At 65.1% G+C, this 180,459-nt stretch carries 170 protein-coding genes, 7 tRNA genes and 3 pseudogenes; 120 read left to right on the top strand and 60 right to left on the bottom strand.

All coding sequences use genetic code 11. From position 1 onward, the window contains the following. Nucleotides 1-477 (bottom strand): NAD(P)/FAD-dependent oxidoreductase (locus tag FOZ70_RS09175; protein WP_219705605.1); only part of this gene is annotated, 477 nt, incomplete at its 3' end. Nucleotides 478-655: 178 nt separating this feature from the next. Between FOZ70_RS09175 and FOZ70_RS09170 the strand changes: the two genes are divergently transcribed. Together FOZ70_RS09170 and FOZ70_RS09165 are read left to right on the top strand one after the other, a co-directional pair. Then, nucleotides 656-1,438 (top strand): SDR family oxidoreductase, encoded by a 783-nt coding sequence (locus FOZ70_RS09170; protein WP_011351770.1) that lies wholly within the window; start codon nt 656-658, stop codon nt 1,436-1,438. A gap of 32 nt (nt 1,439-1,470) precedes the next feature. After that, the gene (locus FOZ70_RS09165; RefSeq protein ID WP_042977028.1) at nt 1,471-1,911 is read left to right on the top strand and encodes a thioesterase family protein; all 441 of its coding nucleotides are present in this window, start codon (nt 1,471-1,473) and stop codon (nt 1,909-1,911) included. 105 nt (nt 1,912-2,016) lie between these two features. Here the strand turns inward: FOZ70_RS09165 and FOZ70_RS09160 are convergent, their stop codons facing one another. Beyond that, nucleotides 2,017-2,562: a LuxR C-terminal-related transcriptional regulator gene (locus tag FOZ70_RS09160; protein WP_021162430.1), complete on the bottom strand. Its 546-nt coding sequence runs from the start codon at nt 2,560-2,562 to the stop codon at nt 2,017-2,019. A gap of 221 nt (nt 2,563-2,783) precedes the next feature. On the opposite strand from FOZ70_RS09160, the gene FOZ70_RS09155 reads away from it, so the two are divergent. Continuing rightward, entirely contained in the window at nt 2,784-3,488 is a 705-nt protein-coding gene (locus tag FOZ70_RS09155; RefSeq protein ID WP_021162428.1) for a CoA transferase subunit A, read from the top strand. 1 nt (nt 3,489) lies between these two features. After that, complete coding sequence (locus tag FOZ70_RS09150) at nt 3,490-4,131, top strand: CoA transferase subunit B (protein ID WP_021162427.1); 642 nt, start codon at nt 3,490-3,492, stop codon at nt 4,129-4,131. Nucleotides 4,132-4,209: 78 nt separating this feature from the next. Here FOZ70_RS09150 and FOZ70_RS09145 read toward each other — a convergent pair whose 3' ends face one another. Further along, nucleotides 4,210-5,142 (bottom strand): LysR substrate-binding domain-containing protein, encoded by a 933-nt coding sequence (locus FOZ70_RS09145; protein WP_059496160.1) that lies wholly within the window; start codon nt 5,140-5,142, stop codon nt 4,210-4,212. Nucleotides 5,143-5,234: 92 nt separating this feature from the next. Between FOZ70_RS09145 and FOZ70_RS09140 the strand changes: the two genes are divergently transcribed. The 13 genes from FOZ70_RS09140 (at nt 5,235) to FOZ70_RS09080 (ending at nt 18,330) form a co-directional block, all read left to right on the top strand. Next, nucleotides 5,235-6,119: an EamA family transporter gene (locus tag FOZ70_RS09140; protein WP_059619493.1), complete on the top strand. Its 885-nt coding sequence runs from the start codon at nt 5,235-5,237 to the stop codon at nt 6,117-6,119. A gap of 286 nt (nt 6,120-6,405) precedes the next feature. Next, nucleotides 6,406-7,302 (top strand): alpha/beta hydrolase, encoded by an 897-nt coding sequence (locus FOZ70_RS09135; protein ID WP_219705603.1) that lies wholly within the window; start codon nt 6,406-6,408, stop codon nt 7,300-7,302. Nucleotides 7,303-7,382: 80 nt separating this feature from the next. After that, entirely contained in the window at nt 7,383-7,736 is a 354-nt protein-coding gene (locus tag FOZ70_RS09130; RefSeq protein ID WP_021162422.1) for a RidA family protein, read from the top strand. 44 nt (nt 7,737-7,780) lie between these two features. Then, entirely contained in the window at nt 7,781-10,015 is a 2,235-nt protein-coding gene (locus tag FOZ70_RS09125) for a bifunctional (p)ppGpp synthetase/guanosine-3',5'-bis(diphosphate) 3'-pyrophosphohydrolase (protein ID WP_193094025.1), read from the top strand. Between the two features lie 87 nt (nt 10,016-10,102). Beyond that, a tRNA-Val gene (locus FOZ70_RS09120) sits at nt 10,103-10,179 on the top strand. Nucleotides 10,180-10,450: 271 nt separating this feature from the next. Then, complete coding sequence (thrS, locus tag FOZ70_RS09115) at nt 10,451-12,358, top strand: threonine--tRNA ligase (RefSeq protein ID WP_027787704.1); 1,908 nt, start codon at nt 10,451-10,453, stop codon at nt 12,356-12,358. 49 nt (nt 12,359-12,407) lie between these two features. Beyond that, complete coding sequence (gene infC, locus FOZ70_RS09110; protein WP_071734130.1) at nt 12,408-12,932, top strand: translation initiation factor IF-3; 525 nt, start codon at nt 12,408-12,410, stop codon at nt 12,930-12,932. 189 nt (nt 12,933-13,121) lie between these two features. Then, nucleotides 13,122-13,319 carry a 50S ribosomal protein L35 gene (rpmI, locus tag FOZ70_RS09105; RefSeq protein ID WP_004191477.1) on the top strand — a complete coding sequence of 66 codons (198 nt, stop codon included), beginning with the start codon at nt 13,122-13,124 and terminating at the stop codon, nt 13,317-13,319. A 30-nt stretch (nt 13,320-13,349) separates the two neighbouring features. Continuing rightward, nucleotides 13,350-13,709, top strand: coding sequence for a 50S ribosomal protein L20 (gene rplT, locus FOZ70_RS09100; RefSeq protein WP_004192938.1), 360 nt, complete (start codon nt 13,350-13,352; stop codon nt 13,707-13,709). A 148-nt stretch (nt 13,710-13,857) separates the two neighbouring features. Then, on the top strand, nt 13,858-14,871 hold the full coding sequence (gene pheS, locus FOZ70_RS09095) for a phenylalanine--tRNA ligase subunit alpha (protein ID WP_021162419.1): 1,014 nt from the start codon (nt 13,858-13,860) through the stop codon (nt 14,869-14,871). A 96-nt stretch (nt 14,872-14,967) separates the two neighbouring features. Continuing rightward, nucleotides 14,968-17,397, top strand: coding sequence for a phenylalanine--tRNA ligase subunit beta (gene pheT, locus FOZ70_RS09090; protein WP_219705601.1), 2,430 nt, complete (start codon nt 14,968-14,970; stop codon nt 17,395-17,397). A gap of 70 nt (nt 17,398-17,467) precedes the next feature. Next, complete coding sequence (locus tag FOZ70_RS09085; protein ID WP_006486093.1) at nt 17,468-17,854, top strand: integration host factor subunit alpha; 387 nt, start codon at nt 17,468-17,470, stop codon at nt 17,852-17,854. Between the two features lie 62 nt (nt 17,855-17,916). Continuing rightward, a complete protein-coding gene (locus FOZ70_RS09080; protein WP_059552093.1) occupies nt 17,917-18,330 on the top strand; it encodes a MerR family transcriptional regulator in 414 nt (137 codons plus the stop codon). An 81-nt stretch (nt 18,331-18,411) separates the two neighbouring features. On the opposite strand, the gene FOZ70_RS09075 is transcribed toward FOZ70_RS09080, so the two are convergent. Further along, nucleotides 18,412-20,622, bottom strand: a complete 2,211-nt coding sequence (locus FOZ70_RS09075; RefSeq protein WP_219705600.1) for a hypothetical protein — start codon at nt 20,620-20,622, stop codon at nt 18,412-18,414. A gap of 344 nt (nt 20,623-20,966) precedes the next feature. Further along, nucleotides 20,967-21,845 (bottom strand): tyrosine-protein phosphatase, encoded by an 879-nt coding sequence (locus FOZ70_RS09070; protein ID WP_219705599.1) that lies wholly within the window; start codon nt 21,843-21,845, stop codon nt 20,967-20,969. 335 nt (nt 21,846-22,180) lie between these two features. On the opposite strand from FOZ70_RS09070, the gene FOZ70_RS09065 reads away from it, so the two are divergent. The 4 genes from FOZ70_RS09065 (at nt 22,181) to FOZ70_RS09050 (ending at nt 25,293) form a co-directional block, all read left to right on the top strand. Next, nucleotides 22,181-22,894, top strand: a complete 714-nt coding sequence (locus tag FOZ70_RS09065; protein ID WP_021162412.1) for a methyltransferase domain-containing protein — start codon at nt 22,181-22,183, stop codon at nt 22,892-22,894. 160 nt (nt 22,895-23,054) lie between these two features. Beyond that, nucleotides 23,055-23,131: transfer RNA gene (locus FOZ70_RS09060), tRNA-Pro, on the top strand. A 140-nt stretch (nt 23,132-23,271) separates the two neighbouring features. Further along, the gene (bamC, locus tag FOZ70_RS09055) at nt 23,272-24,480 is read left to right on the top strand and encodes an outer membrane protein assembly factor BamC (protein WP_021162411.1); all 1,209 of its coding nucleotides are present in this window, start codon (nt 23,272-23,274) and stop codon (nt 24,478-24,480) included. Between the two features lie 522 nt (nt 24,481-25,002). Continuing rightward, nucleotides 25,003-25,293: a putative quinol monooxygenase gene (locus FOZ70_RS09050; RefSeq protein WP_021162410.1), complete on the top strand. Its 291-nt coding sequence runs from the start codon at nt 25,003-25,005 to the stop codon at nt 25,291-25,293. A 40-nt stretch (nt 25,294-25,333) separates the two neighbouring features. On the opposite strand, the gene FOZ70_RS09045 is transcribed toward FOZ70_RS09050, so the two are convergent. The 3 genes from FOZ70_RS09045 to FOZ70_RS09035 all read right to left on the bottom strand — a co-directional run bounded on the left by FOZ70_RS09045 (nt 25,334) and on the right by FOZ70_RS09035 (nt 26,946). After that, complete coding sequence (locus FOZ70_RS09045; RefSeq protein WP_021162409.1) at nt 25,334-25,591, bottom strand: hypothetical protein; 258 nt, start codon at nt 25,589-25,591, stop codon at nt 25,334-25,336. A 135-nt stretch (nt 25,592-25,726) separates the two neighbouring features. Next, on the bottom strand, nt 25,727-26,005 hold the full coding sequence (locus FOZ70_RS09040) for a hypothetical protein (RefSeq protein WP_219705597.1): 279 nt from the start codon (nt 26,003-26,005) through the stop codon (nt 25,727-25,729). Nucleotides 26,006-26,229: 224 nt separating this feature from the next. Then, nucleotides 26,230-26,946 carry a YdcF family protein gene (locus FOZ70_RS09035; RefSeq protein ID WP_059484302.1) on the bottom strand — a complete coding sequence of 239 codons (717 nt, stop codon included), beginning with the start codon at nt 26,944-26,946 and terminating at the stop codon, nt 26,230-26,232. A gap of 157 nt (nt 26,947-27,103) precedes the next feature. Here FOZ70_RS09035 and FOZ70_RS09030 point away from each other — a divergent pair, with 157 nt between their 5' ends. Next, nucleotides 27,104-27,421, top strand: a complete 318-nt coding sequence (locus FOZ70_RS09030) for a hypothetical protein (protein ID WP_011351791.1) — start codon at nt 27,104-27,106, stop codon at nt 27,419-27,421. A gap of 190 nt (nt 27,422-27,611) precedes the next feature. Here the strand turns inward: FOZ70_RS09030 and FOZ70_RS38010 are convergent, their stop codons facing one another. Further along, on the bottom strand, nt 27,612-27,863 hold the full coding sequence (locus tag FOZ70_RS38010; protein WP_060050496.1) for a hypothetical protein: 252 nt from the start codon (nt 27,861-27,863) through the stop codon (nt 27,612-27,614). A 206-nt stretch (nt 27,864-28,069) separates the two neighbouring features. After that, nucleotides 28,070-28,456 (bottom strand): annotated as a pseudogene (locus FOZ70_RS09020) (transposase); the annotation flags it as partial. A 430-nt stretch (nt 28,457-28,886) separates the two neighbouring features. Between FOZ70_RS09020 and FOZ70_RS09015 the strand changes: the two are divergent. The 9 genes from FOZ70_RS09015 to truB all read left to right on the top strand — a co-directional run bounded on the left by FOZ70_RS09015 (nt 28,887) and on the right by truB (nt 41,058). After that, nucleotides 28,887-29,789 carry a LysR family transcriptional regulator gene (locus FOZ70_RS09015; RefSeq protein WP_021162406.1) on the top strand — a complete coding sequence of 301 codons (903 nt, stop codon included), beginning with the start codon at nt 28,887-28,889 and terminating at the stop codon, nt 29,787-29,789. Between the two features lie 74 nt (nt 29,790-29,863). Beyond that, nucleotides 29,864-31,066, top strand: a complete 1,203-nt coding sequence (locus FOZ70_RS09010) for a pyridoxal phosphate-dependent aminotransferase (protein WP_059855352.1) — start codon at nt 29,864-29,866, stop codon at nt 31,064-31,066. A gap of 272 nt (nt 31,067-31,338) precedes the next feature. Continuing rightward, nucleotides 31,339-32,370: an SMC-Scp complex subunit ScpB gene (scpB, locus tag FOZ70_RS09005; RefSeq protein WP_048020761.1), complete on the top strand. Its 1,032-nt coding sequence runs from the start codon at nt 31,339-31,341 to the stop codon at nt 32,368-32,370. A 60-nt stretch (nt 32,371-32,430) separates the two neighbouring features. Beyond that, on the top strand, nt 32,431-34,188 hold the full coding sequence (rluB, locus tag FOZ70_RS09000; protein ID WP_021162404.1) for a 23S rRNA pseudouridine(2605) synthase RluB: 1,758 nt from the start codon (nt 32,431-32,433) through the stop codon (nt 34,186-34,188). A 458-nt stretch (nt 34,189-34,646) separates the two neighbouring features. Then, a complete protein-coding gene (gene rimP, locus FOZ70_RS08995) occupies nt 34,647-35,105 on the top strand; it encodes a ribosome maturation factor RimP (protein ID WP_014897219.1) in 459 nt (152 codons plus the stop codon). Beyond that, entirely contained in the window at nt 35,105-36,580 is a 1,476-nt protein-coding gene (nusA, locus tag FOZ70_RS08990) for a transcription termination factor NusA (RefSeq protein WP_006476166.1), read from the top strand. Before rimP ends, nusA begins: the two co-directional genes overlap by 1 nt. A 91-nt stretch (nt 36,581-36,671) precedes the next feature. After that, nucleotides 36,672-39,599, top strand: a complete 2,928-nt coding sequence (gene infB, locus FOZ70_RS08985; protein ID WP_021162403.1) for a translation initiation factor IF-2 — start codon at nt 36,672-36,674, stop codon at nt 39,597-39,599. A gap of 114 nt (nt 39,600-39,713) precedes the next feature. After that, nucleotides 39,714-40,112, top strand: coding sequence for a 30S ribosome-binding factor RbfA (rbfA, locus tag FOZ70_RS08980; protein ID WP_021162402.1), 399 nt, complete (start codon nt 39,714-39,716; stop codon nt 40,110-40,112). A gap of 13 nt (nt 40,113-40,125) precedes the next feature. Then, a complete protein-coding gene (truB, locus tag FOZ70_RS08975; protein WP_021162401.1) occupies nt 40,126-41,058 on the top strand; it encodes a tRNA pseudouridine(55) synthase TruB in 933 nt (310 codons plus the stop codon). A gap of 85 nt (nt 41,059-41,143) precedes the next feature. Here the strand turns inward: truB and FOZ70_RS08970 are convergent, their stop codons facing one another. From FOZ70_RS08970 to FOZ70_RS08955, 4 genes are all read right to left on the bottom strand, one after another. Continuing rightward, nucleotides 41,144-42,703, bottom strand: coding sequence for a DHA2 family efflux MFS transporter permease subunit (locus FOZ70_RS08970; RefSeq protein WP_021162400.1), 1,560 nt, complete (start codon nt 42,701-42,703; stop codon nt 41,144-41,146). 28 nt (nt 42,704-42,731) lie between these two features. Then, entirely contained in the window at nt 42,732-43,946 is a 1,215-nt protein-coding gene (locus FOZ70_RS08965) for an HlyD family efflux transporter periplasmic adaptor subunit (RefSeq protein ID WP_021162399.1), read from the bottom strand. A gap of 52 nt (nt 43,947-43,998) precedes the next feature. Next, nucleotides 43,999-45,495 carry an efflux transporter outer membrane subunit gene (locus FOZ70_RS08960; protein WP_048020751.1) on the bottom strand — a complete coding sequence of 499 codons (1,497 nt, stop codon included), beginning with the start codon at nt 45,493-45,495 and terminating at the stop codon, nt 43,999-44,001. 87 nt (nt 45,496-45,582) lie between these two features. Further along, on the bottom strand, nt 45,583-46,074 hold the full coding sequence (locus FOZ70_RS08955) for a MarR family transcriptional regulator (RefSeq protein ID WP_048020750.1): 492 nt from the start codon (nt 46,072-46,074) through the stop codon (nt 45,583-45,585). Between the two features lie 326 nt (nt 46,075-46,400). Here FOZ70_RS08955 and typA point away from each other — a divergent pair, with 326 nt between their 5' ends. From typA to FOZ70_RS08925, 6 genes are all read left to right on the top strand, one after another. Continuing rightward, on the top strand, nt 46,401-48,227 hold the full coding sequence (gene typA, locus FOZ70_RS08950; protein ID WP_021162397.1) for a translational GTPase TypA: 1,827 nt from the start codon (nt 46,401-46,403) through the stop codon (nt 48,225-48,227). A gap of 317 nt (nt 48,228-48,544) precedes the next feature. Beyond that, the gene (locus FOZ70_RS08945; RefSeq protein WP_021162396.1) at nt 48,545-51,409 is read left to right on the top strand and encodes a 2-oxoglutarate dehydrogenase E1 component; all 2,865 of its coding nucleotides are present in this window, start codon (nt 48,545-48,547) and stop codon (nt 51,407-51,409) included. 135 nt (nt 51,410-51,544) lie between these two features. After that, on the top strand, nt 51,545-52,819 hold the full coding sequence (odhB, locus tag FOZ70_RS08940; protein WP_042977010.1) for a 2-oxoglutarate dehydrogenase complex dihydrolipoyllysine-residue succinyltransferase: 1,275 nt from the start codon (nt 51,545-51,547) through the stop codon (nt 52,817-52,819). An 81-nt stretch (nt 52,820-52,900) separates the two neighbouring features. Further along, a complete protein-coding gene (gene lpdA / locus FOZ70_RS08935) occupies nt 52,901-54,331 on the top strand; it encodes a dihydrolipoyl dehydrogenase (RefSeq protein WP_124589694.1) in 1,431 nt (476 codons plus the stop codon). A gap of 98 nt (nt 54,332-54,429) precedes the next feature. After that, nucleotides 54,430-55,527 (top strand): cell division protein ZapE, encoded by a 1,098-nt coding sequence (gene zapE / locus FOZ70_RS08930; protein WP_027787679.1) that lies wholly within the window; start codon nt 54,430-54,432, stop codon nt 55,525-55,527. A 144-nt stretch (nt 55,528-55,671) separates the two neighbouring features. After that, nucleotides 55,672-56,082, top strand: a complete 411-nt coding sequence (locus FOZ70_RS08925; RefSeq protein WP_021162392.1) for a transposase — start codon at nt 55,672-55,674, stop codon at nt 56,080-56,082. Nucleotides 56,083-56,202: 120 nt separating this feature from the next. On the opposite strand, the gene FOZ70_RS08920 is transcribed toward FOZ70_RS08925, so the two are convergent. The 4 genes from FOZ70_RS08920 to FOZ70_RS08905 all read right to left on the bottom strand — a co-directional run bounded on the left by FOZ70_RS08920 (nt 56,203) and on the right by FOZ70_RS08905 (nt 61,874). After that, nucleotides 56,203-56,664 (bottom strand): DUF2147 domain-containing protein, encoded by a 462-nt coding sequence (locus FOZ70_RS08920; protein WP_021162390.1) that lies wholly within the window; start codon nt 56,662-56,664, stop codon nt 56,203-56,205. Between the two features lie 166 nt (nt 56,665-56,830). Continuing rightward, nucleotides 56,831-58,519 carry a POTRA domain-containing protein gene (locus tag FOZ70_RS08915; protein ID WP_219705592.1) on the bottom strand — a complete coding sequence of 563 codons (1,689 nt, stop codon included), beginning with the start codon at nt 58,517-58,519 and terminating at the stop codon, nt 56,831-56,833. Between the two features lie 144 nt (nt 58,520-58,663). Next, nucleotides 58,664-60,085 carry a collagen-like triple helix repeat-containing protein gene (locus tag FOZ70_RS08910; RefSeq protein ID WP_219705590.1) on the bottom strand — a complete coding sequence of 474 codons (1,422 nt, stop codon included), beginning with the start codon at nt 60,083-60,085 and terminating at the stop codon, nt 58,664-58,666. A 40-nt stretch (nt 60,086-60,125) separates the two neighbouring features. Continuing rightward, the gene (locus FOZ70_RS08905; protein WP_059855361.1) at nt 60,126-61,874 is read right to left on the bottom strand and encodes a collagen-like triple helix repeat-containing protein; all 1,749 of its coding nucleotides are present in this window, start codon (nt 61,872-61,874) and stop codon (nt 60,126-60,128) included. A gap of 678 nt (nt 61,875-62,552) precedes the next feature. Between FOZ70_RS08905 and FOZ70_RS08900 the strand changes: the two genes are divergently transcribed. From FOZ70_RS08900 to FOZ70_RS08835, 14 genes are all read left to right on the top strand, one after another. Further along, nucleotides 62,553-62,762 (top strand): Flp family type IVb pilin, encoded by a 210-nt coding sequence (locus FOZ70_RS08900; protein ID WP_060172070.1) that lies wholly within the window; start codon nt 62,553-62,555, stop codon nt 62,760-62,762. A 102-nt stretch (nt 62,763-62,864) separates the two neighbouring features. Continuing rightward, a complete protein-coding gene (locus FOZ70_RS08895) occupies nt 62,865-63,362 on the top strand; it encodes a prepilin peptidase (protein ID WP_060154893.1) in 498 nt (165 codons plus the stop codon). Further along, complete coding sequence (locus FOZ70_RS08890; RefSeq protein WP_060062451.1) at nt 63,362-63,865, top strand: TadE/TadG family type IV pilus assembly protein; 504 nt, start codon at nt 63,362-63,364, stop codon at nt 63,863-63,865. Before FOZ70_RS08895 ends, FOZ70_RS08890 begins: the two co-directional genes overlap by 1 nt. Nucleotides 63,866-63,929: 64 nt before the next feature. After that, nucleotides 63,930-64,865: a Flp pilus assembly protein CpaB gene (gene cpaB / locus FOZ70_RS08885; protein WP_219705613.1), complete on the top strand. Its 936-nt coding sequence runs from the start codon at nt 63,930-63,932 to the stop codon at nt 64,863-64,865. Between the two features lie 64 nt (nt 64,866-64,929). Next, nucleotides 64,930-66,261 (top strand): type II and III secretion system protein family protein, encoded by a 1,332-nt coding sequence (locus FOZ70_RS08880; protein WP_060062447.1) that lies wholly within the window; start codon nt 64,930-64,932, stop codon nt 66,259-66,261. A 60-nt stretch (nt 66,262-66,321) separates the two neighbouring features. Further along, nucleotides 66,322-67,596, top strand: a complete 1,275-nt coding sequence (locus FOZ70_RS08875) for a fimbrial protein (protein ID WP_219705587.1) — start codon at nt 66,322-66,324, stop codon at nt 67,594-67,596. Nucleotides 67,597-67,599: 3 nt separating this feature from the next. Next, nucleotides 67,600-68,952, top strand: coding sequence for a CpaF family protein (locus tag FOZ70_RS08870; RefSeq protein WP_060154897.1), 1,353 nt, complete (start codon nt 67,600-67,602; stop codon nt 68,950-68,952). Continuing rightward, the gene (locus FOZ70_RS08865) at nt 68,945-69,937 is read left to right on the top strand and encodes a type II secretion system F family protein (protein WP_219705584.1); all 993 of its coding nucleotides are present in this window, start codon (nt 68,945-68,947) and stop codon (nt 69,935-69,937) included. Before FOZ70_RS08870 ends, FOZ70_RS08865 begins: the two co-directional genes overlap by 8 nt. A gap of 4 nt (nt 69,938-69,941) precedes the next feature. Further along, nucleotides 69,942-70,934: a type II secretion system F family protein gene (locus FOZ70_RS08860; RefSeq protein WP_219705581.1), complete on the top strand. Its 993-nt coding sequence runs from the start codon at nt 69,942-69,944 to the stop codon at nt 70,932-70,934. A gap of 18 nt (nt 70,935-70,952) precedes the next feature. Next, nucleotides 70,953-71,792 (top strand): tetratricopeptide repeat protein, encoded by an 840-nt coding sequence (locus tag FOZ70_RS08855; RefSeq protein WP_219705579.1) that lies wholly within the window; start codon nt 70,953-70,955, stop codon nt 71,790-71,792. 20 nt (nt 71,793-71,812) lie between these two features. After that, entirely contained in the window at nt 71,813-72,139 is a 327-nt protein-coding gene (locus tag FOZ70_RS08850) for a DUF3613 domain-containing protein (protein ID WP_060154904.1), read from the top strand. Nucleotides 72,140-72,144: 5 nt separating this feature from the next. Continuing rightward, a complete protein-coding gene (locus FOZ70_RS08845; protein ID WP_346656395.1) occupies nt 72,145-74,181 on the top strand; it encodes a pilus assembly protein TadG-related protein in 2,037 nt (678 codons plus the stop codon). An 11-nt stretch (nt 74,182-74,192) separates the two neighbouring features. Beyond that, nucleotides 74,193-75,584 (top strand): sigma-54 dependent transcriptional regulator, encoded by a 1,392-nt coding sequence (locus FOZ70_RS08840; protein WP_048020714.1) that lies wholly within the window; start codon nt 74,193-74,195, stop codon nt 75,582-75,584. A gap of 54 nt (nt 75,585-75,638) precedes the next feature. Beyond that, a complete protein-coding gene (locus FOZ70_RS08835; RefSeq protein ID WP_048020712.1) occupies nt 75,639-76,346 on the top strand; it encodes a DUF2968 domain-containing protein in 708 nt (235 codons plus the stop codon). A gap of 77 nt (nt 76,347-76,423) precedes the next feature. Here the strand turns inward: FOZ70_RS08835 and hfq are convergent, their stop codons facing one another. Next, nucleotides 76,424-77,005, bottom strand: a complete 582-nt coding sequence (hfq, locus tag FOZ70_RS08830) for an RNA chaperone Hfq (protein WP_060128941.1) — start codon at nt 77,003-77,005, stop codon at nt 76,424-76,426. 295 nt (nt 77,006-77,300) lie between these two features. On the opposite strand from hfq, the gene FOZ70_RS08825 reads away from it, so the two are divergent. Next, nucleotides 77,301-77,585 carry a PXPV repeat protein gene (locus FOZ70_RS08825; RefSeq protein WP_048020708.1) on the top strand — a complete coding sequence of 95 codons (285 nt, stop codon included), beginning with the start codon at nt 77,301-77,303 and terminating at the stop codon, nt 77,583-77,585. Nucleotides 77,586-77,612: 27 nt separating this feature from the next. Here FOZ70_RS08825 and FOZ70_RS08820 read toward each other — a convergent pair whose 3' ends face one another. The 4 genes from FOZ70_RS08820 to FOZ70_RS08805 all read right to left on the bottom strand — a co-directional run bounded on the left by FOZ70_RS08820 (nt 77,613) and on the right by FOZ70_RS08805 (nt 82,728). Then, on the bottom strand, nt 77,613-78,530 hold the full coding sequence (locus FOZ70_RS08820) for a DUF1571 domain-containing protein (RefSeq protein ID WP_021161542.1): 918 nt from the start codon (nt 78,528-78,530) through the stop codon (nt 77,613-77,615). Nucleotides 78,531-78,559: 29 nt separating this feature from the next. Beyond that, nucleotides 78,560-80,314 carry a long-chain-fatty-acid--CoA ligase gene (locus FOZ70_RS08815; protein ID WP_021161543.1) on the bottom strand — a complete coding sequence of 585 codons (1,755 nt, stop codon included), beginning with the start codon at nt 80,312-80,314 and terminating at the stop codon, nt 78,560-78,562. Nucleotides 80,315-80,470: 156 nt separating this feature from the next. Next, nucleotides 80,471-81,292: a TetR/AcrR family transcriptional regulator gene (locus FOZ70_RS08810; protein ID WP_021161544.1), complete on the bottom strand. Its 822-nt coding sequence runs from the start codon at nt 81,290-81,292 to the stop codon at nt 80,471-80,473. 215 nt (nt 81,293-81,507) lie between these two features. Then, nucleotides 81,508-82,728 carry an MFS transporter gene (locus FOZ70_RS08805; protein WP_042976429.1) on the bottom strand — a complete coding sequence of 407 codons (1,221 nt, stop codon included), beginning with the start codon at nt 82,726-82,728 and terminating at the stop codon, nt 81,508-81,510. A 280-nt stretch (nt 82,729-83,008) separates the two neighbouring features. Between FOZ70_RS08805 and FOZ70_RS08800 the strand changes: the two genes are divergently transcribed. The 3 genes from FOZ70_RS08800 to FOZ70_RS08790 all read left to right on the top strand — a co-directional run bounded on the left by FOZ70_RS08800 (nt 83,009) and on the right by FOZ70_RS08790 (nt 86,046). Further along, the gene (locus FOZ70_RS08800; protein ID WP_021161545.1) at nt 83,009-83,551 is read left to right on the top strand and encodes a GNAT family N-acetyltransferase; all 543 of its coding nucleotides are present in this window, start codon (nt 83,009-83,011) and stop codon (nt 83,549-83,551) included. A gap of 130 nt (nt 83,552-83,681) precedes the next feature. Next, on the top strand, nt 83,682-84,308 hold the full coding sequence (locus tag FOZ70_RS08795; protein WP_048020704.1) for a ParB-like protein: 627 nt from the start codon (nt 83,682-83,684) through the stop codon (nt 84,306-84,308). Nucleotides 84,309-84,315: 7 nt separating this feature from the next. Beyond that, nucleotides 84,316-86,046, top strand: coding sequence for a SulP family inorganic anion transporter (locus FOZ70_RS08790; RefSeq protein ID WP_021161547.1), 1,731 nt, complete (start codon nt 84,316-84,318; stop codon nt 86,044-86,046). Nucleotides 86,047-86,068: 22 nt separating this feature from the next. Here FOZ70_RS08790 and FOZ70_RS08785 read toward each other — a convergent pair whose 3' ends face one another. The 9 genes from FOZ70_RS08785 to FOZ70_RS08745 form a co-directional block, all read right to left on the bottom strand. Further along, nucleotides 86,069-87,004, bottom strand: coding sequence for a carbohydrate kinase (locus tag FOZ70_RS08785; protein ID WP_219705572.1), 936 nt, complete (start codon nt 87,002-87,004; stop codon nt 86,069-86,071). A 132-nt stretch (nt 87,005-87,136) separates the two neighbouring features. Continuing rightward, complete coding sequence (locus FOZ70_RS08780; protein ID WP_059484278.1) at nt 87,137-88,081, bottom strand: ABC transporter substrate-binding protein; 945 nt, start codon at nt 88,079-88,081, stop codon at nt 87,137-87,139. A 78-nt stretch (nt 88,082-88,159) separates the two neighbouring features. After that, nucleotides 88,160-89,197 carry a hypothetical protein gene (locus FOZ70_RS08775; RefSeq protein ID WP_021161550.1) on the bottom strand — a complete coding sequence of 346 codons (1,038 nt, stop codon included), beginning with the start codon at nt 89,195-89,197 and terminating at the stop codon, nt 88,160-88,162. Between the two features lie 40 nt (nt 89,198-89,237). Next, nucleotides 89,238-90,791, bottom strand: coding sequence for a sugar ABC transporter ATP-binding protein (locus FOZ70_RS08770; RefSeq protein ID WP_219705571.1), 1,554 nt, complete (start codon nt 90,789-90,791; stop codon nt 89,238-89,240). Further along, nucleotides 90,778-92,025 (bottom strand): ROK family protein, encoded by a 1,248-nt coding sequence (locus tag FOZ70_RS08765; RefSeq protein ID WP_048020803.1) that lies wholly within the window; start codon nt 92,023-92,025, stop codon nt 90,778-90,780. Before FOZ70_RS08765 ends, FOZ70_RS08770 begins: the two co-directional genes overlap by 14 nt. 526 nt (nt 92,026-92,551) lie before the next feature. Further along, nucleotides 92,552-92,638 (bottom strand) — tRNA-Leu (locus tag FOZ70_RS08760). A 411-nt stretch (nt 92,639-93,049) separates the two neighbouring features. Continuing rightward, nucleotides 93,050-93,136, bottom strand: a tRNA-Leu gene (locus FOZ70_RS08755). A gap of 109 nt (nt 93,137-93,245) precedes the next feature. Beyond that, complete coding sequence (locus FOZ70_RS08750; RefSeq protein WP_219705568.1) at nt 93,246-94,235, bottom strand: aliphatic sulfonate ABC transporter substrate-binding protein; 990 nt, start codon at nt 94,233-94,235, stop codon at nt 93,246-93,248. Between the two features lie 337 nt (nt 94,236-94,572). After that, nucleotides 94,573-94,659: transfer RNA gene (locus tag FOZ70_RS08745), tRNA-Leu, on the bottom strand. Nucleotides 94,660-94,909: 250 nt separating this feature from the next. On the opposite strand from FOZ70_RS08745, the gene rnr reads away from it, so the two are divergent. The 6 genes from rnr (at nt 94,910) to FOZ70_RS08715 (ending at nt 102,133) form a co-directional block, all read left to right on the top strand. Beyond that, nucleotides 94,910-97,399, top strand: coding sequence for a ribonuclease R (rnr, locus tag FOZ70_RS08740; RefSeq protein ID WP_059484518.1), 2,490 nt, complete (start codon nt 94,910-94,912; stop codon nt 97,397-97,399). Nucleotides 97,400-97,548: 149 nt separating this feature from the next. After that, nucleotides 97,549-98,292 carry a 23S rRNA (guanosine(2251)-2'-O)-methyltransferase RlmB gene (rlmB, locus tag FOZ70_RS08735; protein ID WP_021161555.1) on the top strand — a complete coding sequence of 248 codons (744 nt, stop codon included), beginning with the start codon at nt 97,549-97,551 and terminating at the stop codon, nt 98,290-98,292. A gap of 97 nt (nt 98,293-98,389) precedes the next feature. Then, nucleotides 98,390-99,262, top strand: coding sequence for an N-acetylmuramoyl-L-alanine amidase (locus FOZ70_RS08730; protein ID WP_219705565.1), 873 nt, complete (start codon nt 98,390-98,392; stop codon nt 99,260-99,262). Between the two features lie 91 nt (nt 99,263-99,353). Next, the gene (gene rpiA / locus FOZ70_RS08725; RefSeq protein ID WP_027787641.1) at nt 99,354-100,049 is read left to right on the top strand and encodes a ribose-5-phosphate isomerase RpiA; all 696 of its coding nucleotides are present in this window, start codon (nt 99,354-99,356) and stop codon (nt 100,047-100,049) included. Nucleotides 100,050-100,328: 279 nt separating this feature from the next. Beyond that, nucleotides 100,329-101,045 carry an FCD domain-containing protein gene (locus FOZ70_RS08720; RefSeq protein ID WP_021161556.1) on the top strand — a complete coding sequence of 239 codons (717 nt, stop codon included), beginning with the start codon at nt 100,329-100,331 and terminating at the stop codon, nt 101,043-101,045. A 101-nt stretch (nt 101,046-101,146) separates the two neighbouring features. Next, nucleotides 101,147-102,133: a Gfo/Idh/MocA family oxidoreductase gene (locus FOZ70_RS08715; protein ID WP_059484520.1), complete on the top strand. Its 987-nt coding sequence runs from the start codon at nt 101,147-101,149 to the stop codon at nt 102,131-102,133. A 52-nt stretch (nt 102,134-102,185) separates the two neighbouring features. Here FOZ70_RS08715 and FOZ70_RS08710 read toward each other — a convergent pair whose 3' ends face one another. The 7 genes from FOZ70_RS08710 to FOZ70_RS08680 form a co-directional block, all read right to left on the bottom strand. After that, nucleotides 102,186-102,878, bottom strand: coding sequence for an amino acid ABC transporter permease (locus tag FOZ70_RS08710; protein WP_039358850.1), 693 nt, complete (start codon nt 102,876-102,878; stop codon nt 102,186-102,188). A gap of 122 nt (nt 102,879-103,000) precedes the next feature. After that, the gene (locus tag FOZ70_RS08705; protein ID WP_021161558.1) at nt 103,001-103,795 is read right to left on the bottom strand and encodes a cystine ABC transporter substrate-binding protein; all 795 of its coding nucleotides are present in this window, start codon (nt 103,793-103,795) and stop codon (nt 103,001-103,003) included. Nucleotides 103,796-103,896: 101 nt separating this feature from the next. Beyond that, a complete protein-coding gene (locus FOZ70_RS08700) occupies nt 103,897-104,934 on the bottom strand; it encodes a quinone-dependent dihydroorotate dehydrogenase (RefSeq protein ID WP_021161559.1) in 1,038 nt (345 codons plus the stop codon). A gap of 98 nt (nt 104,935-105,032) precedes the next feature. Further along, nucleotides 105,033-105,863, bottom strand: a complete 831-nt coding sequence (locus tag FOZ70_RS08695; RefSeq protein ID WP_048020690.1) for an arginyltransferase — start codon at nt 105,861-105,863, stop codon at nt 105,033-105,035. A gap of 33 nt (nt 105,864-105,896) precedes the next feature. After that, nucleotides 105,897-106,661 (bottom strand): leucyl/phenylalanyl-tRNA--protein transferase, encoded by a 765-nt coding sequence (gene aat / locus FOZ70_RS08690; RefSeq protein WP_021161561.1) that lies wholly within the window; start codon nt 106,659-106,661, stop codon nt 105,897-105,899. 11 nt (nt 106,662-106,672) lie between these two features. Beyond that, complete coding sequence (locus FOZ70_RS08685; RefSeq protein ID WP_021161562.1) at nt 106,673-107,218, bottom strand: NUDIX hydrolase; 546 nt, start codon at nt 107,216-107,218, stop codon at nt 106,673-106,675. A gap of 183 nt (nt 107,219-107,401) precedes the next feature. Beyond that, nucleotides 107,402-107,478, bottom strand: a tRNA-Met gene (locus tag FOZ70_RS08680). Nucleotides 107,479-107,675: 197 nt separating this feature from the next. Between FOZ70_RS08680 and FOZ70_RS08675 the strand changes: the two genes are divergently transcribed. The 3 genes from FOZ70_RS08675 to FOZ70_RS08665 are packed head-to-tail and all read left to right on the top strand — an operon-like array spanning nt 107,676 to nt 109,707. Then, complete coding sequence (locus tag FOZ70_RS08675; RefSeq protein WP_111997536.1) at nt 107,676-108,173, top strand: heme-degrading domain-containing protein; 498 nt, start codon at nt 107,676-107,678, stop codon at nt 108,171-108,173. Nucleotides 108,174-108,176: 3 nt separating this feature from the next. After that, entirely contained in the window at nt 108,177-108,515 is a 339-nt protein-coding gene (locus FOZ70_RS08670; RefSeq protein WP_021161565.1) for a multidrug efflux SMR transporter, read from the top strand. A 31-nt stretch (nt 108,516-108,546) separates the two neighbouring features. After that, the gene (locus FOZ70_RS08665) at nt 108,547-109,707 is read left to right on the top strand and encodes an enoyl-CoA hydratase/isomerase family protein (RefSeq protein ID WP_059858331.1); all 1,161 of its coding nucleotides are present in this window, start codon (nt 108,547-108,549) and stop codon (nt 109,705-109,707) included. Between the two features lie 109 nt (nt 109,708-109,816). Here FOZ70_RS08665 and FOZ70_RS08660 read toward each other — a convergent pair whose 3' ends face one another. Next, the gene (locus tag FOZ70_RS08660; RefSeq protein WP_006484223.1) at nt 109,817-110,245 is read right to left on the bottom strand and encodes a hypothetical protein; all 429 of its coding nucleotides are present in this window, start codon (nt 110,243-110,245) and stop codon (nt 109,817-109,819) included. Between the two features lie 340 nt (nt 110,246-110,585). Here FOZ70_RS08660 and ssuD point away from each other — a divergent pair, with 340 nt between their 5' ends. The 9 genes from ssuD (at nt 110,586) to FOZ70_RS08615 (ending at nt 116,327) form a co-directional block, all read left to right on the top strand. Continuing rightward, entirely contained in the window at nt 110,586-111,743 is a 1,158-nt protein-coding gene (gene ssuD / locus FOZ70_RS08655) for an FMNH2-dependent alkanesulfonate monooxygenase (RefSeq protein WP_027787631.1), read from the top strand. Between the two features lie 17 nt (nt 111,744-111,760). Then, complete coding sequence (ssuC, locus tag FOZ70_RS08650) at nt 111,761-112,573, top strand: aliphatic sulfonate ABC transporter permease SsuC (RefSeq protein ID WP_021161567.1); 813 nt, start codon at nt 111,761-111,763, stop codon at nt 112,571-112,573. Next, nucleotides 112,570-113,529 (top strand): ATP-binding cassette domain-containing protein, encoded by a 960-nt coding sequence (locus tag FOZ70_RS08645; protein ID WP_048020682.1) that lies wholly within the window; start codon nt 112,570-112,572, stop codon nt 113,527-113,529. Before ssuC ends, FOZ70_RS08645 begins: the two co-directional genes overlap by 4 nt. A gap of 57 nt (nt 113,530-113,586) precedes the next feature. After that, a complete protein-coding gene (locus FOZ70_RS08640) occupies nt 113,587-113,802 on the top strand; it encodes a TOBE domain-containing protein (protein ID WP_006476104.1) in 216 nt (71 codons plus the stop codon). Nucleotides 113,803-113,941: 139 nt separating this feature from the next. Then, the gene (locus FOZ70_RS08635) at nt 113,942-114,139 is read left to right on the top strand and encodes a hypothetical protein (protein WP_027787628.1); all 198 of its coding nucleotides are present in this window, start codon (nt 113,942-113,944) and stop codon (nt 114,137-114,139) included. A gap of 55 nt (nt 114,140-114,194) precedes the next feature. Next, complete coding sequence (locus FOZ70_RS08630) at nt 114,195-114,440, top strand: hypothetical protein (RefSeq protein ID WP_011351864.1); 246 nt, start codon at nt 114,195-114,197, stop codon at nt 114,438-114,440. A 130-nt stretch (nt 114,441-114,570) separates the two neighbouring features. Continuing rightward, nucleotides 114,571-115,557 (top strand): tRNA dihydrouridine(20/20a) synthase DusA, encoded by a 987-nt coding sequence (gene dusA, locus FOZ70_RS08625; RefSeq protein ID WP_244113278.1) that lies wholly within the window; start codon nt 114,571-114,573, stop codon nt 115,555-115,557. A gap of 59 nt (nt 115,558-115,616) precedes the next feature. Further along, a tRNA-His gene (locus FOZ70_RS08620) sits at nt 115,617-115,692 on the top strand. 131 nt (nt 115,693-115,823) lie between these two features. Then, nucleotides 115,824-116,327 (top strand): hypothetical protein, encoded by a 504-nt coding sequence (locus FOZ70_RS08615; protein WP_146774197.1) that lies wholly within the window; start codon nt 115,824-115,826, stop codon nt 116,325-116,327. On the opposite strand, the gene FOZ70_RS38005 is transcribed toward FOZ70_RS08615, so the two are convergent. Further along, nucleotides 116,324-117,445 carry a hypothetical protein gene (locus FOZ70_RS38005; protein WP_111997538.1) on the bottom strand — a complete coding sequence of 374 codons (1,122 nt, stop codon included), beginning with the start codon at nt 117,443-117,445 and terminating at the stop codon, nt 116,324-116,326. The genes FOZ70_RS08615 and FOZ70_RS38005 overlap by 4 nt on opposite strands. 2 nt (nt 117,446-117,447) lie before the next feature. After that, nucleotides 117,448-117,603: a hypothetical protein gene (locus FOZ70_RS08605; RefSeq protein ID WP_175904043.1), complete on the bottom strand. Its 156-nt coding sequence runs from the start codon at nt 117,601-117,603 to the stop codon at nt 117,448-117,450. Between the two features lie 270 nt (nt 117,604-117,873). Here FOZ70_RS08605 and FOZ70_RS38000 point away from each other — a divergent pair, with 270 nt between their 5' ends. Continuing rightward, nucleotides 117,874-119,403, top strand: coding sequence for a hypothetical protein (locus FOZ70_RS38000; protein WP_258025580.1), 1,530 nt, complete (start codon nt 117,874-117,876; stop codon nt 119,401-119,403). A 410-nt stretch (nt 119,404-119,813) separates the two neighbouring features. Here the strand turns inward: FOZ70_RS38000 and FOZ70_RS08595 are convergent, their stop codons facing one another. Further along, entirely contained in the window at nt 119,814-120,617 is an 804-nt protein-coding gene (locus FOZ70_RS08595) for an SGNH/GDSL hydrolase family protein (protein WP_175904045.1), read from the bottom strand. 99 nt (nt 120,618-120,716) lie between these two features. Here FOZ70_RS08595 and FOZ70_RS08590 point away from each other — a divergent pair, with 99 nt between their 5' ends. Then, a complete protein-coding gene (locus tag FOZ70_RS08590; protein WP_111999192.1) occupies nt 120,717-120,899 on the top strand; it encodes a hypothetical protein in 183 nt (60 codons plus the stop codon). After that, nucleotides 120,892-121,391 (top strand): annotated as a pseudogene (locus FOZ70_RS08585) (lysozyme). The gene FOZ70_RS08590 and the pseudogene FOZ70_RS08585 overlap by 8 nt, the downstream one beginning before the upstream one ends. Nucleotides 121,392-121,419: 28 nt before the next feature. On the opposite strand, the gene FOZ70_RS08580 reads toward FOZ70_RS08585, so the two are convergent. Then, nucleotides 121,420-121,953, bottom strand: coding sequence for an Arc family DNA-binding protein (locus tag FOZ70_RS08580; RefSeq protein ID WP_208450921.1), 534 nt, complete (start codon nt 121,951-121,953; stop codon nt 121,420-121,422). Between the two features lie 244 nt (nt 121,954-122,197). Between FOZ70_RS08580 and FOZ70_RS08570 the strand changes: the two genes are divergently transcribed. The 3 genes from FOZ70_RS08570 (at nt 122,198) to FOZ70_RS08560 (ending at nt 124,041) form a co-directional block, all read left to right on the top strand. Then, nucleotides 122,198-122,464 (top strand): hypothetical protein, encoded by a 267-nt coding sequence (locus FOZ70_RS08570; protein ID WP_146774288.1) that lies wholly within the window; start codon nt 122,198-122,200, stop codon nt 122,462-122,464. Then, nucleotides 122,464-123,378, top strand: a complete 915-nt coding sequence (locus FOZ70_RS08565; RefSeq protein ID WP_219705562.1) for a phage antirepressor KilAC domain-containing protein — start codon at nt 122,464-122,466, stop codon at nt 123,376-123,378. Before FOZ70_RS08570 ends, FOZ70_RS08565 begins: the two co-directional genes overlap by 1 nt. A gap of 276 nt (nt 123,379-123,654) precedes the next feature. Beyond that, complete coding sequence (locus tag FOZ70_RS08560; RefSeq protein WP_146774289.1) at nt 123,655-124,041, top strand: hypothetical protein; 387 nt, start codon at nt 123,655-123,657, stop codon at nt 124,039-124,041. Nucleotides 124,042-124,291: 250 nt separating this feature from the next. Here FOZ70_RS08560 and FOZ70_RS08555 read toward each other — a convergent pair whose 3' ends face one another. Further along, complete coding sequence (locus FOZ70_RS08555; protein WP_258025579.1) at nt 124,292-125,044, bottom strand: VUT family protein; 753 nt, start codon at nt 125,042-125,044, stop codon at nt 124,292-124,294. Between the two features lie 451 nt (nt 125,045-125,495). Here FOZ70_RS08555 and FOZ70_RS08550 point away from each other — a divergent pair, with 451 nt between their 5' ends. After that, the gene (locus tag FOZ70_RS08550) at nt 125,496-126,011 is read left to right on the top strand and encodes a GNAT family N-acetyltransferase (RefSeq protein WP_059588164.1); all 516 of its coding nucleotides are present in this window, start codon (nt 125,496-125,498) and stop codon (nt 126,009-126,011) included. Nucleotides 126,012-126,080: 69 nt separating this feature from the next. Here FOZ70_RS08550 and FOZ70_RS08545 read toward each other — a convergent pair whose 3' ends face one another. Continuing rightward, nucleotides 126,081-126,551 carry a hypothetical protein gene (locus FOZ70_RS08545; protein ID WP_059484527.1) on the bottom strand — a complete coding sequence of 157 codons (471 nt, stop codon included), beginning with the start codon at nt 126,549-126,551 and terminating at the stop codon, nt 126,081-126,083. 325 nt (nt 126,552-126,876) lie between these two features. On the opposite strand from FOZ70_RS08545, the gene FOZ70_RS08540 reads away from it, so the two are divergent. Next, a complete protein-coding gene (locus FOZ70_RS08540) occupies nt 126,877-127,299 on the top strand; it encodes a hypothetical protein (RefSeq protein WP_219705560.1) in 423 nt (140 codons plus the stop codon). A gap of 211 nt (nt 127,300-127,510) precedes the next feature. Beyond that, nucleotides 127,511-128,137 carry a hypothetical protein gene (locus FOZ70_RS08535; protein WP_059588168.1) on the top strand — a complete coding sequence of 209 codons (627 nt, stop codon included), beginning with the start codon at nt 127,511-127,513 and terminating at the stop codon, nt 128,135-128,137. 420 nt (nt 128,138-128,557) lie between these two features. On the opposite strand, the gene FOZ70_RS08530 is transcribed toward FOZ70_RS08535, so the two are convergent. Further along, a complete protein-coding gene (locus tag FOZ70_RS08530) occupies nt 128,558-129,310 on the bottom strand; it encodes a DUF695 domain-containing protein (RefSeq protein ID WP_059588170.1) in 753 nt (250 codons plus the stop codon). Between the two features lie 26 nt (nt 129,311-129,336). Between FOZ70_RS08530 and FOZ70_RS08525 the strand changes: the two genes are divergently transcribed. From FOZ70_RS08525 to FOZ70_RS08505, 5 genes are all read left to right on the top strand, one after another. Beyond that, complete coding sequence (locus FOZ70_RS08525) at nt 129,337-129,780, top strand: VOC family protein (protein WP_155637675.1); 444 nt, start codon at nt 129,337-129,339, stop codon at nt 129,778-129,780. Nucleotides 129,781-129,827: 47 nt separating this feature from the next. Further along, on the top strand, nt 129,828-130,136 hold the full coding sequence (locus tag FOZ70_RS08520; protein ID WP_048020799.1) for a phosphatidylserine/phosphatidylglycerophosphate/cardiolipin synthase: 309 nt from the start codon (nt 129,828-129,830) through the stop codon (nt 130,134-130,136). 204 nt (nt 130,137-130,340) lie between these two features. Beyond that, nucleotides 130,341-130,583, top strand: a complete 243-nt coding sequence (locus FOZ70_RS38515; RefSeq protein ID WP_081052453.1) for a hypothetical protein — start codon at nt 130,341-130,343, stop codon at nt 130,581-130,583. A gap of 178 nt (nt 130,584-130,761) precedes the next feature. Then, on the top strand, nt 130,762-131,304 hold the full coding sequence (locus FOZ70_RS08510) for an aspartyl-tRNA synthetase (protein WP_219705611.1): 543 nt from the start codon (nt 130,762-130,764) through the stop codon (nt 131,302-131,304). 162 nt (nt 131,305-131,466) lie between these two features. Then, nucleotides 131,467-131,940: a VOC family protein gene (locus FOZ70_RS08505; RefSeq protein ID WP_021156992.1), complete on the top strand. Its 474-nt coding sequence runs from the start codon at nt 131,467-131,469 to the stop codon at nt 131,938-131,940. 51 nt (nt 131,941-131,991) lie between these two features. On the opposite strand, the gene FOZ70_RS08500 is transcribed toward FOZ70_RS08505, so the two are convergent. Together FOZ70_RS08500 and FOZ70_RS08495 are read right to left on the bottom strand one after the other, a co-directional pair. After that, a complete protein-coding gene (locus tag FOZ70_RS08500; protein WP_059710182.1) occupies nt 131,992-132,963 on the bottom strand; it encodes a sensor domain-containing diguanylate cyclase in 972 nt (323 codons plus the stop codon). 33 nt (nt 132,964-132,996) lie between these two features. Further along, nucleotides 132,997-133,221 carry a hypothetical protein gene (locus FOZ70_RS08495; RefSeq protein ID WP_219705558.1) on the bottom strand — a complete coding sequence of 75 codons (225 nt, stop codon included), beginning with the start codon at nt 133,219-133,221 and terminating at the stop codon, nt 132,997-132,999. A gap of 6 nt (nt 133,222-133,227) precedes the next feature. Here FOZ70_RS08495 and FOZ70_RS08490 point away from each other — a divergent pair, with 6 nt between their 5' ends. Continuing rightward, complete coding sequence (locus tag FOZ70_RS08490; protein ID WP_219705555.1) at nt 133,228-133,455, top strand: hypothetical protein; 228 nt, start codon at nt 133,228-133,230, stop codon at nt 133,453-133,455. Between the two features lie 101 nt (nt 133,456-133,556). On the opposite strand, the gene FOZ70_RS08485 is transcribed toward FOZ70_RS08490, so the two are convergent. After that, entirely contained in the window at nt 133,557-134,180 is a 624-nt protein-coding gene (locus FOZ70_RS08485; protein ID WP_027787490.1) for a phospholipase D family protein, read from the bottom strand. Between the two features lie 343 nt (nt 134,181-134,523). Continuing rightward, nucleotides 134,524-135,012 (bottom strand): helix-turn-helix domain-containing protein, encoded by a 489-nt coding sequence (locus tag FOZ70_RS08480; RefSeq protein ID WP_059484535.1) that lies wholly within the window; start codon nt 135,010-135,012, stop codon nt 134,524-134,526. A 169-nt stretch (nt 135,013-135,181) separates the two neighbouring features. Between FOZ70_RS08480 and FOZ70_RS08475 the strand changes: the two genes are divergently transcribed. Both FOZ70_RS08475 and FOZ70_RS08470 read left to right on the top strand, forming a co-directional pair. Continuing rightward, nucleotides 135,182-135,619 (top strand): PaaI family thioesterase, encoded by a 438-nt coding sequence (locus FOZ70_RS08475; protein WP_021156998.1) that lies wholly within the window; start codon nt 135,182-135,184, stop codon nt 135,617-135,619. 148 nt (nt 135,620-135,767) lie between these two features. Continuing rightward, nucleotides 135,768-136,820 carry an NADP(H)-dependent aldo-keto reductase gene (locus FOZ70_RS08470; protein WP_021157000.1) on the top strand — a complete coding sequence of 351 codons (1,053 nt, stop codon included), beginning with the start codon at nt 135,768-135,770 and terminating at the stop codon, nt 136,818-136,820. An 83-nt stretch (nt 136,821-136,903) separates the two neighbouring features. Here FOZ70_RS08470 and FOZ70_RS08465 read toward each other — a convergent pair whose 3' ends face one another. Together FOZ70_RS08465 and FOZ70_RS08460 are read right to left on the bottom strand one after the other, a co-directional pair. Then, nucleotides 136,904-138,190, bottom strand: coding sequence for an MFS transporter (locus FOZ70_RS08465; RefSeq protein WP_021157001.1), 1,287 nt, complete (start codon nt 138,188-138,190; stop codon nt 136,904-136,906). 35 nt (nt 138,191-138,225) lie between these two features. Further along, nucleotides 138,226-139,647, bottom strand: coding sequence for a M20 family metallopeptidase (locus FOZ70_RS08460; RefSeq protein WP_059588182.1), 1,422 nt, complete (start codon nt 139,645-139,647; stop codon nt 138,226-138,228). A 166-nt stretch (nt 139,648-139,813) separates the two neighbouring features. Between FOZ70_RS08460 and FOZ70_RS08455 the strand changes: the two genes are divergently transcribed. From FOZ70_RS08455 to FOZ70_RS08440, 4 genes are all read left to right on the top strand, one after another. Then, complete coding sequence (locus tag FOZ70_RS08455) at nt 139,814-140,767, top strand: LysR family transcriptional regulator (RefSeq protein WP_059623481.1); 954 nt, start codon at nt 139,814-139,816, stop codon at nt 140,765-140,767. A gap of 64 nt (nt 140,768-140,831) precedes the next feature. Beyond that, a complete protein-coding gene (gene mnmH, locus FOZ70_RS08450; protein WP_219705552.1) occupies nt 140,832-141,959 on the top strand; it encodes a tRNA 2-selenouridine(34) synthase MnmH in 1,128 nt (375 codons plus the stop codon). Beyond that, complete coding sequence (locus FOZ70_RS08445) at nt 141,956-143,014, top strand: permease (protein ID WP_175926204.1); 1,059 nt, start codon at nt 141,956-141,958, stop codon at nt 143,012-143,014. The genes mnmH and FOZ70_RS08445 overlap by 4 nt, the downstream gene beginning before the upstream one ends. 101 nt (nt 143,015-143,115) lie before the next feature. Further along, nucleotides 143,116-143,538 carry a hypothetical protein gene (locus FOZ70_RS08440; RefSeq protein ID WP_021157006.1) on the top strand — a complete coding sequence of 141 codons (423 nt, stop codon included), beginning with the start codon at nt 143,116-143,118 and terminating at the stop codon, nt 143,536-143,538. A gap of 37 nt (nt 143,539-143,575) precedes the next feature. Here FOZ70_RS08440 and FOZ70_RS08435 read toward each other — a convergent pair whose 3' ends face one another. Both FOZ70_RS08435 and nodI read right to left on the bottom strand, forming a co-directional pair. Next, the gene (locus tag FOZ70_RS08435) at nt 143,576-144,409 is read right to left on the bottom strand and encodes an ABC transporter permease (protein WP_059484540.1); all 834 of its coding nucleotides are present in this window, start codon (nt 144,407-144,409) and stop codon (nt 143,576-143,578) included. Nucleotides 144,410-144,415: 6 nt separating this feature from the next. Further along, on the bottom strand, nt 144,416-145,330 hold the full coding sequence (gene nodI / locus FOZ70_RS08430; protein WP_021157008.1) for a nodulation factor ABC transporter ATP-binding protein NodI: 915 nt from the start codon (nt 145,328-145,330) through the stop codon (nt 144,416-144,418). A gap of 337 nt (nt 145,331-145,667) precedes the next feature. Between nodI and FOZ70_RS08425 the strand changes: the two genes are divergently transcribed. Then, nucleotides 145,668-146,165, top strand: coding sequence for a universal stress protein (locus FOZ70_RS08425; RefSeq protein ID WP_021157010.1), 498 nt, complete (start codon nt 145,668-145,670; stop codon nt 146,163-146,165). 110 nt (nt 146,166-146,275) lie between these two features. On the opposite strand, the gene FOZ70_RS08420 is transcribed toward FOZ70_RS08425, so the two are convergent. From FOZ70_RS08420 to lexA, 3 genes are read right to left on the bottom strand one after another with little or no spacing between them, the layout of a single operon-like run. Further along, complete coding sequence (locus FOZ70_RS08420) at nt 146,276-146,989, bottom strand: DUF2939 domain-containing protein (RefSeq protein WP_219705609.1); 714 nt, start codon at nt 146,987-146,989, stop codon at nt 146,276-146,278. 29 nt (nt 146,990-147,018) lie between these two features. After that, nucleotides 147,019-147,354 carry a hypothetical protein gene (locus FOZ70_RS08415; protein WP_006476078.1) on the bottom strand — a complete coding sequence of 112 codons (336 nt, stop codon included), beginning with the start codon at nt 147,352-147,354 and terminating at the stop codon, nt 147,019-147,021. A gap of 26 nt (nt 147,355-147,380) precedes the next feature. Then, nucleotides 147,381-148,028 carry a transcriptional repressor LexA gene (lexA, locus tag FOZ70_RS08410; RefSeq protein ID WP_006754655.1) on the bottom strand — a complete coding sequence of 216 codons (648 nt, stop codon included), beginning with the start codon at nt 148,026-148,028 and terminating at the stop codon, nt 147,381-147,383. Between lexA and FOZ70_RS38510 the strand changes: the two are divergent. From FOZ70_RS38510 to FOZ70_RS08330, 17 genes and pseudogenes are all read left to right on the top strand, one after another. Next, nucleotides 147,999-148,109: pseudogene (locus FOZ70_RS38510) on the top strand (sodium:proton symporter); the annotation flags it as partial. The gene lexA and the pseudogene FOZ70_RS38510 sit on opposite strands and share 30 nt — an antisense overlap. Nucleotides 148,110-148,292: 183 nt before the next feature. After that, on the top strand, nt 148,293-149,330 hold the full coding sequence (locus tag FOZ70_RS08405; RefSeq protein ID WP_021157012.1) for a sulfate ABC transporter substrate-binding protein: 1,038 nt from the start codon (nt 148,293-148,295) through the stop codon (nt 149,328-149,330). 122 nt (nt 149,331-149,452) lie between these two features. Next, a complete protein-coding gene (gene cysT / locus FOZ70_RS08400; protein ID WP_021157013.1) occupies nt 149,453-150,346 on the top strand; it encodes a sulfate ABC transporter permease subunit CysT in 894 nt (297 codons plus the stop codon). After that, on the top strand, nt 150,343-151,290 hold the full coding sequence (cysW, locus tag FOZ70_RS08395) for a sulfate ABC transporter permease subunit CysW (RefSeq protein ID WP_021157014.1): 948 nt from the start codon (nt 150,343-150,345) through the stop codon (nt 151,288-151,290). The genes cysT and cysW overlap by 4 nt, the downstream gene beginning before the upstream one ends. A 13-nt stretch (nt 151,291-151,303) precedes the next feature. Continuing rightward, a complete protein-coding gene (locus FOZ70_RS08390) occupies nt 151,304-152,362 on the top strand; it encodes a sulfate ABC transporter ATP-binding protein (protein ID WP_021157015.1) in 1,059 nt (352 codons plus the stop codon). Between the two features lie 75 nt (nt 152,363-152,437). Continuing rightward, on the top strand, nt 152,438-153,364 hold the full coding sequence (locus FOZ70_RS08385; RefSeq protein WP_006484201.1) for a CysB family HTH-type transcriptional regulator: 927 nt from the start codon (nt 152,438-152,440) through the stop codon (nt 153,362-153,364). A 496-nt stretch (nt 153,365-153,860) separates the two neighbouring features. Beyond that, a complete protein-coding gene (locus tag FOZ70_RS08380; RefSeq protein WP_059653310.1) occupies nt 153,861-154,247 on the top strand; it encodes a DUF805 domain-containing protein in 387 nt (128 codons plus the stop codon). A gap of 276 nt (nt 154,248-154,523) precedes the next feature. Continuing rightward, the gene (locus tag FOZ70_RS08375) at nt 154,524-155,474 is read left to right on the top strand and encodes a sugar ABC transporter substrate-binding protein (RefSeq protein WP_021157018.1); all 951 of its coding nucleotides are present in this window, start codon (nt 154,524-154,526) and stop codon (nt 155,472-155,474) included. Between the two features lie 145 nt (nt 155,475-155,619). Continuing rightward, nucleotides 155,620-157,233: a sugar ABC transporter ATP-binding protein gene (locus FOZ70_RS08370; protein WP_219705550.1), complete on the top strand. Its 1,614-nt coding sequence runs from the start codon at nt 155,620-155,622 to the stop codon at nt 157,231-157,233. Next, on the top strand, nt 157,230-158,249 hold the full coding sequence (locus FOZ70_RS08365) for an ABC transporter permease (RefSeq protein ID WP_027787475.1): 1,020 nt from the start codon (nt 157,230-157,232) through the stop codon (nt 158,247-158,249). Before FOZ70_RS08370 ends, FOZ70_RS08365 begins: the two co-directional genes overlap by 4 nt. 35 nt (nt 158,250-158,284) lie before the next feature. Continuing rightward, on the top strand, nt 158,285-159,316 hold the full coding sequence (locus FOZ70_RS08360) for a LacI family DNA-binding transcriptional regulator (RefSeq protein WP_027787474.1): 1,032 nt from the start codon (nt 158,285-158,287) through the stop codon (nt 159,314-159,316). Then, a complete protein-coding gene (gene rbsK, locus FOZ70_RS08355; RefSeq protein ID WP_021157020.1) occupies nt 159,313-160,242 on the top strand; it encodes a ribokinase in 930 nt (309 codons plus the stop codon). The genes FOZ70_RS08360 and rbsK overlap by 4 nt, the downstream gene beginning before the upstream one ends. A gap of 288 nt (nt 160,243-160,530) precedes the next feature. Then, nucleotides 160,531-162,306, top strand: coding sequence for a methyl-accepting chemotaxis protein (locus tag FOZ70_RS08350; protein WP_059710310.1), 1,776 nt, complete (start codon nt 160,531-160,533; stop codon nt 162,304-162,306). Between the two features lie 562 nt (nt 162,307-162,868). Beyond that, entirely contained in the window at nt 162,869-164,791 is a 1,923-nt protein-coding gene (locus FOZ70_RS08345; RefSeq protein ID WP_021163181.1) for a PrkA family serine protein kinase, read from the top strand. Nucleotides 164,792-164,916: 125 nt separating this feature from the next. After that, nucleotides 164,917-166,185 carry a YeaH/YhbH family protein gene (locus tag FOZ70_RS08340; protein ID WP_048020646.1) on the top strand — a complete coding sequence of 423 codons (1,269 nt, stop codon included), beginning with the start codon at nt 164,917-164,919 and terminating at the stop codon, nt 166,183-166,185. Continuing rightward, nucleotides 166,182-167,861, top strand: coding sequence for a SpoVR family protein (locus FOZ70_RS08335; RefSeq protein WP_048020644.1), 1,680 nt, complete (start codon nt 166,182-166,184; stop codon nt 167,859-167,861). The genes FOZ70_RS08340 and FOZ70_RS08335 overlap by 4 nt, the downstream gene beginning before the upstream one ends. Nucleotides 167,862-168,092: 231 nt before the next feature. Continuing rightward, entirely contained in the window at nt 168,093-169,397 is a 1,305-nt protein-coding gene (locus tag FOZ70_RS08330; protein ID WP_021163178.1) for an MFS family transporter, read from the top strand. 76 nt (nt 169,398-169,473) lie between these two features. Here FOZ70_RS08330 and FOZ70_RS08325 read toward each other — a convergent pair whose 3' ends face one another. Beyond that, nucleotides 169,474-170,403 (bottom strand): LysR family transcriptional regulator, encoded by a 930-nt coding sequence (locus FOZ70_RS08325; protein WP_059710188.1) that lies wholly within the window; start codon nt 170,401-170,403, stop codon nt 169,474-169,476. 101 nt (nt 170,404-170,504) lie between these two features. On the opposite strand from FOZ70_RS08325, the gene FOZ70_RS08320 reads away from it, so the two are divergent. From FOZ70_RS08320 to FOZ70_RS08285, 8 genes are all read left to right on the top strand, one after another. Next, nucleotides 170,505-171,542 (top strand): agmatine deiminase family protein, encoded by a 1,038-nt coding sequence (locus tag FOZ70_RS08320; protein WP_042977680.1) that lies wholly within the window; start codon nt 170,505-170,507, stop codon nt 171,540-171,542. A gap of 46 nt (nt 171,543-171,588) precedes the next feature. Then, the gene (gene aguB / locus FOZ70_RS08315) at nt 171,589-172,503 is read left to right on the top strand and encodes an N-carbamoylputrescine amidase (RefSeq protein WP_219705547.1); all 915 of its coding nucleotides are present in this window, start codon (nt 171,589-171,591) and stop codon (nt 172,501-172,503) included. Between the two features lie 10 nt (nt 172,504-172,513). Further along, nucleotides 172,514-173,626, top strand: coding sequence for a polyamine ABC transporter substrate-binding protein (locus tag FOZ70_RS08310; protein ID WP_059484549.1), 1,113 nt, complete (start codon nt 172,514-172,516; stop codon nt 173,624-173,626). Between the two features lie 50 nt (nt 173,627-173,676). After that, nucleotides 173,677-174,789 (top strand): agmatine deiminase family protein, encoded by a 1,113-nt coding sequence (locus tag FOZ70_RS08305; protein ID WP_059588200.1) that lies wholly within the window; start codon nt 173,677-173,679, stop codon nt 174,787-174,789. A 152-nt stretch (nt 174,790-174,941) separates the two neighbouring features. After that, entirely contained in the window at nt 174,942-176,453 is a 1,512-nt protein-coding gene (locus FOZ70_RS08300; RefSeq protein ID WP_219705544.1) for an agmatine deiminase family protein, read from the top strand. Between the two features lie 327 nt (nt 176,454-176,780). Further along, complete coding sequence (locus tag FOZ70_RS08295) at nt 176,781-177,596, top strand: ABC transporter substrate-binding protein (protein WP_042977678.1); 816 nt, start codon at nt 176,781-176,783, stop codon at nt 177,594-177,596. A 94-nt stretch (nt 177,597-177,690) separates the two neighbouring features. Beyond that, a complete protein-coding gene (locus FOZ70_RS08290) occupies nt 177,691-178,413 on the top strand; it encodes an amino acid ABC transporter permease (protein WP_219705541.1) in 723 nt (240 codons plus the stop codon). Between the two features lie 2 nt (nt 178,414-178,415). Next, nucleotides 178,416-179,141: an amino acid ABC transporter permease gene (locus tag FOZ70_RS08285; RefSeq protein WP_219705539.1), complete on the top strand. Its 726-nt coding sequence runs from the start codon at nt 178,416-178,418 to the stop codon at nt 179,139-179,141. Nucleotides 179,142-179,288: 147 nt separating this feature from the next. Here FOZ70_RS08285 and FOZ70_RS08280 read toward each other — a convergent pair whose 3' ends face one another. Continuing rightward, complete coding sequence (locus tag FOZ70_RS08280) at nt 179,289-180,437, bottom strand: M23 family metallopeptidase (RefSeq protein WP_346656396.1); 1,149 nt, start codon at nt 180,435-180,437, stop codon at nt 179,289-179,291. Nucleotides 180,438-180,459 lie beyond the last annotated feature (22 nt).

Below are 180,459 nucleotides of genomic sequence, written 5' to 3'. Positions count from 1 at the left end.
GCCGTCGTCGTTGTAGAGAATCTCCGCAGCCGGGAAGCCCGGGAAGATCTCGACGCCCAGCGCCTCGGCCTGCTGGCCCAGCCAGCGCGTGACGTTGCCCAGCGAAATCACGTAGTTGCCGTGGTTCTGGAAGTTGGCGGGCAGCGCCCAGTTCGGCGTGGTGACGGCGCTTTTCTCGGACAGGAACAGGAAGCGGTCTTCCGTCACCTCGACGTCGAGCGGCGCGCCGCGTTCCTTCCAGTCGGGGAACAGTTCGGTGATCGCGCGCGGGTCCATCACCGCACCCGACAGGATGTGCGCGCCGATCTCGGAACCCTTCTCGAGCACGCACACGCCGATCTCGGTGCCTTTCTCGGCGGCCAGCTGCTTGAGCCGGATCGCCGCCGACAGCCCGGCGGGGCCGCCGCCGACGATCACGACGTCGTATTCCATCGATTCGCGCGGGCCGTATTGCTCGATGAGGCTTGCGGGGGTCATTGGCGTTCCTCTAACCGTTAGAATGCTTTTATTCGGGAGCGTATTGTCTGCGAAACGAAACGCTTGCCGCAACAGCATGCGGCTAGATTAGCACGATCGTTCTATTTTTGTGCTAGGGTAATGCCGCTCGGGCCGTGCTGCCCGTAGCGGCGAAACGACATCGAAAGGGGATGTGCAAATGGGTCGTTCGATCAATCTGGAAGGCAAGGTTGCGCTGGTCACGGGGGCGTCGAGCGGCCTGGGGCAGCGTTTTGCGCAGGTGCTGTCGCAGGCCGGTGCAAAGGTCGTGCTCGCGAGTCGTCGCGTCGAGCGCCTGAAGGAGTTGCGTGCCGAGATCGAGGCGGCGGGCGGCGCTGCGCACGTCGTGTCGCTCGACGTCACCGACGTCCAGAGCATCAAGGCGGCGGTCGCGCATGCGGAAACGGAGGCCGGCACGATCGACATCCTGGTGAACAATTCGGGCGTCTCGACGATGCAGAAGCTCGTCGATGTGACGCCGGCCGATTTCGAGTTCGTGTTCGATACCAACACGCGCGGCGCGTTTTTCGTCGCGCAGGAAGTCGCGAAGCGGATGATCATGCGCGCGAACGGCAGCGGCAACGGCAAGCCGCCGTGCCGGATCATCAATATCGCGTCGGTGGCCGGCCTGCGCGTGTTCCCGCAGATCGGGCTGTACGCGATGAGCAAGGCCGCGGTCGTGCAGATGACGCGCGCGATGGCGCTCGAGTGGGGGCGCCACGGGATCAACGTCAACGCGATCTGTCCGGGTTATATCGATACCGAAATCAATCATTACCTGTGGGAAACCGAGCAGGGCCAGAAGCTGCAGTCGATGCTGCCGCGCCGGCGCGTCGGCAAGCCGCAGGATCTCGACGGGCTGTTGTTGCTGCTCGCGGCCGACGAGTCGCAGTTCATCAATGGCTCGATTATCTCCGCCGACGACGGCTTCGGCCTCGCCTGAGCGGATGACATTCAGCAACACAGAAGACTGCAATGAGCGCAACAAACGATTACTCCCCCGTATTTGAGATGTCGATGCCGATCCGCTGGGGCGACATGGACGCGTTCGGCCATGTGAACAACACGGTCTATTTCCGCTACATGGAGCAGGCGCGGATCTCGTGGTTCGAGGAGCTCGGCATCGCCGGCGGCAATGGCGAGGGGCAGGGGCCCGTCATCGTCACGGCGTCGATGGAATTCCTCAAGCAACTGCACTATCCGGGCGACGTGATCGCGAAGATGTCGGCCGCGAAACCCGGCCGGAGCAGCTTCGATACCGGTTTCGAGCTTACGCGCGCGGATGATCCGCAGCACGTCTATGCGCGCGGCAAGGCGCGCTGCGTGTGGGTCGACTACGCGCTCGGCAAGTCGGTACCGCTGCCCCAGTTGCTGCGCGACACGATCGAGCGCGCGCTCGCGACGAAGGTCGGCTGAGCGTTGGTACGGCGAGGCCGGCGCCCGGGCGCCGGCGGCACGCCGTGCCTGCTGTTTCACGAATCGGCCGCCATGCGCGGCCGATTGTCATCCGGGAGCCGCCATTCACTGCCCGAGCAGGCGCTGCAGCAGCTCCGGCGTATTGTTGGTGCCGTATTTGCGCATCAGCCGCGCGCGGTAGATGTCGACCGTGCGCGAGCTGATGTCGAGCACGCGCCCGATCTGCTTGCTGGTCTTGCCGGTCGCGAGCTGGGCGGCGATCTCGCGCTCGCGCGGGGTCAGTTCGACGGCGACCCGGCGCGTCGCGCTCAAATCCTCGAAGGTCCAGACGCCTGCCGCGAGCGGTGCGGTGCGGTCGAGCGCGCGGCCGGTGACGTGGCACCAGAACAGCTCGCCGTCCGCGCGTTTCATGATTCTGTCATCCGAGTAGATGCCGTTCGCGGCCATTACGCGCGCGATACGTTCGCCGATTCGCTGGAATTCGTCCGTCGACGGGTAGAGCACCTCGTACGATTTCCCGATCAGGTCGGCCCGCACGCAGCGGAAGATCGACGCCAGCGCGTCGTTGCAATCCTCGATCACGCGGTCGCGCGACAGGACGAGGCCGAGCGGCGCGAGGTGGAAGGCGGTCTGGTAATCGAGAGCGGGCATGGCGCAGGCAAGCGGAGGCAAACGCTTATGTATTTTTGCGTATTGTGCCGCATCCGCGCCGCATCGTACCCTTTCAGGCATCTCGTGGCGGTTTGCCGCGGTATAAAAACAGCGCGCCTCGACGCAGGCATCGCCGTGCATGCATAGAATGATGCGGCGGGCTTGCGGGCCACGTGGCGCGTGAACCGGTTTCGCTGGTTTCCATAGAGGAGGGACAACTGATGAACAAAGTCTATCCAAGCGCGGCTGCCGCGCTGGAAGGGATCGTCCGTGACGGACAGACCTTCGCGGTGGGCGGCTTCGGCCTGTGCGGGATTCCGGAGGCGCTGATCGCCGCGTTGCGCGATTCGGCCGTCAAGGGCATCACCTGCATCAGCAACAACGCGGGCGTCGACGGTTTCGGCCTCGGCCTGTTGCTGGAAACGCGCCAGATCAAGAAGATGATCTCGTCGTACGTCGGCGAGAACAAGGAGTTCGAGCGCCAGTACCTGGCCGGCGAACTCGAACTCGAATTCACGCCGCAAGGCACGCTCGCCGAAAAGCTGCGCGCGGGCGGCGCGGGCATCCCGGCGTTCTTCACGAACACGGGCTACGGCACCGTGATCGCGGAAGGCAAGGAAACGCGCCAGTTCGGCGATCGTCATTACGTGCTCGAACCGTCGCTGACGGCCGATGTCGCGCTCGTGAAGGCCTGGAAGGCCGACAAGTCGGGCAACCTGATCTATCGCCGCACCGCGCGCAACTTCAACCCGATGTGCGCGATGGCCGGCAAGATCACCGTCGCGGAGGTCGAGGAAATCGTCGAGAACGGCGAGCTCGATCCGGATCACATCCACACGCCGGGGATTTTCGTGCAGCGCATCGTGCTGAACGCGACGCCCGAAAAACGCATCGAACAACGCGTCGTACGCGCGAAAGGAGACTGACATGGCCTGGAATCGTGACCAGATGGCCGCGCGCGCGGCGAAGGAACTGCAGGACGGCTTCTACGTGAACCTCGGCATCGGCCTGCCGACGCTCGTCGCGAACCACGTGCCGGAAGGTGTCGAGGTGTGGCTGCAGTCGGAGAACGGCCTGCTCGGCATCGGCCCGTCGCCGACCGAAGACGAAGTCGACGCCGATCTCATCAACGCCGGCAAGCAGACCGTCACGACGCTGCCGGGCTCGTCGATCTTCTCGTCGGCCGATTCGTTCGCGATGATCCGCGGCGGCCACATCAACCTCGCGATCCTCGGCGCGATGCAGGTCAGCAAGCAGGGCGACCTCGCGAACTGGATGATCCCCGGCAAGATGATCAAGGGGATGGGCGGCGCGATGGATCTCGTCGCCGGCGTGAAGCGTGTCGTCGTGCTGATGGAGCATGTCGCGAAGGGCGATCAGCACAAGATCCTCGAGGAATGCAACCTGCCGTTGACGGGTGTCGGTGTGGTCGACCTGATCATCACCGATCTCGGCGTGATCGAAGTGACGCCGTCCGGCCTGAAGGTCCTCGAGCTCGCCGATGGCGTGAGCGCCGACGAGATCCAGGCAAAGACGGGTGCGCCGCTCGACGTCAGCGCGGTCGCCTGAGTTTTTTTCATGTCGATTCGCCCCGCATGCCGTCAGGCACGCGGGGCGTTTTGTTTGTGGCATGCGCGCCCGGCCGCGTCAGACGGCGGTCTGCAACGATTCCACGCGTTGTTCGCCGGTGGGCGTGCCGTCGTCGGGCGAACCCAGCTGCAGCGCATGAAACAGGAAGCGTTGCAGCGTGACTGCCGCCGACGTGTGATCGCCGAGGTCCGCGCGGCTGAACAGCCCGAAATCCGCGGCGGGTGGCGCGGGCAACCCGGCTGCCTGCGGGTCGAGTGCGCGCATCGTGTCGCGACGCACGTTCCAGTCGAGCAGTACCGCGACGCCGAGGCCTGCCTCGACCGCCGACTGGATCGCGGACAGGCTCGTGCTGGTGCAGATGACGCGCCACGCACGGCCGGCGTCGCGCAACATCGCGAACAGCTTTTCCTGCCACGGGCAGGTGCCGCCGAACGCAACGATCGGTACCGGTTCGTTGCGAGGGAGGCGGTCGGCGGTGGCTGCGGCGGCCCAGTGCAGCGGATGCTGCCATGTCGCGAGCGGCTCGGCCCGGATCAGCGCGGGGTCGCCGATCACGAAATCCAGTGCGTGGCTCGCGAGTCGCTGCGACAGGACGGGGCTCGTATCGACGACGATCTCGAGCGCGACGTTCGGAAATGACGCCGCGAACTGTCGCAACGCGTGCGGCAGACGGCCGACGGCGATGTCCTCGAGGACACCGAGCCGTACGGTGCCCGAGATGTCGCCTGCGGCGAGCGCGGCACGGGCGGCGAGCCCGACGCCGAGCAACTGGTGTGCATACGGCAGCAGCACGTTGCCCGCGGCCGTCGGCGTGACGCCGCGCGGCGAGCGTTCGAGCAGGCGCTGGCCGACTTCATCCTCGAGCCGTCGCAGCGCCATGCTGACGGCGGCCTGCGTGCGATGCAGCGCCGTTGCCGCCGTGCTGACGCTGCCGGTTTCGACCACGGTGACGAACGTGCGCAGCAGGGTGCTGTCGAGATCGCGGGTCATCAATATTCCTGATGCGGACATAAGAATTATCAGCTTATATCAAGCCTGCGGCCGCGGTTAGCATCGGCGTGTCACTGAACCGGAGCGGTTGCATGAGCGAGGAATCGAGTACGGTACGACCGGGTGTCGCGCAGCGCGCGGCGTCACCTTTCACGAATGCGGTGGCGCCGCTGCTGGCCGTCGCGTCGATGTGCAGCGTGCAGCTCGGCGCGGCGCTGTCGAGGCCGGCGACGATCGAGTACGGCACCGTCAGCACGACCTGGCTGCGGCTCTGTTTCGCCGCGCTCGCGCTGGCCGTGGTCGTCCGGCCGCCGCTCCACACCTATTCCCGGCAGCGCTGGATCGCCGCCATCGCGCTCGGCACGGCGATGGCCGCGATGACGCTGTGCTTCTTCGAAGCCGTGCGTCGCGTGCCGCTCGGCCTGGCGGTGGCGATCAACTTTCTCGGGCCGCTGGCGGTCGCCACGATCGGCGTGCGCAAGCCGGCGATGCTGGCATGGCCGGCACTTGCGCTGGCTGGCGTGCTGCTGCTGGCGCGGCAGGACGGCATGTGGGTGACGGCGCCGGCCGCGCTGGTCTTTCCGGTCGGCTCTGCGCTTGGCTGGGCCGCCTATATCGTGTTGATGAAGCGTGTCGGCACGCTGTTCGACGGGCTGCAGGGGCTGTCCGCGTCGCTGTTCGTGGCCGCGCTCGTCACGACACCGTTCGGGCTGGCGCAAAGCGGCGGCCACTTGCCGGCCGGCCAACTGATCGATGCCGCGTATCTGGCGGTGCTCGTCCCGCTGTTTCCTTACGTGCTCGAACTGATTGCGTTGCGAAGGATGAGCGCATCGGCATTCGGCATCCTGATGAGCGCCGAGCCCGCGATCGCCGCGGGGATCGGTTATGTCGTGCTGGCGCAGCCGATGAGCACGCTGCAGGTCGCCGGCACGCTGTGCGTGGTCGGTGCGAGCATCGGCGCGGTCATGCAGAAATAACCGCGCTTTCCCGGCCATGACGGGCCGGTGCACGATGGTGCGTTCGCGGCGCCGTCGCCGCGGCCGCAACGGAGGCTGGATCGGCAGCCTGCTGAACACGGAACACCGCGCCCGATTCCGCACGGCCGCGTGACATTTCATTGGCGCTCGCACGAGCCGCAAGCCCGCAAGGGTGGTCAGGCGACTCGTGATCCGGAACGGGTTTACAATCGATCGCATCCCCCGGCTGCCCTGGCGGGCCGGGCCCACATGCCATCGCGCCGCACCGTTCGGCAGGACGCCTCCGATGCCCACTTCCCCCGTGAACTCCCCGATTCCCCGTCAGCGGCGCGTGCAGTGTGCGAGCGCGGCCGGCCTTCACCACGTCGCCTATACCGAGTGGGGCGATCCCGCGAACCCGCGCGTGCTGGTTTGCGTGCACGGCCTGACCCGTTCCGGGCGCGATTTCGACCGGCTCGCCACGGCGCTGTCCGATACGTATCGCGTCGTCTGCCCCGACATCGTCGGGCGCGGCCAATCGGACTGGCTGGCCGATCCGCGGCTCTACGCGATTCCGCAATACGTGGCCGACATGGTGACGCTGATCGCGCGACTCGACGTCGAATCGGTCGACTGGTTCGGCACGTCGATGGGCGGCCTGATCGGCCTGGCGTTCGCAGGGCTGCCCGGTTCGCCGCTGCGCCGGATGATCGTCAACGACGTCGGCCCGCGCATCGAACCCGATTCGCTGACGCGCATCGGCGAATATCTCGGCGTGCAGCCGCGCTTTGCGACCGAGCAGGAGGGTGTCGACTATCTGACGTCGCTGTCGCTGCCGTTCGGTGCGCTGACCGCCGACGAGTGGCGCGAGATCAACGGGCCGCTACTGCGCGAACTGCCCGAAGGTGGCTGGACGGTCCGCTACGATCCGCGCATCGCCGAGCCGTTCAAGGCAACCACGCCCGAGTTGGCCGCACTCGGCGAGGCCGCGCTGTGGCGCGCCATCGAGACGACGGATGCATCGCTGCTCGTCGTGCGCGGCGAGACGTCCGACCTGCTGTCGCGCGAGACGGTGGCCGACATGGTGCGTCGTGGCCGGCACGTCACGCACGCCGAGATTCCAGGGGTGGGCCATGCGCCGGCGTTCGTAGACGCAGGCCAGATTGCGCTCGCGCGGCGGTTTTTCATCGAAGGCGGCGCATAAACGCGTCATAATATGCGGTTCGACGGCACGCGGGCCGTGCCGCCACCCGAATCTCCATCCACTCACGACCGGAACATTCCATGGCAGTCATTCGTCACCACGTCGGGGCCCGACTCTCCGAAACCGCGATCCACAACGGTACCGTGTATCTGGCCGGCCAGATCGCCGAAGACACCACGCAGGACATCAAGGGCCAGACGCGCGAAGTGCTCGGCCACATCGACCGCCTGCTCGCCGAAGCGAACAGCGACAAGGCGCATCTGCTGTCTGTGCAGATCTACATTTCCGATCTGGCGAATTTCGACGGCATGAATGCGGAGTGGGATGCATGGGTCGCGCAGGGCAACACGCCGCCGCGCGCCACCGTCGAGGCGAAGCTCGCGGATCCGGCGCTGCTCGTCGAGATCGTGGTGGTCGCCGCACAGCGGAGCTGAACCGGACGCAACCCGACGATGATCGTATTCCGCCAGGCCAAGCAATGACCGAGTCCGTTTCCGCTTCTCCCGTCGCGGCACCGTCGTTCGACGACGTGCTCGCGTTCGTGCGCGAACGGGCCGGCGACGCGCGCCTGTCGTCGGGCGAACTGCTCGCCGATCACTCGGCGGGCACGGCGGCGATCATGCGCACGCTGAACGTCGATCCGCCCGCGATGCAGGCGGCCGCGCTGTTCGTGCTGACGCCGCACCTGAGCGACCCCGAGCGCGAACTCACCGAGCGTTTCGGCGACGAAGTGGCGCGGCTCGTGTCCGACGTGCGCAAGCTGTTGCGGCTCGGTACCGTCAGCCTGCGTGCCGCGCAGAACGCGGTGCCCGATGCGGGGCGTGACACGGCGGAAGAGCGGCGTACGCAGATCGAGGCGCTGCGCAAGATGCTGCTCGCGTTCGCGCAAGACATCCGCGTGGTGTTGATCCGGCTCGCGTCGCGCCTGCAGTCGCTGCGCTACTACGCGGCCGCGAAGATCGACCCGCCGCCCGACGTCGCGCGCGAGACGCTCGAGATCTATGCGCCGCTCGCGAACCGTCTCGGTATCTGGCAACTGAAGTGGGAGCTCGAGGATCTCGCGTTCCGCTTCGAGGATCCCGTCACCTACAAGCGGATCGCGAAGCTGCTCGACGAGAAACGCATCGAGCGCGAAGCGTACGTCACGCAGGCGATCGACCGGTTGCAGCAGGAGCTGGCGGACGCGAACATCCAGGCCGATGTGAGCGGCCGGCCAAAGCATATCTACAGCATCTGGCGCAAGATGCGCGGCAAGGAGCTCGATTTCTCCGAGCTGTACGACGTGCGCGCGTTTCGCGTGATCGTGCCGGACATCAAGGATTGCTACGCGGTGCTCGGCATCGTGCATCACCTGTGGCAGCCGGTGCCGAAGGAATTCGACGACTACATCTCGCGGCCGAAGCCGAACGGCTACAAGTCGCTGCATACGGTCGTGATCGGCGATGACGGCCGCGCGTTCGAAGTGCAGATCCGCACGCAGGAGATGCACCGTTTCGCCGAGTACGGCGTCGCCGCGCACTGGCGTTACAAGGAGGCGGGCGCGCGCGGCTACGGCGGCCAGTTCTCGGCGAACGACAAATACGACGAGAAGATCGCATGGCTGCGCCAGCTGCTCGCGTGGAAGGATGACGTCGAGGACGGCGCGGAAAAGTCGGGCGACAAGGCGTGGGCGCAATTGCGCGAGACGTCGCTCGACGACGACCACATCTACGTGCTGACGCCGCAGGCGCGTGTGATCGCGTTGCCGCAGGGCGCGACGCCGGTCGATTTCGCGTACCACCTGCACAGCGAGCTTGGTCATCGCTGCCGTGGCGCACGCGTCGACGGCGCGATGGTGCCGCTCAATACGCCGCTCGCAAACGGCCAGACGGTCGAGATCGTCGCGGTGAAGGAGGGTGGGCCGTCGCGTGACTGGCTGAACCTGCAGCTCGGCTACATGAAGAGCCCGCGCGCGCGTCAGAAGGTGCGTGCGTGGTTCAACTCGATCGAGCAGGAAGAAAACATCTCGCATGGCCGTGCGCTCGTCGAAAAGACGCTGCAGCGCGAGGGCAAGACATCGGTCAACCTGGACAATCTCGCCGCGAAGCTCGGCTTCAAGTCGCCCGAGGAGCTGTTCTCGGTCGTCGGCAAGGAAGAGTTCAGCCTGCGCAATGTCGAGCACGCGCTGTCCGATGCGCCGCCGCCGGAGCCGGCGCCCGAAGCGCCCGCCGATTTCGAGAAGCGCAGCAGCGGCGCGAGCGTGGCGCACGGCGCGTCGACCGGCGTGCTGGTGGTGGGCGTCGACGCGCTGCTGACCCAGCTCGCGCGCTGCTGCCGTCCGGCACCGCCCGATCCGATCAGCGGTTTTGTCACGCGCGGCAAAGGGATGTCGATCCACCGCACCGATTGCCCGACGTTCCGCCGGATGGTCGAGCGCGCGCCGGAGCGCGTGCTGCAGACGACCTGGTCGGCCGACGTGCTCGGCGGGCGCGGTGCGTCCGTCTATCCGGTCGACCTGATGATCGAGGCGAGCGACCGGCAAGGGTTGCTGCGCGATATCTCCGAAGTGTTCGCGCGCGAGAAGATGAACGTGGTGGGTGTGAAGACGCAGAGCCGCCGCAACGCGGCATTCATGCAGTTCACGGTCGAGGTGTCGAACTCGGCGCAGGTGCAGCGCGCGTGCACGCTGCTCGGCGAGGTGCAAGGCGTCGTGCGGGCGGGGCGGAAGGCGTGATATGGGGTTGGAGCCCCGTTATTTTGCTGCGACCGCATAAAAACACTTGCCAAGTCGGTAACGGCTCCATATAATCTTAGCTTCTCTAGGCTCGTAGCTCAGCTGGTTAGAGCACCACCTTGACATGGTGGGGGTCGTTGGTTCGAGTCCAATCGAGCCTACCAACGAATTGAGAATGCCCGGTCTCCGGGTGTTCGATGCAGTAAATAACTCAACGCGAACAAGGCGAATACGGTTATGACACCGCGAACGTTGACCGAAACCTTTTCGGAGCGACGCTAGTCGAGGAACCCTTTCGCCCTTTCAGTCTGAGTGAAGTATCGAATGCGGCCCCTCGAAAGCGGGGCCGCATTTTTTTTGTCGCGAAATTTTCCCGCGCGATTTTCATGTCGCGTACCTGGTCTGCCGCCCACTGTCGGCATCACGGAGATTGCTATGGTTTCGATACGCTTGCCTGACGGCTCAGTTCGACAATACGAGCATCCGGTGACAGTTGCCGAGGTTGCAGCCTCGATCGGTCCCGGCCTTGCGAAGGCTGCGCTTGGTGGCAAGCTCGATGGCGAGCTCGTCGATACGTCGGCCGTGATCGACCGCGACGCGTCGCTCGCGATCGTGACCGACAAGGATGCCGATGGCCTCGACATCATCCGCCACTCGACGGCGCACTTGCTCGCATACGCGGTGAAGGAACTGTATCCGGACGCGCAGGTGACGATCGGCCCGGTGATCGACAACGGCTTCTATTACGACTTCTCGTACAACCGTCCGTTTACGCCTGAAGATCTGGAGAAGATCGAAAAGCGCATGCAGGAGCTCGCGAAGAAGGACGAGCCCGTGACGCGCCGTGTCGTGTCGCGCGACGAAGCGGCGGGCTACTTCCGCAGCATCGGCGAGAAGTACAAGGCCGAGATCATCGAATCGATTCCGCAAAGCGACGAAATCAAGCTGTATTCGCACGGCGGCTTTACCGATCTGTGCCGCGGCCCGCACGTGCCGTCGACGGGCAAGCTGAAGGTCTTCAAGCTGATGAAGGTCGCGGGCGCGTACTGGCGCGGCGATTCGAAGAACGAGCAGCTGCAGCGTATCTACGGCACGGCCTGGACGAAGAAGGAAGACCAGGACCAGTACCTGCACATGCTCGAGGAAGCGGAAAAGCGCGACCACCGCAAGCTCGGCAAGCAGCTCGACCTGTTCCACATGCAGGAAGAGTCGCCGGGCATGGTGTTCTGGCATCCGAAGGGCTGGGCGCTGTGGCAGCAGGTCGAGCAGTACATGCGCCGCCGCGTGAACGAAGCCGGCTACCTCGAGATCAAGACGCCGATGATCATGGACCGCTCGCTGTGGGAGGCGTCGGGCCACTGGCAGAACTACCGCGAGAACATGTTCACGACGGAGTCGGAGAAGCGCGACTACGCGATCAAGCCGATGAACTGCCCGGGTCACGTCCAGGTGTTCAAGCACGGCTTGCGCTCGTATCGCGACCTGCCGCTGCGTTACGCGGAATTCGGTTCGTGCCACCGCAACGAGGCATCGGGCGCGCTGCACGGCCTGATGCGCGTACGCGGCTTCGTGCAGGACGATGCGCACATCTTCTGTACGGAAGACCAGTTCATCTCGGAGTCGATCGCGTTCAATACGCTGGCGATGAGCGTGTACAAGGACTTCGGTTTCGATCACATCGACATCAAGCTGTCGCTGCGCCCGGATCAGCGTGCGGGCACGGACGAGACGTGGGATCGCGCCGAGCAGGGCCTGCGCGACGCACTGACCGCCTGCGGTCTGACGTGGGAAGAGCTGCCGGGTGAAGGCGCGTTCTACGGTCCGAAGATCGAGTACCACATCAAGGATGCGCTCGGTCGTTCGTGGCAGTGCGGTACGCTGCAGCTCGACATGGTGCTGCCGGAACGCCTCGGCGCCGAGTATGTTGCCGACGACAGCAGCCGTCGCCGGCCGGTGATGTTGCACCGTGCGATCGTCGGTTCGATGGAGCGTTTCCTCGGCATTTTGATCGAGCACCATGCTGGTGCAATGCCTGCCTGGCTCGCGCCGTTCCAGGCAGTTGTGCTCAATATCGCCGAAAGTCAGGCCGAATATGCGCAATCTCTGGCCCAATCGTTGCAAAAACAAGGGGTTAGAGTGACGGCCGATTTGCGCAATGAGAAGATTAGCTATAAAATACGCGAGCACACGCTGGAAAAGGTGCCTTATCTCCTCGTCGTGGGTGATAAGGAGCGTGATGCGCAAACGGTAGCCGTGCGTGCCCGTGGCGGCGTCGATCTTGGCGTGATGCCGGTCGAAGCCTTCGTTGAGCGTCTGCAGGAAGACCTGCGCTCGTTCAAGTAACCGCCCTGGCAGCGCGGCTCGTTTTTTTAATTTTTAGAGGAAACGTAACATCGCTACTGATAAGTCGTCGCATCGCATCAACGGTGAAATCACTGCGCCGGAAGTGCGTCTGGTCGGGATCGAGAACGAACCGCTCGGTATCGTAAAACTCGCTGATGCTTTCCGTAAATCGGAAGAACTGGATGTTGACCTGGTGGAAATCGCGCCGCAAGCGGTTCCCCCGGTTTGCCGTCTGATGGATTACGGCAAGTTCAAGTACCAGGAATCGAAGAAGCAGCACGAAGCGAAGCTGAAGCAGAAGGTCATCCAGGTCAAGGAAGTCAAGTTCCGCCCGGGTACCGATGACGGGGATTACAACGTCAAGCTTCGCAATCTCGTGCGCTTCCTCGAAGAAGGCGACAAGACGAAGATCACGTTGCGTTTCCGCGGTCGCGAAATGGCTCACCAGGAAATCGGTATGCGGATGCTTGAGCGTCTGCGCACGGATCTCGAGGAAGTCGGCCAGGTCGAGCAGATGCCGAAGATGGAAGGGCGCCAGATGATCATGGTGCTCTCGCCGAAGAAAAAGAAGTAACGGGCCCGCGCGCTTCGCGCGCAGGTTCGCAGTGGGTCGGCGCGTTGCCCGGTCAGGGCAACGCGCCAGCAATGACGGCGGCTGCGCAAGCGGTTCGCCGTACACAAGTGGACTGGGTTTCGAAGGGCGGGTCAAGGGCGCAAGCCAACCGCACACCCATCGCCATCTAATAAACTGGAGTTGTTCGTCATGCCTAAGATGAAGACCAAGAAGAGCGCTGCAAAGCGCTTCGTGGTGCGTCCGGGCGGTACCGTCAAGCGCGGTCAAGCCTTCAAGCGTCACATCCTGACCAAGAAAACCACGAAGAACAAGCGCCACCTGCGCGGCGCAACGGCAGTTCATGATTCCGATCTGAACTCCGTCCGCGCGATGCTGCCGTTCGCGTAACCCCTCAATCGATACTCTAAGGAGAGAAACATGCCTCGAGTCAAACGTGGGGTAACCGCACGGGCCCGCCACAAGAAGATCATCAACCTGGCCAAGGGTTATCGCGGCCGCCGCAATAACGTCTACCGCATCGCCAAGCAGGCGGTGATGCGCGCTGGTCAGTACGCATATCGCGATCGTCGCAACAAGAAGCGTGTGTTCCGCGCACTGTGGATTACGCGTATCAACGCGGCGGTTCGTCAGCACGACATGACCTACAGCGTGTTCATCAACGGCCTGAAGAAGGCGTCGATCGAACTCGACCGTAAGGTGCTGGCTGACATGGCGGTGTTCGACAAGGCTGCTTTTGCTGCGATCGTCAAGCAGGTGAAAGCCGCCGTTGCAGCCTAATTGCGAAATTAGCACTGCGTGGTTAGTTGCAGCGATGCTCCGGTAGTTTCGGCCGCTGCAGCGAAAACGGGGCTCTTCCGAGCCCCTTTTTTGTTTGGTGTGCGATTTCGCTCGCCAAGACCGAATGACGTTGGAAATGATGGGATCTATGGATCTGGACCAGATTGTCGCCGACGCGCAGCAGTCCTTCGAACAGGCTGCCGACATCACCACGCTCGAAAACGAGAAAGCACGATTTCTCGGCAAATCGGGTGCGCTGACCGAGTTGCTGAAGGGCCTCGGCAAGCTCGATCCCGAAGCACGCAAGACCGAAGGCGCACGCATCAACGTCGCGAAGCAGCAGGTTGAAGCCGCGCTGACCGCACGCCGTCAGGCACTGGCCGACGCGCTGCTGAACCAGCGCCTCGCAGCCGAGTCGATCGACGTGACGTTGCCGGGCCGCGGCGCCGGTGCAGGCAGCCTGCACCCCGTGATGCGCACGTGGGAGCGTGTCGAACAGATTTTCGGCTCGATCGGCTTCGATGTGGCAGACGGCCCCGAAATCGAGACCGACTGGTACAACTTCACATCGCTGAACAGTCCGGAGAACCATCCGGCGCGTTCGATGCAGGACACCTTCTACGTCGAAGGCAAGGATGCCGACGGCCGCCAGCTGCTGCTGCGCACGCACACGAGCCCGATGCAGGTGCGTTACGCGCGCATGAACCGTCCGCCGATCAAGGTGATCGCGCCGGGCCGCACGTATCGCGTCGACAGCGATGCGACCCACTCGCCGATGTTCAATCAGGTCGAGGGGCTGTGGATCGACGAAAACATCAGCTTCGCCGATCTCAAGGGCGTCTATACCGACTTCCTGAAAAAATTCTTCGAGCGCGACGACATCCTCGTGCGCTTCCGTCCGTCGTATTTCCCGTTCACGGAACCGTCGGCCGAGATCGACATGATGTTCGAGCAAGGCAAGAACGCCGGCAAGTGGCTCGAGATTTCCGGTTCGGGGCAGGTGCATCCGACCGTGATTCGCAACATGGGCCTCGATCCCGAGCGCTACATCGGCTTTGCGTTCGGCAGCGGCCTCGAGCGCCTGACGATGCTGCGCTACGGCGTCCAGGATCTCCGGCTGTTCTTCGAGAACGACCTGCGTTTCCTGCGCCAGTTCGCGTAACGCCGCGCGCCGCGCCGACCTGTGCCCGTGCACGCCCCGACGGACGATCCGGCGGGGCCCGGGCGTCGATCTAACCTGTTTCGAACGTAGACATCCATGCAATTCCCTGAATCCTGGTTGAGAACCTTTGTCGACCCGCAGCTGACGACCGACGAACTGTCGCACGCGCTGACGATGGCGGGGCTCGAAGTCGAATCGCTGAGCAAGGCTGCGCCGCCGACGTCGAAGATCGTCGTCGGCCGCGTGCTCGAAGTCGTCAAGCATCCGGATGCGGACAAGCTCAATGTCTGCCAGGTCGATGCCGGCACCGGCGCGACGCTGAATATCGTCTGCGGCGCACCGAACGTCGCACCCGGCATCAAGGTGCCGGTCGCGCTGGTCGGCGCGGAACTGCCGCCGGCGGAAGAGGGTGGCAAGCCGTTCGCGATCAAGCTGTCGAAGCTGCGCGGCGTGGAGAGCCAGGGGATGCTGTGCTCGGCACGTGAACTGAAGCTGTCCGAGGATCACAGCGGCCTGCTGGTGCTGCCGGAAGATACGCCGGTCGGCCAGGACATCCGCGAGACGCTCAATCTCGACGACACGATCTTCGAAATCAAGCTGACGCCGAACAAGGCCGACTGCCTGTCCGTGTTCGGCATCGCGCGCGAGACGGCCGCGATCACCGGTGCGCCGCTGACGCCGGTCGATATCCGCCCGGTGCGCGTCGAACTCGACGAAACGCTGCCGGTGCGCATCGCCGCTCCCGATCTGTGCGGTCGCTTCTCGGGGCGTGTGATCCGCGGCGTGAACGCGCGTGCGAAGACCCCGCAGTGGATGGTCGAGCGCCTCGAGCGCTCCGGCCAGCGCAGCGTGTCGGCGCTCGTCGACATCTCGAACTACGTGATGTTCGAGCTCGGCCGCCCGTCGCACGTGTTCGATCTCGACAAGATCCACGGTGGCATCGAGGTGCGCTGGGGCAAGCGCGGCGAATCGCTGAAGCTGCTCAACGGCAACACGGTCGAACTCGACGAAACGGTCGGCGTCATTTCGGATGACCGCCAGGTCGAGAGCCTGGCCGGCATCATGGGCGGCGACAGCACGGCCGTCACGCTCGATACGACCAACATCTACCTGGAAGCCGCGTTCTGGTGGCCGGACAGCATCCGCGGCCGCGCGCGCAAGTACAACTTCTCGACCGATGCGGCCCATCGCTTCGAGCGCGGCGTCGATTACGCGACGACCGTCGAGCACGTCGAGCGCATTACGCAACTGATTCTCGAGATCTGCGGCGGCAAGGCCGGCCCGGTCGACGATCAGTCCGTGAACCTGCCGCAGCGCGCGCCGGTGAAGATGCGCGTGTCGCGCGCGAACCGCATCATCGGTGTGCAGATCGGCGCCGACGAGATCGCCAGCATCTTCACGCGCCTCGGCCTGCCGTTCGAGCGTGAAGACGACGCGTTCCTCGTCACGCCGCCGTCGCATCGCTTCGACATCGAGATCGAGGAAGACCTGATCGAGGAGGTCGCGCGGATCTACGGCTTCGAGAAGATCCCGGCGCGTCCGCCGGTCGCGACGAGCGAAATGCGCGCGACCAACGAGACGCGGCGTTCGATCCACGATGTCCGTCACGCGCTTGCCGCGCGCGACTACGCGGAAACCGTCAACTTCAGCTTCGTCGATGCGGAGTGGGAGCAGGATTTCGCGGGCAACGACCAGCCGATCCGCCTGCTGAACCCGATCGCGAGCCAGCTCTCGGTGATGCGCACGACGCTGTTCGGCAGCCTGATTTCCGTGCTGCGCCACAACCTGAACCGCCGCGCAGATCGCGTGCGCGTGTTCGAGGCTGGCCGCGTGTTCCTCGCCGATGCGTCGGCGAAGGCCGGTGAGCTGACGGTCGAGGGCTACGTGCAGCCGAAGCGCGTCGGTGCGCTTGCTTATGGCCCGGTGCTCGACGAGCAGTGGGGCGTGACGACCCGCCCGGTCGATTTCTTCGACGTGAAGGGCGATCTCGAGGCGCTGCTTGCGCCGGCAACTGCACGCTTCGTGAAGGCGGAGCATCCGGCCCTCCATCCGGGGCGCAGCGCGCGCATCGAAGTCGACGGCCGTGCGGTTGGCTGGATCGGCGAGTTGCACCCGCGCCTGATGCAGAAGTACGAGTTGCCGCACGCTCCGGTGATGTTCGAAATCGACGCGGACGCGCTGATTGCGCGTGCGTTGCCCACGCCGACCGAGGTGTCGAAATTCCCGCCGGTTCGTCGCGATATCGCCGTTGTCGTCGATCAGGCGGTCGAGGTTCAGGCACTTTTCGACGAAATGAAGAAGGCGCTTGCCGAAGAGGCCTGCCGATTCGTTCAGAAGGTTGTACTCTTCGACGAATTTCGTGCAAAATCAAATACTTCCGGTGGCCTTGCCGCGCACGAGAAGAGCCTTGCCTTCCGCGTGACGCTGCAGGACGCGGCTGGCACGCTACAGGACGAGGTCGTCGATCAGGCGATCCAGGCGCTGGTCGAGCGGATGGCTCGCGCCGGTGCGCGCCTGCGCGGCTAAGGAGGAGGTCCGCCCGCTCGCGGGCGGCCTTTTCCGATCGTAATTTGATTTAACGCGCTGTATGGCAGATATGAACGACATGACCTCGAGTGAATTCGAAGCCCTCCTGACGGCGCAACGCAGCGCCATGAACCGCGATGCTTCGGCGCCGGCGTCCACCGAGACGCCCACGCTGACGAAAGCGGAACTGGCGGAGTTGCTGTTCGACAGCGTCGGGCTGAACAAGCGTGAAGCGAAGGACATGGTCGAGGCGTTTTTCGAGGTGATTCGCGACGCGCTCGAAAACGGCGAAAGCGTCAAGCTGTCGGGGTTCGGTAATTTCCAGCTGCGCGACAAGCCGCAGCGGCCAGGCCGCAATCCGAAGACGGGCGAGGCGATTCCGATCGCGGCCCGCCGGGTGGTAACCTTCCACGCGAGCCAGAAGCTGAAGGCGCTGGTCGAAAACGGCGCGGAGTAAGCCCCCGCGCGCTGACGTCCCCGCGCGGCCGCCGCGCACCCTTTACCGACGGTTAACCGACGATGACCACTACGGTTGAGAAAGTCGTCTTGCCTCCGATTCCCGCGAAGCGCTACTTCACGATCGGTGAAGTCAGCGAGCTGTGCGGGGTCAAGCCGCATGTGCTGCGTTATTGGGAACAGGAATTTACTCAACTGCGGCCGGTGAAGCGGCGTGGCAATCGTCGGTATTACCAGCACCATGAAGTGCTGCTGATCCGGCGGATTCGCGAGTTGTTGTACGAGCAGGGATTCACGATCAACGGCGCGCGCAACCGGCTCGATTCGCCGGGCGGCGAGCGGGCCGCGCCGGTACCCGTCGAGCCGGAGGCCCAGGCCGCCGATGCGCGCACACCGGGCAAGCCGGGCGCAACCGTCGACGTAATTGCATTGCGGCAGGCGCTGCTCGACGTGATCGACGGACTGAAGCACGACTGAGCGCGAAGTCCGAAGGATGAAATGAAAAGCCCGGTTGGCGACGTGCCACCGGGCTTTTTGCATGCACGTCTTATATGCACATCAACGCGATGCGAGCGGATTCTTTTGGCCCATGTCGACGACCAGCGTGCCGTCCGGCAGCATCCGCACGGAACCTTGCGCGACCTGGCTGCGGTAGCCGTACAGGTCGAAACGCATTGGGCCGGCCTCGGCCGAATTCCTGATCAGCGCGCGCACGTTCAGTTCGAGCACGTTGAACATCTTCATGTCGCCGCCTTCCATCCACATGTAGCTCGGCGCATCGATCTGCGGCCGTTGCGGGGCAGGCGAGCCCGCCTGACGCCTGAACGTGAGGCGCAGCCCGTCGCGCTCGACGGTTGCCTGGCCGAGCTTGCCGTTCAGCACGGGGGGCGGGAACACGGTGTACTGGTCGAGCACGAGCGTGTCGCCGCGCAGTTCCGCGCCGCGACGCTGCAACGGCGTCAGCGAAGCGAGTTCGATGCCGAGCGAACGCAGCAGCTTCGCCTGCGGAATCCCGAGCACCGACACCTGGGATGGCTTGAACGCGAGATGCCGGTCGTCGAGCACGGACAGCGTGCCCTTCATGTCGGTCGGCAGCCAGACGCCGGGCACATGGTTCCACAGCTTGATGCCGCCCTGGACACGCAGGTTCGTGCCGTCCGCGCTCAGTTGCAGGTCGTTGAGCGAGCGCGGCGAGTAGTCGAGCAGATAGTTGTTGAAGAGCGCGGACATCGCCTTCCACGATTCGACCACCGTGCCGCCGAGAATCCGGATGTCGTACTGGTTCGGGTCGTCGAGATCGACGGGTTCGCCGGGCCGCTTCGATACGAGTTCCACGTCGAGATCCTCGACGTGAAAGCCGATATCCCCGGACAGGTTGAAATCGACGTTGCGCAGATGGATCGTCGGATTGCGATTCGACACGTGCCGCTCGTTGAATGGCGTGGTCGACGTGCGCCGCATGGCGACCCTCTGCATGCCGGGGTGAGTGGCGTTCGCCGCGAGTGCGTAGGCTTCCCAGTGCTGGCGTATGTCACGCAGCGCAGTCTGCTGCGCGGCGAGGAAGCTGTCGTTCAGGCGCGCGGCCGCGTTGCCGAGCAGCGCGCCGCTGGCCGGGCCCGTGTACGAAGGCATCCGGATCGCCATCGCACCGCTTTCGTCGAAATTGAAGTAGCCGGCCGACACCTGGTCGCGATAGTGGTACAGGTCGAACACGAAAGTCTGGTCGCGCTTCGCCGGATCGACCGGGCCGATCAGGATGTCCGCGTTCATCGGCATCGAGCGCATGAACTTCACATCGCCGCCTCGAATGTACATGGCCTGCTGGGGCGCATTCGCAGGCATCGCGAAGCCGGCGTGCGTGCCGTCGTCGAGCTTCAGGTCGAGGCCGGCCGGTGTCACGCGCACCGCGGTGATCGTGAGTTTCAGGCGCGGCGGCGGCATCAGCTTGTCGACCGACATCACGAGATCGTCGCCGGCGAGTTGCGCGATCGGCGTCTGGATTTTCAGCAAGTCGGCCATCTTCACGTTGGCCGCGCGCATCACCGGCTGCGCGTTGATGCCCGATACGCGCACCCCCGTCGGATGGAACACGAGCTGGCTGCCGTCGCGGATCGCGAGCGTGCCGGTCAGCGAGAACGGCACCCAGCCGTCGCGCTGCATCTCGCCTTGGAGGTGAATCACGCCGTCGCCGGCCGACACGGCGAGCTTGCGCAGCGGCGCGTTGCGGTAGCCGAAGATGTAGGTGTTGAAGAGCGCGGTCAGCTTCGCGTTGTCGAGCGTGACCGTGCCTTCATGCACGTCGATCTCGAAACTCGTCGGATCGTCGAACACGATCGGCGCGCCGGCCTGCGTCGGCACGAGCGTGGCGGACAACTGATGGATGAAGAAGCCGAGGTTGTTGACGATACGGAAATCGACGTCGCGCAGGAACGTCATCGCGCCGTTCTGGCCCGAGTCGCGCAGCGTGAACTGGCGCGGTTGCGTCAGGCTGATCGATGCGAGCGACGGGACGGTACGTGCGAGCTGCTGCTCGCGGGCGAGGCGCTCGGCCTTGGTGCGTTCGATCTTCGTCGACGCGACCGACGTGTTGCCGTCACGCTGCGCCGACGATTCCGCGCAACCGGCACAAAGCAGCGCGAGCGCCAGCATGCCGCAGCCGAACACGCGGGATGGTCCGGGCGAGACGGGCCGGGCCGCGTGTTGCGGGCTGGAAATCCAGTCGAAAATTGCCAAAGGCGAGCGATGGCCGCGCCGGACCGCATTCCGCATCGTCTGTCTCCATGTCTTGTCGTGATCGACGGCGGTGCGCGGCACTACACGGCGCGAGCGTCGATGCCGTGCAGTGTGGCATAGCACGCTAGAGCGGCGTTACCAAACAACGGGCGCCCGGGCAGAGTGGGCCAGCATGCTGCGGGACAACGGATTCGGGGTGGTCGGGCGCGCGGATCAAACGGTCGTTTGGTTCGCGCGGTCCGCCCCAGGCGGCTTTCGTTGCGACCGGGAAAACCGCCCAGGCCTTGGCTGGTGAGGGTTCCGCCGGATACGAGGTACCGCGGCCGCTCCGATCGAAGCGCAGATGCGATCCGGCCCCGTCGAAGCGGCCCGCGGGTGGATCAGACCAGCATGTGCTGCCGGATGGCGTTCAACGTCGTCTGGTCGAGTTGCAGGCCGTTCGCGATATACGACGTCATCGAGCCGTACGACGCGGTGACCTGATCGAATGCCGCCTGCAGATAGTCAGCGTGCGCGCCCTGCAGCGCGGTCATCATGTCTGCCGCATTTTGCCCGCCGGCTTTTTGTGCCTGGGCAATCGACGCAGAGATTTCCGACGCGCTGTAGGCGTTGGTCAACAGGTAGTCGGCGAGTATCGTCTGCCCGGAGATGCCGAGGATCGTGTGCAGAATGGCGGTGGCCCAGCCGGTGCGGTCCTTGCCGGCCGTGCAGTGGAACACCAGGTTTTCGCCGGAGGCAGCGAAGTCGGTGAAGAGTGCACGATAGCTGGCATGCGCGGAGTCCGACGTGACGAACGCACGATACATGCTCAACATGAACGCTGTCGCGGTGGCGCCGGTCGTCGGGATCGGGGTGATGCTGGCGGCTCCGAGCACGTTGAGGTTTTGCCATGTGGCACCGGCCAGCGGCGCATCCGGTTGCGTCTTGATCTCGGCGGGCGTTCGCAGGTCGCAGACCTGCCTGATGTCGAGCGTGCCGACGGTGGTGATGTCGGCGGCGGACAACGCGAGCGCGGATGACCGGTAGATCACGCCTTTCTTCATCTGTGCGCCGCTCGTCGTTACATAACCGGTTCCGTCCGGGCCGGCCGTGTCGCGAAAATTCGAAGCGGAACCCAGCCGCGGCGTCGCGACCGGCGCGACCGAAATCGAGTCGCCTCCGCATGCCGACAGAAATGACGCGCTCCCGAGCGCCGCACCTATCGTGCCGGCACCCAGCCGGAGAAAATGTCGACGTGAAATTTCGTTTTTCTGATGCATTCAAAGTCCTTTGTCGGAGAAGGTTGCAAGCGGTCGCGACCGCGGTGGTGACCGACGCCGCCTCTTGTCTCGCGTGCGACGCGGCAAAGCCGGGCAGGCCGGATCGATCGGCATGCAGTCGAGCGGACGGCCCGCGCGCATCGGTCTCGCGCCGGGTAAGCGCACGGTAGCGACTTGCGGCGAATCGGCCATCGTCCTTTTCGATTAGGGCGGAATGCGGGGTACCGATAGCGGATGTGCGTCGTCGACGGGTAGGATCGGTGGCAGCGGCGAGGTAAGATCGGCAACAGTGGCTGTATCGACCAAAGTACAAGTAGCCATCACGGGGAAGCGTCATGGATCTCAAGGAAGTCGACGTACTGGGCGCGGGCGTGGGCGATCACTGGTACTACGCGTCGAAGGCGCGTGCGATCCGCCGGTTCCTGGGTGCATCGGGCGCGAACCGGATACTCGATGTCGGTGCAGGCTCCGGCTTCTTCTCGAAGCACTTGCTCGAGCGTACGCAGGCGTCGGAGGCGTGGTGTGTCGATACGAGCTATGCCGACGATACCGACGCGGAGGCGGCCGGCAAGCCCATCCACTTTCGGCGCTCCGTCGAACGATTCGATGCCGATCTCGTGTTGCTGATGGACGTGCTCGAGCATGTCGACGACGACGTCGGGTTACTCGCACGTTATGTGGCGGGCGCGCCTTCCGGAAGCCGGTTCCTGATCACGGTTCCCGCGTTCCAGTTCCTCTGGAGCGGCCATGACGATTTTCTCGAGCACAAGCGCCGATACACGCTCGGCAGTCTCGAGGACGTGGTGCGCCGCGCGGGGCTCGACGTCGAGCACGGCGCCTATTATTTCGGTCTCACGTTTCCGCTTGCGGCAGCGCTGCGGCTGGGTGAGCGGGCGCGTCGGCATCCGCGCGAGCCGGCGTCGCAATTGCGCCGTCACCATCCGTTCGTCAACGGCTTGCTCAAGACGATCTGCCGGATCGAGTTGCCGATGTTTCGCTTCAACCGCGTCGCCGGCCTGACGGTCATCTGTCTCGCGCGCAAGCGCTGAATGCGATGCGCGGGGCCGTGCAGCCGGTGCGAAGGTCGCCATGTCATGCACGTCGTTGGCTGCATCGGAGGCGTCACGCCAAAAAATTTCACAAGAACGTTCACAAAATGCATGTGACCCGTTCTAAATCGGAAAACTGTCTGTTATAATTTTTTTCTTTCGGGGCGTAGCGCAGCCTGGTAGCGTACCTGCATGGGGTGCAGGTGGTCGGAGGTTCAAATCCTCTCGCCCCGACCAGACAAGAACCCGCGTCAGCTTGGGCTGACGCGGGTTTTTTCTTGCCGGTCGCTTTTTTGCACATCGCGGCGCGGCCCCGGTAAAATGCAAGGTTGATCCACGGAAAGCGCCGTGATTTAGCGGAAGAGGATTCCCCGAACATGACTGATCTTCGTCTTACCATGCGGTTCGCTGCAGTGCTCGCCACCGGCGCGCTCGTCGCCGGTTGCGGTACGTCGTCGCCCACGAAAGTGGACTACAAGAGCGATTCGAAATCGAAGGAAGCGTCGCTCGCAGTGCCGCCCAACATGCTCGACGAGACGGCCGATCAGCGTTCGCTGCCGCCCCAGGGCGGCGCGACTTCCCTGTCCGCGCTTCAGCAGGTCCAGCAGGCGGCACCTGCGCTGGACACCGTTGCTCCGGCCGTGGCCGGCATGCATATCCAGCGCGACGGCACCGAGAGCTGGCTCGTGATCGACGGCAAGCAGCCGGCCGACGTCTGGACGCAGGTCCGCCGCTTCTGGCAGGAGCAGGGTTTCCTGCTCGTCGTCGACCAGCGCGACAAGGGCGTGATGGAAACCGACTGGAACGAAACCCATCCGCAGATCAACGACGGCCTGATCCGCAGCGTGATCTCGAAGGCGATGGGCAACTCGTACGTGACGGCCGAGCGCAACAAGTACCGTACGCGTCTCGATTCGGCGCCGAATGGCGGCACCTACGTGTTCATCAGCCAGAAGGGGATGCGTGAGGCGATCACGGGCGCGAACAACGATTCGAGCAAGTGGGAACCGAAGCCGAACGATCCGGCGCTCGAGACCGAATACCTGAAGCGGTTGATGGCCGTGCTCGCACAGAACGAGCAACGCGCGAAGAACGGCGAGCCGCCGATCGCGAACATCAAGGACAACACGATCCCGAAGGACAAGAAGGCGGACACCGATGCGTCGTCGAAGGCGGCTGCCGCGATTGCCGCGCAAAACGTCTCCCGCACGTCGGCGCAAGGCAACGATACGGCCGACGCGGCCGTGCCGTCGGAAGTCACGCTTGGCGAGCCGTACGACCGGTCGTGGTTGCACGTCGGTCTCGCGCTCGATCGTGCGAACTTCACGGTCGACGATCGCGATCGCACGAAGGGCCTGTATTTCGTGCGTTATGTCGATCCGAAGGATCTGACTTCGGCCGAGCAGGGCTTCTGGAGCCAGCTGTTCCACGGCAAGAAGGAAAAGCAGGCGAAGCAGTACCGTGTCAACGTGAAGGCGCTCACGGCCGACCAGACACGCGTGGCGGTCGTTGACGATTCGGGTGCGATCGACACATCGTCGCCGGCTCGCCAGATCATGGGGTTGCTCGTGAATCAGCTCCGCTGATTTCCGCGGTTTCTCCGCACCAATGAAAAGCCCGCCACATGGCGGGCTTTTTCATGGCCGCTCGCCGCGCACACATGAGAAGAGTGGTCGGTCCCTTCTCGTGACGTTACGTAACATCCGCGTGTTACGGCGGCAGAACACATGCAGCATCGTCGTCCGGATAAATTTTGTCCTTATAAATCAATGAGGTGGTTCGCGTGTGATGGCTGGCACGCAACCTGCTTTATATGTTGGAATCGTTGAAACAGGGAGGATGGCGTCAGATACCGGGGGTGCGCCGCGAGCGCCCGATCAACGGTATCGACGTCTTCGAATGCCGATGCGACAAGTGTCGGCACAACTGATGATGATCCGCGCCAGCGTGCGGATCCCGATGGCCCCGTCGCCTATCCTCGTAGGGCGACGGTTTCGCCCGCGCTTCTCTGAAGCGCGGGCTATTTTTTTGGCCGTCGTCTGGGGCCGAGCCGGCGCAGCCGGTACACGATTCGCGTATTCTCGGACTTTTCCAGATGAGAGGGTGGAATGGCGGAAATTGCAGTCGTGGCGCTGATCGTGGCGAAGCCGGGCGCCGAGGAAAAGTTGCGCGTCCAGCTCGAAGGGATCGTCGAGCCGACCCGCAACGAAGCAGGCGCGCTGCAGTACGACCTGCATCGGGATCTGAAGGAGCCCGCGCGGTTCGTATTCATCGAGCGTTGGGAAAGTGAGGAGGCGCTTGCTGCCCATGCGCGTTCCGCGCACATTCTGGCTTATCGCGAAGCGGCCGCGGACTGGATCGAGCGTTCCGAAATCCGCGTGCTGTCGAAGCTCGTTTGAGCCGGGTGGAGCGACCGGACGTGTCCGGTCGCGGGGTGCGTCAGTGCGACGTGTTGGGGACGTCGAGGATCAGGATGATCGTCCAGTCGGCGTCGCCGTCGTGATGATACTGGCGCTCGGCGACGATGAACGGTTGCTGTTTGCCTTGCGGGCCGAGGAAGAGCACGTCGCCCTCCATCGGCAGGCACTCGATCGGCGGCAGCGCGAGGAACGCGTCGGCCGAGCCGCGGGGCATCAGTTGCTTGATCTGGCGAGTGGCGGCTTCGGTCCACTCGATGTCGAGTTGAATGTTGCTCATGCTGTCCTCCGCACCGGGGTGCGCACGGGTGGAAAAATTCGGTGCGCGACTTTAGCACAGCGCACGCGCGCCGCAATCAAAAAAGCCGAACCCGGTTGCCCGGATTCGGCTTTTTCTTGTGCGGTACCGCCGAACTTACTGGCTGGCAGCGTCTGCGGCCTTGGCAGCCTTCTTGCCGGCCTTCTTCGCGGCAGCCTTGTGGTGAGCAGCCTTCTTGCCGTGGTGATGCTCTTCCTGCATCGCCGGCTGTGCGGCATCGGCCGCTTGCTGCTGCTGCAGCGCCTGCGCGCGCTGCTCGATCTCGGAGATCTTGGCCGGATCGGTAATCGTCTTGATTTCCGTGCTCTCTTGCGCATACGCTGCGCCAGTCAGCGCCGACATCGCTACCAGGATAGCCAGGGACGTCTTCTTCATTGCTTTACCTCCGCTAAGTGGTGATGAACCCGAGTGTTGCCGTTTTGTCTGGCGACTGCAATCGAGTGCGTGTCGAGTGTAACAAAAGTGACGGATCAATGTGCATCGGATCGCGGCGGGACGCAAGGCCCCGTTGAAGTCGCGCAACACTTCGCACACATCGTCACGCGCCTGCCATCGTCGTCGGCGCAATCATTCCCGCTCGGATTTCCCGCAGCCGTCAGTCAGAACCACCCGAGCCATCGATAGACGTGGAACTGCGCGATACCGACCAGTTCATGCAGCGCCTGTTCGGCGTTGGCCAGGTTGCGCCAGCGCGGCAGCCAGCCCGTTTGCGCGCGCCGGCGGTTCGCATAAACGGGCTGCGGGTCGATCCCGAAGTGGCGGAAATCGAGCAATGCGCGACGCATCTGATATGACGAAGTGACGAGAATGCGCGCGTCGTCATGCTGTGAGCGTAGTATAGGAGCGGTGAATTTCGCGTTTTCGTAGGTTGTGCGGCTATCTGGTTCCAGAACGAGGTTCGCGGGAGCGACGCCTTCGGCGACGAGCTGGCGCCCGTAGACGGCCGCTTCGGTTTCTCCGTGATGCTGCGGGTCGCCGCCCGACATCACCACGGTGCAGTGTGCGGCCTGCTGCCGGCACGCGTGGTAGAGCGCCGCGACCTTGTGGATGCGGGCGGCTCCGTCAGGCGGGGGCTGCAGCCCGGCATCGGTGCGCCGTGTTCCGGCGCCGATGAGAATCAGTGTGGTCCGCCCATGCATGTCCGGGTGCTCGACAGGTACGACTCCCGCTTCGGTCCACGCGATCAGAGGGGCGGTGAGCCAGCCTGTCGCGAGCAGCCAGAGCAGCGCAACGGCGGCCATCGAGATGATTTGCCGCCGCTTGCGGCAGAGCATGAAACAGATGAAGAGAAGTACAAATGAATCGAACAGAATCAATTTGATTGGGGTATGGTGTCTTTTTATGGACGGCTGACGATCCGGCCCTGACGCGACGCCGAACGTCGGCCTCCAGAATCGGTGGCGGTATCGGCGGGCGGAGACCCCGCCCGGCGCGCCGCTTCGCATTGTCGCTGCACTTTAAGAAAGAATCGAGATGGCCACGTATTCCAACGAAGCGGTGCTCGACGCATTGAGACGAGTGCAGTACCGCCAGGTACCGTGGGCACGCCGCCCGGGCGTGTTCGAGTATCTCCGTTCGCTTGGGCTGATGGACACGGTCAGGCAGAAAACCGTCGCCCCTGCGCCGGGCTTTCACGCACCGGTCGACATTGCCGTGCTGACCGAAAGCGGCCGAGCCGAGTTCTCGCGCCTCGAGCGCGACGAGAAATTACTTTCCTGGACCGATCGCCGCATGGCCGACTACGCATTGAGCGAAGCGAGTGCCGTGGCGATTCTCGAAAGCCGCCTGTAGCGGCCGATCATTTCTCCGCACCTATCGCCCGCGCGGCAGGCGATAAAAAAAGCCCGTATCGCGAGGATACGGGCGGACCGGATACTTTTGCTGTTGCCACGCTGTGCTCATGGCAACGTTGTGACTCGCCGCATGCGGCGCAGTTCCCGGCAGCGGGCATTTTCTTTGGTGAATCCTGACATCGGCAGGACTACGGATGACGCGGTACGTCCGACGGCTGCGAGCCGATGCGCGCTCGCGCATTGCTGGCGATGTCGCCGCGCAGGTCGCCACGCGGCACGGTCTGCCGGCCGGGCGGATTGGCGGAGGGTGGCTGCCGGAGCGTGTTCCGGTGATCCTGCTGGCGATGGGGCGGTTTCGCGCGATCGTCGGCGCGGGCTGGAGCGGACAACGCCAGGGAAATGACAATGCCGCATGCAACGAGCAGTGACATTGGTTTCATGGCGGGGCTCCCTTCAAGCCACGCGGCTTGTTGATATGTCGCTAAGGTAAGCGTGGGAGTGCAGGCTTGCTGTAAATATTGGTAAATAGATGTATCGCGCCACGACAACGGTAATCGACGGCACCGTAGGCGTCGCGAACAGATCGCGTCGCGGAAAGAAACCGGGCGGCCGAAGCCGCCCGATCGAGCATTCGTTACGCCATCTTGACGGGCGCGCGCCAGGATTCCGGATTGGTCCAGAAGGCGCCGCGCAGCCGGTCGCGGCTCGGCGGGGCGGGCGGCTTCGCAGCACTCGCGCCGATGCGCCCGCGCAGGGAGATCTGCCGGCCGCTCGTGCCGAGTCGCTTCACGATTTCGGCGAGCGTGCCGTCCGCCTGCCATTCGTCGAAGCGACGGCGGCAAGTCGGCGGTGACGGATAGCGGCCCGGCAGCTTCGACCAGCCTTCGCCCGTCGACAGCACCCACAGCACGGCGTTCACCACCGAGCGGGCTTCCACGCGGGGGCGGCCGCGCCGCTCACTCCGTGCGGGTTCCGAGCAAAACAGACCTTCGACCAGCGCCCACTCGTTATCTCTCAAATCGTCGAACAGCATCATGTCCTCACCTCAGCGAAGCTAACTCCGGTGCGCTGCCCTGCGCCGCGCACTCTTCAAGCACTCGATCGTCGAGTGCCGGGTGGGGGCGTCCGGTTGGCCGGCAGCGGCGTTTCTGCTCTTCCGTCCGACGAAACCTGCGCCCTGTGCGCCAGGTGATGCACGAAGCGTGCCATGTCGGAGGTAATTCCCTCGAGAGCCGCTTGGCAGCGAGCTAACGGCTAAGTCAGCTAGGGGCGTATAAGACGCCAAAATAACCCGCCAGCAAATCGGGACAATCACCAATCTTGTGCAGTTCGCCCGCACCGCGTGCGTTCGCATCGGTATTGCACCGCAGCGAAACATGGGGGCAGGTGTCTGATTCGCACATCGACGCCGGAATCGCGCATTAAAATCGCGCATCGATATCGACGATTGATGAGGTCAGGAAATGAACGTCACGCTGCGCCAGCTTCGCGTCTTCATCGAGGTCGCGCGGCTCAGGAGCTTCAGTCGCGCGGGCGATGAAATCGGGCTCACGCAGTCCGCGGTCAGCCGCTGCGTGCGCGAGCTCGAGGCCGAGCTCGGGTTGAAGCTGATCGACCGCACGACGCGCGACGTGCAGCTGACCGATGTCGGCGCGAACCTGATCGCGAGTGTGTCTCGTCTGCTCGACGATCTCGACGACACGCTGCGCGAGATTCGCGAAATCGGCGAGCAGCGCCGGGGTCGCGTGATCGTCGCGGCCAGCCCGACGATCGCATGCCGGCTGATGCCGCGCGTGGTTGCGTCGTGCGAGCGCCAGTTCCCGTTCGTGACACTGGGCTTGCGCGACGACGTGCAGAGCGACGTGTTGCGCAAGGTGAAGTCGAGCGAGGTCGATTTCGGCGTCGTGATCGGGCCGCTCGCGGTTGGCGATCTCGTCTGCGAACCGCTGATGACCGATTCGTTCTGCCTTGTCGCGCGTGCCGACCATCCGCTCGCGGCGCGTGCCGAGGTGCCCTGGACGGCGCTGGACGGCGAGCGCCTCGTGCTCCTCGATCATGCGTCGGGAAGCCGGCCGCTGATCGATGCTGCACTGGCCGCCCACCGTGTCAACGCGACGGTCATGCAGGAGCTCGGGCATTCGGCGACCGTGTTCGGCCTCGTCGAGGCCGGCGTCGGTGTGAGTGTGCAGCCGTGGTTGTCGCTGCCGCTGCCGGCCGGCTCGACCCTCGTCGCGCGGCCGCTCACGCCGCGCACCGAACGCACGGTCGAGCTGGTGCGCCGCCGCGACAGGTCGTTGTCGCCTGCCGCTCAGGCGATCTGGGAGCTTGTGCGGCAGATGCCGGCGAGGGCGGAGGACCTCGACTGACGCGCACCGACGTGCGTCGGTCCGGCTTGGGGCCGGTACACTACGCGGATCGTGTTCCTCGATGGTGGTGCTCGATGGCGCATTCTGCAGATTCTCTTTCGGTGTCTGGCGCGCTGGCGGCGCGCGATGTGGTGCACGCGCTGCGTCCGTCGCTGATCCGGGAAGTGGCAAACGCCGGCTTCGGCGTGCCGGACATGCTGCCGTTCTGGTTCGGCGAATCCGATCGCGTGACGCCGGACTTCATCCGCGACGCCGCGACGGCGGCGCTGCGCGACGGCGAAACCTTCTACACGCACAACCTCGGTGCCGCGCCGTTGCGCGACGCAATCGCGGCCTACGTCAGCGCCCGTCACGGTGCGACGGCGGCCGACACCGTGGCCGTGACGAGTTCGGGCGTGAGCGCGCTGATGCTGGCCGCGCAGTTGCTGGTCGGTCCGGGCGAGCGCGTCGTCGCGGTTACGCCGCTGTGGCCGAATCTCGTCGAGATTCCGAAGATTCTTGGGGCGCGGGTCGAATGCGTACCGCTCGGCTATGGCGAGGCAGGCTGGCAGCTCGAGATCGGGCGGCTGCTTGCGGCGCTGACGCCCGATACGCGGATGCTGCTGATCAACTCGCCGAACAATCCGACCGGCTGGACGATGTCGCGTGACGACCAGCAGGCCGTGCTCGCCCATTGCCGCCGCCACGGCATCTGGCTGGTTGCCGACGAGGTGTACGAGCGGCTTGCGTTCGGTGCGGACGGCGCGCCGTCGTTCCTCGACATCGCGTCGCGCGACGAGCGGGTCGTTGTCGTGAATTCGTTTTCGAAAGCGTGGGCGATGACGGGCTGGCGCCTGGGATGGCTCATCGCGCCGGCAGCGGTGATGGGCGACCTGTCGAAGCTCGTCGAATACAACACGTCGTGCGCGCCGGGTTTCGTGCAGGCCGCGGGTGAGGTCGCGCTGCACGATGGCGAGCCGTTCGTGCGGTCGTTCGTCGCGGCGCTGCGTGATGCGCGCGATCACCTGGTTGCCGCGCTGCGCACGCTGCCGGGTGTCGAGGTGCCGCCGCCGCCGGGTGCGATGTACCTGTTCCTGCGCCTGCCGGGCGCGGCCGACAGTCTGGCGTTCTGCAAGACGCTGGTGCGTGAAGCGGGGCTCGGCCTTGCGCCCGGGCGCGCATTCGGTCCGGAAGGCGAAGGGTTCGTGCGCTGGTGCTACGCATGCGATCCGGCACGACTCGACGCGGGCGTCGAGCGGCTGCGCAGCTTTCTCGCGCGCGGAACGGCCACCCGTTGAAGCGGGGCCGGAGCGGATTCGGCGCGCTGGCGGCAGCCGGTTCGGCTCATCTTTACGCACCGGGCAATTTTGCGTAATATGGCGCTCAGTCACGCGGTTCCGTCGTTGAGCCGTGCTGTTCCGTCCGGTTTGGGCCTGGCCTGAAGTTGGTTCGCCGCCCCCGGTTCGTGCTCCCATCAATATGACCGATCAGAATCGGGCGAGCGCGTCTTCCGTTCCTTTCGTCTGTTTGTTGATCCGGTTCGTTTGACCACAGGGTCTGGCCTAGCTGCATGAATACCCAAGAGGCGAAGATCGTCCTCGAGACTGCTTTGATCTGCGCGCAGGAACCGCTGAAGCTCGGCGATTTGCGCAAGCTCTTTGCCGACGGCGTGTCGGCTGACACGGTCCGCACGTTGCTCGAAGATCTGAAACAGGATTGGTCCGGCCGCGGCGTCGAACTGGTGGCGCTGGCGACCGGATGGCGCTTCCAGAGCAAGCCGGCGATGCGTCACTATCTGGATCGCCTGCATCCCGAGAAGCCGCCGAAATATTCGCGCGCGGTGCTTGAGACGCTCGCGATCATCGCGTACCGGCAACCCGTCACGCGCGGCGACATCGAAGAGATTCGCGGTGTCACGGTCAATACGCAGGTGGTCAAGCAACTCGAGGATCGCGGCTGGATCGAAGTGATCGGTCATCGTGACGTGCCGGGGCGCCCGGCGCTGTATGCGACGACCAAGCAGTTTCTCGACGACCTCGGCCTGAAGGCGCTCGATGATCTGCCGGCGCTCGAAGAGCCGGCCGCGAACATCGAGGCTGCGCTGCTGGCGCAGCAGGCGATGGATTTCGACGGAGACATGTCGATTGCCGACGACGCAGCGGGCGACGCCCCGCAGGCGGACGAGGCATCGGCCGGCCAGCCGGCAGGAGTGCCGGGCGATTCCGCGGCGGACGTCGTGCCGACGCAGGAAATCGCGAGCCGCGATACGCTCGAGGCTGATCGCGGGCAAGCGGAACAATTGGAACAGGCTGGCGCCGAAGTAGTGCCGGCCGGTGTGCAGCCCGAGCCGCTGCGCGCGGATTGGAGCGAGGAAGATCGCAAGCCGGCCGCCGAAGCGGTTGCCGGAGACGGAACGGAAGCGGCCGGCGACATGCCCGGCGAGGCTGGCCAGGCCGACGCCTCCCGTTCCCGTCCCGCGGACGGCGAGATGCTGGACGACACGTCCGACAGTCTCGCCGATGCCGTACGAAGCGCCAGTGCACCCATCGGTGTCGACGCGCTGCCGGACGACGAAGCAGAACCCGAACAGCGTCGCGCCTGAACGCGGCCAACTTCTTGCCGCGCCCGCGCCGGGCGCGAGACCTGACATTTTGAGGTTGTTTTGACAGATATCCACGATATTGAATCGTCCGCGCCTGCCGTGCAGGCAGCGCGTGCCGACGATGCACCGGAGCAGGGCGCTCCGGCCGAGGGTGGCGACGAGCGTCCCCGCCGCGGTCTGCGGCGAGGCCCGCGCAGCCTGATCGCGCGACGTCGCGCGGCGGCCAAGTCGAAGGGCGCCGAAGGCGAGCCGCAGGGTGGCGAAGACGCTGACGCGCAGCCGGCCGAAGCCGCCGAAGCGCAGCAGCCGGCACGTGCGCCGCGCAAGGAAGGCGCGGCCAAGGGCGGTCGCAAGCCGGCCGGCAAGCGCGAAAGTGCGCCCAAGGCTCAGGGCGGTCAGGGCCGTCGCGGCGGCGCATCGAAGGCTGAAGGTGGTGCGGCGAAGACGGAAGGCGATGCGTCCCAGGACGAACTGTTCGCCTACGTGACGTCGCCGGCATTCGACGCCGACAATTCCGCGGGTGGTAGCGGCGTGCGTGCGCCGATGCTGCGTCGCGGCCGCAATCAGCCGGCGAACAAGCGCGTGCTGTCGCCGGACGACGACGCGCCGAAGCTTCACAAGGTGCTGGCGGAAGCGGGCATGGGCTCGCGCCGTGAGATGGAAGAACTGATCGTCGCCGGCCGCGTGTCGGTGAACGGCGAGCCGGCGCACATCGGCCAGCGCATCATGCCGACCGACCAGGTGCGGATCAACGGCAAGCCGGTCAAGCGCAAGCTGCCGAACAAGCCGCCGCGGGTACTGCTGTACCACAAGCCGACGGGCGAGATCGTCAGTCACGCGGATCCGGAAGGCCGTCCGTCGGTGTTCGACCGCCTGCCGCCGATGAAGACGGCGAAGTGGCTCGCGGTCGGCCGCCTCGACTTCAATACCGAAGGTCTGCTGATGCTGACGACTTCGGGTGACCTCGCAAACCGCTTCATGCATCCGCGCTACAGCGTCGAGCGCGAATACGCGGTGCGCGTCGTCGGCGAGCTGGCCGAAGGCATGCGTCAGAAGCTGCTGCATGGTGTCGAGCTCGATGACGGCCCGGCAAACTTCCTGCGCATCCGCGACGGCGGCGGCGAGGGTACGAACCACTGGTATCACGTCGCGCTGGCCGAAGGCCGCAACCGCGAAGTGCGCCGGATGTTCGAGGCGGTCGGCCTGATGGTGAGCCGCCTGATCCGCACGCGTCACGGCCCGATTCCGCTGCCGCGCGGCCTGAAGCGCGGCCGCTGGGAGGAGCTCGACGACACGCAGGTGCGCAAGCTGATGGCGACCGTCGGCCTGAAGGCACCGTCCGAGGAGAAGGGCAAGCGCGGTGGTGCCGGCCAGGCCGAGCGTCGCCAGCCCGATCCGATGCAGACATCGATGGGCTTCATCAGCCGCGAGCCGGTGCTGACGGCGCACGGGCAGCTGGATCAGCCGCGTCGCGGCGGCGGTCGGCGCGGCGGGCCGGGGCTGCCGGGCCTGAGCGGCTACGGCAGCCTGCCGGTTGCGCCGTCGGGTTATGGCAATCGTGCCGGCGGCGGCCGCGATGGCAACCGCGCGGGCGGTGGTCGCGACGGCAATCGCACGGGTGGCGGCCGTGATGTCGACGGCAACCGCGCGTCGTACGGCGCAGGCCCCAAGCGCGAAGGCGCGGGCGCCAAGCGTGGCGGCAGCAAGGGCGGCGGCAATCGCAATCCGAACGGCAATCGGGCCGAAGGCGCCGGCAACGGCGGCGGTCCGCGCGGCGGCGGCCAGCGTCAGCAGCGCAGTCGTACGCGCAGCCGCTAAATACATATTGGCGCACGGCGGCACAAAGCCGCCGGCGTGCCGGCCCGATCGGCATCCCGCCGATTTTTGCCGGCACGGCGTATTGCGCTGATGGCTTTCGACTATATATAGTCGCGTGCCGCTGCGTCGCAGCCGGCATGACCGATCTCCGGCCTGGCAGGATGGTGCCGGCTGATCGGATAACCCGATTTCGCATTTTTGGGTCGGTAAAGGCAGGCGACACGCTGCATTTACCGGCTGGCTTGGCGTTTGCGCCAAAAATCGCTATAATCGCGGAGTCGCTGGGCGTACGGATTCAATGTGCGGCTCAGGTGCGACCACCAGTAAGAAGATGGGCGTTCCGCCCATTTTTTTTTGCTGAAACGGTTAGGCATCTCGGGTAGCGCTTCCTGCGCCGGCTAAGGCGCGCGCCCGCGGGTGAATCGCGAGCGGCGGGCGCGAACACCTGAGAGGACACTGTGCAACTGACGGAACTGATAGAAACCACGGTCACCGGGCTCGGCTACGAGCTGGTGGATCTCGAGCGCACTGGGCGCGGCATGCTTTGCATCTATATCGATCAGCCTGCCGGCATCTCGCTCGAAGATTGCGAAAAGGTCACGCGTCAGCTCCAGCACGTCTTGACGGTCGAAAACATCGATTACGAACGGCTCGAAGTCTCGTCCCCGGGGCTCGACCGCCCGTTGAAGAAGCTGGCCGACTTCGAGCGCTTCGCCGGCAGCGAAGTTTCCGTGACCTTGAAAAAGCCGCTGGACGGGCGCAAGACGTACCGGGGCATTCTGCACGCGCCGAATGGCGAAACGATCGGTTTGGAATTTGAGAGGAAGAAGGGCGAGGCGGCCATGCTGGATTTCACGCTGGCCGATATCGACAAAGCCCGCCTGATTCCGCAAGTTGACTTTAGGAGCCGCAAATAATGAGTCGCGAAGTGTTGATGCTGGTGGATGCGCTGGCGCGCGAGAAAAACGTCGACAAGGATGTGGTGCTGGGCGCCCTCGAGGCCGCGCTCGCATCTGCTTCCAAGAAGCTGTTCGACGAAGGCGCCGAAATCCGCGTCCATATCGATCGCGAAAGCGGCGAGCACGAAACCTTCCGTCGCTGGCTCGTCGTGCCCGACGAGGCAGGCTTGCAGGAGCCGGATCGCGAGATCCTGCTGTTCGAAGCACGTGAGCAGAAGCCCGACGTCGAAGTCGGCGAGTATGTCGAGGAACCCGTTCCGTCGATCGAGTTCGGTCGCATCGGCGCGCAGGCCGCGAAGCAGGTGATCCTGCAGAAGGTGCGCGACGCCGAACGCGAGCAGATCCTGAACGATTACCTCGAGCGTGGCGAAAAGATCATGACGGGTACGGTGAAGCGCCTCGACAAGGGCAACTTCATCGTCGAATCGGGCCGTGTCGAGGCGCTGCTGCGCCGCGATCAGCTGATTCCGAAGGAAAACCTGCGCGTGGGCGACCGCGTGCGTGCGTACATCGCGAAGGTCGACCGCACCGCGCGCGGCCCGCAGATCGAACTGTCGCGTACGGCGCCCGAGTTCCTGATGAAGCTGTTCGAGATGGAAGTGCCGGAAATCGAGCAGGGCCTGCTCGAGATCAAGGCGGCTGCCCGCGACCCGGGCGTGCGCGCGAAGATCGGCGTCATCGCGTACGACAAGCGGATCGATCCGATCGGCACCTGCGTCGGTATCCGCGGTTCCCGTGTGCAGGCCGTGCGCAACGAGCTCGGTGGCGAAAACATCGACATCGTGCTATGGTCGGAGGATCCCGCCCAGTTCGTGATCGGCGCGCTCGCGCCGGCAGCTGTCCAGTCGATTGTCGTCGATGAAGAAAAGCACTCGATGGACGTCGTCGTCGACGAGAACGAGCTGGCTGTCGCGATCGGCCGCAGCGGTCAGAACGTTCGTCTTGCTGGCGAACTGACCGGCTGGCAGATCAACATCATGACGCCGGACGAATCCGCCCTGAAGCAGGGTGAAGAACGCGACCGGCTGCGTGCGCTGTTCATGGCGCGTCTCGACGTCGACGAAGAAGTTGCCGACATCCTGATCGACGAAGGCTTCACGAGCCTGGAAGAGATCGCGTACGTGCCGCTCAACGAAATGCTCGAAATCGAGGCGTTCGACGAGGACACCGTGCACGAACTGCGCAACCGCGCACGCGACGCGCTGTTGACGATGGCGATCGCGAACGAAGAAAAGGTCGAGAACGCAGCGCTGGATCTCAAGAGCCTCGACGGCATTACGCCGGAGCTGCTCGCGAAGCTGGCCGAACACGGCGTGCAGACGCGCGACGATCTCGCCGAGCTGGCTGTGGATGAACTGGTCGACATGACCGGGATGGAAGAGGATGCCGCTAAGGCGTTGATCATGAAAGCACGTGAACACTGGTTCCAGTGAGAAATGACCATGGCGCACTGATTTGATGGCGGCCGTATGGCCTGACCCGATGCTAACCGCAAGGAATCGGTCCTTGCACTAAGAGGAATGAATGGCGAGTAACAACGTAGCCCAATTTGCCGCGGAACTGAAAATGCCTGCTGGTGTGCTGCTCGAACAGCTGCAGGCAGCGGGCGTCCAGAAAGCGAGTGAAGACGATGCGCTGTCCGAAACGGACAAGGCGCGTCTGCTCGATCATTTGCGCAAGTCGCACGGCGCAACCGACGGCGACAAGCGCAAGATCACGCTGACCCGCAAGCATACGTCGGAGATCAAGCAATCTGACGCGACGGGCAAGGCTCGCACCATTCAGGTCGAGGTCCGCAAGAAGCGTACGTTCGTCAAGCGCGACGACGTGGCCGAAGGTGCGGAACAGGGTCAGGCGCAGGTCGCCGAAGCGGACGACGATGCAGAACTGAAGCGTCGCGAGGAAGAAGCGCGCCGCGAGGCCGAGCTGCTCGAGAAGCAGGCGCAGGAACTGCGCGAGCGTCAGGAGCGCCTCGAGCGCGAGGAAGCGGAACGTCGTGCCCGCGAGGAAGCGGCCGAAGCCGAGCGCCGTCGCGCCGAGGAAGAAGCGGCGGCGAAGCGTGCCGCGGCCGAAGCTGCGGCGGCACAGCAGCAGGCAGCCGCGCAGCAGGCTGCTGCAGCCGAACAGGAAGCGGAGACTCCGCAATCGACGCAGTCCGCGCAGGACGAAGCGCGCGCAGCCGCCGAACGTGCGGCGCAGCGCGAAGCGGCGAAGAAGGCTGAAGACGCTGCCCGCGAGGCAGCGGACAAGGCGCGCGCCGAGCAGGAAGAGATCAGCAAGCGCCGTGCGGCGGCAGAAGCCGAAGCGCGTGCGATTCGCGAGATGATGAACACGCCGCGCAAGGCCGTCGTCAAGGCAGTCGAGCCGCCGAAGCCGGTCGAGCCGCCGAAGCCGGCCGAAGCGAAGGGCACGCTGCACAAGCCGGCAAAGCCGGAAGGCGCGCAGGCGCGTCCGGCCGTGAAGAAGCCGGCCGGTGCCGCACCGGCAACGACGCAGGCGCCGGCAGGCGCGGGCGACCGCAACAAGAAGCCGGGCGCAGGCAAGGGCGGCTGGCAGGACGACGCGTCGAAGCGTCGTGGCATCAAGACGCGCGGCGATTCGAGCGGCGGCGTCGACCGCGGCTGGCGCGGCGGCCCGAAGGGCCGTGGCCGTCACCAGGACAGTGCATCGTCCTTCCAGGCGCCGACCGAGCCGATCGTCCGTGAAGTGCACGTGCCGGAAACCGTGTCGGTTGCCGATCTCGCGCACAAGATGTCGATCAAGGCCTCCGAAGTCATCAAGGTGATGATGAAGATGGGCCAGATGGTCACGATCAACCAGGTGCTGGACCAGGAAACGGCGATGATCGTCGTCGAGGAACTGGGCCACCGCGCGGTTGCCGCGAAGCTGGACGATCCGGAAGCGCTGCTCGTCGAAGGCGAAACCGGTACCGACGCAGAGCAACTGCCGCGTCCGCCGGTCGTCACGGTGATGGGTCACGTCGACCACGGCAAGACCTCGCTGCTCGACCACATCCGCCGCGCGAAGGTTGCCGCAGGCGAAGCGGGCGGCATTACGCAGCACATCGGCGCGTATCACGTCGATACGCCGCGTGGCGTCATCACGTTCCTCGATACGCCGGGTCACGAAGCGTTCACGGCAATGCGTGCACGCGGCGCGAAGGCGACCGACATCGTGGTGCTGGTGGTGGCAGCCGACGACGGCGTGATGCCGCAGACGAAGGAAGCCATTGCCCACGCGAAGGCGGGTGGCGTGCCGATCGTCGTCGCGATCAACAAGATCGACAAGCCGGAAGCGAACCCCGATCGCGTCAAGCAGGAACTGGTCGCGGAAGGCGTCGTGCCGGAAGAATACGGTGGCGATTCGCCGTTCGTGCCGGTGTCGGCAAAGACGGGCGCGGGTATCGACGATCTGCTCGAGAACGTGCTGCTGCAAGCCGAAGTGCTGGAGTTGAAGGCACCGGTCGAAGCGCCGGCCAAGGGTATAGTGATCGAGGCGAAGCTCGACAAGGGCAAGGGCCCGGTCGCGACGATCCTCGTGCAGTCCGGTACGCTGAACCGCGGCGACATCGTGCTGGCGGGTACGGCCTACGGCCGCGTGCGCGCGATGCTCGACGAGAACGGCAAGCCGACGAAGGAAGCCGGCCCGTCGATCCCGGTCGAAATCCAGGGTCTGTCGGAAGTGCCGGGCGCAGGCGAGGAAGTGATCGTGCTGCCGGACGAGCGCAAGGCGCGTGAAATCGCATTGTTCCGTCAGGGCAAGTTCCGCGACGTGAAGCTGGCGAAGCAGCAGGCCGCGAAGCTGGAAAGCATGCTCGAGCAGATGGGCGAAGGCGAAGTGCAGAACCTGCCGCTCATCATCAAGGCGGACGTGCAGGGCTCGCAGGAAGCGCTCGTGCAGTCGCTGCTCAAGCTGTCGACCGACGAAGTGCGCGTGCAGATCGTGCACAGCGCGGTGGGTGGCATCAGCGAAAACGACGTCAACCTCGCAACGGCATCGAAGGCTGTCATCATCGGCTTCAACACGCGTGCGGATGCACAGGCGCGCAAGCTGGCCGAAGCGAACGGCATCGACATCCGCTACTACAACATCATCTACGACGCAGTGGATGAGGTGAAGGCGGCAATGTCGGGCATGCTGGCGCCGGAGAAGCGCGAAGTCGTCACCGGCATGGTCGAGGTGCGCCAGGTGTTCAAGGTGCCGAAGGTCGGCACGGTCGCCGGCTGTATGGTCACGGACGGTATCGTCAAGCGCTCGTCGTCGGTTCGCGTGCTGCGCAACAACGTCGTGATCTTCACGGGCGAACTCGAATCGCTGAAGCGCTTCAAGGACGACGTGAAGGAAGTGAAGCAAGGCTTCGAGTGCGGTATGTCGGTGAAGAACTTCAACGACGTCATCGAAGGCGACCAGTTCGAAGTCTTCGAAGTGACCGAAGTCGCGCGTACGCTGTAATCCTCGCGCATCGGCTCATGGGCGGGGCAGGCTTGGGCCTGTCCCGCCCATTTTCATGGTGGCGCGCCAACACTGGCCGCCGCTTCATCCTGATAAACGGATCACGGATCGATCATGTCCAGGAAACGTACTTCCCCCAATCGCAACGTGCAGATCGCCGACCAGATTCAGCGCGATCTGTCCGAACTCATCATGCGCGAGGTCAAAGACCCGCGCATCGGCATCGTGACCATCCAGAGCGTCGAACTCACGCCGGATTACGCGCACGCGAAGGTCTACTTCACCGCGTTGACCGGCGATCCGGCCAAGACGCAGGAAGCGCTGAACCACGCGTCGGGTCACTTGCACAACCTGTTGTTCAAGCGCCTGCACATCCATACGGTGCCGACGCTGCATTTCCACTACGACCAGACGATCGAGAAGGCCGTGGAAATGTCGCGCCTGATCAAGGAAGCGAACTCGACGCGCGCGAAGGACGACGACGAGGCCGACGCGGCTACCAAGGACGACTGAGCTCGACCGGCCTATGACGACTGCAGCATCCCAACGTCCGCGCGTGCCCCGGCGCGTGCTGGACGGCGTCCTCCTGCTCGACAAGCCGGTCGGCCTTTCGAGCAACGATGCACTGATTCGCGCGAAGCGCCTGCTGCTCGCGAAGAAAGCCGGTCACACCGGTACGCTCGATCCCCTGGCTTCGGGTTTGCTGCCGCTGTGTTTCGGCGAGGCGACGAAGTTCTCGCAGGATCTGCTCGAAGCGGACAAGACCTACGAAGCGACGATGCGTCTCGGCCAGCGTACGGCTACCGGCGACGCGGAAGGCGAGGTGATCGACACGCGCCCCGTCGAATGCGACCGTGCGGCGGTGGAAGCCGCGCTGGTGCGCTTCACCGGCGAGATCGTGCAGGTGCCGCCGATGTATTCGGCGCTCAAGCGCGATGGCAAGCCGCTGTACGAATATGCGCGCGCGGGGCAAACCGTCGAGCGCGAGGGCCGCAACGTGACGATCCTCGCCCTCGACCTGCTCGCGTGCGACCTGCCTGACGTGACGTTTCGCGTGACCTGCACCAAGGGCACTTACGTGCGCACGCTGGCAGAGGATATCGGCGAGGCGCTCGGTTGCGGCGCGCATCTGACGATGCTGCGGCGCACGGGCGTCGGTGCGCTGACGCTCGAGCATGCGGTAACGCTCGATGCGCTGTCCGATGCCGACGAAGCGGCGCGTGATGCGTGGCTCCAGCCGGTCGATGCGTTGCTGTCGACGTTTCCGTTGGTTCGTCTCGATGAAACCAGCGCGAAGCGGTTCCTGCACGGCCAGCGTTTGCCGCTGTCGTCGCTCGACCCGATCGATGCGGCCGAAGGCGGGCGCGTGCGCGTCTACGACGCGACTCGCCTGCTCGGCGTGGCGCGCAAGGCAAACGGCGTACTGGCGCCGGAGCGGCTCGTCGTCACGGCAGCCTGACGCAGCCGCGCGAACGCGCACCCGTCGGAATGAAAAAGCCCCGCTTCACGAAGCGGGGCTTTTTGTTTGCGTCCAGGCACCGTGTTCAGTGTGCAGCCGATGCCGCGGCACCTGCATCGCCACCGCCCGAGCGCTCGGGCTTCGTGATCCAGATCAGCCCGATCAGCAGCACGAAGATCGCCGCCGAGATGTAGAACAGGTCGTTCACGCCGAGCTGCGCGGCCTGCTGCGTGGCCAGGTTGTTGATCAGCCCGTGTGCCTGGTCCCGCGTCAGCCCGAGGTTGCCCATCTGCGTGACGGCCTGGTTGAACGTCGGGTTGTAGACGTTCGCCTGCTCGACCAGTTGCGCGTGATGGAAGTTGTTGCGATGGTCCCAGGCCGTCTGGAAGATCGACGTGCCGATGCCGCCGCACATGATCCGCACGAAGTTCGACAGGCCCGATGCCGCGGGAATGCGGTGGCCGGGCAGGCCCGACAGCGTGATCGATACCAGCGGGATGAAGAAGCCGGCCATCGCGATGCCCTGTACGAGCGTCGGCAGCGTCAGCGACCATTCGTCGACCCCGGTCGTGTAGCGCGACCGCATCCAGAAGCACAGCGCAAACGTCAGGAACGACGCCGTCGAGATAAAGCGCGGATCGGTGCGCGGCAGGTACTTCCCGGTGAGGGGCGATAGCAGGATCGCGAACAGCCCGACCGGCGCCATCACGAGACCGGCGTCGGTCGCCGTGTAGCCGATCTGCGTCTGCAGCCACAGCGGCAACAGCACGAGGTTGCCGAAGTACAGGCCGTACCCGATCGACAGCGCGACGGTGCCGCCGGTGAAGTTCCGCATGCGGAACAGCGACAGGTCGACGACCGGGTGCTCGGCGGTCAGTTCCCAGATGACGAAGAACGCGAACGCGATGACCGCGGTCAGCGCGAGCACGATGATGGTCGTCGACGCGAACCAGTCGAGATCCTTGCCCTTGTCGAGCATGATCTGCAGCGAGCCGACCCAGACGACCAGCAGCGCGAGGCCCACGCCGTCGATCGGGGCGCGGCGCACGGCCGATTCCCGATTGCGGTAGATCGCCCACGTCGCGGCGGCGGCGGCGATGCCGACCGGGATGTTGACGTAGAAGATCCACGGCCACGAGTAGTTGTCCGAGATCCAGCCGCCGAGGATCGGGCCGGCAACGGGCGCGATCAGCGTCGTCATCGCCCATAGCGCGAGCGCCATCGGCGCCTTGGCGCGCGGATAACTCGACAGCAGGAGCGCTTGCGACAGCGGAATCATCGGGCCTGCCACCGCGCCTTGCAGCACGCGCGACGCAAGCAGGAACGGCAGGTTGGGCGAGAGCCCACACATCCACGACGAAATCACGAACAGGATGATCGACGCGAGGAACAGGCGAACCTGCCCGAAGCGGTCGGTCAGCCAGCCGGTGAGCGGCACGGAGATCGCGTTCGCGACTGCGAACGACGTGATGACCCACGTGCCCTGGTCGGACGACACGCCGAGGTCGCCCGAGATGGTTGGGATCGCGACGTTCGCGATGGACGTGTCGAGCACGTTCATGAACACCGCGAGCGATACCGCGATCGTCCCGATCACGAGCTGCCCGCCCTGCAAGGGCGGGTGAGAGACAGGTGCCTGTGCCATGTCGGTTGTCTTTCCGGAGTCGGAACGGTTACATCATCTTCGCGACGGCGTTCGACTTCGCCGCAGCCGGCGCCGGTGCGTTGCCGCCGGCATTCTCGGCGACGATGCGGGCGATTTCGGCGTCGGCTTCGTCGCCGTACTTCGCGAACACGTTGGTCTCGTAGACGGTGTTCGGTGCGTTCACGAGCTGGTCGCCGCGTTCGTCCTTGATGTCCACGTCGACCTGCATCGACAGGCCGATGCGCAGCGGGTGCTTGTCGAGATCCTTCGGATCGAGTTCGATACGCACCGGCAGGCGCTGCACGACCTTGATCCAGTTACCCGTCGCGTTCTGCGCCGGCAGCAGCGAGAACGCCGAGCCCGTACCTGCCGAGAAGCCGACCACCTTGCCGTGGTAGACCGCCGACGAGCCATAGATGTCTGCCGTCAGTTCGACCGGCTGGCCGATGCGCATGTGCTTGAGCTGGACTTCCTTGAAGTTCGCATCGACCCACACCGCGTTCAGCGGCACCACCGACATCAGCGGCGTGCCCGGCGACACGCGCTGGCCGACCTGCACGGAGCGCTTCGCGACATAGCCGGTGACCGGTGCGGGCAGCACGTTACGCGCGTTCGCCAGGTACGCGTCGCGAACCTTCGCGGCTGCGGCCATCACGTTCGGATGCGATGCGATCGTCGTGTTTGCGGTCAGCGCGCGGTTCGACGCGAGTTGCTGCTGCGAGGCGTCGAGCGATGCCTGGGCGGCGCGCACGGCGTCGCGTGCGTGCGAGATTTCTTCCTGCGACACGGCGCCCGTCTGCGCGACGGCCATGCGGCGACGGAGGTCGTCCTCGGCCTTCGACAGGTCGGACTGGCGCAGCGCGACTTGCGCGCGATACTGGTCGTCGTTGACGAACAGGCCGCGCACCTGGCGCACCGTCTGCGCGAGGTTGGCTTCGGCCTGCTGCAGCGCGACCTGCGAGTCGGCCGGGTCGAGCACGACGAGCGGATCGCCGGCCTTCACCGTCTGCGTGTCGTCGGCCTTCACCGCGATCACGGTGCCGGTGACCTGCGGCGTGATCTGCACGACGTTGCCGTTCACGTACGCGTCGTCGGTCCCTTCATGGAAGCGGGCGACGAGGAAGTAGTACAGGCCATACGCGATGGCCGCGATCACGATGACCGCGACGAGCAGCGTCATCATCCGTTTGCGCTTGCCGTTGTTCTGCGGCTGCGCGCTGGCGGCGTTTTGTTGGTCGCTCATGGCGATTTTCTCCGTCCGTTATTTCGAGTGTCTGCGTAGTGGTGGCGCCGGATCAGTTGGCGGCCTGTTTTGTCGGCTTGTCGGCGTCGGGCGCGGCAAGCGGCGTGCCGGTCGCGTCGAACCCGCCGCCCAGCGCCTTGATCAGGGCAAGCTGCATGTCGCGCCGGCGCATCTTCAGGTTGGTCACCGTCTGCTCCGATGCGAGGCGGTTGCTGTCCGCGGTCAGCACCTGCAGCTGCGGCGACAGGCCCGCCTTGTAGCGGATGACCGCGAGGTCGTATGCGCGCGTCGATGCGTCGAGGGCACGTTGCGCATCGCCCATCTGGCGATCGACTGCGCGGATCGACGCGACCTGCGTCGCGACGTCGTTCAGCGCGCTGATCAGCGTCTGGTTGTAGTTCGCCACCGACAGGTCGAAGTCCGCATAGCGGCCCTTGAGCTGCGCGCGCAGCGCGCCGGCGTCGAAAATCGGCAGGTGGATCGCCGGGCCGAACTGTGCCTGGCGGCTCGCGAAGTTCAGGAATTTGCCCCAGCCGAACGCATCGAAGCCGAAACCGGCCGCAAGGTTTACGTCGGGGTAGAACTCGGCCTTCGCTTCCTTCACGTCGTGCATCGCGGCTTCGACCTGCCAGCGCGCGGCGACGATGTCGGGGCGGCGCGAGACGAGATCGGCCGGCAGGTTGCCGGGCAGTGCGACTTCGCCGCTCGGGTTCATCACGGGCGCCGCGATCTGCAGCCCGCGATCCGGGCCCTTGCCGAGCAGTGCCGCGAGCTGGTAGCGCACCGTCGTGATCTGCCCATCGAGATCGGACAGCGAAGCCTGGGTCGTCGCGATATTGCCGCGGGCCGTCTGGCGTTCGACGTTGGTGTCGAGGCCGGCCGACACGCGGCCGTCGGTGATCTTGCCGACCGTCTCGCGGTTGGTGATCTCGCGTTGGGCGATATCGCGCAGCGCATAGAGCTGCGCGAGCGAGTTGTAGGTGCGTGCGACCGACGACGCGAGCGTGATGCGTGCCTGCTGCATGTCGGCTTCGGCCGCCTTTTCCTGCGACACGGCGGTGTGCAGGCGCTCGCGGTTCTTGCCCCACAGGTCGAGTTCCCACGATGCGCTCGCGAGCGCGTTGTTCTCGCTGTACCACTGGCCGCCGTACGGCGGCGGGAACAGCGCGTTCGACGAATACAGCTCACGCGTCCACGAATAGCTGGCTTCCGCCTTGGGCATCAGGTTCGAGCGCGACGATTCGATGTACGACGACGCCTTTGCGATGCGCGCCTGTGCCTGCGCGATCGACGGATTGCCCTGCAGCGCTTCGTCGATCAGCTTCGGCAGTTGCGGATCGCCGAACTGGCTGGCCCAGTCGAGCGCCGGCCACTGGCCGCCCTGGGCCGGCAGGCTTTGGGCGGATTCGAATTGCGACGCGGGGGCGATCTGCTTGTCGCTCTTGATGCCGATGTAGTTCGCGCAGCCCGCCAGCGCCAGTGCGGCGACCGCGACGGCGACGGCGGTGCGGCACGACCCGGCGCGCACGGACAACGGGGAGGATTTCATCGCGCTGATCCCTGACTCGGAATGAATGATGGACACTGCAAGGATTTCCTTACATTAATCTGTCAAAAGTAATTGTTATGGCAACTATTACGTGATGCTGCCGCCGGCGGTCTCGCAATAGTTGCTGAGAATGCGGCGCAGCATGCTCTTCAGGAACCCGACTTCTTCCGGCGTAAACCCGTCCAGCACCTGGTCGAGCACGCTGCGGAAAATCGGCGGCAGCCGTTCGGCGAGTGCGCGGCCTTCGTCGGTCAGCTCGAGGCGCACGACACGTCGATCCTCGATGCTGCGGACACGGGACAGCAGGCCGCGTTTTTCGACCCGATCGAGCAGGCGCGTGACTGCGCTGGCGTCGATCCCGTACTCGCGGGCAAGCTCGGCGGCCGTCGAGCACTTGCCGACCGCGATCATGAACAGCATGCTCGCCTGCGTGCCCGTGATGCCGAGCTCTTCCTGCGTGCGTTGCGTGACGAGGTTGGTCATCACCGACTTCACGCGCGACATCAGATAACCGACGCTGTCGTTCATCTGATACGTGGACAGCGGCGAAACGGGGGATGAGGTAGAAGAATCCGACATAAAACCCTGAAGCTGCAATAGTTGACTAGGCAGCAGTATAGGCACAGTTGTTTGCCGCGGCAAATGTTAATCGAACGGCAACGGGCGCGCTTTGCGTCGCAAAAATCCCTCATATCAATAAGGTTTTTGTGCCCGACGGCGACATGGGCTTCGACAGATTGGCGCGTTCGAGGGGAGGGTGTGTTGGCCAGCCTGCTGCGTTGCAACGTGCCGGTCGGTTGCCGACATTCTCACGTGCTATAATTTGTGGCTTTCCAAGCTGCAATGCGCGCGCCCGTGAAAAACGAGCGGGCGCTTTTGCGCGTTCAAACGATTTCCAGGTTTCTATGACCCGCGCCCTTCGCAATATCGCCATCATCGCCCACGTCGACCACGGCAAGACCACGCTCGTCGACCAACTGCTCCGCCAGTCCGGCACCTTCCGCGAGAACCAGCAGATTGCGGAGCGGGTGATGGACTCGAACGACATCGAAAAGGAGCGCGGGATCACGATTCTCGCGAAGAACTGCGCGGTCGAGTACGAAGGCACGCACATCAACATCGTCGACACGCCGGGGCACGCGGACTTCGGCGGCGAGGTGGAGCGCGTGCTGTCGATGGTCGACTCGGTGCTGCTGCTCGTCGACGCGGTCGAGGGCCCGATGCCGCAGACGCGCTTCGTCACGAAGAAGGCGCTGGCGCTCGGCCTGAAGCCGATCGTCATCGTCAACAAGATCGACCGTCCGGGTGCGCGGATCGACTGGGTCATCAACCAGACCTTCGACCTGTTCGACAAGCTCGGCGCAACCGAAGAGCAGCTCGATTTTCCGATCGTCTACGCATCGGGCCTGAACGGCTATGCGTCGCTCGACCCGGCTGCGCGCGAAGGCGACATGCGCCCGCTGTTCGAGGCAGTCCTCGAGCACGTGCCGGTCCGTCCGGCGGATCCGGACGCGCCGCTGCAACTGCAGATCACGTCGCTCGACTATTCGACGTACGTCGGCCGGATCGGCGTCGGCCGCATCACGCGCGGTCGTATCAAGCCGGGTCAGCCGGTCGCGATGCGCTTCGGCCCGGAAGGCGAAGTGCTGAACCGCAAGATCAACCAGGTGCTGTCGTTTACGGGCCTCGAGCGCGTGCAGGTCGAATCCGCCGAAGCGGGCGACATCGTGCTGATCAACGGTATTGAAGACGTCGGCATCGGCGCAACGATCTGCGCGGTCGATACGCCGGAAGCGCTGCCGATGATCACCGTCGACGAGCCGACGCTGACGATGAACTTCCTCGTCAATTCGTCGCCGCTCGCCGGCCGCGAAGGCAAATTCGTCACGAGCCGCCAGATCCGCGACCGCCTGATGAAGGAACTGAACCACAACGTCGCGCTGCGCGTGAAGGATACCGGCGACGAAACGGTGTTCGAAGTGTCGGGCCGCGGCGAACTGCACCTGACGATTCTCGTCGAGAACATGCGCCGTGAAGGCTATGAGCTGGCCGTGTCGCGTCCGCGCGTCGTGATGCAGGAAATCGACGGCGTGCGTCACGAGCCGTACGAGCTGCTGACCGTCGACGTCGAGGACGAGCACCAGGGTGGCGTGATGGAAGAGCTCGGCCGCCGCAAGGGCGAGATGCTCGACATGGCATCGGACGGCCGTGGCCGCACGCGTCTGGAGTACAAGATCTCGGCACGCGGCCTGATCGGCTTCCAGAGCGAATTCCTGACGCTCACGCGTGGCACGGGCCTGATGAGCCACATCTTCGACTCGTACGCACCGGTCAAGGACGGTTCGGTCTTCGAGCGCCGCAACGGCGTGCTGATCTCGCAGGACGACGGCGCTGCCGTGGCCTACGCACTGTGGAAGCTGCAGGATCGCGGGCGCATGTTCGTGAAGCCGGGCGATGCGCTCTATGAGGGCATGATCATCGGCATCCACAGCCGTGACAACGACCTCGTCGTGAACCCGATCAAGGGCAAGCAGCTGACCAACGTGCGTGCGTCGGGCACCGACGAAGCCGTGCGCCTGGTGCCGCCGGTCCAGATGTCGCTCGAGTACGCGGTCGAATTCATCGACGACGACGAGCTCGTCGAAGTGACGCCGCAGTCGATCCGCCTGCGCAAGCGCTTCCTGAAGGAGCACGAGCGTCGCCGCGCGAGCCGCGAAGGCGCGGTCGACTAAGCATCGATCGTTCCCGTGCAGGACGAAAAGGCCGCCTTCGGGGTGGCCTTTTTTGCATCTGAACGATGTGCAACCGGATGCGCTGCAAAACACTGTTCCCGCGGGTCGTGGCAATCCGGCAAAACCCCGTCGCGCGGTGCTTTCAGGCACATTTCGCCGTGAACTCCGGTATCGGTTCTGTGATATGCTGCGCGCACGCAAGTTTTAGGTCCTTCCAAGCAAGACTTGATTCGCAATCCGCTAAACGGTCAGGCCGTGTCGCGGAAGGTTGAGTAACCCGCTATTTCTCGAGAAGCTCGAAGAAAGGTGAGCGTAAAATGTCAGATGTAATGAAGCAGTTTCAGCTGAACTCCTATCTGTTCGGCGGCAATGCTTCGTACGTTGAAGAACTGTACGATGCATACCTCAACAATCCGGCATCGGTGCCGGAGAACTGGCGAGAGTATTTCGACGCGCTGCAGAACGTGCCTGCAACGGACGGCTCGAATGCCAATGACGTCGCTCATTTCCCGATCGTCGAATCGTTCGCCGAGCGCGCGAAGGCCAATGCCTTCATCCCGCGCGAAAGCAGCACCAACCTTGCTGCAGCGCGCAAGCAAGTGCACGTGCAGTCCCTCATCAGCGCTTATCGCTTCCTCGGCTCGCAATGGGCCAATCTCGATCCCCTGAAGCGTCGCGAACGTCCCGCCATTCCCGAACTCGAACCCGCGTTCTACGATTTCTCCGAAGGCGACCTCGACCAGACGTACAGCGCAAGCAACCTGTATTTCGGTTTCGACCAGGCTTCGCTGCGCGACATCGTCAAGGGCCTGCGTGACACGTACTGCGGCACGATCGGCGCCGAGTACATGTACATCAGCGACCCGGAACAGAAACGCTGGTGGCAGGAGCGTCTGGAATCGACCCGCGCGACGCCGAACTTCTCGGCTGACGAGAAGAAGCACATCCTGAATCGCCTGACGGCCGCCGAAGGCCTCGAGCGTTACCTGCATACCAAGTACGTCGGCCAGAAGCGCTTCTCGCTCGAAGGCGGCGAAAGCTTCATCGCGGCGATGGACGAAGTCGTCCAGCACGCGGGCAAGCGCGGCGTGCAGGAAATCATCATCGGCATGGCGCACCGCGGCCGTCTGAACGTGCTGGTCAACACGCTGGGCAAGATGCCGGCCGACCTGTTCGCCGAATTCGAAGGCAAGCACGTCGACGACCTGCCGGCAGGTGACGTGAAGTACCACAAGGGCTTCTCGTCGGACGTGTCGACGGAAGGCGGCCCGGTCCACCTGTCGCTCGCGTTCAACCCGTCGCACCTCGAAATCGTGAACCCGGTGGTCGAAGGTTCCGCGAAGGCGCGGATGGACCGTCGCGGCGACGAAGACGGCCTGCAAGTGCTGCCGGTGCAGATCCACGGCGACGCGGCCTTCGCTGGCCAGGGCGTCGTGATGGAAACGCTGAACCTCGCGCAGACACGCGGTTACGGCACGCACGGCACGCTGCACATCGTCATCAACAACCAGATCGGCTTCACGACGTCCGACCCGCGCGACGCGCGCTCGACGCTGTACTGTACCGACGTCGTCAAGATGATCGAGGCGCCGGTGCTGCACGTGAACGGCGACGATCCGGAAGCCGTGATCCTCGCGACGCAGATCGCGATCGACTACCGGATGCAGTTCCACAAGGATGTCGTGATCGACATCGTCTGCTTCCGCAAGCTGGGTCACAACGAGCAGGACACGCCGGCGGTCACGCAGCCGCTGATGTACAAGAAGATCGCACAGCACCCGGGCACCCGTGCGCTGTACGCCGAGAAGCTCGTGCAGCAGGGCGTGATCACCGCGGAAGACGCCGACAACTACGTGAAGGCGTACCGCAAGGCGATGGACGACGGTCACCACACGGTCGATCCGGTCCTGTCGAACTACAAGAGCAAGTACGCGGTCGACTGGGTTCCGTTCCTGAACCGCAAGTGGACGGATGCGGCCGACACGGCCGTGCCGCTCGCCGAACTGAAGCGCCTGGGCGAACGCATCACGACGGTCCCGGAAAACTTCAAGGTTCACCCGCTCGTCGAGCGCGTGATCAACGACCGCCGCAACATGGCGCGCGGCGACCAGCCGCTCGACTGGGGCATGGGTGAACACCTCGCGTTCGCGTCGCTCGTCGCATCGGGCTACTCGGTGCGCCTGACGGGCCAGGACTCGGGCCGCGGCACGTTCACGCACCGTCACGCGGTGCTGCACGACCAGAACCGCGAGCGCTGGAACGACGGCACGTACGTGCCGCTGCAGAACATCGCCGACGGTCAGGCGAAGTTCACGGTGATCGACTCGGTGCTGTCGGAAGAAGCGGTGCTGGGCTTCGAATACGGTTACTCGACCGCCGAGCCGAACACGCTCGTGCTGTGGGAAGCCCAGTTCGGCGACTTCGTCAACGGTGCGCAGGTCGTGATCGACCAGTTCATCTCGTCGGGCGAAGTGAAGTGGGGCCGCGTGTCGGGTCTGACGATGCTGCTGCCGCACGGCTACGAAGGCCAGGGTCCGGAACACTCGTCGACGCGTATCGAGCGTTTCCTGCAGCTGTGTGCCGATCACAACATGCAGGTCGTTCAACCGACGACGCCGGCGCAGATTTTCCACCTGCTGCGTCGCCAGATGATCCGCCTGTTCCGCAAGCCGCTGATCGTCGCAACGCCGAAGTCGCTGCTGCGCCACAAGGAAGCCGTGTCGGACCTGTCGGAGCTCGCGAAGGGTTCGTTCCAGCCGGTGCTGGGCGAAACCGACGGCGGCATCGACGCGAAGAAGGTCAAGCGCGTGCTGGTGTGCTCGGGCCGCGTGTACTACGACCTCGTCGCGCACCGCCGCGAAGCGAAGGCGAACGACGTCGCGATCATCCGTATCGAGCAGCTGTATCCGTTCGCGCACAAGCAGTTCGAAGCCGAAATCAAGAAGTACGAGAACGCGACTGAAGTGGTCTGGGTGCAGGACGAGCCGCAGAACCAGGGCCCCTGGTTCTACGTCGAGCACCACCTGAAGGAAGGCATGAAGGAAGGGCAGAAGCTGGCATACAGCGGCCGTCCGGCTTCGGCCTCGCCGGCGGTTGGCTACTACGCGAAGCACTACGAGCAGCAGAAGGCCCTCATCGAAGGTGCATTCGGCCGCCTGAAGAGCGCATCGATCGCGAAATAACCGACGGAAGCGAAACGGGAAGGCGCAGCGCGCTTTCCCGTCTCCTTTGGCCCGCCGGGCGCGCTGCGCGCCGCACCGGCCGAAGGAATCGCACGAACCTCGTCACACCCCAGATTAAGCATCCAGGAAAATCACATGGCTATCGTAGAAGTCAAAGTCCCCCAGCTTTCGGAGTCGGTTTCGGAAGCCACCATGCTGCAGTGGAAGAAGAAGCCGGGCGAAGCAGTCGCGCAGGACGAAATCCTGATCGAACTCGAGACCGACAAGGTCGTGCTCGAAGTGCCGGCACCGGCCGCGGGCGTGCTCGCGCAAGTGTTGCAGAACGACGGTGACACCGTCGTTGCCGATCAACTGATCGCTACGATCGATACGGAAGCGAAGGCAGGTGCAGCCGAAGCTGCTGCGGGCGCGGCCGAAGTCAAGCCGGCCGCAGCGCCTGCTGCAGCCGCACCGGCAGCACAGCCGGCTACCGCAACGGCATCGAGCTCGGCTACGGCATCGCCGGCCGCATCGAAGCTGCTGGCCGAGAAGGGCCTGTCGGCAGGCGACGTCGCAGGTTCGGGCCGCGACGGCCGTGTCACGAAGGGCGACGCGCTGGCCGCGGGCAGCGCACCGAAGGCCGCTCCGGCTGCCGCACCGGCAAAGGCCGCGGCGAAGCCGTCGCTGCCGGAAGTGAAGGTGCCGGCGTCGGCGACGACGTGGCTCAACGACCGTCCGGAACAGCGCGTGCCGATGTCGCGTCTGCGTGCGCGTATCGCCGAGCGTCTGCTCGAATCGCAGCAGACCAACGCGATCCTGACGACGTTCAACGAAGTCAACATGGCTCCGGTCATGGAGCTGCGCAACAAGTACAAGGACAAGTTCGAGAAGGAACATGGCGTGAAGCTCGGCTTCATGTCGTTCTTCGTGAAGGCCGCTGTCCACGCACTGAAGAAGTTCCCGCTCGTGAACGCGTCGATCGACGGTAACGACATCGTCTACCACGGCTACTTCGACATCGGTATCGCCGTCGGCTCGCCGCGCGGCCTGGTCGTGCCGATCCTGCGCAACGCGGATCAGCTGAGCCTCGCCGAGATCGAGAAGAAGATCGCCGAATTCGGCCAGAAGGCCAAGGACGGCAAGCTGTCGATCGAGGAAATGACGGGCGGTACGTTCTCGATCTCGAACGGCGGCGTGTTCGGCTCGATGCTGTCGACCCCGATCATCAACCCGCCGCAATCGGCCATCCTCGGCGTGCACGCGACGAAGGAGCGTCCGGTCGTTGAAAACGGCCAGATCGTGATCCGCCCGATCAACTACCTCGCGCTGTCGTACGACCACCGCATCATCGACGGCCGCGAAGCCGTGCTGTCGCTCGTCGCGATGAAGGATGCGCTGGAAGATCCGGCACGCCTGCTGCTCGACCTGTAAGCCGAGTCTCACTGCATCGACCCGTTCTGCACGTTCGCGCCCGCGCGCGAACGTGCAGGCGTACAAGTAGAAAGGATTGTCATGTCCAAGGAATTTGACGTCGTCGTGATCGGCGCCGGCCCCGGCGGCTACATCGCCGCGATTCGCGCCGCGCAGCTCGGCAAGACCGTTGCCTGTATCGAGAAGTGGAAGAACCCGGCCGGCGCGCTGAAGCTCGGCGGCACCTGCCTGAACGTCGGCTGCATCCCGTCGAAGGCGCTGCTCGCGTCGTCGGAAGAGTTCGAGAACGCGTCGCATCACCTGACCGACCACGGCATCACGGTCGACGGCGTGAAGATCGACGTCGCGAAGATGCTCGGCCGCAAGGACGCGATCGTCGAGAAGATGACGAGCGGGATCGAGTTCCTGTTCAAGAAGAACAAGATCACCTGGCTGAAGGGCCATGGCAAGTTCACCGGCAAGACCGACGCCGGCGTGCAGATCGAAGTGAGCGGCGAGGGTGAAACCGAAGTCGTCACCGCGAAGAACGTGATCATCGCGACGGGCTCGAAGGCGCGTCACCTGCCGGGCATCCCGGTCGACAACAAGATCGTGTCGGACAACGAAGGTGCGCTGACGTTCGACTCGGTGCCGAAGAAGCTCGCCGTGATCGGCGCAGGCGTGATCGGCCTCGAGCTCGGCTCGGTGTGGCGTCGCCTGGGTGCCGAAGTGACGGTGCTCGAGGCGCTGCCGGCATTCCTCGGCGCAGCCGACGAAGCGCTCGCGAAGGAAGCGGCCAAGCTGTTCAAGAAGCAGGGCCTCGACATCCATCTCGGCGTGAAGATCGGCGAAGTGAAGACGACCGCCGACGGCGTGTCGATCGCCTACACGGACAAGGACGGCAACGCGCAGACGCTCGACGCCGACCGCCTGATCGTGTCGGTCGGCCGCGTGCCGAACACCGACAACCTCGGCCTCGAGGCAATCGGCCTGAAGGCGAACGAGCGCGGCTTCATCGACGTGGACGACCACTGCCGCACGGCGGTGTCGAACGTCTACGCGATCGGTGACGTGGTGCGCGGCCCGATGCTCGCGCACAAGGCGGAAGACGAAGGCGTGCTGGTCGCGGAAGTGATCGACGGCCAGAAGCCGCACATCGACTACAACTGCATTCCGTGGGTGATCTACACGTACCCGGAAATCGCATGGGTCGGCAAGACGGAGCAGCAGCTGAAGGCGGAAGGCCGCGAGATCAAGTCGGGCAAGTTCCCGTTCTCGATCAACGGCCGCGCGCTCGGCATGAACGCGCCGGACGGTTTCGTGAAGATGATCGCGGATGCGAAGACCGACGAACTGCTCGGCGTGCACGTGATCGGCGCGAACGCGTCGGACCTGATCGCGGAAGCCGTGGTGGCGATGGAATTCAAGGCGGCGTCGGAAGACATCGCCCGCATCTGCCATCCGCACCCGTCGATGTCGGAAGTGATGCGCGAAGCGGCGCTCGCCGTCGACAAGCGCTCGCTGAACAGCTGAGCGCGGTATAGCGCCGGCCGGCCATCGGCCGGCGCAGCCGTCTCATGACGAGGGCGGGCGGGGTTTCCCGTCCGCCTTCGTTTTTTCCGGTTTGCCCGATGAACGTCACCGAATACTACACGCGCGAACTGACCACGCGCGGCTATCAGTCCGATCCCGCGCAGCGCGCGGCCGTCGATCGCCTGCAGCAATGTTTCGACGAGTGGGTCGAGTACAAGGCGCGCCGCTCGAACGCATTCAAGAAGCTCATCAATCATCCCGACCTCCCGCGCGGCGTCTACATGTGGGGCGGCGTCGGTCGCGGCAAGAGCTTCCTGATGGACAGCTTCTACGCGGTCGTGCCCGTGCAGCGCAAGACGCGCCTGCATTTCCACGAATTCATGCGCGAAGTCCACCGCGAGCTCGAGGAACTGAAAGGGCAGGCCGATCCGCTCGACGAACTCGCGCGGCGTATCGCGAAGCGCTACCGCCTGATCTGCTTCGACGAGTTCCACGTGTCGGACATTGCCGATGCGATGATCCTGTACCGTCTGCTCGACCGCCTGTTCAACAACGGCGTGCAGTTCGTGATGACGTCCAACTACGATCCCGACGACCTGTATCCGGACGGTCTGCATCGCGACCGCATGCTGCCGGCGATTGCGCTGATCAAGGACAAGCTCGACGTGCTGAACGTCGACGCGGGCGTCGATTATCGCCAGCGCACGCTCGCGCAGGTGAAGATGTATCACACGCCGCTCGGCGCGGACGCCGATCGCGAACTGCGCCATGCGTTCGGCAAGCTTGCGGCGGTACCCGATGAAAGCCCGCTCCTGCATATCGAGAAGCGTGAGCTGAAGGCGCTGCGCAAGGCGGACGGCGTCGTATGGTTCGATTTCGCGACGCTGTGCGGCGGCCCGCGTTCGCAGAACGACTATCTCGAACTCGCGAGCCGGTTCCACGCGATCGTGCTGTCCGAGGTGCCGCAGATGTCGCCGCGGATGGCGTCCGAGGCGCGCCGCTTCACGTGGCTGATCGACGTGCTGTACGACCACAAGGTCAAGCTGCTGATGTCCGCGGCGGTGCCGGCGGAGCAGCTGTACGTCGAGGGCCCGATGGCCAACGAATTCGCGCGCACGGTGTCTCGAATCGTCGAGATGCAGTCGAAGGAGTACCTCGAAACGCCGCGCCGCATCGTCGATACGTCGCTGACCTGAGGGCGATTTCCGGCAATTGACGGTATTCAAACGTCAATTCCGGTCAAATTCAGGCGATCTCGGGGTATTTTCGGACTTGTCTTATATTCATCGTTGAGGTGAGCCGATATCGTTGTGTCATGGTTACCAAGGCTGGAGATGTCCATGACACCGTATCGCGATCTGACCGACCACGAGTGGCGCCGCGTCGCGCCGCTTCTGCCCGAAATGCAGCCGCGCACCGAGTTGCGCGGCCGGCCGCTAGCCAATACCCGTGCCGTGATGAACGGCGTGCTCTGGGTCATCTACAGCGGCGCAACGTGGTCGGCGATGCCGCGCCGTTACCCTTCGTATCAGACATGCCATCGCCGCTTCAAGGTCTGGCACGAGACGGGCACGCTGATGAGCGTGATGCGTGAACTCTACGGCGACTCGGGCGTGAACCTGTGCAATGAATTGTCGGTGCGGATGCGCAAGCATACGCAATCGAAGGCGGCGGAGGCGCGCAGCGGCGTGGTACCCGTGGGTCGCACACCGGGCAGTTATGCGCCGGGTACGATGAAGCACGCAGCCTGATGTCCGCTGTTTACTGCGTTGTTTGCGCCGACGCGCGCACCAAAAGAAAACCGGCCTGACGAATTCATCGTCAGGCCGGTTTTTTTCCATTAAGCCGCGCGTTTCAGCGCGCGCCGCGCGTCATTGTTGGCGAACCCAGGTCTGCGACCGGCCGAGCAGCGATACACCGATATAACCGCGCACGACGAGTTTCTGGCCGCCGTCTTCAAGCGTCATCTTGCACTTGTACACCTTGCCGTTCTCCGGGTCGAGAATGTTGCCGCCGTCCCAGTGGTCGCCTTCCTTCTTCATCGCCTTGATGATCGTCATGCCCTTGATGAGCTGATCCTTGCGCTCGTCCGTGCAGGCGGTGCAGCGGCGATCGGGCGTATCGTTCGCGCCGAGGCCCTTGACGACCTTGCCGGTCAGCGCACCGTCGCCGTCCTCGGCGATCTGCACGAGTGCCTTCGGCTGATGGGTGTTGTCGTCGATCGTCTGCCACATGCCGATGGGGCTGTCTGCCTGTGCGAACGTGGGGGCGGCGCAAGCGAGCAGTGCGCCGGCGAAGGCGATTGCACGCAACGGGCGGGTCAGTTGAATCATTGTCGTCCTCCTTGTTTTGCATGTCGTGTTCGATTTGCCCGCACGACCGTCTGCATGGGGCGGGCATGTTGCGAGCTTCGCCAGAATACGTGAAACCGCGCGCCACGTTTGATAGAGGGGGCTCTAATCGAAACAGCCCGCATGGCGCGGGCTGTTTGGTGACCGATCAGTTGAGCTGATACGAGAATGCGGCGTTGATGCGCGGGCTGCGTGATGCGCTTTCGACTGGCGCGTCACCCACCGGCTTCGCGACGTTCAGGTCGAGGCTGTAGAAGCGGCTGTCCGTGAAACGCACACCGATGCCGACCGACGACATGCGGTTGGGCGACGGCGTGCCTGAATGCAGGTACACACGCGCCATGTCGTAGGCGATGTACGGCGTTACAGACTTCATATACGTCCAGCCCGGCGTGAAGCCACGGTTGACCTCCAGCGACATCCCCCATCCCGAGTCGCCCGACGCTTCGCCCGGCTGATAGCCGAGCGCGTAGCGCGTCGAGCCGAACGAGATCTGCTCGGACGTCGGCAGTGAGTCAGGGCTGTATTGCCCGGTCAGCGAGACTGACGTGCCGATCCGGAACGGCCATTCGTTGGTTTGCGTGAAGGTCGCGCCGGTACGGACGAAGGTCAGCGACGTCGGGTCGGCGTATGTAACCCCCACACCGTTGACCACGCCAGTCTGCGATTTCGATGCACCGAGGATGTCGAATGCCTTGGCGACATTGACGCTCAGTTTTCGTACCTGCTTCGGTTCGACGCTCGTGTAGTCGAGCTGCAACTGCATCACGCGGACCTGTGACCGGTTTTCGAGGGTATTGCCGTTGGTCTGGCTTTGGTAGTGGTCTTCGTTGTGTGCGGCATAACCCGACACGGTGCCGAGCAGGCTGCGCTGGTTGTTCAGCAGTATCGGATAGGACGCCGAAAGACCAAGCTTCTCGTTCTTGACGGTGCGTTGGACGGACGACGGCAGGCCCGGATTGTCAGTAGGCTTGCCGCGATAGGTGCTTGCATCGAGGCGCGTGATCAGGCCGCTGCTGCCGACGGGCACCGCGCCGCTGAACGCGAAGTAGGTCTGCTTGTCACGCCCTGGCGGCGCCAGTGCGGAGATGCTCAGCTGCTCGCCGAACTTCGTGAGGCCGTTTTCGGTCGCGGTGATGAGGCCCTGTACGCCCGGGTGGTTGAAATCGATACCGGTGCTGACGTTGAATGCCTTGCGGTCGACGGCAAGTTCGAGCGTCGTGGCGCCGTCGGTGGTTTGCGGCGGTGGTACGTTCGCCTTCACCGTGAGGCCGGGCAAGAGGCCGAACGTGTTCACGTAGCGCTCGAACGTTGCGCGGCGCAGCGGGCGATCGTCGGTGATATGCGCTGCGATCGCGCGAATCTTCGATTCCATTGCCCCGGGTTTGCCGGTGACCTTGACGTCCGACACATAGCCTTCGACAACCGTGATGCGCACGACGCCGTTCTCGAACGTTTGCGCGGGAACAAACGCGAACGACAGCGCGTAACCGCGTTCCTGGTAAAGCTTCGTCACGCCGTTGGCGGTTTCGATCAGATCGCCGATCGTGATGTCCTTGCCGACGAGGGGGGTGAAGCGACGCGAGATTTCCTCGAACGGTACCGACTTTACGCCTTCGACCTGGAAGGTCGTCGGTGTCAGGTGGCGCGACAGCAACTCCTGCAGTTGCGGCGCCTGGGGCGCGACCTGCACGGTTACGTTCGGGCCGGTTTTCGGCGCGTTGATCTGGGGCAGGGAGTCGAGCGGGTTACCGCCGACGCGCGTTTGTGCCTGTGCCGTGCTGGCTGCCGCGATGGCGGCGAGCAGCATCATCCATCTGTCGAGTCTGGATTTCATTGTTCTTCCTCGTAGGCCTTGCTTTTCGTCTTCTTTGTAATGCCGGCGCGCGACACCAGGGTGCCGCGCGCCGCGTGCCGCAATGCCGGTTGTGTTTGTACGGTCGCACCCTCCGCTCCGGCTGCGAAGGTGCGACCGTCCTCCTTACTTGCCAACGCTACCCAGCGTACCCAGCAACCCCGTTACCGGTGCCAGCAGGCCCGTCGAGCCGCCGCCCGACGTTGCCGTTCCCGTGACGCTGCCGACCAGCGACGTGACCGGTGCGAGCGGGCTCGCTCCCCCGGATCCCGCTGCGCCGCCAACTGCTCCGGTGACAGTATTCAGCAAACCGGTGACAGGCGCGAGAGGGTTTGCACTGCCTGCGCCACCCGTTGCGCCGCCGAGCGTGCCCGTGACCGTCGACACGAGATTCGTGACGGGGGCGAGCGGGCCGCCGCTACCGCCCGCCGCACCGCTCAGTGCGCCGGTAACGGTGGAGACGAGGCCCGTGACGGGCGCGAGCGGGCTGCTGCCCGAACCGCCGGTCGCGCCGCCGAGTGCACCCGTGAGCGAGCCGAGCGGCGTCGAGCCGAGACCCGACAGCAGGCCGCCGAGCGGATTCGTCGAGCCGGAACCCGACGACGTGCCGTTCTGCACGGTCGCCGTCGAGCCGCCGACGAGGCTCGTGATCAGGCCGGGGATCGGCGCCGCGCCGTTCGGGCCGTTCGGGTTGACGAGGCCGCCCGCGTTGGTCACGGTGTTGCCGACCGCCGTCACGAGCTGACCGACGTCGCCGACGAGCGGCTGGCTCGACGTGCCGCCAACCTGCTTGCCGGCCGAGCTGATCGCGCCGCCGACCTGGCCGAGCAGACCCGAGACGGGTTGGCCGAGGCCGGTCGTCGTGCCGACCTGTTGCGTGACCTGGCCCGCGGTGATCACGAGCGGCGTGATCGCCGAGCTGAGCGGCTGCGTCACTTGCTGCACGGCGCCCGACGACAGCGTCGAGCCGATCGTCGTGCCGGCAGCCGTCAAGCCATTGGCCACCGTGTCGAGCACGGTGCCGACCGGGGTCGTGACGGGCGCGAGCGGCGCGAGTTGCCCCGTGCCGAGCGCCTTGACCGTGGAGCTCAGGCCGGACACCGTGTTGCTCGTCGCGCCGACCACGTTGCCGAGGCCCGCGACGGTCGTGCCGACCGGATCCTTGGTCGTACCGATCTGTCCCAGCCCGTTGCTCACGGCATCGGCAGCTGCGCCGACGATCGTGCCCGTGCTGGAGAGCGTGCTGCCGACGCCCTTCGTCACATCGTCGCCGAGGCCGGGCACGGTGATGTTGCCGACCGTGCTGCCGAGGTCGGTGGCCGTCTGGCCAACCGTGCTGACGACGCCCTTGGTGCCGGTGGACGTGCCGCTGGTGCCGCTCGTGCTCGGTGTACCGCTCGTGCTGCTGGGGTTGTTGTTGCTGCTGGTCGGCGGCGAACTCACGCCGCCGCCGCCGCAGGCGGCCAGCAGGCAGGCTGCGGCGAAGGCCGTGAGGGGCACGCGCCACTGGTGCAGGGCGGCTGTCGTGAGAGAACGTTGCTGGGACATGATTGACTCCTCGCTGTCTTGTCGATTGATGGATGTTGGTTTACTTGCCGTGCGTGCCACCGAGCAGGCCGCCGATCAGCGACGTGACTGGTGCGAGCGGATTCGACGCCGAGCCCGAGTTCGTGACGGCGCCCGTGCCGCCGGTCAATGCCGGGGCGCCGACCGCGCTCGTTACCGTGGACACGACGTTCGTCACCGGGGCGAGCGGGCTGCTGCCGCCTGCGCCGCCTGTTGCGCCGCCGAGGGCGCCCGTCACGGTACCGAGCAGACCCGTGACCGGTGCGAGCGGGCCGCCGCTGCCGCCTGCTGCGCCGCCGAGTGCGCCCGTGACCGTCGAGACGAGGCCGGTGACCGGCGCGAGCGGGCCGCCGCTGCCGCCTGCTGCGCCACCGAGTGCGCCCGTGACCGTCGAGACGAGGCCGGTGACCGGTGCGAGCGGGCCGCCGCTGCCGCCTGCTGCGCCGCCGAGCGCGCCCGTGACTGTCGAGACGAGACCCGTGACCGGTGCCAGCGGGCCGCTGCCGCCGCCTGCTGCGCCGCCGAGTGCGCCCGTGACCGTCGAGACGAGACCGGTGACCGGTGCGAGCGGGCCGCTGCCGCCGCCTGCTGCGCCGCCGAGTGCGCCCGTGACCGTCGAGACGAGACCGGTGACCGGTGCGAGCGGGCCGCTGCCGCCACCCGTTGCGCCGCCGAGTGCGCCGGTGACCGTCGAGACGAGGCCGGTGAGCGGCGCGAGCGGGTTGGTTACGCCGCCGGTGCCGCCCGTGAGCAGGCCGCCGACGGCCTTCACGGTGTTGCCCGTCGACGAGACCGTGTTGCCAAGACCGGTCGTGACGGGGTTGCCGCCCGTCGACGCGAGCAGGGCGCCGGCCTGGTTCAGGCCGTTGCCGACCGTGCCGAGCAGCGTGTTGACGGGCGCGCCGAGGCCGGTTGCCGTGCCGATCGTCTGGGTCGTCTGGCCGACCATCGTCGTGATCGGCGTGATGGCCGAGCTGACCGTCTGCGTGACCTGCTGGATCGGGCCGGTCGACAGTGCGTTGGTGAGGGTATTGCCGCCGTTCGAGACGGCACCGCCGAGCGTCGACACGAGGCCGCCGACGGCGCCCGTGACCGGTGCGAGCGGCGAGAGCGGGCCGCTGCCGAGGCTCGAGACCAGGGTCCCCGTTTGCGTGACCGCGCTGCCGAGCTGGTTGACCACGCCACCCGTGCTGGCGAGCGTGGTGCCGACCGGGTCCTTCGTCGCGCCGAGCTGGCCGAGACCGTTGCCGAGGCCATTGCCGAGTGCAGTCACTGCGCCGCCGACGCTTTGCACGATGCCGCCCGCGGCTTGTGTGGTGGCCGGGTTGACGCCCGGCAGCGTCTGGCTGCCGATGACGGAACCGAGGCCCGAGACGGTTCCGCCGACACCCGTCAAGATGTTGCTGCTGCTTGCGAGGACAGTTCCCACTGGGTTCGACGACACACCCGACGTGCCGGACGTACCGGACGTGCCGCTCGTGCCCGACGTACCGCTGGTACCGGAGGTCCCGCTTGTGCCGGACGTACCGCTGGTACCCGAGGTGCCGCTGGTGCCGCTCGTACCCGAAGTTCCGCTCGTGCCCGACGAGCCCGAAGTTCCGCTCGTGCCGGACGTGGAGATCGTATCGCCGCCGCCCGAGCTCGAGCCGCCGCCAAGACCCTGGCTGATGGAACCCGAGCCGCCGCACGCGGAGAGGGAAAGCATGGCTGCAACGGTGGCCGCGATCAGAGTCGTCCGGAACACGCCATGAGGGATAACCTTAATGTCCATTTTGTCCTCGCATTAACATGTGTTGTGAACTGCGTTGTGTTGAGTGGTGCGAGGACTACTCTGCAACTGTCGTGCCATTTCGATGCCAGACGGTTCGGCAACAGGTTTTAAACGAGGCAATTCCTTGTCGGAAAAGGAAGTTATGGGAATTGAAAGATTGTTGAATCTGTTTAAGTGCAGACGAATGAGAACGATTTCGATCGTTTCGTAACGTAACGTCACAACATTGGCGTTACGCGTGCAACGTAACGTGGGAGGCCGAGCAGGCTTGGTGGACGAGGCAACTGTTTTACAGATGGATTAGGTGTGCACATCTAACCTATCGTAAATCCTATGTGTAAGTCGTACCGAAACGCCGTACAAATACGTTGTGCTCCTGGTCATTTTTTTCGATCCAAGTCGTTAAAAGAGGTTGGAACTTAAATAGGATCGGATATAGAATCCGAAGCAGATGTAAGGAAATGTACGGTTCGGTACACAACGTTCGAGGAGGGTTGCTATCGCGAATGTTAACTTGCATCAAATGGTGAGCCATGCCCCTCGGGGCAATCTATAAAGAAAGTGCACCTGGTTGTCGTTACAGCAGATGTGGCGAACAGCGCGGGGCAACCGGCCAGATATGCGGGGATGTATACGTATAAAAGGCCAACGAACGTAAATACAGGCACGAGGAATAAAATGAAAGCACTCATCAAGCGCTTCCTTAAGGAAGAAGACGGGGTTACCGCGATCGAGTATGGTCTGATTGCGGGGCTGATTGCTGTTGCAATCATTGCGGGCGCCTCATCGGTGGGAACCAATCTCAGCAGCACCTTCTCGAAAATCGGAACCTGCGTCTCGACGCCGAGCGCCACATGCTGGTCGGCGGCGGCTGCCGCTTCTAGCTGATAGGAAAAAACTGCCGGTTCCGAATATCGTCTGGCGGCTTTGCAGCGGGCGGATTATTGGCGTAACTCGCCCGCTGTCCTGGTCGCGGTAGATAGCGACGTGATGGCTCGTCTTTTCTTCATCGGGGTATTCCTGGGCTGGGCTGCGTTCGTCGCGTCTAGCGATATCCGCTTTCGGCGAATTCGAAACGCGCTTGTCGTCGCGGGGTTGGTCGGTGCCTTGGTGGCTGCGGCCCTCGATCGCAATCCATTCGGAATATCGCTCACCCAATCTCTGGTCGGTGCGGCTGTGGGGCTGCTTTGTTTTATTCCCTTGTTCGCATTGCGTGTGATGGGTGCAGCCGACGTCAAGGTTTTTGCCGTTCTGGGTGCATGGTGCGGTGCGCCGGCGCTGTTGTGGCTTTGGATCGTCGCGAGCCTCGCCGCAGCCCTCCACGCGCTCTGGGTGATGCTTCTGTCGCGGACGTCGGTCTTCGCGCTGTACAAACGCGCGACACCCACGATGACGCTCGGTGGCCGCCGAGCGACGCCATACGCGGCGTTTCTTGTGATACCCGCGGCTGCGTGGCTTCTGCATCTTGTGTATGTGAGGGGAATGTGATGGCTCGGGGGACGCAAGCGCGCCAGCCGTCCGCATGGCGGCGGCAACGGGGAGTGGCGGCGGTCGAGTTCGCTGTCGTGTTTCCTTTGTTCTTCCTGATCTTCTACGCGATCGTCACGTTCGGGATGGTTTTCATCATCCAGCAAAGCCTGACATTCGCGGCATCCGAAGGTGCGCGTGCCGCGTTGAATTACACGTCTGCGCCGTGTGACCGGCTGCAGGTCAATGCGCGGAACGCCGTTGCGCAAGCATTGGCCGGCACGCCTTGGTCGAACAATGTCAGTTTCGCCGCGCAGGTCTCCACGTCGGTGCCAACACCCACATCGACGCCCGGCGTGACCTGCGGCACGACATTTACGTCGACGTCCACGTCGGCCTTCAACGTGATGGTGACGATGACCTATTCATATGCGGCGAATCCGCTGATTCCGTGGATATTCCTGTTCAATGCGCCGCAGTTGCAAAGTAGCGCGACCGTACAGGTTCAGCCCAGCATGCTTTGAAACTGAAAGTAGTCCCCCGATCGTTGCACGCTCCAGAACCCGATTCCGGCATTCCCATATCAACATGGCCAACAATCTGACAAAAATCATCGCGGGGTTGCTGATTGCGATCGCTGTTCTTCTCGGCATCTACGCGTGGTTGCTCGGGCGCAGTCCCTCGGGCCCCGTCCCTGTACAACAGACCGTCGCTGCTAACCCGGTGCCGGTGGTCGTTGCGACGCGCGTGCTGCCGGTCGGTCAGCCGATTCCCGCCGATGCATTGAAGATTCAGTCGGCCGCACCGGTGCCAACAGGTGCGTTTGCTGATCCGGCGGTACTGGTGGGCCGCGTTCCGGCGAGGGACATCCCGGCGTCGGCGCCGGTCGTGGCGGACGCATTGGTGTCGGGGCTCGCCGAGGATGTTCAGCCGGGCGAACGGGCGATTGCGGTTCGCGTCGACGAGACCAACGCGGTCGGCAACCGTCTGCGACCCGGCAACTTCGTCGACATATTCGTGAACCTGAAGCGTGAAGCCGGCGGCGGGATGCTCGACGGCGAAGTTTCGCAGACGCAGGCGAGGCTCCTGATGTCGAAGGTTCGCGTACTGTCGTTCGGAGATGCGACTGCGGAGCGCGACAGCGGCAGCAACACGAACGGTAATAACGGCCAGCCGAGCAACACGCGCATCGCGGTACTCGCGGTGCCGACCGCGCAGGTCGATGCACTGACACTCGGCGAGGCGAGCGGGCGGCTGACGCTCGCGCTGCGCAATCCGCGCGACGACGAGCTTGCGATGCAGACGGTGGCGGTGCGCACCGACAACAAGCTGTCGCCGTCGGCACTTGCCGCGGCAGGCGTGTCGCTGCAACAACTGTCCGGCACGCCGAGGATCGCAGCGGCCAGCACGAACATACCGCCGCTGCCGTCGCGCCTGCCGCCGGTGGCGCGGCCAGGCGGCAACGGTGGCGGGGGCGGCATCGAGGTGATCCGGGGCGGCCGGTCGGAAACGGTTGCATATTGAACAACATCGATGGCCATCGATATCAGCGACGACAAGTAAAGGCCGTGCGACGGTCCAACAAACAATGAAAAACACACTGATTGCATTCGCGATTGCTCTCTGGGCCCTGACATTCGCTTCCTTTGCAAGCGCGAGCGGCACGATCGAGCTGGCGGTCGGGGCGCAGCGGCAGATTTCCGCCGGCCGCGCGCTGCAGCGGGTCGCCGTCGGCGATCCGGCGATCGCCGATGTGCTGATCATGAAGGGCAGTCGGTCCGGTTCGGTGCTGCTGACTGCGAAAGCGCCGGGGGTGACGAACGTGATGTTGTGGGAGCGCGGTAAAGACGAGCCGACGGTCTGGAGCGTCGAAGTCGTCGACGCGGCTGCGCAAGCGGTACTCGACGGTTCGACACCGCAGGTGAAAGCGTATGGCGGGACGTCGGTGCTGCGGGGAACGTCGGCATCGCTCGATGCGCACGAGCGGGCCACGGCGGTTGCCAAAAACATGAGCCCCAAGGGGGCGGTGATCGATCGCTCGACGCTGGCCGGCAAGAACGTCGTGCAGGTCGACGTGAGGGTGGTGGAATTCAGCCGCTCGGTGCTCAAGCAAGTAGGCTTCAACTTCTTTAAGCAGAGCAACGGCTTTTCGTTCGGCTCGTTCTCGCCGGGTGGTGTGCAATCGTATAACGGCGGGTCTGGGCCGGGCACGGGTGGGTATATTCCGACGCTCGGCGCACCGGTTGCCTCTGCGTTCAATCTGGTTGTGAATGCTGCGGGGCGTGGCATCTTCGCCGACCTGTCGTTGCTTGAGGCGAACAACATGGCGCGCGTGCTCGCCGAGCCGACGCTCGTCGCGCTGTCCGGCCAGAGCGCCAGCTTTCTCGCAGGTGGCGAGATTCCGGTGCCGTCGCCGCAGGGACTCGGATCGACCGCGATCCAGTGGAAGCAATATGGCGTCGGGCTGTCGCTTACCCCGACGGTGCTGGGTCCGAACCGGATCGCGCTGAAAGTCGCACCGGAATCGAGTCAGCTCGATTTCGTGAACAGCGTGACGATCAGCGGCGTTGCCGTGCCGGGTATCACGACGCGCCGCGCCGATACAACGGTTGAACTCGGCGATGGCGAGAGCTTCGTGATCGGCGGTCTGATCGACCGCCAGACGATGTCGAACGTGAACAAGGTACCGCTGCTCGGCGACCTGCCGATCATCGGCACGTTCTTCAAGAACCTGAACTACCAGCAGAACGACAAGGAGTTGCTGATCATCGTGACCCCGCATCTCGTCGCACCGATTGCGAAGGGGGCGGTACTGCCGGCGACACCCGGCGAGTTGTCCGAGCAACGTGACGGGCCGGTCTGGCGATCTTATCTGGGCGGCGCGGTGTCGCCTGATGCCGCCCCGGGTTTCTCGAAATGAATGTGAAGCATTGCGCGTTGCGGCACATCGCCACGCCTTGCGTAATCGGGGGTGTTCGACATGAATGCACGAACTCAATCATTGTGTGAACCCGCCGTGACCGACTACTTCGTTTGCGCATCGACAAAAGAAGCGCATGTGCGCTGGCTGGCCGATACGCTGGTGTCGGCCGGAGCGGTCGAGGCTGCGTCGCTGGAGCCGGGTGGGCTTGCGCAACGCATCACGGGACTCAATCCGGCGCTGGTGTTCATCGATTTCTCCGAACGCAGCGACCTGGCGAGCGTTGCCGCCGCCACGGTACGCGCTGCGTGTCCTGGGTTGCCGATCGTTGCGCTCGGCTCGCTTGCTCAGCCGGAGAGCACGCTGGCCGCGCTGCGTGCGGGCGTGCGCGATTTCATCGACGTATCGGCCCCGGCCGAGGATGCACTGCGGACGACGCGTGGTTTGCTGTCTCACGTCAGCGAGCCGACGAGCCGCCACGGGAAGGTCGTCGCGCTGCTCGGGGCGCGTGCCGGCATGGGCGTCAGCACGCTTGCCGCGAATCTCGCGGTCTGGCTGCAGAAGCGGGCGCTCGGCCCGGGTGCGGCGGGCAGTCCGGACGGCGGCGCGCCGGCCGGCCGCCAAACCGCGCTGATCGATCTGGGGTTGCCGGCCGGTGACGGCGCGCTGTTCCTGAACACGCGCTGCGAATTCCATTTCATCGACGCCGTGCAGAACCTGCGCCGCATCGATCGCACGTTTGTGAACACCGCGCTCACGCGGCACCAGAGTGGCGTTGCACTGACGACTTTGCCGCCGGATCTCGGTGCATTGCGTGACGTGTCTTATGCGTCATGCATCGGCTTGCTGAACAGGTTTCGCGCGTTTTTCGACCAGCAGGTCGTCGACCTCGGCGGGTTCTCGAATCGCGAGTTCGTCACGCAGATCGCCGCATCGGCCGACGAGGCATGGCTTGTCTGCGATCAGGGTGTCGCATCGATCGTGTCGGCAGCCGATTTGCTCACCGGGCTGCGTGATGCGGGCGTCGATACCGACCGTGTCAAGCTCGTGGTCAATCAGTACGATCCCGCGCTGGACCTGATGCCCGGGCAGATCGCCGAGCGTCTCGGCTTGTCGCTGGTCGGCACCTTGCCCGCGCGTCGCGTCGCGATCGGCCATGCCGCGAACCAGGGACGGCTCATCGTCGATGCAGCAGAGCGCGATCCTTATGTGCGTGCACTCGAAACCCTCGCCGCGCGGCTGCCCGGTGTATCGGGCATGGCGGGCGCGTCGCGCGCCGCGCCGGGCTTGTCCGCGCTCAAGCGTTTCATTCAACCCTCGTCCAGGCGGTCGTAACCGATGGCACACGACATTCAATTTGCCGACGGCGCAGCGCCGTTTTCGCAGACGCAGCAATTCCACGACATCAAGAATGCTGCGCACGAGCATTTGCTGACGCGTATCGAGGAACTGGGAGCCGAGTTCGGCCGATGGTCCCGCCAGGCGATCAATCAGTTCGTCGATCTCGAGATTGACAGCTTCGTGCGCCTGCGCCGCATTCCGCTCAACGAGAGCGAGGTGCGTGCGATCGCCGAAGCGCTGACGAAGGAACTCGCGGGCTTCGGGCCGATCGAGGATCTGCTCGCGGACCCGGCGGTCGAGGACATCCTGATCAACGGCTACAACGACGTGTACGTGTCGCGTCACGGGATCCTCGCGAAGCTGCCGGTGCGTTTCACCGACAACGCGCATTTGCTACGCATCGTGCGACGGATTCTCGCGCCGATCGGACGTCGTCTCGACGAGTCGAACCCGATGGTCGATGCGCGGCTGCCGGACGGCGGGCGCGTGAATGTCGTGATCGAGCCGCTTTCGATCGATGGCCCGATCGTGTCGATCCGGAAGTTCCGCAAAGATCCGCTCAAGCCCTCGGACCTGCTCGGTAACGGCACGTATAACCAAGAGATCGGCGCGCTGCTTGAGGCAGCGGTCGAGGCACGCTGCAACGTTCTCGTGTCGGGCGGCACGAGTTCCGGAAAGACGTCACTGCTTAACGCGCTCGCGTTCCACATTCCAGAGGCCGAACGTGTCGTAACGATCGAGGATACGGCCGAACTGTCGCTGAATCACCCTCATGTCGTGCGGCTCGAAAGTCGCCCGGGCGGGTTCGATGGTACCGGCGTCGTGACGATTCGTGACCTGTTGCGGAACACGTTGCGGATGCGTCCGGACCGGATCATCGTCGGCGAAGTGCGCGGCGGCGAAGTGCTCGAAATGCTGCAGGCCATGAACACGGGCCACGACGGCTCGATGGGCACCGTGCACGCGAGCTCGCCGCGCGAGTGCCTGTACCGTCTTGAGATGCTTGCCGGTTTCGCTGGTTTCCAGGGAACCGAGTCGAGCCTGCGTCGCCAGATTGCAAACGCGATCGACTTCATTGTGCAGATCGGGCGACTGTCGAATGGACGCCGCCGGATTCTGTCGATCACCGAGGTGACCGGGCTGTCCGACAACATCATCGCGACGCAGGAACTGTATCGCTACGAAGCACGCGTGACGCCGGAGGGGGAGGAGGTCGATCACTGGGAGTCGCTGGGTATCCATCCGCACTCGCCGAAGCTCGCGCGGTTCCGCCAGGCGTTAACGAACAGCGGACTGGGCGGCGGGTTCGGCGGCGACGGTTTTGGTCGCGGCGGGGGCTTCAATGTTTAGCGCGACGGTCTGGATGCTCGCGGTCGCGATGCTGTGCGTGGCGTCGGCGCTGATGCTGTGGCGGCATGCGGAAACCCGGCGCGTGCGCACCGATGCGAAGCGCTTCATTGACAGCCGGCTTGAACCCGGAGCACGCGCGGCGTCGTCGTCCGCAAGGCCGGCGGTATCCGCCGCGCCTCGGGCTGTAGCGTCGTCCAGTGGCGTGCGCAATGCGGTATCTCGTGCTTTCTGGGCACACTGGTATGCGGTTGCGAAGGAGTATCTGATCAACCTCGTGAACCGCGCCGGGATCGAAGGCGCACGCGGCAAGGCGATCATTGCGCTGGCCGTGCTTGTCGCGATTGCGTCGATCGCGGGTAACCGCGGCGGCGCGCTCGCGTGTTTCGCTGCGCTGGTCTGCGGGAGCGCGATTTTTTGCATCTGGCTCACGTCGCGTATCCAGCGGCGGCGACTGAAGATCGTCCGGCAGATCCCGTCGTTTCTTGACGGGATCGTGCGACTGGTGACGCTCGGCAACAGCGTGCCGGCCGCATTTCAGGCAGCGTTGCTGACGACGGAGGAGCCGCTGCGAGGGTGCCTCGATCACGTGTCCCGGATGTTGCGCACGGGTGTCGAAATCGATCGAGCGATGCTCCATATCGCGAAGATCTACCGGGCGCAGGAATTCGAGCTGCTCGGATCGGTGCTGCGGCTGTCGGTCAAGTATGGTGGTCGCGCGGACGTGATGCTCGAACGCATGGCCGTGTTCATGCGCGACCTCGAGCAGGCGGAGCGCGAGCTGACGGCCATGTCGGCCGAGACACGACTATCGGCGTTCGTGCTCGTGATGCTGCCGATCGCGATCGGCAGTTTTGTCGTGATGACCAATCCGAAATATCTGGAAGGAATGTGGATCGATCCGCGCGGACAAATGCTCCTTATCGTCGCGTTCCTGATGCAGGTTGCGGGGAGCGTGTGGTTGTATCGGATGGCTCGACTCAGGTGATGCGATGACGGCAACTCAGATCGGATCGGTTGCTCTGGCGCTTGGTGCGCTAGGCGTGCTGCTGTTTGGAATGATCGCGTTGCTGCGTGCCAGCGCCACGTCGCGTGCTGAACGTGCGCTGGCCGAGGCGCTCGACCAGCGCATGGCAGCACTCGAGGCGGCCAAGAAACGGGCCACGGCGGAGAGTGCGGCAGAAGTGAGACGGGTTGCGCCCGGCCGTCAGCGCATCGAGCGCATGCTTACGCGATTGTCGGCGGCGGGGATGCGACTGCTCGATACCGGATTCGGCAAGCACATTGTCGCGGAAGAGGATCGCCGCATTCTTGAGCAATGCGGCTATGTCGACACGCGCACGCGCGGACTGTTCCTGAGCGCGCGGATCGCTTGCGGGATCGGGTTGCCGCTTCTGTTCGCGGTATTCGCCAGCGGACGAATGAAGGGCGGATACTGGATGATCGGGATGTTCGCTGCATTCGCGTTCGGCTTCATGCTGCCGAAGCTATACGTGCAGCGGCGTGCCGCCGCTCGTCGCCAGAGCGTCGTCGATGAACTGCCGCTGTTCGTCGACATGTTGCGCTTGCTGCAGGGCGTTGGGTTGTCGCTGGATCAGAGCCTGCAGGTCGTGACCAACGACTTCCGAGGGATGATGCCGGTGCTGTCGTCGGAGGTCGGAATCGCGCAGCGTCAGTTCGCAGCGGGCCGCACGCGCGATCAGTCGATGCAGAGGTTGTCGGGCGGTTTCGACAACGAGGATTTGCGCGCGATTACCCGATTAATGGTGCAGGTCGACAAGCACGGTGGCGCGGTACAGGAGCCGCTCAAGCAGTTCGGCGACCGGCTGCGGGAGACGCGCCGCGCGATGCTTCGCGAAAGGATCGGCCGACTGACCGTGAAGATGACGGGCGTCATGGTCCTGACGCTGCTACCCGCGCTGCTGATCGTGACGGCGGGACCCGGGTTGCTGGCAGTGACGCATGCGTTGTCGGCGCATCATTGATGGGTGGAAGGGAAGACGATGAAGCGGATCACCAGGATGGCCAGGTACGCAGGTGTGGCGGCAGCGGTGCTGCTTGGTGCTTGCGCGACCAAGGAAAGCGGGTATGGCGTTGGCGCGCAGACCGAACGCGCGGCGCTGATTCAGGCTGCCGATCAGAAGCAGGCGGTGCCGGATACGCCCGCGATGTATCTCGGCCTGATTCAGCGGATGCAGGCACAGGGTCTCTATTATGCGTCGCTCGCGCACATCGACGCTTACGACAAGGCGTACGGCGTGTCGCCCGACACGATCCTGCTGCGTGCGGACGCGTTGAGAATGACCGACCAGCCGGCTGCAGGTGCAGCGGCCTATACGCAACTGCTGAAGACGCCGCTCTCCGCGCGCGGATATCGGGGCCTTGGGTTGATCGCCGGTGCGGCAGGCGATTTCGGTCAGGCGGTACAGGCACTGACACAGGCGTCCGAGCTCGCGCCGACCGATGCGTCGCTGCTATCCGATCTCGCCTATGCGAAATTGCGTAGCGGCGATGTGGTCGGCGCGCGGGTGCCGCTGATGAAGGCGGCGGAACTGGATCAACGCAATCCGAAGATCGTCAGCAATCTCGTGCTGTATTTGCTCGCCGCCGGGCGCACGCAGGACGCGCAGCGGTTGATGAACCAGCAGCATTTGCCGCCGGATATCCGCAAGGACATCGTCGGCGATGCCGCAAGAATCGCGGCCGCTGCGCGGGCGCAGCAGCGTGCAGTCGCGACGCCGCCGGTGGTGTCGCGCCGTGCAGCGACTGTGCCGATCACGCCGATGGCAAACAATTTCGACTATGACCAGACCGTGCCGTTGCTGCAACGGTTTGCACAATAAACAGACAGGTGGGGAACAACATGAATAACAACCATCATCGAGCCGCGCGCGCGGGGCGGATCGCGCTGTTGGGCGCGATCGTTTGCATGGCAATGAGCACCGCAGCCGTACGTGCGCAACAGGCAGCGGCGCCAGCCGCATCCGACGTCGATCGCTCGACGAAGGAATGGCTTTCGATGCAGCGAGACAACCGCGCGGCGGCACCGGTGCAGCCGATGCTTGGCGATGTCGCGTCGCTCGTTTATCAACGCTATCTCGATTCGTTCAAGAACAAGATTCCGCAGTCGATGAGCACGCTTGGCAGTTCGTCCGGCGGCATGTCGGGTAGCGGGCAGAGTGCGCAGTAAGCGAGATGACGATGCGGGCAGATCAAGCACATGGGGCTCGGTGGCGCGGCGCTCGCTGGCCGGGCAAACAACGTCAACGCGGCTCCATATTGGTCATGGCAGCGATCTGGCTCACGATCGCGATCATCGTGCTCGGGGTGATCGACATCGCGAATCTGTATTTGCAGAAGCGGGATCTGCAACGGATCGTTGACCTGGCTGCATTGGCGGCAGTGCAGCCGATGACGAGCGATCCGAGCGGGTGCCTGAACGATGCAAAAAACAATGTGACGGCGAGTGCGAACATCAACGACAAGGGTTATGCGTTCACGTTGATCAGCGCGACGGCGACGGCAAGTCCTTCCACGGGAAACGATCAGATTGCCGTCAGCTGCGGGAGTTGGGATTCGTCGACTGCCTATGTGACGCCCGCGTCGACTGCGGCGAATGCGGCGCAGGTGACGGCGTACCGGCAGGTGAACTACTACTTCCTGGGGCTCCTGAACCAGCTGAGCGGGCGGCAGGCGATTGTCTCCGCGACGGCTACCGCACGTGCGGCGGCGATCGACACGTTTAGCGTGGGTTCGACGCTTGCGAGCCTGAATTCCTCTACGTCCGCGATACTCGATCCGCTACTCACGGGGTTGCTGGGTGCCTCGGCCAACGTCAACGTCGGTCTGGCCAATTACCAGGCCTTGGCCGGAGCGAACGTCACGCTGGGGCAGTTGGCGAATGTCGCAACCCAACTCGGCACGGCGGGCATGTCGAGTCCAGCCAGCGTCGGGAAGTTGCTCGGCCTCAACCTGACCGTCTCGGACATCCTGAATCTCGCCGCCACGGCGGTGGGCAGCAATACCACGGTGGGCACGGTGCTCACCGCGCTAAGCAATAGCGTGGGCGCCAACGTCAATCTCAATAAGATCTCGCTTGGGAGCCTCCTCCAATACTCGGGCAGCAATGCGGAGGCGGCGGCGAATGCGAGTATCAATGTGCTGCAGTTGTTGCTCACGACAGCTCAGATCGGTGCATATAACAGCGCGCTGACGCTATCGGTCGGTCAAGCAAGCTGCCCCGGCAGTGCGTTTTGTCCGCTCATTTCGGCGGTGTCGACGCTGGTTCGAGTCAATAGTCTGCAATTGCAGGTGCTGGCGCCGCCGTCGATCGGAATTGGCGAAGCCGGACAAGTGAACGGCATATGGCGCACGCAGGCGTCGCAAGCGGAGATCGGACTCTACGTCGATGTGCAGGTGCTGTCGGATCCGCCCCCGCTGGGCATTCCCGGCCTGTTGACGCTTCAGCTTTCGGGACCGCATTTGCCGCTCTACGTGATTCTGGGCGGGCCGGGTCGCGCCTGGTTGGCCAATACGAGTTGTAAATCGACACCGGCGTCGAGTACCGCGACATTTGGCGTATTGCCGGGCGTGGCGATGATTTGCGCCGGACAAAATACGGGGGGAACGCTGAACCTCAATTCCCCGAGCTGTGCGTCCAGCACCGGCACGATTCCCGTGGCGAAGCTGTCGGGAGCAGGGCTACTCGGGAATTTTTCGCTTCTTCAACTCAGCCTATCGTTGTCGAACCCCGTTGCGTACGTTGGGAGTAGCACCAGCACGCCGATCTACAGCGGTCCGCCATTGCCTTCGACCCCAGGCGCGCTGAGCGCCAGCCTGCCGTTGTCGGGGACGGGCGTCTTGTATCAGAACAATTCGCAATACTCGTTCTGCAACACCAAGCCGAGTAACGGTGCATGCACGTCGTCCGCATGGTCTCCGGGACCCAATTGGACCACATCGTCGACAGCGACCAACTCGCTCAACGTGCAGTTGGCCAATCTCTTGGGGGGGACGTCGATCCAGCTCAACGTCGCCGGACTGGATCTATCGATCTTGACGCTGATTCTTCAGCCTCTCACGGGGCAGCTCATTCCTTTGCTGGTCGGGCTCGTCAATCCGTTGCTCAATCTGTTGGTCACGCCGTTGTTGACGGCATTAGGATTGCAAATCGGCCAGGTGACCGTGATTCAACATGGCCTGACTTGCAACGCCCCGCAAATCGTTCATTGAAAGCATCAACAATGAGAACCACGCCCGCAATCGAAGAGCTCGACCTGTACGTCTGGGAAGGCAAGGCGGACATTGTCGACCGCGTCGCCCGGTGCATGGCGAGCTTCGACGTCGAAGTGATCCGCGCCGACAACGCGGAGATCTCGCCCGAGCGCGCCGCATTGCGGCCGTCACTGGCGATCATCAGCGTGACGATGATCGAAATCGGCGCAGCGTTCCTGCGCGACTGGCAGGCCAACATCGGCATGCCGGTCGTCTGGGTCGGCGCGGCGCGCGATCACGACGCTTCGCAGTATCCGCCCGAGTATTCGCACATCCTGCCGCTCGATTTCACATGCGCCGAGCTGCGCGGCATGATCGGCAAGCTCGTCACGCAACTGCGGGCGCATACGGCCGAAACGTCGCATCCGACCGAACTCGTCGCGCACTCGGAATCGATGCAGGCACTGCTGCACGAAGTCGATACATTCGCCGACTGCGACACCAACGTGCTGCTGCACGGAGAAACCGGCGTCGGCAAGGAGCGCATCGCGCAACTGCTGCACGAAAAGCATTCGCGCTACCGGCACGGCGAATTCGTGCCGGTGAACTGCGGTGCGATTCCCGACGGCCTGTTCGAATCGCTGTTCTTCGGTCATGCGAAAGGATCGTTCACGGGCGCGGTTGTTGCGCATAAAGGTTATTTCGAGCAGGCGGGCGGCGGCACGCTGTTCCTCGACGAAGTCGGCGATCTGCCGCTGTACCAGCAGGTCAAGCTGCTGCGCGTGCTCGAGGACGGCGCGGTGCTGCGTGTCGGCGCAACGTCGCCGGTCAAGGTCGATTTCCGCCTGGTCGCGGCGAGCAACAAGAAGCTCCCGCAACTCGTGAAGGATGGCCTGTTCCGCGCCGATCTCTACTACCGGCTCGCGGTGATCGAGCTGAGCATTCCGTCGCTGGAAGAGCGCGGTGCCGTCGACAAGATCGCGCTGTTCAAGTCGTTCGTCGCACAGGTGGTCGGCGAGGCACGGCTCGCGCAGTTGTCCGATCTGCCGTACTGGCTGACGGATTCGGTCGCGGACAGCTATTTCCCCGGCAACGTGCGCGAACTGCGCAACCTCGCCGAGCGCGTCGGTGTGACGGTGCGGCAGACGGGCGGGTGGGATGCCGCGCGGTTGCAGCGGTTGATCGCGCACGCGCGCAGTTCGGCGCAGCCGGTACCGGCGGAAAGCGCGGCCGAGGTCTTCGTCGATCGCAGCAAGTGGGACATGAACGAGCGCAACCGCGTGATTGCGGCGCTCGACGCCAACGGCTGGCGGCGTCAGGATACGGCGCAGCAGCTCGGTATCAGCCGCAAGGTATTGTGGGAAAAAATGCGCAAATATCAGATCTTTGACGAGGAGCCCGAGACCCGCGAAAGTGAGTAATTAATGAGATAAAATCGCGCTGAATTACAACGACACGGGCGGGAATAGAACTTCATGAGCCATATGACGGGGTTGGGAAAGGCGTGCGTGTTGCTCGCCGTGGTGGGAGGCATGCAGGGCGCTTATGCGCAGAGCCTGGCGGACAGCGGGTCGCCGGCAGTACAGCAGGCGTCGGCGCCGGTGGCTGCGATTCCGGTGGTCGATCCGCAGGTCCAGACGTCGGTGCAGCCGCAGGCAGGTGAGTCGACGGGGCCGAGCACGGTCGACGACCTGCAGCGCCAGATCCAGGCGCACTCGCTGACGGAAATGCGCACGAGCTACAACGGCAGCTACGGTGCGAGCCTGCTGTTCAACGTAAAGGACGGCGCGTATTTCGTCGCGCTGTTCCAGCAGAAGGCGTTCTGGCGCGTGATCAAGACTTACGACGAATCGCGTGCGGAAGCGATCTACCGCGATTTCTCGCGCCAGGCGGAGCGGCTGGCCGTAAACGAACTGCGGGCAGCGAAGCTGGAGTCGCAGAAGGCGCAGATGGACAAGCAGATCGAAGTCACGCAGGATCGCGCGCGGCGTCTGCAGGCGGATATCTCGATCGCACGCCAGCAGCAGGCGGCAGTCGCGGATCGTCAGAAGAGCGTACGTAACGAGACGGCCGCATTGCAGGCGCAGCAGGCCGAGCTTCAGTCGCAACTGCGGGCGTTGCAGCAGCAGGTGCGTTCGTTGCAGCGGGAGGCCGACGCCGGTTTGCCGACGACGGCACGCTGAACCAGGCAGCGGTGCGGCGACATGCCGCGCCGGCCGCACAAGTGAGAAGGGCAAGCCGGTTGGCTTGCCCTTTTGTTTTACTGGCCGTCCGGCACGATTCGCCGGCGGCGCGTCACGATCACTGGCCCGTTGCCGCCGCGGGAATCCGACGGCGAAGCGTTGCCGGATGCGTCGCCGGCATCGCGCGGTGCGCTGTAGTTTTCGCGCGGTTCACGGGGTTCGCGCGGGGCGCCGTAGCCTTCACGCGGCTCACGCGAGCCGTAACCCTCGCGCGGTTCGCGCGAGCCATAACCTTCACGCGGTTCGCGGGAGCCGTAGCCGCCGTCGCCGCGCGATTCACGCGGGCCGCCGTGCGAGCCGTACGGGCTGTGACCGCCGCCTTCACGGCCGCCCGGGCGCCCGCCGGTGCGCGGCCCGCGGGGGCCGCCGCTGCCGCCCGGGCGCGAGCCGCCCGTGTCGAGCTGGATCGTGGAAATCGCGCGCTTGTAGATGCCTTGCAGACCCACGGGGGTGCGCAGCATCACCAGGTACTGGTCGAACGACTCGATACACCCCGTCAGACGAATGCCGTTGACGAGATAGATTTCAACGCGCTTACGTTCCTTGCGCGCCGAATTGATGAAGTCGTTTTGCGGATGGGATTCTGCGGGATTGGCCATTGAGGTGCGGCAGGAGCCTGCGTCAGAGAATATGTTGTGCGTGTGTGTGGCGTGTTCGTCCACAAGGTGTTTGGCGGGATTCTACCCTGTTCAATCGGGAAACGCGCAGTCGTGATTGTGTCGAACCGTAACCCACTATAGACGTTCCAGCGCATTTTCGCGATTCGGCCGAACGGCCAATGCCATTTCGTTACGCCGCGTTACGACTCTCGCAGCGCCGTAGCACCTTGGTCTCCGCGCGACGCGTACATTGGCTGCGCGAGCCGGGCAGGCCGGCATATCAGGGATTCGGAACATGAGCAAGGGACGATGGGCAGGGTGGGTCGGGGGCGTGGCGTTGCTGGCTTCCGGCAGTGCGATGGCGGGGCATGTCGACCTGTCGGTCGGCATCGGCGTACCGGTCGCGCCGGTCTATGTCGAGCCGGCGCCGGTCTATGTGGCGCCGCAGCCGGCCGTGGTCGCCTATCCGGGCTATGGATACGGCTACTACGGCGACGAGGACGACGATCGCTATCGCAAGTGGCGCAAGCACTATTACAAGCATTGGCACAGGCACCATGGCGACGACGATGACGATTGAGCCCGAGGCCAGCCCCGCCGGCGCGCGTCAGAACGCGTAGTCGGGGTTTTTCGGGTCGAATGCGGTGTCGTCGAGCGTCGCCGGCGCGATTTTCTCGATGACGATCCGCTCGAAGATCTTGCCGTCGTTGTCATAGGACTCGACGGTCCGGAAATAGGGCGCGTGCAGATCGAGCCCGAGGACTTCCTTCTTCGCGTAGAACTGCGGCCGGCCGGTCGGTGTTTCGTAGGTGAGCGCGACCACGCGCACGCCGCCGATCGTCCTGGCCTCCACATCGGTCGGCCGCTGCACGCCGGCTTCCACGTATTTCTTCCCTTCGGTCAGGTACAGGTTCGTGATGAACTCGGTACCGAGATCCTTCACCTGGTGATTCGACTGCGCGCGTGCGAGTGCGCCGTCGAGTGCCGTCCACAGCGGAATCTTGCCGAGCAGGCCGCCGAGGTGCCCGTACATCTCGTCCTTGCGCTGCGTCGTGTCGTAGATGGTCTCCTGTCCGGCATGTGCACCGCCCGGCAGCCATTTCGCATAGACGCGCAGCGGCTCGCGGGTGGTCTTTACGAGCATGCGGTCGGGCGTATCGGACCACTTTCCGCTGATGCGCTCCTGGCGCACCATCGTGAACTGGTACGACGGATAGCCGTTGGGGCCGTTACGGATATAGAGCGGCACGGCGAGCGGATCGAGTGCCTTGAAGAGTGCCGTGAGCGTCGCGTCGTCGAGTTGCGCGAGTGTGCCGCGCTGCGCGGCCGTGCGCAGCCAGCGCGCCTGCTGCGCAACCGGCTCGCGCGCGACCTTCGCGAGGTCCGCCGGCAGCGCGACGCCAGCGGCCGCGCTTGCGGCGTCGGCCGTTTCCTGTGCATGCAGGCCCGCCTGTCCGAGCGACAGCAGGCAGGCGACAGCCACGGCGGCGGCATGCCGCGCGTGGTGCTTCTTTCCTTCGTTCATCGACGGCGTCTCCCTGGGCGGCGGATCGTTCAACCTTGCTTCGCGGCCTTGATTTTGGCGAGTTCCTCGTCGCGCAGCGCGCGGCGCAGGATCTTGCCGACGTTCGTCTGCGGCAGCGCGTCGCGGAACTCGACGAATTTCGGCATCTTGTAGCCGGTGAGGTTCTTGCGGCAGTGCGCGAGCACATCGTCGGTCGTCAGCGACGGGTCGCGGCGCACGACGAACACCTTGATCCGTTCGCCCTGTACCTCGTCCGGAATGCCGATCGCCGCGGCTTCGCTGATGCCCGGATGCATCACCAGCACTTCCTCGATCTCGTTCGGATACACGTTGAAGCCCGACACGAGGATCATGTCCTTCTTGCGGTCGATCAGGCGGATGAAGCCGCGTTCGTCCATCACGCCGATGTCGCCGGTGCTGAGCCAACCATCGGCGTCGATCACCTTGGCCGTCTCGTCGGGGCGCTGCCAGTAGCCGCGCATTACCTGCGGGCCGTGCACGCACAGCTCGCCCGGCTCGCCGACGGGCGCCCAGGTGCCGTCCTCACGGCGAAAGCGCACGACGGTGGACGGCGCGGGCAGGCCGATCGAACCGCTGAACGCGGCCATGTCGTTCAGGTCGACGGGGTTCATCGTGACGATTGGCGAGCATTCGGTCAGGCCGTAGCCTTCGACCACCGGCCGGCCCGTCACCTGCTGGAAGCGCTCGGCGACCGCCCGCTGCATCGCCATCCCGCCCGCCATCGCGAGCTTCAGCTTCGAGAAATCGCGCTTGCGGAATTCCTCGTTGTCGAGGAACGCGTTGTACAGCGTGTTGATGCCGGTGATCCCGGTGAACGTCTCGTTGCGGATGATCTTCATCACCATCGTCATGTCGCGCGGGTTCGCGATCAGGATGTTGCGCCCGCCGAGCCCCATGAAGATGAATGCGTTCACCGTCAGCGAATAGATGTGATACAGCGGCAGCGGCGTGAGCACGGTTTCGACGTCGCCCGATACCTGGTCGGCGATCCAGGCCTTCGCCTGCAGCAGGTTCGCGATCAGGTTGCCGTGCGTGAGCATCGCGCCTTTCGCGACGCCCGTCGTGCCGCCCGTGTATTGCAGGAATGCGAGGTCGTCGCGTGTCGTCTGCACGGGCTGCGGCTTGCTTCGCGCACCGAGCGCGAGGGCGGAGCGCAACCGGATGGCCTGCGGCAGGTGGTAGGCCGGCACGAGTTTCTTCACGTGCTTCAGCACGAAATTGATCAGGCGTCCTTTCGCATTGAAGCCGTCGGCGAGGAGGTCGCCGAGCGCGGTGACGACGATGTTCTTCACCTGCGTTTCCGGCAACGCGTCCTGCAGCGTGCGCGCGAAATTCTCGAACACGACGATCGTCTGCGCGCCGCTGTCCTTCAGCTGATGCGCGAGTTCGCGCACGGTATAGAGCGGATTGACGTTGACGACGATTGCACCGGCTTTCAGCGTGCCGAACAGCGCGACCGGGTACTGGAACGTGTTCGGCAGCATGATCGCGACGCGGTCACCGGGTTTGACGCCGAGGCTTTGCAGATACGACGCGAACGCGTCGACTTTCTGCGCGAGCGTGCGATAAGTCATCGATGCGCCCGCGCTCACATAGGCGACGCGCTCGGCGAAGCGGCTCGTGCATTCGTCGAAGAACTGCACGAGCGATGCGTATTGCGTGACGTCGATGTCGTGCGGGACGCCGGGCGGATATGACGCGTACCAGATGCCGTCGGTGTTCGGCGGAACCTGGGCCGCTGCGGTTGCTGCGGAAGATGACATGACATGTCTCCGGTCTTTGCTCTCGGCGAAGGCCGGCGCTTCAGCGCCGGTCCGTGCCCCGTGCCGCACGGTCGATCGACGGCGCGCCTCGGCGCTCCGCATGACCGCGCGTTTCAATCAAATCGTGAACAGGAAGCCGCGCGTGGCCTCGCGCGCTCAGTTCGTGGAATGCAGCGTCGCCGTATCGGCGGCGGCCGCGCCCGACGACGGCAGCCCGAACGCTTCGCTTGCGCCTGCATCGTCGAGCACGGCCGCGAAGATCGACAGTTGCGCGCTGTCGGGCATCGGCGCTTTCAGCGCGGCGACGATCAGTGACGACAGCCGCGCGATCATCTGCACGTCGTTCATCGTGCGGCCTTGCGAGAACTCGTCGATCAGGCTTTCCGTTTCGGCACCTGCGAGCGCGCCGGACAGTGCGCCGATCGCGAAGTGCAGCCGCCAGCCGAGCTCCGTGCGCGGCAGGTGCGGCAACGCGCGCTGGAACGCGTCGAAGAAGCGGCCCGCGACGCTTGCGTAGTGCGCGGTCAGGAAGTTGCGCACGAACGGCGACGGATCGGTGTACGCGCGGCCGATCAGCCGCAGGAACCCGGGCCCGCCGCGTTCGGGATTGCGCGATGCCTTCAGCGCGGGAATGAACATCGCGCCGAGCACGTGCTCGCAGGTGATGTGCGTGCCGAGTTGCGCGTCGAAGCGGTCGAGGATACCGAGGCGTTCCTGGTTGAGCTGGTCGAGCCGGCGCGACAGCATCGCGTGGATCAACGCTTCCTTGCTGCCGAAGTGGTAGTTGACCGCGGCGAGGTTGACCGCCGCGCGCGAGGTGATCTGGCGCATCGACATCGCCTCGAAGCCATGCTCGATGAACAGGTCCTCGGCCGCATCGAGGATGCGCGCCTTCGTCCCGCCGGTCTGCCGAGTGCCGGATGACCGTGCCCCGGACGGCCGTCCCGCGGATGGCCGCCCCTCCTGACTTACTGCCATGTCCCGCCTCCCATGCCGGTCGCCCGGCCGCGAACTGGTGATTTGATTATCTGATTCAAACAGTCGTTTTTATTAAGATAAAAAAGGGCGAGCGGAGCGGGCAAGCGGGGAATCTGGACAAATTCCTCTAGTTCGATGTGCGAATGCGGAAAGTATCGCGCGCGCCTTCGACAGGGCGGGGCACGCGCGATGGTGCAATGCGGCAATGCGCGGGATCAGGCGACCGTGCTACGCGTATTGACCGATTGCGTCATGTCGATACCGCGCCGCTCGCGGCTGAACAGGATCAGCACGGCGATCACGACGGCGACGATGCCGGCCACGAGCGCGAGCGCGAAGCCGTAGTTGTTGTTGTGCGAAACGGCGAGCGAGGCCTGCATCGTCGCGTTGCCCGACGCGAGCAGGTTGCCGAGCTGGTAGACGACGCCGGGGAAGGTCGCGCGGATCTCGTCGGGCGAGATCTCGTTCAGGTGAACCGGGATCACGCCCCACGCACCCTGCACCGAGATCTGCATCAGGAACGCCCCCGCGGCGAGGGCAACCGGGCCGCTCGAGAATGCCCACAGCGGCAGCACGGGCAGGGCGATCAACGCAGCGATGAAGATGGCACGACGCCGGCCGATCCGCTCCGAGATCGAGCCGAACGACAGGCCGCCGACGATGGCACCGATGTTCAGCACGATCGTGATCCACGACACGGTATGGGGATCGAAATGATGCTGTTCGCGCAGGAACGTCGGATAGAGATCCTGCGTGCCGTGCGAGAAGAAGTTGAACGCGGTCATCAGCACGATCGCGTAGATCGTGAGCTTCCAGTTCTGCTGCAGCGTGGCGCCGAGGCTCGGGCGCGGGCGCTTCTCCATCTGCTTCCACGCCGGCGATTCGGGCACGTGGGCGCGTACGTACAGCACGAGCAGCGCGGGCAGCACGCCGACCATGAACATCCCGCGCCAGCCGATGTACTGGTAGAACAGGCCGAACACGACGGACGCGAGCAGGTAGCCGCTCGGATAGCCGGCCTGCAGCAGCCCCGACACGAAGCCGCGTGCATGGGTCGGCACGGTTTCCATCGTCAGCGCGGAGCCGACGCCCCATTCGCCGCCCATCGCGACGCCGAACAGCGCGCGCAGCACGAGCAGCGCGGTCAGGCTCGGCGCGAAACCCGATGCGAGCTCGAGCAGCGAGTAGCACGCGATGTTGACCATCAGCGTCGGGCGGCGGCCGAAGCGGTCGGCGAGCCGGCCGAAGATCAGCGCGCCTAGCGGACGCATCGCGAGTGTCAACGTGAGCGCGAACGCGACGGCGGGAATCGTCGATCCGAATTCGGCGGCGATGTCCTTCAGCACGAAGACCATCAGGAAGAAATCGAACGCATCGAGTGTCCAGCCCAGGTAGGCGGCGATCGTCACGTTGCGTTGTTCGCGGGTCCAGCTCATGTCCGAGGTCTCCTCGTTGGCTTGCGCGCTTACGATGTGCATGCGGATGCCGGCCGGCTTGCGCGCGGTGCGGGGGCATGGATCGAGTGTAGGCCGCGGCGCCTGGCGATGTGGGGCGCGATAACGCCGAATCGGGAATAATCCCTAGGAAATGAACTGTTTCGGATTCGGCAACGGCGTCGCGCGAAACCGGCGACAGGCATCTGTATCATTCCGGAAGGCCGTTTGTATCTGTTTTGTAATGCGTCCGGTGAGCATCGTCACCGAATCAGGAGTCCAGATGACTGAACCTTCCGCCGCCACGCTGCCCGTGCTCGAAACTGCGCGGCTGTGGCTGCGTCCGCGCGTACTGGCCGATCTCGACGCCTGCATCGCGATGGATCGCGATCCCGAGGTCACGCGGCACATCGCGGGCCCGTGGCACGATCCCGTCGAGCACCGGCGCTTCGTCACGCACCGGATCACGCGCGACTATCCGCCGGGCCTCGGCTACTGGTCGATCTTCGAGAAGGCCGCGCCCGATGCGTTCATCGGCTGGGTCCTGCTGATTCCGGACTATGCGGACGGCGCGCGCGACGTCGAGATCGGCTGGCGGCTGGTGCGTGAGACCTGGGGGCGCGGTATCGCGAGCGAGGCCGCGCAAGCCGTCGTGCGCCATGCGTTCGACACCGTGCGCCTGCCGCGCGTGATCGCCGATATCGCGGAAGCCAACAGCGGCTCGTTGAACGTCGCGCGCAAGCTCGGGATGCGCCGGGTGAGCGTCGTGCACGATGGCATTCCTTACATTCGACATCGTCTCGAACGCAACGACCTGCGCGCGTAGCGCAGCGCCTTGCGCAGGTACGGACGGTTGTCAGAGATCGTCAACCGGATGCGTATCGAGGTCACGACGTATTAACGGCTCGTGTGATCAGGAGTATCGTTGCCGGAATTTCGCAACATGGGGTACGACCATGGCACTCGGCAACGATGTTCACCTGATTCCCGTCAAGCTGGAAGAACTGCGTCCGACGCAGATGACGGTCGGCTATCGCGAAGTCAAGGCGAAGCGCAAGCACTGGAAAGGGCTCAACAAGCGCGCGCGCAAGGCCGCGATCGAATCGCACTGGTTCCCGGCGGTACTCGGCCCGGACGGGCTGCACTACATCACCGATCACCACCATCTCGGCCTCGCGCTGATCGAGGAAGGCGAGGTGCGGGTGAACGCGATGCTGCTGAAGGACCTGTCGTGGCTCGACGACACGATCTTCTGGCGAATGATGGAACACAACCAGTGGGTGCATCCGTTCGGTGCGGACGGCACACGCCGCGACTACGCGAATCTGCCGAAGGCGCTGACGGGTCTCGTGGACGATCCGTACCGCAGCCTCGCCGGCGAACTGCGCACCGCGGGTGGCTACGCGAAGGACGCGACGCCGTTCAGCGAATTCCTGTGGGCCGACTACCTGCGCCAGCACGTGTCGCTCGACCAGATCCGCAAGAACTTCGCGAAGGCGCTCGATATCGCACTGCATCGCGCGCATGAGCAGGATGCACGCTATCTGCCCGGCTGGTCGGGCGTCATCGCCGTCAAACCCTGAGCACCTCATGACGACCGCCCCGATCCGCCCCGATGCCGGCCCGCAGCATGCCGAGCATTTCTCCGCGCTCGACGCGGCCGCGCCGCCGCCGACGCGGCGCATCGGCCTCGACGCGCTGGCCGGCCTGTCGATCGCGGGCCTGCTGATCCCCGAGGCGGTCGCGTACGCGGGGCTGGCCAACCTGCCGCCGCAGGCCGGTCTCATCGCGTTGCTGTCGGGGCTCGTCGTCTATGCGCTCACCGGCAGCAGCCGTTTCGCGATCGTATCGTCGACGTCGTCGTCGGCTGCCGTGCTCGCGGCGACCGTGCTCGCGGAGTCGGGAATGGCGCTTGCCGCGCAGCTCGCGCTGGCGGCGGCGCTCGTCGCGATGACGGGCGTGCTGTTCATCCTGGCGGGTGCCGCGCGGCTCGGCGGCATGTCGGATTTCGTCGCGCGACCGGTGCTGCGCGGCTTCACGTTCGGCCTCGCGCTGACGATCGTCATCAAGCAGTTGCCGAAGATTCTCGCGATTTCCGTGCAGCACAGCGATGCGCCGCATGTCGCGCTCGACCTGATCAGCGGCGCGCCGCACGCGAATCTCGCGAGCGTCGTGCTCGGCGCGACCGCGCTGGCGTTGCTGTTCGCACTCGGGCGGAGCGCGCGGGTGCCCGCCACGCTCGTCGTGATCGTGCTGTCGATCGCGGCCGGTTATGCGGTCGACTGGCAGCGATACGGCATCGCGATCGTCGGCCACATCGACTTCCGGCATATCGAGTTCGGCCTGCCGACCCTCGACCGCAACGCATGGATGCAGACCGTCGAGCTTGCGTTCGCGCTGATGCTGATCCTGTATGCGGAGTCGTACGGATCGATCCGCAACTTCGCACTGAAGCACGGCGACAGCGTGTCGCCGAACCGCGACCTCGTCGCGCTCGGCTGCGCGAATCTCGTGTCGGGCCTGCTGCACGGGATGCCGGTCGGCGCCGGTTATTCGGCGACCTCGGCGAACGAGGCGGCCGGCGCGCAGTCGCGCTTTGCAGGCCTGTGGGCGGCGGGCGTGGTCGCGCTGATCGTATGGCTGCTGCTGCCGCAGCTCGCGCGCACGCCCGAGCCCGTGCTCGCGGCGATCGTGATCTTCGCGGTCAGCCACTCGCTGCATCCGTCGGTATTCCGGCCGTACTGGGCCTGGCATCGCGACCGGCTCGTCGTGATCGCCGCGCTGCTCGCGGTGCTCGTGCTCGGTGTGCTGCACGGGCTGCTCGCGGCCATCGGCGTGAGCCTGCTGCTGACGCTGCGCAAGTTGTCCGAGCCGAACGTCAGCGTGCTCGGCAGGCTGCGCGACAGCCATGATTTCGTCGACGTCGCGAGCCACGCCGACGCGAAGCCGGTGCCGGGCGTGCTGATCGTGCGGCCCGAGGCGCAGCTGTTCTTCGCGAATGCGGACCGGATGTTGAACCGTGTGCGTGCGTTGATGAAAGCCGCGCCGGACACGCATACCGTGATGCTGAGCCTCGAGGAAACGCCGGATGTCGACGGCACGACGATCGAATCGTTGCGCACCTTTGCGGCCGAATGCGCGGCGCGCGGGTTGCGGCTCGCGCTCGTGCGGCTCAAGGTGCACACGCTGCATGCATTGCGCCGCGCGGCCGACGATACGCTTCACGACGATGCGATGTCCGAACTGAGCGTCGACGAGAGCCTGCAGCTGCTGCAGGCCGGGACGCCGCCGGACGGCAGCGGCGGAACGACCGCCGCGTGACGGGGCGGTGCGCCGGTACGTGCTATTGCGAAACTGCAGTCTCGGCAGTGCGGTCGATCATGCCGGTCACCTCGGCCGCCGTCGGCGCATAGGCGCCTGCATGCGCACAGGCGACCGCCGCGCACGCGGCCGCGTAGCGCAGATGCTCGGCGGCTGACGCGTCGGGACGCGCCAGCTGGCTTGCGAGCCAGCCGCCGATGCTCGCGTCGCCGCAGCCGACGGTGTCGGCCACCTCGGTCGGGAACGCGGGCTGGAACAGCACGGTGTCGCGATGCAGGAGCTGCATGCCCGATGCGCCGCGCGTGACGAGCATCGTTGCATCGGGCGCCCACGTGCGCAGTTGCGCGAGCGCGGCGGCTTCATCGAGTTCCGGAAACAACCCGCGCAGATCCTCGTCGGACACCTTGATCCAGTCGGCGAGCCCGGCCAGCCGGCGCAGCGTGTCGCGATACGACGGCGCGGCCATCGGCGCACGGAAGTTCGGGTCGAACGAGATTCGCTTGCCGGCCGTCCGTGCGGCCTGCGCGACTTCGATCAGGCGCGTCGCGAGCGGCTCGCGCACGACGCCGAGCGAGCCGACGTGCACGATCTCGGCCGCATCGAGCGCACCGGTGGGCAGGTCCGCCGGATCGAACGCGAGATCGGCGCTGTTCTCGCCGATGAAGAAATAGTGGGGCGGCTGCTTCGACACGACCATCGCGAGCAGCGGCGCACGATCGACCTGCCGGATGAAGCGCAGGTCGAGCCCGGCGTCGGCACTCTTGCGCATCAGTTCGTCGCCGAAGATGTCGCGGCTGACCGTGCCGGCGAAGGCCGTCGGCACGCCGAGTCGCGCACCGACGCGCGCGACGTTCCAGCATGAGCCGCCGGCGATGCTGTGCCAGTGCTGCGCGTCGTCGCGGATGAAATCGGTCAGCGCTTCGCCGAATACGATCAGGCGGGGGAACGTCGTCGTCATGTCGAAACCTTGTGCCGTGGCGTTGCGCACGGCCGTACAGCGGTTGATCCGAAAAGGCGGGCAGTGCGGGGCCGTCGCGCATGGCGACACGGCCCCGCACCGCCCGGTTGCGCGGGCGGACAGGCGGCGCGATCAGCGCGGCGAGCTCCAGCCCTTGTAGGTCTTCACGTTGTCGCGCGTGATGAGCGTCGGCTCGATCAGGATCATCGGATTGGCCGGCTTCTGGCCGTTCATGATCCCGTAGCCGACGTTGACCGCCTGCTGCGCCATGGCCCAGGGATCCTGGCTCGACGATGCCTGCACGAGCGTGTTGGACTTGAGCGCGACTTCGATGTCGGGTGCGCCGTCGACCGACGTGATCACGATGCCCGGCCGGTTCAGCTGCTTCGCGGCGAGGTCGCTGCCGATCGCCTGCGGATCGTTGATCGTGAACACCGCGTCGAGCTTCGGAAAGCGCGTCAGGTAGCCTTGCATCGCATTCATCCCGCCTTCGCGCGAACCCTTGCCGTCCTGGTCGCTCGACAGCAGCTTGATGCCGGCGTTTTTCGCGAGCACGGCCTTGCAGCCGTTGACGCGATCGATCACGGCCGATACCTGCGGGCCGTTCTCGATGATCACGTTGCCCTTGCCGTTGAGTTTCTTCGCGATGTAGTCGCACGCGAGTTCGCCGGCCTTCACGTTGTTGGTCTGCACGGTCGCGTTTGCGCCGGCCGCGGCGACGTCGACCGCGACGACCGTGATGCCGGCCGCCTGCGCCTTCTTCACCGCCGGCTCGATCGCCTTCGGATCGGTCGCGTTGAGCAGGATCATGTCGACGTGCGCGGAGATGAAGTTGTCGATCTGCGTGAACTGCTTGTTCAGGTCGTAGTCGGCCGAGACGGCCGTGACCTTCGCATTCGGATTGAGCTGCCTGGCGCGTGCTTCGGCCCCCTTGACGATCGTGACGAAGTACGGATTGCCGAGCGACCCGACCGTGACGCCGATCGATTTGAGCGGCTTGTCGGCCGCGTGTGCGGCGGGCGCGCCGAAGGCGAGTGCGCAGGCGACGGCGGTCAGGGCGGCTTTGTGCTTGATCATGTCGTTGTGTCTCCGAGTTGTTGGTGAACGGGCGCAGGCGAACCGGCCTGCGCCGCAAGGTTGAATCGACGGGAAGGGTCAGGTGCGTGCCGAGTCGCGCTGGCGATAGCGATCGAGCGCAACGGCGCCGATGATCACGAGCCCCTTGATGATGTACTGCCAGATGTCGGACACGCCGAGCAGTACGAGGCCGTTCGTCAGTACCGCGATGATCAGCGCACCGATCAGCGTGCCGACGATCGAGCCGACGCCGCCGACGAAGCTCGTGCCGCCGAGGATTACCGCGGCGATCGCGTCGAGTTCGTACGACTGGCCGAGCTGCAGGCCGTTTGCCGCATAAAGCCGCGCGGCCGACATCACCGCGCCGAGCCCGGCGAGCAGGCCCGACGCCGCATAGACGAACATCTGGATCGCCCGCACGTTGATGCCCGACAGGCGCGCGGCTTCCGGATTGCCGCCCACCGAATAGATGCGCATCCCGAGCACCGTGCGGCGCAGGATGAACCACGAGATCGCGATGACCGCGCACGCGATGACGACGAGCCAGGGCACACCGAGGATCGTGCCGTTGCCGATGAACGCGAACGGCAACTGCGGATTGAACACGGTGGTGTCGTTGCCGATCAGGCGCGCAACGCCGCGCACGGCCGTCATCGCGCCGAGCGTGACGATGAACGGCGGCAGGCGCAGGAACGAGATCAGGCCGCCGTTGATCGCGCCGAACACGAGGCCGACGACGAGCGCGAACGGTACGCCGAGCCAGCCCCAGCCCGGAATGGTCGACGCGAGCAGCGCCGCGACGGCTGCGGCGGCGAGCACCGAGCCGACCGACAGGTCGATGCCGCCCGTCAGGATCACGAAGGTCATGCCGGCGGCGAGCACGATGTTGATCGACGCCTGTTGAGTGACAATCGACAGGTTCTGCAGCGTGAAGAAGCCGTCGGTCAGGAAGCCGAAGCCGATGCACAGAACCAGCAGCACCGGCAGCATGCCGGCGGTGCGGATCAGCGACTGCATGCGGGCGCGGTGATCGGCGCCGCGCAACAGTGGCGTACGGTTGCCCACCGGATGGGCCGTCGCGGAAGCGAGGTTCCGCTGCTTGGTCGGGTTGATCATGTCGGTAACCTGAATGTAAGAATGAACTGAAAGGGCGGGCTCAGTGCACGTCGGCGAGTTCGGCCTGCGAGCCGGTGGCGAGCGCGATGATGGCTTCCTGCGTGATGGGCGTATGCGTGTGGCCGCCGAGTTCGCCCGCGATTTCGCCTTCGCGCATCACGAGCACCCGGTCGGCGACGCCGATGATCTCCGGCAGTTCGCTCGAGATCATGATCACACCCACGCCGGCTCGGGCCAGTTCGTTGATGATCCGGTAGATCTCGGATTTCGCGCCGATGTCGACGCCGCGCGTCGGTTCGTCGAGGATCAGCACGCGCGGCTTCGTCTCGAGCAGGCGCGACAGCAGCACTTTCTGCTGGTTGCCGCCTGACAGCGCGCCGACGTTGACGTTCGCGTGGGGAACGCGGATCGACAGCGATGCAATCGCGTCGCGTGCACGTTCGGCGCCGCGCGCGAGGTCGAGCGCACCGAGCCGCGCATCGCGGTTGCAGACCGAGATGTTGATGTTGTCGCGTACGCTCATGTCGAGGAACAGGCCCTGGCGCTTGCGGTCTTCGGTCAGGTAGACGAGCCCGGCGTCGATCGCGTCGCGCGGCGAGTGCGCGCCGAACGTGCGTTCGCCCACCTTCACGTTGCCGCGCACGCGCGGTTCCGCGCCGAAGATCAGCCGCGCGAGCTCGGTGCGGCCGGCGCCGACGAGCCCCGCGATGCCGAGCACTTCGCCGGCGTGCAGGTCGAGGCTGCAGCCGCGCACGCGCGCGCCGTCGGCGATGTCGCGTACCGACAGCAGCAGGTGGCCGGGGTCGTACGGCGCGTGTTCCTTCTTGTAAAAGCCGGAGATGTCGCGGCCGACCATCATCGAGACAAGACGCTCGGCCGACAGCGACGCGCGCTCGAGCGTGCCGACATACGTGCCGTCGCGCAGCACCGACACACGATCGGACAACTCGTAGATCTCCGCCATCCGGTGGCTGATGTAGATGATCGCGAGACCTTCCTCGCGCAACTGGCGGATCAGGCGGAACAGGTGTTCGGTCTCGCGCGACGACAGCGGCGTGGTCGGCTCGTCCATCACGAGGATGCGTGCGCGGGTGTGCACGGCGCGCGCGATCTCGACGAGCTGCTGTTCCGCGATCGACAGCGTGCCGACGAGCGTGTCGGGCCCGAACGATGCGCCCAGGCGCGCGAGCACGTCCTCGCAGCCGCGTGCCATTGCCGCGCGGTCGATCGTGCCCCAGCGCCGGTTGCCGCGCCGCAATTCGCGGCCGATATAAATGTTTTCCGCGACGCTCAGGTTCGGGGACAGGCACAGCTCCTGGTAGATCACCGCGACGCCAGCATCGCGCGCGGCAAGCGGGCCGTCGATGTCGATGCGTTCGCCGTCGATCAGGATCTCGCCGCCGGCGTCGGCGCGGTACGCGCCCGACAGGATCTTCATCAGCGTCGATTTGCCCGCGCCGTTTTCGCCCATCAGCGAGTGGATCTCGCCGGGATAGACGGTCAGGCTCACGTTGTCGAGCGCGCGCACGGCCGGGAACGTCTTGCTGATCCCGCGCATCTCGAGCAGCGGGCGAGGCGACTCAGATCGCGACATGGTTGACCTCCTGCGAATCGGTGCGGGCGCCCTTGAGGATGCCGGCCCGCGGGGAGAAGTTGAAATACATCGGCAGCGTGGCTGCGCCGATCGCGCCGGCGTCGGCGCCGAACGTGCCGCGCACGAGCACCGGCGTGCCGCGTGCTTCGGGCGCGGTGGCCACGAGCGCGGCCCGCAGGCGCGTTGTCACCGCGTCGAGCAGGCCTGCGTCGGTATCGGCGTCGAGCACGACCACTGGCGCATCGACCACACACAGCACCGCGCGCAACGCCGGGGCGAGCGCGTCGACGCAATCGTCGATCCATTCGTCGACGGCGGGCAGGCCGCGAGCGATGCAGGCTTCGAGATCGGCCCGGTTGTCGACCGTCTCGCCGTGATGGCGCAGATGGCGCACGAGCGCATGCAGCGACGCACGCGCGAGCAGGATGTCCCACGGGCCACGCGGCGGCGGCGCGGAAGCGAGCCGGCTCGGCGGCACGGGAATCACGGCGATGTCGCCCGCGTTGCCGGTCACGCCGCGCAGGCAGTCGCCGTCGATCGCGATGCCGCCGCCGATCGCCGGCCCGATGAACAGATAGACGAAGTCGTCGCACTGCCGGCCGTATCCGTAGAACAGCTCGGCGATCGCGGCCGCGTTGCCGTCGTTCTCGCCGAATACCGGAAGCGACAGCATGCGACCGAGGTCGCTGGCGAAATCGACGTCTTCCCATGCGCGGAACGTGTCGGGTGCGAGACCGAGTTCGCGCATCCACGCGCCGAGGTTGTAGGGCTGCGCGACACCGATGCCGGTCAGGCGGGCGCGCTCGTGGTCGGGGAGCAGGGCCTGCATCGCTTCGATGTCATGGCGGACGATCTCGAGCACGTCGGCAGGCGGAGGCAGCAGCGTGTCGTGCGAGCGGCGACCGAGCACGTCGCCCGCGAAGTTGACGAGCGCCGTTTCGATGCGCATCCGGTCGAGATGGACGCCGATGCCGAACGCGCCGCGCGGGTCGAGGCGAATCAGCGAAGCCGGCTGACCGCGCTGGCCTTCGGTGCGGCCCGCGAATTCGATCAGCTTCGCGTCGGCGAGCGATGTGATGATGCTGCCGACCGCCGTGCCCGTCATGTTCGCGAGGCGGGCGAGATCGGCCTTTGACGCGCTGCCTGCGCGGCGCAGCGTCTTCAGCAGCAGGCGCTCGTTGTAACGGCGCACGTTGGCCGAGTTGCTGCCCTGGCCGAAGTGCGGGCTTCTCATGGCGTCTCCTTCCATGGCGCGCCGTGCAGCGGCGCATTAAATAAATCACGTTGATTTATTTAACCGCGTGAACGCCGGCATGTCAGCCTAGGGAAATCCCGGTTTGAGGTGGAGGGCGGGGATGGTAGCTCGGGGCGTCCGGAATCGGGGATGGATCGCGGAAGCCCGGTCGTTCAGGCGGAAGGTGGCGTGGGTGGTGGCATGAACCCGGGCAGTGGGTTGTCGCCGGACTCGCAGCATGCTGCCGCAGTTTGCTTGCGCTGGCGGTGCAAATCGAAGCGGCTGGGTCTGCTCGAGAAGATGAGGGGGAGGTTTTTCCGGAGCCGGAAATGAAAAAAGGCCGGCTAGAAGCCGACCTTTTTAAAAACAGATGGTGCCCAGGAGAGGACTCGGTCACACATGCGCGACCCCGGCTGCGCTTGCAAGCGCAGCCTTTCGAGTCCTCACGCAAAGCGCGCAGGCGCTTTGCTTCCTGGGCTTGAAATGAAAAAAGGCCGGCTAGAAGCCGACCTTTTTAAAAAACAGATGGTGCCCAGGAGAGGACTCGAACCTCCACGATGTTGCCACCGCTAGGACCTGAACCTAGTGCGTCTACCAATTCCGCCACCTGGGCACGTTTTGCAGTAGCTGCTTGCTGCAAAGAAGCGAAATTATAGCGCGTCTTTGGCAGCTGTCAACAGAATTTGAGGTCGCGAACGAAAATAATTTGACGGATTTGTTTGGGCATCGAGCGAGGTGCGCAAACGTCGCGGCGGGGCGACCCACGTGCATCGTCGAACACTTGTGATGGGCGGGTGCGCGCGGGCTGATCCCTTCCGGATGCCGGAAATGCAGGTGAGCCGACTGGAAGGAGCTTTTTCAGGAAGTGGAGGGTCAGGAGGGAGGGCTGGGTCGCACATGTGTAACCCGAGTCACGCATGCAAGCGTAGCCTTTCGAGTCCTCACGCAAAGCGCGCAGGCGCTTTGCTTCCTGGGCTTGAAATGAAAAAAGGCCGGCTAGAAGCCGACCTTTTCAAAAAACAGATGGTGCCCAGGAGAGGACTCGAACCTCCACGATGTTGCCACCGCTAGGACCTGAACCTAGTGCGTCTACCAATTCCGCCACCTGGGCACGTTTCGCTTGCTGCGATGCGAAGACCGCTATTCTAGCGTGTCTTCGCAGCCTGTCAACACAATTTCATTCGAAGCGATAAAAATATTGCCCCTCGCGCGACGGATTCTCACGCGCCGACCGGAATCGCGCGTTTCGCGTCGAAATTCCAGCGCTGCGCCTGACTCGTGTCGACTCGGGCCGGCAGCAGTCCCGCCGCGAGGAATGTGTCGGCGATCTTCTGCTGTTCGCCGAAGTTTTGTGCGACCACCGGGCGAACGAGATAACTGCGCCGCGCGTTCGCGCGCGCGATCGTCGCCGCGTCGAGTCCCCAGATCGGCGCGAGCGTATTCGCTGCGTCCTGCGGGTGGTCGCGCAGCCACGTGCCGGCCTGCGACAGCTGGTCGAACAGGATCTGGACGACGTCGGGCCGCGCAGTGGCGAAGCTGGTCGACGCGAGGTAGTAGCGCTGGTATGACGCGAGTCCGTTGCCGTCGGCGAGAATCCGTACGTCGGGATTGCGGTCGACCGATGCGACATAGGGATCCCACGTGATCCATGCGTCCACGCTGCCACGCTCGAACGCCGCGCGGCCGTCCGCGGGCGTCAGGTAGCGGATCGTCGCATCGGCCGGCCCGAGCTTCGCGCGTGCGAGTGCGGCAAGCAACAGGTAATGGCTGCCGGCCGCCTTCGTGACCGCAATGCGCGTGCCCTTGAGATCGGCTAGCGTACGCAGTGTGCTGTCCTGCTTGACGATGATCGCCTGCGCTTTCGGCGAAGGCGCTTCCTGTGCGACGTACACGAAACGCGCACGAGCAGCTTGTGCGAAGACCGGGACCGTATCGGCCACGTCGGCGCTGAAATCGACGGCGCCGATGTTGAGTGCCTCCGTCAGCGGCAATCCGCTCGCGAATTCATGCCACGACACGCGCAAGCCGAGCGGCGCCAGCGCCTGCTCGAGCGCGCCGCGCGTCTTGAGCAACGTGATGAGTGTCGACGACTTCTGGTAGCCGATGCGCAGCACATCGGGTGCGTTCTCGGCGCGCGCTCGGACGCCGGCGGCAGTGAGGCCTGCGGCCAGCATCGCGCGCGCGAATGCGCGGCGGTTCATCGGCGTCATGGATCGTGCTCCTTGTCTGGTTCGTTGCATTGAAGCGAGCCGGCTAACGTACCAACAGGGCGAGCGGACGATAACCGATAAATTCTGCTATCGATCCTGCTGGCGGGCATAAGGGCGGGGCGCCTGTGATTGCGGCGCGTCCATGCTTATGCGGTCGAAATGGAAAAGGCCGGCAGAAGCCGACCTTTTCAAAAAACAGATGATGCCCAGGAGAGGACTCGGTCACACATGTGCGACCCCGGCTGCGCTTGCAAGCGCAGCCTTTCGAGTCCTCACGCAAAGCGCTGGGCTGGAAATGAAAAAAGGCCGGCTAGAAGCCGACCTTTTTAAAAACAGATGGTGCCCAGGAGAGGACTCGAACCTCCACGATGTTGCCACCGCTAGGACCTGAACCTAGTGCGTCTACCAATTCCGCCACCTGGGCACGTTTTGCAGTAGCTGCTTGCTGCAAAGAAGCGAAATTATAGCGCCCCAATTAATCGTGTCAACACTTTTTTGCGATGCACTGCAAACCGGGCTCCGCCGCGCCTGCCGGCGGCATTCCCCGTCATTTGGCGACACAGGCGGGTGATAGAATGACCCGCCGCCGTCAATATAGAACTGTCTGGAGGACACCTCTATGTTGATGCCGTGCACCATCAGTCAACGCAACGAGAACAATCATCGACAAACCCTTGAGCAAATATCCGTACCCCATTCCGAGCCGTGAAGAAATTCTCGGCGTGCTGCGTACGAGCGACGCGCCGCTGGCCGCCAACGACATCGCCGAAGCACTGTCGATCAAGCGTCAGGAGCGCGAGGGGTTCTTCCGGCGTGTCGCCGCGATGGAGCGCGACGGCCAGATCCGCCTCGACAAGCGCGGCCACTACCAGTTGACCCATCCGTCGAACTTCGTCGCCGGGCGCGTGCAAGGGCATCGCGACGGCTACGGGTTCGTGATCCGCGACGACGGCCAGGACGACCTGTTCCTGCCGAACGGCGAAATGCAGAAGGTGATGCACAACGATCGCGTGCTCGCGCGCATCGTCGGCTACGATCGCCGCGGCCGCCCGGAAGGGCACGTCGTCGAAGTCACCGAGCGCGCGAACAAGCGCGTGATCGGCCGCCTGCTCAACGAGAACGGCGCGCTGATCGTCGCACCGGAAGACAAGCGCATCGGCCACGACATCCTGATCACGCAGAACGTGAAGAAGGCGAAGGTCGGGCAGGTCGTCGTCGTCGAGCTGACCGATTTCCCGAGCCGCCATTCGCAGCCGCTCGGCCGTGTCGTCGAGGTGCTCGGCGACATCGACGATCCGGGCATGGAAATCGAAATCGCGGTGCGCAAGTACGGCGTGCCGCACGAATTCAGCCAGCCGGCGCTCGACGAAGCCGCCGCGCTGCCCGACAAGGTGCGGCCGACCGACCTGCGTTTCCGCGTCGACCTGCGCGACGTGCCGCTCGTGACGATCGACGGCGAGGACGCACGCGACTTCGACGATGCCGTCTACTGCGAGCCGGTGAAGGTCGGCCGCGGCGACGGCTACCGGCTGATCGTCGCGATCGCCGACGTGTCGCATTACGTACAGCCTGGGAGCGCGCTCGATGCCGACGCGCTCGAGCGCAGCACGTCGGTCTACTTCCCGCGCCGCGTGATTCCGATGCTGCCGGAGAAGCTGTCGAACGGCCTGTGCTCGTTGAATCCGCAGGTCGACCGTTGCGTGCTCGCGTGCGACATGGTGATCACCGGGCGCGGCGAGATCAAGGCGTACCAGTTCTACCCGGCCGTCATCCATTCGGCTGCGCGCCTCACGTACACCGAAGTCGCAGCCGTGCTGTCGAACACGAAGGGGCCGGAGGCCGCGCGCCGCGCGGATCTGCTGCCGCACCTGCAGGATCTGTACGGCGTCTACAAGTCGCTGTTCGCCGCGCGGCAGAAGCGCGGCGCGATCGACTTCGACACGACCGAGACCTACATCGTCTGCAACTCGCAGGGCAAGATCGAGCAGATCGTGCCGCGCCAGCGTAACGACGCGCACAAGCTGATCGAGGAATGCATGCTGGCCGCAAACGTCTGCGCGGCCGATTTCCTGAAGCGCAACAAGCATCCGGGCCTGTACCGCGTGCACGCGGGACCGACGCCGGAGAAGCTCGAGAACCTGCGTGCGTTCCTGCGCGGCATGGGCCTGTCGCTCGGCGGCGGCGACAAGCCGCATGCGAGCGACTACGCGGCGCTGATGGCGCAGATCCGCGACCGGCCCGATGCACAGATGCTGCAGCCTATGCTGCTGCGCTCGATGCAGCAGGCCGTCTACAGCCCGGACAACATCGGTCACTTCGGCCTGGCCTACGAGGCGTACGCGCACTTCACGAGCCCGATCCGCCGTTATCCGGACCTGCTCACGCACCGCGCGATCTACGCGATCCTGTCCGGCAAGAAATACGTGCCGAAGGCGCCGGACGGCTTCGAGCTGAACACCGCGCTGTCACCGCGCGCCCGTGCGATGCAGCAGGCCGACGATGAAACGCGCGGCCGCTCGCGCTCGAATACGGCGATCTGGGAAGAACTCGGCCTGCACTGCTCGGCGAACGAGCGCCGCGCGGACGAAGCGTCGCGCGACGTCGAGGCCTGGCTCAAGTGCTACTTCATGCGCGACAAGCTCGGCGAGGAGTACGGCGGGATGGTGAACGGCGTCACGTCGTTCGGCATCTTCGTGCAGCTCGACACGCTTTTCATCGAAGGGCTCGTGCACGTCACCGAACTCGGCTCGGACTACTTCCAGTACGACGAAATCAAGAACGAGCTGCGCGGCGAACGGACGGGCATCCGCTATCGTCTGTCGGATCGCGTGCGCGTACAGGTGAGCCGTGTCGATCTCGACGCGCGCAAGATCGACTTCCGCCTCGTGCGCGATACGCCGGTGAAGGCGCCGCGTCCGTCGCCCGCGCCGGCTTCGGCTGGCGGCGGTATCGACCGTAACGGCCCGCGTGTCCGTGCTCTGCCGCAGGCGGAAGAACCCGCGCCGCGCCGCAAGAAGGCCGCGAGCGCGCCGAGCGTCGCGGTGAAGGACGCGCGCGCCGCGCGTGCCGCCGCGAAGAAGAAGGGCGGTAGTGCCGGCAACGGCGGCGGCGGTGCGGCGGCGAAGCCGACCGCGAAGAAGACCCGCGCCCGCAAGAAGTATTGAGCGTTCGGGGCGGCGCCATGCGCACGCCCCGCAGTATCGAGAGACGCCGCGTCACCGGTCATCGGCCGGCAACGCGGCGCTTTCCTTTTCCATGGATCGCGGCTGCGCGCGTCGCGCGGCCGCACGTTTGATCGAAGGTTGTTCCAGTCATGTCACGTCTGAAGGTTCTTTACGGTTTTCATGCGGTGACCGCACGTTTGCGGCACGATGCATCGACGGTTGCGGAGGTGCTGTACGACCAGACGCGCCGCGACCGCCGCATGCAGGACTTCCTGCACGCCGCGAAGGAAGCGGGCGTGCGGCTGATCGCGGCCGATGAAACGCGCCTGTGGGGCCTCGCACATACCGAGCGCCACCAGGGCGTCGTCGCGCGTGTCGAGGACATCCCGCTCGCGCAGAACCTGTCCGAGCTGCTCGACGGCATCCAGGGCCCCGCGCTGCTGCTGGTGCTCGACGGCGTCACCGATCCGCACAACCTCGGCGCATGCCTGCGTGTCGCCGATTCGGCCGGCGCGCACGCGGTGATCGCGCCGCGCGACCGTGCGGTCGGCCTGAACGCGACCGCCGCCAAGGTGGCGAGCGGCGCGGCCGATACGGTGCCGTACATCACGGTGACGAACCTCGCCCGTGCGCTGCGCGAGCTGAAGGACGCCGGCGTGTGGGTCATCGGCACGTCGGACGAAGCCTCGGCAACGCTCTACGAAACGAAGCTCGACGGCCCCGTCGCGCTCGTGATGGGCGCGGAAGGCGAAGGCATGCGCCGGCTCACGCGCGACACCTGCGACGAAGTGATGAGCATTCCGATGGCCGGCAGCGTCGAAAGCCTGAACGTGTCGGTCGCAAGCGGCGTGTGCCTGTACGAAGCCGTGCGCCAGCGGCGCGTGAAAGGCTGACGCAGCCCGTCCCGCGCGGCTTGCGCGGGCCTCGAATGACCCGAACGACGCGTGCCGCGATCCGGTGCGGCACGCGGCCCTCCGGAGCGCGCGACCGATGACCCTGTTCCGCATAGGCGCATCCTGCGCCGTGCTGTGCCTGCTGGCTGCCTGCACGTCGCCGACGCTCGTCGAACGCGGCACCTACTATGCCGACACGAGCCTGCACGCGCGCGGTGCCGATTCGCGGATCCGCTTTCTCGTGATGCATTACACCGAAAGCGACGAGGCGAAATCGCTGCGCACGCTGACGGGCGATTCGGTCAGCGTGCATTACGTGATCCCGCCTCAGCCGCGCATCGAGCGCGGGCTGCCCGTCGTCTACCAGCTCGTTCCGGAATCGGAGCGCGCATGGCACGCGGGCGTCAGCGAGTGGCAGGGCACGACCGAGCTGAACGCGGTGTCGATCGGCATCGAGAACGTGAACCGCGGCCCGCTCGATCCGCAGAACCGCACCTGGCAGCCGTATCCGCCCGAGCAGGTCGCCGCACTGACCCGGATGTCGAAGGACATCGTCGCGCGCTACGCGATTCCTCCGACGCGCGTGGTCGGGCACAGCGACATCGCGCCACAACGCAAGATCGATCCGGGGCCGCTGTTCCCGTGGCATGCGTTGGCGCAGGCCGGTGTCGGTGCGTGGCCGGACGCCGCGACCGTGGCGGCGCGGCTCGCCGGTCGTGATCCGCATGCGCCGGTCGATGTGCGCGAACTGCAGCTCAAGCTCGCGCGCTACGGCTACGACGTGGCCACCGACGGCGTGCTCGACGAACGTACGCGACGCGTGTTCGCGGCGTTTCAGATGCATTTCAGGCCGGCCGACTACGCGGGTAATCCGGACGCCGAAACCGATGCGATCGCGCAGGCGTTGCTCGACAAGTACTTCGCCGGCACGCAACCCGCGGACCATGCGCCCGCGGCAGGTGAGCCCTGAACCCGCGGCGCACCGCACGCCGAAAAACGCGGGCCGTCATCCGACTCCGGTAAACTGGCGGTTTTCCGCAATCCCGCAGCTTTACCACTCCATGACTCAAGACGAACTCAAACGCCTCGTCGGCCAGGCCGCCGCCGACTACGTGATCCAGAACGTGCCGGAAGGTGCCGTGATCGGCGTCGGCACCGGCTCGACCGCCAACTGCTTCATCGACGCGCTCGCCGTCGTCAAGGCGCGCTATCGCGGCGCCGTGTCGAGCTCCGTCGCCACGACCGAACGCCTGAAATCGCACGGCATCAAGGTGTTCGACCTGAACGAGGTCGACTCGCTGCAGGTGTACGTCGATGGCGCCGACGAGATCGACGCGGGCGGCGCGATGATCAAGGGCGGCGGCGGTGCGCTCACGCGCGAGAAGATCGTCGCATCGGTGGCCGACACGTTCGTCTGCATCGCTGACGCCAGCAAGCGCGTGCCGGTGCTCGGCGCATTCCCGCTGCCGATCGAAGTCGTGCCGATGGCACGCACGGCGATCGGCCGGCGCGTGACCGCACTCGGCGGCGTCCCCGTGCTGCGCGTGACGAAGGACGGTGCGCCGTACATCACCGACAACGGTAACGAGATCATCGACGTGAAGGGGCTGCAGATCGCCGACCCGCGCGGCTTCGAAGCGCAGGTGAACGCATGGCCGGGCGTCGTGACGGTCGGCCTGTTCGCCGAGCGCGGCGCGAATCTGTGCTTGCTCGGCACGGAAAACGGCGTTGAAACGATCGTTTATTCGGCTAATTGAAAGATATGGAAAGCAGTCCGTAACGGTATGCCGTGTACCGTAATGAACTGAATGTTTAAATCTTGTGGAATTCGAGGCCCGGTAGGCGCAATGCGCTTCCCGGGCCTTATTTTTAGCCGTATAAATCACCCCGTCAAAAAGAGGGATAACCCTGTCAGGTGTTTACCAGATAGCGAAATGTCCTCGAACTCATCAACTTATAGATCATAAGAACAGTCGTAACCAGGGCCGGCGGAACTGCGGAGCAGGTGTTCGCAAATCGACGCACGGGGAGGTGTCATGGAGCAGGGCAAAGACCGGTCACTGGTCGCCAAAGTGATGGATGGGCTTGTCTCGGGTATCGTCGAAGACAAGTACGGCGGGATCTTGCCGCCGCAGGACGTGCTGTCGAAAGAGTTCGATGTGAGTCGCACCGTGATGCGGGAAGCGTTGTCGATGTTGCTTGCGCGCGACATGCTCGACGTGCGTCCGAAAGTCGGCACGCGCGTGCGTCCGATGCGCGACTGGCGCATGATCGACGAAGACGTGGTGAGCTGGCGCTTCCGGGCGAAACCCGATCCGCAGTTCATGCGCGACGTCATCGAATTCCGGATGCTGATCGAACCGCGCGCGACCGCGCAGGCGGCGGTGCGCGCAACGGCGGCGGACATCGCGGGCATCCGTGAAGCGTTCGATGCGTTCAAGGTGCTGCAGCCGGGCGACCCCGGCTATGACACGGCGGACGAGTTGCTGCACACGCGGATCGTCCAGGCGAGCGGTAACCAGTTCTTCCAGCAGATGGCGGCGATCGTACGCGGCGCGGTGCGCCTCGTGAATCCGCGTGTCGTGCAGAAGGAGGGCGCGCACGACGTCGTGGTGAAGGCGCATGCGCGTGTGGTCGACGCAATCGAGCGGCGCGACCCGCGCGAAGCCGAAGCCGCTTCGCTCGCGCTGATCGATTTCAGCGCCGACGAGATCTCGCGCGATTTCTCCGTCGACGTGCCCATGCGTGCCTGACGCGGCGCGTTTCGCTCATCCGTGTGCCGCCGGGCCGTTTATCATGACGTCCGGCCGGCAGCGTGCCGGCCACCGTCATACGACCGACACGGAAGATCAGGATGAACGACAACGACCATCGCCCGGTGCGCTTCGGCATCATCGGCGCAGGCAGCATTGCGCGCCGCTTCGCGCAAAGCCTCGCACATGTGCCGGGCGCCACGCTCGCCGGTGCCTGGGCCCGCCGCGCGGACGCCGCGGCAGCCTTTTGCGGCGCGCACGGCGGTTCGCCTGCCGCCAGCCTCGAAGCACTCCTCGCGAGCGATATCGACGCGGTCTACATCGCGACGCTCCATGACAGTCACGCGCAGTACACGCTGGCCGCGCTTGCCGCCGGCAAGGCCGTGCTGTGCGAAAAACCCGCGACGCTGAACGCGGCGCAGCTCGACACCGTGCTGCAAGCGGCACGCGACGCCGGGCGGCTTTTCATGGAGGCGATGAAGCCGCCGTTCTTCCCGCTGTACCGTCAGTTGCGCGCGCACCTGCAGGACGATCCGATCGGCGAGATCCGGCTCGTACGGGCAGGGTGCGCGTCATCGTCGGTACCCGGCGACCATTCCGTCTATCGCCTCGATCGCGCGGGCGGTGCGCTGCTCGATATCGGGATCTACGAGACCTTTCTCGCGGTCGACTGGCTCGGTGCGGCGCTCGACGTACAGACGCTCGGCCGCGTCGGCGCGACGGGTGTCGACCTGTTCGCGAGCCTGAACAGCGTGCATGCGCATGGCGGGATCGCACAACTTTTTTGCGGGCTCGACGTGATGGGGCGGGGCGACGCGCTGATCGCCGCAGCCGGCGGCCATGTGACGATTCACGAGAAGTGGTGGAACCCGGTGCGCGCGACGATCAGCTATGCGGACGGGCGCACCGTCGAACTCGACGCACCGGCTGAAGGCGGCGGATTGAACTACGAGACCGCGCACTTCTGCGACCTGCTGCGCGCGGGCAAGACCGAAAGCCCGATCATGACGCACGACCATTCGCGGCAGATGATCGCGATGACCGATGCCGCGCGAGCGGCGCTCGGCGTGCGCTATTCGGGCGAGTAAGCGGGAAGGAAGGCGCCGGGCGCGCGCGGGCGGCCCGGCGAACGGCCGGTGCTCAGTGCCGCGTCGGCAGCGACAGGCGTTTTTCGTACCAGCGCTGCACCCATTCGAGGACCTGGCACAGGATCCAGTACACGGCCGCGGCGGCGAGATAAAGCGGCAGCGGCTGATAGGTCGCCGCGATCACTTCCTGCGCACTGCGCAGCAGTTCGGTCACGGTGATCACGGACACGAGCGACGTGTCCTTGATCAGGCTGATCAGGCTGTTCGACAGGCTCGGCACCGCGATGCGCAGCGCCTGCGGACCGATCACGTAGCGCAGCGTTTGCCCCCACGACAGCCCGAGGCTGTACGCGGCGAGCCATTGGCCGCGCGCGATCCCGTTGATCGCGCCGCGCATGCTTTCCGACATGTACGCCGCGACGTTCGCGGACAGCGCGATGACGCCGGCGGGCGTCGGGTCGAGCGAGATGCCGAGGCTCGGCAGCCCGTAATAGATGACGAAGATCTGCACGAGCAGCGGCGTGCCGCGCATCAGGCTCACGTACGCGCGTGCCAGCCACGCGAGCGCGTTGACCCAGATGCGTTCGAAGCCGTCGAGCGCTTCGCTTTGCCGGATGCCCATCATCGCGAGCACGACGGCGCCAAGCAGGCCGAACACCATCGACAGCACGGCGAACTTGACGGTCAGCACGGCACCCTGGGCGAGCACCGGCAGCGATTGGACGAGCAGGGACGTTGTCGACATGGAATACGAATCGAATGCGTGCGCGAAAGCGCAATCATAAACCGGACGAACAAAACAAAGGGCGGCATCGTTACGGATGCCGCCCTTTCCGGCCCGCCGTCCGGCGGGAAATGCAGGCGTGCTTACTTGATCGGTTTCGTCACGTCGATGCCGAACCATTTGTCGGAGATCTTCGTGAACGTGCCGTCGGCCTCAAGTTGCGCCATCGCGTCGTCGATCGCCTTCTGGAACTTCGGGTTGCCCTTCTTGAACGGGATGCCCGACGGGTTCGCCGAGCCGACGTTCGCGCCCGGGCGCAGCGGCAGTTGCGAATTCTTCGTCAGGTACGCGAGCATCAGGCGGTCGTTGAGCGCGGCGTCGAGTCGGCCGGCCGCGAGATCGCGCAGGTACTCGGGCGCGCCCGGGTACGTCTTCACGTCGATGCCGGGCACCGACTTCGCCATGTCCATGTAGTTCGTGCCGAGCGCGACGCCGAGCTTCTTGCCCTTCAGGTCATCCAGCGACTTGAACTCGCGCGTATCGTCCTTGCGCTGGATCAGCTGCGCGGACGAAAACGTGTAAGGCGGCGAGAAGTCGAGCGTTTCCTTGCGCTTGTCGGTGATGCCGACCTGGTTGGAGATCACGTCGAACTTGCCGGCCTGCAGACCCGCAATGATGCCGCTCCATTCGGTCGTCACGAATTCCGCCTTCACGCCGAGCTTCGCGGCCACGGCTTTCGCGATGTCGACGTCGAAGCCGACGAGTTCGCCTTGCGGGTTCTTCGAGTTGAACGGCGGGAACGTGCCTTCGAGGCCGACCCGCAGCGTGCCGCGTTGTTTCACCTGGTCGAGGAGGTCGGCCGCATGCGCGGTGGCGGCAGCGAGCGACGTGCCGACCAGGCCGGCAACCAGCAGCTTCTTCAGCAGCGCAATCTTCATCGTGTGTTTCCTTGCCCTGTCCGGGTCATTGATTCTGGTAACGAGGGCCGATGATAGCAAAAATGCAATCGGCCTCTAAATACCGTTTGTTTATGCCTATATTACGCGGTGCGTTCGCGGGCGACGGCCTTCACGCATTCCGCGACGAGCGCGGGGCCGCGGTAGATGAAGCCGGTATAGAGCTGCACGAGCGCTGCGCCGGCCGCGAGCTTCGCACGGGCGTCCTCGCCCGAGAAAATGCCGCCGACGCCGATGATGGGCACTTCGCTGCCGACTTCGGCGTGCAGCTTGCGGATCACTTCGTTCGACGCGTCGAACACGGGGCGGCCCGACAGGCCGCCGGCTTCGTCCGCATGCGGCAGGCCCTGGACGGCCGCGCGCGACAGCGTCGTGTTGGTGGCGATGACCGCCTCGATCTTGTGGCGCAGCAACGTGTCGCCGATTTCCTTGACCTGTTCGTCGTCGAGATCGGGGGCGATCTTCAGCGCGAGCGGCACGAGCTTGCCGTGCAGGTCGGCGAGGCGCTGCTGCTTGTCCTTCAGCGCCGCGAGCAGCGCGTCGAGCTCGCCCGCGCCCTGCAGCTGGCGCAGGTTCTTCGTGTTCGGCGACGAGATGTTGATCGTTACGTAGCTCGCGAACGGGTACACGCGCTCGAGGCAGTACAGGTAATCCTCTGCGGCGCGCTCGATCGGCGTATCGGCGTTCTTGCCGATGTTCAGGCCGAGGATGCCCCGATAGCGGGCAGCCTGGACGTTCTTCACGAACTGGTCGACACCGTGATTGTTGAAGCCCATCCGGTTGATCAGTGCCTCGGCCTGCGGCAGGCGGAACATCCGCGGGCGCGGGTTGCCGGGCTGCGGGCGCGGCGTGACCGTACCGACCTCGATGAAGCCGAAGCCGAGTGCCGCAAGGCCGTCGATGGCCGCGCCGTCCTTGTCGAGGCCTGCCGCGAGGCCGACCGGGTTGCGGAACGTGAGCCCCATCACGGTGCGCGGCGCGTCGGGCACGCGGGCCGACAGCGCGCAGGCAAGGCCCGTGCGGCCGGCCGCGCCGAGCGCGCGCAGCGTGAGGTGGTGAGCGTCTTCCGCATCCATCTTGAACAGGGATGCGCGGGCCAGCGGATAAAGGGAACTGAACACGGGAATAGGGCGGACAGCCGGAATGGATGACAACCCGCTATTTTACCGGGAGTTGAGCGGCAGGGGCGCGCTTCGCGTCCTCGCCCCTGCAGCGCGCGTCAGCCCGAGCCGGAATGTCCGCCCGGCAATGGCGCGCGGGCCAGTGCCGCGTCGACGGGCGGCAGGTCGATCCGATCCGGATCGAGTATCTTCCAGCGGCCGTCGATCAGCCCTTCGAGCGGGTGGAAGTTCGCCTTGTAGGCCATCTTCGGGCTCTCGCGGATCCAGTATCCGAGATACACGTAGGGCAGGCCGAGGCTCCTGGCCTGCTCGATCTGCCACAGGATGTTGTAGGTGCCGTAACTCGTGTGCTGGTCGTCGGGCTCGAAGAACGTGTAAACGGACGACAGTCCGTCGCCGAGGATGTCGATCATGCTGACCATGCGCAGCCTGCCGGGCTCGCCGCCCGGTGTGTCGAGGTCGCGGAATTCGACGAGGCGCGAATTGATCCGGCTCTGCAGCAGGAATTGCTCGTACTGGTCGCGGCTGTCGCGATCCATGCCGCCGCCCGCGTGGCGTGCGGACTGGTAGCGCATGTAGAGCGCGTAGTGCTCTTCGTCGTAGTGCAGCGGCGAAACCGTCGCGACGAGCGTGCGGTGCCGCTTCCACATCCGGCGCTGCGTACGCGACGGCGCGAACGCGTCGACGGGGACGCGCACCGGCACGCAGGCACGGCAGCCGTCGCAGTACGGGCGGTATGTGAAGACGCCCGAACGCCGGAAGCCGGCCTTCACGAGCTCGGTATAGATGTCGGAATTGATCAGGTGGCTCGGCGTCGCGACTTGCGAGCGCGCGACGCGGCCGTCCAGATAGCTGCACGGATAGGGCGCCGTTGCATAGAATTGCAGCGCCGAAAGCGGTGAAAGCGGCAGCTCAGTCGGATGAGTCATGGGCAGCTCTCGTTGCAGGGAGGGAGTGCCGCGCTAGCGCTCGATTCCGGAGGGAGGCGCCGTTTCGGCGCGGCCCGTCAGCGCGGCGAGCACGCGCTTGTCGAACTGCCACGGAATCGGCGGTTCGGCTACCGCGCTGCGCACGTGAGCGACAAAGGCCTTGCGTGCGATCTCGCGGCCGCCGAGCGACGCTAGATGCGACGTATTCTGCTGGCAGTCTATCATTTCCAGCCCCTGCTCGCGAAGGTGCGCGACGAGCGTGGCCAGCGCGATTTTCGATGCGTCGGTCGCGTCCGCATACATCGACTCGCCGAAAAACATCCGCCCGAACGACACGCCGTACAGGCCGCCGACGCGTCGCCCGTCGTGCCAGGTCTCGATGCTGTGCGCGTTGCCGGACCGGTAGAGCGACGTGTATGCATCGATGATCTCGGCCGTGATCCACGTGCCGCGCTGCCCGCGGCGCGGCGCCTGCGCGCAGGCGCGCATCACGCCCGGAAAGTCGTGGTCGACGCGCACTTCCCATTCGGGTTCGCGCAGCACGCGCTTCAGCGTCTTGCGCAGCGAAGGCGACACCTTGAACTCGGCCGGCACGAGGATCATGCGCGGGTCAGGGCTCCACCACAGCACGGGCTGGCCGTCCGAATACCACGGGAAGATGCCGCGCAGGTATGCGTCGATGAGGCGCGACGGCAGCAGGTCGGCGCTCGCGGCGAGCAGCCCCGGCGCGCCGGTCGCGGGGCCGAGCGCGCGTTCGATGGGCGGAAACGGATCGTCCGGGCCGAGCCAGGGGACCATGGGGCGAGGGCTCAGCCGTTGCGCAGCGAGCGGAAGATATCGCCGGTGTGCACGCCGTAGTCGCCGGCGGCGCGATCGGCGAAGAAGAATCGCAGGGTCTGGCTGACGGTCGGGAACGCGATTTCGTCCCACGGGATGTCGGCTTCGTCGAACAGCTTCACTTCGAGGCTTTCCTCGCCGGCTTCGAATCCCGGATCGGTGAGCCGCGCGAGGTAGAACAGGTGGACCTGGTGCACGTGCGGCACGTTGAGCAGCGTGAACAGGTTCTGCACCTCGACGCGCGCACCGGCTTCCTCGAGCGTTTCGCGCGCGGCGGCTTCGGCCGTCGTCTCGCCCATTTCCATGAAGCCCGCGGGCAGCGTCCAGAACCCGTAGCGCGGTTCGATCGCGCGGCGGCACAGCAGGATCTGATCGCCCCAGACCGGGACCGTTCCGACGACGTTGCGCGGATTCTGGTAGTGGATCGTGCCGCAGTGATCGCAGACGAAGCGCTCGCGGTTGTCGCCCGGAGGAATGCGCGCGATGACTTCGTGACCGCAGACGGAGCAGAATTTCATGTCGAGTGGAAGGGACGAGGTGATGCGAGTGTATCACCGGGTCGCGGCATTCTTGAACGCCTGCGCATGCCGGCCGCGTGTCGCGCGAAGCGGAAGGTGCGGATGCGCGAAGAGGGGCGGGAAATGAGACGGGAAAACAAAAAGCCCGGCACGGAGCCGGGCTTTTTGCATGAATCTGGACGTTGGTTGCGGGGGTAGGATTTGAACCTACGACCTTCGGGTTATGAGCCCGACGAGCTGCCAGACTGCTCCACCCCGCGTCCGTCGAAGAAATGAATTATAAGGAGTTACCCGAACGGGTGCAAGCACTTTCTGACAATCGCGTGTCGTGTCTTGTAGGGACGGTACGTCGGGCGCGTGCGCTAGAATCGAACGGTTTGTTTCGCCTCTTCGCCAGCGACGCCGCGCGCGATCGCATCGGCGCCGTTGCAACTCTCATTACTGCATCGACGGATTCATGGACATCGCTCACGATCTGCAATCGATCGGCGCGCAGGAACAGGCGCTCGTGTTTCCCCATTTCGACCCGGCCCGTGCGTGGGCGCTCGGCAACCGGATGCATGCGCTCGCGGCGTCTCGCGGCCATGCGGTCGCGCTCGACATCGTCACGTTCGGCCAGCCGCTGTTCTACGCGGCGCTCGCCGGCGCGACGCCCGACAACGCCGACTGGGTGCGCCGCAAGCGCAACGTCGTCGCGCATTTCCGCCGCAGCTCGTACGCCATCGGCCTGCGCATGCAGCAGGCGGGCGCGACGCTGGCGGACAAGCACGGGCTGCCGATCGCCGAATATTCGGCGCACGGGGGTTCGTTTCCGCTGACCGTCGCCGGCGCCGGCGTGATCGGCTCGATCACCGCGTCCGGGCTGCCGCAGCGCGGGGATCACGAATTCGTCGTCGAGGTGCTGTGTGCCGAGCTCGGCCACGACTACGCCGTGCTGGCCCTCGCAAGGAGCTGAGCGATGCAGCTTCCCGGTTACGCATGGCTCGCGATCGCGATCGTCGCGGAAGTGGTCGGCACGTCCGCGCTGCGCGCGGCGGACGGCTTCACGCGCTTCTGGCCGTCGGCGCTCGTCGTCGCCGGCTACGGCATCGCGTTTTACTGCCTGTCGCTCACGTTGCGCACGATGCCCGTCGGCATCATCTATGCCGTCTGGTCGGGTGCCGGCATCGTGCTGATCACGCTCGTCGCGATGCTGCTCTATCGCCAGGTGCCGGACCTGCCGGCCGTGATCGGCCTCGGCCTGATCATCGCGGGCGTCGTCGTGCTGAACCTGTTTTCGAAGATGCAGGCGCACTGAGCGTGCGACTGCCATTTGCCGGATGGCCCTCATGACCGATTCCACCTCCACTTCCGCAGCCGGTTCCGCCGAATCCGCCCAGCCCGACGTACGCGCGTATGTCGCGAACCGCATCGGCTTTCTCGAACTGAACCGCCCAAAGGCGCTGAACGCGCTGTCGGTCGGCATGATCAGGCTGATGCAGCAGGCGCTCGACGCGTGGCGCGACGATCCCGAGGTCGTCGCGATCGTCGTGCACAGCCCGCATCCGCGCGCGTTCTGCGCGGGCGGCGACGTGCGCTTCTTCCATGACGCATGGCAGCGCGGGGACCGCGATGCGGTCGATACGTTCTTCATCGACGAATACACGCTGAACCACGCGATCTTCACCTATCCGAAGCCTTACATCGCGCTGATGCACGGCGTCGTGATGGGCGGCGGCATGGGCATTTCGCAGGCGGCGCGGCATACGGGCGGCCTGCGTGTCGTGACCGACTCGACGAAGATGGCGATGCCGGAAACGCGTATCGGCCTGTTCCCGGACGTCGGGATGAGCTGGTTCCTCGCGCGCACACCCGGCGCGATCGGCCGCTATCTCGCCGTGACCGGCGCGACGCTCGACGCGGCCGGCGCGCTGTACGCGCAGCTCGCCGACGTCTATCTGCCCGATGCCGCGCTGCCGGCGCTGCTCGACACGCTGCGTCATGCGCGCATCGACAGCGGCGCGCAGGCCGTCGCGTGCGTAGCCGAAGCGGCCGCCGCACACAAGGTCGTGCCGACGCCCGACACGTCGGCGCTGGCCGACGCGCGCGCGGGGATCGACCGGCATTTCGCGCAGCCCGACATCGGCGCGATTCTCGCGTCGCTCGACGCCGAGCAGGATTGCGCGGCCGTCGACGGATGGATCGAGAAGGCGACCCACGCGATGCGCGAACAGTTGTCGCCGCTGTCGATGGCCGTGTCGCTCGAAGTCGTCGAACGTGCACGCGGCGCGACGATGGCCGATTGCCTGCGGCGCGATCTCGACCTCACGCGCTCGACGTTCGCGCGCGGCGACGTGATCGAAGGGGTGCGCGCGCTGATCGTCGACAAGGACCACCAGCCGGTCTGGCGCTTCAAGTCGTCCGCCGATATCGATCGTGCAGACGTGCTCGCGATGTTCGACAGCCCGTGGACACCTGACACGCATCCGCTGCGGAATCTGCAGGACTGACGTCGGGCCGACCGACGCGCGAGCCGGAAACGAAAAGGCCGCCTGCAGGTGCAGGCGGCCTTTTGCATGGATGTCGACCGCCCGGCGGCCGAAGGGCGTAGCGTCCGCGTTACTCGTCGCCGGCGTCGTCCGACATGAACGCGCGCATGAACACGAGCGCGCCGAAGCCCCACACCGCGTTTGCCGCGAAGCCGGCGGCGAGCACGGGCATCATGTTGCCCGACGGCCAGATCCCGCGCAGCGGATCGATCGCGAACACGCGGGCGGCCGTCAGCACGATGCCGCCGAACACCAGCGCGCCGATCCACGATGCCTCGCGTTCCGGCGAGACGCGCAGCAGCCACGCCATCGGGATCGCACAGCACGCGCTGATCAGCGCATTCGCGACAAATTCAGGAATGCCGAGCGGCGCGAACGGCTGCGTGGAGAAGCCGGTTGCGGCGATCAGGTCGGCCGTATGAAGGAGTGCGAGCGTGGCTTCGCGGAAGAACAGGGCGGCCAGGAAGCCGGACAGGAATGGCAGGATGACTTTCTGCATCGATGAGTGCACCGCAGGCGCGCACGGCCGGGGCTGTACGCGCGGAGTTATTCGGATAGGTGCGCCATTATAGGGCCCGCTCGCGGTGATATTCGCTCCAGCGTCGTGCTAATCACGAAAGCGGAAAACCTAAGCTCAAAAAAATCGTTCCAAAGCCCTGTACCGATCCCTAGACTGATTTCCCAGAAACAGCCGTGCAATCGCGTCCTCGCCCGCTGCACGGCCTGACCGGCGAACCATCCCGATTCGAACGCACACCATGCATGCGCCGCTGATCCGCGACGCGAGCAGGGCGGTGTTTTTTCAAATTCCGGCAAGGACAGTCAAGCAGGAGCAGCAGATGAATGTGTTCTGGTTTATCCCCACGCACGGCGACAGCCGCTATCTCGGTACGGCCGAAGGTGCACGCGCCGCGGATTACGATTACTTCAAGCAGGTGGCGGTTGCGGCCGACACGCTCGGCTACGAGGGCGTGCTGCTGCCGACCGGCCGTTCCTGCGAGGATGCGTGGGTCGTTGCGTCGAGCCTGATCCCGGCGACGCAGCGGCTGAAGTTCCTGGTCGCGATCCGTCCCGGTATCGCGTCGCCCGGGCTGTCGGCGCGGATGGCCGCGACGTTCGACCGTCTGTCGGGCGGACGCCTGCTGATCAACGTCGTGACGGGCGGCGATGCCGCCGAACTCGAGGGTGACGGCCTGTTCGCCGATCACGACACGCGCTACGAAATCACCGACGACTTCCTGAACATCTGGCGCGGGCTGCTGTCCGCGTCGCACGACAACGGCGGGTTCGACTACATCGGCAAGCACCTGCAGTCGAAGGGCGGCAAGGCGCTGTATCCGCCCGTGCAGCGTCCGCATCCGCCGTTGTGGTTCGGCGGTTCGTCGCCGGCCGCGCATCAGATCGCGGCCGATCACATCGACACCTACCTGACCTGGGGCGAGCCGCCCGAGGCCGTCGCGAAGAAGATCGCCGATATTCGTGCCCGCGCGGAAGCCCGCGGCCGCAAGATCAAGTTCGGGATTCGTCTGCACGTGATCGTGCGCGAGACCGAGGACGAAGCATGGCGCGACGCGGAGCGCCTGATCAGCCGCCTCGACGACGAAACCATCGCCCGCGCGCAGAAGGCGTTCGCGAACATGGATTCGGAAGGCCAGCGCCGGATGGCCGCGCTGCACGGCGGCAAGCGCGGCGGCCGCGAGACACTCGAGGTGTATCCGAACCTGTGGGCCGGCGTCGGCCTCGTGCGCGGCGGCGCGGGTACCGCGCTCGTCGGCAATCCGGAGCAGGTCGCGGAGCGCATGCGCGAATACGCGGATCTCGGCATCGAAACCTTCATCCTGTCCGGTTATCCGCACCTGGAGGAGTCGTACCGTTTCGCGGAACTCGTGTTCCCGCTGATCAAGGGCAACGGCGCGGCGAAGGCGACCGGCCCGCTGTCCGGCCCGTTCGGCGAGATCGTCGGCAACAGCTATCTGCCGAAGGCAGCCCAGAGCTGAGTGACAGGAGGCCTGCGATGACAACGAAAACGTCGACGACGGGCGCGGCCCTGGCCGCCCGCGCATGGCGCGGCGTCGCGCCGTGGCTCGTGCCGCTCGCGCTGCTGGTGGCATGGGAAGTCGGCGCCCGCGTCGGCTGGCTGTCGACCCGCGTGCTGCCCGAACCCGTGGCGGTCGTGCGAGCGGCCTGGTCGCTCGTGACGTCGGGGGAAATGTGGGCGAACGTGAAAGTCAGCACATGGCGCGCACTGTTCGGTTTCGCGATCGGCGGCGGTGTCGGCCTCGCGCTGGGGCTCGCGACCGGCTTGTCGAAGGCGGCCGAGGTCGCGCTCGATTCGACGATCCAGATGATCCGCAACATCCCGGCGCTCGCGATGATTCCGCTCGTGATCCTGTGGTTCGGCATCGACGAGAAGGCGAAGCTGTTCCTCGTCGCGCTCGGGGTGTTCTTTCCGGTCTACATCAACACGTACCACGGGATCCGCTCGGTCGACGCCAACCTGATCGAGATGGCGAAGAGCTATGGCGTGCGCGGCTTTGCGCTGTACCGCGACGTGATCCTGCCCGGTGCGCTGCCGTCGATTCTCGTCGGTGTGCGCTTTGCGCTCGGGCTGATGTGGGTGATGCTGATCGTCGCGGAAACGATCTCGGCGCAGTCGGGCATCGGCTACATGACGATGAATGCGCGTGAATTCCTGCAAACCGACGTGGTGGTGGTCGGCATCCTGCTGTACGCGGTGCTCGGCAAGCTGGCCGACGTGCTGGCGAAATGGCTCGAGCGTGTGACGCTGCGCTGGCACCCGGCTTATCAATCAGGAGCAAAGGCATGAATGCGACGACTTCGGCGGCCGCCTACGGCCCGCTTGCCGGCGCAGACCTCGAGGTCGAACTGGCGCAGGCGCGTGTCACGGACGGCGACGCGCGGGATGCGGCGATCCTCGACCGTGACGGCAGTGCGTCCATCGTTCCGCTCGCACGGCGGCGGGCAGGAAGCCCGGTACCCGACGACGCGGTGACGCTGTCGGGTGTCAGCAAGCGCTTCGGCGCACGCACGGTGCTCGACGACGTCGAGCTCGGCATCGCACGCGGCAGCTTCGTCGCGATTGTCGGCCGCAGCGGCTGCGGCAAGTCGACCCTGCTGCGTCTCGTCGCCGGGCTCGAGCAGCCGAGCAGCGGCGCGCTCGTGACGCGTGGCGAAGGCGGCGGCGTGCTCGACACGCGGATCATGTACCAGGATGCGCGCCTGCTGCCGTGGAAGACCGTGCTGCAGAACGTGATGCTGGGCCTCGGACGCGGCGCGCGCGACAAAGCGCGCGCGGTGCTCGACGAAGTCGGCCTGCTGGAGCGTGCGAACGACTGGCCCGCGCAACTGTCGGGCGGCCAGCGGCAGCGTGTGGCACTGGCCCGCGCGCTTGTTCACCGGCCGCAACTGCTGTTGCTCGATGAGCCGCTCGGCGCGCTCGACGCGCTGACCCGCATCGAGATGCATGCACTGATCGAGCGGTTGTGGCGTGAGCATCGGTTCACCGCGCTGCTCGTCACGCACGACGTGCAGGAGGCCGTCGCGCTCGGCGATCGCATCCTGCTCATCGAGCAGGGGCGCGTGGCGCTGGATCAGCCGGTGCCGCTCGACCGGCCGCGCGCCCGCGCATCGGCCGCATTTGCGGCGCTGGAGGACCGCGTGCTGAAACGCGTGCTCGCCGGCGGGCCCGGTACGGATGCACCGGGCGAGGTGCACGAGGCAGACAACGTTCGACCGGTCGGGCAGATCCGCTGGGCCGTTTAAATCCGGGCGGCAGCGGCCGCCCGTTCTGAGATCTTTTTCTTCGGAGCGATCAACCTGATGAGCATCACTGCAATCAACGTACGTAACCAGTTCAAGGGCAAGGTGAAGGAGATCATTCGCGGATCCGTGGTCTCCGAGGTCGACGTCGAGACGCCGTTCGGCATCGTCACGTCGGTGATCACGACCCGTTCGGTCGACGAACTCGAACTGAAGGTCGGCGCGGAAGTCGTCGCGCTCGTGAAATCGACCGAAGTATCGATCGCACGCCTCTGAGCGTGTGTCCTGCGCCGGTGCGCCGCCGCGGGCAGCCTGCCCGTTGGCGCCGCCCGGCATTTGCGCGGCGCGTTTGCCTTGGTATTCGACTTCCGGACGAAGTGCTAGGATGGAGCGACACCGATGCCGGAGGCCACGCATGACCCCCATCCTTTCCCCCGAAGCCATCGAGGCGCTGAAATGGATCGACCAGTTCGGCGAAAGCCGGCCGGTTCCCGCTGCGTTCGACGACGTCGTCTACGCGTTGCTGAACGAGGGGCTGATCTATCAGGCGGCGGCCGACCGGGTCGACCTGACGGCCGATGGCAAATCCTTTTTGTCCGACGAATACGATTGAGCGCACGGCGCCGGCCGCGCGGGCGGCCTGGTGCTGCGTCGCCACGGAGCGTGCGATGGAACCGAGAGGCAGCGACCTCGGCGATTTCAGCGAGCCGTACCGCGGCTTCGAGATCGAGGTGAAGACCGAGCAGGTCTGGGACGGCGAGCATGCGCATTACCGCGTGCTGCAGGGCGATGCCGTGCGGATCGACTGGCGGCTCGTCAAGGTGGACGGGATCCTGCTGACCGAGCGACGCGTGATCGAGCGCGTGCTGGACGAGGCGCGGCGGGCGGTCGATGCGGAGCTGGGCGAGGGGTAGCGTGCATGCCGGGCTGGCCAGCCCGCTGTTGCGGTAAAATGCCGGGTTGTTTCCGCGCCGCCTGGCCTGTTGCCCGAAATCCATGTCCGTACCGTCCTCGCTTCCTCCCCGCCGCGTATCCGTCGCGCCCATGCTCGACTGGACCGATCGTCATTGCCGTTCGTTCCACCGGACGCTGACGCGCGATACGTGGCTGTATACGGAAATGATCACGACGGGCGCGCTGTTGTTCGGCGATGCCCAGCGACATCTTGCGTTCACGCCGAACGAATCGCCGGTCGCGCTGCAGTTGGGCGGCAGCGAGCGCGACGATCTTGCGCGCGCGGCGAAGCTCGGCGAGCAGTGGGGCTACGACGAAATCAACCTGAATTGCGGATGTCCGTCCGAGCGTGTGCAGCGCGGCGCGTTCGGCGCGTGCCTGATGAACGAGCCGCAGCTCGTCGCGGACTGCGTGAAGGCGATGCGCGATGCGGTGTCGGTGCCGGTCACGGTCAAGCACCGGATCGGTGTCGACGCGGTCGAGGACTACGCATTCGTGCGCGACTTCGTCGGCACGGTGGCCGAGGCTGGCTGCGAAACGTTCGTCGTGCATGCACGCAATGCGATCCTGAAAGGGTTGTCGCCGAAAGAGAACCGTGAGATCCCGCCGCTCAAGTACGACTATGCGTATCGGTTGAAGCGCGATTTTCCTTCGCTCGAGATCGTCATCAACGGAGGCATCACGACGCTCCACGAGGTTGCGCAGCATCTCGAGCATGTCGACGGCGTGATGCTCGGCCGCGAGGCGTATCACAACCCGTACGTGCTCGCGGAGGTCGATGCACGCTTCTATGGGTCGACCGCAGAGACGCCGACGCGCGAAGAGGCCGAGGCGAAGCTGATCGAATACTGCGCGGCCGAACTGAAGCGCGGCACCTACCTCGGCGCGATCGTGCGGCATGCGCTCGGACTGTATCGCGGCATGCCCGGTGCACGTGGCTGGCGTCGTGTGCTGTCGGACAACAAGAAGCTCGCACGCGGCGATCTGGCCGTGTTCGACGAGGCGCGCGCGCATCTGAACGAGGCCGAAGAAGTTTTTGAAAAAAAAGCTTTGCAAGATTCAAAAGTGTTCGTATAATCTTGTTCTTCGCTGCTGAAACACAAAAGCAGCGAAGAACAAAAAAAGCAGTAACAGTGGTGGCTGTAGCTCAGTTGGTAGAGTCCAGGATTGTGATTCCTGTCGTCGTGGGTTCGAGTCCCATCAGCCACCCCAACAAATTCAAGCACTTGCAGCAGAATTACGCTGACGTGTTACAAAATTTGGAAGATCCGATTCCAGATTTTGGAAGATAAAGAAACGAAAGCCCGCCGATGAGCGGGCTTTTTTGCGTCCCGGGGAACAGCATGTCGCTTTTGGATACCACAATTTTTTCGCCGGCTTGGTGGCTGTCGTCGGCAATTGGCGTATTAGTCCTTGGCATGATTGGGATGTATTTGAAGGACGTCCTGGACAAAGTAGCGCGATCGCTATGGGGGCACTGGAGGAACCGCAGCGACAAGGTGCGAGAAGCATTCGCGGCTGATGTGGCTGCGCTTCGCAGAAGCTCAGATCTGCGGCAAGCGTACTTCCAGAACGAGATGCGTTATCGACATCGAGCAACGATGTCGATGGTGCAAGTTACAGCCTCCTTGCTCATAATGATTGCCTGCTTTGCAGTAACCACGCTTGCAAAGCATGGTGTCCTCCCGCTTAGTTCAACCGGACTAATCGTAACTAGAGTATTTGGAGCGATCACTGGCCTGATGGGATTGGTCGCAAGCATGTCGGCAACATTTGAGAATTTTCGATTCGCGAGCTTGAATGCGCGCCTGGACGCTGCTCAGGAATCTGAACAGAAAGTCGACTAACGCGTCGCACGCACTTTTCTCTGTCGTCGGCGATCGTACGTCTTCCGGACCATGCGTTCGTCGGCATGGCCAGTCGCATCGATAATTCGGTCGTCGCCTTCCTCCTGACGATCAGTCACGGCCGCCGGGCGCATGTCGCGCAGCGCGAACCGTTCGAACGGGACGCTTCGCTCCTGCGCCTCCTTCTCGCAATAACCCATCAACCGTGACCAGTTCGTGTTCCAGCCGCTGCGCGTGTACACCTGGCCGGCAGTGTTCCCGAACACGTGAACGCTCGACGTGCGCTGCAGCGCGAGCGCCTCGTCGATCACGGCCTTCAGCTCGGGCGACCACAGCACGAGCTTCACGCGCTGCTGCTCGCCGGCCTTGCGCTTTCCGATCGGCACCTCGACGCCTTCGGGCCGGATACTCTGGCGGTGCAACTCGCGCATCTCCGTCGGCCGGCTGACGGTCAGGTAGGCGGCCTTCACGCATAGCGCGAGGATCAGGTACGCTGAACTCGGGTGCTGGTCGCCGACGCTCCGGCGCGACCGCGCGACTTCCACTGCCAGATCGATCTCGTCCTGACGCACATACCGCTGGCGCGGCCGGGTGGGGTTGTACTCGATGCCGCGGCACGGATTCGTTTCGAGTTCGCCACGACGCCGGCCATATTCGAGGACCGCGGACAGGAGGGCGATTTCCTTGTTCGCCTTCGCAGGCGCGCCGAGCTGCGCACGTTTATCGAGGTAGCCGTAGACGTGCTTCGGCTTGATCGCGGCCGGCGCCATCTTCCCGAAGACCTTGACCAGGCGCTTCGACTCGACGCGGTTCTCGTCTAGGGTGGACTGGGCCTTGCGGCGCTCGTCGGTGTGCGGCAATCCGTCCTGCCATTCGAAGTATCGCACCACGAGCGCCTCGACCGTTCCCGGCTCTATCGCGTTCCCGTTGAGCGCCTCCGCGCGCTCGATCGCCTGCTTGCGGATCTCGGCGAGGGCTTCCTTGTTGTGGGCCGGGGCCGACAGGCGGAATGCCCATCTGCCATTGGGCAGCTTGTAGCCGAAGCTGACCTTGTGTTTCCCGTAATGGGCGTAGAGCCGGAAGGGCAACCCGTCCGGGCGTTTCCGTCGTCCGATCATGATTACAGTGCGGCGAAGTTCGGTTCTTCTGACGCGGCGGTGCGGTGCCGGCGCGCGGGTGTTGTGGGGGCGGTCCCGTTCATGCGGGCGTCATAGTACTCGCGCGCGACGAGCGGTACGCCGGCGATGTTGACCGCGAACTCGGTCGACGATGGCACGACGGCCGCGCTCCTGGCAAACCTGCAGGCAGCGATCAATGCGGCGGGGATCACGGCTCCTCAGTTCGACAACAGCACGAGGCTGGCGACGACAGCGTTTATTCAACGTCAAGGGTTGAAGGCCAGCGGATTCGTGGTCTATACGCGACGGCTACATTGCCGGCCTCGGTATGCGGTGCCGTGATCTATACGGGTGGCCCGTCGGCATTCACGCTAACGTTGCCGCCCGCCTCAGCAGTTCCTGGCGGTGCCCGAATTGAGGTCTATAGTATGGCCAGCGCTGGGGTTACGTTTTCCGCGCAGGGTTCGGGCACTATCTCGGCGACAGGATCTAAAACCATCGTCCTGAACGCCGGCGACACCATGGCGTTGCAGTCGAACGGGATCGACCATTGGGAACTGGTCGGCGGCTCGGTAGCGCTTCTGTATGCGGCTGTGATGGCAGGCGCGAACTGGAAGACGCCGCCGCAATTCGACAGCTCGGGGAAGCTCGCGACGACCGCATTTGTCCAGCAGTTGGGTGCGAATTTTCAGGCGCGCAAGTACGTCAATGGGTCTGGCACACTCGCGGCGTCCGACACGGGATCGTGGATACAGGCGGGCGGAAATGGGCCATCTACCATCACTCTGCCGGCACCGACTGCGTTCAATCTCACGTATACGATCACGAACGTCACGAATAACAGTACGGCGGTCACAATCGCGACTTCCTCGGCGAACATCTACAACCAAACCATGGGAGCACCAACGTTTTTGATTGACGTGGGGGCAACTGTTGAGCTGGTCTCGGACGGGTCGAATTGGACGGTAATCTCGCACTACACGCGCAGCCCGATTGCGCAGTCGCCGGCGCAGTTCGACAACAGCTCGAGGCTGGCGACGACGGCGTTCGTGCAGCAGGCCCTCGGCAATTATCGTTCCCCGAGAGGATATGTTGGCAACGCTACCCCGAGCGCCATTGACATCGGGGCGATGATTACTTGGGACGGCAATGGCACGTTGACGTTGCCGGATGCAACCGCCGTTCCTGGCGGATCCGCAATCCGTGTGTTCAAGTACGCCGGGCCGATTGCTTCCGTTCTTGCGGAAAATAAGCCTGGGCAATTGAATGTGCCTACTAGCGGGGCCGACACTTACACGTTCGCTGTCGGTGTGTACGGTTTCTTCGAGCTGATTAACGAAAGTGGTGTGAAGTGGGATGTGGCCGGAGAGCTGTTCAACCAGTTTGGAACGACTGCTGCTGCTGGAGATAACAGCACGAGGCTGGCGACCACCGCATTCGTGCAGCGAGCAAGTGGCGCCGTCGTCGGCTCGATGCGCAACGCCGCAATGGGCGTCCCTGTGGCGAGCGCATCGGCGACGTTCACCGCCGATGAGGTTGTCGTCGAAACAGCGCTCGGTGGCGCGGCATTCCGGATCGCCAACTTCAACAAGACGATCAACCTCGCAACCACTGGCGCGGAGAGCATGGACACCGGTTCGGCACCGGCGTCGGGCTTTGTGGCGCTCTACGCGATCTACAACCCGACTACGCAGGCATCTGCGCTGCTCGACACGAACGCTACGTCGTCAGCGGCACCGAATGTGTACGGTGGTGCAACCATGCCGTCCGGCAATACCGCCTCGGCGCTTGTCAGTGTCTGGCCGACGAACCCGAGTGGGCAGTTTGTCGTTGGGCTGCAGCTCGATCGTGAAGTCGGGATAGGGAACAACACCGTCCTCTCAACATCGACGGCTCAGGCATCGTTGACGTCTTTTTCGGCGGCAGCTGCGTTGCCTCCCAATGCACGATTTTGCTGAGGGGACTATACGATCTCGTCGTCATCGGCAGGTGCGGGAACAAATGGTGTCGTATGTGGAAGCTCTATTGAAGTCGGTCCTGTGGCCATTGGCACGACGAGTCCAACAGCAAGTGGTTCCTTGACAACCTCATTTCCGAAAATCCCAATTGTGACTCCTCAAACGCTTTACTATCGCGCAGGCGTGTCCGCCGGGACATTGAACTTCGTGGTCAATGTCTGCGCATATTCATTCTGAGGAACATATGAAAATCAATGTCACTTTCTCTGACGAAGCCGAAACGACTATCGTCGCTTCCTTCGGACGCGCACAAGATATTGAGGTGTGACCTCATCGAGGATTCGTTGATGAAACGGACTCCCGATGGATCTCGTATGCTGCTCAGTTTCCATCGGGAGTAATCGAATTGGTTAACGACCAATGATCGATTCCACGATCGGCTCGACAACGGAGAATGTCTGTTTGGCTTTGATTCCGTAGAGCTGATCGTCGGGATGCGCGCAATCAGTCATCATGTTTTTCCAATCCGGGGTTGTCTGATCAAACTCGAATTGGGCGACGAGCGGGGCATTTTGAAGTGCAGCTTCTGACCGAAGTGCCTCGACATACTGAATGATCGTGCCGGGATCGGGCTGCTTGCAGGTGGGGTTGGGTTCCTGTAGTACCACGATCTTCCCTGCGTCTCGGGCGGTCTGGATGAGGTATCCGAGAATCTTCGCGTACTCGCTCGGCGATGCCTCATAAGCCCCAGGCTGTGGAGCTTTCCAGTAGTAGAAGTCGTTGAGCGCGAAGTTCAACAATACTACCTGGGCCTTCGATTGCTCCATCTGGATTTTCCATTCCGGATGTTTCCCGTCAGTTCCCGAGAGGAGCTGAAATGCTTGCGTTCCGCCGACGCCTTCGTTTTTTACGGTGATAGACGTTCCGAAGCGCTGCTGAAGAAGGGCTTGCAGCTGCGCAGGCTCACTGTTTTGCGTAGTCGTCAAAACTCCGTCGATAGTTTGGGCGCCGAGCGTAGTGCTGTCGCCATATGCCTCGATCAGCACGGATTTTTGCTCCTGCGTGACGGGAGTTGCAGCATAGGCCGATGATCCATCACCGCCACCACAAGCTGCGCAAGACAGGAGCAGTGCAGAAAGTATTGAGCCAACAAAGCCGCGTGCCATTAATTCTCTCAAGTCGTTATTTTTGAATGACAAAAAAATACCTGACATGGTCTTTCTCCGTTGGAACTGGCGCATGTAAAGGCCGACTATGGGCGTAACGAGTTATTACCAGTCGTCTTCGGACGGCTTTTTCATTACGGGGGCTCGATGAAGAGCGAGGTCGTTGCGAGCGCAGCAAAGGCTGTGCCGGCGGTCGGCGGCAATCTCTGGTTATGGCTTACGAGCCACGACATCAACTGGTGGGTAGCCGTCGCGACCATCGCGTACATCGAGCTGCAGGCGTACTACCTGGTCAAGAACAAAGGGGAGAGGGCATTGCTCGATGGTTAACGTTCCGAAGAAGACGCTTGTCAGCGTTGTAGGGGCTGCTGCGGCAGCCCTTCTTTTTTCCATGGTCCCGAAATTCGAGGGATTCGAGCTCGTCGCGCGGCCCGATCCGATCAGGATCATCACGGCGTGCAACGGCGACACGAAGGATGTGCACGCCGGGCAGCGATTCGCGCCGGAGGAGTGCCGCGCGCGCCTCGAACAGCGGCTCATCGAGTACGCCGAGCCGGTACTCAAGTGCACGCCGGGCCTGAAGGGGCACACGAACCAGCTTGCGGCTGCCGTGAGCTTTGCTTACAACGTGGGCGCCGGTGCGTACTGCGGTAGCACGACGGCGAAGCGGTTCAACGCCGGTGACTGGAAGGGCGCGTGCCGCGCGATGAACGGGCGGACAACGGGCGGCCGCAGTGGGTGACGGCCGGCGGCCGAGTGTTGCCTGGACTTGTGAAGCGTCGTGCGCAAGAGCGGGAGCTTTGCGAAAGGAGCGGTGACTAGTCAGTGTAGGAGATCGCCACCTGTGGAGTCAGTCGCTAGGGCGTTCCACTTTAGTTTGTACCAGTGCTTGAAGAGCCTGATCGAGCGTCTCGTCAATCTCGCAACCATGTATCGTCGAATTTGCGAAGTTGCGGAGGGCTTCGAATACCGGATCGCTACTTTTAATTTTGTTGGGGACCATCTCTAGGGCGAAGCGAAGGAACAGAGACTGTGCATTTGCCGCCCACTTTGAGGCTTTGATCTGTTCTTTCAGCGCATTGTTCTCAGCCTTCGCTAGGTCCAACTCATGACTTAACCCGGTCATTTGAGGGCCATAAACCATGGCACGTGCGCCTCGTTGTTCGAGGGTTGCACTCAATCTCGTCACGATCTCCGCGTTGAGTGACCGCTTGGAGCGGGCGGAAGCTGCCTCAAGCTTCTCTTTCAGGTCAATCGGCATGCGAATGTTTACTTGTGGGTCTGTGCGCGCCATCGCCTGCTCTCCAAAAAATACTTGCGCGAGTGGTAGCACCGTACTACTATCGATCCGTGCTAGCACAATGTTAGCACGCAAATAGGACATTTCGTCCTATTCCTTTGATGCGAGAGGATTTGTGAAAGGTGCAAGGCAGATGCCCGGCGTGCTTGTGAAGATGCCGCCAGCATTGAAAGAGCGGATTCAGTTTGCAGCCGCAAATTGCATTTGCAGCATGAATTCCGAGATCGTTCGAAGGCTATTCGGGAGTCTTGAAAAAGAAAACGCCCAACCGGCGGCAACCGGTCAGGCGTTGGTGACGCAGTGAACCCCTAGCAAAGGAACAATGGTCATGAGACATGATAGCACTACATCGGGTATTGGCAAGGTTCAGCAGGCCCGACCGCTCGAACGGCGCGTGGTCGACCTGTCGAGCATGATGGACAACCAGGTGCGCTACATGCGTGCGCTGTTCATCGCGATCAAGGCCACGGCAGGCGAGTCGTCGAAGGTCGCAGTCGATCTGGCGGCGCTCGGCCAGTTCGTCGCCGAAAACACCGAGGATCTGTTCGACGCGGGTTGTGCGGACGTCCTGTCGGTCAGCCGCGAGGTGCACTGATGAACGCGCTCATGATCACTGGCGTTGCCATTCGTAACGACGCCGAAGGCCGGTACTGCTTGAACGATCTCCATCGCGCGGCCGGCGGGGAAAGCAAGCATCAGCCCGCGTTCTGGATGCGGAACGCGCAAGCCCAAGCTCTGATTGGGGAGGTCAGGGCCTCTGCAAATTTGCAGACCCCCGTCGAGACAGTGAATGACGGGGTGAACAACGGGACTTACGTCGCGAAGGAACTGGTCTACGCCTACGCCATGTGGATCAGCCCAGCGTTCCACCTGAAGGTGATCCGAGCCTACGACGAAATGGTATCGGGTGCTCAGGTCGCGACGCCGCCGCTTCCGAATTTCGCGAACCCGGCCAAGGCGGCGCGTGCATGGGCCGAGCAGTTCGAGCAGCGAGCGGTGCTCGAGCATCAGAAAAAGGAACTCGACGCCAAGGTGGCCGAGCAGGCTCCCAAGGTCGAGATGCTCGGGCGGATCGCCGAGGCGGAGGGCTCAATGTGCATCCGTGATGCCGCGAGCACGCTCCAGATGCAGCCGAGCAAGTTGACCGCTTGGCTGCACGCGAACGGATGGATCTACCATCGCGCCGGCAAGTCCGGGTGGCTCGCGTATCACGACAAGCAGCAGGCTGGCTATTTGGTTCACAAGAGCACACCCTACACCGACCGAGTAACTGGCGACGAGCGCGTCAGCGAGCAGGTGCGCATTACGATGCGCGGGCTCACGAGGCTCGGAGAGCTGGTGCCGCGCGATCAAGGCCGGATGCGGCGAGCATCCGGATCACCGAGGCCGTTCTCCAAGATTGAAATGGTCCGAAGAAATCAGGCAGGTCATAGACATGCCGCGTGTTGTACGGAGGGGGTGTGTCTTACTTCGTGCAGTCGAATATTGCGGTGCCGGGAATCCGAGTGAAGGAACGCGGCCGCGCCAATGTGCCGAAAGGAGCGGGCGGTCAAATTTTCGGTTGTGTTTTGCGCGCGCTGTTGGCGGAGCGGCGTTCTACGGTAAATTGACGGGCTCCACAGGATTTGGAATTCGAGGCTTCTCGGGGAATCCATGCGGTCAAAGAGTAAACCCGTTGCCCAGACAACGGAACGGCAAACCGATTCAAGGCCAAAGATTACGGGCATGACGACTCTCAGGGTAGTGAGGGCGTCGTTTTATCTGATCGCTGGAGTCGCGCCGGCGATGCCCCTGCTGATCTTGTCGTGGCTCGTGTTTATCCTTTTTTTGCTGAATTGGACCGTGGATTGGCCTATAGCGTGGTCTTTCCTTTTTTCCAACGCAGGCGGCATCGGCTTGCTTCTCGCAACTTGCGTTTTGCCGCAAAAGGCACCGATCAAACACATTGCGGGAGTCAGCGCTCTCTTGATCTGCGGGAGCGTCGTCAGCTTCCCGTCGGCCATTGCCTCGTTTGAAAAAATCGTCGATAACCACCGAATCGGTTATCACATGCACCCGGTGGATTTTGGTGACTTTGCCCTCATCGCGTGCAACGCCGTGGCGATCGTGTATCAGCTGGAAGTGCTTGCAACGCTGCTTGTAAGACGCTTGGCCAGGGTTCTCGCCCGATAGGTTCTGATTCGCGTCATCCTCGCAACGTCATCGCGCTGTTTCCCTTTCTTGAGCAGGTGAGTCGGGCGCTGAAGCTGCCACAAGATGCGGGATGCGCGACGACCTTCATCTATCAAAACGTCGTCGCCGCTATTCGGACGGCAAGCGCATGACGATTGGGTATGGCGCGACAGATCGGGATTGTTGCTTTTGGGCGTCCGGCCAGACGCGCATTCGAACGTAGCGAATGCCGTGAAAATCAAACCTGTCCTCAACGATCGACCACATTGCTCGCGATTCCCGCCTGAGCCGATCGAGTGTTTCGAAACACCACCCACGACCACAAGGCACCGCCAGCCACCTTGGCGACGAACTGCAGCGCGGCGATCGCCGGAAACACAGCCCCGAACGCAATAAGCGGAAAGATGATGGAGTCGACAGCCGCACCCGCGACGTTCGCGCCGTTTGCGCGCGCCAGTATCGGAAAGCGGCGCGCGAGTTGAAACACGATTGCGCTCGCCACGGCTGCCGAACCGAACGCCACCAGGGACGCGACGGCGATTTCCTTGGCGGCGGGATTGAGTGCGTAACTGACGACACCGGCGGCTGCGATCAACGCAAACATTCGCGACCAAAGCGCGCGGCCTCGCCAATCGAGGTGGAGCCGGTCTCGAATCGCGAGATCGAGGCCGATCAGCAGGAACGCGATGATCGGTGTTGCAGCCGGCCCGAAATGAGCGACCATCAGGTTGGCGACGGCGACCGCTGCGATATAGATCAAGACGTACATGATTCCCCTGCGGTAAAGAGTGCGCGCTGCGTCGATTCGGAGCCGAAGTTTGCCATACATGGCCGATTGAACGGACGGGCGCTCCGCCAGGCGCAAGCCAGATCGAACAGCGCGTGATTGACGGAAAGCCAGGGTTGAGCGCGACAGGATATCGCCACTATGCCGCCGGTATTCGTCAATCCATCGTCGACGCGAGATTGTATGGCCGTATTCAGTCGACGTGATGTTGCGCAAGTTGCGCAATTTCCTTTTTCGACTAAGGTTCTCGCTTCCGGTGCCGTTATCTTTCCTGGACAGCCCTCGTGCCTCGAATGCTGATCCGTTTTCTTGCCTGCTCGCGTTTCGCGTGAGCAGGCTTTTTTCGTTTATGGCGGAATGAGACAGGGACTTGGCGCGAGCCGACAGCGCGCAACAGTCTTACATTGGTGTAACGTATCGACTTCCTCGTGCCCTCATGCTTTGCAGGGCCGTTCGATCCCGACAACCAATGACAGTGTCGGGATTTTTTTTGCCTGGGCCTCGTTGTATTGGCAACGAGCTGCAGCGGTGCATGAACCCGGCATGGCGTCCGGCAGACAATCGCTGACCCGATCGCGTCAGCTGTGACGGAGGCGAACGCCTCTAAGCGGTATATTTTGCGGCGAGACGTCCCGATCGAGAGAGCAAGTGGAAGGAGTGACCACCGATGCCGGAAACCCGTACCACGCTGCGTGACGCGACAGCGCAAGACGCACAGCACATCGCTCGCCTGCACACGCTGAGCTGGCAAACTGCATACAGCCATATCTTGCCGGCGACCTACCTGTCCGACGAGGTGCCGACGGAACACGCGGCCCGGTGGCGGCAATATTTCGATCGCACCGAAAACGAGCGGGGCCTGGTGCTGATCGCCGAGGCGGACGGCGAGCCCGTGGGTTTCGTCAGTGCCGAGCGCCCCGTCGATCCGGCGCTGGGCGTGCTGCTCGACTGCCTGCACGTCCATCCTTCGCATCACGGAGGCGGCACCGGCAAGCTCATGATCGAAGCCGTCCGTGCATGGGCGCGAACGCTCGGCGTGCACCAGGTCCATCTGAAGGTATTGGCGGGCAACGAGCGCGCGATCGGTTTCTACGAGCACAACGGATGGCAACTGGCGGGTATCGAAACGAGCCGCATCGGCCAGACGGAAGTCACCGACCGGATCTATGCGATACAGGCCTAGCCGCCTGGCCACATTCGAGCGAACGGCCGCATGATGCGCGGCCATCGCCGGGCGAAAGCCGAACGTACTTCACGGTGACTCGCCGCAGTACTGCACGAGCAAATCGGCTTCCGTCTCGTGCACTTCGACGGGCAGGGTCGTTGCACCTGCATAGGCAAGATAGCGCGCGCGATGCTGGCCGTTCCGGAACGACGCGACGCCGACCTTCGACAGCCCGGGGATGCCGAGCAGCGTTCGTGTTCTCGTCTCGCGAAACGTGATGTACGGCATGTCCGGAATCCTGTCCTGTTCAGGATCGAGGAATTCGCGAATGCCCGCGGCTTTTCCCGGTGGCCAGTAAAGAACAGACGGCAACACGTAGTCCGTCGTGTCCCGGTCGGCACATGCCAGCAGTTTCGTCAGGTCGATCGTCACGACCCGGTGTCGCGTATCGTCGCACGAGAATACCCGCTTGAGGTGCGTATAGGCATAGGGAGTGTGCCCGGGAATCTGGACAATCCAGACCTCTACGCCATTCTGTTGTGCGCGGGCGAGTGCCATTTTTTCCTCTGGTATTGCAAGCGGTCGTCTTGGCCGGAGTTTAGCAGTGCGATCGCGATGGCGAAGCAGGGCAATACCCGGAACAGGAAAGCGCGGTGACTGGCAGCAGAACCGAACCACGAGCGAAAGCGCCGAGGGGAATGGTGGGAAAATCGAGTACAGTCATGTGTCGGCGATCGTTATCGACAGGTTATGAGAATATCGTGATCCCGCCAGCGGGAATGAGCCGTCGCGCGAATTTCATGCAGAATTCACACTGTGTCGCGAAACCCGGCAAGCGCGGATGATCACAAGAACAGAGAGGGCGGATTGACCGGAGAAAACCATGTCGTCGAAACTTGAGATCGAATATCTCGATTACTGTTTCACCGCGACGCTCGAAATCAGGGAGTCCGGTCGGACGGGCGTTGTCGATTGGCATCTCGAATCCGGTTCGCGAAGCAAGACGCTTGCGTGGATCGTATTCGACCGTTATCTCGAGCGGAGTGATTTCGCGGATGAAGAGGATGCGCGTGCCAATATCGTCGACTGGCTGGAACGGCTGGCCGCCTCGGGATCGGGTGTTTCCGCCCAGATGACGAAGGTGAATGGGGTCGCTGCCGGCGCGGTGGCGGCGGGCGCGTCGACTGCGTCGAACGCTTCAACTTCATCGACCACATCGACTGCCGAAATGGTCGGCGAAACCGTCATCGACATCGCAGGCGATCTCGACTGGATCGAGATGGTTGCCGAATGGTTTTTCAACTGACCGGTATGAGGACGAAACCCGGTGTCATGACGCGCGGGCTCTTGTGTTCGAGAAACATGGTTTCAAAAAAGAGACGCAGAAAAAATGAAGCCGGAATCGTGTCGATCGGAAAAATAGAATAAACCTGCTTTGACAGCCACCGCGACTTGCCGGAGACTTGCCCCGGGCCTGAAAATATCCGCTTGCATTAAAACAAGATCAAATTCCAGACATGAAAAGAAGGGCGCTGCTGACGGCGGGCGTGATCGTTGTCGCCGCCGGCCTGACAGGCTGCACGGCAATGCTGTTCGAAGATGGCCGATACGAAGAGACGGTCGACCGATTCCTCGTCAGCGAGGACGGCAAGAAATTCGTCGTGCTCGGCGAGAAATATCACTACATCTTCGATATGCCCGAGCATCTCGGTGCCGTGCTGGCATCGCCCTACCGCAAGTCGATCAACGCGTCGCTCTATGGATTCGTCGCGCAGGGCAGCAAGATCTCGGGCAAGTTCCGGCTCCAGCTCCGTCGCGCCGATATGACCGACGAGGGCTGGGACCGCGCGCTGGAGGACGGCTTCACGAAGCGCGGGAGCAGCGATCTGGAGATGAAGGGTGAACTGGCCGGTTCGCGTTATCTGGCCGATGGCTTTGCACAGGGCAAGACGTGGTCGTCGTTTGCGCATTCGTACAAGATCGACGTCACCGACCGCATCACCACGGCGGGCAGGGCCGTGCGCGTGCTCGCGACCCCCGTCACGCTCGCGGCCGACGGCGTGATGATGATCGGGGCGGTGGTGTTGTCGCCTGTCATCGTGGTGTTGCTCGCGCCGGTCGCGGGCGTCGCGCTCGGGCCGTGACGCGATCCGCGCGGCACGCGAGCGTGCCGGTTGCCGCGGCATCGTCACCAAATGGTGAGTTGCCGCACAGATCGTTGCGCGGCCGGCGCTCACAATCTGGCCGGTTGACCGTTCTTCCCCGGCCCGGTCAACCATTTCCCCGCTCGCTCGCGCAGGAGCGGGGGCTTTTTGCCCGTCCGACGCCGCAAGGCCGCGTCGGCGGAACCGGACAGGCGTTCGGCGGGCAGCGCAATCGCACCGGTTGCGTGCCCTGCATCCGATCGCCTGGTCCGCACGCATCGCTTTCCTCGTGCCTGAGCGAACCCTCAGGCCCATCGCCGGTTTCGGCCGGTGATGCCTTGGTCCCGGCGGCGCGCATCAATGCCGCCGGGATGTTTTTTGCGCCGGATGCGGTGCATCACGTCACTTGCGGCGGGTAGGTCAACCCGCTCGGCCAGCCTGTTCGACGCTGGTTTCCCATCCGTCGTATTCCCCTCCGAACGAATGTACCTCGCGATTGATCGCGACCGTATGGCGTGTGATGTCGGCCAGTGCCATGGTGCCCTCGTGCGAGAACCGTACGGCCGACTTGCCGTCCTCGGTAGGGGCGACCGACTCGACCGGATAGCCTTTCGCTTCGGCCCAGTCCGCGAACTGATGTGCGTCGCTCTGGTCGGGGAAGTACGCCCAGTGCATCACGCGCCGGCTGACATCGCCGGCGTCGCCTTTCTTCCGCAATTCGTCCAGCACGCGCATGTCGCGCATGATCTGCCGGTCGTCGTCGGTCGGGTAGAGCGTCTGCCAGTACGCTTCCTTGTCCGGATCGTCCTGGTGCGCGTACTGCAACGCGTAGGTCGTCTGATCGGCCAGCGCGTCGATGATCTCCGCCGCAGCCTCTTCGTCGAGCGATACGTAGAAAAGGAAATCCCGATGCCCGTCGACGGTGATGCGGCCGACCTGCACACCACCTTTCGCCGTGATCGCGGCGTCCAGCAGGTCCTCGATCTTCGCGAGACCGGCGAATTCGTCGCCGGTCGGCAGGCCTTCCGGCGTCGGATGCGCAAAGGGGACGCGCACGCTGAGCAGCGACGTGCGCGGATCGCCTTCCGCGATTTCCGCAAAGTCGTGGTTGAAGCTGATGAAAGCCTGATGGTCGCCCATTCTGGCAGGGAAGGTTCCCCAGGCGTCGGTCATGTGTTTCTCCCGTGCACGATTGTCTGTTGACGGTTGTAAAGCATCCCAATGTATCATCGAAAATCGCGTTGACCGGAGGGGCGCACATGATCGCGAGTCTGGGCATCCTGGTGCCGGTCGAAGACGATCGCTTTCGGGCGGTGGTGGATTTCTACCGTCTGGCGCTTGCGCTGCCGGTTCACTCCGAAGGCGTGTCGGCTGCGGGGAATCCGTGGCACCGCTTTGTGATCGGCGGAGCAACGCTGACCGTTCACACCGGCAGCGGCGGCAGGTTTCCGTATCCGGAGTTTCGACCGACCGGCCATGGCATTGCGCTGGCCGTCGAAGTCGCGCACGTGTCGGAAGCCGTCGCACGGCTCGAGTCGTGCCGCGTCGGCATCCTGAACGAGTGGGACTACGGCGACGGCACGGTTGCGATTTCCGTGGCGGACCCGGCGGGAAACGTCTGCGAGATCTGGGGCCGTCCGTGACCGTGCCTCGGTACGGCGGGCCGCAAAAATATTCGAAGGAGATGCCGATGTCGATGTTTGCGGTGAATGGTGTGCGAATCGATCCGCTCAGCGCGCGCGTGACGCACGTGCGCTGGGCGGCCGTGAATCCGTCCGACCGGTCGTGGGCGGCGACGCCTAGCGAGGCGCCGGTGGCGGACGTGGCGCGCGCGCTCGCGTCCGGCAACGATGTCCGCGCAATCTTTTCGGCATCGGACGCCACCGCGATCGGGCCCCGGCTCAAACGCGTGCTGTATCGCGATGCATCGGAAGGCATCGAGCTCGACATCGATGCAACGAACGAATCGCGCACGTTGCGCGATCTGCCGCAAATCTGACCGAAGGGGCATGCGCCGTCGCTAGCACGTGTCGTCGCATGAATGGCGGCACCTGGCCGAACGGTCGCTCGCACGACGTGGATCACGAGGAGTAGTATTGGACGATCGTCATGCCGCATGGCCGGTCGTGCCGAACGGTTTGACGGTCACGCGATCTTCAGCGAGCCGTTACCGGAAGCGAACTTCGCAAACGCGTACGAGATCATGTCCAGATCCCTCATCGCTCCGTGGGCGTCCGCGCTTTGTCTGGCGCTGTCGGCTTGCCAGACGGCGTCCGAGCCGCCTCCGCTGCCGTCGCCCGACACCGCGTCGGCAGCCGCAGCCGTTCCGGCGTCGTCGCCCGCCGCGCCGATCCGTGGCATCGGCCTGGCGCCTCATCTGGCAGGGCAGAGTCATTGGGCCACCGGTCAATGCACGACCAACGGCACCGTCAAGGTGTGCAACTGAATATGGCCGGTGCCGGCCGGGCACTGCCCGTTCCGCATGGACGAGTGCGTGCTGGCGTGCGTCGATGCGTACCTTTTTCGATCGCGATCATTTCCCGTCGGCACGCCGACCTCTTCAGCGCATCGTCTGGGTGTCCGACTTCGATCACCCGGCGGCCGTCGAGATGAGCGATCGCACAATGAAAGACGCACTTGAATCCACCGATTCCGGCTGGCACGTCGATCCGGTCGCGGGAACGATCGCCGGCCAGTTGCCGGTGACGCTGGCGGTTGACGGCCGGAGCCTGAAAAGAAGGGCGATCGTATGCATGGTGCTGGCCGCGGCAAGCCTGTGCGGTTATGCGGCCGCCCCGGCGCTCTGGCCGGTAGCGGCGCTGGCCGGATTGCTGGCGCTGGCGGGGGGCGCCTTCTTCGTGTCGTCGCGACGCAGGATGGCGCTGCATGTCGACGAGACGGGTTTCAGGCTGATCGGAGGCTTACGCGAACAACCCGTCACGCCATGGCGTGATGTCACCGAATTCCGGATCATCAGCGTCGCAGGCAATCGCTACATCGGTTACCAGTTCTCGGCGCATTCGTCGCGCACCAGGGTGCCGGGCGGCGTGATGCTGCCGATTGCCCGGTTTGCCGATCTTCCGCTCGATGCGGTGGCAGGACTGCTCGAGGCATGTCGCCGGCAGTTCGGCACGCCGGACAACGACGCCGGCCGAACGGGCGGGTGACGCCCGATGCGGCGACCCCGAGCGCCCTGAAACTCGAGAAAACAAAAAAATGCGGGGCGCCGTGTCGATTTCCGCCGGGGTCGTCCGTCGTAGCATCGGAGGCGTGCGCATCGCGCGTCCGTCCCGATTCCGATACGACCACCGAACGAAGGAGCGACACCCATGTCCACGTCCGTCAAACCGATCCCGGAAGGGATGCGTACGCTGACGCCGCACCTGATCTGCGCCGACGCAACCGCAGCCATCGACTTCTACAAGCGCGCGTTCAATGCGAGCGAACAGTTTCGGCTGGCGATGCCTGACGGCCGGCTCGCGCACGCGTGCCTCGTGATTGGCGATTCGACACTGATGCTGGTGGATGAAATGCCCGAACACGGCGCGCTCGGGCCGAAGGCCCTGAAGGGCACGCCGGTTTGCCTGCACCTGTACGTGCCTGATACGGACGCGGCGATCGCGAAGGCGGTCGCGGCCGGCGCGACGGTGACGATTCCTGCCGCAGACATGTTCTGGGGCGACCGCTACGGACAAGTCGAGGATCCGTTCGGACACCGCTGGTCGCTCGCGACGCACCAGCGCGACCTGACGCCCGAGCAGATCGCGGAGGCGATGGCCAGCGCGCCGCCGTGCGGCAGCTGACACAGCCGCGCCACCGCAATTGACCGGCAGGGCGGCGGCATGCGCCCGCGCTCACGCGCCGGCCGTCTTGCCGCGCTGCTTGTGCTCGTACATCCGTTGGTCGGCCGATGCGAGCAGGCCGGCCACGTCGCGATGGTGCGCGGGGTCGTAGTCGACGTACCCGACGCTGAAGCGGATGTCATAGCCGCGCGCGTCGGCCGTGTTGCGCAGCGCGAGCGCCTGCGTCACGCGCTCGACCGGCTCGGCGACGTCGGCCGGATCGGTGGCGCTCAGCAGCACGACGAACTCGTCGCCGCCAAGCCGTGCGATCACGTCGCTGTCGCGTAGTGCGCCCGTCAGGGTGTCGGCAAATGTCTTGAGCGCGCGGTCGCCCTCGGCGTGGCCGAAGCGGTCGTTGATCGCCTTGAAATCGTTGAGGTCGAAGAACAGCAGCACCGCGTGACGACCCAGGCGATCGCACAGGCTCAGCACGTGGCGGGCCAGGATCTCGAAGCCGCGGCGGTTCGTCAATTGGGTGAGCTCGTCGGTGGTCGCGAAATGCAGCGCGGCGATCTCGCGTTCGGTCATGTGGGCGAGATCGCCGAGCAGCGCGAGCTCGTCGGCTTCGAGCGAGCGCGGCCGCGTGTCGATCAGGCACAGCGTACCGATGGGCGCGCCGTTCGGCGCCACGAGCGGCCGGCCGGCGTAGAAGCGGATGCCGGGCGCGCCTGTGACGAGTGGATTGTCGTGGAAGCGATCGTCGTTCAGCGCATCCTGGATCACCATCGTGTTGTCCGCGAGCAGCGCATGAGAGCAGAACGACACGTCGCGCGACGTTTGCGTGACGTCGAGCCCCGCATGGCTCTTGAACCACTGGCGATCGTCGTCGACGAGACTGACCAGTGCGATCGGCACGTCGAACAGCCTGCGTGCAAGACGGGTCAGGCGATCGAAGCGTTCTTCGGGCGGCGTGTCGAGGATCGAGAGCGAATGAAGCGTATCGAGGCGGGCCGCCTCGTTGGCCGGTTTCGGTGCAATTTGCATGGGTCGTGTCCTTTGTCCCGGCTGCGAGGCCGGTCACGGGATCGTATGCCGGACAGTATCGCGCATTGCGCGGCGTATCGCCATGCCGGCGATCCGGAAGCGGGCGGTTTCGGCCTGGCCCGGATCGTTGCAGATGCGGTGAGAAGCGGGCGTCTTGGGCCCGCGTTTCGCCCCGATGCGCAATCCGGTGCGCAACGTCTCAAGGTGCCCGGCGCAGTGCCGTAAACAGGGCGAGTCCAATCGTTCATCGCCTTCCATTGCACCATGGTTCGAATTCTGTACGCGGGTTATCTCGCATTTGCGCTGTATCTTCTTTATCCGATGGTCCAGAACACGCTGGTATTCGGCGTCACATGTGTGAGCAACGCGCTGCCGGGCGGCGCCAGCGGCTTGTCGACATCGTCGGCACGTGGCGCGGGTGCGCATGCGAATCGCTGCGCGCCGACGACGCAGGCCGGTGCCGCGACGGGGCGGACGGCTGAAATCCATTAAGCAGGCAACGCGTTGGCCATTCGGCCGAATTGAGCTTCGCGCGATGCTCGCCGATCATCTGCAACACGGCGGCTCGATCATGGGGGTGAGCGCGGCGCGTGTCAGTAGCTGGAGCGGTACGGCGTGCCCTGGTCGAAACGGCTTTGCCAGTGCGTGAGATAGCGCGACGCGAGTTGCGGGTTGTTCCACACCACGACGACGTTCTCGGAATTGCGGCTGGCCGCCGACGCGCTGTAGTTGAACGAGCCCGTTTCGACGTGCTCGGCGTCGATCACGAGGTACTTGTCGTGATGGATCGCATAGGCGTCGATCGTGCGTGTCGGGATGCCTGCGTTGACGAGCAGGTTCAACGCCTGCTTGCTGCTCTTCGCGCGATTGCCCTTGTCGTCGACCACCACCGCGACATTCACGCCGCGTCGCTTGGCGGCGAGCAGTGCGCGCGTGACGGGCGGCGACGTGAACGAATAGGCTGCGACGCGGATCGAACTGCGCGCGGCGCCGATCGCTTTCAGCACCAGCGCTTCGGCACCGCCATCGGGCGAAAACGCCGATTCGACGACCTGTGTTGCGGGCGCTTCGTGAGTGGGGGCCGGTAGCCACCGCGACACGAAGTCGATCGCCTGCTGGAGCAGCGATTCGCTTTGCGTCTTGCCGAAAGCGGTGAACGGTGTGGCGAGCAGGGAGGCGGCGAGACAGGCAGCGGCGAGGCGATTGCGCGACAACATCTTGGACAGCGAATAATTTCGAGACAGCGGGCCGTGAGTGTAACGCACACGTGGCGGCCCGGTCACGTGCGGATGCCAAGGGACGACGCATCGCGAAGACCGGCGATGGCAGAGGCGGTGACGCAAAGTTGCGTTGTGCGGGATCCGTGCATGCGATCGGGGCGATCGGCGGATGGGGGGCGATGGCGGCGCGTGAATGCGCATGCGCGGCAGGGTGTCGGCGTGCAAGCCGTGCGAGAGTGCAACCAGGCCGGCTCGCTGGAACCGGCGACAGCAGCGCGAACGCAACGAACGATCCGTGTGCGTCACGCGCTCCCGTATGCGTTCCCGTATGCGCGATGCGTCAGTCCTCGGCCGAAGTCGTTCCGGCGGCTTCGGCTGCGACCCATCCGGGGCCACGCTCCGGCTGCACGTCGCGGGCGTCGAGCGGCTCGCCGCACGCCGAGCATACGGTGACCGCGTGCATCAGATGGCCGCAGGTACGGTGACGCAACTGCACCGGTGGCCCCTGGCCGTCGTCTTTCCAGCGGTCTCCCCATGCGGTCAGCGCAAGCAGGGTCGGGTAGAGGTCGAGACCCTTGTCCGTCAAACGATATTCGAAACGCGGCGGGCGTTCCTGATACGCGCGCTTGGCCAGCACGCCTTCGTCAACGAGCCGCGCGAGCCGCTCCGCCAGCACATGGCGCGTGATGCCGAGCTGGGTCTGGAACGCGTCGAAGCGGCGGCAGCCGAGGAACGCGTTGCGGAGGATCAGCATGGTCCAGCGGTCGCCGAGCACGGCAAGCGTACGCGCGACCGAACAGTTCAGCGTGCCGATGTCATCCCATTTCATCGTCGAGTCTCTTGCGGCGGTTCAGCGAAATAGCGGGCTCGATTATAGAACCCGCCTTCGACTGCAACGAGCCCGGCCTCGTTGACAACGACCGTGGTCGTTGTGAATAATGAGTTCCAATTTGGAACTTACTCGCGCGGCGACGCGCTTTCAACCCGGAGACAACCCGATGAACCCGCTTTCCCTGTCTGGTCTCGATCTGCTGCGCGCAGCGGTATCGGGCGATGCGCCGCTCGCGTCGATTTCCGAGACGATTCCGATGCGTCCGCTCGACGTCGAGCTCGGTTATGTGAAATTTTCGGCGCGGGCGGACGGCCGGCACCTGAACCCGCTCGGCGGCGTGCACGGCGGGTTCGCGGCGACGGTGCTCGATTCGGTCACGGGGTGTGCGGTGCATTCGATGCTCGATGCGGGCGTCGGCTACGGTACGGTCGATCTGCATGTGAAGATGCTGCGACCCGTGCCGCGCGATGTCGAGCTGGTTGCGGAAGGGCGCGTGATTCACCTGTCGCGTTCGCTCGGCGTTGCCGAGGGCACGCTGAAGACGCCGGACGACAAGATCGTCGCGCATGCGTCGGCGACCTGTTTCATCCAGCGGCCGCAGTAACGGTGGGCCGCAACGCCTTCGTTCGGGCCCTGCGCGTGAACGCTCGCCCCCGTACCGAAGGCCGCCTGTAAGCGTGTGCGGCGCCTGTCTGAAGCGGTCGCTTCAATGTGATAGCGTTCCTGCTTTCCACCGACGCGACAGGAACAGCATGGAATACCGCACACTTGGCGATTCGGGCATCGAGGTCAGCCTGATCGGCCTCGGCACGATGACGTGGGGCGAGCAGAATTCGGAGCGCGATGCGCACGAGCAGATCGACTACGCGATCGGGCAAGGCGTGACGCTGATCGATGCCGCGGAGATGTATCCGGTGCCGCCGAAGCCCGATACGCAGGGGCGCACCGAACAGTACATCGGCACGTGGCTCGCGCAGCACCGCGCGCAGCGCGAGCGCATCGTGCTTGCGACGAAAATCGCGGGGCCGGCGCGGCAGCCGCACAATCCGCGCCATATTCGCGGCGAAGGCAACCAGTTCGACCGGAAGAACCTGACCGAAGCGCTCGACGGCAGCCTCAAGCGCCTGCAGACCGACTACGTCGATCTTTATCAGCTGCACTGGCCCGACCGCAGCACGACGACGTTCGGCCGTCCCGCCTATCCGTGGGTCGACGACGCCTACACGGTGCCGATCGAGGAAACCCTCGGCGTGCTCGCGGAATTCGTGAAGGCTGGCAAGGTGCGCGCGATCGGCGTGTCGAACGAAACGCCATGGGGCGTCGCGCAGTTCCTGCGCGCGGCCGAGAAGCTCGGGCTGCCGCGTATCGCAAGCATCCAGAATCCGTACAGCCTGGTGAATCGCACGTTCGAGAATGGGCTGTCGGAGTTTACGCATCGTGACGGCGTCGGCCTGCTCGCGTATTCGCCGCTCGCGTTCGGCTGGCTGTCCGGCAAGTACGAGAACGGTGCGCGTCCGGCCGGCGCGCGCATCACGTTGTTCGAGCGCTTCCAGCGTTACAGCAAACCGCAGGCCGTCGAGGCGACGTCGCGCTATGTCGCGCTCGCGCGACGTCACGGGCTGTCGCCCGCGCAGCTCGCGCTGGCGTTCGTCAACAGCCGGCCATTCGTGCGCAGCAACCTGGTCGGCGCAACGTCGCTCGAGCAGTTGAAGGAGAACATCGGCAGCATCGACGTGAAGCTGTCCGACGAGATCCTCGCCGAGATCGATGCGCTGCATGAGCTGCAGCCGAACCCGGCGCCGTAAACGGCGCACGGCCCGCGCGGCGACGATGCCGATGCCGCTACGGGCCGCACCGGCGGCGCGTCGCCGCGCCGTCGTTTCTTCCGTTATCGCATCTTGAGCCGGGTGCGCGCGACGAACAGCGCGACGAGGCTCAGCACCGCACACCCCATCAGGTAGAGCGCCGGCGACAGCCGGTTGCCGGTCGCGCTGATCAGCCAGGTGATGACGAACGGCGCGAAGCCGCCGAACAGCGTGACCCCCGTGTTGTAGCTGACCGCGAGCCCCGTTGCGCGCGTCTGCGACGGGAACAGCTCGGCCATCAGCGCCGGCAGCGCGCCGCAGTACATCGCCTTCAGCGCGCCGATCCAGACCAGTGCGGCGAGCATCGTTGCGAACGACGCGTGGCGCGTGAGCCAGGCGAACGTCGGCCACACGCTGACGAGCATCAGCACGGCCGCGGCCGCCATCATGCGGATCCGCCCCGTGCGATCGGACAGGTGGCCGACGACCGGCGTGACGAGCGTGAGCACGAACCCGGTCGCGAGCGTCGCCGCGAAGCCCGTCGACGCGGGCAGGCCGAGCTGCTTGATCGCATAGGTCGGCATGTACAGCACCATGTAGTTGATCGCGGTCGAGATCACGAGCGCGCCGATCGACAGCAGCAGCCGCAGCTTCTGATCCGCGAACAGTTCGCGCACGGGCGCTTCCGAGCGTGCCTGCGTCTTGAACTCGACGCCTTCGTCGACGTAACGGCGGATGTACAGCCCGACCGGGCCGATCGCGAGCCCGAACAGGAACGGCACGCGCCAGCCCCAGCTTTCGAGTTGCGCGGTTGTCAGCGTGGACGTCAGCAGCGCACCGAAGCCCGACGCGAGCAGCGTCGCGAGGCCCTGGCTCGCGAACTGCCAGCTCGACATGAACCCGCGCCGTTGCGGCGCGTGCTCGACGAGGAACGCGGTCGAGCTCGCGAATTCGCCGCCCGCGGAAAAACCCTGCATCAGCCGCGACAGCATGATCCCGAGCGGCGCGAGTATGCCGATCGATGCGTAGGTCGGCATCGACGCGATCAGCAGCGTGCCGGCCATCATCATCGCGATCGACAGCAGCAGCGACGCCTTGCGGCCCGCGCGATCCGCGTACGCGCCGAGCACGAAGCCGCCGATCGGCCGGATCAGGTAGGACAGGCCGAACGTGCCGAGCGTGAGCATCAGCGACGTCGCTTCGCTCGTGGCGGGGAAGAACAGCTTGGCGATCGTCACCGCGAAGAAGCCGTAGACGATCAGGTCGAACCATTCGAGTGCATTGCCGATCGACGCCGCGAAGATGATGCGCCGGATCTTCGCGGCGCTGGGGAGGGCGGCTTCCTGCGAGGTCAGGGTGGTCGTGTTCATCGTGTGGGCAGGTCCCGTGAAAGGGGCGAAGCGCGTTACAGGGTGGCGCCGGCCGCGGCGGGCGCCGCGCGGCGAACGGTCGGGGCGTCGTCGCCGAGATCCCAGAAGAGGCCGGCCATCATCTGCAGCCCCTCGCTGACGACGCTCGCGAGCAGGTGCTCGTCGGGCGCGTGCTGCGAGCACGCAGGGTACGAATGGGGTACCCACAGGGTCGGCAGCCCGAGCGTGTCGGCGAACACTTCGTTGGGCAGCGTGCCGCCGAGATTCGGCAGGATCGCGGGTTTCTTGCCGGTGGTCCGCGCCAGCGACGCGACCGCCCAGCGGACCCACGGATCGTCCGGCGACACGCGCGTCGCCGGGGCACCGCGCTCGACGTCGATCTCGATGTCGGCGAAGCCATGCGCATCGAGGTGCGTGCGCAGGTGCGCATGCAGCGCCTGCCAGTCGGTGCCGACGACGAAGCGCAACTGGCAGTGCGCGTACGCGGCGGGCGGGATCGCATTGACGGGGTGCTCGGGGTTGCCGGCCTTGAATGCGAGGATCTCGAACGTGTTCCAGCCGAACACGCGCTCGGGCGCGGTAAGGCCGGGCTCGCCCCAGCCGGCGTCGAGCGCCGGATCGCCGGGGCCGCCGCCGACGCAGAGATCGGCGAGCGCCTCGCGCACGGCGGCCGGGATCGGCGGCGGACGCAGCCCCGCGACGCGAATCGCGCCGCGCGCGTCGACGAGGCTCGCGAGTGCGTGCGCGAGCACGATCGCCGGATTGCGCAGCAGCCCGCCCCAGTTGCCGGAGTGATGCGCGCCGTCACGGGCGCGCAGGCTCAGCTTGAAATTGACCGAGCCGCGCGAGCCGAGGAACACCGTGGGGCGCGCGGCGGCGATGCGCGGGCCGTCGGATGCGATCAGCACGTCGGCCGCGAGCGCGTCGCGCTCCTGACGGCACAGCGCGTCGAGGCCCGGCGAACCCGTTTCCTCGCCCATCTCGATCAGCAGCTTCGCGTTGAAGCCCATCCGGCCGCCGCGCGCATCGAGCACGCTCGCCAGCGCGGCCAGGTTGATGGAGTGCTGGCCCTTGTTGTCGGCGCTGCCGCGGCCGTACCAGCGGTCGCCGTCGGCCGTCAGCGTCCACGGCGACAGCGGTGCGCGCCACTGCGCGTCGTAGCCGCGCACGACGTCGCCGTGGCCGTAGATCAGCACGGTCGGCAGTGCATCGTCTTCGTGGCGCGATGCGAGCAGGAACGGGCCGCCGCCGTCGACGGGATTGTCGACGATCCGCGACGTGAAGCCGAGGCGCGCGGCCTCGGGTGCGATCTCGTCGGTCAGGTAGGCGCGCAGCGCGGCACCGTTGCCGCTTTCCTGGCTTTCGGTCCGCAAGCCGACGCGGCGGCTCAGGGTCGTGAAGAACGCACCGGATTCGAACTGGTTCAGCGCGTGCTGGATGGCGGCGGTACGGCTCAAGTCGTGTCTCCTCTGTCGGGTTCGCTGCACACCGCGGTTCGTGCGTGCAGCGTGAAGTGCGATCGATTCTAGAAAGCCGTTTTTTTTGTCACAATGATCGAATTTCGAACCTTTCTTTGCCGAAAAGGCAAAGCAGCGCGGCCGGCAGCCGGGTGGAGACAGAACGATGGCGGCTTTCCTGCATGGCTTGGCGTTGCGGTATTTCGTCGAGGTGGCGCGCACCGGCTCGATCAGCGACGCGTCCGCGCGGCTGCACGTGGCTGTCTCGGCGATCAGCCGCCAGATCGCGAAACTCGAGAGCGAGCTCGGCGCACCGCTGTTCGAGCGCCGGCCGCGCGGGATGGCGCTGTCGGAGGCCGGCGAGCGGCTTCTGGCGTTCGCGCAGCGCAGCCTGCTGGAGGCCGAGCACGTGATGAAGGACATCGGCGGGCTCGACGCGCTGCACGGCAGCCTGCTGAAGATCGCCTGCTCGGAAGGGTTCGCGATCGATTTCCTGCCCGGCACGCTCGCGCGCTTCAAGGCACGCCATCCGGGCGTCGATTTCTCGGTGTGGGTCGTGTCGCCGGCGGAAGCGACGCGGCGCGTGCGCGACGGCGACGTGGACATCGCGTTGAGCTTCAGCCTCGCGCCGGAGAAGGGCGTGCGCGTCGAGCATACCGAGCGCGCGCCGATCTTCGCGCTGGTGCGGCACGACCATCCGCTCGCGACGCGTGAAGCGGTGTCGCTCGCCGATGTCGCGCGTCACCCGCACGTGCTGCCCGAGGCCGGCACCACGGTGCGCCAGCTGATCGACATCGCATGCGCGCTCGACGGGCTGCTGCTCGAGCCTGAACTGACGAGCAACAACACGGCGGCGATGTACGGTTATGCGCGACGCACGGGCGCGGTGATGTTCACGGGGCTGCTGTCGGTGCGCGACCGCTGCGCCGCGGACGGCTTCGTCGTCGTGCCCGTGACGAACCCGCAGTTGCGCGAGCGCAGCATCCAGGTACAGACGATGGCGGGGCGTGACCTGCCCGCGTCGGTTCGCGCGTTCCGCGACCATCTGATCGACGCGATGCAGGCCGCATCGCCGCCGCCGGCCGCCGCGCGCGGCCCGAGACGCCGGCCCGTGAGATAATCGCCAATCCGCCTTCCGTGCCCATGCGGCTCATCGAGCCGCATCGCCCCTGTTCGACGCCAAATTGAAGAACCTGATTGTCACCCTCGATCGCGCCGGCGAGTTCGACGAGATCATCGACGTGCGCACGCCGCTCGAGTTCGCCGAGGATCATATCCCCGGCGCGCTGAACGCGCCCGTGCTCAGCAACGAGGAGCGCGTGCTCGTCGGCACGATGTACCGACAGGTGTCGCCGTACGAGGCGACGCGCGTCGGCGCGGCGATGGTGGCACGCAACATCGCACGTCATCTCGACACGACGTTCGCCGACCGGCCGCGCAACTGGCGGCCGCTGATCTACTGCTGGCGCGGCGGCAAGCGCTCGGGCTCGATGACGACCTGGTTCAACCTGATCGGATGGAAGGCGCGCCAGCTCGACGGCGGCTACAAGTCGTACCGCCAGTCGGTGTGCGCGACGCTCGACTCGCTGCCGACGCGCTTTCGCTACATCGCGCTCGTCGGCCATACGGGCTGCGGCAAGACGCGCCTGCTGAACGCGCTGCGAAACGCGGGCGCGCAGACGCTCGATCTCGAGGCGCTCGCGTGCCATCGCGGTTCGCTGCTCGGCGCGCTGCCGGGCAAGCCGCAGCCGGCGCAGAAGGGGTTCGATTCGGGGCTCGTCGAAACACTGGGGCGTTTCGACCCCGAATGGCCGGTGTTCGTCGAATCGGAAAGCCGCAGGATCGGGCTCGTGCAGTTGCCGATCGCGTTGATCGAAGCGTTTCACGCAGGGCCGTGGGTGCATGTCGATGCGGCGCACGACGAGCGCATCGCGTTCCTCCTCGAGGATTACGCGCACCTGTTCGACGAACCGGACGCGTTCAAGGCGCAGCTGCACCGGCTGATCGGCCTGCACAGCCGTGAACAGGTGACGCACTGGAAGGCGTTGATCGATGCCGGCGCGCGTGCCGAACTGTTCACCGAACTGATCGACAAGCATTACGATCCCGCCTATGCGCGCACTTATCGCGCGACGTACAACAAGCCGAACCGGGCGCTGACGTTCACGTTCCGGCCCAACGCGGCCGATGCGTGCGACCAGGCGCGCACGCTGCTGGCGCAACTCGCGCAGGCCGGGCTGCCCGCGTCGGCCGCGCTTGCGGCAGGCGTGAAGCCTGCCACCGACAATAACCAATCGACGATCACACGATGACGACCACACGCACCCAACCCAGTCCGGCACTCGGCTGGATGACCTTCCTGCTGATCGCGGTCGCGGGGCTGTTCTATGTGAAATGGTTCCCGTACTACAACAAGGCGTTCGTTGCCGCCGAGCATCATTCGATCGGACAGTCGATCCTGATGGGCACGTCGGCGGCCGCGCCCGAGCCGTCGATGAAAGCCGCGCTCGACTACGCCTGGGCGTACGGCAAGGCGATCTGGCAGGCGATGGTGCTCGGCTTGCTGCTCGGTTCGGCCGTGCAGGCGCTGCTGCCCGCGCACTGGGTCGCGCGCGTGCTCGGCCGCACCGGCTTCGGCAGCGTCGCCGCGGGCGGCCTGCTGTCGTTGCCCGGCATGATGTGCACGTGCTGCGCGGCGCCGGTCGTCGCGGGGCTGCGTGCACGCCATGCCTCGCCGGGCGGCGCGGTCGCGTTCTGGCTCGGCAACACGGTGCTGAACCCGGCGGCGCTGGTTTTCATGGGCTTCGTGCTCGGCTGGCACTGGAGTGCGTTGCGCCTCGTGCTCGGCGTCGCGATGGTATTCGGGATCGGCTATCTGCTGAACCGGATCGCGCGCCCTGAAGACGCCCGCATCGACGATGCGCAGCTCGCCGCGCTGGCGGCCGAGCAGGCCGCGGCCGGCAATCCGTTCGTGCGCTGGATGAAGCTGCTCGCACGCATGGCCGTGCGGCTGGTGCCCGAATACATCGTGCTCGTGCTGCTGCTCGGCGCCGCGCGCGCATGGCTGTTCCCGCATATCGGCCCGGACATCGGCAATCATCTCGGCTGGATCGTCGCCTTCGCGGTCGCGGGCATGCTGTTCGTGATCCCGACGGCGGGCGAGGTGCCGATCATCCAGGCGATGCTGTCGCTCGGCATGGGCGTCGGCCCGGCCGCCGCGCTGCTGATGACGCTGCCGCCGATCAGCGTGCCGTCGCTCGCGATGCTCGCGCGTTCGTTCAAGCCTTACATGCTGGCCATCGTCGCGATCCTTGTCGTCGTGTTCGGGATCGCGAGCGGCCTGCTCGCGGTCGCGTTCGGGTTCTGACGCGCGCAAGCGGTGCGCCGGCCGGGCGCAATCGTCGTATTCATCCGGCGCCGCCGTTTCACGCGTGCGGCGCCATTTACAAGAAGCAAACAGGAAAACGCATGACCCAACCGAAGATTCATCCTCGACTCGAAAAGGCGCTGACGCGCGGCGATCTCGCGATCCGCCAGGCCAATTCCGCGCGGGCGACTGCCGTGCTGAACGCACTCGGCACGATGATCATCGAGGCCTCCGCAACGATCGGCGTCGAGGCCAGCATCGACATTCCGCAAGGCGATCGCATTTACGATCCGGTCAACGGCCTGTGGCCGCAGAAGATGCTGGTGTCGTTCGACGGCCCGGTGGACGAAGCCGACAAGGAAGAACTGCGCACGGTTTATCTGCTCGCCGACGATCCGGGCACGCAGTTCCGCGTCGAATGGCATCGCGCGGACGGCAAGCTCGGCCGCCAGGAGGGTGGCCCGCTCGCGACCGTCGCGTTCCTGACCGACGTCGAGATCCCGTGGAGCGACGACGACGAGTGACGTCGTCGCATGAAGCCGGCGCCCGGTGCGCCGGCCGTCAGCGCATCATGCGCCGCCGGAACAGCCAGGCGGACAGCAGGAACCCGCCGATTGCGTAGCCGGCGAGCACCGCGACATGCAGCGCGACGTCGGTCGCCGGCCGGCCGAGCATCGCGGGCCGGATCAGCTCGACGGCGTTCGCGAGCGGCAGTGCCTGCGCCGCATGCCGCGCGATCGGCGGCAGCTGCGTGGTCGGGAAGAACACGCCCGACAGCAGCAGCATCGGCGTCAGCACGAGCGTCTGATAAAACATGAAGAAATCGTAGGACGGTGCGAGCGCCGTGACGATCATCGCGATGCTTGCGAACGCGAGGCCCGCGAGCGCGATCACGGGCAGCGCCGCGAGCATCGACGGAAACTGCGCATAACCGAGCGCCCCCGCGACGAGCATGATCGCGGCCCCCGACAGCATCGCCTTGCTGGCCCCCCAGACGATCTCGCCGAGCACGATGTCGCCGAGCGCAAGCGGCGTATGCATGATCGCTTCCCACGTGCGCTGCACGTGCATCCGCGAGAAACCCGAATACATCGACTCGAAGCTCGCGGACATCATCACGCTCGAGCCGACCGTACCGGCCGCGAGGAACGCGATATACGACACGCCGTCGACATGACCGAGCATCAGGCCGAGCCCGAACCCCAGACCGAACAGATAGATCATCGGATCGGCAAGATTGCCGAACATCGACGCGAGCGCGAGCTTGCGCCAGACGAGATAGTTGCGCCGCCAGACGGCGATCCAGTTGGTTGCGTTCGCGGGCATCGCGATCGCGAAGCGGGACACGCGTGGCGGTGCCGACGGGGCGGTGGCGGAATAGTTGCGCACGTCCATGTTCGATCAGTCCTGCATTTCGCGGCCCGTGAGCCGCAGGAACACATCTTCCAGATTGGCCGGGCGATGCAGATAGCGCAACCCCGTGCGACCCTTGAGTCGCGCACTGAGCGGTTCCGGGTCGCTCACGTAGCAGAACAGCGTCTCGCCGCTGATCTCGGTGTGCTTCGCGAACGCCGCCAGCTCGTCGCGCAGCGTGGCCGGATCGGGCCCGTAGATCTCTATCACGTCGCAGCCGATCTCCGATTCGATCAGCGCGTGCGGCGCACCTTCGGCGATCTTGCGGCCTTCCTCGATCACGCACAGCCGGTCGCACAGGCGCTCGGCTTCTTCCATGAAGTGCGTGGTGATCAGGATCGTCTTGCCTCGAGCGAGCAGCGAGCGCAGGCGTTCCCACATGAGGTGGCGCGCCTGCGGGTCGAGGCCCGTCGTCGGCTCGTCGAGCACCAGCACATCGGGATCGTTGACGAGCGCACGGGCGAGTGTGAGCCGGCGCTTCATGCCGCCCGACAGCTCGCCGACCTTCGCATCGGCCTTGTTCTCGAGCTTCGCGAATTCGAGCAGGGGTTTCACGAGCGCGTGCGCGGCCTGCGCCGACATGCCGAAATAGCGGCTGAAGACGAGCAGGTTCTCGCGGACGGTGAAGTCGGGGTCGAGATTGTCGAACTGCGGGACGACCCCGACACGCTGGCGCGCATGTCGCGCACGCGATGGAACCGGTTCGCCGCAGAGCGAAATGGTGCCTGCATCGGGATGCGTGAGGCCGAGCAGCATTTTCAGCGTGGTGGTCTTGCCTGCGCCGTTGGGGCCGAGCAGGCCGTAGCATTCGCCGGCCTGCACGGTGAACGACAGGCCGTTGACGACAAGCTTGTCGCCATAGCGCTTTTCGACGTTCCGGAAATCGATCGGTGCAACGAGCATGGGTAGGTTGTCGTTGTATGCGGGCGCGGCAGCGTTTCGCTGCCGGATGCGTGGCCGGTTGGCGAACCGATCGGACGATGGCCTGTCACACGGGCATGACCGACGCGCACGACGCCGGCGCCTGGTGGCCCGCTGGAGTACGAACGGGCCATTCTAGTGCATCGGCTGCGTCTCTTCAGGGCATGCCTGCGCGGTGCGATGCATGCGCGCACCGATCGTGCACCGCATCATCGCGCACGCGCCGCGCGGAGCGAATCAGCGTTTTCCATCCCTTGCGTCCTGAATTGCGGCGCACCATGATGAATGCGTAGGCTCGTTGTTGCGATAGGGAGGTTTCATGGCTAGCTACAACAAGATTCTGCTGTGTTACGACGGCACGCTCGAAGGGCGCAAGGCACTGCGCTGCGGCGCCAATCTCGCGATGGACCTGAAGGCCGAGACGCATTTGCTGTCGGTCGTCGACATGCGCTCGAGCATTGCACAGAGCGCGGGTTTGCTGACCGACGTCGCGTGCGGCCGGTTCGAGGAAACCGCGCGTGAAATCCTGCAGGAAGGGGTGAACTGGCTGCGCGAGCGCGGCGTGCAGGCCGAAGGCCATTTCGCATTCGGCTATCCGATCGACGAAATCGCGAATCTCGCGACGGAACTGAACGCCGATCTCGTCGTCGTCGGCCACCGGTGCCGCAGCGGGCTGTCGAGATGGTGGATGGGCTCCGGCAACACGCAACTGCTCGATCGCGTGAACTGCAGCATTCTGGTTGCGTGTTCGTCGGCGCAAGAGCAGAAGGCCGAAATCGCACGCGAGCGTGAAGCGGCCACGGCGAACGGCAAATGATCCAATGATTCGATGACTGCGTGGCTGGCGAACCGAGCCGGTCAGGCAGTTACGCCGCCTCAGTGGCTCGGGCGCTAACCCCGAGCCAGTCAAGTTCCTATCGAGCCCTGTCAAGCGTGCAGGTCGATTGCGGACAACTTCCACGAGAACAGGCCGAAGCGGTGGAATATCGCCGCATAGCGCGTGCCGTCGGCACTGCGCTGGTAGGTCACGACGAATTCATCGATATTCCGGTAGCCGGCGCTGGTTTGCTGCTGATGCGGCGAATGCGCTGCATCGACCGGGCTGGCCGGCGCGGCAGCAGCAGGGGGCGACGATGATGCGGCTGCGACGTTGCTGCCCGGAGCGGCTGCGCTTGCTGAAGCCTGATTGGGGGCCGGTGCAGCCGGCGTATTGCCCGGTGCATTGCTGCCTGGTGGCAGATTCGACAAGTCAGGCGGACGCTCCCCCGGATTGCCACGCGGCGGCAATCCGCTCATCAGCGCGGCCACGCCCTCCGGGGTCGCGTATGCATCGACCAGCGGGCCGATCAATGCCGACCCGATCAGTGCACCGAGCACCGCGAACGGATTGCTCTTCTTCACCGCGTCGATCCGGCGCATCAGCTCTTCCGTGACCTGCTGCTTCAGGCTGATGCGCAGCGACGGAAAATCGACATATTCACTGATGGCCTGCGCATCGCGCGCATCGATCGCCGTTTTCAGGCGGCCGAGCGCGACGTACGGCGATGCGTAGGCATAGCCGATCGCCGCAACGGCGGCGATGGCCAGCACGATGATCAGCAGGGGTTTGAGCCGCCATGCGCGGCCCGAAGATCCGGTCACGTTGCCTCCGGTGCGGGGATGTTCCGCAATCAGAGACCGCCTGGCGTGGCTGATCGTTCCTCTGCAATGCAGCGATCGATCATCCGGCACACGGCATCGATCGTGCCGACCATGATCAGGCGAGAGCGACCGTGATAGACGCGCACCGGCGCGCGGCGCGCGGGTTCCGCGTGATTCAGGCCGGCGTTCAGCGATACCCGCGCAAAAGCGGGGAGCGCCGACGGCAGCAGGGACGCCTGCCGTTCGACTGCGACTTCTTCTTGCACTGGCGCCGCCGCGGACAGCGGTGCGCAGGGCGTGCGGCCGCGCAGGTGGCGCAGGCGACCGAATTGACGGAAAGGCAGCAGGCGGGCAAGGCGTTCCATGATGTTCTCCTCAGCGAGACGGAATGTCAGAGTTCGCCCGAGCGGATCAGCCCGACGGCGATGCCTTCCAGCGCGAATTCCGCGCTGCCGGCCTTGACGAAGATGTTTTCGTAATCCGGGTTCTCCGCGATCAGCTCGAGACCGCCCGGCCGGCGCATCAGGCGCTTGACCGTGACGTCGTCGCCGAGACGCGCGACGATGATCTGGCCGTCCTTCGCTTCCGTGCGCTTCTGCACGGCGAGCAGGTCGCCATCGAGGATGCCGGCGTCGCGCATCGACAGGCCGCGCACTTTCAGCAGGTAGTCGGGCTTGCTGGTGAACAGCGCGGGATCGCACGCGTAATGCTGCGAGATGTGCTCCTGTGCGAGGATCGGGCTACCGGCTGCCACACGGCCGACGAGCGGCAGCGACAGCTGCATCAGGCCGGCGTGCGGGAGCGTGAACTGGTGCGGGGCATCGTCGATGCCGAGCAGGCGGATGCCGCGCGACGCGCCGGCGGCCAGCTCGATCACACCCTTGCGCGCCAGCGCGCGCAGGTGCTCTTCGGCCGCATTCGGCGAGCTGAAGCCCAGTTCGGCCGCGATCTCGGCACGGGTGGGCGGGAATCCGGAGCGCTCGATCGCGCGACGGATCAAGTCGAACACTTGCTGCTGACGGGCGGTGAGTTTGGTCATGGCTCAACTGTATGGATAGACAGTGAGCTGTATTTTTATACAGTAGTTCGCGAATTTCAAGTGTTACGTGAGGTTCGACGCGATCACGCCGGTTCCGGCGTGATTTTGCGACGTCCGGACGCCGGTTTATCTGCCGCAACCGTCCATCCCGTCTGCGTTAGCACTTTTGAGTATTAAAAAATGAGGAACGATTATTTTTAATCATGTAACCCGTTCGCTAGACTGGCCCGACATCGCAATACCGACAACACTGGAGAACCAAGGATGGGCAAGCGCAATACGGGGCTGGTGGGCGGAGTGGGCCGCCTGATCGCAACACTCGCGCTGGGCGCGGCGGCGGCGCTGGGCGTCGCGACGCACGCGCAGGCCGATACGACCTTCCTGAACGTGTCGTACGACCCGACGCGCGAGCTGTATCAGGACTTCAACCAGGCGTTCGGCAAGGAGTGGAAGGCGAAGACGGGCGAGACCGTCAACTTCAAGCAGTCGCACGGCGGTTCGGGCGCGCAGGCGCGCTCGGTGCTCGACGGCCTGCAGGCCGACGTCGTCACGCTGGCGCTGGCGTACGACATCGACGCGCTCGCGAACAAGGGCCTCGTCAACAAGGATTGGCAGAAGCGCCTGCCCGACAACGCGTCGCCGTATACGTCGACGATCGTGTTCCTGGTGCGCAAGGGCAACCCGAAGGGGATCAAGGACTGGGACGACCTGACCAAGCCGGGCATCTCGATCGTCACGCCGAACCCGAAGACGTCGGGCGGCGCACGCTGGAACTACCTGGCCGCATGGGCGTACGCGCAGCACAAGCCGGGCGGTAACGAGCAGACGGCGAAGGACTTCGTCACGAAGCTCTACAAGAATGCCGGCGTGCTCGATTCCGGCGCGCGCGGCGCGACCACGAGCTTCGTGCAGCGCGGGATCGGCGACGTGCTGATCGCATGGGAAAACGAGGCGTTCCTGTCGGTCAAGGAATTCGGCACCGACAAGTTCGAGATCGTCGTGCCGTCGGTGAGCATCCTGGCCGAGCCGCCCGTCGCGGTGGTCGACAAGGTGGTCGACAAGAAGGGCACGCGCAAGCTGGCCGAGGCGTACCTGAACTTCCTGTACAGCCCGCAGGGCCAGGAGATCGCGGCACGCAACTACTACCGGCCGCGTTCGAAGAACGTGCCGGCGGAGCTGACCAAGCAGTTCCCGAAGTTGAAGCTGTACACGGTCGACGATACCTTCGGCGGCTGGACGAATGCGCAGAAGACGCATTTCGCGGACGGCGGCGTGTTCGATTCGATCTACAAGCCGCAGTAACACCATAACGACAGCGGCGCGCCACGACAGCGCGCCGCACCCTCGACGGGCCGCCGGCGCAAAGCATCGCGCCGGCGTTTGCGTCGGACCCATGAGCAGCATCGACCCAGCAAGAGCATCCGATGACGACGTACACCTTTCGCAAGCCGAGCGCGCTGCCCGGTTTCGGCGTGACGCTAGGCATCACGGTGGCCTATTTGAGCCTCGTGGTGCTGATACCGCTCGCCGCCACGTTCCTGAAGACCGCGACGCTGTCGTGGGACCAGTTCGTCACCGCCGTCGCGTCGCCGCGCGTGCTCGCGTCGTACCGGCTGACGTTCACGTCCGCACTCGGCGGCGCGCTGATCAATGCCGTGTTCGGCTTCCTCGTCGCGTGGGTGCTCGTGCGCTACACGTTCCCGTTCAAGCGCCTCGTCGATGCGATCGTCGACCTGCCGTTCGCGCTGCCGACGTCGGTCGCCGGCATCTCGCTCGCGGCCGTCTACGCGACCAACGGCTGGGTCGGCCAGTATCTCGCGCCGCTCGGCATCAAGATCGCGTTCACGCCGGCCGGCGTGCTGGTCGCGCTGACCTTCATCGGGCTGCCGTTCGTCGTGCGCACCGTGCAGCCGGTGCTCGAGGATTTCGAGCGCGAGCAGGAAGAGGCGGCCGCGTGCCTGGGCGCGTCGCGCTGGCTGACGTTCCGCCGCGTCGTGCTGCCGGCCGTGCTGCCGGCGCTCCTCACCGGGTTCGCGCTCGCGTTCGCGCGTGCGCTCGGCGAATACGGCTCGGTGATCTTCATCGCCGGCAACGTGCCGATGAAATCCGAGATCACGTCGCTGCTCATCATCACGAAGCTCGAGCAGTACGACTACGCGGGCGCGACCGCGCTGGCGGTCGTGATGCTGGTCGTGTCGTTCCTGATGCTGCTGCTGATCAACACGCTGCAGTGGTATCTGCAGCGCCGCACGAGCAAGGGCGCGAGCGGTCCCGCGCCTGCTGCCGTCACCGCCGCCGCAGCAGGAGGCCAGCAATGAGCCAGGAGGCCACCGTCGTGCTGAAAACCCCGTCTTCGGCCGCGCAAGGGCGCGCCGCGAAGCGGCTCGACCCCGTCAGCGAGTCGCGCGTCGTGCGCTGGCTGCTCACGGGCATCGCGCTGGCGTTCCTTGCGTTCTTCCTCGTCGTGCCGCTCGCCGCGGTGTTCGTCGAGGCGCTGAGAAAAGGCATCGGCTTCTATCTCGAATCGCTGGCCGATCCCGACGCGTGGTCGGCGATCAAGCTGACGCTGACCGTCGCCGTGATCGCCGTACCGCTGAACCTCGTGTTCGGCGTGTGCGCGTCGTGGGCGATCGCGAAATTCGAATTCCGCGGCAAGGCGCTGCTGACGACGCTGATCGACCTGCCGTTCTCGGTGTCGCCGGTGATCTCGGGTCTCGTGTACGTGCTGCTGTTCGGTGCGCAGGGCTGGCTCGGGCCGTGGTTGCAGGCGCACGACGTGCAGATCATCTTCGCGGTGCCGGGCATCGTGCTCGCGACGATCTTCGTCACGTTCCCGTTCGTCGCGCGCGAGCTGATTCCGCTGATGCAGGCGCAAGGCACCGACGAGGAAGAAGCCGCGCGCGTGCTCGGCGCGTCGGGCTGGCAGATCTTCCGCCGCGTGACGCTGCCGAACGTGAAGTGGGGGCTGCTGTACGGCGTGATCCTGTGCAACGCGCGTGCGATGGGCGAGTTCGGCGCGGTGTCGGTCGTATCGGGCCACATCCGCGGCGTGACCGACACGATGCCGCTGCACGTCGAGATCCTGTACAACGAATACAACTTCGCGGCAGCGTTCGCGGTGGCGTCGGTGCTCGCGCTGCTCGCGCTCGTCACGCTCGCGCTGAAACTGATCGCCGAGCGTCATCTCGCCGCCGAACTGGCCGGCGCGAGCGACACCGTTCCCGCACACGCCGGCCCCGCCGCCGTTTCGTCGAAATCGTAAAGAGGCAACCAGAATGGGTATCACCGTCCGTAACCTTCAGAAGCGCTTCGGCGATTTCACGGCGCTCGACAACGTGTCGCTCGACTTCCCGCCCGGCGAACTGGTCGCGCTGCTCGGGCCGTCCGGCTGCGGCAAGACCACGCTGCTGCGCGTGATCGCGGGCCTCGAGCACGCGGATGCCGGCCAGGTCGTGCTGCAGGGGCTCGACGTCGCGTCGGTCGGCGCGCGCGATCGGCAGGTCGGGTTCGTGTTCCAGCACTACGCGCTGTTCCGCCACATGACCGTGTTCGAGAACGTCGCGTTCGGGCTGCGCGTGAAGCCGCGCCGCGAGCGGCCGTCGGAAAGCGTGATCCGCGACAAGGTGCACGAGCTGCTGAAGCTCGTGCAGCTCGACTGGCTCGCGCAGCGTTATCCGTCGGAGCTGTCGGGCGGCCAGCGCCAGCGCATCGCGCTCGCCCGCGCGCTCGCGGTCGAGCCGAAGGTGCTGCTGCTCGACGAGCCGTTCGGCGCGCTCGACGCGAAGGTCCGCAAGGAACTGCGCGGCTGGCTGCGCCGCCTGCACGACGACCTGCACATCTCGACGATCTTCGTCACCCACGACCAGGAGGAGGCGCTGGAAGTCGCGGACCGCATCGTCGTGCTGAACCGCGGCCACGTCGAGCAGGTCGGCAGCCCGCAGGACGTCTACGATCATCCGCAGAGCGCGTTCGTCTACGAGTTCCTCGGCGCGGCCAACCGGCTGCCGGGCACGGTCGCCGGGCGCGGCTTCGTGGCCGAGGGCGCGGCTGCGCCGATCGAGGTCGATGCCGATTTCGCGGGCCCTGCGAACGCGTACGTGCGGCCGCACGACCTGCAGCTCTGGCCGGCCGGCGAAGGGCACCGCGACGGCATCGCGGTGGACGTGCGCCGCGTGATTCCGCTCGGCGGTTCGGTGCGTGTGGAGCTCGAGGCGCGCGCAGGCGGCGCGCTCGAGGCGGAACTCGATCGCGACGCATGGCGTGCGCTGTCGCTGCAGGTCGGCGACGGTGCAACGGCCGTGCCGCGCGCGGTGCGTGTGTTTCCCGCGCGTTGACGCCAGAATGCAGGGCAGGGGGCGGAGCGCGCTCCGATCAGACAATCAAACAACGACAGCCTAAGAGGCATACCCATGAATTTTCAGCAATTGCGGTTCGTGCGCGAAGCGGTGCGCCAGAACATGAACCTGACGGAAGTCGCGAACGTGCTGTACACGTCGCAGTCCGGCGTGTCGAAGCAGATCAAGGATCTCGAGGATGAGCTGGGCGTCGATATCTTCATCCGGCGCGGCAAGCGGCTGACGGGGCTCACGGAGCCCGGCAAGGCCGTGCACCAGCTGATCGAGCGGATGCTGCTCGATGCCGAGAACCTGCGCCGCGTCGCGCGCCAGTTCGCCGACCAGGACAGCGGCCACCTCGTCGTCGCGACGACGCACACGCAGGCGCGCTACGCGCTGCCGAAGGTGATCCGGCAGTTTACCGACGTGTTCCCGAAGGTGCATCTCGCGCTGCGCCAGGGCAGCCCGCAGCAGATCGCGCAGATGATCCTGAACGGCGAGGCCGATCTCGGCATCTCGACCGAAGCGCTCGACCGCTATCCGGACATCGTCACGTTCCCGTGCTATTCGTGGCACCACACGGTCGTCGTGCCGAAGGGCCATCCGCTCGTCGGTCGCGAGAACCTGACGCTCGAGGAAATCGCCGAGTACCCGATCATCACGTACGACCAGGACTTCACGGGGCGCTCGCACATCGACCAGGCATTCACGCAGGCGGGTGCCGTGCCCGACGTCGTGCTGACCGCGATCGACGCCGACGTAATCAAGACATATGTCGAGCTCGGGATGGGGATCGGCGTCGTCGCGGCGATGGCCTACGATCCGCAGCGCGACACGGGGCTCGTCGCGCTCGATACGCAGCACCTGTTCGAGGCGAGCACGACGCGGGTCGGCCTGCGCAAGGGCGCATTCCTGCGTGCGTATGCGTACCGGCTGATCGAGATGTTCGCGCCGCACCTGAACGAAGCCGAAATCGCGGGGCTGTTGCGCGAAGCCGTTTGAAGCCAGCACGTCGTGCACCGTCCGAGCGATCACCGCGGATGGCGCGACGTCTCCTCATGCACCAGGCGGCGCAGGCGATCTGCCGCCTGCCTGGTTGTTCGACCCAGACTCACCGAATCACCGGCCGCAATCGCGGTTTCCTGCCGATTCATCTCCGCACTCGGCGCACGACATGCGCTCGCCTGCCAGCGAGAAATCAAGACGGCACGTTCGAGCGCCTCGCATCGGGCCTTGCCATCCTGCATACTGGCCGCCCCATTTCTCCTTGCATGTGATTCAATGCGCGTGAATGCCGGCTGACGGGTGTTGACGCGACTCTCCGGCACCATCCCGATCGGCCGGCTGCACCGACACCCTGCGCGACGCCGGAACGAAGCGCGGGGCACATGGCCGGCAGCCCGTTCGCATTCGCCACACAACGCACGCGGATTGCCCGTTCAGGCACATTCGGCGACATGGCGCACAGCACGCAACACGCGTGACGAAGAGGTAAACAATGAACCTGAAATGGTTTCTCTTTTCCTTCGAAGGCCGGATCGGACGCCTGCCGTGGTGGATCTACGCACTGGTTTCCGCGTTGCTCAGCGTGTTTTTCGATGCGGATTCGCACCGCTCGCCGGATGACGAGCTGCCGCTGCTGGCGATGCTGGTGCTCGTCGTGGTGGCCGTCGTCGCGGCCTGGTCGTCGATCGCGGTCGGTGTGAAGCGGCTGCACGACATCGACAAGTCGGGATGGTGGATGCTGTTGCTGTTCGTGCCGATCGTCGGCGCGCTCGCGTTGTTCGTGATGAACGGCTTCATCGCCGGCACGCCGCACGCGAACCGATTCGGCGAGCCGCCGTCAGCCAATGAAGACGAGCCGGCGCCGCGGGATCCGGCGTGACACGCGCTCCGAATAAACCCTAAATATTGATCAGACAGGTTGCGCGCCGGCGCGAATCGGTACAGCATAGCCTTCACTCCGCCGGCTTCCCGCCGGCGGAGGCGCGTAAACAACAGCACGCGTCAGGCAGTCGGCCGTCTGCCTCGTTTCCATTTCGTGATACCGACAGCAGCATCGATGGCCATTGCCCGGGTAGTGTGGCGCAAACGTTTGCTCACATTAAAACAACAGTCAAACAATAGTCCGGCCCCTGGGGCCGGTCGCCAGGAGATGTGTATGAATGTCCTCTTTCGCCGTCGTTTCCTGACCGCCGCGCTCGCCGCCGTCGCGGTTGCCGCCGCACCGGCCGTCCATGCGCAATCATCGGCCAAGCCGAAGGTCGCGCTCGTGATGAAGTCGCTCGCCAACGAGTTCTTCCTGACGATGGAAACGGGCGCGAAGGAATACCAGAAGCACAACGCGAACCAGTTCGACCTGATCACCAACGGCATCAAGGACGAGACCGACACCGCGAACCAGATCCGCATCGTCGAGCAGATGATCGTGTCGAAGGTCGACGCGATCGTGCTCGCGCCGGCCGATTCGAAGGCGCTCGTGCCGGTCGTGAAGAAGGCGGTCGACGCCGGCATCATCGTCGTGAACATCGACAACCGGCTCGATCCCGACGTGCTGAAATCGAAGAACCTGAACGTACCGTTCGTCGGCCCGGACAACCGCAAGGGCGCGCGCAAGATCGGCGATTACCTCGCGAAGCGGCTGAAGGCGGGCGACCAGGTCGGCATCGTCGAAGGCGTGTCGACGACGACCAATGCGCAGCAGCGCACGGCCGGCTTCCAGGACGCGATGAAGGCGGGCGGGATGAAGGTCGTATCGGTGCAGTCCGGTGAATGGGAGATCGACAAGGGCAATGCGGTCGCGGCCGCGATGCTCAACGAATACCCGAACCTGAAGGCGTTGCTGTGCGGCAACGACAACATGGCGATCGGCGCCGTGTCGGCCGTGCGCGCGGCCGGCAAGCAGGGCAAGGTGTTCGTGGTCGGCTACGACAACATCAACGCGATCAAGCCGATGCTGAAGGACGGCCGCGTGCTCGCGACGGCCGATCAGTACGCGGCGAAGCAGGCCGTGTTCGGCATCGACACGGCGCTCAAGGCGATCTCCGAGCATCGCAAGCAGGCCGACATGTCGGGCGTGGTCGAGACGCCGGTGGATCTCGTGACGAAGTGACGCAAACCCGATACGGCCGCCGCCCTCAAGAATCGGGCGCGGCGGCCGTTATCAGGGGTGAGCGCGATCACGGCCACTGCATGCACATGCACTTGTGAGCGTCATACCCGCGCGCCGCGTGCGCGCGGCCGCAACCAGGATCGCGATGGACTCGACTTCCCAACCCTCCCGCGCAGCCGCTCCCGTGCTGTCCGTATCCGGCATCGGCAAGACCTATGCCGAACCCGTGCTCGCCGAGGTCACGCTGACGCTCGACGCGGGCCACGCGCTTGCGTTGACGGGCGAGAACGGCGCCGGCAAGAGCACGCTGTCGAAGATCATCGGCGGCCTCGTCGAGCCGACCGCCGGCACGATGCAGCTGGGCGGCCAGCCCTATGCGCCGGCGAGCCGGACGCAGGCCGAGGCGCTCGGCGTGCGCATGGTGATGCAGGAGCTGAACCTGCTGCCGACCCTGACGGTCGCCGAAAACCTGTTCCTGAACCGCCTGCCGCGGCGCTTCGGGATCATCGATCGCGCGCGGTTGCGCGACGACGCACGGGCCGCGATGGCCCAGGTCGGGCTCGACACGGTCGATCCCGATACGCCGGTGGGCGCGCTCGGCATCGGCCATCAGCAGATGGTCGAGATCGCGCGCAACCTGATCGGCGACTGCCGCGTGCTGATTCTCGACGAACCGACCGCGATGCTGACCGCGCGTGAAGTCGAGCTGCTGTTCGAGCAGATCGACCGGCTGAAGGCACGCGGGGTCGCGATCATCTATATCTCGCACCGGCTCGAGGAGCTCGCGCGTGTCGCCGAGCGGGTCGCGGTGCTGCGCGACGGCCGGCTCGTCCACGCGGGCGACATGGCGGCGACGACGTCCGACGGGCTCGTCACGCTGATGGTCGGCCGCGAGATAGGCGAGCACATCGATCTCGGCGAGCGCCGTATCGGCGCACCGCGGCTCGTCGTGTCGGGCCTCACCCGCGGGACGGCGGTGCGCGACGTGTCGCTCGAGGTGCGCGCGGGCGAGATTTTCGGCATCTCGGGGCTGATCGGCGCGGGACGTACCGAACTGCTGCGGCTGATCTACGGCGCGGATGCGCCGGATGCGGGGACGATCGCGATCGGCCAGCCGCCGAAGCCGGTGCGGATCGGTTCGCCCGTCGAGGCGGTGAAGCACGGCATCGCGCTGATTACCGAGGATCGCAAGGGCGAGGGGTTGCTGCTCACGCAGTCGATCACCGCGAACGTGTCGCTCGGCCAGCTCGACCGGCTGGCGCGCGGCGGCATCGTCGACAGCGCGCGTGAAACGGCGCTCGCCGAGCAGCAGATCGACGCGCTGCGAATCCGCACGCACGGTGCGGCACAGGCGGTCGGCGAGTTGTCGGGCGGCAACCAGCAGAAGGTCGTGATCGGCCGCTGGCTCGCGCGCGACATGGGCGTGCTGCTGTTCGACGAGCCGACGCGCGGGATCGACGTCGGCGCGAAGTTCGAGATCTACACTTTGATGGGCGCGCTCGCGCGCGAAGGCCGCGCGCTCGTCGTCGTGTCGAGCGACCTGCGTGAGCTGATGCTGATCTGCGACCGGATCGGCGTGATGTCGGCCGGCCGCATGACCGCCGTGTTCGAGCGCGGCAACTGGACCCAGGATGCACTGCTGGCCGCGGCGTTCGCCGGCTTCGGCCGCGAGACGCCGCCGGACGGCGCACGGCATCCGGACGCGGGGCAGGCGCAAGGCGCCGCTCCGGGCACTTCGACGACAGGACGACAGCAATGACCCAGCCTCCCGTATCCCCGACCGACGCAGGCGCGCAGCAGGACGTGACGGGGCGCCGCGCGCGCACGCTGTCCGGCACGCGGCTCGGCCTGTCGAACTATCTCGGGCTCGCCGGCGCGCTTGCCGCGATGATCGTGCTGTTTTCGACGCTGAGCTCGCATTTCCTGACCTACGATACGTTCAGCACGATCGCGAACCAGATTCCCGATCTCGTCGTGATGTCGGTCGGGATGACCTTCGTGCTGATCATCGCCGGGATCGACCTGTCGGTCGGCTCGGTGCTCGCGCTCGCCGCGTCGATGGTCAGCGTCGCCGCGCTGAAATGGCAGTGGGGGCCGCTGCCGGCCGCGCTGATCGGCATCGCGGTCGCGACCGTCACGGGCGCGCTGACGGGCGCAGTCACGGTCGGCTGGCGAATCCCGTCGTTCATCGTGTCGCTCGGCGTGCTGGAGGCCGCACGCGGCCTCGCGTACCAGCTGACGAATTCGCGCACCGCCTATATCGGCGACGCGTTCGATTTCCTGTCGAACCCGATCGCGCTCGGCATCTCGCCGGCGTTCCTGATCGCGGTCGCGGTGATGATCGCGGCCCAGTTCGTGCTGACGCGCACCGTGTTCGGACGCTATCTCGTCGGGATCGGTACGAACGAAGAAGCCGTCCGACTTGCCGGGGTTAACCCGAGGCCGTATAAAATTCTCGTATTCGCGCTGATGGGCGCGCTCGCGGGGCTCGCGTCGCTGTTCCAGATTTCGCGGCTCGAGGCGGCCGACCCGAACGCGGGCGTCGGCCTCGAACTGCAGGTGATCGCGGCCGTCGTGATCGGCGGCACGAGCCTGATGGGCGGGCGCGGCTCGGTGATCAGCACGTTCTTTGGCGTGTTGATCATCTCGGTGCTGGCCGCGGGGCTGGCGCAGATCGGCGCGAACGAGCCGACGAAACGGATCATCACCGGCGCGGTGATCGTGGTGGCGGTCGTGCTCGATACGTATCGCAGCCGGCGCACGCGCGTGCGGTAGAAAGACAGACAGAACAGACCAGAGAGAAACGGGAAATGGCGACGATCAAGGATGTGGCAGCCATGGCGGGCGTGTCGTTTACGACCGTCTCGCACGTGGTGAACAACTCGCGGCCGGTGTCTGCGGATGTGCGTGCGAAGGTCGAGGGCGCGATCCGCGAGCTGAATTACGTGCCGTCGGCCGTGGCACGCTCGCTGAAGGCGCGTGCGACGGCGACCATCGGCCTCGTCGTGCCGAACAGCACGAATCCGTATTTCGCGGAGCTTGCGCGCGGCATCGAGGATCAGTGCGCGGCCAATGGCTATTGCGTGTTCTTCTGCAACTCGGACGACGATCCCGTGAAGCAGCGCAACTACCTGCGCGTGCTGCAGGAAAAGCGCATCGACGGGCTGATCGTCGCGTCGGCGGGCGAGGATGCGGTGCTCGCGCAGACGCTTGCGGACATCCATGCGCCGCTCGTCGTCGTCGATCGCAACATCGAGGGGCTCGCGGCCGACCTCGTGCAGATCGACCACGAGCGCGGCGCGTACCTGGCGACGCGCCACCTGCTCGAGCTCGGGCACGCGAAGATCGGCTGCATCACGGGGCCGACCGACACGGCGGTCAGCGCGATGCGCGTGCACGGTTTCATCCGTGCGATGGCTGAGCGCGGTGTCGACATCGTGCCGGGCGCGATCGCGGAAAGCGACTTCTCGTGCCTCGGCGGTTATCACGCGGCGTCGCGGCTGTTCGAATCGGTGCGGCCGAGCGCGATCTTCGCGGGCAACGACCTGATGGGCGTCGGCGCGCTGCGTGCGGCGGCCGAGCGCGGCATGCGCGTGCCCGACGACTGTTCGATCATCGGGTTCGACGACATCGAATTCTCCCGCTACACGTATCCGGCGCTGTCGACGGTCGGCCAGTCGGTGCGCGCGCTCGGCGAAATGGCCGCGCAGACCCTGATCGAGCGCATCGGCGGCGGCTCGTCGGCCGTGCCGAGCCGCCGTCGCGTCGTGTCGCCGCGTCTCGTGCTGCGTGAATCGACGGCGATCTACCGCGAGCCGCCGGCTTCCGGCGGTCGCGCATGACGGCGCCCGCGGCGGGCGCCGGCCGCGTGACGGTGGTCGGCAGCCTCAATATGGATCTCGTCGTGCGCGCGCCGCGCCTGCCGCTGCCCGGCGAAACGCTCGCCGGGCATGCGTTCGCGCAGGCGGCGGGCGGCAAGGGCGGCAACCAGGCCGTCGCTGCCGCGCGGCTCGGCGCGCAGGTCGCGATGATCGGCTGCGTCGGCGCGGATGCGCACGGCGCGGCACTGCGTGCGGGCCTCGAAGCCGAGGGGATCGACTGCGCGGGGCTCGCGACGAGCGCGTCGGCGTCGACCGGCGTCGCGCTGATCGTCGTCGACGATGCGAGCCAGAACGCGATCGTGATCGTCGCAGGCGGCAACGGCGAGGTCACGACCGATACGGTCGCGCGGCACGAGGCCGCGCTGGCGTCGGCCGACGTCGTGATCTGCCAGCTCGAGACGCCGCCGGATGCGGTGTTCGCGGCGCTGTCGGCCGGGCGGCGGCTCGGCCGCACGGTGGTGCTCAATCCGGCCCCGGCCGTCGCGCCGCTGCCGGACGGCTGGCTGCCGCTCGTCGATTACCTGATCCCGAACGAGGTCGAGGCGGCCGCGTTGACCGCGCTGCCGGTGCGCGACCCCGCGGAGGCCGAAGCCGCCGCCCGCGCGCTGCAGGCTGGCGGCGCGCGCAACGTGCTGGTCACGCTGGGCGCACGGGGTGTGCTTGCGCTGACGGCCGACGGCGCCGCGCGGCATTATCCGGCGCCTGCCGTGCAGGCCGTCGACACGACGGCGGCCGGCGATACCTTCATCGGCGGCTTTTCCGCTCGGCTCGCGGCCGGCGCGGACGTCGACACCGCGATCCGCTTCGCGCAACGCGCGGCGGCACTGTCGGTCACGCGGGCGGGCGCGCAACCGTCGATTCCCACGCTTGCCGAACTGGCCGGATAGGGCAGGATAGGGCCGGATCGCGTATCGCGGCCGGTTCGGCGCAAACGACGGCCGGCCGCGTATCCGCGCTGCACGCCGGCAACGGAGCGCGACTGATCGCCGTGCACGCCAGTGCACGGTGATGTACGTATTTTCGTTCAGCTATTTGTAATAAACAGACGAATAATTCGAAAAAATAGCGGAAACGCCATCAAGTTGCGCGGTGTCTGGTCGTAAATGCATCAGGTGAAGCAATGCTTCGAAGCGACGGGTCCGTCCCGTCCATTACGACGCAACACAGGAAGGATGATGGCGTTCAAAAACCTGACGATTCGTGCGCGCATCGGTTTCACGATGGCGTTTCTGGCGGTGCTCCTCGGTGTGATCGGTGGGCTCGGCGTGTATGGAATGACGCGCGCGAACGGCACGACGCGCGAGATCTTCACGAATCAGATGCCAAGCGCGGTCGATGTCTCGATTGCCGAGATCTACTCGGCGCGCGAACGGCTGGCCCTCGACCGGGCGGCGCTCCTGGCCGGCACGCCCGATGCGGCGGCTGCCATCGAGCGAAGCCGCGGGATGCGCGCGCAGTCGGACGCCTGGTGGCAAAAGTACCTCGCGTTGCCGCGCGGCCCGGAGGAGGATCGCATCGCACAGGACGTCGCCGCGAAGCGGCAGGCGTTGCAGCACGAGTGCGACGCGTTCGCGAGCGTGCTCGGCGCGAATCAGGCCGACCGCATCGGCGACGGCGCCAAGCAGCTCCAGGCGCGCTACACCGACCTCTCGACGGCGAGCGAGGCGTTGCGCAACTTCCAGTTCAGTGACGCGCAAGCCAACTTCGATCATGCGGAATCGGTGTACGAGACGCTGCGTGTGTTGGCGATCGTCGCGCTGGCGGCCGGCTTCGCCGCCGCGGTGGTGTCGTGGCTGACGCTGAGCCGTGCGATCGGCCGCCCGATTGCCGACGCGCTCGCGCATTTCGACGCGATTGCCGCCGGCGACCTGCGCCGGCCGATCGTCGTGGACCGGCGTGACGAGATGGGCCAGCTTCTCGAGGGCCTCGGCAAGATGCAGCGCGGGCTCGTCGATACGGTGCGCACCGTGCGCGGCGGCAGCGAGTCGATCGCGACCGCGGCGCGCCAGATTGCGGCCGGCAACATCGACCTGTCGTCGCGCACCGAGGAGCAGGCCGCGGCGCTGCAGGAAACCGCGTCGAGCATGGAGCAACTGACCGGCACCGTGAAGCAGAACGCAGACAATGCACGCCAGGCGAGTTCGCTGGCCGCGAATGCATCGGAGATTGCAAACAAGGGCAATACGGTGGTCGGCCAGGTGGTCGGCACGATGGGCGAGATCAACGACAGCTCGGCGAAGATCGCCGACATCATCGCGATCATCGAGGGAATCGCGTTCCAGACCAACATTCTTGCGCTGAATGCAGCAGTGGAAGCCGCGCGGGCCGGCGAGGAAGGCCGCGGTTTCGCGGTCGTCGCGGGCGAGGTGCGCAGCCTGGCCCAGCGTTCGTCGGCCGCGGCCAAGGAGATCAAGGTGCTGATCGACGCGTCGGTGGAGCGCATCCGGTCGGGTTCCACGCTGGTCGACGAGGCAGGGCGCACGATGAGCGACGTGATCGGTGCGGTGCAGCGCGTGACGGACATCATGGGCGAGATCGCGGCGGCATCCGAGGAGCAGAGCGGCGGGATCGACCAAGTGGCGCGCGCGGTCGCGCAGATGGACGAGGTCACGCAGCAGAATGCGGCGCTCGTCGAGGAAGCCGCGGCCGCCGCGCAGTCGCTCGACGAACAGGCCGGGCGCCTGCGTGAAACGGCAGCGGTATTCCAGCTCGCCGACGACACGTCGCGGCCGGGTGCCGCGGCACCGGTTGCGGTGCCGGTTGCAGTGCGTCACGCGCCGCGTGCGCCTTCCGCTGCGGTTGCCGTGCCGGTCGCTGCTGCGCGCGACGATCGCGATGCCCCGCCGAAACGCGCGGCTGCGCCGGCACCGGTGCGCAAGCCCGTCGCGGCCGCCGCTGCGCCCGCGCAGGCGGCCGCTACCGGTGGCGCGGACGACTGGGAAACCTTCTGATTCGCGCGTGCCGCGTATCTATCCCCATTTGGTATCCCATTTGGTAGCGAACGACGCCCGCAACACGCGGGCGTTGTCGTTTCTGCAGTGGAGAAATGTGACAGACGACGTACATGAACGACGATCGTGCAAGGTTGCGTGCATCGAACGCTCTGCATCGACTGAGGTGCGCACAGGTGCGAGTGAAGTGCCCGCATCCGTCGTACGGGTATTTCCGTAAGGGCGCTGCGAAAAAAATTTGTAACGGCGCGCGCAACGTGTCGTCGCAAACGGCTGCTCGAACGTATAGGGATGAGGGAGGAAGTGACGACGTCGGATGTGTCCAACGCACAAGACGTTCCGTTGTTCGACGAGACGCGACGGATGCAGTTTCTGCGGCTCGGGAGATCGATTGTAAAACGACGAAATGCGTTGTCCAAGCGGTGTTGTCGAGAATGACGAACTTCATACGAAGAGTTCGTGAAAAAAAATAAGAAAGGGTTTAGGATGAATTCGAACGCGCTTGCTTCTGCGCAGTCGTACGAAGGCAGGCACGTCTTCAGACTCAGGCGAGGGAGGTAGCATGGATATTTACAGCAGCTTCGCGAACCGCTTCGAAAAAACGCGAGAGGAAGAGCTCTCGCTGGAGGAGTATCTCGCGCTCTGCAAGAACGATCCATCCGCGTACGCGACGGCTGGTGAACGCATGCTGGCAGCAATCGGGGAACCTGAACACATCGATACCCGCAACGATCCGCGCCTGTCGCGGATCTTCGCGAACAAGGTCATCAAGGTCTATCCCGCATTCCGTGAGTTCTACGGAATGGAGGAAGTGATCGAGCAGGTGGTCGCATATTTCCGTCACGCTGCGCAAGGGCTCGAGGAGAAGAAGCAGATCCTCTATCTGCTTGGCCCGGTGGGCGGCGGCAAGTCGTCGATCGCCGAGCGTCTCAAGCAACTGATGGAGCGCGTGCCGTTCTATTCGCTGAAGGGTTCGCCCGTCAACGAATCGCCGCTCGGGCTGTTCGACTACGACGAAGACGGCCCGATCCTTGAGGAACAGTACGGCATTCCGCGCCGCTACCTGAAAAACATCCTGAGTCCGTGGGCCGTCAAGCGTCTGCACGAATACAACGGCGACATCCGCCAGTTCCGAGTGGTGCGCCGTTATCCGTCGATCCTGCGGCAGATCGGCATCGCGAAGACGGAGCCGGGTGACGAGAATAACCAGGACATCTCGTCGCTGGTCGGCAAGGTCGATATCCGCAAGCTCGAACAGTATGCGCAGGACGACGCCGACGCGTACAGCTACTCCGGTGGCCTGTGCCTGGCGAACCAGGGCCTGCTCGAGTTCGTCGAAATGTTCAAGGCGCCGATCAAGGTGTTGCACCCGCTGCTCACCGCCACGCAGGAAGGCAACTTCAAGGGCACCGAGGGCTTCGGCGCGATTCCGTTCGACGGGATCATCCTCGCGCACTCGAACGAGTCGGAATGGAAGGCGTTCCGCAACAACCGCAACAACGAGGCACTGCTCGACCGGATCTTCGTCGTGAAGGTGCCGTACTGCCTGCGCGTCTCGGAGGAGACGAAGATCTACGAGAAGCTGATCCGCAACTCGTCGCTGGCCGAGGCCGTCTGCGCACCGGGCACGCTGAAGATGATGTCGCAGTTCTCGGTGCTGTCGCGCCTGCACGAGCCTGAGAATTCGAGCCTGTTCTCGAAGATGCAGGTGTACGACGGCGAAAACCTCAAGGATACCGATCCAAAGGCGAAGTCGTACCAGGAATACCGCGACTACGCGGGCGTGGACGAAGGGATGACGGGCGTGTCGACACGCTTCGCGTTCAAGATCCTGTCGCGCGTGTTCAACTTCGATTCGAGCGAGGTCGCGGCCAACCCCGTGCACCTGATGTACGTGCTCGAGCAGCAGATCGAGCGCGAGCAGTTCCCGCCGGAAACCGAGCAGAAGTATCTGTCCTTCGTGAAGGACGTACTGGCGTCGCGCTACGCGGATTTCATCGGCAAGGAGATTCAGACGGCCTACCTCGAGTCGTATTCGGAGTACGGCCAGAACATCTTCGACCGCTACGTCACGTATGCGGACTTCTGGATCCAGGACCAGGAATTCCGCGATCACGATACGGGCGAGAGCTTCGACCGCGCCGCGCTGAACGCGGAGCTGGAGAAGATCGAGAAGCCGGCCGGCATCAGTAATCCGAAGGATTACCGCAACGAGATCGTGAACTTCGTGTTGCGTGCACGGGCGGCGAACGCCGGCAAGAACCCCGTGTGGACGAGCTACGAGAAGTTGCGCGTCGTGATCGAGAAGAAGATGTTCTCGAACACCGAGGAACTGTTGCCGGTGATTTCGTTCAACGCGAAGGGTTCGGCGGAGGAGCAGCGCAAGCATGAGGACTTTGTGAACCGGATGGTCGCGAAGGGCTATACGCCGAAGCAGGTGAGGCTGCTTTGCGACTGGTACCTGCGCGTGCGCAAGTCATCATGACGCGCGCGGTACCGCGCCCGTACGGCGAGACCGTACGGGCGCCTTCAGAGGCGCCGCCCGCATGACGGCAGACGGCATGCGCGGCGAGTGCCCCGGCAGATCGACTTTCGAGCGGGAGACCGGGAGTGCTTCATCAAATCATCGACCGCAGGCTGGCCGGCAAGAACAAGAGTATCGCCAACCGCGAACGCTTTCTGCGTCGCGTCAAGAACTACATTCGTCGTGCCGTGTCCGACGCGGTGCGCGACCGTAGCATCAAGGATATCCAGAGCACGCAGAGCATCACGATCCCGCGCAAGGACATCGCGGAGCCGAATTTCCGGCACGCGCCTGGCGGGCGTCGTGAATACGTGCACCCCGGCAACGAGGACTACGTGCGCGGCGACAAGATCCCGCGCCCGCAGGGCGGCTCGGGCGGCGGAGGCAGTCAGGCGAGCAACGAGGGCGAAGGGCAGGACGACTTCGTGTTCGAGTTGTCGCGCGACGAGTTCATGCAGTACTTCTTCGACGATCTCGAACTGCCTCGCCTCGTGAAGACGCACCTGCTGACGGTGCCGAGCTGGAAGAACGTGCGCGCGGGATGGTCGGCGGAAGGCACGCCGAACAACATCGACGTCGTGCGTTCGCTGCGCAGCGCACTCGGGCGTCGCATCGCGCTCGGCTCGCCGCTCGTCAACGAGCTGCGCGACCTCGAGGCGCAGCTCGAGGCAATGAAGAGCGACCCGGAAGACCGGCGCGCGGAGATCGCGGTGCTCGAGGCCGAGATCCATCACCTGAAGGGGCGCATCTGGCGGATTCCGTTCATCGATCCGTTCGACCTGCGCTACATCAACCGCGTGAAGCAGCCGCAACCGTCGAGCCAGGCCGTGATGTTCTGCCTGATGGACGTGTCGGGCTCGATGGACGAGCAGCGCAAGGATCTGTCGAAGCGCTTCTTCATCCTGCTTTACCTGTTCCTCAAACGTAACTACGAGCGCATCGAGGTGGTGTTCATTCGCCACCACACGCGTGCCGAGGAAGTCGACGAGGACACCTTCTTCCATTCGACCGAAAGCGGCGGCACGGTGGTGTCGAGTGCGCTCGAGCTGATGCGCAAGGTGATGAACGAGCGCTACTCGCCGACCGAGTGGAACATCTACGGCGCGCAGGCGTCCGACGGCGACAACTGGACTGACGATTCGCCCAAGTGTCGCAAAATCCTGGAAGAGGATATCCTCACGAAAGTGCGTTACTTCGCGTATATCCAGGTCGCGCCGGAAGAGCAGAACCTGTGGCTGGAATACGCGCAACTGGCCCTGTCCCAGCCGCATCTCGCGATGAAAAAAGTGGAATCGGCTGCCGACATTTACCCGGTGTTTCGCGAATTGTTCGAAAAGCAGGTGGAAATGTCATGACGACCCGCCATCTGCACAACGAGTCGCGCGGCTATGCGCCGCGCCCTTCCGGCGACGACACGGCCGGCCCTGCCGCACCGCAGCAAAGCGGGCAGGCCGAACCGCCGCCGCCGGCCGCCGACTTGCCCGGCCCAGGGCAAAAGGAAGCGCGTATGAACGTTGCCGAACGCAAGCCGCTGCCGTGCCCGTCCGACTGGACGTTCGAACTGCTCGAGGAATACGACACGCACATCTCGCAGGTCGCCGAACAATACGAGCTCGACATCTACCCGATCCAGCTCGAACTGATCAGCGCCGAGCAGATGATGGACGCGTATGCGTCGGTCGGGATGCCCGTCAACTACCGTCACTGGTCGTTCGGCAAGCACTTCCTGTCGACCGAGAAGAGCTACCGCCGCGGCCAGATGGGCCTCGCGTACGAAATCGTCATCAACTCGAACCCGTGCATCGCGTACCTGATGGAAGAGAACACGATGACGATGCAGGCGCTCGTCATCGCGCACGCGGCGTACGGGCACAACTCGTTCTTCAAGGGCAACTACCTGTTCCGGCTGTGGACCGACGCGCACGCGATCATCGACTATCTCGTGTATGCGAAGAACTACGTCGCGGAATGCGAGGAGCGCTACGGGCTCGATCGTGTCGAGGAACTGCTCGATTCGTGCCATGCGCTGATGAACTACGGCGTCGACCGCTACAAGCGGCCGCAGAAGCCTTCGCTGTCGAAGGAGGCCGCGCTGCGGCGTGAACGCGAGGCGTACCTGCAGTCGCAGGTGAACGAACTGTGGCGCACGCTGCCGGGCAAGAAGCCCGAGCTGATGGAGGAGCAGGAAGACCGCTATCCGCCCGAGCCGCAGGAGAACCTGCTGTATTTCGCGGAAAAGAATGCGCCGCTGCTCGAACCGTGGGAGCGGGAAGTGATCCGCATCGTGCGCAAGATCGGCCAGTATTTCTACCCGCAACGGCAGACGCAGGTGATGAACGAAGGCTGGGCGACGTTCTGGCACTACACGCTGCTGAATACGCTGTACAACCAGGGGAAGCTGGAAGACAGCTTCATGATGGAGTTCCTGCATTCGCACAGCAACGTGGTCTACCAGCCGCCCGTCACGAAGCCGTACTACAGCGGGATCAACCCGTACGCGCTCGGCTTTTCGATGATGAGCGACATCCGGCGGATCTGCGAAGCGCCGACGGAGGAAGACTACAAGTGGTTTCCCGAGATCGCGGGCACCCCGTGGCTGCCGGCGATGCACTACGCGATGCGCAACTTCAAGGACGAGAGCTTCATCGCGCAGTACCTGTCGCCGAGCCTGATCCGCGACATGCGGCTCTTCTCGGTGCTCGACGACGACATGCGCGATTCGCTCGAGGTGTCGGCGATCCACGACGATTCGGGCTACCAGTATGTGCGGCAGGCACTGTCGAGGCAGTACGACATCCATCACCGCGAGCCGAACATCCAGGTGTGGGCGGTGAACACGCGCGGCGACCGCAGTCTCACGCTGCGCCACTTCATGACCGACAACCGTCACCTGTCGAACGACAGCGACGAAGTGCTCAAGCACATGGCGCGGCTCTGGCAATTCGACGTGTTCCTGGAAAGCGTCGACGAGGCCGGTACCGTGCGCAAGCGCTACGAGTGCCGCTACGTGCCGCCGGAGGTGCGGATCTGAACATCGCCTGCGGAAAGTTTGCACCGAACGCCAGCCTGCGGGCTGGCGTTTTCATATGACGAACGCATGGCGGGAGAAAAATTTTCTACATCCGGACGAACCCGGAGAGCCTGTTACTTTACATTTCGCTAAAATCCCGTAGCGCCGTGCGCCGGAACCGGTGCCACGTTCGATCGCACGCGGCGGCCCAGCCGCCTCGCCCAGAAAGTACTACAAGGAACAGACCAATCCATGGACGTCCAGACCGAACAAGCTGCGCTGTCCGCGCATGACACCCGGCGGCGCGTGTTCGCCATCGTCGGCGCATCGTCGGGCAATCTCGTCGAGTGGTTCGACTTCTACATCTACTCGTTCTGCGCGCTGTACTTCGCGCCGGCATTCTTCCCGAGCGGCAACACGACGACGCAGCTGCTGAACACGGCGGGGGTGTTCGCGGCCGGCTTCCTGATGCGTCCGATCGGCGGCTGGCTGTTCGGCCGCATCGCCGACCGCCACGGCCGCCGCAACGCGATGATGATCTCGGTGCTGATGATGTGCGGCGGCTCGCTCGTGATCGCGGTGCTGCCGACCTACGCGCAGATCGGCGCGCTCGCGCCGGCGCTGCTGCTGGTCGCGCGGCTGTTCCAGGGGCTGTCGGTGGGCGGCGAATACGGCACGAGCGCGACCTACATGAGCGAGGTCGCGCTGAAGGGCCGCCGCGGCTTCTTCGCGTCGTTCCAGTACGTGACGCTGATCGGCGGCCAGCTGTGCGCGCTGCTCGTGCTCGTGATCCTGCAGCAGACGCTGTCGGGCGACGAACTGAAGGCGTGGGGCTGGCGCATTCCGTTCGTGGTCGGCGCGGCGGCCGCGTTGATCTCGCTGTACCTGCGCAAGTCGCTCGACGAGACGTCGACGTCCGAATCGCGCGACAAGAAAAACGCGGGCACGATCCGCGGCGTGTGGCAGCACAAGGGGGCGTTCTTCACGGTGGTCGGCTTCACGGCCGGCGGCTCGCTGATCTTCTACACGTTCACGACGTACATGCAGAAGTACCTCGTGAACACGGCCGGCATGCATGCGAAGACGGCCAGCAACGTGATGACCGTCGCGCTGCTCGTCTACATGCTGATGCAGCCGGTGTTCGGCGCGCTGTCCGACCGGATCGGCCGCCGCACGTCGATGATCCTGTTCGGCTCGTTCGCGGTGATCGGCACGGTGCCGCTGATGCACGCGCTGAAGGACGTGACGAGCCCGGTGGCGGCATTCGTGCTGATCACGGTCGCGCTCGCGATCGTCAGTTTCTACACGTCGATCAGCGGGCTGATCAAGGCCGAGATGTTCCCGCCGGAAGTGCGCGCGATGGGTGTCGGCCTGTCGTATGCGGTCGCGAACGCGATCTTCGGCGGCTCGGCCGAGTACGTCGCACTGTGGTTCAAGTCGATCGGCAGCGAGGAAACCTTCTACTGGTACGTGACCGTGCTGTGCGCGATCTCGCTGATCGTGTCGTGGCGGATGCGCGATCCGAGCAAGGAAGGGTACCTGCGTCACGAGCCGTGATCGGCCGCGCATCGTACGCATTCGCCTCGTGACGAACGTCCCGCCAGCCGGCGGGACGTTTTTTTTCGGCGTTCGATTACGCGGGCGGAGGCGGCGCATGGTCGGGCGCCGGGTCGGCCACGCTCGACAGGATGCCTTGCTGGACCAGCCAGTCGAACATCTGCTCGACGATCGGCGAGCGCGACGGGCCTTCCATCCGCGACAGCCACCATGTGGTGCCGGGCAGGCGCGGGTAGTCGGCGAGCACGGTCAGCGTGTGCTGGTCGAGGCCGGCCTGCGCGACGAGGCGCGGCAGGCATGCAATGCCGCGGCCGCGCTGCACGGCGTCCAGCACGAGCCGCTGGTCGTCGTAGATCGCCTGCATCCGGAAATCCGACAGCTGCTCGCGAAAGACGGTCGCCATGCGCTCGTCGGTCAGGCTCGTTTCGAGGCAGACGAGCCCCGCGTGCCGCGCGTGTTCGGCGCGCGGCACGCGGGCGAGCGTCTCGGCCAGCGGCGTCGCGCACACCGTCACCCATTCGTCCCGCATGAACGGGATATCGACCAGGCCCGGCTGCAGCATCGGCCGCGTGCCGATCGTCATGTCGACGTCGATCTCGTCGACGTAGCGCGCGGTTTCGTCGGTCGACAGCAGCGGGCACAGGTCCGGCAGCGCCTGCTGCAACTGCTCGAGGCGCGGCTGCAGCCAGCCGTGCAGCAACGGCGCCGGACACACCAGCACGACGAGCCCCGGGTTCAGGTAGGTCGCGATGCGGTCGAGCCCGCCGCGCAACGTGTCCATCGCACGCTGGACGCTGCGCTGCAGGACCTCGCCGGCGATGGTCAGCTCGACGCCGCGGCCGCGCCGGCGGAACAGCGGTTGCCCGAGCTGCGCTTCGAGTTGCTGGATCTGATGGCTGATCGCCGACTGCGACAGGTGCAGCTCGTCGGCCGCGCGCGAGAAATTGCCCAGCCGGGCCGCGGCTTCGAAGCCGGTCAGTAGTTTCAGGGACGGAACGCGTTGCATCGAGATATGAGGTGAATTGATTGATTAGGCCAAAAAATATCAATATTCATCAAGTTTAACCTGACGGAAAATCGCTCATCAATCACAACGGAGTCGGATCGATGGGTCGCTTTGATGCTCGCCAGCGCGGTTACCGGATGCCAGCCGAATGGGAATCCATGCACGCGACGTGGCTCGGATGGCCGGTGCTCGACAATCGCGAGGACCTGTGGGGAACGCATTACGCGCAGGTCTGCCGTGAATTCGCGCTGGTCGCGCGCACGATCGCGCGTTATCAGCGCTGCGTGGTCGCGGTGCACCACAGCCAGGCCGACGCCGCGCGCGAACTGGTGGGCCCGAGCGTCGACGTGCTGCCGGTCGCCGCCGAGGACAACTGGCTGCGCGATTGCGGGCCGATCTTCCTCGTGAGCGAACGGCGCGGGCTGGGCGCGGCCGTGTTCCGCTTCAACTGCTGGGGCGAGAAGTACCAGCCGTACGACGGCTGCCAGCAGGCCGGACAGGACATCGCGCGCGCGGCCGGCGCCGAGATCTTCAATTCGCACATGGTGCTGGAGGGCGGCTCGTTCTACGTCGACGGGCAGGGCACGCTGGTCACGACCGAGAGCTGCCTGCTGCATCCCAACCGGAATCCGCACCTGAGCCGCACGGAGATCGAGGCGGAATTGCGCCGCATGCTGGGCGTCGAGAAGATCGTGTGGCTGCCGGGCAACCCCGACGAAGTAGAGACGAACGGGCACGTGGACGGCATCGCGTCGTTCATCGCACCCGGCCGGATGCTGTGCCAGACCGCGCTGCCGGAGCAGGGCGACTATTTCCGCGTGATGCGGGAAAACCGCCGCGCGCTGGAGCTTGCGACCGATGCGGCGGGGCGCCGTTTCGAGCTGCTCGACCTGCCGTCGCCGATCGTCAGCGAACGCTTCGGCTCCGAGCGCTACTGCGACTGTTACGCGAACTACATTCTGGTGAACGGCGCGGTGATCGTGACCGCATTCGGCGTCGAGCAGGACGAGGCCGCACGCGACGCATTCAGCCGGGCGTTCCCGACGCGCAAGGTGCAGATGCTGCCGATCCCGACGCTGTCGATCGGCGGCGGCAGCATCCACTGTTCGACGCAGCAGCAGCCGTCCGTCGCGCACTGAGCGACGTCCCGTCAGCGGTTTCCGGTTCCATCGAGGAGCAATCGCAATGCCGTCCAAACACATCACCGTCGCCGCCGTCCAGATGGCGTCAGGCAGCTGGAATCTCGAAGACAACATGGCCACCGCGGAGCGCCTGATCCGCGCGGCCGCCGCGCAGGGCGCGAATCTCGTGCTGTGCCCGGAACTGTTCGCGATGCCGTACTTCTGTCTCGACCAGAACGTGCGCCATCTCGAACTCGCGCAGCCGTTCGAAGGCAACGCGCTGATCGCCCGGTTCGCGGCGCTGGCCGGCGAACTCGGCGTCGTGCTGCCGATCGGCTTCTTCGAGCGCGCGGGCAATGCCGCGTACAACTCGATCGCCGTGGCGGACGCGGACGGGCGCGTGCTCGGCGTCTATCGCAAGACGCATATCCCGGACGGGCCGGGCTATACGGAGAAGTTCTATTTCACACCGGGCGATACCGGCTTCAAGGTGTGGGATACACGCGTCGGCCGGATCGGCATCGGCATCTGCTGGGACCAGTGGTATCCGGAGACGGCGCGTTGCCTCGCGCTGATGGGCGCGGAGATCCTGTGCTTTCCGACCATCATCGGCTCGGAGCCGTTCAGCAGTGCGTTCGATTCGTCCGGCCACTGGCAGCGCACGATGCAGGGCCACGCGGCCGCCAACATGGTGCCGGTGGTGGCGGCCAACCGGATCGGCCGCGAAGCCGGCTTCGGCAACGGCAATCCGCAGCAGCAGGGGCTCACCGGCGTGTTCTACGGCTCGAGCTTCATCGCGGATCACACCGGGGAGAAGCTGGCCGAGGCGAACCGCACCGACGAGGCGGTGCTCGTGCACACGTTCGATCTCGACGCGATCCGCGCCGACCGGCAGTCGTGGGGCTTCTTCCGCGATCGCCGCCCGGAGATGTACCGTACGTTGCTGACCAGCGACGGCGTATCGTCCTGCTATCGATGAGGGAGGCGAGATGAGACGGCAAGGATGGTTGCGTGTCGCGGCGCCGGGCCTCGCGCTGTGCGTGCTGGCGGGAACGGCGCGCGCCGACGAAGAGAAAGTGCTGAACCTCTATAACTGGAGCAATTACTTCGCGCCGGATACGCTGGCCGGCTTCGAGAAGGAAACCGGCATCAAGGTGCGCTACGACGCGTACGACAGCGACGAGACGCTGCAGTCGAAGCTGCTGACGGGCAACAGCGGTTACGACCTCGTGTGGCCGACCAACGACTTCATGGCCCGGCAGATCCAGGCGGGTGTGTTTCGCAAGCTCGACAGGAACCGGCTGCCGAACCTGAAGTATCTCGATCCGTCGCTGCTGAAGCAGATGGCGCAGTCCGATCCCGGCAACCAGTACGGCGTGCCGTACATGTGGGGTACCGTGGGCGTCGGCTACGACCGCGCGAAAGTGCGCGCGATCCTCGGCAAGGACATGCCGGCCGACAGCCTCGACCTGCTGTTCAAGCCGGAGATCGCGTCGCGCGTCGCCGCGAAGTGCGGCCTGGGCCTGCAGGACTCCGCGAGCACCGTGCTGCCGCTGGCGCTGCGTTATGTCGGCCGCGATCCGATGCATCCGTCCGCGCAGGACTACGCGGCCGCGCAGGCGATGCTGATGAAGATCCGGCCATTCATCCGCGAGTTCGTGGGTTCGTCCGACGCCAACGAGCTGATCGACGGCGAGCTGTGCGTGACGGTCGGTTTTTCCGGCGCGATCAACCTGGCCGCGCAGAAGGCGAAGGCGCGCGATCCGAAGCGCGACGTCGTGTACGACATTCCGCGGATCGGCACCCTGATGTGGTTCGATGCGATGGTCATTCCGGCATCCGCGAAACATCCGGACAACGCGCATGCGTTCATCAACTACATCCTGCGTCCGGACGTGATCGCGAAGATCTCGAACTCGACGCGCTACGCGAATGCAAACCAGGGCGCGCTGAAGCTGATGGATCCGGCGCTGGTGCGCGATCCGGGCGTCTATCCGGACGAATCGACGCGGCGTACGCTGTTCACGCCGATCGCCGAATCGCCGGCCGCGATGCGTCTCGAAGGCCGGACCTGGCTCGGCTTCAAGACGGCTCGACCGTGACGGCCCGCCCTGAAACAACCGAAGTAACCGGCAAGCGAAAGAGGAATGCCATGACTACACGACGTCAACTGTTGAAACGCGGCCTGTCCGTCTCGGGCGCGGCGCTGGCTGCCGGCGCGATGGGCGGGTTGTTCGGCCGCGCCGCGCACGCGCAGCAGGGCGCCACCTGGCACATGCCGGACGAGGGCGCACCGCACACGGCGACCTGGATGGCGTTCGGCCCGAGCGCGGACATCTGGGGCGCGCGGCTGCTGCCGGTGGTGCGCGAGAATCTCGCGGCCGTTGCGAAGGCGATCGCCGCGCACGAGCCGCTGAAGATGCTGGTGCGGGAGGAAGACTACGCGGTCGCATCGCGGCTGTGCGGCGCGTCGGTCGAGCTCGTCCAGCACCCGGTCGACGATCTGTGGATGCGCGATACGGGGCCCGTGTTCGTGAAGAACGCGTCGGGCCAGCTCGGCGGCGTGAGCTTCAATTTCAACGGCTGGGGCAACAAGCAGGAACACGACCAGGACGCGGAAGTCGCACCGTTCGTGGCCGAACGCGCCGGCGCGCGGCTGGTCGACACGAAGCTCGTGCTGGAAGGCGGCGGCATCGAGGTGGACGGCGAGGGCACGGCGATCATCACGCGCAGTTGCGTGCTGAATGCGAACCGCAATCCGGGCGTCAGCCAGGCGCAGTGCGAAGCGGAGCTGAGCCGGTTGCTGGGGCTGAAGAAGATCATCTGGTTGCCGGGCATCGCCGGCAAGGACATCACCGACGGGCATACCGATTTCTACGCGCGCTTCACGAGCCCGGGCGTCGTGGTGGCGGGGCTCGACACGGACCCTTCGTCGTACGACCACGCGGTGACGCGGCAGCATCTGGAGATCCTGCGGAAATCCACCGATGCGAAGGGGCGCCCGTTGAAGGTCGTCGTGCTGCCGGGGCCGAAGACCGTCCGGCACGCCTACGAGAACGCGGAGTTCGCGGCCGGCTACATCAATTTCTACGTGTGCAATCGCGCGGTGATCGCCCCGCAATTCGGCGACAGCCGTGCCGACCGCAATACGCGCGACACGCTCGTCGACCTGTTCCCCGGCCGCGAGGTCATCCAGCTGAACATCGACGGCATCGCCGCGGGCGGCGGCGGCATCCACTGCACCACGCAGCAGCAGCCGGCGTGAGCGCGGCCGCGGGCCGGTCCGCGTGACCGGCCCACGAGCGGCTTCAATATCCCAGTCTTTCCGGACTACTGAAAACAACGCGGAATCCGTCCTTCGGGACGGAAGCCGGCGCGCACGCTATGCGTGCCGTCCGCGCAACGGAGTTGAAATACATGACGAAGAAAGGTAACAACGCGAGCACGAACCCGCACGCGTCGCAGATGCCGGATGCCGGCCGGCGCGGATTCATCCGCTGTTCGGCGGCCTGGCTCGGCATGCCGCTGCTGGGCAGCCTGGCCGCATGCGGTGGCGGCGACGGCGGCGGTGCGTCCGACCCAGGAGGCACGTCGCGCCCGACACCGTCGGCACGGCAGGCCGTGTACCGGCTGCCGGCCGAAGAGGCGCCGCACGCGTTGACCTACATGACTTTCGCGTCCGGCGTGGATGGTATCTGGGCGCCAGTGACGCAGCAGAGCACGGATGCCGGCATCGACCGGGTACGGGCCGACCTGATGGACGTCGCGAAGGCGATCGGCGCAACCGAACCGGTCAACATGCTGGTGCTGCCTGCCGACCTCGACGCGGCCCGCGTGCTGCTCACGAATGCAAGCGTGGCGAATCCCGACCTGCATGCGCGCTATGCGGCGCGTGCCGTGGGCACGGGCGGGATCACCCTCGTGCCGCTCGCCGACGGCTTCAACGATTTCTGGGTGCGCGACACGGGTTGCGTGTTCGTCCGAGACACGGCGAACGGCAATGCGCTGAACGCGATCGGCTTCAATTTCAACGGCTGGGGTAACGCGAATACCGACGGCGCCGGCCAGGGTGCGGGGACGATTCCACCGGCGATCCTGGCCGCGAGCAACCGGTCGAAAGCGGGCAAGTTCTTCCAGCCGTTCAGCCAGGACAGCAAGGTGGCGGGCTGGATGGCGCAGACCAACGGCGCGAACCTGGTCCGCAGCACGTTGACGCTCGAAGGCGGCGCGATCGAATTCGACGGCGACGGGACGGCGATCCTCACCGAATCGTCCGTGCTGCACGTGAACCGCAATCCGCATCTGTTCGACATCCCGAACGGCGCGATCGCCCATGCGACGCTGCTGCCGACGGCCCGGGATACCGTGCTGGCCGAACTGCAGCGCACGCTCGGCGTGCGGAAGATCATCTGGCTGCCGGGCACCGCGACGTTTCCGCGCGGCAGCGGCGTCGGTGGCGCGGGCGGTGCGTCGACGCCGGCCGGCGAAAGCGACATCACGAACGGTCACGTCGATTTTTACGCGCGCTTTCTCACGCCCGGCGTGGTCGCATGCTGCTACGACGCGTCGAATTCGACCGGCGAACGCGCGTTGACGGACGCGCACCGGCAGCGCCTGGCCGGCCAGACCGATGCGAACGGCCGGCCGCTGAAGATCGTCGAGCTCGTGCCGCCGGTCAGCTACGGCACGTCGGCAGGCACGACGCTGAACGAGCGGCAGATGTCGCACTTCGCGGCCGGCTACATCAACTTCTATACGTGCAACGGTGCGATCGTCATGCCGAAGTTCAACGACGCGGCGGCCGACGCGGCCGCGGTCGCCGCGATCCGGCCTTATGCGGGGAACCGGGCGATCGTGCAGGTCGACATCCTCGGCATCGCGTCGGGCGGCGGCGGCATCCATTGCTCGACGCGGGAAGTGCCGGCGTGAGCGTGCCACGTCATATCGATATGGGAATCGATTCGTTGTCCATCGCACGCGAATTCCTTAATCTGGGCCCGTAGTTCGTGTGACACCTCCTTGACTGGGATTCGCGCCCGCTGCCTGCAGCGGGCGTCTTTTTTTGCGTGCCGCATCTCACGCCGCGTGCCGCGCCTCATCACGAAACCCACTGAGCAAAGCACCATTTGTTGGTTCGGATTCGCCGCACGCGCTGATACGTTAGCGGCTTCGCGACGACACACTCCGTCGCGATGTTCTTCGAACCGGGCCGCCGCGCGATCCGCGGCGGCCTTCATAACAAATCAGGTCGTGCTCATGAAATTCCACACTCTCGCTACGTGGCTCGTCGGGGCTGCGCTCATTACCGCAGGCACCGTCGCGCATGCGGACCGTCTCGACGATATCAAGAAGGCAGGCGTGCTGCGCGTCGCGACGTTCGACAGCAACCCGCCGTTCGGCTATGTCGACGGCAAAAGCAATCACATCGTCGGCCTCGACGTCGACTATGCGAAAGCGCTCGCCGACAAGCTCGGCGTGAAGCTGCAGCTCCAGCCGACCAACCCCGCGAACCGCATTCCGTTCCTGACGTCCGGCAAGGTCGACCTCGTGCTCGCGAACTTCACGATCACCGACGAGCGCGCGAAGCAGGTCGACTTCAGCATCCCGTATTTCTCGTCGGGCCAGCAGTTTCTCGCGAAGAAGGGCGTGCTGAAATCGGCCGACCAGCTGAACGGGCTGCGCGTCGGCGCCGACAAGGGCACGACCAACGAAATCACGCTGCGCGAGAAATTCCCGAAGGCAACGATCGTCGCGTACGACGACACGCCGTTCGCGTTCGCCGCGCTGCGCGCCGGCAACGTGCAGGCGATCACGCAGGACGGCCCGAAGCTGATCGGCCTGCTCGCGAACGTGCCGGACAAGCAGAACTACGAGATTCCGGCGTTCACGATCTCGAACGACTACATGGGCGTCGGCGTGCCGAAAGGCGAGACGCGCCTGCTCGGCTTCGTCAACGACACGCTGAAGGGGCTCGAGGCGAACGGTCGCGCCGTGCAGATCTACGACGCATGGTTCGGGCCGACGACGAAGACGCCGCTCACGCGCATCTTCCGGATCGGCGACAAGACCTGACGGCTCCCGCTCGCGCGCCGCGATCGGCCGGAACACCGGCCGCGCGGCGCTTTTCGCTTTCATCCGACCGCGCGCGTCGTGCGCGCTTCCCAGCATGCTCGGGTTGGCTCCCAAATATCTGTCCTGGCTCTGGCAGGGCTTCCTGCTGACGCTCGGTCTCGCGGCCGCGTCGGCCGTCGCCGCGACCGCCGGCGGTCTGCTGCTCGCGGTGATGCGACATGCACGCGGCAGGGCGCCGCGCGCGCTCGCCGCCGCATACGTCGTCACGTTCCGCAACACGCCGCTGCTCGTGCAGTTGCTGTTCTGGTATTTCGGTGTCGCGTCGCTGCTGCCCGACACGTGGATCGTATGGCTCAATGCACGCCATGCGGTGAGCGTGGGCCCATTCGCGCTCGCGTGGCCGTCGTTCGAATTCGTCGCGGGCTGGGTCGGGTTGAGCGCGTATACGGCTGCGTTCGTCGCCGAGGAATGCGAAGCCGGCCTGCGCGGCGTGCGGCGCGCACAGCACGATGCGGCCGCCGCGCTCGGCCTCACGCCGATGCAGTCGCTGCGCTACGTGGTGCTGCCGCAGGCCGTGCGCATCGCGTTGCCGCCGCTGTTCGGCCAGTACATGAATCTCGTGAAGAATTCGTCGCTCGCGATGGCGATCGGCGTGGCCGAGCTGTCGTATGCGTCGCGGCAGGTCGAGACCGAAACGTTCAAGACGTTCGCCGCGTTCGGCGTCGCGACGTTGCTGTACGTCGCGGCGGTGGCCGTGATCGAAGCGGGTGCGTATGCGGCGACGCAATGGCGCGACCGGCTGGGAGCGGGGCGCTGACCATGGATTTCTCGCTGCTGCTCGCCAATCTGCCGTACCTGCTCGTCGGCGCGTTCCCGGAAGGGCCGCTCGGCGGCGCCGCGCTGTCGCTGCTGCTCGCGATCGCGTCGGCCGCGGCATCGGCCGTGCTCGGCATCGCGCTCGGCGTTGGCATGGCGCTCGCGCGCGGCCCTGCGCGCGTGCTGCTGCTCGCGTTCATCGGCTTCTTCCGCGCGATTCCGGTGCTGATGCTGATTTTCTGGACCTACTTCCTGATGCCCGTGCTGCTGCACATGGACGTGCCGGGGCTCGCGACGGTCGTGTGCGCGCTGGCGCTGATCGGCGGCGCGTATCTCGCGCATGCGGTGCATGCGGGGATCGTCGCGGCGGGCGACGGCCAATGGCAGGCCGGGCTGTCGCTCGGGCTCACACGCTGGCAGACGGTGCGCCACGTGCTGCTGCCGCAGGCGATCCGGATCATGACGCCGTCGTTCGTCAACCAGTGGGTCGCGCTCGTGAAGGACACGTCGCTCGCGTATATCGTCGGCGTGCCGGAATTGTCGTTCGTTGCAACGCAGGTGAACAACCGGCTGATGGTGTATCCGGCGCCGATCTTCCTGTTCGTCGCGGTGATCTATCTGGTGCTGTGCACGTCGCTCGACGGCACGGCGCGGTGGTTGTTGTCGCGGGGGGCGCGGGAGCGGCGTGCGGCGCAGACGACGGCCGAGTACACGGAACCTGCGCGGTAACGGTGGGCCCGCGAGCCCGGTGCGATGCGTGCGCGCGTTCTCGGTGATGAAGATGAATGGTCCGCGACCCTCCGCTGCGGGCTGCGTCGCCGCTATGCGACCGGCGACGCGCGTGATGTTGCTGCGGTGGTCGGGCGCTTCAGCGCGTCAGCTTCGTTCCGCCGCGTAGTGCGTATCGAAAACCGCCCGCAACGTCGACGGACCAGTCGCAAAATCGCCCCACAGCGGCCCGTCGTTCTGCGCGAACGCGAACGGCGTCTTGTTGATCGACGCGAGGCGGAAGCGCCATTGCGCGGCTTCCTGGCGGAATGCGGTGAGCTGCATGTCGGACAGCCCCGTCTGCGCGTTCGCGAGCGTGACGAGCGGATCGACCGGATCGTTCGCGACCCGCACCTCGAAATGCAGGTGCGGGCCGGTGGCCGCGCCCGTCATCCCGACCGAGCCGATACGCTGACCCTGCTTCACCGTTTCGCCGACCTTCAGCCCGCGAGCGTATGCGGAAAGGTGCGCGTAGTACGTCGAATAGCCGTCCGCATGATCGACGATCACATAGCGGCCGTAGCCGCCCGGATCGGTACCGACGAACGACACGACGCCGTCGGCCGCCGCATCGACCGGCGTGCCGCTCGGCGCGGCGAGATCGACGCCCGTGTGGAACGCCATCGCCTGCGACAGCGGATGGATGCGCTCGCCGAAGAACGAACTGATGCGCGTCCACTTGACCGGCATCGTGAACGCCGCGGCCTCGAGCGGCGAGCCGTCGAGCGCGTAGTACGCGCCGTGTTCGGCGCCCGGCGCGCGGAACCAGATCGCGCCGAACGTGCGGCCGGCGACGCGCAGCTCGAGCGCCGTGAGGCGCGGCGTGCCGTCGTTCGTGTCGAACGCGACGCGGTAGTAGTCGCCGCGCTGCGCGCTCGCGCGCATCGCGACCTTGCCGCTGACGAGATCGCCGAGCTGGATGCGCACTTCGGGCGGCACGTCGAGACGGTTCAGCGTATCGGACAGCGTGAGCTCGATGTCGCCCGCGCGCATCCCTTGCTGGTGTTCGGGCGGAGCAAGCTGGAACAGGCTGGCATAGCCGAGCATGTCGTTGCGATGCGCGCTGAGCGGCGCGAACAGGCCGGGCTGCAGGCTGCGATCGTTGTTGCGATCGACGTGCTCGTTGCGCTCGCCGATCGTGCGGGCGAGCTCGCTCGTCACGAAATGCTGCGCGGTGGGAAACGGCGTGTCGGACAGCACGCGCTGCGGCAGCGCGGCCGTGTCGCGAGTCGCCGGGCGCCCGTCGAGTTGGGACACGGCCGCGCTGCCGCAGCGCGTG

Origin of the sequence: Burkholderia sp. COPS (assembly GCF_019425585.1) — a bacterium.
Classification (GTDB): Bacteria; Pseudomonadota; Gammaproteobacteria; order Burkholderiales; family Burkholderiaceae; genus Burkholderia; species Burkholderia cepacia.
Note: the sequence above shows the minus strand (reverse complement) of the source record. Positions and strands in the feature narration are given on the sequence as shown.

Coding starts and splice junctions, on each gene's coding strand:
- FOZ70_RS09170 (WP_011351770.1), top strand. CDS start 656: ATGGGTCGTTCGATCAATCTGGAAGGCAAGGTTGCGCTGGTCACGGGG.
- FOZ70_RS09165 (WP_042977028.1), top strand. CDS start 1,471: ATGAGCGCAACAAACGATTACTCCCCCGTATTTGAGATGTCGATGCCG.
- FOZ70_RS09160 (WP_021162430.1), bottom strand. CDS start 2,562: ATGCCCGCTCTCGATTACCAGACCGCCTTCCACCTCGCGCCGCTCGGC.
- FOZ70_RS09155 (WP_021162428.1), top strand. CDS start 2,784: ATGAACAAAGTCTATCCAAGCGCGGCTGCCGCGCTGGAAGGGATCGTC.
- FOZ70_RS09150 (WP_021162427.1), top strand. CDS start 3,490: ATGGCCTGGAATCGTGACCAGATGGCCGCGCGCGCGGCGAAGGAACTG.
- FOZ70_RS09145 (WP_059496160.1), bottom strand. CDS start 5,142: ATGACCCGCGATCTCGACAGCACCCTGCTGCGCACGTTCGTCACCGTG.
- FOZ70_RS09140 (WP_059619493.1), top strand. CDS start 5,235: ATGAGCGAGGAATCGAGTACGGTACGACCGGGTGTCGCGCAGCGCGCG.
- FOZ70_RS09135 (WP_219705603.1), top strand. CDS start 6,406: ATGCCCACTTCCCCCGTGAACTCCCCGATTCCCCGTCAGCGGCGCGTG.
- FOZ70_RS09130 (WP_021162422.1), top strand. CDS start 7,383: ATGGCAGTCATTCGTCACCACGTCGGGGCCCGACTCTCCGAAACCGCG.
- FOZ70_RS09125 (WP_193094025.1), top strand. CDS start 7,781: ATGACCGAGTCCGTTTCCGCTTCTCCCGTCGCGGCACCGTCGTTCGAC.
- thrS (WP_027787704.1), top strand. CDS start 10,451: ATGGTTTCGATACGCTTGCCTGACGGCTCAGTTCGACAATACGAGCAT.
- rpmI (WP_004191477.1), top strand. CDS start 13,122: ATGCCTAAGATGAAGACCAAGAAGAGCGCTGCAAAGCGCTTCGTGGTG.
- rplT (WP_004192938.1), top strand. CDS start 13,350: ATGCCTCGAGTCAAACGTGGGGTAACCGCACGGGCCCGCCACAAGAAG.
- pheS (WP_021162419.1), top strand. CDS start 13,858: ATGGATCTGGACCAGATTGTCGCCGACGCGCAGCAGTCCTTCGAACAG.
- pheT (WP_219705601.1), top strand. CDS start 14,968: ATGCAATTCCCTGAATCCTGGTTGAGAACCTTTGTCGACCCGCAGCTG.
- FOZ70_RS09085 (WP_006486093.1), top strand. CDS start 17,468: ATGAACGACATGACCTCGAGTGAATTCGAAGCCCTCCTGACGGCGCAA.
- FOZ70_RS09080 (WP_059552093.1), top strand. CDS start 17,917: ATGACCACTACGGTTGAGAAAGTCGTCTTGCCTCCGATTCCCGCGAAG.
- FOZ70_RS09075 (WP_219705600.1), bottom strand. CDS start 20,622: ATGCGGAATGCGGTCCGGCGCGGCCATCGCTCGCCTTTGGCAATTTTC.
- FOZ70_RS09070 (WP_219705599.1), bottom strand. CDS start 21,845: ATGCATCAGAAAAACGAAATTTCACGTCGACATTTTCTCCGGCTGGGT.
- FOZ70_RS09065 (WP_021162412.1), top strand. CDS start 22,181: ATGGATCTCAAGGAAGTCGACGTACTGGGCGCGGGCGTGGGCGATCAC.
- bamC (WP_021162411.1), top strand. CDS start 23,272: ATGACTGATCTTCGTCTTACCATGCGGTTCGCTGCAGTGCTCGCCACC.
- FOZ70_RS09050 (WP_021162410.1), top strand. CDS start 25,003: ATGGCGGAAATTGCAGTCGTGGCGCTGATCGTGGCGAAGCCGGGCGCC.
- FOZ70_RS09045 (WP_021162409.1), bottom strand. CDS start 25,591: ATGAGCAACATTCAACTCGACATCGAGTGGACCGAAGCCGCCACTCGC.
- FOZ70_RS09040 (WP_219705597.1), bottom strand. CDS start 26,005: ATGAAGAAGACGTCCCTGGCTATCCTGGTAGCGATGTCGGCGCTGACT.
- FOZ70_RS09030 (WP_011351791.1), top strand. CDS start 27,104: ATGGCCACGTATTCCAACGAAGCGGTGCTCGACGCATTGAGACGAGTG.
- FOZ70_RS38010 (WP_060050496.1), bottom strand. CDS start 27,863: ATGAAACCAATGTCACTGCTCGTTGCATGCGGCATTGTCATTTCCCTG.
- FOZ70_RS09015 (WP_021162406.1), top strand. CDS start 28,887: ATGAACGTCACGCTGCGCCAGCTTCGCGTCTTCATCGAGGTCGCGCGG.
- FOZ70_RS09010 (WP_059855352.1), top strand. CDS start 29,864: ATGGCGCATTCTGCAGATTCTCTTTCGGTGTCTGGCGCGCTGGCGGCG.
- scpB (WP_048020761.1), top strand. CDS start 31,339: ATGAATACCCAAGAGGCGAAGATCGTCCTCGAGACTGCTTTGATCTGC.
- nusA (WP_006476166.1), top strand. CDS start 35,105: ATGAGTCGCGAAGTGTTGATGCTGGTGGATGCGCTGGCGCGCGAGAAA.
- infB (WP_021162403.1), top strand. CDS start 36,672: ATGGCGAGTAACAACGTAGCCCAATTTGCCGCGGAACTGAAAATGCCT.
- rbfA (WP_021162402.1), top strand. CDS start 39,714: ATGTCCAGGAAACGTACTTCCCCCAATCGCAACGTGCAGATCGCCGAC.
- truB (WP_021162401.1), top strand. CDS start 40,126: ATGACGACTGCAGCATCCCAACGTCCGCGCGTGCCCCGGCGCGTGCTG.
- FOZ70_RS08970 (WP_021162400.1), bottom strand. CDS start 42,703: ATGGCACAGGCACCTGTCTCTCACCCGCCCTTGCAGGGCGGGCAGCTC.
- FOZ70_RS08965 (WP_021162399.1), bottom strand. CDS start 43,946: ATGAGCGACCAACAAAACGCCGCCAGCGCGCAGCCGCAGAACAACGGC.
- FOZ70_RS08960 (WP_048020751.1), bottom strand. CDS start 45,495: ATGAAATCCTCCCCGTTGTCCGTGCGCGCCGGGTCGTGCCGCACCGCC.
- FOZ70_RS08955 (WP_048020750.1), bottom strand. CDS start 46,074: ATGTCGGATTCTTCTACCTCATCCCCCGTTTCGCCGCTGTCCACGTAT.
- typA (WP_021162397.1), top strand. CDS start 46,401: ATGACCCGCGCCCTTCGCAATATCGCCATCATCGCCCACGTCGACCAC.
- FOZ70_RS08945 (WP_021162396.1), top strand. CDS start 48,545: ATGTCAGATGTAATGAAGCAGTTTCAGCTGAACTCCTATCTGTTCGGC.
- odhB (WP_042977010.1), top strand. CDS start 51,545: ATGGCTATCGTAGAAGTCAAAGTCCCCCAGCTTTCGGAGTCGGTTTCG.
- lpdA (WP_124589694.1), top strand. CDS start 52,901: ATGTCCAAGGAATTTGACGTCGTCGTGATCGGCGCCGGCCCCGGCGGC.
- zapE (WP_027787679.1), top strand. CDS start 54,430: ATGAACGTCACCGAATACTACACGCGCGAACTGACCACGCGCGGCTAT.
- FOZ70_RS08925 (WP_021162392.1), top strand. CDS start 55,672: ATGACACCGTATCGCGATCTGACCGACCACGAGTGGCGCCGCGTCGCG.
- FOZ70_RS08920 (WP_021162390.1), bottom strand. CDS start 56,664: ATGATTCAACTGACCCGCCCGTTGCGTGCAATCGCCTTCGCCGGCGCA.
- FOZ70_RS08915 (WP_219705592.1), bottom strand. CDS start 58,519: ATGAAATCCAGACTCGACAGATGGATGATGCTGCTCGCCGCCATCGCG.
- FOZ70_RS08910 (WP_219705590.1), bottom strand. CDS start 60,085: ATGTCCCAGCAACGTTCTCTCACGACAGCCGCCCTGCACCAGTGGCGC.
- FOZ70_RS08905 (WP_059855361.1), bottom strand. CDS start 61,874: ATGGACATTAAGGTTATCCCTCATGGCGTGTTCCGGACGACTCTGATC.
- FOZ70_RS08900 (WP_060172070.1), top strand. CDS start 62,553: ATGAAAGCACTCATCAAGCGCTTCCTTAAGGAAGAAGACGGGGTTACC.
- FOZ70_RS08895 (WP_060154893.1), top strand. CDS start 62,865: ATGGCTCGTCTTTTCTTCATCGGGGTATTCCTGGGCTGGGCTGCGTTC.
- FOZ70_RS08890 (WP_060062451.1), top strand. CDS start 63,362: ATGGCTCGGGGGACGCAAGCGCGCCAGCCGTCCGCATGGCGGCGGCAA.
- cpaB (WP_219705613.1), top strand. CDS start 63,930: ATGGCCAACAATCTGACAAAAATCATCGCGGGGTTGCTGATTGCGATC.
- FOZ70_RS08880 (WP_060062447.1), top strand. CDS start 64,930: ATGAAAAACACACTGATTGCATTCGCGATTGCTCTCTGGGCCCTGACA.
- FOZ70_RS08875 (WP_219705587.1), top strand. CDS start 66,322: ATGAATGCACGAACTCAATCATTGTGTGAACCCGCCGTGACCGACTAC.
- FOZ70_RS08870 (WP_060154897.1), top strand. CDS start 67,600: ATGGCACACGACATTCAATTTGCCGACGGCGCAGCGCCGTTTTCGCAG.
- FOZ70_RS08865 (WP_219705584.1), top strand. CDS start 68,945: ATGTTTAGCGCGACGGTCTGGATGCTCGCGGTCGCGATGCTGTGCGTG.
- FOZ70_RS08860 (WP_219705581.1), top strand. CDS start 69,942: ATGACGGCAACTCAGATCGGATCGGTTGCTCTGGCGCTTGGTGCGCTA.
- FOZ70_RS08855 (WP_219705579.1), top strand. CDS start 70,953: ATGAAGCGGATCACCAGGATGGCCAGGTACGCAGGTGTGGCGGCAGCG.
- FOZ70_RS08850 (WP_060154904.1), top strand. CDS start 71,813: ATGAATAACAACCATCATCGAGCCGCGCGCGCGGGGCGGATCGCGCTG.
- FOZ70_RS08845 (WP_346656395.1), top strand. CDS start 72,145: ATGACGATGCGGGCAGATCAAGCACATGGGGCTCGGTGGCGCGGCGCT.
- FOZ70_RS08840 (WP_048020714.1), top strand. CDS start 74,193: ATGAGAACCACGCCCGCAATCGAAGAGCTCGACCTGTACGTCTGGGAA.
- FOZ70_RS08835 (WP_048020712.1), top strand. CDS start 75,639: ATGAGCCATATGACGGGGTTGGGAAAGGCGTGCGTGTTGCTCGCCGTG.
- hfq (WP_060128941.1), bottom strand. CDS start 77,005: ATGGCCAATCCCGCAGAATCCCATCCGCAAAACGACTTCATCAATTCG.
- FOZ70_RS08825 (WP_048020708.1), top strand. CDS start 77,301: ATGAGCAAGGGACGATGGGCAGGGTGGGTCGGGGGCGTGGCGTTGCTG.
- FOZ70_RS08820 (WP_021161542.1), bottom strand. CDS start 78,530: ATGAACGAAGGAAAGAAGCACCACGCGCGGCATGCCGCCGCCGTGGCT.
- FOZ70_RS08815 (WP_021161543.1), bottom strand. CDS start 80,314: ATGTCATCTTCCGCAGCAACCGCAGCGGCCCAGGTTCCGCCGAACACC.
- FOZ70_RS08810 (WP_021161544.1), bottom strand. CDS start 81,292: ATGGCAGTAAGTCAGGAGGGGCGGCCATCCGCGGGACGGCCGTCCGGG.
- FOZ70_RS08805 (WP_042976429.1), bottom strand. CDS start 82,728: ATGAGCTGGACCCGCGAACAACGCAACGTGACGATCGCCGCCTACCTG.
- FOZ70_RS08800 (WP_021161545.1), top strand. CDS start 83,009: ATGACTGAACCTTCCGCCGCCACGCTGCCCGTGCTCGAAACTGCGCGG.
- FOZ70_RS08795 (WP_048020704.1), top strand. CDS start 83,682: ATGGCACTCGGCAACGATGTTCACCTGATTCCCGTCAAGCTGGAAGAA.
- FOZ70_RS08790 (WP_021161547.1), top strand. CDS start 84,316: ATGACGACCGCCCCGATCCGCCCCGATGCCGGCCCGCAGCATGCCGAG.
- FOZ70_RS08785 (WP_219705572.1), bottom strand. CDS start 87,004: ATGACGACGACGTTCCCCCGCCTGATCGTATTCGGCGAAGCGCTGACC.
- FOZ70_RS08780 (WP_059484278.1), bottom strand. CDS start 88,081: ATGATCAAGCACAAAGCCGCCCTGACCGCCGTCGCCTGCGCACTCGCC.
- FOZ70_RS08775 (WP_021161550.1), bottom strand. CDS start 89,197: ATGATCAACCCGACCAAGCAGCGGAACCTCGCTTCCGCGACGGCCCAT.
- FOZ70_RS08770 (WP_219705571.1), bottom strand. CDS start 90,791: ATGTCGCGATCTGAGTCGCCTCGCCCGCTGCTCGAGATGCGCGGGATC.
- FOZ70_RS08765 (WP_048020803.1), bottom strand. CDS start 92,025: ATGAGAAGCCCGCACTTCGGCCAGGGCAGCAACTCGGCCAACGTGCGC.
- FOZ70_RS08750 (WP_219705568.1), bottom strand. CDS start 94,235: ATGACGCCGATGAACCGCCGCGCATTCGCGCGCGCGATGCTGGCCGCA.
- rlmB (WP_021161555.1), top strand. CDS start 97,549: ATGTCACGTCTGAAGGTTCTTTACGGTTTTCATGCGGTGACCGCACGT.
- FOZ70_RS08730 (WP_219705565.1), top strand. CDS start 98,390: ATGACCCTGTTCCGCATAGGCGCATCCTGCGCCGTGCTGTGCCTGCTG.
- rpiA (WP_027787641.1), top strand. CDS start 99,354: ATGACTCAAGACGAACTCAAACGCCTCGTCGGCCAGGCCGCCGCCGAC.
- FOZ70_RS08720 (WP_021161556.1), top strand. CDS start 100,329: ATGGAGCAGGGCAAAGACCGGTCACTGGTCGCCAAAGTGATGGATGGG.
- FOZ70_RS08715 (WP_059484520.1), top strand. CDS start 101,147: ATGAACGACAACGACCATCGCCCGGTGCGCTTCGGCATCATCGGCGCA.
- FOZ70_RS08710 (WP_039358850.1), bottom strand. CDS start 102,878: ATGTCGACAACGTCCCTGCTCGTCCAATCGCTGCCGGTGCTCGCCCAG.
- FOZ70_RS08705 (WP_021161558.1), bottom strand. CDS start 103,795: ATGAAGATTGCGCTGCTGAAGAAGCTGCTGGTTGCCGGCCTGGTCGGC.
- FOZ70_RS08695 (WP_048020690.1), bottom strand. CDS start 105,863: ATGACTCATCCGACTGAGCTGCCGCTTTCACCGCTTTCGGCGCTGCAA.
- aat (WP_021161561.1), bottom strand. CDS start 106,661: ATGGTCCCCTGGCTCGGCCCGGACGATCCGTTTCCGCCCATCGAACGC.
- FOZ70_RS08685 (WP_021161562.1), bottom strand. CDS start 107,218: ATGAAATTCTGCTCCGTCTGCGGTCACGAAGTCATCGCGCGCATTCCT.
- FOZ70_RS08675 (WP_111997536.1), top strand. CDS start 107,676: ATGGACATCGCTCACGATCTGCAATCGATCGGCGCGCAGGAACAGGCG.
- FOZ70_RS08670 (WP_021161565.1), top strand. CDS start 108,177: ATGCAGCTTCCCGGTTACGCATGGCTCGCGATCGCGATCGTCGCGGAA.
- FOZ70_RS08665 (WP_059858331.1), top strand. CDS start 108,547: ATGACCGATTCCACCTCCACTTCCGCAGCCGGTTCCGCCGAATCCGCC.
- FOZ70_RS08660 (WP_006484223.1), bottom strand. CDS start 110,245: ATGCAGAAAGTCATCCTGCCATTCCTGTCCGGCTTCCTGGCCGCCCTG.
- ssuD (WP_027787631.1), top strand. CDS start 110,586: ATGAATGTGTTCTGGTTTATCCCCACGCACGGCGACAGCCGCTATCTC.
- ssuC (WP_021161567.1), top strand. CDS start 111,761: ATGACAACGAAAACGTCGACGACGGGCGCGGCCCTGGCCGCCCGCGCA.
- FOZ70_RS08645 (WP_048020682.1), top strand. CDS start 112,570: ATGAATGCGACGACTTCGGCGGCCGCCTACGGCCCGCTTGCCGGCGCA.
- FOZ70_RS08640 (WP_006476104.1), top strand. CDS start 113,587: ATGAGCATCACTGCAATCAACGTACGTAACCAGTTCAAGGGCAAGGTG.
- FOZ70_RS08635 (WP_027787628.1), top strand. CDS start 113,942: ATGACCCCCATCCTTTCCCCCGAAGCCATCGAGGCGCTGAAATGGATC.
- FOZ70_RS08630 (WP_011351864.1), top strand. CDS start 114,195: ATGGAACCGAGAGGCAGCGACCTCGGCGATTTCAGCGAGCCGTACCGC.
- dusA (WP_244113278.1), top strand. CDS start 114,571: ATGCTCGACTGGACCGATCGTCATTGCCGTTCGTTCCACCGGACGCTG.
- FOZ70_RS08615 (WP_146774197.1), top strand. CDS start 115,824: ATGTCGCTTTTGGATACCACAATTTTTTCGCCGGCTTGGTGGCTGTCG.
- FOZ70_RS38005 (WP_111997538.1), bottom strand. CDS start 117,445: ATGATCGGACGACGGAAACGCCCGGACGGGTTGCCCTTCCGGCTCTAC.
- FOZ70_RS38000 (WP_258025580.1), top strand. CDS start 117,874: ATGGCCAGCGCTGGGGTTACGTTTTCCGCGCAGGGTTCGGGCACTATC.
- FOZ70_RS08595 (WP_175904045.1), bottom strand. CDS start 120,617: ATGTCAGGTATTTTTTTGTCATTCAAAAATAACGACTTGAGAGAATTA.
- FOZ70_RS08590 (WP_111999192.1), top strand. CDS start 120,717: ATGAAGAGCGAGGTCGTTGCGAGCGCAGCAAAGGCTGTGCCGGCGGTC.
- FOZ70_RS08580 (WP_208450921.1), bottom strand. CDS start 121,953: ATGTCCTATTTGCGTGCTAACATTGTGCTAGCACGGATCGATAGTAGT.
- FOZ70_RS08570 (WP_146774288.1), top strand. CDS start 122,198: ATGAGACATGATAGCACTACATCGGGTATTGGCAAGGTTCAGCAGGCC.
- FOZ70_RS08565 (WP_219705562.1), top strand. CDS start 122,464: ATGAACGCGCTCATGATCACTGGCGTTGCCATTCGTAACGACGCCGAA.
- FOZ70_RS08560 (WP_146774289.1), top strand. CDS start 123,655: ATGCCCCTGCTGATCTTGTCGTGGCTCGTGTTTATCCTTTTTTTGCTG.
- FOZ70_RS08550 (WP_059588164.1), top strand. CDS start 125,496: ATGCCGGAAACCCGTACCACGCTGCGTGACGCGACAGCGCAAGACGCA.
- FOZ70_RS08545 (WP_059484527.1), bottom strand. CDS start 126,551: ATGGCACTCGCCCGCGCACAACAGAATGGCGTAGAGGTCTGGATTGTC.
- FOZ70_RS08540 (WP_219705560.1), top strand. CDS start 126,877: ATGTCGTCGAAACTTGAGATCGAATATCTCGATTACTGTTTCACCGCG.
- FOZ70_RS08535 (WP_059588168.1), top strand. CDS start 127,511: ATGAAAAGAAGGGCGCTGCTGACGGCGGGCGTGATCGTTGTCGCCGCC.
- FOZ70_RS08530 (WP_059588170.1), bottom strand. CDS start 129,310: ATGACCGACGCCTGGGGAACCTTCCCTGCCAGAATGGGCGACCATCAG.
- FOZ70_RS08520 (WP_048020799.1), top strand. CDS start 129,828: ATGTCGATGTTTGCGGTGAATGGTGTGCGAATCGATCCGCTCAGCGCG.
- FOZ70_RS38515 (WP_081052453.1), top strand. CDS start 130,341: ATGTCCAGATCCCTCATCGCTCCGTGGGCGTCCGCGCTTTGTCTGGCG.
- FOZ70_RS08510 (WP_219705611.1), top strand. CDS start 130,762: ATGAAAGACGCACTTGAATCCACCGATTCCGGCTGGCACGTCGATCCG.
- FOZ70_RS08505 (WP_021156992.1), top strand. CDS start 131,467: ATGTCCACGTCCGTCAAACCGATCCCGGAAGGGATGCGTACGCTGACG.
- FOZ70_RS08500 (WP_059710182.1), bottom strand. CDS start 132,963: ATGCAAATTGCACCGAAACCGGCCAACGAGGCGGCCCGCCTCGATACG.
- FOZ70_RS08495 (WP_219705558.1), bottom strand. CDS start 133,221: ATGGAAGGCGATGAACGATTGGACTCGCCCTGTTTACGGCACTGCGCC.
- FOZ70_RS08490 (WP_219705555.1), top strand. CDS start 133,228: ATGGTTCGAATTCTGTACGCGGGTTATCTCGCATTTGCGCTGTATCTT.
- FOZ70_RS08485 (WP_027787490.1), bottom strand. CDS start 134,180: ATGTTGTCGCGCAATCGCCTCGCCGCTGCCTGTCTCGCCGCCTCCCTG.
- FOZ70_RS08480 (WP_059484535.1), bottom strand. CDS start 135,012: ATGAAATGGGATGACATCGGCACGCTGAACTGTTCGGTCGCGCGTACG.
- FOZ70_RS08475 (WP_021156998.1), top strand. CDS start 135,182: ATGAACCCGCTTTCCCTGTCTGGTCTCGATCTGCTGCGCGCAGCGGTA.
- FOZ70_RS08470 (WP_021157000.1), top strand. CDS start 135,768: ATGGAATACCGCACACTTGGCGATTCGGGCATCGAGGTCAGCCTGATC.
- FOZ70_RS08465 (WP_021157001.1), bottom strand. CDS start 138,190: ATGAACACGACCACCCTGACCTCGCAGGAAGCCGCCCTCCCCAGCGCC.
- FOZ70_RS08455 (WP_059623481.1), top strand. CDS start 139,814: ATGGCGGCTTTCCTGCATGGCTTGGCGTTGCGGTATTTCGTCGAGGTG.
- FOZ70_RS08445 (WP_175926204.1), top strand. CDS start 141,956: ATGACGACCACACGCACCCAACCCAGTCCGGCACTCGGCTGGATGACC.
- FOZ70_RS08440 (WP_021157006.1), top strand. CDS start 143,116: ATGACCCAACCGAAGATTCATCCTCGACTCGAAAAGGCGCTGACGCGC.
- FOZ70_RS08435 (WP_059484540.1), bottom strand. CDS start 144,409: ATGGACGTGCGCAACTATTCCGCCACCGCCCCGTCGGCACCGCCACGC.
- nodI (WP_021157008.1), bottom strand. CDS start 145,330: ATGCTCGTTGCACCGATCGATTTCCGGAACGTCGAAAAGCGCTATGGC.
- FOZ70_RS08425 (WP_021157010.1), top strand. CDS start 145,668: ATGGCTAGCTACAACAAGATTCTGCTGTGTTACGACGGCACGCTCGAA.
- FOZ70_RS08415 (WP_006476078.1), bottom strand. CDS start 147,354: ATGGAACGCCTTGCCCGCCTGCTGCCTTTCCGTCAATTCGGTCGCCTG.
- lexA (WP_006754655.1), bottom strand. CDS start 148,028: ATGACCAAACTCACCGCCCGTCAGCAGCAAGTGTTCGACTTGATCCGT.
- FOZ70_RS08405 (WP_021157012.1), top strand. CDS start 148,293: ATGGGCAAGCGCAATACGGGGCTGGTGGGCGGAGTGGGCCGCCTGATC.
- cysT (WP_021157013.1), top strand. CDS start 149,453: ATGACGACGTACACCTTTCGCAAGCCGAGCGCGCTGCCCGGTTTCGGC.
- cysW (WP_021157014.1), top strand. CDS start 150,343: ATGAGCCAGGAGGCCACCGTCGTGCTGAAAACCCCGTCTTCGGCCGCG.
- FOZ70_RS08390 (WP_021157015.1), top strand. CDS start 151,304: ATGGGTATCACCGTCCGTAACCTTCAGAAGCGCTTCGGCGATTTCACG.
- FOZ70_RS08385 (WP_006484201.1), top strand. CDS start 152,438: ATGAATTTTCAGCAATTGCGGTTCGTGCGCGAAGCGGTGCGCCAGAAC.
- FOZ70_RS08380 (WP_059653310.1), top strand. CDS start 153,861: ATGAACCTGAAATGGTTTCTCTTTTCCTTCGAAGGCCGGATCGGACGC.
- FOZ70_RS08375 (WP_021157018.1), top strand. CDS start 154,524: ATGAATGTCCTCTTTCGCCGTCGTTTCCTGACCGCCGCGCTCGCCGCC.
- FOZ70_RS08370 (WP_219705550.1), top strand. CDS start 155,620: ATGGACTCGACTTCCCAACCCTCCCGCGCAGCCGCTCCCGTGCTGTCC.
- FOZ70_RS08365 (WP_027787475.1), top strand. CDS start 157,230: ATGACCCAGCCTCCCGTATCCCCGACCGACGCAGGCGCGCAGCAGGAC.
- FOZ70_RS08360 (WP_027787474.1), top strand. CDS start 158,285: ATGGCGACGATCAAGGATGTGGCAGCCATGGCGGGCGTGTCGTTTACG.
- rbsK (WP_021157020.1), top strand. CDS start 159,313: ATGACGGCGCCCGCGGCGGGCGCCGGCCGCGTGACGGTGGTCGGCAGC.
- FOZ70_RS08350 (WP_059710310.1), top strand. CDS start 160,531: ATGGCGTTCAAAAACCTGACGATTCGTGCGCGCATCGGTTTCACGATG.
- FOZ70_RS08345 (WP_021163181.1), top strand. CDS start 162,869: ATGGATATTTACAGCAGCTTCGCGAACCGCTTCGAAAAAACGCGAGAG.
- FOZ70_RS08335 (WP_048020644.1), top strand. CDS start 166,182: ATGACGACCCGCCATCTGCACAACGAGTCGCGCGGCTATGCGCCGCGC.
- FOZ70_RS08330 (WP_021163178.1), top strand. CDS start 168,093: ATGGACGTCCAGACCGAACAAGCTGCGCTGTCCGCGCATGACACCCGG.
- FOZ70_RS08325 (WP_059710188.1), bottom strand. CDS start 170,403: ATGCAACGCGTTCCGTCCCTGAAACTACTGACCGGCTTCGAAGCCGCG.
- FOZ70_RS08320 (WP_042977680.1), top strand. CDS start 170,505: ATGGGTCGCTTTGATGCTCGCCAGCGCGGTTACCGGATGCCAGCCGAA.
- aguB (WP_219705547.1), top strand. CDS start 171,589: ATGCCGTCCAAACACATCACCGTCGCCGCCGTCCAGATGGCGTCAGGC.
- FOZ70_RS08310 (WP_059484549.1), top strand. CDS start 172,514: ATGAGACGGCAAGGATGGTTGCGTGTCGCGGCGCCGGGCCTCGCGCTG.
- FOZ70_RS08305 (WP_059588200.1), top strand. CDS start 173,677: ATGACTACACGACGTCAACTGTTGAAACGCGGCCTGTCCGTCTCGGGC.
- FOZ70_RS08300 (WP_219705544.1), top strand. CDS start 174,942: ATGACGAAGAAAGGTAACAACGCGAGCACGAACCCGCACGCGTCGCAG.
- FOZ70_RS08295 (WP_042977678.1), top strand. CDS start 176,781: ATGAAATTCCACACTCTCGCTACGTGGCTCGTCGGGGCTGCGCTCATT.
- FOZ70_RS08290 (WP_219705541.1), top strand. CDS start 177,691: ATGCTCGGGTTGGCTCCCAAATATCTGTCCTGGCTCTGGCAGGGCTTC.
- FOZ70_RS08285 (WP_219705539.1), top strand. CDS start 178,416: ATGGATTTCTCGCTGCTGCTCGCCAATCTGCCGTACCTGCTCGTCGGC.